A 230686-nucleotide genomic window follows, 5' to 3' on the forward strand; every position below is an offset into this window, starting at 1 on the left:
GAACAAAGTGCCCATCCATAACATCAATATGGATGTAGTCAGCACCCCCTTGTTCAACCTCAATAATTTCCTTTTTTAATTGTGCAAAATCTGCTGATAAGATTGATGGTGCAATTTTCGTCATGCTTTAATACCTCGGCTTTCTTTTTTGGATTTCTTGATAAAACAGAAGGTAATGTTCGTATCTAAACAAAGCAATTTCATTTGTTTCAACAGCATGTTTTACAGCACATTTCGGCTCATTCACATGCATACACCCACGAAATTTGCAATCCTGTTGCCTTTCTGCCATTTCAGGAAAACATCTAGATAATGCTTCGAGTTCAAGTGTCTCAAATTCTAACGAACTAAACCCTGGGGTGTCAGCAACTAAACCTTCATATATTTCTAGTAATTCCACATGTCTTGTGGTATGTTTCCCCCTACCTAAGCTAGTTGATATTTCATCTGTCTCAATATCTAAGGTCGGATTTAATCGGTTCAAAAGCGAGGATTTACCAACACCTGACTGTCCTGCAATGACAGAAATTTTATTGGTGAAATAGTCACTCAGTCTATCTAATTCTTTATCTTCTTTAACGGATAATATTTCAGTTGGATAACCCACTTTTTGATAAATGGATTGATACATTAGTATCTGCTCTAATTCATCATTAGTAAGTCTATCTACTTTAGAAATAAAAATGACTGGTTTGATATCGTTTGCTTCAACTAGAACTAAAAATCGATCTAATAGTAGCGAGCTAAAGTCAGGTTCTTTTGCAGATACTACAATAATTGCTTGGTCGATATTAGCTATTGGAGGTCTTTTTAATTCATTCTTTCGTTCTTTAATTATTGTAATATAGCCTTGATTCTCCTCTTGTATATCAAAATCAACAATATCTCCCACTAATGGAGTTAACTTCTTTTTTCGAAAGAGACCTCTCCCTCTACATTGATATACACCCTGTTCTGTTTTTACATAATAAAAACCACTAAGTGCCTTCATGATTTTACCCTCAGGCATGTACTTAGTCTCCTTCCACTTCTTCGTAAGCTATTGTTTTTTGTAAAATAACTTCATCATCACGTTCCACTTTATACGTCCCCACTTTATCTGGTGCAATGGTTAAACGAATAGAAAAGTCAGTATCTTCACGAATGCTTTCTGTTTCATATAATGAAGTCAAATCATTATTCATGTCTTCAACATAAATACGAACAAACTGAGGTGAATTGCTATTATTTTCTGATTCACCTTGTCCATCATCTCCACCAGTATAAGGTACAGTAAATGAAACATTATGTGTTATTGGTGGTTTTTCTTTTTGACCAAGAGAAACCACTAAATGTACGGTTTCATCTTCTTTTATTTCAGCTCCTGCTTTTGGTGACTGGGAAATAACTTCTCCCTCTTTTACTTCTTTAGAATGCTCCTCTGTTATATCAGCAGCTAGATTATGATCAGATAAGTATTCCTTCGCTTCTGATTCAGTCATTCCCGATAAGTCATCTAATTCAATTACTTTTTTACCCTTACTAACTTCAAATTGTACAATTGTTTTTGAAGGTGCAACTTTTGTATTTGCTTGAGGTGTTAATTGAGTAACAATATGCCCTTCTGGTTTATCAGAATAAACCTCTATATACTCTACATCTTTATAACCCTTTTCACGTAGTATTCTCTCCACTTGGTTAAAATCTCTACCTTCATAGTTAGAGAATTCTTCCTTTTCTTCTCCCAAACTGACATAAACCAAAACTTCTTTGCCTTCTTTTGTATTCGTATCAGCACTAGGGTTGGTTCGAATCACATGATCTGCAGAAATGTCATCAGAAAAATCTTCTTTTTTTACTACTTTTAATCCCAGATCAGATAATATTTGTTCTGCATTGTCAAACGTTTCGCCAGTTAAGTCTGGGATGGTAACATCATCTGGCTGTAGCCAATTCGGTAAGACAAATAATGCAAATAAACCGGAGGCAATCAGAATGAAAAAAGAAGCGATTAACCAACTAATTAATTTCTTCTTTTTAGATTTTTTATCTTTCTTTTTCGGTTTATCGTTTTTTGAATTGTTTTCCACATTTGTAGGAATGGTATTTGATTTTGTATGCACAAGTGTATCTTGATCATTGTTATGTGATGCATAAGTTTGATCACTAATAACAGGAACGGCTTTTGTATTTTCCCCTTCATCTTCTGGCGGCACATATGGCGGTTCATTTAATCTACTTGGATCTAATGACGAAACCATATCCTCTTCTAAGGCTTCAACCGTGTTATATCGATAAAATGGATCTTTTGTAGTTGCTTTTAAAACAATATTTTCAATACTTTGAGGAATGTTAGGGTTCCATTGTCTTACTGAAGGTGTATTTGCTTGTAAATGCTTTAGAGCAATAGATACAGCTGATTGACCTGAAAAAGGAATACGCCCTGTTAGCATTTCAAAAAATACAATTCCTAATGAGTATATGTCTGATTTTCTTGTAGCAATCCCACCTCTAGCTTGTTCCGGTGATAAATAATGTACAGATCCCAAAACAGAATTTGTTTGTGTAAGGGATGTTGCACTTAATGCTAACGCTATACCAAAATCAGTAATTTTCGCCTGTCCATAATCATTAATTAGAATGTTCTGTGGTTTAATATCGCGATGAACAATATTATTTTCATGCGCATGTTCAATAGCTGAAGTTAGCTGTTGCATGATTTCAATTGCTTCTTGAACAGGAACAGGTCCATACAATTGAATGTATTTTTTTAATGTTACACCTTCAACGTATTCCATTACCATATAATAAATATTATCTTCTTCCCCAACATCATAAATATTTACAATATTAGGATGAGATAAGCTTGTAGCTGATTGGGCCTCACGATGAAAGCGAGTAATAAATTCATCATCATTTGCATACTCTAAGCGAAGTACTTTAATGGCTACATCACGATCCAATATAATGTCATGACCTAAATAAACATTCGCCATGCCGCCTCCGCCTATCATTTTTATTACTTTATAACGTTCATTTAACAGATGCCCTTCTAACACGAGGAATCACCTTCTTTTCCCACCCGAAATTCAGATAATACTAAGGTGATATTATCTTCCCCTCCACGTTCATTTGCTGTGTCTACGAGAGCATTTGCCTTATCACTTAACGGTTTTTCATCCGTTAAAAATGGAACTAATTCATAGTCCTCAATTTTATTAGATAAACCATCGGAACAAAGCAATAGTTTATTTCCAGGCTCCCACTTTTCATTAACCATATCCGGTTCAATATGCTTTTCTGTTCCCAATGCTTTTGTTATGACATTTTTCCTCGGATGAAATGCAGCATCTTCTTTAGAGATCTGACCAGAACGAACAAGCTCATTAACGAGTGAATGATCTTCAGTAACTTGACGAAGCACTTCCTCTGCAAAAAGATAACATCTACTGTCACCGATATTCGCAACACTTATAAAATCATGGCCATAAATTACAGCTACTACAGTTGTGCCCATCCCATAGCATTCTTTATTGTTTTGTGCATAATTATAGACGGATGTATTGACGGTTTCTATCGATGACTTCAGCCAATTTTCAGCTGACGTTTTGTCTTTTATTTCTTCTGATGATTGCCATTTTTCCTGTAAGTGTTCAACGACAAGTTGGCTTGCAACATCTCCGGCTTTGTGTCCACCCATGCCATCAGCAACTACGGCTAAATACTGATCAGACTTATTTTGAAATACACCACCATTATCTTCATTGTGTGCTCGAACTTTTCCTTGGTTTGTTAAAAAATAATGCATTTAATTCACCTCATAACATCCAATTTACTTTTACCATTCTGATCAAACTACTTTAGACATATTCTAGTTAAAAAGAAACCATCTGTCTGAAAATCATCAGGAAAAATTTGCAAACCAACATCTGAAATGCCAAATGAACCTTGCATTACATCGGGCAATGTTTCAAAGAACGTTGGGTCTACTTGATAATCTGGATTATCTTCTAAAAATGATTGGACAACCTGTTCATTTTCTTCACGATCTACCGTACACGTACTATATAAAATTTTACCATCTTTTTTAAGCAAAGGGGAAATTTTTTCTAATAATTCTCTTTGTATCATAGCTAATTTTGTGATATCTTTTTCTTTCTTTTGGTATTTAATATCAGGTTTCCCTCTGATTACACCTAAACCAGAGCAAGGTGCATCAATTAAGATTCTGTCAAACGTACATTCCTCATGAAAGTTAGCCAATTGCCGTGAATCAGCTCCTTTTGCAACAATATTCGTTAGTTCTAATTGTTCTGCTTTTGTATTGACAAGTTTTGCTTTTTTATCATGCAAATCATACGCATGAATTTGTCCCGTATTATTTAACTTCTCTGCAATATGAGTCGTTTTACCCCCCGGCGCACTACAAGCATCTAGAACCGTCATACCTTCAGCCAAATCCATCATTTCTGCTACAAGCATTGAACTTTGATCTTGTATTGTTACCATATGGGTTTGAAATAAAGAGCTTTTCAGAAGATTTCCTTTTACAACAAGACCTTGGTTTGAGAACGCGGAAGCTGCTACATCATAACCTTCACTTTGCAGTTTATTAATTGCTTTCTCTCTACTTAATTTGAGTGGTTGAATCCGCGCCGAAAAAGGCTTCGTTTCTAAATTTGCTTTACACATAGCTGTTGTCTTTTCATAACCATATTGTTTCTCCCAGCGACTTACTAGCCAACGAGGATGACTAGTAATTACACTTAACTTTTCCACATCATCTGCTATATTTTCAAAACCAGGAAACCCTTTTCGTTGTGCCTGACGTAACACACCATTAACAAAAGAAGCAATCCCCTTATGTCCGCGTTCTTTCGCAATACCTACCGCTTCATGGATTACTGCATGATCAGGTACCCTTTCCAAGTAATACATTTGATAAAAAGAAAGATACAAAAGCCATTCAACCCAAGAATCAAGTCTCGCATTCTTCTTAACAAAATGTTTCACAAAATAAGCTAATGTTAATTTTCTTTGGATGGTACCATAGACAATTTCCGTTAATAATCCATGATCTTTCTCTGACACACGATTGGATTTTAACATTTGATCTATTAATAGATGGCTAAAAGCTCCACCATTATCAACTCGAAGTAATATTTCTAAAGCACTGGAACGCAATTTAAATTTTGTCATGGTGATCTCCTAGTCTATCTCCTATTTTTAAATTTTTTCCTTTACCTCTAAGGAAATCTTCCACTGTCATTTGTTTTTTACCAGCAGGTTGAAGCTTTTTTATATTGATACACTGTTTGTCGCCACAGCAAACAATAATACCTTCAGAATGAATATCTACAATTTCTCCTGGTTTTTTATCTACTTGTTTTGCAACCATTTCTCCCCACCAAATTTTGGTGTTCTCACCATTTAATAACGTAGAAGCTACCGGCCATGGATGGAGCCCACGGATATGGTTATAAATCGAATTGCTTGTTTTACTCCAATCAATTTTTTCCTGTTCACGCTTTATATTTGGTGCATAGGTAGCATATTGATCATCCTGTTCTTTTGGATTAATATTACCGTTAAATATATTAGGCAACGTTTCATGTAACAACTCAGCACCTAATTCAGCTAATTTATCGTGTAATGTACCTACATGATCTGTTGGCTGTATAGATAGCGAGTCCTGCGTTATAATTGCTCCTGCATCAAGTTTTTCTACCATATACATGATGGTAATCCCAGTTTCTTTCTTTCCTTGTAAAATGGCATAATGAATCGGTGCACCTCCACGCAATTGAGGTAATAGTGAAGCATGCACATTAATACATCCGTAGGTTGGTGCCTCTAACAAGGCTTTTGGTAAAATTTGGCCAAAAGCAGCTGTTACAATTAAATCAGGCTGATAAGCTAAAATCTCGTCATATGTATCTTTCACTTTTTCTGGCTGATAAACAGGAATATCATGCTTTTCTGCTTCTACTTTCACCGGAGGTGGTGTTAAAGTCCGCTTTCTACCCTTTGGTCGATCAGGTTGTGTAACAACCAGAACAATTTCATAATCATCTCGAATTAATTGTTGTAAAATTGGAACTGCAAAATCTGGCGTTCCCATAAATACAATTTTTTTCATTGTAAACTCTCACTCCTACATTAATTGATACGGTTGAAGATCAATTTGAATAAATAACTCTTCTTTTCTCATATCATTTTCAAAATAAGCTAATATTTTCCTTAAAATCTTTCGTTGATTCGGTTCATTTTTGTATTTTATCATGCATTGATAACGATATCTATCTTTAATCTTAGTCAATGGAGATGGGGTTGGTCCTAGTATACGAACACTTTCTGATAAATGCTTTCTTAATAATAAGCTAATTGTTTTTGTTATTTCCATAACCTTTGCTTGATTTGGATGCGAAACAGTAATCAATGTTAAGTAAAAATATGGTGGGTATTGGTATGTTTTTCTCATTAGCATTTCTTTTTTAAAAAAAGATTCATAATCATAAGCGGAAGCAAGTTTAATACTGTAATGTTCAGGCGTATAGGTTTGAATAATGACTTCTCCAGGTAATTGATGTCTTCCTGCCCTTCCACTTACTTGTGTTAATAATTGAAACGTTTTTTCAGAAGCACGGAAATCAGGTAAATTTAGCAAACTATCTGCAGCTAATACCCCAACTAAGGTTACATTAGCAAAGTCTAAACCTTTCGCAATCATTTGTGTTCCTAACAAAATGTCTGCTTGATGATTCCCAAACTGATTCAATAACTTTTCGTGTGCTCCCTTTCTTCTGGTTGTGTCTACATCCATACGAATGACGTTTGCTTCAGGAATCATTTCTTGTAAGGCCTCTTCTACCTTTTGTGTCCCTGTACCAAAGTAACGAATAGTGTCACTATCGCACTCTGGGCAGTTGTTCGGCATTTTTTCTTCATAATTACAATAGTGGCATTTTAGTCTCTGGTTATTTCGATGATACGTTAATGCAATGTCACAGTGTGGGCAATTATTTACGTAACCACAATCTCTACACATCACAAAAGTAGAATAACCACGTCGATTGAGAAACAACACGACTTGTTCTTTTCGTTGTATCCGTTCTTCTATTGCTTGTTTTAATTGTCTTGAAAACATAGAGCGATTTCCTGCATGCAGTTCATCACGCATATCTACTAATTGAACGCTTGGCATTTTGGCTTCATTCATTCGTTCTGGCATGGATAATAAATGATAAATCCCTTTTTTAGCACGCGCAAAGGATTCTAGTGAAGGCGTTGCACTACCTAATACAACTGGACAATTGTGATAAGTGGCACGATGAATAGCTACATCCCGAGCGTGATACCTAGGATGTTCCTCTTGTTTGTAACTTGTTTCGTGCTCTTCATCAATAATTAATAAGCCTAAATTTTCAAAAGGGGCAAATATAGCAGAGCGTGCGCCTACCACGACTTGTACTTCTTTTCGGTGAATTTTTCTCCATTCATCATATCGTTCACCTTTAGATAATGCGCTATGCATTACAGCAACTTTTGAGCCAAACCTTGCCTTAAAACGTGTTACCATTTGTGGGGTTAAAGATATTTCAGGAACAAGTACTATGGCTTCCTTCCCTTTTTCTAACGCGTGCTGGATCGCCTGTAAATATACTTCTGTCTTTCCACTTCCTGTCACACCATGCAACAAAAAGACACGATGTAATGTGCGATCTAATGCCTCACAAATTTCATCCATTACTTTTTTTTGTTGATTCATTAACGGTAAAGGTTTTGTTCTCTCAATCTCTCTGTATTGATAAGGGTTGCGATATACCTCCACTTTTTCTTCTGTTAATAACTCGTCATTGATTAACTGTTTTACTGTAGAGTGTGTTGTATTTAATTGGTTAAGTAATTGCTTTTTCACAATGGGACCTTTATGTTCTTGAAAGAATTGCAAAATCTTTTTTTTCTTCTTTGCTTGTTGAGGTAAGTTTGCAATAGCTTCCTCCAATTGTAATGGATCTAATATGGAATGTATCATGGTATGTTTTTTTGTTGTTTCCTTTGAATGTACATGGTATATAACTTCCAAATCACCTGCTTGGATGGCTTGCTGCAAAACACGGTATGATCCGCCGGAATCAATAAATTCTTGATAAGGAATATGATCTCTTTCTCCAATTATCCGCTCTAAATCCGAAGACAACTCATTACTTAAACGATGTATTTCTTTTTCATAAGAAGCTTTTAATGCTTGTGGAAGCATAGCTTGGAATGTTGAGATATAAAAACTTAATGTGTAATCCGCTAACCACTTACCTAAGTGTAACAACTCTGGTGTTAGCACCGGTGTAATATCCATTAAATCGTCAATTGATTTTATTTTTTCTATATCGGAATGGTCGGTGAGTTGAAGCACATAACCCATAATTTTCCTCGGTCCAAAAGGTACAATCACACGCATACCAGGAAAAACAGACGCTTCTAAATGTGGAGGTATTTTATAGTCAAAAATTCGATTGGTTTGCGCTACTGGTATATCGACAACAACGTTTGCAACATTCAACACTAATCAACCTTTGTATCTTTATTTATTTGTACGAAAATTTGTTTTGCTATTTCTTGTTTTGTTGCTAGAGTAAAATGACTCCTCTCTCCAGATTGATGTAAATAAACAACATCATTTGTATCTGATCCAAAACCAGCACCTGTAGCTTTAATATCATTAATTATAATAGCATCTAAATTCTTATTTCGTAATTTTTGCTTCCCGGACGCAATTGGATTGTTCGTTTCCGCTGCAAAACCAACTAAAAACTGACTTGTCTTCCTTTCACCCAGTTCCTTTAAAATATCTTTTGTACGTTCTAATTCAATTTGCATAGGTCCATCTTTTTTCTTCATTTTATCATCATACGTAACTACAGGACGGTAATCTGCGACAGCAGCAGATTTAATTACAATATCACTCTTTTCAAACTGTGCAATCATTTGATCATACATTTCTTCTGCTGTTGTAACATCAATTCTTTTAACTTTCGCTGGTGTTTGGAAAGAAACAGGACCCGTAACTAAGGTAACATCTGCGCCCCATTTTGAGGCAATTTCTGCGAGAGCAAATCCCATTTTACCAGAAGAATGATTTGTAAAGAAACGAACCGGGTCTATCTTTTCTTGTGTTGGTCCAGCAGAGATTAATATCTTTTTTCCTGCTAGTAATTGCATCTTCTCTTGATCTTTTTCTATTGCGTTAACAATTGTTTCTGGCTCTTCCAATCTACCTTTACCAACGTAACCACAAGCCAAATATCCCTCACCAGGTTCAATGAATCGATAACCCCATTGCTCTAACGTTTGCATGTTTCTTTTGACTGCTGGATGTCCATACATATGAACATTCATAGCTGGAGCAATATAAATGTCTGCCTCCGTAGCTAATATTGTAGTAGAAAGCATATCATCTGCAATGCCATTAGCAATTTTACCGATAATATTAGCTGTTGCAGGTGCAATGATAAACAAATCAGCCCAATCAGCTAAATCAATATGAGCTATCTTACTTGTATCTTTCTCATCAAATGTATCTGTGTACACTGGATTTCTTGAAAGCGCTTGGAATGTTAATGGTGTGACGAATTCTTGTGCGTTTTCAGTCATTATAACTTTCACTTCTGCACCTTGTTGGATTAATTTACTTGTTAGCGCACATGCTTTATATGCAGCAATACCACCAGACACACCTAATACAATACGCAAACCGTTTAACATATTTAACACCTCTTTGTATTCAAACTAACTATCACATGTTATAGAAGAAACCCTCGTCTACGTATGGTAAACGAGGGAACGATAAAATAAGTAAGTCGTTATCTTCTTTCTTTCACATCTGCAGAAATATAAGTAAGTTTCTCAGCTTGAATTTCTTCTAATGCAATACCAACATTTTTTGCAGATAACGGATTTTCAATCTGATGTCTTTTCAATTCTTGAATTTGACGCGCACGTTTTGCGGCCAATGACACTAAGGTATATTTCGAATTAATTATTGTTTGTAATTTATCAATTGAGGGTTCTAACATCATTTTTCTTCTACCTCCAACACTTTTTTATATTGTTTTGCCACACGTTCACGTTTGCAATGCTCACTTTTTACAATCGCTTGAACTTTTTCTACTGCTTTGTCAATTTGGTCATTTACAACAACATAGTCATAAGCATCCATCATCTTAATTTCTTGTTTAGCTGCATGTAAGCGATTTGCTACGAGATCGTCACTTTCTGTACCTCGACTAACAATTCGATTTTTTAATTCTTCTAGGCTTGGTGGAGACAAGAATACAAATACACCTTCTGGAAAATTCTTTTTCACTTGTAATGCGCCTTGTACTTCAATCTCTAAAAAGACATCTTTACCTGAGTCTAACGTGTCTTTCACATATTTTCGAGGTGTACCATAATAATTGCCTACATATTCTGCATACTCAAGTAACTGATTGTCTTCTATCATTTGTTCAAATTCTTCTCTTGAACGATAAAAATAATCTACTGCTTCTTGTTCACCAGCTCTTTTATTTCTGGTTGTCATTGAAATTGAATATTGCAAGTCTGTATCTTTATCAAATAATGCCTTGCGAACTGTTCCCTTTCCTACACCAGAGGGGCCAGATAAAACAAATAAAATACCCTTTTCTTCAATCAAAATAGATCCTCCTGTTTACTTACATGAAGATTAATATTCATGCGTTCATCTTATTCTTCAGTTATTTCTTCATGGCTTAATACACGCTGTCCCACGGTTTCAGGCTGGACAGCAGAAAGAATGACATGATCACTATCACTTATAATCACTGCTCTTGTCCTTCTTCCATATGTTGCATCTACTAGTTTATTATTTTCTCTTGCTACAGTTATAATACGTTTTATTGGTGCGGATTCAGGTGACACAATCGATATAATTCGATTAGCTGACACAACATTTCCAAAACCAATATTAATTAATTTCAAACTCAATCTTGTTCCCCCTCTGTAAAAATCAACTTTATATCAAAACATGTTTACATCTGTTGGATCAATAATTTTTTCTATTCTAATCTTTTTTATTATAGTACAAACTTAAGCTAGATGAAAATAATTATTCAATATTTTGAATTTGTTCTTTTATTTTTTCTATTTCTGTTTTTAATGTAACTACCCAATTACTGATTATAGAATCGTTTGATTTTGCTCCAATTGTATTTATCTCACGCTGCATTTCTTGTAAAATAAATGCTAACTTTTTTCCTATCGCTTGATCTTCTTCAAGCGTTTTTGAGAAGTGTTTTACATGACTATGTAATCGAGTAATCTCTTCAGTGATATCACCTTTTTCTGCCAATAGAGCAACTTCTTGATTAAACCTTGTTTGATCATCAAATTGATTGTTACTTAAAGCAAAGATTCGATCTAAAATTCGATCTCGATACTCCATTATAACAGTTTCCCTTCGATCACCCAACTGATTTATGATCTGTTTTATTAATTCTAACCGTTTTGTTATATCTTCCGCAATTGTTTTGCCTTCAGTCAACCGCATCTCTGTTACTTTAGTACAGGTTATTTCAACAGCATCTAAAATACGTTTTATTAGCGATTGATCCAAAGAACCTTTACTATCTATTGAAGCAATATCTGGTATTTCAGACATTAAAGATAATACTTCATTAACAGAAATATGATATCTTTCTTGAATAGCTTGAATTACATTCATATATTGTGTTAATAGACTCCAGTTTATTGGTAAATCTGATTGATTTTTATTTTTGTAATCTAATGAAATCGTACAATCGACTCTTCCTCTTTTAAAACTTTTTTGCATTATTTTTTTAATATCATTTTCATAAGAACGAAGACTAAGAGGAGTGTTAATGGAGACATCCAGAAAACGGTGATTAACCGTTTTTATTTCCAGGGAAATCGTTTTTTCTTGTGTGGTTATTAATGTCGATCCAAAACCTGTCATACTATTTGGCATTTTATCACATCCATTATTAAGATTAAATTAAGACATTCAATACTCATTTTTATTTTAACAAAACAGAAAGAAAGTAGATAGGATATTCCTATCTACTTTCTTATCATTGTTTTTTTGCTGGTATAAAACCGAATAATACGGTCGGTATAGCGGCCATGCTTATTACATAAATCCAATCCTTTAAATGTATAGGCACTGTTTCAAAAATAACTTGTAGAGGAGGATAATAGATTACAATCAGTAATAAGACGACAGAAGATATCACTGCTGCTAACAAATATAAGTTTTGAAAAGGATTCCTAGCAAAAACAGAGCGCTCACTTCGACAATCAAATACATGAATCAATTGTGCCATTACTAACGTTGTAAACGCGATTGTTCTTGCGTAAATTAAATGATCCGGATCGCTTTGATAAGCAGTCATAAACGCAAACAATGTAACTAATCCTATCATAAAACCTCTTGTTATAATTTTTAACCCTAGTCCCCTAGAGAATATGCCTTCTTTTACTGGTCGTGGCGGCATTTTCATTACATTCTTTTCAGGTTGATCCAAACCTAAAGCCATTGCAGGTAAACCATCTGTCACTAAGTTCACCCATAAAATTTGAACTGGAATTAAGGGTAAAGGGTAGGACATCATGATAGCAAATAACATAACCAATATTTCACCTACATTTGATGCTAATAAGTAACGAATGAACTTTCTTATATTTTCATAAATATTCCTTCCTTCTTTAATTGCTGCCTCGATCGTAATAAAATTATCGTCTAACAATACTAATGCCGAGGCTTCTTTAGCTACATCTGTACCAGCCATCCCCATACTTATTCCAATGTCACTTGCTTTTAATGCAGGTGCATCATTTACACCGTCACCAGTCATTGCTACAATATGTCCTTTTTTCTGTAACGCTTGAACGATACGTAATTTGTGAGCAGGCGTAACACGAGCAAATACATAAATATCATCAATTTTATCAGCCAATGCTTCATCGGACATTTGATTTAATTCATACCCCGTTAAAACAGCATCATCTTGTACAATTAAATCCAGTTGCTTTGCAATAGCAGTCGCAGTTTTTGCATGATCACCGGTAATCATTACTGTTTTAATCCCTGCATCTTTACAGGCTTTAATCGCCTGCTTCACTTCTTTTCTAGGTGGATCAATAATTCCAGCTAGACCAACAAAAGTTAAATTATTTTCAATGGAATGGTTATCATAATTTAATTCTGTTGAAAGTGGTTTTATACATATTGCAATTGTTCGTAATGCACTAGCAGTCATTTCATCTAACTGATGGTCGATTTTATTTTTGTCTCTACTTGAGATTGGTCTTCTCCCCTGCTGATCAAATATATAGTTCGTTCTAGGTAACAGTACATCTGGTGCACCTTTTGTTATCGCAAAGCGTTGGTGAGAAGCGTCCTCAACAATGACCGTCATTCGTTTACGCTCTGAATCAAATGCAATTTCATCAACAATTTTAAACGGTTCTTTTGATGCTTCAGTAAGATTGGCTTTATGTGCTGCTACTAATAATGCAATTTCCGTTGGATCGCCATCCAGCTTCCATTTTTTATCTTGCTTTTTTATTGAAGCATGACTACATAACATAGCATATAATAACGCTTGTTCTATAAATTTATTTTGGGTTTTGTGTTGATTAACATAGAAATTCCCTTTTAACTCATGGCCGTCACCTGTAACATCAACTAACTGATGATTCATATACAATTGCTTTACCGTCATTTTATTTTCAGTCAATGTTCCTGTTTTATCTGAACAAATTACTGTTGTATTTCCCAATGTTTCAACTGCAGCTAACTTACGAACAATCGCCTTCTTTTTAATCATTCGTTGTACACCAAGTGAAAGTGCCACAGTAACAATCGCCGGTAATCCTTCAGGGATTGCAGCAACTGCTAAAGAGATACCAGAAAGAAACATGTCATATAATGGATGACCCTGCCATATACCAAAAACTACAACCATTGCCGTCAAAAATAGTGCAACCATAATTAGAATTCTTCCTAAACCACCCAAACGCCTCTCTAGTGGAGTTGGTTGTGGTTTTGTTTGCACAAGTAACTCAGCAATTTGTCCCATTACCGTCTGCATTCCAGTAGCTACAATAACAGCTTGTCCAGTTCCTTTTGTTACTAATGTACCCATGAATGCCATATTGTACTGATCAGCAAAATCTAGATCATTTCCCAAAATTTTATCGGAAGTTTTACTTACAGGAATAGATTCTCCAGTTAAAGCAGATTCTTCTATTTCTAAACTATCACTTTTAATTATTCGCATATCTGCAACAATTCTATCTCCACTAGATAGCTTAATTATATCTCCTACCACAACATCTGTAGAAGGAATGGTAATCCATTCTCCGTCTCTTAAAACATGAGCTAGAGGTGCAGATAACTCTTTTAATTTCGTCAATGACCTCTCTGCTTTTTGTTCTTGAAAAAATCCTAATATACTATTCATTAACACAATAACAATAATAGCAATTGCATCGACGTATTCCCCTAATAAACCAGACAATAATGTTGCTGCTAATAACACTAATACCATAAAATCTTGAAATTGCTTCAAAAATAAAAAAAGAAGCGAAGAGCTCTGTTTTTGACTCAGTTGATTCAAACCAAACTTTTTCAGGCGTGCTACTGCAAAATTATTTGTCAATCCTTTCTTCCGATTAGTTGAAAGCTTGTCCATTATCTCATTGTCATCTAATTGATACCATTTCACTTCGCATTCCTCCATTACAATCGCTCCTAATCAAATCTATGCAGGAAGGGCGAAAAAAATGTATAATATGAACACGAGGTGATGAAAGTGACATTTGATGGTGTTGTGACACGCGCAATAACAAAAGAATTACAACAAAATTTAACGACAGGAAGAGTTCTGAAAATATACCAACCGACTCAAACAGAATTAATTTTTACGATACGTACACAAGGTAAAAATAAAGCTTTATTATTTTCTGCACATCCACGTTATGCAAGATTTCATTTAACGGAAGATTCTTATCAAAATCCATCAGAGCCACCAATGTTTTGTATGCTACTTCGCAAGCATCTAGTCGGTGGATTTATTGAAAAAATTGAACAATATGAAAATGAACGCATTGTTTTCTTTTCATTTAAAGGAAAGAATGAAATTGGAGATGAAACACGAAAAACGTTAGCTATTGAAGTTATGGGAAAGCATAGTAATATATTGTTGATTGATCAAGAAAAAGGCCATATCCTTGATAGTATTAAACATGTAGCACCTTCTCAAAGTAGACACCGAACGGTTTTACCTGGTCAACCTTATATATTGCCACCCGATCAAGGAAAAACGAATCCATTGCGAGCAGATTCTGATGTGTTTCGCAAAAAATTAGATTTAAATGCAGGCAAATTAGATCAACAAATTGTAAATTCCTTTATGGGAATTTCCCCATTATTAGCTAAGGAAATTATTTATCGTGCTAAATTAGGATCTTTTACTGCTTACGAATCAGCATTTAATGAACTAGTGACAGACATAAACGAGGATCTTTACGAGCCCAGTATATATCAAAATAATAAAGAGGACTTTTATGTTTTACCCCTAGCTCACTTAACTACAGAACGAGAATTGTTTGCCAGCACAAGTAGAATGCTTGATACTTTTTATTCTGGTAAAGCAGAACGTGACAGAGTCAAACAACAAGCAGGTGATTTATTACGTCTGTTAAAAAATGAGATAGATAAAAATAAACGAAAAATAAAAAAACATGAACAAACGGTCAAGAAGGCTGATAAAGCAGATGACTATCAACGATATGGTGAATTATTAACTGCTCATATGCACACTATTTCATATGGTGATAAACAAGCAACTGTGTTGGATTACTATGATCCAGAGCAAAGAGAAATCACCATTCCGCTTGATGTAAACAAAACACCTAGTCAAAATACCCAAGCCTATTTTAAAACATATCAGAAATTAAAAACATCAAAAATAAAAGTACAAGATGAAATTCAAAAGGCAAAAAAAGAAATGGCATATTTAGAAGATATCATGCAACAAATTGAAGTTGCTAGAGAACAAGATATCGAGGAAATACGAGAAGAACTGAAAGAACAAGGTTATATTCGAAAGCGAGCCAAAAATCGCAAAAAAAATAATCGTCCTAAAAAACCGGAACCAGAAAAGTTTATTGCTAGCGATGGTACATTAATCTATGTCGGCAAAAATAATAAACAAAATGAATTTCTAACCAATCGTATGGCAGCAAGGAATGACATTTGGCTCCATACAAAAGATATTCCTGGTTCACATGTGGTTATTCGTGAAAGCGCACCTTCAGAAGATACATTATCTGAAGCTGCTCAATTAGCTGCATTATTCAGTAAAGCCAAAAGTTCTTCTTCTGTTCCAGTTGATTATACACAGATACGTCATGTTAAAAAACCGAATGGAGCAAAGCCAGGTTATGTTACTTATGATAATCAAAGAACATTATTTGTAACCCCTGATGAATCGTTTATAAAAAAGTTAAAACAACCCAATAATTGATAAACGTTAGTCGTTCACAGTATAAGTTGATAGTAGAGTAATCATTAGAACGGAAGATAATTCTTCTTTTGAATTACAGTACGTCAAATCACTTCCTTTGATTTCTCAATGAAAGGTCATGGATTGCCACCAAAAGGTTTTATTATTTGCATGAAAATATATATTGTGTAAAATGGTATATTGTTATCGCAACAATATACCATTTTTTATACTGTTTCCACCATTAACGGAAACAAAAACTTTAATTGATTAAGGAAGAGAAAAATCATGAAATTAACAAAAAAGACAATTGTGTACAACACCCTTCTTTTTATTGGCATTATGGCATTCATCTTTGCTTTTAGTGCCATATTTGGTAACGAGAACTTGTTAATCGGAGTTTCTACCATTACAGCAATGTTAATGTTTCTAGAAAGAGATTTAACCGCCCATCCTATAGAAAACACATTTAAACTTATTTTATTAAACCTTTTTATAGGAATAGCTGCTTTTCTATCAGGCTTTAATGCTTGGCTTGGTATTCCAATCAATTTTATTGCGATGTTTGTTACTAGTTATTTACTTATATTTAATTTAAAGAATCCACTTTATTTACCCTTCTCATTGCAATATATATTTCTTCTGGCAACACCGGTTGTTGCTAGCGAAATGCCATTAAGGCTTACTTCCTTAGTATTTGGCGCTATAGCTATTATGGCTTTACAAATGATTGTGAATCGTAATCGATTTAAAAAAAATGGAAATAAGAAAATAAAAGACATTTCTAATGCTTTAATTAAGAAGATTGATCAGATGAGAAAAGAAGAAGACACTACAGAAATTAATAAACAAATAGCATCAGATATAAGCGGTTTACGAAATATGATTTACGATAAACGAGAAGATAATTTCTATTTAACAAAAGAAGGGCGAATCAAATTAAATTTATCTGCTTCTTTTGAAAAGATTAATCTTTTATTAACAGATTTTAAAAATGAAGAAGTCGAAAATGAAATGCTGGACGACTTACGTGCCTCTTTAACATTTGTTAATGATGGTATAAACGAGACAAAAACAGCAGAAGAACTAGATAATTCATTTAATCAAATGTTAGGAAAATATAATAATAAAGAGATTAACTCTTTATTTATCTTGCGATTGATAAATAACATTGAATTTCTTAAAGAAAATATCACGACTATTAGAAATTTAGATCATTCCCATTACAATGTCGTCGAAAAAATTGAACAAATTCCAACAAAATTTAAAAAATTGATCTTAGGGAACTCTCCTCGTCATACAACTTCAATCAAATTTTCCTATGCTTTCAGAATTGCATTAGCTATTAGTTTTAGTGCATTTATAGCAGATTATTTTGATTTAAGTGAAGGCCGGTGGATTCTGTTTACCGTTTTATCTGTTATCATTCCCATCTACGAAAAAGCACAGAAAAAAATGCAAGATAGAATTTTTGCAACGTTTATAGGCGCAATTTTAGTTACTGTTTTATTTATGATATTTGAAAGTAACATTGCTAGATCGATATTACTAATGCTTGCTGGCTATCTGATGAATTATGTTAAAGTGTATCGCTATAGTACGATTCTAGTAACCTTTACGGCGATCGGCGGCGCTGCACTTGTAACAGGAAAAACGCCATTTTTAACTATCGAGAGAATTGTAATGGTTATTTTTGGTATTATTCTTGCTTTATTAATTAATCGATTTGTTTTCCCATATAAAGTGAAAGATAGTAATCAAAATTTAGAAGATATGTATGATGATACAATTTCAGCTATGTTTAATGAATTAAAAAGGAAAATACGGGGAGAAACTAGCATTGACAGTATGATGAATTTGCTTATCTATACAAATATGATTGAGGATAGACTAAAGCTGAATAATCAAAACCAACATATTCCTTGGCTGCATCATTATCGATTAGTTGCATGTACGATATATGAAATATACCAATGGATTGATAAACATGAAGTTCAACAAGATATTATTCCAACAATGTCCTCCTATATTGAGGAAATATCTACTTTGTCACAAGAAAAATCATTAGATGCCACATTCATTCCAAAGTTAACAGAACAAATTAAACAAGTTCATGATACGGAAAGTAAAATTACTTGGAGTATTATTTTAGATATTGCAACCGAAGTCCAATCCCTACGTACCACAAGCTATGATTTAAAAAACGAACAGTGCTAAAGCACTGTTCGTTAATAGTTTCAAAAGAACACTTTTATAATGGTAAATTACGTTTTCTAAAAATAAATACGGCAAGTATATATGATATCAAACCAATTGCTGCAAGTATAATACAGGATAACCATACATCTGCATCACCACTTGCAATTTTTCCTGGTTCATATAATGAAAAAGGGGTAAAGTGACGGATCCATTCTATATCAGTTACAATTTTCCCCATCATATTCATTCCGTAGAATAAGAACGTTAATCCCCCTGCAAGTGAAAAGGCATTTCTTTCATCATTAAACATGGAAGAAATCAGAAGTGAATAGCCTCCAACTGCGAAAAACAATAGGAAGCCGACAAAATTAATCTCAAAAAATTCACTAAATGCAATGGTACTTTCCGTTTCAATTAAGAATTCACCAGCAAGAAAACCAGCACCAAATGTCAATATATGAATGATGATAAGTCCACTAATAAGCACCAAAATTTGTGTAATGACAACCTGCGCACGAGAAACACGAGTTGATAATAAATATGCCATAGAACCGCGATCAACAAATCTTGCGAGCAGTTGAATGGCCATCATGACACTAAACACACCTAAAATAAGCAAATAAAATAAACCGTAATATTCTGCTGAAATGAATTGCCCGTAATTGTTGAAAGTTTCTAAACCGAGTGCACGTAATAGGGCATCTGGAAACATATCCATCATCCCTTCAATCTCTTCCATATTATCTTCAATCATTGGAAATAAAGAAGTCATTAATGTAACATAAATAGCTGAACCGATACCAAAACCAAAAAAAGTTTTTACATTTGTTTTCATCATTTGTGAATAGAGTGATAGATTCATCATCATACTTCCTCTCTACTATAATAATCCATAAAAATTTGTTCTAAACTTTGTTCGTCCGCACTTATATTTTTCACATGATAGCGAGATAAAATATGAATAAAAGTATCATAGTTACCCTGAAGCTCTATTTGAACAACAAAATCATCTATTTTTTCAGGTTTAAGCTCAGAAGCAAGGATCGCTTTAACATCTTCTTGTTTTGTCAATGTTACATTAAAGACTTTTCGCTGCATACTTTGGAGTTCATGTATGTTACTTATTGTTACAATCTTGCCATCGCGAATAATCGCAGCTCTGTCACACGTACGTTCAATTTCTGAAAAGCTGTGTGAAGACATAAGAAACGTTTTCCCTTTTGCTTTTTCCTCAAGCACCAAGTCGATGAACACTTTTTGCATAAGTGGATCCAAGCCTGATGTAGGCTCATCAAGTATATAAATATCGGGATCATGCATAAAAGTTGCAACAATGCCTACCTTCTGCTTCATCCCTTTTGACATTTTTCTTATAGGTGTTTTTGGATTAAATTGTAGTTTCTCAATAAGTTCTGCTCGTCGTCCTTTATTATGGACACCTTGCATACCTCCGATCATATTGAGAAAATCATTGCCCGTCAATCCATCTATAAAAGCAATTTCACCCGGGAGATAACCGACATGACTACGTGCTTCTGCTTGTTTTTCCCAAGCATCTAAGTCCTTAATTTTTGCCTGACCTTTCTGTGGTTTCATATAACCCATTAAATGACGTATCGTTGTTGATTTACCACTTCCATTAGGGCCAAGAAATCCGAATACTTCCCCCTTCTCAACACTAAAAGTGACATCAAAAATCCCTTTCCCATTAGAAAACTGTTGTGTCAGATTGTCGATTTGGATCATTGTCTCTCCTCCTAAATGATGAAATATATTCTTTATTTCATTACATTTATTTTATTCTTTTGAAACAAGCAAGTCAATGATATAATGAAATATATAATCAATTATATTACACTAATTATACTTATGAGGTGAACGATATATGAATGGTTTTGAAAGAAGAACAGAGAAGATAAAACAACGAATCAAACAAGCAACCATTGATTTATTAATAGATATGGAACCACGTAACTTGAGGATTATTGATATCGTTAAGCAAGCAGATGTCTCACAAGTAACTATTTACAAACATTTTGGTAGTAAAGAAAACCTCATTCGTGAAGCTGTACAAGACTGGTATATGGATATACTAGAAAGGACAGTAAACTATATGAAAGACCCAGAAAAAAGTTTCCAAGATAAAATTTCTTTTATCATTTTTAATAAAAAGCAATCTGTTCATCAATTTAGTATAGACAAATTAAATAAGCTAATGTTAGAAGACAATGGAATGAAAACATTCATCAATAAGGTTTATCATGATCATACTTTACCACTTATGATAGATTTGGTTGAACAAGGTAGAAAGGAAGGTGCTATTCATCATACCTTTCCCACATCATTAATTATGTTTTACTTAAACATATTTATGGAAAAAGCAGCATCATTAACAGACTTCGCAAAAAATTACACGAGTGAGGACGCGTTTATAGAGGATATCATGCAATTGTTTTTTTATGGAGTTACTGGTAAGAGACACTGATTAAGATACTCAACAACTATTATTATAAAGAGTGGGCAAATTTGTTTTGCCCACTTCATTTATTCATCTTTATTAAAACTATCTCGCCAATCGATTAGACTTTGATACTCTTCCTTGGTTATTGTTTCTTTATCTAGCAATAAAGTATTTAAGATATCAAAATTGGTTAACGTACGTAATTTGAGGTTATGTTCTTCAAAAGATCTTGTTGCTTGAGGCAATCCATAAGTAAAAATTGCAATAACAGCTAATACTTCCACACCTTCCTTACGCAATACCTCTGCTGTTTCGATTGCAGATCCGCCAGTAGAAATAAGATCTTCGATTACGACAACTTTTTGCCCTTTAGTAACTTTCCCCTCTATTTGATTACCCTTCCCATGTCCTTTTGGCTTCGATCGCACATAGACCATTGGTAAATTCAACTTATCCGCTAGCCATGCCGCATGAGGAATACCTGCAGTCGCACAACCTGCAATACAATCTGGTTGTTCTTCTAATTGCTTTATTTCTGCCACAAAAGCATCCGCAATTCTGTTTCTTATTTCAGGATACGATAACGTTAATCGATTATCACAATATATCGGAGACTTTATCCCTGACGTCCAGGTAAACGAACGATCCGGCTTAATTTGTACAGCTTTCATTTGGTATAAGTCGTTTGCTAACTGTTTACTAATCGACATGATTCCACTCCTTCAATGCTTGTTCATACATTTGTTTAGGTTTTTCTGCTTCCGTAATACTTCTGCCAATAACTAAATAATCTGCACCCATTTGTTTAGCTAACTGAGGTGTTGCAATTCGTTTTTGATCGTTACTACTTGTATCTGTTAATCGTATACCAGGAGTAACAGTTAAAAAATCATTTCCACAGACATTTTTAATTCCAGTCGCTTCATGCGCAGAGCAAACCACACCATCAGCCCCTTGCTCTTTTCCCATTTTAGAAAAATGCGTCACCATATTAGCTAAGGGATGTGCAATTCCCAACTGTGTATTTAACATGTTTTGATCCATCGATGTTAAAACAGTTACCACTAACAATTTAGGTTGCTTTTCACCATATGGAGTACCATCCATTAAACCTTGTTTGGCAGCTTTAATCATATCTGCACCACCAAATCCATGTACATTTACAAAATCAACGCCTATCTGTGCTAAGTTACGCATAGATTTATAGATCGTTGTCGGTATATCATGTAGTTTCAAATCTAAAAATATAGCATGATTTTGCTTTTTTAATTTCTTTATGACCTCGGGTCCTTCACGGTAAAATAACTCCATTCCAACTTTAACAGGAATACCTTCTAAATGATTCTCTTGTAAAAAAACACTTGTTTGTTCCCATGTAGGAAAATCAAGAGCTAAGTATATCGGTTCATTCATAGATATGCCCCTTCCCAATTGCATCTTCCACAGATGAAAAACCATATTCTTCTAATACTTTTGGTAACGACGAAATAATTTCCGGGCAAATAAATGGATTTTCGAAATTAGCTGTTCCAACAGCAACGGCATTTGCTCCTGCTAATAAAAATTCCAATACATCTTCCGCACAAGTTATACCGCCCATACCGATAATCGGAATATCTATATGCTGTTTAACTTGGTATATCATTCGAATGGCAACAGGTTTAATAGCAGGACCAGACAAACCCCCAATTTTATTAGCTAAAATAGGCTTTCTTGTTTGAAGATCAATTTTCATACCAGTCAATGTATTAATCATTGACAGTCCATCTGCACCAGCTTTTGCTACAGCATCAGCTATTTCAACAATATTTGTTACATTTGGTGATAACTTCACATATAAAGGAACATTACTTTGTGCTTTTACTCTTTTTGTTACTTCAGAGGCTAGATAAGGATCTGTACCAAATTGCACGCCCCCTTCTTTTACATTGGGACAAGAAATATTTAATTCAATTGCTGCTACATGTTTTGTATTTTTTAGCGTTTTAGCTACCATTTCATATTCCTCTATCGTACTTCCTGCGACATTGGCAATAATCGGGGTATCATAAGCTTGTAATCTTGGTAATTCAGAATCTATGATATTAGCTACACCGGGATTTTGTAGCCCAATCGCATTTAGCATACCAGAAGTTGTTTCGGCTACACGGGGTGTGGCATTTCCGTATCTAGCTTCTGCAGTCGCAGCTTTAATAATAATTGCACCTAATTGATTTAAATCATAAAAATTACTATATTCCGTACCAAATCCAAAACAACCAGAAGCGGGCATAATCGGGTTTTTCAATGATAATCCAGGTAAAGAAACTGCTAAGTTCATGCTAGAATCACCTCATTTGCATCAAATACTGGACCGTGTTGGCAAATTTTCTTATAGCCACCATCTCGGCTAGGTAAAACACAAGCAAAACAAGCACCTACACCGCATCCCATTCGTTCTTCCAAAGAAATATAACCTGGTTTATCTTCTAACTCTTTCGTTACCCCTTTAAGCATAGGGGTAGGTCCACAAGAAAAGTAATAATCAAAGCTTGGTTGTATTGCTTGATAGATGTCTGTAACAAACCCACTATAACCATAGCTTCCATCATTTGTTGCAATATACACCTTGCCTAATGCTTGAAATTCTTCTTCAAAAAAAACCTGTGAAGCTGTTTGAAAACCTAAAATAGATGTAACGGATACGCCTCTATTAACTAACTGTTTTGCTAAATAATATAAAGGGGGGACACCAATTCCTCCCCCAATTAACAGAGCATGCTTCATTGTTAGCTTATCAATCGGATAGGAAGATCCACAAGGCAACAACGCATCGATTTTATCCCCTGTTTTTTGTTTACTTAAATAACCTGTCCCTTCACCTACAGTTTTAAAGATAATCTTAATTATTTGATTGGAGTGATCTACATCAGCTATAGAAATAGGGCGACGTAACATGTGTGTATGATCCTGACCAATTTTTATGTGAATAAATTGGCCAGGCTGAATGTCCAACGTAGATTCTTCGCTTAATAAATGCATTAAAAATGTTGATTTAGCTATTTTTTCATTATGTGCAATGGTCAAATTAGCTTTTCTAATCATCTGATCACCTCTTGATTTGCAACTGCTGGCTGTGCCGAAAATGTAGTTGAGTCAATGACATTTAATATTGCAGTAGCTGTATCTAAACTTGTTAAACATGCAATACCGTGCTCCACCGCTTCTCGTCGAATACGAAAACCATCTGATCTAGGACGTTTACCAGAAGTAAGTGTATTAATGACAAACTGCACTTCACCATCCTCTATAATCGACAACACATTCTTTTTGCCTCTTCCAATTTTTCCAACCGTAGTCACTGGTAATTGATCGTTCGATAAATAGGCTGCTGTACCCTCTGTTGCATATAATTGAAACCCAAGTTGATGAAATCTTTTGGCAATTTCAGCTGCTTCTTTTTTATCTTTATCTGCAACTGTCAATAGTACCGATCCTTCCATCGGAATATTTAATCCAGATGCAATTAATCCCTTGTAAAGAGCTTTTTCTAATGTTTTATCTCTTCCAATTGCTTCACCAGTTGATTTCATTTCAGGTCCAAGCATGATGTCAACACTTCTTAATTTAGCAAAAGAGAATACCGGTACTTTGACAGAAACATGCTCTGGTTCTTCTAGCACTCCATCTCGATAGCCCATTTCTTGTAACGTGTTACCCATAATACACTTTGTCGCTATATTTGCCATGGTAACGCCAGTTATTTTACTGAGGAACGGAATCGTTCTACTTGCTCGAGGATTAACCTCTAATACATAAACCGCATCATGATGCACAACAAACTGGATATTGATTAATCCTTTCACTTTCATTTCTTTTGCTATTTTTATCGTTATGTCGACTAATTCTTGTTTAATTGCAGGTTTGAGACGCTGTGTTGGATATACGGCTATTGAATCTCCAGAATGAACTCCTGCCCGTTCAATATGTTCCATTATCCCTGGAATAATAGTTGTTTCACCATCACTTATTGCATCAACTTCGACTTCAATTCCAGTTAAATACTTATCGATAAGCACTGGATGTTTATGTTTCATTTTCGTATTTTTTTCTAAGTAAGTAAACAGTTCTTCATCACTATAAACAATCTCCATTTGGCTTCCACCAATAACATAAGATGGTCGAACTAACACCGGATAACCAATCTCGTTTGCTGCTTCTTTTGCTTGATCTAACTGTTTCACACTTTTTCCTTTTGGTTGGGGGACGTCAATACGGGATAGCATTTGTTCAAACTTATCACGGTCTTCTGCAACATCAATTGCTTCAAGCGCAGATCCTAAAATGGATACACCGCGACGCTCCAATCCATCTGCCAAATTAATTGCTGTTTGGCCACCAAATTGTACAATGACACCAATTGGTTTCTCTAATTCCACTACATGCATGACATCTTCTAACGTTAACGGCTCAAAGTATAGCTTATCTGAGACACTAAAATCAGTTGATACTGTTTCAGGATTATTATTTAAAATAATTGCTTCATATCCAGCTTCTTTAAGCGCTAATACAGAATGAACCGTTGCATAATCAAATTCAATACCTTGTCCAATTCTTATAGGCCCTGATCCTAACACAAGTACTTTTTTTCGATTAGACGAAATGGATTCTTGTTCTTCTTCATACGTACTATAATAATATGGTGTAGCAGATTCAAATTCGGCAGCACAAGTATCTACCATCTTATAAACTGGCAATATTTTTTCATCCATACGTTTTTGATAAATTTTATCAACATCTATCTTCCATATCCTTGAAATATGCTCATCAGAAAATCCTATCTCTTTTGCTGTTCGTAATAATTCGATAGATTGTGGCGCTTCAGATAATTGCTTTTCCATGTAGATTATATTGTATAATTTCGATAAAAAATATGGATCAATCTTTGTGAGGTTATGAATTTTTTCAAGTGATACCTCTCTTCGCATTAGTTCCGCAATATAATAGATTCGTTCATCATCTACTTTTATTAAGTTTTCTAATAAATCATCTACGGTTTTATCTGTTAAATAAGGTAAAATGAAATCTTCTCCATTATTATCAAGGGAACGAATTGCTTTTAAGAAAGATTCTTCAAATGTTCTCCCTATCGCCATTACTTCACCCGTTGCCTTCATTTGGGTACCAAGCGTTCTGTTTCCTGTAGTGAATTTATCAAATGGAAATCTAGGGAATTTTGTTACTACGTAATCCAGAGCTGGTTCAAAAGCAGCATAGGTTGTTTTAGTAATCGGATTTTTAATTTCATCTAATGTTAAGCCTACCGCAATTTTTGCTGCTATTTTTGCTATTGGATAACCTGTCGCTTTAGAAGCTAGTGCAGATGAACGACTAACTCTTGGGTTAACCTCGATAATATAATAATCAAAGCTGTCAGGATCTATTGCTAATTGAACATTACATCCACCTTTAATTTCCAAAGCTCGAATAATTTTTAAAGATGCGTTACGCAATAGTTGATATTCCCTATCGCTCAACGTTTGTGAAGGGGCAACAACAATAGAATCACCAGTATGTATACCAACCGGATCAATATTTTCCATATTACAAACAACAATCGCTTGATCGTTTTTATCTCGCATTACTTCATATTCAATTTCTTTGAATCCAGCAATATTTCGTTCAATTAAACATTGATTCACAGGTGATAATGCTAAGCCGTTGCGAGTGATATCTTTTAATTGTTCGATGTTGTAACACATACCTCCACCTGTTCCACCTAACGTATAAGCTGGTCTAACAATTAAAGGAAAACCTATATTGTTCGCAAATTGAACAGCTTGATCTATGCTTGTCACAATTTTGCTCTCCGGAACAGGTTCATTTAATTGATGCATAAGATTTCGAAATTTCTCACGATCCTCCGCTAATTGAATAGCTTCTAATGAAGTACCAAGTAATTCTGTTTGATGTGCCGCTAGTACACCCTTTTCTTCAAGTTCAACGGCTAAATTAAGACCCGTTTGACCACCCAAAGTCGGGAGAATAGCATCTGGTTTTTCTTTTTGAATAATCTTATCTATAAATTCCACAGTTAATGGTTCCATATATACCGTATCTGCAACGGTTGCATCTGTCATAATCGTGGCAGGATTAGAGTTAGCCAAAATAACAGTATACCCTTCTTCTTTCAACGCCTGGCACGCTTGCGTACCTGAATAATCAAATTCAGCAGCCTGACCAATAATAATCGGTCCTGATCCAATAACAAGTATTTTATTTATATCTGTACGTTTTGGCACACGATCGACTCCTTTACAGTTGATTTATACGAATCAATTTTTGTTAAAAAATCATCAAACAAATAGCTAGTATCTTCTGGACCTGGAGAACTTTCAGGATGATATTGCACTGAAAAGGCAGGATATTTCTTATGGGTGATACCCTCTACAGTTCCATCATTTAATGCGATCTGCGTTAAGATTAATTCTGTTTTCTCTAATGAATCAACGGTTACTGCATAACCATGATTTTGTGACGTGATATGTGTTTTTCCTGTAGTTAAATCTTTGACGGGATGATTTGAACCCCTGTGTCCAAATATCATCTTTTTTGTATCTGCTCCACACGCTAATGCTAATAGTTGATGTCCTAAACAAATACCGAAGATGGGGATTTGGTTTATCACTTCTGCAATCATTTTTATTGCTTCTGGAACATGTTTTGGATCACCAGGTCCGTTTGTTAAAATTATTCCATCCGGCTTTAACCGCAAGATTTCTTCTGTACTATAATGATATGGAACAACAGTGACATGACAATTTCTTTTTGTTAATTCTCGTAAAATACCGTATTTCATACCAAGATCGACCAAGACGATTCTTTTTCCTCTACCAGGGACAACATATGGCTTCACTGTTGATACTCTACTCACTTGATCTTCCATTAAGGGTGTATCTTTTAATCTACGATCATATTTTTTATGAGAGTACTCTTTATAAGCTTCCGTCAAGATTCCTTTCATTGTCCCATGTTTTCGAATAATTTTTGTTAATTTTCTTGTATCTATATTTGAAATAGCTGGGATACTCTTTGCTTTTAAAAAATTGTCTAACGATTCTTCGCTTCTAAAATTAGATGGTTCTTGACATGCCTCTTTTACAACAAATCCGCGAATGGAAGGATTAATGGTTTCAAAATCTTCTCTATTGATACCGTAATTTCCTATTAATGGATAAGTCATAGTAACAATTTGACCACAGTATGAAGGGTCAGACAGTATCTCTTGATAACCTGTCATTCCTGTATTAAAAACAACTTCACCAATACTTTCTTGCGTACTCCCAAACGCTTCACCTGTAAAAATAGTGCCATCTTCAAGAATTAGTTGTCGCTTATACATTGTTATCCTCCTTAAAAACAATCTCACCTTCAACGATTGTTAACAAAGGTTTTCCAGTTACTTCCCATTTGTCGAAGGGTGTATTTCTCCCTTTAGAAAGAAAATTATTTTTATTAATATCCCATTTTTCTGTTATATCTAGTATCGTTAAATCGGCTTTGTTGCCTACTTCCAATTCACCTGTTTTCATCCCAAACACTTGTGCAGGTTTAATCGTCAACCAATCTAATAATTGTTTTAATGTAACCACATTTGTTTTAACAAGATGTGTATACAAGAGTGGAAATGCCGTTTCTAAACCAACGATGCCAAAAGGAGCATCATTCATCCCTCTTGCCTTTTCTTCTTCTGTATGTGGTGCATGATCTGTTGCAATAAAATCAATCGTGCCATCAAGTAGCCCTATTAGTAATGCCTGCTGGTCTTCTTTAGAACGAAGGGGAGGATTCATTTTATAATTTGAATTTACTTCTGTTATATCACATTCATTTAACAGTAAGTGGTGAGGTGTTACTTCCGCGGTCACACGAATTCCCGCACGTTTGGCATCACGTATCACTCGAACAGATTCTTTCGTACTGACATGACAAACATGATAGTGACAGCCAGTAGCTTCTGCTAATAATACATCTCTTGCGATTTGTGTCGATTCACAAATAGAAGGTATTCCATTGAGTTTCAGTTTTTTACTAGTTAATCCTTCATGCATCACACCACTATGAATCAAGGAATTATCTTCACAGTGTGCGACAATAGCCATATCTAATGCTGCCGCTTGTTGCATTGCTTGGTACATTTGATCAGCAGTTTGAATACCAACACCGTCGTCAGTAAAGGCAAAAGCACCTGCCTCTTTTAATTCCTTCATATCCGAAAGTTTTTCACCATTCAAACCTTTTGTAATTGATGCATACGGCAAAACGTTAACTGTTGCTGATTGGTCAATTCGTTGACCAATCCATTCTAATATATGTTTGTCGTCAGGAACTGGATTTGTATTAGGCATTGCACATATGGTTGTATATCCGCCTTTAGCTGCTGCTTTTGTCCCCGTTTCAATTGTCTCTTTCGCTTCACCACCTGGTTCTCGTAGATGAACATGTACATCAATAAATCCAGAAGAAATAATATGCCCTTTTCCATCAATAATTACTTCATCGTTTAGCTGTTTTACTTCTGGTGCAATTTCAGATATAACACCATTTGAAACTCGTATTTGACACAACTCTAATGCATTATTTGACAATAATCGGTTGACGTTTTTGATAATAATTCCCATGCGTAATCCCCCTTGATTGACATAGTTGGTAAATGACAGCCATTCGTGTTTTTACACCATTTTCCATCTGTTTAAAGATTCGTGAGTTCTTACATTCTACTAATTCACTATCAATTTCTACTCCTCTATTTACTGGTGCAGGATGCATGATGATCGCATGATCTAACATATTATTGGCTCTTTCTTTTGTTAAACCATAATCAGATAAATAACTTGTTTTATAAAGACGATTATGTTGCTTATGTCTTTCCTCTTGAACACGTAATAGCATAATAACATCACATATCTTTACTGCTTGATCCAGTTCCATGTATGGAAAATCAAGACTAGGATCCTGCCATTCTTTTTTGCAAGATAAGAATACATTTGCACCGAGCGTTTGTAAGGCATATGCGTTAGAACGTGCTACACGACTATGTTTAATGTCACCTACAATCGCAACATTCAGACCACGAAATTCTTTGAATTCTTCATACATCGTGTATAAATCAAGTAAGCATTGCGTTGGATGCTCTCCAGTTCCATCTCCAGCATTAATAATTGGAATATTAATTTGTTTAGCTAATTGTTGTGCCGTATTGTTTGTTGAATGACGAATAACTAGAAAGGAAGCACCAATTGATTCGAAGGTTTTAGCTGTGTCATACATACTTTCACCTTTTAGTGTACTTGAAGACTCATTATGAAAATCTAATGCTTCTATACCAAGCTTTCTTTCAGCTACAAGGAAACTCATTTTTGTTCGCGTACTTGGTTCAAAAAATAAATTCCCTGCAAATAACTGCTCCTTAAAAGGTGTACTACCGTTGTTATAATCCATCTCATCACTAAGTTTAATTAACTGCATTAATTCATGTTCTGTAACATCCTTCATGGAAACAAAATGATTCATAATTACTTCCTCCCTTAGTTTAAGGGACTGTCTTTTTCATTTAAGACAGTCCCTTTTTCATTAATTTTCATCTATATTTTCATCTGATTTAAACATTTTTCCATTGCCATAACCAGATTCTTTTCCTGGTAAAATCAGATTTAATACTACACCTGTAATAGCAGCCAATGCCATCCCTGCTATTTCTATATTCACTCCTGCAATATCAATTCGCACTAGAGCTCCTCCAATACCTATGACTAAAATAACAGAAGCTATAATTAGATTTCGATTATTACCTAGATCAATTTGATTATCAACGAGCATACGCAGACCACTAGACGCTATAATACCGAAGAGAAGGATAGATACACCACCCATTACTGCTGTTGGAATAGAATTGATGATATCCGGAATAATGCCAATAAATCCAAAGGTAATTGCTAGTACTGCAGCTCCACCGATAACAAACACACTGAATACTCTTGTAATTGCAAGTACACCAATGTTTTCGCCATAAGTCGTATTTGGCGGTCCACCTAATGCAGATCCAATTATTGTTGCTACGCCATCACCTAAAATTGAACGATGTAAACCGGGTTCTTTAATGAAGTTTTTTCCTGCTACTTTTGATAAAACCATTTGATCCCCGATATGCTCAGCAATTGTTACAGTTGCAACAGGTACCATAATCCAGAAAATACTCCAACTAAAAATGTCAAATGGATTATAATCTTTAAATGGTATGACAAATTCAGGTAGTACAAAGACAGCTCCTAAAAATGCTCCTACAGAATCAGCTTCAACAATGGAATTCCAAGTTGCGCTTATAGTAGAGGTATCTACAATGCCTAGAATTAGCGAACAAATATAACCAGAAATAATACCTATTAATATTGGGATAAGTCCGAAAAATCCTTTAAAGAATAATGATCCAATAACAGTAATTGAAAGCGTCAATACAGCAACCATAAAGTGTTTTCCACTATAACTGCCATCTACATTCATCGCCATATCTACTGCAGTTGGTGCCAATCCTAATCCAATAACAATGATGACTGGTCCTACAACAACTGGGGGTAAAATTTTCATTAACCAATCTAATCCGAAAGATCCAATTAATAGTGCTAATATACCGTATACTAAACCTGCAAAAAAACTACCTACCATTGCTCCAGGAACGCCACTCTCAGCTATTGCGGAACCAATTGGTGCAATAAAAGCAAAGCTTGATCCTAAATAAGCAGGTATTCTCCCTTTTGTAATTAACAAATATGCTAGTGTACCTGAACCACTTGAAATAAGTGCAACAGCTGGTGGTAAACCTGTTAAAAATGGAACTAATATTGTAGAGCCAAACATTGCAAATAAATGCTGTAAACTTAACATAAACCACTTTGATTTTGGTGGAACATCTCGTATATCCATTACCATATCTAATCTTGTCATAACAACTTCCTCCTCTGATTCTGACCATAAAAAAACCTCTTTGCAACGTTGCAAAGAGGTACACATGTAGCATTAAAAACACATACACGTATCCTATGGCAACCTTGCAAGTCTCTCTGGACTTAATTAAAGGTTAATTATTTTTTTCATAAATACTTACTTTATCCTCTTGATCAGTTTCATCAAGTGCTACCATTATCACTTCATTTTGTGATGTTGGAATATTTTTACCAATATAATCTGCACGTATTGGTAACTCTCTGTGTCCTCTATCAATTAATACTGCTAACTGAATTTGAGATGGTCGGCCCTGATCAATAATCGCATCCATTGCGGCTCGAACCGTTCTACCTGTAAATAATACATCATCAACTAATATTACTTTTTTCCCAGAGATTTTTTCATGAATGTCTGTGTGATGTATTTCTGGTTCATCATTTTCAACTGCATGGCTTAAATCATCTCGATACAAGGTAATATCAATTTCACCAATTGGTACTTCTACAGACTCTATTGAGATTATTTTTTCTTGCAGTCTCTTAGCTAATGGTACTCCTCTTGTTTTGATCCCAACTAGCATCAAATTGTCGACACCTTTGTTTCGTTCCAAAATCTCATGTGCGATTCGTGTAAGCGCACGATTGATAGCTGCTTCGTCTAAAAGAACTGCCTTTTGTTTCATTACACTATCGCTCCTTTTATTAGATTGACCCTTATCACCCTAAACAGTAAAAAAACCCTTTTCTCCGTCAGAAGAAAAGGGTTTTGGATATACCTACACAAATGTAGTATTTACCGATTCCTTTTCAGCCTCACGGGACTGTAATTAAAGGTCATTTAACTACTAATAATTATTCCATCGATCATTCATTTTGTCAATGGGATTCCTTCACTTTTTCTAATGTTTCTAAAAATATTTCTGGAGGAGCCACTTCAAAATGCATCCATTTATTTGATCTAGGATGCTCAAACCCTAATTCCCTTGCATGTAAAGCTTGACCATCTATTTTCAAAGTCTTTCTTGGCCCATATTTCGGATCTCCAACTAATGGAAAACCGATATACTTCATATGGACTCGGATTTGGTGTGTCCTACCTGTTTCTAAAACACATTTCACATAGGTGAATCGATCATCAAATCGATCAATTACTTCAAAATGTGTAATAGCAGGTTTTCCTCCTGATATAACTGCCATCTTCTGTCGGTCCTTTGGATCTCGACCAAGAGGAGCTTCAATGGTACCATACTCATGCGGTATAGCCCCATGCACAATTGCTTCATAAGAACGTTTTACTGTTTTAGCTTGTAATTGTTCTGCCAAATGTTGGTGTGCTTGATCATTTTTAGCTATCATTAACAAACCACTTGTATCACGATCAATTCGGTGGACAATTCCTGGACGAACAACTCCATTTATCCCTGATAAATCCTTACAATGATACAGCAATGCATTCACAAGCGTACCATTAGCGTGACCAGCTGATGGATGAACTACCATACCTCTTGGCTTGTTAACAACAATGACATCCTGATCCTCAAAAATAATATCTAGTGGAATGTTTTCTGGTTCAACATACAATGGTTCTGGTTCTGGTATCTCCCATGTAACTATATCATTGGCTAAGCATTTATAATTACTTTTTACTTGCTTATTATTAACGAGACAATAGCCCTCTTTGATCCACGTCTGAATCTGTGATCTGGAAGTATCGGGTAAAACGCTTGTTAATACTTTATCAATACGCATACCACGCTCCTCTTGTTTGACTGTATATTTTTCACTTGTCATGTTTGTTTACTTCCTTTCCTTTTTTCATCAATAAATGTCGCGATCAAAATCAATATCACACCAATGACTAATGAAGAATCTGCAACATTAAAGATTGGATAATCGTAACTACCAATATATACATCAAAGAAGTCGACAACTTCTTTACGGAATAACCGATCAATGAAATTACCAATTGCTCCACCTAGAATAAGAGCAAGTGAAATCCCTGTTAGCATACTATCCTTTGCAAATTTCTGTATGTAATATACAATAACTACAATAACTATGCTGGTTATTATGTAAAAGAACCCCATCTGTCCGGCAAGTATTCCCCAAGCAGCACCGGTGTTTCGATGTGAAGTAATGTAAAAGAAATTTTCAATAATTGATATACTTTCCCGTAAATCCATGTTTGCAACCACCCACCATTTTGTGAGTTGGTCAATAACAATCATTACAAATGCGATTACGTAATAACGCATTAGTCTCCCCCGTCTCTTTATTTAAATTTACTCTTTTGCATTTTACCATAAAGTAAACCTTCAATCCATTGCGTTGTACATTAGGAGGGAAGAAATTCGTTTTACGATAATAATTTTTTATAACAAACATTTCTTTTATAGATTTGAGTAGGATACAATTTCCGACTAGAGACTGTCGCATCCGTATCGTTATTCCTATATGCTAAACAACAGAACAGTTCACTAATTGTTTCTCTCTATCTAGTTCAATTAAAAACTACTATGGTAGGAAGCTATTTGAGAATCAAGTATTATTAACACGCTGTCAAAACTTATACAATTATATAAATGGCTACCGTTTTATTACGGATTAGGCAGAAGAAAGTAGGCGAATTTATATGGGATCGTTTCGTAATTATCATAGGAATATTAAAATAAGAATAGGTCAGATATTTTTAACGGATATGGTAGCAGGTGCAATATTTCCTTTTATCGCAATTTACTTTGCAAACTATTTTGGAGCTACAGTAACAGGTATCCTGCTAATCGCAAATGTAATCATTAGTTTATTTGTAGGTTTATATGGGGGTTATTATTCTGATCTAATTGGCAGAAAAAAATTAATGGTTTTAGCTGGGGTTATTCGAATGATTGCGTTTTCCATCATGACACTTGCTAATTCTCCCATTTGGCTATCTCCTGAGATCACCTTTCTTATGGCGATTTTAATTACAGCATCTTTTGGATTAGATGGGCCAGCTGCTGATGCTATGATTATCGATATTACCAAGCCTAGTGAACGAAAAGGAGTGTATGCTTTATTGTATTGGAGCTTCAATCTTGCCTTTGCAGTTGGTGGGATCCTTGGCGCATTAACATTTAATAATTATTTATTTGAATTATTATTAACAATGACTTTAACGAGTATCGCTTCAAATATATTAATTATCTTTTTTATCTCAGAAACAATGGAAAAACCACAGACTATAGATGATAAAAACGTCTTAAAACAGATGTTTCATAGTTATAAAGATGTTGCGGGAGATAAGCTGTTTATTCTATTCGTTGTTGCTGGACTCCTTATTCAATCAATCGAAAATCAATTAGAAAATTATATTGCCATTCGATTGAATAATGACATGCCTATACAAGAAATTTTGGGATTTGCCGTTTCTGGTGTTGAGATGGTAGGTTTTCTAAAATCTGAAAATACTATTATCGTTGTTGTTCTAACCGTTTTTATCACCAAAATAGTAACTCGTTTTAAAGAAAGTGACACATTTCTATGGTCTATTGCGATTTTTACTATTGGGTATGTAGGTATCAGCTTTTTTAATAATATTTGGTTATTGTTCGGATTTATGATACTTGCTACAGTTGGTGAGCTTATGCGTGTACCTATTCAATCTGACTTTCTAGCAAGTATTCCTACAGATGATAAACGTAGTTCTTATATGGCCGTATATGGTCTTGTATTTAATGGTTCTATGATGATTAGTTCTTTGTTTGTTACACTTGGAGGAATATTTCCTAAGGAGATCATGTCTATATTAATCATGCTTTGTGGTCTAACTGGTATCATTATTATGAAGTACATCATGAGTGATTTAAAAGCCAAAAGAGATGCACAAGCAACAACATAATATAATGATATAGAAAGTTTTAGATTATTTTGTGCGTTTGTAAATAGTTTCTTTACAAAAAATACAAAACATAGGATACAAAAACTTCCCCTTAAGGAAAACAGACATTTGTTTTTTGCTGTTTTCCTTAAGGGGAAAATATTAACTTAAGTTATTGATTAGATTCTACTATAAACAAAATTACTTTATTTAGCTTTTTTACATTTCATCTTGATAATGTTTTTTAACAATTGTGGCACAGCGAACGCATAAACCTGAGTGTTCAGCGACTTCTCCAACAGAATCTGAAGCTACCCAACAACGTTCACATTTTTCACCTTCATGTTTTTCTACCTTAACTGTCACATGCTCATAATTTGTTGCATTTGTTAGATCAGTTACTAATTCTACCTCAGAAACAATGAATAATTGGTGTAAATCTTCAATACTCTCTAAAAGATTCTTTGTTTCTTCGCTATTAGCAGTAATCTTTAATTTTGCTTCTAGAGATTTCCCAATAACTTTTTCCACACGTGCTTCTTCTAATGCTTTTAATACATCATCACGTACATTCATAAATAGATCCCATTTTTCTTGTAGATCTTCTTGATTTGTAATTTCTCGTGCTACTGGCATATCAGTTAATTGTACACTATCTTCTTGAACACCTGGAATGAAACTCCATGTTTCTTCAGCAGTATGTGTAAGAATTGGCGCAAGTAATTTCACCAAACTAGAAATGATTTCATAATACACTGTTTGAATACTACGACGTCTCGGATTCTCTTTGGCTTCAATATATAAGATATCTTTTGCAAAATCTAAATAGAAGGCACTTAATTCAATCGAACAGAAATGATGAATGGTATGATAAACCGTAGAGAAATCGTACGCATCATAAGCTTTTGTCACTTTTTTGATTAATTGTTGTAATCGAAGCAACATATAACGGTCTACTTCTTGCAATTTACTATCTTCTACCACATCGTTTTCCGGATCAAAATCTGCTAAATTTCCAAGTAAGAATCTAAATGTATTTCGAATTTTTCGATACCCTTCCGATGTTTGTTTAATGATTTCATCAGAAATTCGAACATCCGCTTGATAATCAACAGACGCTACCCAAAGGCGAAGAATATCAGCACCGTATTGCTTCATAATTTTAGATGGAACAACGACATTTCCAACAGATTTACTCATTTTACGTCCCTGACCATCTAAAGCAAATCCATGACTAATAACTGTTTCATATGGTGCTTTTCCTGTCACTGCGACAGCTGTTGAAATAGATGAATTGAACCAGCCACGATATTGATCAGAACCTTCTAAATACACATCTGCTGGGCGACGTAATTCTGGTCTCTCTTCTAGTACGCCTTGATGAGATGAGCCAGAGTCAAACCAAACATCCATAATATCCATTTCCTTAGTAAATGTGCCGTTAGGGCTATGCTCTGATGTAAATCCTTCTGGCAATAAATCTTTTGTATCCCATTCAAACCAAATGTTAGAACCATGTTCTCTAAATAATTTGGAAACGTGTTGAATCGTTTCATCTGTAATGATTGGTGTTTTATCTTCACCGTAAAATACTGGAATTGGCACTCCCCATGTACGTTGACGAGAAATACACCAATCTGCACGATCACGAACCATATTATAAAGACGTGTTTCTCCCCACTTAGGCACCCAATTGATTCGATTAATTTCAGCTAAAATAGCTTCTCTAAAATCTTTAATAGATGCAAACCACTGATTTGTTGCACGGAAAATGGTTGGCTTTTTCGTACGCCAATCATGTGGATAGGAATGTGTGATAAAGTTAAGATGTAGTAATGCTCCTACTTCCTCAAGTTTTTGAGTGATTTCTTTATTTGCTGCATCATAAAATAATCCTTCAAATCCAGGTGCTTCGTCAGTAAATACTCCTTTTTCATCTACCGGACATAATACATCTAAACCGTATTTTTTTGCAATATTGAAGTCATCTTCCCCGTGTCCAGGTGCAGTATGAACAAGACCTGTACCACTTTCTGTTGTTACATGATCACCTAAAATAACAAGGGAATCACGATCATATAGTGGGTGTTTAGCAACTAACCTTTCCGCATCGTTTCCTTTAAATGTTTTTACTATTTCATGGTTCTCCCAGTTCAAAACTTCTGCAATTTGATCAATCATATCTTCTGCAACAATATACTTTTGACCAGATACATTGACAACCGCATAGGAGAGTTCAGGATGGACTGCAATAGCTAAATTTGCAGGAATCGTCCATGGTGTAGTAGTCCAAATGATAAACTTCTCATCACCATCTAATAATGTGCCAGGTTCTTTGACGTCAAATGCTACGTAAATAGAAGCAGATCGTTTATCTTGATATTCGATTTCTGCTTCAGCAAGTGCTGATTCAGATGATGGTGACCAGTAAACAGGTTTTAATCCTTTATAAATGTAACCTTTTTTAGCCATCTCACCAAATACTTCAATTTGCGCTGCTTCATATTCCTTTTCTAAGGTAATATACGGATGATCCCAATCCCCACGCACACCAAGTTGCTTAAATTGTGTGCGTTGATTATCTACTTGTTTCATAGCATATTCTGCACATTTTCTTCTAAACTCTGCAGTTGTCATTTTTTTACGATTTACTTTTTTCTTCGCTAAAGCTTGTTCAATTGGTAATCCGTGCGTATCCCAGCCAGGAACATATGGGGCATGAAAACCACTCATTGATTTATATTTTACAATGAAATCTTTTAAAATTTTATTTAAGGCATGCCCCATGTGTAAATCTCCGTTTGCATATGGGGGGCCATCATGCAATATGAATAAAGGTCTACCTTCCGTACGTTTTTGAACCTGTTGATATAAATCTTTTTCTTCCCATTCTTGTTGCATCTTTGGTTCCTTATTTGGTAAATTTCCTCTCATTGGGAATCCTGTTTTCGGCATTAACAACGTATCCTTGTAATCCATTATATCTCCTCCAATTTCTTTCTTATTCAGGTGTCAAGGTTTGTTATCTACTATTAAAGAAAACAACCCTTCGTTTAAACTTAAACTATTTGAAAATAAAAAAAGTCCTCTACATCCCTGTAAGGGACGAGAAGACTCGCGGTACCACCCTTCATAAATGAAGATAACTACTAATATCTTCATCCACTCAGCATCGTAACGTGATGTATACGTCTCATTTTACTCTAATTTCAAATGAGAAGCTTCAGGGTGATCTTCAAATAAGAAACTGTGTTAGGCTTTCACCAATTCCTAACTCGCTTAAACAGTTCTTCTTATTTTACTCTCCCTTGCATTGCCAATTAAAATATTAATAATAGTATAGCCTTATGTGAATGAATTATATGTAATAATAGCAAAAACGTCAAGGACTAATAATTATTTGTTTCTGATTCTTCTTGGTCCTGATAAACATCATCATCCATCGCCGTATCGAGTAATCCATCCCAATCATCGTTCTCAATTAACTCTAATTGTGCTTCAACAAGCATTTTTAAACGTGTGCGGAAAACTTTTGCTTGCTTTTTTAATTCTTCAACCTCAATGGCAATTCGTCGAGATTTTTGCAATGCTTCGTTAATAATTCGATCTGCATTCTTTTCAGCCTCTTTAATAATTAGCTTGGATTCCTTTGTAGCGTTTCCTTTTACTTCCTCAGCAGTTTCTTGGGCAATTAAAATCGATTTATTTAACGTTTCCTCGATATTCGAAAAATGGCCTAATCTTTCTTTCATATCTTCTACTTGTTGCTTCAATTCCTTTTTTTCACGTATTACTAATTCATAATCTTTAATTACTTGATCTAAAAATTCATTTACTTCATCTTCGTCATAACCTCTAAAACCACGTGTGAACTCTTTGTTATGGATATCCAATGGTGTCAATGGCACAATGGCCACCTCCTTATGAAGTATTTTATAAACATATTTGTTTTTACTATACAACATTTCGACAATTATAGTTAAAAATCCTGCTTCTTTTATTTAAATTAATATAGAGTACCTAATGATCCACTTATCTTTTTTCGATTGACCAAGTAATTCAACTAATTTACTACGTCCTTTACCTCGAAAGGAAAAAGTATCACCAGACTCAATCTTGAAAGCTGGATCTTCTACTTTTTTAAAATTCACTTTAATGAGGCCTTTATTTATAGCTTGAGAAGCTGTTTGTCTAGAAACTCGATATATTTCTTTAATTAAAACATCTAATCGCAAGCTACTAACGGTGGCTTGCCGTTCATGCCATTGCTCTTTACTTTTTAATGATTCTTCAATCGGAACTCTATCCCATTGTATGGATGCATTCTTTATGGATTTTAAATTCAATTCAACAAAAGAAGCTATATCATCAGATACCGCAATCTGAATGCGTTGATCATCGATGACAATATCTCCTAATTTCCGTCTTACTAACCCTTGAGAAATAAACGCACCTAATACATCACGATGTTTAATCGCAACAAATTTATTTGGATAACTTGCTTGTAATAAAACCATTGGAAAATCAGACAAATCGATTAGGTGATAGAAAGGAGCTAATACCGCTTGTTGTCTTTCAGCTTGTTCTCCCCCACCAAAAAACCGAAGAATAAACTGGTCGTCATTCCCAATTAGGCTTTTAAAAATTTGTTGTTCTCGTGGATCTAAAAAATCACTGTATTTTATTCTATGCTGTATCTCTACTTGATCTTTCCATGATAATACCTGATCAATAAACGGTTGTTCCTCTTTTCTAAAATGTTGGTATATTTCCATTTTTTCACCTTTACCACATAAACCAGCTAAACAAAACCCCAACACCTTGTGGGATAAGATATGTTAATACTAAAATGGCTACAATTGGTGAGATATCTAACATTCCTATTGGAGGAATTATTTTACGAAACGGCTCTAAATAAGGTTCGCAGATTTTCGCCAAAAATTCTCCAATTGATGATTCTCTTGCACCAGGAAACCATGACATTAAAATATAGATGACCAATGCCATACTATATAAGTCAATTAACCCTAAAATAATAGAATACAAACCCATATAATTTACCACCCTCGTTCAAAATCTTCTTCTTCACTTACTAACTGCGTAATACTACCAGAAACATCTACATTCTCAGGCGTACATAAAAAAGTATGCGGGCCTAATTTTTGCATTTCTCCTGAAACAGCATATACCGTTCCTCCTAAAAAATCAACAATTCGTTTTGCTTGTTGATAATCTATTCTTTGTAAGTTTATCACGACGGAACGACGATTCACAATATGATCAGCAATTTCTTGTGTTTCATCATAGGACCTAGGTTCACAAAGAACAACTTTTGCAGTTGATTTTACTGATTTTAAACTCACTACATTTTGTGGTTGATGTTTCTCGCTGCGAGACATATTTTCTGTCTCTTCTTGTTCTTCTTCTGTGTATTCGTATTCATACTCATCTTCAACAGAAAATAACGTTTTAAGTTTATTCTTAATACTCATTTTTTCACCTCTTTATTCATTCGCTCCAACAAGACTTGAACCGATTCGAATATAAGTAGCACCCTCTTCAATAGCAATGTTGTAGTCATTACTCATCCCCATAGATAATTCTGAACAAGGGGCATAGTCTAGATGTAAACCTTGTACTTCGTCTCGTAATGCTCGTAACTGACGGAATGTATCTCGTAGGAACGACTCATCTTCAGTTAGAGGCGCCATGGTCATTAAACCAACGACATGAATATTCGGATAATCTTGCAATTTTTTAATGAAATCAATTACTTCTGATGTTGGTAGACCGTGCTTTGATTGTTCTTCACTTGTATTTACTTGTATAAAACATGAAATTCGCTTAACCGATCGTTTATTTATTTCTTTTGCTAATGATAAACGGTCAAGTGAGTGAATAAAATCAATCTCATTTATCACATGTTTCACTTTCTTTGATTGGAGGGATCCAATAAAGTGCCAGACGATATCTTCATCAGTTAAATGATCACGCTTTTCTTTTAAGCCTTCCATTCGGTTTTCACCTAGGTTAATGATACCAGCTTCAATAGCTTCTGCAGCACGCTCTATACTGACATATTTAGTTACCCCAACAATCGTGACTTCATCAGGATTTCTACCTACTTCCGCACATGCATCACTTATTTTTTTTTGTATATCATTTAAGTTAGCTTGTACACTCAATTCACATTACCCCTTCTATTTGTTCGGTTTCATCTTCTGCCAATATAACCTAACATTCTTCCTGTTTGTCCATTTTCGTAGCGATGCGAAAAAAACAAGGAATCACTGTATGTGCATAGGCTTGACTGATATATATTTTTTGGTTGAATACCTTGATCAATTAAAATATAATAGTTTAGTTTTGAGAGATTAAATAAGTAATTAGAGTTATCTAACTGATTTGTTACAAGATTACGCCATTTGGCCGGAATATGATCATATACATACTGGTCAATTTCATAATTACAGTAAGCAATCGATGGACCAATAGCAACAAGTAATGTATCTAGATTTGCCCCCTGCTCCTGTAATTTTTCAACCATACAACCGGCCATTTGATTTACAGTACCTTTCCAACCTGCATGAGCAATCCCGATCCAATTAGTCGATGTATCCCAAAAATAAAGTGGCACACAATCAGCAAACATGGCACTTAATAATACGTTTCTCTCCTTTGTAATTAAACCATCCGTATCTTGGAGAGCTGTTGAATCATGAAATGCACCTTTTCCTTTATCATCTGGTGTAACGACATGGATTGCAACCCCATGTGTTTGTTCCCCCATCACCCAGTTCTCAATTGGGTAATGTAGTAATTGACTCAATAACTTCCTATTAGTCAGAACATCTACTTTGTTATCATTCACATGCAATCCTAAATTAAAGGAGTCAAACGGTGGTTCACTAACGCCGCCTTTCCGTGTAGTAAGTCCGACAGTTAAATTAGGATTACTATCATGCCAATTTTTTAATTCAACTATAGATGAATGAGTTTGAATAAAAGGTTCCAAATCATTCGCTCCTTCGTATTTTTTACTATTTTATCATATAATTGAATTAAATTCTTATGAAAATCGAAATATGTTTAAATTACTCATTTTTTAGCTTTAATGATACTATTAATAAATCTACAACCTGTTAATTATTCTAGATTACTCTTCTTTGTTTGTATTAAAATAACATCAGAACCCACCGTAACAATATCTTTCCACGGAATTATAATTTCCTCTTGCTTCCCAAACAAAGGAATAACTTTGTTCTTTGCGGCTACAATTAAGTGTGTGATTATTCCTTTTTCCTCGTTAATATCTAGGTCAACAATCATCCCTATTTTCTCTCCACTTTCTACTAAGATAATCTCTTTTAACTGCATATTTGTTAAAGTTACCATATTCATACCCCCACCTTTTACTAGTGATTATATGCAAGGTTTATTATTTTTTTATCTATTTCACCGAAAAATCAGGTTAATTTATAAAAGTATAAAAGAAATTAAATTTAATTTCTGAACGAAGCATGTTTATATAGGTATTAGTAAATTCAATCACCTATTATATTTAAAAAACAGATACCCCCTTTAGTACAGGTGTATCTGCTTCTCAAAAAATCATATTAAATAATAGTATTTCATTTTACTATTGATACCTTATTCAAACATTTCTTTATTCATTTCTTGCATTGCTGCTTTTTCTAACCGTGAAACCTGTGCCTGGGATATACCAATCTCTTCAGCAACCTCCATTTGTGTTTTCCCTTGAAAGAAACGTTTCGTTAAAATCATTTTTTCCCGTTCGTTGAGACGGTGCATCCCTTCTTTTAATGAAATTTGATCTAGCCAATTAGCCTCTTTGTCTTTATCATCGCTAATTTGATCCATTACAAAAATAGGATCTCCACCATCATTATAGATTGGTTCAAATAAAGATACGGGGTCTTGAATGGCATCCATCGCAAAAACTATGTCAGCATGTGGAACACCCATTTCTTTAGCAATCTCCATAGGTGTTGGCTCTTTTAAAGATTTGCTCATTAACTTTTCTCTTACTTGTAATGCTTTATATGCCGTGTCACGTAAAGATCTAGAAACACGAATGGGATTATTATCCCTTAAATAACGGCGAATTTCGCCAATAATCATAGGTACAGCGTAAGTAGAAAATCTAACATTTTGCTTCAAATCAAAATTATCGATTGATTTCATCAAACCGATGCAACCTACTTGAAATAAATCATCACCATACTCTCCACGATTTTGAAATCGTTGTATAATACTTAATACTAAACGTAGATTTCCATTGACTAATTTTTCTCGCGCACTTAAGTCACCATCTTGCATTTCTTTAAACAATTTACGCATTTCGTCATTTTTAAGTACAGGTAATGTAGATGTATCTACACCGCAAATTTCAACTTTATGTTTTGTCATGATTTACCCTCCCGTTTGGAGATGCTGTTCATGGAACAGTATCACCACCGGGAAGAGCTTTTATGCAGGAAAAATTTCCTTTTTAAATAAAAAACTCCTCCTAACACAGTAGTAACAAGGATTACACCATTTTATTAAATTCTTTTTGAAGTCTTCGAATAATTTTCTTTTCTAATCGCGAAATATATGATTGCGAAATACCTAACATATCAGCAACATCTTTTTGCGTTTTTTCTTGATTACCAACTAAACCAAAGCGTAGTTCCATAATTTGTTTCTCCCGCTCATTTAGTTGCTCTAAAGCATTTTTTAACAGTTTTTTATCTACATCTGCATCTAAGTCTTTAATCGTTATATCTTCATCTGTGCCAAGAATATCAGATAATAGCAACTCATTCCCATCCCAATCAATATTTAAGGGCTCATCAAATGATACTTCTGATTTCAATTTATTATTCTTTCTTAAATACATTAAAATTTCATTCTCTATACACCTAGATGCATACGTAGCTAATTTAATTTTTTTATCTACATTAAAGGTATTAATTGCCTTTATTAAGCCAATAGTTCCAATGCTAATTAAATCTTCAATATTTATACCCGTATTTTCAAATTTTCTAGCTATGTATACCACTAAACGCAAATTCCGCTCTATTAACATAGCCCTTGCTGCCTTATCACCATCAGGTAGTTTTTTTAATAATACTTGTTCTTCCTCTTTTGATAAAGGAGGTGGCAGTGCTTCGCTTCCACCAATATAATATATCTCTTTTGGTTTTATCCCCAATTTTATCCGAATCGTATACCAACTAAGTTTTATACGAAAAAGCCATTTTTTAAACAATTCCTCTTCCCCCTTAAGCTAATTGTAAAGTAGTTTGATTAAATAAAGCTGGATGTAATAGACAATGATAACTTCCGTCAGGAGCTAATTGACCAAATTGTACTCCGACAATTACATTAGATGCTTGTATTTGCTGATTATCATAGTAAATAGTGAATTTTTCCGGCTTAAATGCAAGCATGAATTGTGGTTGCCCCGAGACACCGTGATAAGGAACAATATCAATTGGTTTTGAAAAGTATTGCTCTAACTTTTCAAATCGATAATCCTCTTGCGCTTTTTTCATTTGTTTCATTTGTTCCTCTGAAAAAAGCTGTTTGATTACTGTATAATCACAAACCACAATGTTCTTTTTTGTGATTGGATCAATTAATTGATTTCCACTGTCAACATAACCGGTTGTGGAGACCATAATGTTATTGTATTGAAACGATACATGCATGATTTGATCTGCTTGGAATTGAGTTAAAGTGTGCTTGTCCAGACGATTTTTGGTAAACACCCAAACAATTGGAAATCCAAAAATAACAAAGGTCCAACTTATTGGATCACCTAAACCGCTACTCCACGTTACAATTCCTGTCGGAGATAATTGAGCTGGGCTCGAAAGAAAAAAATGAATTGCTGTTAGCGCTCCTCCTAGTGCGAAAGTAACGAAATAAAACGTAAGCAACAAGCGACATACCTTTTTAGGGTGTTTGAATCCAAATCCAATAATAATAACTAATATGGATATACATAATTTCCCGACTGGATGAAGTAAAATAGAGGATGGATAAAATACTGTTATAGGTACAAATAATGATGCGACACAGGCCCCAATAAAGATAGGCCAATTTTTTGCATTTACCTTAGCCATATGTCTAGTTAATAACAATATCATCCAATCCAGCAAGATATTAAGAAGCCAAACCGCATCTAAGTATATAATTATCTATTAACCTCCTCTCTTACCTCTTCGTTGTGACTAGTATAACGAAAACAAATTTCAATGTCTGTCAGATATTGTCTGTTGTTATATGCATTTTTTAAGAAATTACGTGTAATATTGTCAAAAGAACCAATGTTAAAATAAACTGAGGGTAACTTTGTACAGAAAGATGGACAGTTTATATAAAAACACTCAACAAAAAAAGGCTTCGATCAAACATTACTGAATGATCGAAGCCTTTTTATTATTTTTAATTGAAAAACCCTTATTTATCTTCGACGATTCCTATTACGCAAAAAGGTAGGAATATCTAAGGTATCTTCTTCTTCTTTGTATCTTTGTTGTTCTTGTGGTTCTTGATTTACAGGTTCACGTCTTTTTTCACTTGTTGGTGCAGTCTTTTTAGCGATTGGTCGTTTTTTAGGTTGACCTGTATCAATTTGTGATTCATCAAAGCCTGTTGCAATAACTGTCACAACAATTTCTTCTTTTAAGTTTTCATTTATAACTGAACCAAATATTACATTTACTTCTTGATCAGCCGCTGATGTTACAATATCTGCTGCTTCTTGCACTTCATACAAGCTAAGATTTGCGCCACCAGTAATATTCATTAGTACACCATGCGCACCGTCGATTGAAGTTTCTAATAATGGAGAGGAAATAGCTTTTTTAGCAGCCTCAGTTGCTCTACTTTCTCCAGTAGCTACTCCGATCCCCATTAATGCCGATCCTTTGTCAGACATTATCGTTTTAACGTCAGCAAAGTCCACATTAATTAACCCCGGTGTAGCAATTAAATCAGATATGCCTTGAACACCTTGACGTAACACATTATCTGCTTCACGGAAAGCTTCTAACATAGGTGTATTCTTATCTATGATTTCTAATAAGCGATCATTTGGAATTACAATAAGTGTATCTACACTTGATTTTAGACCGTCTATTCCTGAAACTGCCTGTGTAGAACGTTTTCTACCTTCAAAAGTAAATGGTCGAGTCACTACGCCCACTGTTAAAGCACCTAATTCTTTAGCTACTTGTGCAATAACTGGAGCTGCCCCAGTACCTGTACCTCCGCCCATTCCAGCAGTAACAAAAATCATATCAGCACCTTGTAATACTTCTTCTAGTTGTTCTTTACTTTCTTCGGCTGCTTTTCTACCTACTTCCGGATTCGCACCTGCCCCTAATCCTCTAGTTAATTTTGTGCCTATTTGAATTTTTACTTCTGCTTTAGATAAATTCAATGCTTGTGAATCGGTATTAACAGCGATAAATTCTACACCTTGTACCCCATGTTCAATCATACGGTTTACAGCATTATTTCCACCGCCACCAACACCTATTACTTTTATTGTTGCAAGTTGATCCATCTCCGTATCAAACTCTAACATGTTCGTTCCTCCTAATTTGCAAGTTTACTAGATTCCCTGATGTATTTTTTCTTTATGAGAGGTTTTTGTCCAAACAATTATGTATGTAATAAGCTTGAACACCTAATTTTTACATTTAGTCAAAAAAGTATTTAAATAAGTTAGCAATACTAGAGTCTTTTTTCTTTGTTGTTTGTCTACTCTCTTCATCTTTTTCAACTCTTTTTTGCTTCGTTGACTTTTTATCTGTGTAATCTGCAAAAGACACTGCACCAGATAATTGTTTCCCTTGAATTTTTGCATTATGGTAGGAAAATTTTAAGATGCCAACGCCCGAAGTATATTGTGACTCTCTAACACCTATGTAATCAGGAATTGCAATACGCACATTAGCATTAAATAAATCTTGTGCTAATTCTAATGCACCTGGCATGCGCATACAACCACCGGTAAGTACAAATCCACCGGGTAATTCAGAGTACCCCATTTTTTTTATTTCTCTGGCAGCAAAAGCATAAATCTCTTCTAACCTTGCTTCAATCATATCAGAAATATCTAATTGATTAAATATCTGCTTTTGATCGCTTCCAATAATTGACGTTTCAAATGTCTCCTCTTCACGTGCATCCTCATAAAAAGCATGTCCGTATTTCATTTTAATTTCCTCTGCATCTTCTGATGTTGTTCTTAAGCCGATCGAGATGTCTTTTGTTATATTATCTCCACCTAATGGAACAACACTAGTAGAAATCAAATGATCATTTTCAAATACAGCTACTGTAGTATTACCTCCACCTACATCTATTAATGCCACGCCAAGATTTTTCTCATCTTTAGACAAAGCAATAGATCCGGCTGCAAGTGATTGCAGACATATATCAATGACTTCCAATCCAGCTCGCTCAACACATTTTAATACGTTATGTAACATTGTTCTAGAACAAGTAATAATTGTACCTTCCATTTCAAGACGGACACCAATCATTCCTCTTGGATCAGTAATTTCGTCTAAGCCATCAACTATAAATTGTTTTGGCACAACATCAATAATTTCTCGTTCTGGTGGAATAGAAATTACTTGAGCTGCATCAATTACTCTTGTTACATCTTCATTGCCAATTTCACGGTTATCACTGGAAACAGCAACTACCCCATGACATGGTTGAAGTTGAACATGGTTGCCATTCACACCTACAATCACACGATCAATTTGCATATCAACCATTCTTTCTGCTTGTTCTACAGCTGTTTTGATTGATTGAACCGTTTGGTCAATATCTACAATGGCGCCTTTTTTCATTCCATTTGAATTGGCTGTACCAACCCCAATAATGTTTAATGAATCATTTAACACTTCACCAATAATTACTTTTATTTTTGATGTACCTATATCAAGGCTGACTAAAATTTCATTGTTGTTCACAAGTAAGGCACCTCCTACACTTAGGTTACAAAGTATAAAACTTTACTAATTAATTATTAAAAAATAATCTAAACATTTACATAAGTTTGTTAATATATGTAACTACCATTCTAACATGTTTTCATCTAATTGGTAGATTAGTTTTATTATAAATTATAATTGAATGAATATAAACCGAGAAAATTGTCACTATTATATTCCACTAAATTGTCAGTATGTTCAAGAATGTAGAACAGTTTAAAAAACATTCTGTATAAACTTTACTACAATATTCTACATATAGCGAATGTTTTCCTCTATACAAAAAAATTAAATATGCTATTTTTTTGATTTTCTTTTTTGAAATAAATGCCTTCGTATGATCGCTATATTTTGAAATAATCTTACACCAAAGGCAAAAACAGCGGCCAAGTATAAATCAATTCCCAGTTTAACCCCTAGGAATGCTAATAAAACAGCTAATCCAATATTAAAAAAGAACCCCGACAGGAAAATTTTCTGATCAAAAGTTTGATCCAAATGTGCGCGTATACCCCCAAACAAAGTATCCAAAGCTGCTAATACAGCAATAGATAGATATTGTGAATATTGATCAGGTACTGTAAAATCTGTTAAAAGTCCTAGTGAAATACCAATAATTAAGAAAATGGCTGGTAACCACATTATTCTTCACCTGTTTCTTCATTTACTTCAACTAAATCAAAATTAATTCTCTCTTGATAGGCAGGAAGTGTCATCTCTTCTATCAAAGTAAATTGCATTGACATATTTTCAATAGAGAAATCATCTTTTGATTGACTAACTTCCATGTAATCCATTAATCTTTGAGGATTATCAGACAGAACATATACCTCAATTGGTAAATCAGGTAATGCATGATTGTTAACATATGTTTCACCATTAACATATCTGATTGGTGATGTCGTAACAATTCGCTCATTTTCTATAGCAATATCTTTTGCCCCGTATGTATTTAACTCATTTAATAATCGATTTAATAATTCTGGTGAAACCGTTGGATATTCTTGCGCATAAGGTGAATCTATGAAAATACCATCTATAGTTATTTTTACACCATCACTCGTTTTTTCTACTAGTCCTGCCTTTTTTTTCAGTTCTTGAATTGAATTTTGCAAAGCAGCAACTTGCTCCTGTTCAGATTGATCTTGGTATTCTTCTAGCACTACTTCTAATTTGTCTAATTGCTGATATAACAATTGCTGTTGTTGTTGTTCTTCTTGCAATTGCGCACGCACTTCCCACAAATCTCTCGTTTCTCGTTGTTTAGAACTACTTGTTGTTTGAAATTGTATTGCTATCATAAATCCAATAAATATACATAAAATGGATACGATAATTTTACTTTTTAATGACAATCCTATCACCTTACTTAACTTATTTTAGCATCCATCTGTACACGATCAATGTTTTCCATTTTCACCTCAATATTTTCATTAACTAAAATATCAACCACTCCATTGGTTAACTCTAAGCTCGTTCGTAATGTTTGAATATCTCCAATTGCTTCAATAACAAATGGAGCGGGGTAATGATTACCATCTATAGTTATAACTGGTCCTACACAATTTATGAAACTATTTTTAAAAATTCGTTCTCCATTAATTGCTATTGCCTTAGCACCAGCACTATACAATTCATTAATAACTAGTTGAACATGTCGGTCATGCACCATATATTGATTCGCATTTTCCTCTGAAGGAATATAATCAGCATCTTTTAATGATATTTTCACTCCAGAACCTTGAATTGGTAGTTCGCCAGTAATCATTTGAAGCTTCTTTTTTTGTTCTACATATTCTCTTATTTTTTCCTTTTCATTACCAAATTCTTTCTCTAAGTGATTAATATCTTTCCTGTAGCTATCTACCCGATCTTGTAACTCTCTGTTTTTTTCTTCAAGTTGAATTAATTGTTGACGATAGAAAAAATCCTTCTCCCATTCCTGTTCCGACATTTGTACAACTTGAGCGTGTTGTTTTGTATATTGGTAACTGTAAGCAACAAGAAAGCCAAAAACAAACAGCACAAGCGACATGATAACATGTCTACCTCGCAGCTTCATTTTCATCCTCCTCGTCTTTCCGTTTCACTTCATACGGATCAAATACTGCGCCACCTTCCCCGATAGTTATAACACCTTTTTGATCCTCTTCCAATTGATTAACGATGGATGGATATGTCTTCATATAACTGTAAAAATTACGGATGGTAGATTCAACTTGAAAACCATCATTCATCAATACGATTACTTTATATGGATTCGACTCTGTTGGCTTCCAAAAAATTTCCGAGATCAATGAGGAAATTGCACTTGGTAACAGTTTTAGTTCCTCAGCCATTTCTTTTATATAAACATCTTTATTAAAATTCATAAGCAAAGGTGCATCACTGTGCCAAGATGAAAGTGAAATAGTGTCTAATAATTGCCCATTCTCTAATAGAGGATAATATTGGTTTTCTTTTTTAAAATAGGCTACTTTCTCTAATTCTTCTACTTCTATTACAACTGTATTAGGAAATTTTCTGCTCACATTAGCCGCTTTTATTTCATCGTGTGTTACAAGCACTTTTTCTATATGACTTGTTGAAAAACTCCAAAAATTAACTTCTTCAGATAATTCACTTAATTCGATTAAGACACTTGAATCAATGTATTCATTTCCTTTTACATTAATATTTTTTACATAACTAAGAGGAGACTGTAAGTAAACTATAATTGATATTAAAATAAAAAATAACGATAAGTAAAATATTAATCGTCTATTTGTTTTCTTTTTTCTTGCCTCTTTTAATTTAGGAATGCGATCCTCGATAGAAACAACTTTTTTCTCTGCCATCTCCTCATTCTTCCTTTAACTTGTTAAATGATCTAACAAAAATTAACATCCATTTTTATACTGTAAACTTTGTTACAGTAAAATTATATCATAATTTATTCAGTTTCGTTGTACGATTCTCTGATACAAAAGGTGGATTTTTTGTTTAAAATAAACACTGATACCTCCTTATTCTAATAAATTAGTTAAAATATAACAAGTCATTTGTAACATGTTTCTTTCTAATCTTTTTATCTAATAAAAAAAAACGAAAAGCAACTATAACTACTTTTCGTTTTTTACAACTTATTCATTTTTTGTATCTACAAATGATTATCCCATCTGGGAAAAACGACTAATGTTAATTAAAATACCCACTGACGCTAAAGTTAAGGTCAATGAAGAACCACCATAGCTTAAAAAGGGCAAGGTTATTCCAGTTACAGGAATTAATCCAATTACTACACTAATATTGATGATCACCTGCAAAGAAATCATAGAGATAATTCCTAAGCCTAATAGCATCCCAAATTTATCAGGGGCAGTTAATCCTATTCGGACACCACGCCACAGTAATAGGAAAAAAAGAATGACCAAAAAACTACCACCAATAAAGCCTAATTCCTCAGCTAGAATAGCAAAAATAAAATCATTATGCGGTTCAGGTAAATAAAAGAACTTTTGCAAACTATTACCTAAACCCATACCTAATAATCCGCCAGGTCCAATCGCATATAATGATTGAATGATTTGGAATCCACTTTCCAAAGGGTCCTCCCAAGGGTTTAAAAAGGCTACAATTCGATCGATTCGATATGGAGCAGAAATAATTAGACCAGCAAAACCAACAGCACCTAGCAAACCAAGCGTAACAAAGTGACTAATCTTCGCACCCGCAACAAACAATAAAACAAAACAAGTAAGTACAACAACCATACCTGTTCCTAAATCTGGTTGTAACATAATCAAACCAAAACTTGTAAAGATTAAAAGTAGTAACGGAATAAATCCTTGTTTCAAAGATTGAATATAACGTTGTTTTTCTGCCAAATTTGTAGATAGAAAGATAATTAAACCAAGTTTCATAAATTCAGCTGGTTGTATACTAAAAGCGCCAACACCAATCCAACTTCTAGCCCCACCTCTAACCATCCCTATCCCTGGAATTAAAACTGCGATAAGTAGAATAAAGCAAAAAATAAGAATCGGTTTTGCGTAGGTTTTCCATGTTTGGTATGGTATGCGTGATACAACAAACATAGCAAGTATACCTATACTAGCAAATAGCAATTGACGCTTAGCAAAATAAAATGAATCATCGAATTTATACGAAGCCCAAATTGCTGATGCACTATAAACCATAATAATACCAATGAGAAGTAATGCAAATACAACAATTACTAAAGATAAATCTGGACTCGACTGTGCATGCTTCTTCTTACTCACATTAAATTCCCCATTTCTTTTACGCTAACAATTTGCTTGTAAACGTAAATGGAAATTCAAGGCTTTTTTTCATTGTACAAGCCTTACTTTAATGTATGCACAGCTTTTGTAAACATGTCTCCTCTTTCCTCAAAAGTACGATATTGATCCCAACTTGCACAAGCAGGTGATAACAAAATAACATCATATTCATCTGATTGTTGATATGCTTTTTCTACAGCTTGTTCCATTGTTTCCACATGGATGATTGTTTTAACCCCTGCTTTTTTTCCAGACGATTCTATTTTTTTGGCTGTCTCACCAAAAAGTATTAATGCTTTAACAGAATGAAAAAAAGGAATCAGTTCATCAAAACTATTTCCACGATCTAATCCTCCAGCTAATAAAACAACAGGACGATCGAATGATGCTAATGCTTTTGTTGTTGCTAATATATTTGTTGCTTTTGAGTCATTATAAAATAGACGTTCGTTATAATTTCGAACATATTGCAATCTATGTTTCACACCGGTGAATGTCGTAAGTACTTGCTGAATCCCTTGTATTGTCCCGCCAGCTATCATACAGGCAGCAACCGCTGCAAGGATATTTTCTAAATTATGCTTCCCTACTAAAACTATTTCAGAACGTTTTATAATTGGATCTTCCTTAAAATATATATATACCTCATCACACCAAGCACCATTAGTTAATTTCTTTTTTATACTGAATGGTACTTTCGTAGAATTAGCAGAATCAACAAGCTCAACTACATCTGTGTCATCAGCGTTATATACAAGGAAATCATTCTTATCTTGATTTGCAAAAATTTGTGCTTTTGCATTTTTATAGTTCTCAAATGTATGATGATAATCTAAATGTGCCTGGAACAAATTTAACAATACAGAAATCTTAGGACAAAATGTTTTTGTTCCCATTAATTGAAAGGAAGACAACTCCACAACCATTGTTTCCTCTTCATTTAATGTGGAAGCAACTTCAGCAGCTACCCTTCCTATATTACCAGCAATTTCATTCGGCTTCTGGCTATTGGTTAACATTTCATGTACTAATGTAGTTGTTGTAGTTTTACCATTGGAGCCTGTAATTCCAATAATTTGATTGTTGGTTGTATATTGGACTAATTCGATTTCTGTAATAATTGGTATATCTCGTTGTATTGCTTCCTTAATTAACTCATTTTCATAAGGTATTCCTGGATTTTTGACCATAACATCAATGTTTTCTAATAAAGATAAAGGGTGTCCACCAGTTACCACTTCTACTCCTAGTTGTTGTAAATACACAATAGATGGATCATCTGACTGTGCCTTTAAATCATTTGCTTTAACAGAACAGCCATTACTAGCTAGTATTTCACAAGCAGCTGTCCCACTTTTAGCTAATCCGAGTACTAATACACGATGATATGGAAATTGTTCTAATTTATTCATGTCATCCACACCTCGATATAAATACCTAGAGCTGCAAATAATAACCCAACAAGCCAGAATGTCGTAACTACTCTCCATTCCGACCATCCCTTAAGTTCATAATGATGATGAAGTGGACTCATTCGAAAAATACGTCTCCCAGTAGTTTTAAAAGAAATAACTTGTATGATGACAGACAATGTTTCTAATACGAACACACCACCAATAATAACTAATAAAATCTCTAATTTCGTTAGAATTGCAACCGCAGCAATAGATCCACCTAAAGCAAGTGATCCCGTATCACCCATAAAGACTTTAGCAGGATGTGCATTAAATACTAAAAAGCCTAGTAACGAGCCCACTACAGCCATGGAGAAAATCGTCACTTCAAATTGCGTCACGCCATACCACGCAAGAATACCAAATGCACCAAACGCTATTGCAGCTGTACCTGCTAATAAACCATCCAACCCATCGGTTAAATTCACCGCATTGGAAGCACCGACGATCATTAACACTACTAAAATGCCATATCCCCAACCTAAATCAAATTGAAAACCCGTTCCTGGGATAACTAAATAAGTTGGGAACTCATTCACTTTTAAAATAGCAAAAAAGATAACTGCAATGATAACTTGACCGAACATTTTTTGTTTGGAAGTAAGTCCTAAGTTTCTTTTTAACGCGACTTTAATAAAATCATCTAGAAAGCCAAGTACTCCATAACTAAATAAGATAAATATTAATAAAAAGCTTTCAGATTGGAACCAATTTGTTTGTTCAAATTTTGTTGTCATAATTATTGTGGTTGCAATAATGCTTATAACAATCATGACACCACCCATTGTTGGGGTTCCAGTCTTTTTCATGTGTGATTGTGGCCCTTCTTCCCGAATACTTTGACCAAATTTTAACCTTCGTAAAAATGGAATAAAAATCGGAGATAAGAGGACGGTAATTAAAAATGCAATACTCATTGTGATAATTAATATATATTCGTTCAAAATATTCTCCTCCTTTGTCTATGACAAACCGTCCAATACAACAACTTATTTAGTGTAACACAACGTTCTTACATACTTCTTCTAATTTCATTCCTCTAGAAGCCTTTAACAACAGTAAAGTTGTTTCATCTAAAAGAGGTATTAAATACGAAACCAATTCTTCTTTATCAAGGAAATGCTTTGCTTTAATTGTCGGCTTACTTTTTTTTATTTTTTCGTTTATCTCTTTTGTATATTCACCGATTGTGCAGACAAACTGAATATCTTCGGTTATCGAATCTGCCACTTCTTGATGATATGCCTTTGCATGATCCCCTAATTCAAACATGTCTCCAAGAACTAATACTTTTTTCTGATAGAAATCCATTTCTTTAACCACATCAATGGCAGCTCGCACGGATGTAGGTGATGCGTTATACGTATCATTGATAACAGTTGAACCATGCATTCCTTGCAACGACTCGAAACGCATACCTGTCATTTTAATGTTTATTAACCCGGATTGAATGCTATCATAATCCAATCCTAAATCATTAGCAAGCGCAATAGCATAAGATGCATTCTTCGCATGATGTTTCCCCAATAAAGGAATGGAATAGGATTGATTTTCAAATACAAATTTCGTACCTGTACTAGTGACCTTTGTATCTTGAATTTGATAGGATTCTGAAGAAAATCCGATTGATTTATTATTTATCTGTTTAAGATAAGGTTCTAATAGCGGTTCATCTCCATCAACATATAAGGTACCTTGTTCGCTTAGCCCATCTAAAATTTCTGCTTTGGCTTTTGCTATCCCTGCTCTAGTTTTTAAATATTCTATGTGTGATTCACCAATATTAGTAATCACAGCATAATCAGGTAATGCAATTTTTGATAAGACATGTATTTCCCCAAAATGATTCATGCCCATTTCTACAATAAGTACTTCTGTATCTGTTGGCATATTAAGAATAGTTAATGGTAATCCAATATGGTTGTTTAAATTACCTTTTGTTTGGTGTGTACGAAACTTCTTGGCCAATACCGTTGTGATGATATCTTTTGTCGTTGTCTTACCATTTGAACCAGTAACACCAATCACGGTAGGATCAATTTTTTTTCGATAATCGTTCGCTAACTGTTGTAGCGCATGTAACGTATTATCTACGAAAAAAATAGGAAAGTCTGTTGGCACAAACCGTGGTATAGGTTCATTTTTATCCCAGATTGCAGCAATTGCACCGTTACTAATCGCTTGATCTAAAAATTCATGCCCATTAAATTTATCCCCTTTTAATGGAATAAACAAGCTATACTTCATCGGTACCCTGCTGTCTGTTGTAACTTGATGAATAGGTATTTGCTCCCTAACCGCTCCTTGTGTGTTAGGGAATAATGTAACGATATCATCGGTCGAAAATAACATGACATTTACTCCTTACTTTTAAAGATAAGTATTTAATTGTTTAAAGAAATCATTTTCCTTCTGAAAATCTTTACAAATATTTACAGTTTATTGCCTCAGCAGCAACTTCTCGATCGTCAAAAGGTAATGTATCATTTCCTATGATCTGATACGCTTCATGACCTTTTCCAGCAATTAATATCATATCATTTCCATTCGCTAATGCAACGGTTTTTTCTATTGCTTTTTTACGATCAACTTCTAATTGATAATTCGTTATATTTAGATTTCTAATCATGTCTTCTAATATTGCTTGTGGATCCTCTGAGCGAGGGTTGTCAGATGTAAAGACTGCTTGATCAGCATATTTACAAGCTATTTCAGCCATTAACGGCCGTTTCGTTTTATCTCGATCTCCACCACATCCAACTACGACATAAATCTTCCCTTGTGAAAACTCCTTAATCGTTTCTAAGACATTTTGTAATGAATCAGGCGTATGTGCATAATCTACTATAACACCGAAAGACTGCCCAACTTGAATCGGTTCAAAACGACCACTCACACCACTAGTGTGCTCCAATACATATTTAATAGTAGTTAATGATATACCTTTCAACAAAGCAACACTTGCAGCTGCAAGCATGTTATAAATACTGAATTTACCCATTAACTTACTATTTATTTCTATATCACCTTTAAATGTTTCCAAAACAAAGGTACTTCCGCTTGCATGTAAGGTAATATTTTTAGCATGAACATCCGCCAACTTGTCAATACCATATGTAATTACTGGTTGTACAGTAGCATGCATAAACTCCGGACCATATACATCATCTACATTAATTACTGCATATTTTGGTTTATCTTTATAATAGGTATTTCCAAGTTGTTGAAACAGACGACTTTTAGCCGAAAAATAGTTATTCATCGTCCCATGATAATCTAAGTGATCCTGCGATAAATTTGTAAATACAGCAATATCAAAATCGCACCCATTCACTCTACCTAACTCTAATGCGTGTGATGAAACTTCCATTATAGCGGTATCTACACCCTCTGTAATCATTTGTTTAAAACTTTGTTGTAAAAATGATATCTCTGGTGTCGTATTCGCTACAGGATAGGATTGATTTGCTATTTTCATTTCAATCGTACCTATTAAGCCAGTAATATTTTGATTGACTTGTAACATTTCATTAATTAAATTAGTCACAGAAGTTTTACCATTTGTTCCTGTAACACCAATAAGTTCTAATCTTTGTGTTGGATAGTCATAAAAAGCATTAGCAATATACCCTAATGCTTTTACTGTATCTTTCACATAAATAACAGGTACAGTATAACTAGCTACTTGTTTCTGCGCTATAACAGCAACCGCACCATTTTCAATAGCCTGATTTACAAAATCATGACCATCTACTGTATATCCTTCAATACAAAAAAATAAATAACCTTGTTGAACTTTTCTAGAATCTATGGTAATTCCTTTTATTTCAATAGAAGGAATGGATTTATTTCCTTGATATTGTGGGATAGTGTTTAATAATTCAATTAATTGCTTCATTGTTATTCCTCCTATTCTATTGGTCTTCACACTTTTTCGTAACTTGTTATTTTAACTGTACTCGTATATCTAATCTTCCTACGAATTAGATTTAGTAAGAATTGAACCTGCTTTATAGTTAACTAATTTAACTTACAAGGAAAAACTTGGCCTTAGCCAAGTTATCGTGTTCAGTAAAATCTAATAGGCTATTTTTTAATACTTATATATTGTATCAAAAAAATCAACTATCAGCATGGTTAATCATATCTATTTTTCATTTCCAAAATAAAGACGAACCGTATCACCCTGCTCTAGCTTAGTCCCTGCTTTAGGTGCTTGATCAATAACTACATCACCTTTACCTGATGATTCAATCGAAAGATTTACTTGATATTGATGTAATTCCTTTCTTGTAGATCCAATTAAATCCGGTACTTCAACAAGTGGTTGTTCAGGCCATTTGTATTCTTTTTCAAGTCCATCCTTTACAGGCTCTACACCCATCGCACGTAGACTATCTTCAATTACATTACCAACAATCGGGGCAGCTACCACCCCACCAAATTGTACCGTGTTTTTTGGATTATCAATAGCAAGATAAACAACTATTTCTGGATCATTTGACGGAGCAACACCAATAAAGGACACAATATGGTTATTCTGCATATATCTACCGTCCTTGCCAACTTTTTGGGCTGTTCCAGTTTTGCCACCTACACGATAACCTTCTACATACGCACCTCTACCCGTTCCTTTCGCAACCACACTTTCAAGCGCATTACGTATTTTTTCGGAAGTTTGATTGGATATGACTTGTCTTTTCATCTTAGGTTCATGCGTCTCAACAACGTCACCTGAAATTGGATTAAGCCAACTAGAAGCTAAGTAGGGAGTATACAAGTATCCACCATTAACAGCAGCAGAAACAGCCATTACCTGCTGGATCGGTGTGACAGAAACACCTTGCCCAAATGAAGTAGTTGCTAACTCTACTGGTCCCACTTGATCAAGGTCAAATAAAATACCATTTTCCTCACCAAATAAATCAATACCTGTTTTTTCGCCAAAACCAAAGTCAGAAATATAACTGTATAATTTTTCTTTTCCTGTTTTTTGTCCTAATGAGATAAAACCAGGGTTGCATGAATTCTGAACAACCTCTAGATATGTTTGATGTCCATGACCACCTTTTTTCCAACAGTGTAAAGTTGATCCACCAACTTTCATAGAGCCATCATCATCAAATGTATCTTCCTCTAAATCCACTACTTCTTCTTCTAGTGCTGCGGCTAAAGTTATAATCTTAAAAGTAGAACCTGGTTCATAGGTACTCCAAATAGGAAGATTTCTATTGTAAATACTAGGTTCAACATCTTGATAATTTGCAGGGTGGAAGTTGGGCCTAGATGCCATGGCAAGAATACCACCATTATCAGGATCAACAGCTAACGCAATTGCACCATCTGGATTGTATTTAGCTTCTGCTAGATCTAATTCACGCTCAATAATTGTTTGAACTCTTTCATCAATGGTTAATTGCAAATCATATCCGTCAGTTGGAGGATGATAAGTATCCGCTAAATTAGGGAGACGTTTCCCTTTTGCATCAGAATAAAATGATAAACTACCATTTTCACCACTAAGTCTCTCATCATAATAAAGCTCTAATCCCATTAATCCCTGATTATCTATACCACTAAATCCTAATACATGTGAAAGATAATCACCATTTGGATAATATCGTTTAGAATCCTGTGCAATATATACCCCATCTAATTGTAAAGCTTGTATTGCTTTAGCTTGTTCTTCTGATATTTTTCTTCCTTCAGAGAAACGTACAATACTTGTGTTTTTGGTCAATTGTTCCAACATTTCTTTTTCACTAATATCAATTATGTCACTTAATAATTCAGCTGTTTTTTCTGGATTATTTATTTGTCTTGGTACAACCATTACTGTTGGAGCTGATACATTTTCAGCTAATACTAGCCCATTCTTGTCCACAATTTTTCCACGCTCGGCTTCAAAAACAATGTCTCTACTCCATGAAGCTTCAGCTTTTTCAACTAACTGATCACCAATTATAAACTGTACATATCCTAAACGAATGATAATTGCTATAAATAAAAGGATCGCAAAAAGAAATACAGTAACTATTCTTTTTCGCATCGTCACATTAGATACTCGTTTCATTTTCCAACTCCTTCGCTGCTAGTAAACTTGTATCTATTATATGTTAATGACGCTTGAATAGAACACTGTATTTCTCCGTTATCTCTCTTCTTCTAACTCTGAAGGAACTTCTGATTCCTCGATTAATGTTTGATCTGGTAATGAAAATTCAACCATAATATATGTGCCTTTTTTGATTTCTGCACCTTGCTCAATACTTTGAGAGGTCACATAACCATTACCCATTGTTTCTAAATCCAGTCCGATTAATTCACTTAATTCTATTACATCTCTCTGTGACCAATCCATTATAGATGGCATTGTAGGTTGATCGGTAACTAAGAATACGCTATCTTTTGTTACTACTTTTTCCCCTTCAGAAAAATTACTATCCTTAATAACATCTCCATTTCCAATAACTATCACTTTTAGTCCGTTTTCTTCTAAACGTGCCTTTATCTCTTCAGTAGATTTATTTATTACATTTGGAAAATCATATGTTTTTGCCTGTACTTTTTCTTTTTTATCAGGCTGAATATTTAAATAATGCAAGCTGTTTTTCATCACATTGTTAAAAATATAGGATACAGGTGCCGAACCAGTTTCTCCCGCATCTAACTCGGGCTGCTGGACAGTAATGTACATCACTAATTCAGGATCTTCTTTAGGCGCCATACCTAAAAAGGAAAAGATATAATTTTCATCGCCTACAAGATAGCCTCCTTCTGGATTGGAAATTTGTGCTGTACCTGTTTTTCCAGCTACAGAATAGTCAGCTAAATTATAAATATTATGTCCCGTACCATGCTTTGAGGTAATTACAGTTTCCAAAATATCAAGCACCTGATTAGCTGTTTCTTTAGAAACAGGCTTATCTACTACCTCTGGCTCATTTTTTTCTAGAATATCGCCTGTCTGAGCATCTACAATTCTAGCTATTGTATATGGCTTCATCATCTTCCCATCATTGGCAATTGCAGTTGCTGCTTGTATAAGTTGAATTGGTGTTACAGTTGCTCCCTGACCAAAACTAGCAGTTAACTTCTCAATTGGATGATTATATAAAAGTGTTCCTGCTTGCTCTCTTGGGAGATCTATACCGGTTTCTTCATTAAAATGAAAAGCTTTTAAATAATCTAAAAAAGTATCTGGACCTATCTTTTCCCACACCAACTTTGACATAGCCACATTGGAAGAACGTTGAAATCCTTCTAAGTAAGAAATCGTCCCCCAATTCTGATTATAATCTGTAACTGGACGATTAATCTGATCAATCTTATAACTACCAGATTTATAAGTCTCATTCGGATGAAACACGCCTTCTTCAATAGCTGAAGCCAAAGTAAAAGTCTTCATTGTTGAACCCGGCTCAATTGGTGTGGAAACAACATCATTATACCAATTATCCACTCGACCTAAATCGTTCGGGTTATAGCTAGGGCGATTACTCATAGCTAATACTTCTCCAGTTTTAGGATCTACAATAGTTGCAGTAATTCGTTTCGGCTTATAGTCTTTAACAACCTGTGACAATGCATCCTCTAAAAATGTCTGGATTTTTTGATCAATAGTCAAATAAACATTATTACCGTCTTTCGCCTCTTTAATGATTTCTTCAGGTTGTAATAATTTTGTATTATATTTATCGCGCTTAAAAGAAATAGAGCCATCTGTTCCTTGTAATTTATCATCTAATTGAGCTTCAATCCCTGTTAAACCAGCAATAGTACCTTCATCATTCCTTTGAGCTAAGCCAATTACTTGCGATGCAAACGTTCCATTAGGATAATAACGTTTTGCCTCTTTGTAAAATTCAATGCCAGGTAAATGAAGTTTTTCGATTTCATTTTTTGTCTCTTGGCTCAACTGACTGCCTACTGTACCAAATTCAACTTGGAATTTATCTTCTTCTATTCCCTTGTTTAATATAGAGGAAAACTCAGAAGTATCTACATCAAGAACAGAAGCTAGAGCATTTGACGTCTTTTCTACATCAGCTACGTGTTTTAAATTATTTTTCGGATCAGTTGAAAAGGTATCATCTACAATTGCATATAAACTATAGGTGACGCGATTTTGAGCAAGAGCCATATTATTCCGGTCATAAATCGAGCCTCTTTTTGCAGTTATTGTATAACTATTTGTTCGCCGACTATCTGCCCATTCATCCAAATTAACACCCTGCACTTCTCCAGTTGTTTGGAGATACAAAAAGCGCCCAGCTAATAACAAAAATATCACGACAAATATAACTGTTAACACACTGGTCATTAATTGTGTCGTTCTATTCTTTTTCAATTTCTATCCCATCCTCTAATATAGAACTACTCAACTATTTCTGCCGTTTGTTTCACTTCTGTGTTTTGTATTTTTAAACCATTTTCTTTTGCAATACGAAGAATTCGATCAGGATTGCTCAGTTCTTTTACTTGATATGTAAGATTTTCATTTTTCGTCTGTTGACTAGCAATTTCACTCTCTAATTGCTGCATATCTCGATTCATCGCATCTAAATTAGCGCTAAAGTGAATAACATAGGCAAAAGCAATTGTGACAAGGAGTCCAAATACAACGTACAAAAATTTCTCTCCTGGTGTTACCCAGCGATGATTCACATGAACTTTAACTTGTTTAGGTTGTGTAGCATGTTGATTTGTTTTTGTATAATCACTCACCGTTTGTTGCCATTTCCTTGCTTCACTTGCACTCATCTATTTCTCCACCCTTCTTCATATGAAAATAAGTCATTCCAAGGTTTTACCTTCTCTACAATTCTTAACTTAGCTGATCGTGCTCTACGATTATCTTCCAATTCTTCATCGTTAGCTGTAATTGGTTTTCTTGTAATTAGTTTAAAAGGCGGTTGATTCTCTTCTGGTATGATGGGAATATTTTTTGGAACAGGTAATGCTGTGCTCCACCTTTTAAACGCTTGTTTACACATACGATCTTCTAATGAATGGAAAGTTATAACCGCAACCCTTCCACCAACTTTTACAACTTCAGCAGCTTGTTGTAATACATCATAAAATGCTTTTAATTCGTCATTCACTGCTATACGAATTGCCTGAAATACACGCTTTGCAGGATGCCCTCCCTTTCGCCTTGCAGCTGCTGGAATCCCATCTTTAATAATTTCTACAAGTTCAAACGTTGTATTAATTGATTTTTCAATTCGTCTTGCCTCAATTTTTCTGGCAATTTGCTTTGCGAATTTTTCTTCTCCATATTGAAAAAATATTCTTACAAGCGATTCGTAGGTCCAGGTATTAATCACCTCATATGCCGAGGTTTCTTGAGTTTGATCCATACGCATATCTAACTTCGCATCATGCTGATAACTGAATCCTCTCTCTACATGATCTAACTGAGGTGAGGAAACACCTAGATCAAATAATAATCCATCTACTTCAGTGATTCCCTCATCTTCTAATTTTTCTTTTAAAAAGCGAAAATTTGAATGAACAAACTTTACTTTTTGTTGGTAGTTTTTTAATCGTTGCTTAGCTGCACTTAGTGCATGTTCATCCTGATCAAATGCAATGAGTATTCCGTTTTCACCTAGCATTTTCAAAATTTCTTCAGAGTGGCCCCCTGCACCAAGTGTGCAATCAACATATACACCATCTTCTTTTATATTTAATCCATTAATTGTCTCTTGTTGTAACACACTCTTATGTTCAAACATTTGTTACACCTTCTTTAATTTATCACTTAAAAATATCTTTCTAAAAATCAATATCCATCATGTTCTCTGCTATTTCTGCAAAAGATTCCTCAGAATCTTCCACATATGTATTCCAAATAGATTCAGACCAAAATTCAACTCTATTTGAGACACCAATGACTGCACAAGCTTTCTCCAACGCTGCATACTTTCGTAACGAAGCAGGAATATTTATTCTACCCTGTTTATCTACTTCACATTCAATAGCGCCTGAAAAGAAAAAACGAGTAAAAGCTCGAGCATCTTTTTTAGTTAAAGGTAGCTTTTTTAGTTTGTTTTCCATTACACGCCACTCCTCCATGGGATAAGCAAACAAACATTGATCTAATCCTCTTGTGATAACGAAAACATCACCAAGATCAGCACGAAATTTAACAGGGACAATAATACGCCCTTTGGTATCAATATTATGTTTATACTCTCCCATGAACATAATAATCGCCCACCTTTTTTTCAATGTTACCACAATCCCCCACTTTCCTCCACTTATTTTTTAACTATTTTTACAAGTATTTAGTTATTTATCCACTTTGATCAGAAAGATTCGCTACCATAGACCTAAATTTTTAAAAAGAAGAAGATAAAAGGTAAAAACTAATAAAAAAAACGTTACGCGAATGAATAGCGTAACGTTTTTCGTGGTGAAAGGTGGGGGTTATAGTTTTGCAACATAATGATTTTTTGAAAAGGAGTATGGATATGCTGTTAAATCTTTCAGCCAGTCAAAACCATACTGATTGATAAAGAATATAATATTCCAACATCGCTCTTGAAGCCCATTTTGCGGATGCAACATTAATTCGATATGATCAAATTTTTCTATCGTCTGTTGATTTTTAGTTATTATTTCTTTTTCAATAGCTCCTTGTAAGAAATGAATATGTTCTTGGATATAGCTAAGATTTTTATTTGCTAAGCTCTCTAAATTCGGACTATAACTCGACGCAACATCTCGTAATGGTTTATGCAATTGTTCAATAGATGTTGTTAGTTGTTCAACTAATTGAACGGTTGGGGGTTGTTGTTGCATTGCTAACCAATTCATTTTATTCATCTGAACCCCTTTATTAATAACCTCTTCTAATTTTATATCAAATTGATCACTGAACTTCTCATTTTTACGATTTACTAATGTCAAAGAGAGTCTTGGATAAACTGGTGGCATATTTAATCCTAATGATTGGAATGCTGGTTTTAAAATAGACCAGTAACCCAACTCACCTGGACCAGCCATAAATGCTAAAGTAGGAAATAACCATTCTTGCATTACCGGACGTGTAACCACATTATTACTTAAACGTTCTGGCATTTGTTCAGCAATACGTAATAATTCGTTGGTTGTTAATCTGCATTCCCCATTTTTTCCTACCCATATATCATCTGTTTCTTTGACTAATAAAACACGTTCTCCATCAACGTGATAAAAAAGATGACCATCATTTTCACTGACATCCACAGATACGTTATATCCACTTTGTTTAACAGATTGTAATTGTTGAGAAACTTGCTTACTTATGAGTGGTTGTTGGATAATTAACTTTTTAAAAGCTTCAGTCTCTAGTTTCCTTACTTGATAATCACCAGAGTCAACTAATACTAGCCCTTCTTGGGTAAATAATTCGTGTATAAATTTAGCAAAAAAATCAACATATGTATGTGATTGGTTCAATTGTTTCACCAATAAATTAAATAACGACTTAGAATAGACTGTTTCTTCCATTTCTTGAAAAAGTTTATCTAACCAAAACAATACTTGTTCATGATCAAGTTCAAGTTCAGAAATAGGCTGCTTCCCTAAAATACGTTGTCCCAGTCGATGTTTTTTCATCTTTTTATTATCAGGCACCATAATATGGTTTACCTCTTCAAAATCATGATCTTCACCAGCTATCCAAAATACAGGAATTACAGGTACTTTTAAAGCGTGTTGTTGTTGTTTAGCAAAAACAATGATGGACACTATTTTGTTTATCGTATAGAGTGGTCCTGACAATAAACCAGCTTGCTGACCACCAATGACAACAACACTAGAAGGATCACGTAATAATTCGATATTTTGTAACGTTGTCTCGTTAGCATCCCAACGTTTGTTCAAATCTAATAGTACTTCAACCAACTGATTTCGGTCATACGTTTGTTTTCGAATATCACTTAGCCGTTCTTCTAATACATTTTCAAAAAACGGATTGTATGAAAATTTATCCATAATTTGTTTTTCTTGATTATAATAATCTTGTAATAAAGGTTGCTTTGTTATGGTTACTGGATCGATGTGCACAAATACCTGCCCCTTCGTTTGTTATAAATTTCTTACTAAGCATGCATAGCTGTAATAATAATACCTACTAAAGCTAAAGTAAAATGACTAAAGAAGAAAAATAAAAAACTAGCTCGCCAAAAAACCTTCCAAGCTCGTTTGATAATAATATTATCAGTTAATTTCCATTGGATAATAATACTTGCCATTAAGCCAGACAATAATAAAACGATTATAAGACCAAAATAAGTAGTATCAAATAATTGCCGTAACATCATCATAACAGAAACAATATAAAATAGCGTTGAATATGCAACACTAGCATGCAAAGCACGTTTATTGTTATGATATAAAAGTTTAACAAAAATATAAACACCCATAGTAGCAATCAAAGGAAAAGTAATAACCATGGCTATTATTATTCCCAAGGTCTGAATCATAAAAATCACCCCTTTTTTTCTTCTAACGCTTTAATAGACAAGTATAAGAAATGAATCAAAGATGATTTTTGGTCGATCCTTTTTAATACATATCCCAGAATACCTTCTATTTCTGTTTTTCTATAATTTGTAATATCTTCTTTCATGGATGAATCATTTTCTTTTGTTGTCTCTATTATGTTAACTATCCGAACCCATTGCTTTGTTTCATCTTGTCCAAGAGCATCGGAAGCTTCACTACAGACTAGTTTAGCTAAGGTATGTAAATATTGATTTGTTAACAGCTCGCCGTTTTTCACTTGATATATAGCAGTGATTGGATTAACAACAATATTAATTAGCAACTTATCGATTAACATTACTTCCCAATCGCAACAAGGCTTCAATGGAAATATATCACTATTAAGACTATTCGTCCATTTCTGTAGCAACGCTTGCTCTCCTCTAAATAGTGATAGATTAATTTTACCTTTTCCAGTATGTGTTACTGTCCGTTCATTCTGTCGCTTTGCACCATGCTCACACGTGCCCAATAAAATCGTTTGATCACAAGTAGCTCCATTTAACAGATCAATATGCCCCATACCATTTTGTATATAAATAACACTTCCATCAAAAGTGTTTAATTGATTTATGATGGAACACAGATCATATTGTTTGACACACACAATATAGAGATCCATTTGTCTTAAATCATCTATCTGTTCAGCTCGAACCCAAGAGCATGTGTGATCAGGCAAGCATAAAATTCCATTCCTATTTATTTCATGCATTTGTTCTTTTCTTCTTACAAATAAAGTTGATTGATGACCAGAGCGATCTAACAAGGAAGCTAATAACAATCCTATAGAACCTCCACCGATAACACCTATTTCCATAATACCCCTCCTTCTTCAGCTAAGTACTTCTAATAGCATATAATAGAAACACTTTGTTCGTCTAGTTCTGAAGAGAAGAGCTTTCTAATCAAAAATAAGACCTTGTCATATATACAAGGTCCTTCCATTCTGTTATTTTAATTGTTTTATTACGTTGCATAGACGTTCTAATTCTGAAAACCCCTCTTCGTATTGAGTTAACTTTTGTTTTAATGTTTTATTTTCTTCCATTACATGATCGAATCGTTGATGCTCTACTTGTTTATTTGTTAAAAACCGATAATTGCCCTTCATATCTTCTAAAATAGATATTGCTGTTTCTAATGGATGTGCACCTTGCTCTGCATTTAATTCTGTAAAAAATTGATAAGAAGCATTTTTTCTTTCTTGCTTTGCTAGATCAATAGCATGTTGATATTCTTTTCTTACCGATGCATTCCATCTAAATCCACACGCTGCTGGTGTTCGTGATACACGTTTCCCAACATCTTTAAATGCTTCTAGTTGCGTCTTCCCCTCACGAATATACCGTAAGACTGTCTCAGCAAGTAACGCATCTTCATCATTAGACCAAGCATCTTGTCTTGTTACATTCATTTCATTCCCCCTCCTATTACATTTGCTATTACTATATGCAAACGATAGGAGTGATAGAATAGAAAGCAAATAAAAAAAGATGCCAGAGATTTTCTGCCACCTTTTTCTTACAATATTATTGATCTACTACTTGCTTACCATCATATTGTCCACAAGATTTACAAACATGGTGAGGTTTAGTAAGTTCACCACAATTTGAACATTCAACCATTCCAGGTACATGTAATTTTTTATGTGTACGACGTTGATTTTTTACTTTTTTAGATGTTCTTCTTTTTGGTACTGCCATGTCTTACACCTCCTTCACTTTCAAAACGAAAATCTTATCCTTGCTATATCAACACATAGGGTAGGGAAGTGAATATTCACTTTACCTTATTGATTTTCTCTATTATTTTTTTCATCCAATAAAAATTGCAATTTCTTCATTCTTGGATCTATGGTTTCTTCTTCCTTCTCTTCTGAAATTACTTCCCAGCCTTCTCCAGAAGTTAAACCATATTTCTCAATCTCTTCTTCACTTGCAAATACCCGAAAAGGAATCTCTAATAGAATATTTTCCTTTATATAAGGATCTAAGTCAAGCATTTCTCCATCAACTGGATGAATTTCCGACTCATCTTCTGCAACATAATAGGGATCAGTTGAGAAAATTTCTACAGTATCTACTTCAAACGGATATTGCACATCAATCAACGTTCGTGCACACGGTAGTACCATTGTACCTGTTATTTTCATATGACAGGTAATTTGATTACCATGGGCATCCGCATACCCCTTTACTTGAACAGGATTGACTTGTCGAATGTCATTGTTCCAATCTTCAATTTCTGAAACATCTACCATTTCATCAAATGAATAATCATCAGAACGCACTATTTTTTGAATGGAAATTTTCATTTCTATCACCTCAAGGCACAACGTTTATTGTAAAAGGAATTTGTCCTTTTGTCAACATTTTTTCTTTACAGTAATGATACGTTGGATTATGATACAATACTATCCAGAAGGAGTGAAATCTATGCAAGCTTGTGGTCTAGTTGTCGAATACAATCCTTTTCATCACGGTCATTATTATCATTTACAAAAAGCTAAAAAAATATCAGGTGCAGACTGTATTATTGCTGTAATGAGCGGGAACTTTCTTCAAAGAGGTGAACCTGCCATTATAGATAAATTTTCACGAACAAAGATGGCAATTGACCAAGGGATAGATATTGTTATCGAACTTCCTTATTTCAGTGTTGTTCAGCACAGTGATTTATTTTCATATGGTGCAATTCATATACTGAATGAATTACTCGTTTCTTCTATCTGTTTTGGAAGCGAAGATGGAGATATAACCACTTTCCAACGATCATTTAATCATTATAAAGTAAACCAATCGTTATTCAACAACACATTAAAGCATGAATTATCTCTTGGAAAATCTTTTCCTGTTGCTAATAATAAAGCATTTAAAAAAATCGGAATGGATAATACAAATCAACTTGATTTAATGCAACCTAACAATATATTAGGTTTTGGTTATTTAAAAGCAATTGAAACAATCAACCCTAACATACAACCATTTACTATTCAAAGAAAACAAAGTAATTATCATGACAAAAATATTACTAAACCTTTTGCTAGTGCAACAAGTATTCGTGATACATTGCTTTCAAATGGTGTAACGAATCAAACTATCAGCGAAACACTACCTGAACGAAGTATAGCTCATTTAACGGAATACAAACAAAAAACAGGTATTTGGCATACATGGGAAGAATATTTTTCACTTTTACAATATCGTGTCTTGACTATGGATAAAGAAGTGCTAAAAAATATTCATGGTGTTGATGAAGGGATTGAAAATAGAATTATTCGAACTGCAAAAGAAGCAACTAACTTTAATGAGTGGATTCAATTGTTAAAAACAAAACGTTACACACAAACAAGACTACAACGAATATTCACACACATTTTAACGAATACTTCAAAACAATCAGTTAAAAAAATGCAGCAAATGCCTTATCCATACATGCGTTTATTAGGATTATCTGAACAAGGAAAACAGTATTTAAATCATACAAAGAAAGAAAGAACCATTCCACTTTTTACACAATTTAAAAATCATTCTTCTTTAATGATGACTATGGAAGAACGTGTAACGAATGCTTATTATGCTGTATTGACTCCCGCTATAAGAAGCGAGATGAGAAAACAAGAGTTTAAACCACCATATCAAAAGTGAAAATATGATAAAAACCAAGGGTTACTCTATCAAAGCACCCCTGGTTTTTATTATTTTAAATTACTTAAATATTCTATTGCATCATCAAATGTATCAACTGGAACAATTTTCATTGATGAATTGATTTCTTTAGCTGTTTGTAATGCTACATGATAATTCGAATCTTTTACACCACTTTCATTAGGTGCAAAGAAAATGTCACATCCCTCTTCATCAGCAGCAACTACTTTTTTATCAATACCACCTATACGCATAACATCCCCTTCATAGCTTATTTCTCCTGTACCAGCTATTTGATATCCTTTAGTCAAATCTTCTTTTGTTAATTGATCATAGATCTCCAAAGCAAACATTAAACCAGCACTAGGACCACCTATATCGCCACTAGAAAAATTCAATTCTTGATCTACATTAACTTCTCGATCTGTTACTAATTGAATACCCATTCCCACTTTATCAGGATTATTTGGAAAGGCTGCTAAACCAACCTCTACTTTCATTTTTGAATCATCTCGTTTAATCGTTAATAAAATCTTACTATTCTTAGTGTGCTTATCAACTAAATCTATTAATGATTCGGCATTTTCTACTCGTTGATTATTCACAGCGATAATCTTGTCCCCTGTTTGTAACACCTCTTCGGCTGGCATTCCTTCTAGAACAGAGACAACATAAACACCGTTGTACGTAATGTCTATCTCTTTGTTTGCAGCCTTATATGCAACAACCATTGAAGACTCCTGAGAATTTTCCATCATTTGTAACTGCACTTGAAAATATTCTTCTTGGGATATCCCTTCAGGAAAAACCTCAGAAAGAAGTCTAATATCTTGAAATGGATGGAGTAGCGCCCAAACATATTGTAATGGAGTAGCCTGCCCTCCTCGAACTGTTACGAGATGCATATCTCCTTCGCTATCAAAGCCGTCTGTTACCTTTACAACATTATTTAAAGCATCAGCAGTACCTGGTTTATAAATATAGTAAGGCATACGGTACAATGTAACAAACATTAAAATTACTAGTAAAAAGCTATAAAGAATTAATCGTTTTTTATTCCAAACCATACTTTTCCCCTCTTCGTTTTTAACTTGCTCACATTTTATAAACCCCATTTTGTAATAAATGCATGTCATTTTTTATTTATAAGCATAAAAAAAAGACATGTCTACGTATATTTAATATAAAGACCAATAAATAAAACTATATTCAGTTTACTATTTTTTTTAAAATAAGTACAGAATAGTCATGGGAGTAGGGCGATATCTTTGAAATCTAAAATAAAATCTGCAACTTTTGCATTCGTTGCATTATCAATAGCAATAGGGTTAATTACCTTTCCTAAATATACATTAGAAGCTAGTATGCGCGGAATTGATATGTGGTGGGGGACCGTTTTCCCCTCTTTACTACCTTTCTTTGTTACTGCTGAGCTACTGATCGGTTTTGGTGTTGTTCGATTTATTGGTGTTATATTTGAACCTATTATGCGACCATTATTTAATGTGCCAGGTGCTGGTAGTTTTGTTTGGGCAATGGGGATGGCGAGTGGCTATCCATCTGGAGCCAAACTAACCGCTCGATTACGGCAAGAAAAACAACTAACTAAAATTGAAGCTGAACGTTTAGTTTCTTTTACAAATGCATCAAATCCATTGTTTATTATCGCAGCTGTTTCAGTAGGTTTTTTTCATGATACATCGTTAGGTTTCTTATTAGCCATTGTGCATTATTCTAGTAATGCATTAGTTGGTATTTGCATGCGGTTTTATGGTAGAGGAAATGATACGAGGCATGAACAACGATCCAAATTATCCATAAAAAAAGCTTTTGATGAATTACACGGAACACGTTTAAGAGATAAACGGCCATTCGGAAAAATTTTTGGTGATGCGATAGTAAATTCCGTTCAAACATTATTAATGATTGGCGGCTTTATTATTATATTTTCTGTGATTACTACTTTATTACTTCAGGTAGGAATAGCACCATTTTTGTCAAACGGACTTGCGAAAATATTGGAATTATTTCATTTACCAAGCGAACTATCCTTGCCAATTTTTTCAGGATTATTTGAAATTACACTTGGTGCACAATTAATAGCTGATACGAACATATCCAGTATATTATCGCAAGCCATTGCGGTTAGCTTTATCTTTGCATTTAATGGTTTCTCTGTACAAGCTCAGGTAGCTAGTATTTTAGCAGAAACAGACATTCGTTTCTTACCATACTTTTTTGCTAGAATACTACATGGTATTCTAGCTAGTGGTATTGCCCTTTTATTGTTCCCATATGTATATGAACCAAGTAAAACAACAAACCAAGTTACTTCTGTATTTCTTCCATTTAGCCCTGAAGAAAGTTTTAATTTTTGGATAACCTTATCAAATTATGGACCGATTATCACATTAATTTTTTTAGGTATTGCTACAATCATCTTAATCACTCGTTTTAACAAACATTTATAATAAAATGGTTCACATCGATTTGAATTTTTCCTTTAAAGCATCTTCAACTACTTTAGGAACTAAATCAGAAACATTTGCCTTATATTTAGCTACTTCTTTTACCATGCTAGAACTTAAAAAAGAATATTGATTATTTGTCATAATAAAAAAAGTCTCTACATTTTCATTTAGTTTACGATTCATTGATGTGATCTGTAATTCATATTCAAAATCACTAACTGCTCGAAGTCCTCGAACAATAGCTTGGGCTTCTTTTTCCCTTGCATAATCCATTAATAAGCCACTATGCGAATCAACAGATACATTAGGGATAGAACACGTTGCTTCCTTTAGCAACTCCATTCTTTCTTCAACAGTAAATAGTGGTGATTTAGATTGGTTATTAAAGACGGCTACAATAATATGATCAAAAACTTTAGCAGCTCTTTGAATAATATCTAAATGACCAAAAGTTACTGGATCAAAGCTCCCTGGACAAATAGCTAATCTATCCATTGCATTCATCTCCTAACTGATATAACGTTATTGCAGTACTACCACCATACACATCTGATTTTATCTTATGAAACGCTTCTACATTATCAGATAATTTTTCTCTTCCATCGTGCTCACATACAATGATTGTATCTTTATGAATAAGTTTATAGTCGTATATCTGTTTTAGCAATTTGTTATAAGACACTTTTTTATACGGCGGATCTAGAAAAATAAGATCAAATACTAATTCTCGTTTACTTGCTGCTTTTAATGCTCGAAAAGCATCCGTACGATAAACCTCTATTTGCTCCTGGATTTTCAATGCTTTACTATTTGAATGAATGGTTTGTATAGCTTTCGCTTGCTGGTCTACAAATATACCTTTATCCATCCCTCTACTAATCGCTTCCACGCCTAATGCGCCACTTCCAGCAAATAAATCCAAAAAGATTCCACCATTAAAAAAGGGTCCTATCATCTGAAATAATGCTTCTTTCACTTTATCTGTTGTTGGTCGTGTTAATTTATTCGGTACAGCTTCGATACGATGGCCCTTATATGTTCCTGCAACTACCCTCACAAGCACCACCTCCTATTCTTTTTATTCGAATTCAATCCTACCACAATTTTTATCAATGAGAAATATTAATTCATAGGTATAGATTTAACTCTATCGTCCATACTAGTTTAGTGAGGTAGCTAAATATTGCTTTGGTTACTTCTTGAAGACGGAGAAGACTTACGTTTCCCCATAAGTTCTTCCTCCGGTTTCTCCTCTCCCTTTGCCTTTTTAGTTTCTAAATATACAGAAACTAAAAAGGGCCTGCAGATTATTTCTGCAGGCTTTTTTTAACATTTTATATTCCCATTTTATAATCATATTCTTTCGCTTTATCTTTTTTAGCATTCTCAAATTCAGTTTTCACAAAAGGCTTAGATGACTGATCAACTCTTGATACAAATGGGAGTTTTTCCAGTTTAATCGACTTATCATCGACATCTTCTTGATTAACATAGATGACTGCATATTTAAGATTTTTTGATACATAAATTAAATGCCCATACCGTTTTATTTGTTTTATATTTTTCATATGTTGAAACCAAATTACTAAACCTTGTCTATTTGTCCGCATAACATATCCTCACTCACACTAATAATTTCCAACCATATAAATTAAGAAGCCTGACAACCACAACTACCACCAGAACCACAGCCACAACTACTATCTGTCAATAATGCACCGTCTTTAGGAACTTTCACTTGCTCACTCACACTATGCGCAATGCAAGAACTTACGTCATCAAGTAGTGTTTGTATATTACGTTCAGCAATTTTAAATGAAGCTACAAGATCATTCATATCCATGTCACGCTTTGTCTGTCTAATTTCCTTCATTATTTTACTATAATCAGGGTGATAACGACCAAATCGTTGCACCTCTTCATATTGCTCTTTTTTATTATTGAAACGCGTAATAAGCGCTTGTGCTTCAGCATTATTTGCAAGACGTTTTTTAGCTTCCATATATTCATACATTACATCGGATGCAATGATCATTTGTCCAATTTCTTCTGAACCATCTAAAATTTCTACAATTTCTGTTGTCGCCAACATAATTGTTCACCTCCGTAACATAATCATATCAATAAAATGCCAAAAAAAAAAGTGCAAGCACTAATCTTTCATTGTACTTGCCATTTGGAGAAACATACCTAACAACCGCATTTGTTCTGATATTCGTTCTACCCGCTGTGGGATTGTTTTTCCTTGATATAACTTTGCTTCCTTTTCCATATCTGACAATGTCGTTGGATCCCTTGATAGCGTTCGATACCAAGTAGGATCATGTCTGATATAATAAAGCAAACTTGGATTGTTTTTTATTTGTTGATAAATAGATGGTTCCATTTATTCAACTCCTAATCGCGATAATATTGAAACGGATTTCTATGTGGGACATGCTGTGTTTTTGAAGGTATTTGTTTCTTTACTTCTTGAAATTGTCCAATCAATGACTGTATATTAGTAATTGCTCCGTTAAGTTGGTTTATATGTCCTTCTACTTTATTTAGATCTATTTTTTCCACCATCTCTGACATTTGTTTCATCCACTGCTTATTTGATTTAGAATTACTATTCTTTGTATTAGATTTTTTGTCTATTTGCTTATAGTTCTCCCAACTAGGATCATCCTCACCCAGTAAAACCCATTGTTCATAGAAATCTTGCCATTTTTTTTCTCCGTTGCGAACTTCTTTAATCATACCTGGATTACGCTTTACAAATGCTTTAAATTGTTCAATATCTTGTTGTTCTTGTTCATTTCTCATAAGGTCCACACCCCATATACCCTAACATTATGCTTCATATAGTTTAGTATATGTGTTCATGGATAACGCGTGCATTTTCCTTATGGCTTTAAGAAGTTCTGTGTATAGTGTTTATGATAGACACCAACACCCAATTCGGTATAATTTTCATTCAAGAGTGCTCTTCTGTGACTTTTGCTGTTTAACCAACCTGCCAATACAGCAGGGCCGTCCACATATTGTGCTGCTATATTTTCACCTGCTAATTCATAAGCTATCTTTCCATGATTTAAACGATCCTCTAAACCACCGCCACTCGGCGAATAATGTGAAAAGTATTGATTGTTCGCCATATCCTTACTATGACTAAGTGCAACTTGCTTTACTTGTTCATTCCAGCTTAATTCTGGTTTACCAAATCTCTGACGAATAATATTTGTAATATAGAATATTTGCCTTTCCACACCTAATGCAATCTGTTTCCATTGACCTTCTGATAAGCGTTCCTTTTTAGGTAATTTGCCCCAATAATTAAGGTGATATGGCTGATGAGTTAATAATATTTCTTTCGTAACTAACCGAAATGATGATAGTTTTCCTTGAAATGCATCAAAATAAAGTTGTGCAAAAACATCCTCACTCAACCGAACAAGTGGACGCTGTTGTACATCTTTTTTTGTTAAATTAAAGTGATAAGCTTGAAAAGACACATTTTCAGTGAATGTATATCGTTTATCCATCTCTTGATAGGTTGTACCAATTAAAAAAGGATCAAACTTAGCTTTTATACCTGTACCATAGACCGTTACTATTCTATTATTTTTAATGCCAAATTGTATGAAGGCATGCTTATCAGTATATATCCACCAATCATATCCATAAGGGGTAGATGCTACCTGATTAGGCTCTCCATACACGTCTGTTAATGATTCGCTACTACGATCCATCCACTTTGATATACTATTTCTTTGTTCATTTTTATCAACATATTTAGGTGAAATCTTTGTACTTAATTCCATCTGTTTGCTTGTCGCTCTATGACTTAAGTTAAAGGCTAATCGTTCTGTCCGATCAACATTTTCAAAAAAATAAGTTATTCCTATAATAACTACAAAAAACAAACAAATCATGCTAATCTTTTTCACGGACGTAAGACTCCCTTGTCACACTTATTACAGAAATCACTGCTGATTAAAAAATACCAAATACCACCTTAATTATCAATAAGTTATTCTTAAACTTGAAGAAGAAATTATTCAAATGTATCATTTATCAATTAAAGAATGTTCTAAGTGTTATTTTATATTCTAATGATAAAAAAAGGACGCTTTGCCTAATAGACAAAGCGTCCTTTTTTGCTTAATGTAGATGGTCTTGTTCAGAAATTTCCTCTAATGCACGACCCGCTGCCATGTTAGATTGTTCCTCTTGTGCTAAATCACCTAAGGCAACAATACCAACTAATTTACTCCCCTTAACTACAGGTAATCTTCGGATTTGGTGTTCTGCCATTAAAGCCGATGCTTGTTGCACACTGGTATCTGGTTCCACAGAAACAAGATGATCACTCATTACTTCATTAATTTTTGTTGTTCCAGGCTTGTCTTTTGCATAACCACGTAAGACTAAATCTCGGTCTGTGACCATACCAATTAGTTCAAGATTTTCTTGACAGACTGGAATTGCACCAACATTTTTTTCAGACATTTTTTTCGCACAATTAATTAATGTATCATCAGGTTTACAATAGGTTAAATCTTTTGACATAATTTCATTGGTTGAACGCATTGTGATTTCCTCCTTGATTGTTTAATAAAAAATGAATGTATCTAATCCATTCATTTTTTATTATGACCGAATAAGCAAAAATCTTTCATGTATTATTTCGATTCTTTACAAAATACATAGAACGTGACAATTTTCTTCTTCATGTTATAATGCTATACAGTAGACTGTTCAAATTAGTTACTTCGTGCTATATTCTGTGTAAGTATAAATTTAATTATTCTCTTGTTTGAGAAAGGGGTCCCATACATAATTGTTTCGTTACCTTACTAAACGTCATTGGTTATTTATTTTTTTAGCTATCGTATTACTATTAATCGGGTACTTTATTTTGCCTGTTTCATTACCATTAATTTTTGCTTTTTTTACTACTTTATTTCTAAATCCAAGCATCAGATGGTTACAATTTCGTTTTAAATTAAATCGAAAAATTTCCGTTATTGTCGTATTTCTCATATTTGTTCTAATAACAGGTGTTCTAGGCACCTATGTAGTTGCAAGTGCTGTTACTCATATTGTTAATTTTGTTGAAAATGCACCAACATATATTAATCAGATCATGGATAAGTTTGTTGAATGGCAAGCAGAACTTGAAAATATGATGAAAGATTTACCAGTAGAATTTATTAAAGAAATAAGAGACGGAATTGATAAAAACATTGTAAATATTAGTAATTCAATAAAATCTCAGCTACAGGTCGAAAAGATTGCCGGAATGGTCGCAGCTATTCCAGAGTACCTTGTTAGTCTATTAGTGTATCTAATTGCACTGTTCCTTTTTATGATCGAATTACCAACACTAAAAGCAAAATTTTATCAATATCTAACAGATACAACAGCTGAAAAAGTTCAATTTATGAATGCAAGGCTATCATATGTTGTTCTTGGATTTCTTAAAGCACAATTCTTAGTTAGTATCATTATTTTTATTGTTACATTAATTGGTTTATTATTAATTGTTCCGGAATATGCGATTATTATGTCTTTAATTATATGGCTTGTCGACTTCATTCCTATTATTGGATCAATTGCCATCTTAGCTCCTTGGTCATTATACATGTATATCACTGGAGATGTAATTATGGGGACTAAGTTAGCTGTTCTTGCAATTATGCTGTTAGCTATTCGAAGGACAGTTGAACCGAAAGTAATGGGACAACATATCGGATTATCGCCTTTGGCTACATTAATAGCTATGTACATTGGGCTTCAACTACTGGGATTACTAGGATTTATTGTTGGACCATTAGTAGTTATTGGCTTTAACTCAGCAAAAGAAGCTGGTATTATTAAGTGGAATTTTAAATTGTAAAACAATTGGAACACAAACAAAAAGCAGAGAAATACTAGGTCTTGGTTGAATCTGTTACTAGCAACCGAAAAATCCGAACTATCCTTTCAATGGACAGTTCGGATTCTTATTTAAAAATAATCTGATAAATGCGGTGTGCATATTTTGCTAATTTCTTTCCATTTCATCGTTTTTTCTTCCACTTGAATATTTCCAAAGTACAGCAAGTTATCTAATGTTTCACTTCCTAATAGTAAAGCATTGATTGCATTTATATCCCCTTCAATAATCATATCCACATCGGTTGATTGATGATCTTTTTCCACTTGCGTACATGTTTGATTTTCAAACGTTACTAACCAATCTGCTGTATTCCATGGGGCATGTATATCTTTCAATCTAAAAAGCAGACGCACTTTTTTTATTGAGGTAATATAGGGATAATTTTTAATAAAGCCAGCAAAATCAATGATACGTGACATAAAATATGCTTGTTTTGTTAATGGAATACGCGGATTATTAAGATGAAATACAAATGACTGATTAGGTTGTGCAACAAGAGTGATGGAATCAACCATTGAATCATGATTTTTCATCCATTGAAATAAGCCATGACAAGCATCTAATGAATGATAAACAAATTCTTCTATGTGTAAATGCGATTTATTAATACAAGCAATTAAATAACCCATCGTTTCTCCAGTTTGGTTGTAATATATTATAATCGTGTTGTGATGAGAAATGACTCGATTCTCCCACCACCAATCGTCCCTATTAAGCATCAAACCATATCGTATCGCTTCATTTTGGTATAACGCCTTTAATTTTGTTTTCTCTTCTTCAAAAGTTACTCTTTTACAAAAGCCGGTTGTTTGATATGTCAGTATATCTTCAGGTGTCATTTCATATTTGTATGTATAATTTGTTACTTCATATCCAAAATTACGATAAAATGGAATAAAAAATGGATGTAGCATAGATAACGTATATCCTTGTTCCTTCATTTTAATGAAGGATTGCGTTAATAATTGATTAACATGTCCTGCTCGTCGAAACTCAGGCCAAGTGGCTACACCTGCTATTCCTCCCAATTCCAACTTATTTGCACCTAAAAAAACTTGAAATGGTAAAATATGCAGTTTAGCGGCTAATTGGTCATCTATAAAAGAGCCTAAAATGATCTGACGCTCTTTCATTACCTTCTTTCTTTTCTGCTTCTCCTCCTCTGTTAACGTATATTTAAATGCGTATTCCCCTAAAGATAATACTTGATCAAAATGTTTTTCAGTTAGATTCCTTATTTTAAAATCAATCAATTATTAACACAACCTTTCGTATATCTTTATTATTCCTTCATTCATTGTGATATGAAAGTCATTCTTTTGCAAGATATGTTGAGAAATAGTGCTGTTAATCTTACAACAAGCAATGATTCGATTAATCGTTGGTTCGTGTTGAATATATTCACAAAAAATCGCAACAGCTTCGGTCGCATAACCCTTATTTCGATAACTCGGGAATATGTGATATCCAATTTCAACAGTGGTATTTCTTTTTCTAATATTAAATTCACCTATAATATGATTTGTTTCTACTAATTGAATCATACATGGTCCAAAGTCTGGTCTATCATTCGATTGAAGTGCTTCATAATAAAGCGGTAAGGAAATCTTTATCGCATAGGACGGCCAAAGATGTTCATAAGGGATTTGAAAATAATCAAAAAATGTTGCGCGATCATTAAGTAATAATCTAACTTGATACTCAGATAGTAATGTTAGTTTAATGCGCTCACTATATAGATACATGTAACCTCTATTCCCTTCCTCCAGTAAATATAAGAATAGAGCTGTCAACAATAGACAACTCTTTCATCTTTAAAACCCTAATATTGCTTTAATCATGCTAGTTGTTTCTCCACCATCAAAAAATACATAAAGTAGCAGATAAACGATAACACCAGTTATTGAAGAAAAGAACCATATAATACTTGTCACAGGTCCAATTTTTTGATGTTTTTTAATTTTTCTTTTAAATGCTAACACTAATGTAACAATACCAAAGATTGCACCAATTGTAGCTAAATTTATGTGAAAAATTAAGAAAATCGTATAATATAACTTTAAGTCTTCTGGACCACCAAAACTGGTGTTGCCAATAAATATGGTACGGGATGCATAAATGATAAAAAAGGCTAAGGCACTAATTGCCGCGGCAATCATAACCTTTTTATGTGCTTTATACTTTTTCTTCACAACTAATATCCAGCCAACCCCAACTAAAATTGCACTTAAAACGATAAAAGCTGTACTTAACGTAGGTAATAGTGGCATATAATCCTCTCCATCCTAGAATCATTACTTTCATATAACAAAAGGTAATGTAAACATAATGATACTTACAAAAATAATCAATAAATAAAATAGTGAGTAAACAAACACTTTATTTGCCCACTTATATGTGTCTTGATTTTTAAGACCTTTTAAACTTAGAATAAGCCAGCCAATGTTTAGTGCACTACCTAAAAGAACCAAACCTAAGCCTAACTGATACAAAAGAAACGGAATTGGAAGCAAACAAACAATATAAAAAATAATTTGACGTTTCGTTACTTCAAAACCGTGTACCACTGGGAGCATCGGGATATTAGCCGCTTGATATTCATCATTCTTTTTAATTGCCAATGCTAAGAAATGAGGGGTTTGCCATACAAATATTAGTGCGAATAAAACAAATGCCATAAAAGATAGATTGGGATCAATTGCAGCCCAACCAATCAATGGTGGAACCGCACCTGATAAACTACCAATTGCAGTATTTAACGTATATCGTCGTTTGGACCACATCGTATACAAAACGACATAAGCAAACCATCCAAATAAACCTAACAATCCTGCTTGCCAGGATATAGCAAGTAAAAATCCAACACCAACAATAGATAAAATAATTCCTAAAATTAAAATAACAGATAGTGGGATCGTGCCTGTAACAGTAGGACGTTTCTTTGTACGACTCATTACAGGATCAATATCTCGATCATAATAATTATTCAACACACATCCACCCGCTATCACAAATGCACTACCTAATAACATAAAAACCAAATGAAACCAATAATCATTTAATTGTAATTGATTTTGGTAAAGTGCTAACAAAAAACCAGCAAGAGCTGTCATGACATTAGATTGAATGATACCTGTTTTAAATAACGCTTTTAAATCGGATGACCGCTTCGTTTTAACTATATCTTGACTAGATGAATTAGGCAACATATCTGTGGCAACTGATTCAATTTTTTGCATTTTTTATCATCACACCATTCCTATTTTATCTTCACAAGAAACTTATTCATACTCTCATATTTTTATCAAACAAATTTGCTTTTTTCAAGTTTTTTATACTTTTTAGTAAATTAACTCAAAAAAATTTAACGCTTATGCTAAAAACGCATAAACGTTATTAAATAAAGGGATTTTTTGTTAAATCCAAAAATGAACAAAGTCAACCTATTTGAAAATTTACATCTATTGCATCTGAACACGCCTGATTTTTTTAGACACTTCATCATAAGGGATTTGTTCATTTTCCATATTTGGTTCTAACCTAGCCTTTTTTACATGCCTGGCTATATTGTTTAATATCCCCATTGAGATTAATAAAACAAGTAACGAAGAACCACCATAACTAACAAATGGAAGGGTTACGCCGGTGATTGGTAATAATCCACTAATAGACCCTAAATTAATAAATGTTTGAACACCTATCATGGATGAAATTCCTATAGCTAATAATGATCCAAATGTGTCATTACATTTGCTTGCTATATATAACCCTCGTAGAACAATAATTGCTATCAAAGATAAAACAATCGCTACACCAACAAAACCAAGTTCTTCTGCAATAATTGCCATAATAAAATCGTTATGTGCCTCTGTTAAATAACCAAGTTTCTGTATACTCTGACCTAATCCTAATCCATCTATTCCACCAGTACCAATAGCAAGATAGGATTGTATCAATTGATACCCACTATCTTCAGCATCTAAAAACGGCTGATATGCACCTGAAAATCTAGATAAGCGTTCACTATCTAGCATATTCACACCAGCAATGACAATAAATACTAATCCAGCTATAATTAACAAAGATAGATGTCTTATTTTTATTCCTGAACTAAAAATTACACTACACGCAATTAAAAAAATAATCGCAGCTGTACCAATATCAGGTTGTAGTGTAATTAAACCGAGTAAGATTCCTGTCATTACTAAAGGAGGTAGTACCGCAGTTCCAAAATGTGAAATGTAATGTTGTTTTTTTGAATATACCGATGCTAAATACATAATTAATCCAAGCTTGACAAATTCCGCTGGTTGAATGGAAAAACCACCTATGTATAACCATGATTTAGCCCCCTTTACTGGGTCTTCAAATAAAACCAGAACCAGCATAATGATTAATATACCAACAATAAATTTCATTAGCTTCTGATAATGACGATAGTTAAAAAAACTACAGAAAATAAATAAACCCAAACCAATCATAAACCATTGAATTTGTTTCACCATATAGTAATTAGCTGGATCTCCACTTTTTACAGCAATCACCATACTAGCACTGTAAATCATTACAATACCAAATAAAGTCAACATGATTGGTGTAAAGATAAGAATAAAGTCAAAGGTTTTCCATTTTTGCTTCATAATTTTTCCCCTTCATTATCATCTTATTGAAATAAAAAAACCTTGCCGATTACATGGCAAAGGCTTTTATCTATCGATAGGGATACACTGCTGTTCATGCTTGTTGTGCAGCTTCATGTAATAAATTTAGTTGTCGCTCTAGACTTTCTAAAAGTTGTTTTCCTTCTTCTTCTGTAACTAAATTTAAACGCACTGCAAAATCTATCTCCCTTGATAAACCGAACATTTGTGTATCTAATACTTCCTCATATAATGGACATTGAGGCATCGTAAGATTATCCATTTGAACCTTAATCAATTTAAGTATCTTATCAGCATCCGCCTTAAGAAGGGCATAGGCTTTGTCTGTATTACTTTCAGCCACTTTAGGTATCAAATTAAATCCCCTCCGTTATACAACTTCTCTTATCTATCTTAGCGTTTATGATTAAAAAATGCAAGATAATAAAACATATTCTTCTAATGATAAACTTATATTTGATGCTTTCCTAATCCTTTCATGAATAAGTTTTCAAATTTAACAAAAAATAAGAACTAATAACTAACAAAGATAGATTGGGGGTAACTGTTATGAAGAAGTATTTCTTTTTTATTTGTTTGGTTATTTTTTTATCCGCTTGCCAATCAAATGAAGAACAACCGTTAGCAGATCAAGAAACAGATAACAAAATGTTGCAAGTTAAGAATTCAGACCCAACAGAACGAACAAAATTATCCAATCAAGAGATTGCGAAACACCTTGCACGTGTAGCTAACCGTGTCCCTAATGTAAATGAAGCTACGGCATTAATTGCAGGTCCATATGCTGTTGTAGGAATAGACGTGGACAAAGAACTTGATAGATCAAGAGTAGGTACAATTAAATATGCAGTAAATGAAGCATTACATGACGATCCATATGGAAAAACCGCTGTTGTCATTGCTGATGCAGACGGAACAGAAAGAATTAAGAATATGGCTAAAGGATTTCAAGAAGGGCATCCAATACAAAATATTATAGAAGAATTATCAGCTATTGTTGGGCGATATATGCCAGAAACACCACCAGCTGAAATAGATACGAATGATTCAGATACGAATAAGGATAATCTTTCGAAAGAAGAGAAAAAAGACTTAGATAAAATTCAAGAGGAACAATCCAATCAACACATGAATAAAAACGGAGAATAGGATATTGCTTCCTATTCTCCTTCTTTTATACGATTGTAATATTCTACACCAAATTGTGATCCTTCATCTACCATCTTAGCATTTTCTATATTATCCACTTCAGGCACACCAGCCTCTTCAATCGGAAATGATTCTGAATTTCTTATAACATCTATCCATTTTTTTATTGTAGTTACTCCTTTATCGCGCATCTTTTTATTCATGCTAAAATAAAGAATTATACCGACAACTATCGTATAAATAATATTTTTACGCATCTAATCACCCTTTCGTAAGTCTTTATATAAATAATCTTTCCCCTTAAATAATTTTTAAAACTAATCAATCATCTATATCCGATATTTCGCCTATTTGGATTACTATGATAAACTAAGTAGTAGAAAAATCTTTATCACAAGAAATAGAGGTGACAAGATGAAAGTAAAGTGCCCAATTTGCGATACAGTAGATAATATAGATTCAGATTCCCCATTAGCTAAAAAATTAAGAAATAGAAAAAAACATTTATATCTGTGTCCTACTTGTTCTGAACGTATAGGAGAGAACACAAAAAAAAGACATGAAACAGGTAACTTCCAATTGTTTGAACAACCTACAAAAGAAGATCCCTTTATTTAATCTGTATGATGATAAAACAAGTATGAAATTACAGTCATGTGATTTCTATACTTGTTTTATCATAAGCTTAACGATAAGGTACCAAACCATGATTGGAAATTATTTCAATTCAATATATTCATTAATGACTTGATCTTTTATCAAGTGATTTCCAGAAAACGCTGTACTTTCTGTTAATAAATTTAATGGCTTACCGTCAATTTGTGTTGTTATACCTCCAACTTCCTCAACAAGGATAACACCAGCAGCAAGATCCCACGGGTGTAATTGAATTGAAATATAAGCATCTAATATACCTTCCGCTACACCAGCAAATTCTAATGCCGCCGATCCATATGACCTTGTTCCTCTTACCTTTTTAATAAGCTCTTGAATTTTCATATGATTAATTCGGGCATTTTCACAACTCCAAATATTATTAATTAATAGAATGCATTCTTCTAAATTAACATGTTTCTTTAACGTAGCTAGTTTTGTTTCATTGCGATATGCACCTTCACCTTTTTTAACATGATATAATATATCTTCCATCACATTATATATAAGGCCTATTTCTCCAACACCATCCTGATAAATAGCTAGTGAAATAGCAAAATTTCTTTTCTGATGTACAAAATTCATTGTTCCATCAATTGGATCAATAATCCAAACTGTACCGTCCAATGTTGTTAAATCATCACCAAAACCTTCTTCAGATAATAATTTATGTGTTGGATAATGTGATCTAATATTCTCAGCGAAATATTTTTCTATATTCCGATCCATTTCAGTTACTAAGTCATTTGCATTCGATTTGGTATTTATAGTTAATGGCTTATCTAGACTTTCACGGATGAATCCCCCTGCTTCTAGCACCCAATTTTTCGCGTGTTCATATAATTGATTTCTTTCCTTTCTATCCATGGTTGTCCCTCCTATTACACAATATTCTATATAGTAAGCATAGCAAGTCCCAATACTCCATACACCCTATCATTCACTTTGTTACCGAAATAACACGTGTTATGTTATAGTAAATGTATATAAAATTGTCTTATATTAGAAAATATATTGATTCTATTATACAAAAGGAGCATTCTCATGCAAATACAACGTTTTGAAAGTCAAGATTTTGATACATTTCGTATAGATGGACTTGATGAAAGAATGCAAGCCATTCAAGAACGAATTCAACCAAAATTCAAAGTAATTGGGACAGAATTAACTGATCACCTTTCCGTTGCTGTTGGTGATGAAATGTTTTTACATATTGCCAAGCATGCTCGTCGTTCAGTAAATCCACCAAACGATACATGGTTAGCAATTTGCGAGAATAAACGAGGCTATAAAAAACATCCTCATTTTCAAGTAGGCTTATTTGATGATCACATTTTTATTTGGCTTGCATTTATTTATGAATTACCCGGAAAAGAAAAAATAGCAAAACAGTTTTCATCTGAAATAAACAGTCTACACGAACTACCTGATTCATTTGTTGTATCGTTAGATCATACGAAGAAAGATGCATTCCCAATTAAAGATTTATCTCAAGATCACTTAAATCGTGTATGTACAGTAAAAAAAGCAGAATTATTAATTGGAAAACATATTTCTAAAGAAACTGCCATAAAACTAGACGGAGACTCATTTATAAACGATATAAAAGATACTCTTAATCGCTTAGTCCCCTTTTATCTAAAAGCTTTACACAGCTTATAATGTTGTCTTTATATTTTTAATACAATGGGTTAGTTCATCTGTAAAAAATCATTGTAAGCAACATGTCCCAATGTCAGCTTAATTGGCTTTAGGGACTTGTTTCTGATCAATTCATTCGTATCTTATCTGATTGCGATTCTTTGGCTTGTTTCATTGTTCGATAAATCGAATATCCAGTACCTTGTTCAAATTGTTTACCTATTTGTTTTTCTTCACTTTTGGATGGTACGATTTGTTTAAAGCGTCGATACGCAACCATCAGATTATTACGATTAACACTTTGCTCATTTGCCTTTTCAATAAGCGACAAGAAATTTACTACATCAATAACCTCGTCCGTCGACCATGATTCATCAATTGGATAACTATAGCTCATTTAACTCTTCCTTTCTAAATAAATGCTCAGCTAGTAATTTGGCTTATTATTTGCTATAATCTTTTTGTTTTCTAACTTTTATTGTATAAAGAGGAGTACCTATTATGCAAGATCAAAATCAAACACCATTATTTACAGGCTTACTAGAACATGCAAAGAGTAATCCAACAGCCTTCCACATACCCGGTCATAAAAAGGGACATGGAATGGAACAAAAATTTAGAGATTTTATTGGAGACAATGCGTTGTCCATCGATTTAATTAATATCAGTCCTTTGGATGATCTTCACCATCCTCAAGGAATGATAAAGAAAGCCCAAGATTTAGCTGCAGAAGCGTTTGATGCAGACTATACCTACTTCTCAGTACAAGGGACCAGTGGGGCCATCATGGCAATGGTTATGAGTGTGTGTGGACCTGGGGATAAAATTATTGTACCCAGAAATATTCATAAATCGGTTACCGCCGCAATTATTTTTGCTGGTGCTATTCCAATTTTTATACATCCAGAGCTAGATGAACATTTAGGTATTGCACATGGCATTACACCAGAGTCTGTGGAACGAGCCATTGAAGCACATCCAGATGCAAAAGGGGTATTCGTCATCAATCCTACCTATTTTGGTATCGCTGCAGACCTTAAACGAATTGTAGCTATTGCACACGCACATCATATACCTGTATTAGTAGACGAAGCACACGGTGTGCATATTCATTTTCATAACAACCTACCATTATCAGCAATGCAAGCCGGCGCTGATTTAGCCGCTACTAGCGTACACAAGCTTGGAGGTTCATTAACTCAAAGTTCTGTATTAAATTTAAAAGAAGGATTAGTAACACATGAACGTGTACAAAGCATTTTATCTATGCTAACAACTACATCAACATCTTATATTTTATTAGCTTCTCTTGATGCTGCTAGAAAACAATTAGCTATTTCAGGAAAGCAATTAATCACCAATACAATTGAGCTTGCATCCGTAACAAGAGAAGCCATAAACACGATTCCCTATCTTTATTGTCCAGGCAAAGAAATCCTAGGTACGGAGGCTACATTTGACTATGACCCAACCAAATTAATTATCTCAGTTAAACAGTTGGGCATTACTGGGTATGATGTGGAAAAATGGTTAAGAAAGCATCATAATATAGAAGTAGAATTATCTGATATGTATAATATTCTCTGTATTATTACACCGGGTGATACGTCTGTTGAAACGAACAAGTTGATTCTTGCGTTACGTAATCTTTCAAAAATGTATGAAAATACCGCAATTGATCAGTTAATTAGAGTAACCATTCCACCTATTCCTATGTTAAGTATGACACCTAGAGATGCTTTCTATGCTGAAACAGAAATCGTATTATTAAAAAATGCAGCAGGTAGAATTAGTGCAGAATCAATTATGGTTTATCCTCCTGGTATCCCTATTTTCATCCCAGGTGAAATAATAACCGAAGAAAATCTGGATTATATTGCAAAAAATGTTGAAACTGGTTTACCTGTGCAAGGATTAGAAGATGAAACACTAGAAACAATTCATGTTATGAAAGAAATGAAACCTTTTAGATAGAGCATATACGAAAACCGAGCTTGGTCAAGCTCGGTTTATTTCTTTATTGTTCTATGGTTTTAATTGCCCGTGGGTCTACCACTGTATATCCCTTATCTCTTAATCCAGTTACAATATCAGCCAATGCAGCATTTGTCCATTCACGATCATGCATCAAAAGGTTAGCTCCTGGCTTAAGAAGTGAATATGGCACATCAACTTCTGGTCCTTCACCCGAAATCATTGCTTTCTTTAATTTTTCAGCGTCTTGATAAGGGGAAAAGTAATCATATCCGTATGTCCAATTCATTAAAACCATTCCTTCTTTTTGAACAAGCTCTCTGGAATAATTTGTATTTTGACCGTGTGGGGCTCTAAAGAATTTAGGTCGTTCACCAATAACTTCTTCAATTAAATCACTCAAATCAACAATTTCTTGACGTTGTGTTTTTTCATCTACTTTTGTTAAATTTTGATGTGTCATCGTATGATTTCCAATCAAAAAGCCCATTTCATGAATCTTTTTTAAGGCTTCTTTTTGTTCATCTGTATTTAAAAAATGACCATTAACAAAGAAGATTGCATTAGCATCTAGAGCTTTTAATGTATTTGCCATTTCTAAGGCATATTTATCAGGAGCATCATCAATAGTTAATAATACTACTTTTTCATCCGCGTCGTCGATTGGAATGACAGATGACTTATCGTTAATTTCATATGTTACTTCTACTTGTTTTACTGCTTGTTCATCCTGTGGTTTCTCTTCATTATTTGATTGTTCTTCATCCATTGTTTGATCTTCTGTTGTCTCTTCATCTTCTCTCGCTTCATGATTATTGTTTGCTTCTTCTGTATTTGTTTCTTTTTCTTGGTTATTTTCACTTTCTTGGTTATTACTATTGCAAGCTGATACAATAAAAACTGTGATTACTAAAACAAGTATGCTAATAAGGACACGCGTCATCTTCATATGTAAACCCCCTGTTGTTTATCTTTATAAATATTATACGACAAACAGTTTCAAATATCTGCATTATTAGTCAATTTATTAGAAAAAGTTGTTACATATACATCCATCATTATAATTTAACATAGGCAAAAAGCTCACACTTTTATAGTAAGTGTAAGCTTTTTTGAAAATTTATTTTACAATATGAATTGGTGTACCCATAGCTACTTCTGCAGCTTCCATTGTAATTTCACCTAGAGTTGGATGAGCATGAATGGTTAATGCTAGATCTTCAGCGGTCATTCCAGCTTCGATTGCTAAACCAAGTTCAGAAATCATATCACTCGCATTTGCACCAGCAATTTGTGCACCTAATACTAAGCCATCATCTGTTCGAGTAACAAGCTTAACAAAACCATCCCCATTACCTAATGATAATGCACGCCCATTTGCAGCGAATGGGAATTTCGCAGCTTTCACATCAAAACCAGCATCTTTCGCATCTTGTTCTGTATAACCAACAGTAGCTAACTCCGGTTCAGAGAATACAACAGCAGGGATACCGTTATAATCAATCTCTGTCTTCTCACCAGCAATCGCTTCTGCTGCAATTTTACCTTCATAAGATGCCTTATGAGCAAGTGGTGCGCCAGGAACAATATCTCCAATTGCATAGATATTATCTATATTTGTACGACATTGATTATCAATTTTAATTATACCTTTTTCATTCATCTCAATACCTAATTGTTCTAAACCAATTTCAGTAGTATTTGGATAACGTCCCACAGTAACTAGTACATAATCTGCTTCAATTGTTTCTTCTTTCCCTTTAGCTTCATATGTCACTTTTACGCCGTCGTCTGTTATTTCTGAACTTTTTGCCATTGCTTCCGTCACAATAGAAACATTTTTCTTTTTCAGGTTACGTTTAACTAAAGATGACATTTGACTTTCAAAACCACCAAGAATGTCTTTCGCACCTTCAAGAATGGTTACTTCGGTACCAAAGTTAGCATATGCAGTACCTAATTCCGTTCCTACATAACCACCGCCGATTACAACCATTTTCTTAGGAATTTCTTTTAGATTTAAAGCACCTGTAGAATCTAAGACACGATCAGAGAATTTGAAAGTTGGAATCTCAATAGGTGTTGAACCAGTTGCGATAATACAATTTTTAAATGTATAACTTTGAGAGTTTTTCTCATCCATTACACGTACTGTATTCTGATCAACAAAGTATACTTCACCCTTAACGATATCCACTTTGTTTCCCTTTAATAGTCCTTCTACACCACTAGTTAATTTATTTACAACACTAGATTTCCACTCTTGTACCTTCGAGAAATCAACAGATACATTTTCAGCAGAAATACCCATTTCCTTTGAACCGTGCGCCTCTTCGTAACGATGGCCAGCTTGAATTAATGCTTTAGAAGGAATACATCCTACATTTAAACAAACACCACCTAGAGCGCCTTTATCAACAATGGTAACTTTTTGCCCTGTTTGTGCAGCACGAATTGCAGCTACATATCCACCAGGACCCGCTCCAACTACTAATGTATCTAACTCAATTGGAAAATCGCCTACAACCATATTTCTACGCCTCCATCATAATTAATTGTGGATCGTTTAATAAACGTTTCACTTGATTTAATGCCATTTGTGCAGTTGCTCCATCAACAATACGGTGATCGAAGCTTAATGATAATGCTAATACCGGTGCAGCAACAATTTCACCATTTTTCACAACAGGTTTTTCTGCAATTCGTCCAATACCTAATATTGCAGCTTCTGGATAATTAATTACCGGTGTAAACCATTGTCCACCTGCTGAACCAATATTCGTAATGGTACAAGATGCACCTTTCATTTCATCTGGAGAAAGTTTTCCACCTTTTGCTTTTCCAGCTAATTCATTAATTTCTTGAGATATACTAAAAATAGATTTTTTATCTGCGTCTTTTACAACAGGCACAAGTAAACCTTTATCTGTATCAGCAGCAATCCCAACATTATAGTAATGCTTGTAAACAATTTCGTCTGTATCATCATCAATTGAAGCATTGATAATTGGATAATTTTTCAACGCTGAAACTAATGCTTTAACAACATAAGGTAAGTATGTTAACTTAATCTCTTTCTCAGCAGCAACTGGTTTGAATTTCTTACGGTGAGCTACTAATTCTGTTACATCAATCTCATCATGTAGCGTAACATGGGGAGCTTTATGTTTTGAATTAACCATTGCATTTGCAATCGATTTACGGATTCCAGACATTTTTTCGCGAGTTTCTGGTAATTCTGCTGATGCTGAAACTTGCTTTTGTGATTTTGTAGCTTTTTCTTCTTTAACAACTGTTGTTCCTTGTTCAGAAGTTGTTGCTTTTTCAGAAGCAACTTGTTGATCACCATTTAAGAATGCATCAATATCTTCTTTTAAAACACGACCATTTTTACCACTACCAGAAACATTTGCAATATTCACATCATGATCACGTGCATATTTACGCACAGACGGCATTGCAATAATACGTTGATTTGAATTTGCTTTTTCCTGTTTTGCAGCTTTCGGCGCAGATTTTTCAGTTGTTTTTTGTTCTTCTGCAGGAGTCTCTTCAGCTGTACCTTCATAACCAACTGCATTAATTGTAATAATTGTTTCACCTACTGTTGCTACAGATCCCTCTTCGAAGTGAACTTCTTTCACTGTACCTTCTACAGGTGAAGGGATTTCTACTACCGCTTTATCATTTTGTACTTCACAAAGTACATCATCTTCATTGATTTCATCTCCGGCTTTAACAAACCATTTTACAATTTCTCCTTCATGAATTCCTTCCCCAATATCGGGTAGCTTAAATTCATAAATACCTGTATTACTACCTTCGTTAGTTGCTGTTTCAGAAGTTTTTTCATCTGAATCATTAGTAGTTTCTTCTTCTTCGTATCCTTCTGCATCAATTGTAATAATCGTTTCACCAACTGTTGCTACAGATCCTTCTTCAAAATGCACTTCTTTTACTGTTCCGTCTACAGGTGAAGGGATTTCTACTACTGCTTTATCATTTTGCACTTCACAAAGTACATCATCTTCGTTAATCTCATCTCCGGTTTTAACAAACCATTTCACGATTTCACCTTCGTGAATTCCTTCACCGATATCAGGCAATTTAAATTCAAATGCCATCCTTAGTGCCTCCCATCATAATTTCAATTAAAAGTTAAGTACTGTGTTTACTTTTTCGATAATATCGTTATAGTTTGGTAACCAAACTTCTTCTGCTTGCGTAAATGCATATACTGTATCAGGAGCAGCCACACGTAATACTGGTGCTTCCAAATGTAGAATTGCACGTTCTTGAATTTCCGTTACAATTTGAGAAGCCATTCCCGCTTGTTTCTGTGCTTCCTGTACAACCACTACACGATTCGTTTTTTCCACAGATTTAATAATTGTATCAATATCGATAGGCATTACAGTGCGAAGGTCAATTACTTCAGCTTGTATACCATCTTTTTCTAATTCTTCAGCAGCTTTCATAGAAGCTTGAACCATGGCACCATATGCAACTAATGTTACATCGGTTCCTTCTCGTTTTACATTTGCTTTACCTAGCTCAACTGTATATTCTTCTTCAGGAACTTCTTCACGGAATGAACGATATAATTTCATATGTTCTAAATACACAACTGGATCATTATCACGAATAGAAGAAATTAATAAACCTTTTGCATCATATGGATTAGATGGGATAACTACTTTCATACCAGGTTGTTGAGCAATTAATCCTTCAAGAGAATCGGCATGTAATTCTGGCGTGTGTACGCCACCACCAAATGGAGAACGGATAGTAATTGGCGCATTCATTGTATTACCTGTACGATAACGCAAACGTGCCATTTGTCCATTTATTGCATCCATTGCTTCATAAACGAAACCAAAGAATTGAATTTCAGGTACTGGACGGAAGCCTTGTGTAGCTAAACCAATAGAAATACCTGCTATCCCTGATTCAGCAAGGGGCGTATCAAACACTCGATCTTCACCAAATTCTTGTTGTAAACCTTCTGTTGCACGGAACACACCACCGTTTTGACCAACATCTTCACCAAAAACTAATACGTTCTCATCATTTTTTAGTTCTGTGCGTAAAGCATCAGTAATTGCTTGGATCATTGTCATTTGAGCCATGATTTACTTCGACTCCTTTGCTTTATATTCTTCCAATTGTTCTTCTAAGTGTGCAGGAAGTTCTTCATACATATTTTGAATTAGTTCTGAGACTTTTTGTTTTGGTTGTCCGTCTGCTTTTTTAATCGCAGCTTTAATTTCTTCTTTTGCTTTTTCAATCACTTCATTTTCTTGATCTTCTGACCATAGGCCTTTGTTTTCTAAGAATTTACGGAAACGAACGATTGGATCTTTTTTCTCCCATTCATTATCTAAATCTTCTGTACGGTAACGGGTCGGATCGTCACCAGCCATCGTGTGCGGACCATAACGGTACGTTAATGTTTCAATTAATGTTGGTCCTTCTCCATTTACAGCACGTTCACGCGCATCTTTCGTTGCAGCATAAACAGCCAAAACGTCCATACCATCAACTTGGATACCTTCAATTCCAGCTGCAACTGCTTTTTGAGCTAAAGTTTGAGCTGCTGTTTGCTTTTCAACTGGAACAGAAATTGCAAAGCGGTTATTTTGTACAACAAAAATCGCAGGAGCACTGTATGCACCAGCAAAGTTAATACCTTCATAGAAGTCACCTTGTGATGTACCGCCATCACCTGTATATGTTATTGCAACTGATTTTTTACCGCGCTTTTTCATACCCATAGCAACACCAGCCGCTTGCGTATATTGTGCTCCAATAATAATTTGTGGACTTAGTGCGTTTACACCCTCAGGCATTTGGTTACCATGATAATGTCCTCTTGAGAATAAAAATGCTTGATACAGTGGAAGACCATGCCAAACTAGCTGTGGTACGTCACGATATGCCGGCAGAATAAAGTCCTCTTTTTCAAGTGCAAATTGTGTACCTAATTGTGATGCTTCCTGCCCCGCTGTAGGTGCGTAGAACCCTAATCTACCTTGGCGATTTAAAGCGATTGAACGCTGATCTAATATTCTCGTATAAACCATTCTTGTCATTAATTCTTTTAGTTCATCATCTGAAAGTTCAGGCATTAATTCTTCATTGATTAGTTCGCCGTCTTCGTTCAGAATTTGAAACGTTTCAAACTGATTTTCAATATTTTCAAGTGTACGTTTCAAAAGATTCACCTCTTCCTTTCTATTTCCTTTTTATTTAACTATACTGTTCCTACATAATTGTAGAAACGCTGAACAGAATTGTACTTATTCATACAATACCCTATTGTAACTTATTTTAATCTTATTTTCTTGTTATGTAGAAACTGTTACATAGATTAATCGTATTTTCATTAGTACAATTTTAATACATTTATAAGTTTAGCTTATTATATCCCTCCGGTCAAACACTTTGACTCATATAAAGTAATTTTTTAAACAAAAAAGTTTATATTCCGCTTTCATTTACTTCTGTACTATCAAACATTATAAATCTGTACTATAGAATTTAACCAATTTGATTCTCATCGCATAACAAAAAAACTGAGTGTCCAACTTTACGTTTAGGACACTCAGTTTTTTTCATTACTCATTTTCTTCGTATGATATATTTAAATCAGTGCTTTCATAAAAAGCTCTTTTTTTATTATTGAATACATCTGTTTTTTCGTTAAAGACATCATTTGCCTCTACAACTTTTTCATATTGCGTATTTACTTTTTCAATTTGTTCAGATAAAGCATCTTCTTTAAGCTCTTCTTGTTTTAGTAATTGATATAATTCTTGGTCATAATTGAGGGACGTTTTATACGCCTCATATAATGATATATATGCTTTATATCGATCATTCATTGCTTGCTTCATTTCTTTTGCTTTTTTCTTTAATTGTTCATCTTCTAGATCTTCTATTAACGGATCAATTTTATCAAACTCTTCTTTAGCAGCATCTATACTATTCTTCTCTTTTTCCAATATATCCATTCGTTGCTCAATAGAATCTAGTGCTTGATCTGCTAATGAAGTAATTTGCTCAAATTCATCCATACTTAGTTTACTTATTTCTTGATAAATTGTTTGTTCCTCTTCTTCTAATTCTGTTAGTGGCTGCTGTTGACTAACAAATTCACTTTCCAAGGAAACTGCCTCTTCTAAATGCTTATACATTTCTTCAGTAGTTGATTCCCCAGAGCACCCAGAAATGAATAGAATCAACAGAACTACTATTCCAGCTACTTTAAACTTCAACCAGTTTACCTCCCTATTGTCTGTCTTGCTTGAAAACACCTTAATACATTTATGAAAATAGTATAACATATAATTAAATTTAACCATATCTTTCTTTTTCTGAAGATTATTTTGTACCCTTTCTTCTTTAATTTATGTTAAACTATGGTACAGTAAAATGCATCAAAAGGAGAGTGAAAACCTTGATAACAATGGAAGATATTGTTCGAGAAGGTAATCCTATTTTAGAACAAACAGCCAAACCGGTTGAACTACCAATAAAAGATCAAGATAAAGATACATTAAAAGAAATGCTTCAATATCTAAAGAATAGCCAAGATGAAAAAGTGGCCGAAAAATATCACCTTCGTCCTGGTGTTGGACTTGCAGCACCTCAAATCGGTCTATCAAAAAGAATGATTGCTGTTCATTTTGAAGACTTTAACGGGAAGCAATATAGCGAGGGGCTGATTAATCCAAAAATTGTTAGTCACTCCGTAGAAAAAACATTTCTTTCTAATGGAGAAGGATGTCTATCGGTTGATCGTGAAGTTCCAGGTTATGTTCCAAGATACGCAAAAATAACAGTCAAAGCGACAAATATAAATGGCGACCCAATTAAATGGCGCTTACGTGGTTATGCAGCAATTGTGCTTCAACATGAAATTGACCACTTAAACGGTGTAATGTTCTATGACCATATAAATAAAGCTAACCCTTTTCAAGTACCAGAGAACACGAAAGCTTGTGATATAGATTAAAAAAAGCTGATGACTAGCATCAGCTTTTTTTAATTTTGATAAAATCGTATAAGATTAGAAAATATAGAGAAAAATATACAAAAGTTAGTCAACATTCTCATGTGTTTTTTCCTTGTATTTTTAACGACATCTTAATTTTTTTTTAATCTTTTGAACGTTTCTGTTTCCAAATGAAGCATTCCATACTATACTAATAGTAAGAGGGATTGGACGGTTGAACATTTATGCTTTTCTTTAACAATTAAGAAAGGAGCTGTAAAGGCTTATGTTAAAGCGTTTGAAAGAAAAGCTTAGAAAACGTTGGAAAAAATTATTAGGCCAAAATCGTGTTCCAAATGCTTTTAAAAATGACTGTCGGTAAAAAGCATAATCAATATTCTAGATACTATTAAATTCCGTAAGAATAACATCGCTATGTGTGTAATATAAAAGATTTTTACAAGTTAATAAGGAGAGATTAAATGATTTTTAAAGTTTTATACCAAACAATACCAAATGAAATACCTGTTCGTGAAAGAACTACAAGTCTGTATTATGAAGCAGATTCTGAAAGACAAGTTCGAAAAGAATTAGCAGCTAAAAATGTAAATATAGAGTTTATCCAGCCATTAGATGGAGCACATCTAGCATATGAAAAACAATCCGAAAATTTCAAAGTGGAGAATGCATAATACATGAAGTTCGTAAAAAATGATCAGACAGCAGTATTTGCATTAGGTGGATTGGGTGAAATCGGGAAAAATACGTATGGTATACAATTTCAAGATGAAATAATTTTAGTTGATGCTGGAATTAAATTTCCTGAAGATGAGTTATTAGGTATCGATTATGTTATTCCTGATTACACCTATCTCGTTCAAAATCAAGATAAAATAAAGGGACTTTTTATCACACACGGTCACGAAGACCATATCGGTGGTATTCCTTATTTATTAAGGGAAATAAATGTTCCTATCTATGCTGGAAAACTTGCTCTTGGCTTAATCAAAAATAAATTAGACGAACATGGCCTCTTACGCAATGCAGAGCTGCACACATTTCAAGAGGATGAAATAATTAAATTTAGAAAGACTTCTGTGTCTTTCTTTAGAACAACACATAGTATACCAGACTCTTACGGAATTGTTGTAAAAACACCACCTGGAAATATTGTTCATACGGGGGATTTCAAATTTGATTTTACTCCTGTAGGTGAACCTGCCAACATAGCTAAAATGGCTGAAGTTGGTAAAGAAGGTGTTCTATGCTTATTATCTGACAGTACAAATAGTGAAGTTCCAGGTTTTACGATGTCTGAACGCGTTGTCGGTGAAAGTATTAATGATATCTTTAATCGAGTAGATGGAAGAGTAATTTTTGCAACTTTCGCATCAAATATTCACCGTTTACAACAGATGGTTGAAGCTGCTGTTAAACACAACCGTAAAATAGCAGTATTCGGTAGAAGTATGGAAGCTTCTATATCCATCGGACGCGAATTAGGTTACATCAAAGCACCTGAAGACACCTTTATTGATGCACACCAAATTAATCGACTTCCTGCAAATGAAGTAACGATACTTTGTACAGGCTCTCAAGGTGAACCTATGGCCGCTTTATCAAGAATAGCAAATGGAACACACCGACAAATTCAAATTATTCCTAATGACACAGTCGTATTTTCTTCTTCACCAATCCCTGGTAATACGGTTAGTGTCAGCAAAATAATCAATATGCTTTATCGCGCAGGTGCAGATGTCATTCATGGACCATTAAATGATATTCACACTTCTGGACATGGTAGTCAAGAAGAACAAAAATTGATGTTACGACTTTTAAGACCAAAATACTTTATGCCTATCCACGGTGAATATCGTATGTTAAAGGAACACACAAAACTCGCAGAAGCTTGTGATGTTGATCCAAGTAATAGTTTTATCATGGATAATGGCGATGTCTTGGCACTTGGAAAAGAAAATGCAAGTGTTGCTGGTAAGATTCCTTCTGGTTCCATTTACGTTGATGGAAGTGGAATTGGAGATATCGGAAACATTGTTTTACGTGACAGACGTATTTTATCTGAAGAAGGTCTAGTTATTGTAGTTGTTAGTATTAATATGAAAGAGTTCAGAATTGCATCAGGACCAGACATTATTTCTCGTGGGTTTGTTTACATGAGAGAATCAGAAGATCTAATTAATGAAGCACAAAAATTAGTGTCTTCACACTTAAATAAAGTAATGGAACGCAAAACAACGCAATGGTCTGAAATTAAAAATGAGATTACGGATACCATTGCCCCATTCTTATTTGAAAAAACAAAACGTCGTCCTATGATACTTCCTATTATTATGGAAGTATAGAAATACGAAATGAACAAAAAAGCACCTCAGAAAAATTTCTGAGGTGCTTTTTTAATCATCAACTACTAAGTTCTTTTCAAATCGTGAAATATCTTTATCTGCTCCGATTACAATTAGTACATCATCGGGCTCAATTATTTCCGCGGCCATTGGGGAAACATTTATTTCTTTCGTTATGCCCTGTTTAATTGCAACAACGTTACAACCATAGTTTGCCCGAATATCTAAATCCACTAGAGACTTTCCAATCATTTTTTTACCAACTTTTACTTCAACAATACTGTGATCATCCGATACTTCCAAATGATCTAAAATATTACTTGAAATGATACTATGTGCTATTCTTTTTCCCATGTCTCGTTCTGGATGAACAACCTGGTCTGCACCTATTTTGTTTAAAACTTTTTCATGATAATCATTTTGTGCTTTTACAGTTATTTTATTTGTCCCTAACTCTTTTAACATTAATGTCGTTAGAATACTTGCTTGAATATTATCACCAATTGCCACAATAACATGGTCTATATTACGAATACCTAATTCCTTTAAAACTTTCTCATCTGTAGCATCTGCAATGACTGCATGAGAGGCAATATCTTTAAATTCGTTTACTTTATCTTCTTCTGTATCAATAGCAAGCACTTCCATACCTTCTTCACTTAATTCACGACAGATACTTCCACCAAATCGACCTAAACCAATTACAGCAAATTCTCTTTTCATGCTTAACCCTCCTACTGCAACTTCTCAACATAGTCTATCACATTTTGGCACAAAAAGGGAGATCTATTCATAATCGAAAAAATAGAGCTGTCATATAGACAACTCTATTTACTAAAGTGCTTCTAACATTTCAAATTGTGATTTTACTAAATCAAAATATTCACCGTGTCTACGCATTAGCTCATCATGATTTCCTTGTTCTAATACTTTTCCATGCTCGAGAACAATAATATTATCCGCTTCTCTTATAGTAGATAAACGGTGTGCAATCATAATCGCTGTTCTACCATGCAATAACTTTTTGAGCGCTTGTTGAATTCTTACTTCTGTTTCTGTATCAATACTTGCGGTTGCTTCATCTAAGATTAATATCTTAGGATTAGCAAGTAGTGCTCTTGCAAACGATAATAATTGCCTTTCACCAGCTGATAAAATACTTCCTCTTTCTTCTACTTCTGTCTCATATCCGTTAGCTAAACGCATAATAAAATTATGTGCACCTACAATTTTTGCCGCATCCTTAACTTCTTCATCCGTTGCTTCAGGTCTACCAAACCGGATATTTTCCATAATAGATCCAGAGAAAATAAATGTATCTTGTAATACTACACTGATATTGTTGCGAAGACTATCCAGTTTCATATCTCTTAAATCATTTCCATCTATTTTCACTTTACCTTTTGTGGGGTCATAAAAACGACTGATTAAATTGGCAATCGTTGATTTGCCGGATCCAGTATGACCGACAAGGGCCACTGTTTCTCCAGGTTTCATTTCTAATGAAATCTCATGCAATGCAATGCGATTGTCATCATATGAAAATTGAACATGGTCAAATTCAATATGACCTCTCATATTTGCAAATACACGGGCATTCGGTTTCTCTTCTACATTTGGTTGTTCATCCAAAAATTCGAAAATTCGTTCAGATGAAGCCATCGCTACAAGTAGCTGATTGTAAATTTGACCCAGTCTAGAAATAGGTTCCCAAAACATTCCTAAAAAGAATGCAAAAGAAACAAAATCCCCTATTTCTATCGTACCTGATAGGATTAAATGTGCACCGAATGAAATTAATATTACTGTTCCTATTGCATTACTCATTTCTACAAAAGGACCAAAATAAGCACTTTTTTTCATAGCCAATCGTTCTTTTTCAAAATTATCGGTATTGACACCGTTAAAATATTCAGTATTCTCTTTCTCTTGTGAAAATGATTGTGTAATACGAATACCTTGCAAACTTTCATTTAGATGTGAATTTAGTCGTGACTTTTGAATACGAACTTCTTGCCATGACCGTCGAATATTTCTACGCAATTGAGTAGAGATATAAAACATAATTGGTAAAATGACTAAAACAGCTATCGCTAATTGCGGACTTAATGAAAATAAAATAACAATTATACCCAATAACATGACAATATCTGTTAGTAAATTAATAATACCATTTGTAAATAGTTCCTGAAGTGAGTTCACATCATTAAGGATTCTTACTAAAATAGAACCAGCTGATCGTTTATCAAAGAAGTTATGTGATAAACGTTGTACATGTGAAAATAATTGCTTTCTTAAATCATGAATAACTTTTTGACCTAAAATATTTACTAATTTTATTCGATAGCGATTCCCTAAATAGCTAAATAAATACATAATTGAAATAATGATGACTAAATAAGTTAATAAAGTAATATCTTTATTAGCTATCGCTTGATCGATCACTAGCTTACCAATAATAATGGGTACCGCTAGTCGAACGAGAGTCGAGACGAGCATTGCAACCATCGCAAGAGGAAGGGTCGTTTTTGCATAGGGTTTTACATATGCAAGTAATCTCGTCATTTGTTTCCAATTAAATGGTTTCTCTACTGCTTGATCTAACGGATAATAAAATCGTTTCAAATGCGGATTTTCATCTTTCTTTGTTTGTTTAGCCACTTATTTCCCTCCCTTTTTAATGTGTTGCATTCATAATCTCTTGTTTATCTTGATACTGAATATCATAAATTCGTTGATAAGGGCCACCATTATCCAATAAGACATCATGCGTACCACGTTCAACAATCATACCATCCTCAAGAACAAGAATTTCATCAGCATGCTTCAATGAGGAAATTCGATGGGCAATAATAAAAGTCGTACGCCCTTTCATCACTTCTTTAAGCGCCTTTTGTATCTTAAATTCCGTTTCCATATCAACAGCAGAAGTTGCATCATCCAAAATTAAAATACTAGGATCAATTAAAATTGCTCGAGCAATAGCAATTCGTTGCTTTTGACCGCCCGAAAGACCCATTCCTCTTTCACCAAGCATTGTTTCATATCCGTTGGGCATTTCCATAATAAAATCGTGTGCCTGTGCACGTTTTGCAGCTGCAACAATTTCTTCTATTGAAGCTTCAGGATTACCGTAAGCAATATTTTCTTTAATTGTTGTAGAAAATAAAAAAGATTCTTGTAATACAAAGCCAATATGCTTACGTAAAAATTTCAAATTATAATCCTTTGTTGTTTTGCCATCAATATAAACTTGACCCTCTTGCGGTTCATAAAATCTAGTCATTAACTGTGTAATACTTGTTTTACCTGCACCTGTTGCACCAATTAAACCAATGATTTTTCCCGGAGGTGCATCAAATGATATAGTTTTTAAAGCCTTATCATCTTCATCAGCGTATTGGAGTGTAACATTATCAAATGTTACATGTCCTGCAATTGTCCCAGTTGAAATAGCATTGTCTTTTTCTTGCGTATCTTCTTCCGCTTCCAATATTTCTAATAGTCTTTCCCCTGCCGCTTTTGCTTGTGAAAATTGGTTTACAATAAACCCCAATTGGACTAGTGGTCCTAATATATAGTTTACTAAACTAAAGAAGGCAATTAGTTTACCTAATGATAGATCACCATTCATCACTAAATATCCACCATAAATAAGTAATGCAACCATCGAAACATTACCGATGAATTCCATAAAAGGGAAATATTTAGCCCAAATGTTTGATGTTTTAATATTAACTTCACGATAATCTTTATTATTAACTGTAAAACGATCAATTTCGAAGTCTTCTTTTGATAATGATTTTACGGTATTCATTCCACTAACATTTTCTTGAATACGTGTATTTAATTTTCCCAATGATTTTCTAACTGTACGGAAAGCCGGGTGTACTTTTTTGTCAAATTTATAGACAACAACAGCTAAAAACGGCATTGCTGCCATGGTAACCAAGGCTAGCGGTATAGAATAAAAAAACATTACCGATAAACTAATAACAATTAGCATTACAATACGGATTAATTCTTTTAAGCCAGCAGCCAAAAAGAATTTAAAACCTTCCACATCCATTGTTAAACGAGACATCAAATCTCCTGTTCGTGCGTTATCATAGTATGTAAAGGATAATCGTTGTAGTTTTTTATATAGTCCATCCCTTAAACTAAATACCGATGACACACCAAACAAGTCTCCCAAATACTGTTGTAAAAAGTTCGAAATACCTTTTATGATCATAATTAGAATAAAGCCGATAGCTAAATAAGGTATTAGACTATATTGCTCTTTTAAAACGACGTTATCTATCGTAATTTGTAATATAATTGGATAAGTAACCGTTATTGCTGTGACCAAGATAACAAAAATTAAGGAACCAAAAAAATACTTCTTAAAAGGCCAGTAAAATTGCTTTAATTTCTTAAATGTTTCCAAATCTTATCCCTCCTCTTTTTATTTTTGTAATTACAAATATATCGGGTTACGAAATAAATATCCACCTATTTGCATGAATTTTTCTGATTTTTTTAAAAATCAGACTTAAGACGGAATGCTTTTAATAATTTATAGTCAAAAATACTTTTTACTATGCATACAACGTTCAAAGAATGGGTATAGGTTGAATATGCTTATAAGTTATAGTAAATTATCAACGGGGATTAAATTTACACACAATTACAGCAGAAAGGGAGAACGTTTATGACACTATTTGGAGTTGATCTTACAAGTTTTATAGACACATACATGGCTATAGCTATTAAAATTATTATTTTGATTATTGCTTATGCCATTGTTTCCCCATTAGGGAAAAAAATTATAACAAAAGCTTTAAGAAGAACAATGAATAAAGAGAAAATTTCTGAAGGTAGAATAAAAACACTAGAAAAACTACTTATTAATATATACGCATACCTATTGATCTTTATTTTTATTACCATGTTATTTGGAATTTTCGATTTACCTTTAGAGTCTCTTTTAGCAACTGCAGGTGTGCTTGGCCTTGCAATCGGATTCGGGGCCCAAGGTTTAGTGAGTGATATTGTCACTGGATTTTTTATTCTATTAGAAAAGCAAATTGAAGTAGATGAATATGTAAGTACAGCTGGATACAGTGGTATTGTTGAAGAAGTTGGTTTACGTACAACAAAGATTAGAAGCTTTGATGGAACATTAAATTTTATTCCTAACCGTCAGATGGGGGGAGTCAGTAATCATTCTCGTGGAACAATGCGTGCACTTGTAGATATTGGTATTAGCTACGATGATAATATTGATCACGCAATGAGTGTGCTCCAAAAAGTTTGTGATGAATTTCAGCAAGATGAACGATTTGTAGAGGGACCAGATGTCCTTGGTGTCCAAAGTTTTGGTTCTTCAGATATCGTACTTCGCATATTAGGTAGAACAGTAAACATGGAACAATGGGGTGCTGAAAGAGACATCAGGAAACGAATTAAAGAGGAATTTGATGCAAATGGAATAGAAATCCCTTTCCCTCATCAAGTTAATATCATGAAAGAATCCTAATAACTAAGAGTGGTTTCTGATGACAGAAACCACTCTCTTATTTAGAAACGAGAATCGACTTGTTGACAAACATCATCTGCTGTCAAACCATTCGCATTGATGACTGCACCTTTATAGCCAGTATCTTGCATACCCATAACATTCTTATCTTGCCCTGAAATCACACAACAATCACAGCCATCTACATCTGCTTCTTGTTTTAAATCAACTACCTCATACCCTTTTTGTTGTAATGCACCTTTCACATCTGTTAACGCACCTTCAACACCAACACGTTTCAAGGGTCATCCCTCCATTTCTATTTTGATTCAAGCTTAGTCTATACCTTACTAAGTCATTATATTCAAAATAGAAAGTGAAACAGATTATTACAATTGCCTTATGGTAGATTCAACAATATTAACACCTTTCATTAAAGCCTCCTCATTAGGGTTTAATTTACTGTGATGCAAACCATAATTTGAATCTACACCTAACCAAAACATAAAACCAGGAATATCCCGTAAAAAGTAACCAAAGTCTTCCCCAGTCATTGCAGGATTTGCTTCTTTCCATACCATATCTGACGACTTTACGATTTCTTTAAATTGTAAGACGTAATCATTATGATTGTAAACTTGATAATAATTCGATCCGTAATCAATCTTTATGCTACAGTGATGACTCTTTTCAAAACCTTTAGCCAATTGTTCAATTGATTCTTTTATATCATGAATGGCCGATGGTTCACCTGTTCGAATAGTCCCTTCAAGCCGCGCCTTTTCAGCAATGACATTTTGAACGGTACCACCAGTAATTTTTCCAATTGTTATAACGCTACTATCTAATGGATTTACTTTCCTTGCTACAATATGTTGTAATTGTGTAACGAAAGTACTAGCGGCAACTACCATATCATTCGTTAGATGTGGGTAAGCTGCATGCCCCCCTCTTCCAATAAAGTCAATAAAGAGCTCACTTGTATTTGCAAAAAGCAAGCCAGGCCTTGTAGAAACAGTGCCTACAGGTAATTCAGGTGCAATATGTAAACCGAAAATAACATCTGGTTTTAAAGTTTGAAATACTTCTGACTGTAACATTGGTAAAGCCCCACCTGGTCCCTCTTCTGCAGGTTGAAAAATAAATAACACATCATCTTCTATTGGATTTTCAGCTAGTTGCTCTAATGCACCTAATCCAATTGTCATATGAAAGTCATGCCCACATGCATGCATATTTCCTTCGTGCGTTGAAGCAAAAGAAAAGTTTGTTTCTTCTTGTATTGGTAGTCCATCGATATCTGCCCGAAAACCAATCATTTTTGATGGCTTTGTTCCTGCAACTTTGACTAAAATACCAGTTCGCCAAGTAATTATTTCTAAATACTCTTGATTAAAACTTTTTATTTTTTCTAACAAATATTGTTGTGTTTTAAATTCTTGAAAACCCAATTCTGGAATTCGATGTAATTTCTGTCTAATTTGTTTTAATTGATGTAACTCCATTTGATCAACCTCTTCTACGATCTATAATTAAATATGATAAAAGCAGGAGAAAGAATCCCCTGCTTTTTATATTTCCTATTCTTCATCAAGTTTACGTAATGCTTGCATAATTTCCGTTTTTGTTTTTGTTTGATCATCTATTTTTTTGATCATTCTCGCAGGTGTTCCAGCAACGACTGTATGTGGCTCGACATCAGTTGTTACAATGGCACCAGCAGCAACAACTGCTCCTTCTCCAACGGTTACACCTTCTAAAATAACGGCATTTGCTCCAATCACTACGCCATCTTCAACCACTACCGGTTGAGCAGACGGTGGTTCAATAACGCCAGCTAAAACTGCACCAGCACCAACGTGGCAATTCTTACCTACTGTTGCTCTCCCACCTAGTGTTGCATTCATGTCAATCATTGTACCTTCACCAATAACAGAACCAATGTTAATCATTGCTCCCATCATAATAACTGCTCCATCACCAATTTCTACTTGGTCTCTTATTACAGCACCTGGTTCAATTCTTGCGTTAATACCTTTTAAGTCTAATAGCGGAATCGCCGAATTTCTTCGATCATTCTCTAAGACATAATCCTCAATTTGCTCTTTGTATGTATCTAAAGTGTCTTTAATAACTTTCCACTCTCCAAAAAGCACACCAGTACTCGGTTGAACAAAAGCTTGGATGTTTTCATTAAATGAGATTTGATCTAAATGTTCACCCTTAATATATACTTTTACTGGTGTTGATTTTTTACTATTAGAAATAAAAGAAATTATTTCATTAGCGTCCATCATATTCATTTTAATACCTCCAATAAAACAGTTTATTTTTCATAACTTTATCAGAATAATACAAACATTGACAAGTAATTTTAATTATCTCTTTCCTCGAATAAAGACTTATTAACATATATATACTTGTTAACTTGTTTTAAGATCGCCCTTCTAGTCAAAATTCCATCAAAATACCCATTTTTGTCAACAACACAAACAAAAGGATAATCAATAACTGTTTTTAAACAAGATAAGAAATCATCTGATTTACTAACACATGGAATTTCTTGATTCATTACGTCACAAACTTCGATTTCAGATAATTTTTCCATTTCAAACCGCTCTATACCAAGAATGTGATTTAAAATAAGGTTCTTTCCAATCGTACCTTTAAACTTGTAAGATGTATCTAAGACTGGAACTGCAGAATATCCAGATTTAACCAAGATCAATAAAGCATGTTCTAGGGGGTTATTCATTTGAACGTGGGCTACTTTCTCAGAAGGGATCATTAAATGTTCAGCTTTTAAATTCAATAAAGCTAGCTCTTGTAAATCATTCATCTTTCCACACCCTTTACTCACTGTTGAAGGAGTTTTTGATACTGATAATTCATCAGCATACATAATTATATTTTATCATATTAAAGTTTGTTTCACCAACCTTTAACATTGTCAGGTTTAAGTAACTATTTCAGATTTGTTACATTCTTTTTAAACTTTTTTTAAACTATATAGTTTTTTTGAGAAGAAAATGTTAGAATAATTGTCAATTAGGAAATTACACATTAAATGATTTACATATGAGAATTGTAAAAAAGATAGATGGGAGGGCTATGAATGAACGTAGAGAATAATGAAGACTTAGATCAAATTGCTAAGGCATTATTCGTAATTAATCGACACGCTAAAACTGCACTTAATCCAAGAGAACTATATAATTTAAAAAAACAAGCAATTATTGAATTACTTAAAAACAATAATGCACAAAAAATTGGACTCCATTATTCGGATCGACCTAAATTAAGTCGTCAGCATTCTACATTGCTTGTAAAAGTAGGAAATTACTATTTTCATATTCTACCTAACAAACAGGATTTTAAAGAAGTTAAACACCTAGGAAATATTGATAAAAATTTTAGAAATCCAAAAACAAAAATGTCTCTTTCCCAGGCCAAAAGAATCATTTGTTCTTATTTAAACATTGATTTACCAGAAAAAAAACGAACGTGTTCTTCGTATTACACACCCTCATCTTTAGGCCGATGGAATCAATCTTATTTTAAACAAAAACGCAGAAAATAAAACTATCTTTGTTTTATATGGCTGATTATTAATTGAGAAATGCGAACAATAATAACCACAACACCAAGTGCCACAATAGACAGTATGATAAACGAAGCGGAACGAGTATGAACTTCAATGTGAATTTGTTTATTTATTAAAAATATTAAGTTACCAAATAATAAAATAGTTATGAGATAAGTAGTGAAATGTTCCCATTTTAACTGCATAAATAATTGAATGACTGGTTTCATTAAGAAATATAACACAATAAGGCTTAATAGACTTAAAATAAAAAAAAGTTGTTCATCTTTTATAAAAAATGCATCTATATTTTCTCTGTAAAACCAAGTTAATAAAAGAGCGTATGATATGTTGATAAAAGACATGTATTTTTCTCCTGACTATACAAATAATCAATAATATAGTATCGGCTAAAACACCTCCTTTTATTCGTGATTTTAGCTACTCTTTACAAATTTAATTAAAGCTTCGCTAATTTCTTCTGCTTGTTGATACCCTTGAATATATACATCGTGTAATTTTTGTTTATTTCTTTCTATCCGACTTACTTTAAGTGGTTGTTTAGGCTGTATTATGAACACTTCACCATTTTGCTCCATTTGTCTTAATATTTCTAATGTTTGATTATACTTCGCATGCCTTTTTTCCATTGCTCTCACTAAACCGGGATAATTTTTATATGTATGTTTAACAATACGTTTAAATTTTACGTTATCCTTCTTATATCCTTTATGACGAGTCAATATTACGACATGTTTTCTGTTTCCATCTTGAATAGAAGGATCAATTGGAATCGGATCACTAACGCCACCATCCATTAACTCTAACCCTTGATGTAATACGCTTGTAGATACAAAAGGCAAAGAACTAGAAGCTCGAACTAACTTAAATAACTCATCTTTATTATCAAAACTATCATAATATACAGGTAATCCTGTAGAAACATCAGTCGTTGCAACAACTAGTTTGCTTTGATTTTTTATGAACATATTATAATCAAAAGGAACCAATTGATTAGGGAGGGTATCAAAGATAAAATCCATCCCAAACAAGGAACGCCTTGTTAGCAAGCGTTTCAATGATAGATACTCTGGATGTCTACTGTACTCTACTAAAACTTCATAATTTCTTCCTCTTTGATTAGCGAGATAAGAGGTAGCAACACAAGCACCAACCGATGCACCAACCACGTAAGGAAACATGATTTTTTTATCATGAAAAAAATCGAGAACCCCTGCCGTATATACTCCTCTCATTCCTCCCCCTTCTAAAACTAATCCAACCTCATTCATAACCTGCACCCCTATTGTCGTAAAATAATCAGCTAAACAAAGCCTATTGTTATAACATACACGATACAGTATATAGAAAACAAACGAAGTATATTCTTAAGGTATACTATAATGCTTACTCAAATTAGTTACGACAAATACTTTGTTAGCATTTCGCCACTTATGGTATGATCAATTTATATGTTTTGTTTTCATTCGTTCTTTTCTAGTCGAGTATTTTTGGTCTAGTGTTTCTTCTAACCTTTTCATCGCATTCTTGTCGTTCAGTAACTCTTGTTTGTTTTGATTAACTAATTGTTCAAAAGTTGGCTTTCTATTGCGCATTTTTAGACACTCCCTTTAATTAATCGCTTTCATTATAACTTATTTTTCCATTCAAATATATCAAAATTATGTGACAGTTATATTACATTTATAAAGGAGCAATAAATATGGAACATTTACTTAATAGCAATGTAAAAAAAATCGAAATTTCTGGTATTCGGAAATTTTTTAATATGGTAAATGATAAAGAAGATATTCTTTCATTAACTATTGGCCAGCCAGATTTCACTACACCAGAACACATAAAAAAAGCAGCACAACAGGCAGTTGAAAATAATTACACTACCTATACACATAATGCTGGTATTTTATCGCTACGACAAGCGATTTCAGATGCCGTTGGAAAAGATTATCAATTGCATTATAATCCAACTGACGAAATTATCGTTACAGTCGGTGCATCTCAAGCAATTGATATTACGTTACGAACAATTATTGAAACAGGTGATGAGGTACTATTACCAGGTCCTGTTTACCCTGGATATGAACCACTAATTAGACTTGCAGGAGCAAAGCCCGTCTATATTGATACGACAGATTCTGGCTTTAAAATAACACCAGATAAATTAAAACAACAGATAACAAGTAAAACAAAGTGTCTGATACTTCCTTATCCTTCTAATCCAACTGGTGTAACATTAACTAAGGATGAATTAATTGCTATTGCTGAGGTAATAAAAGATAAGGATATATTTGTAATTGCTGATGAAATATATAGCAAATTAACATATGATACAACACATGTTTCGATAGCTAGTCTAAATGATCAAATAAAACAAAAAACTATTGTAATAAATGGTGTATCTAAATCACATGCAATGACCGGCTGGCGCATTGGTTATTTATTAGCTCCTTCATGGCTAACTAAACATATTCTTAAAGTGCATCAATATAATGTTTCTTGTGCTACTTCAATAAGCCAATATGCTGCTTTAGCTGCAATTACAAATGGCACAAATGATCCAATCATAATGAATAAATCCTATCAAAAAAGACGCGATTATGTTTATGAACGATTATTACACATGGGAATGGAAGTAGTGAAACCAGATGGAGCCTTCTACTTTTTCCCTAAAATTAAATCAAACCTTCGTTCCTTTGATTTTGCATTAAAATTAGTGAATGAGGTTGGACTTGCATTAGTTCCAGGTAATGCTTTCAGTCATTACGGAGAAGGTTATGTTAGATTATCTTATGCCTATAATCTTGAAACATTGGAACAAGGGTTAAATCGATTAGAAGCATTCATAAAATAAGAGAGCGATGCTCGCTCTCTTATCATTGTGTTTCTTTCTCTATTTCATATTGATTTAATAAGTTATCTAGTTCTTGACTTAAATGAATAGACTCCTTGCTAGTGAATCCCTGACTTAATGCGATCTCAACCATGCTTTTTCGTATCAACTCTATTTGACTTAACAAGTACTTTGTATAGTGTTCACTCAAATCGAAATACCTCCTAAAAAACCCTGTCTATTCTTAGTAAATCAAAAAGTTAATTTTGTGGGGGCAGTTGAATGTTATACTTGTCATACAAGTAATTATAAAAACTAGAATCTACTTATTACTAATATACCCTTTTTTTCTAATATAAAACCATTGAAGGAAATTATATAATACTAATTTATAAAAAAATAGGAGCGGAAAGTAAAACATGAAAAAGATTCTCTATCATTTAATATTAATAAATCTAATAGTGATTTTTACTGGTTGTTCTTCAAATGAAAAACCAGTCATTGTTCAGGAAGAAATGAATGGTACGGAGCAAGAAAGTGCTAAATTAATTGAAGAGTCTAACGAAAAAGATTCCGAAGAACCTCAAATGATGATTGAATTTATGCTAGAAGAAGAACAATTAACAATTAATTTGGACAAAATACCGATCTTGAAAAATTATCTATCTCAAATTGAAAATCGTAAAGACGCAATTGATCAAATGAAAATCAACAAACTTGATATTGAATCAACTGAATCAATATATCTGTTAGGTTTTGCTGGATCTGAAAATATGTATTCTTACCTTCTGTTAGATCCTACAGATGCAGGGCGTTCGTTTTTATTAACAGATAGAGCAAAATTTTTAAAGATTTCACAGTCTCCTGATAACAAAAAATTGCTTTTTTATTTTGAGCGAACCGTTAAGAACCAACCATGGAAAACAAACAAGATAGTTGTCTTGGATTTGCTAAATTGGGAAAGTAACAAATTAATAAACAATGCAGATCATAATAATATTGCTTTAAACCAATTCAAATGGCCAATCCTAAATATCAAATGGACAGACAATGAATCAGTAAGTACAACTGTCCCTTCTATTAAACATGCAACAAAAGATGAATTAACAAAGTGGATTAATTCTGAACAATCAACAAAGCAAGTTGAATTTTTCATTGCAAATGAGTAGATAAAAAAAGCTAATTGCTTCAGCAATTTAGCTTTTTTTATTGGATTTTAATATCTTTTTCTATTCTAATATTAACCAAGTTATCATCCGCCATAAACTGACAGTGAATATATAATTTATTGGATCCATTTTCCAAAGGTTTAAACACCTTACGCATCGGTGTCGTTCGATAAATATCTCCTGATTGTATGGTTTTGCTTATAGGGCTTCCAGTAAAGTTACTTTTTTCTGCTCCGAATGAAAGATAAGTTAATGGTGTTCGGTGTTTAATCGTAATTGGTTTTTCCCCGGTATATTCTAATGAATGTAATACTCTGATTCCTTCGGCATTATTTTCAATTCTCATATGTAAAATAAAATCACCTTTTTGTTGATCGATCACAACCGGTTCTGCTAATGTTGTTGTCGAACTAGCTCTTAACCAAATAACTGTTGCTGTTCCTAATAATAAAACAATAAAAGACATGATTGTTAATCGTTTTATCACCAAACACCCTCCTCTCTTGTTTTTTTCTATAATTATATGACGTATAACTATTCAAAAAAGTTTCACAATAATGTAAATAAAACAAAATTTGTCTAATAAAGTCGTTAAGTTCGTTTGAATAATTTGGATTCGTTTAAACAAACTAATTGTATCCATTTCTATTGTTTTCATTGAATGGAATTCTTAAATGTAGGTGATCTTTATGAAGAAAAGCTATATCATTATTTTTTTGCTACTATTACCCTTAATCTTTGGATGTAATCAAAATAATGACCCAACGAATGAAACAAAAAATATCGAGCAGATTAATAATCAAGCAACAACTCATTCTGAAGTGACAGATTATATATTCAAGCATTTTGATTCTGTCTCAGATATTCGAACAGTAGTGTACAAACAAGAATTAATTGTTGCTATAAAGGCAACTACTTTTCAGCAAATAAATGAACAAACAATCGAGAAAAAAGTAAAGAAAAAATTAGAAAAACAATTTAAATTCAAGAAAATCAATGTCTCTTCAGATCAAAAGATATTTATTGAAATTAATAAATTAGATCATTCAACTAACAACCTAAAAGCTAAATTTAATCATATTAAAAAATTATTAAAAGATAATGTCTAAGAAAGAAGGATTATAGGTATGGACAAATCACCCTCTACAACTAAAACACAGTATAAAAAATTAGCACAAAAAAAAGAACTGAAGCGTCCAATCTTAAAGAATTGTATAAATGCTTTTTTCTTTGGGGGGTTAATCTGCACTATTGGTCAAGGTATTGCGACTTTCTATATGTATTTCTTTGATTTTACTGAGCAAACTGTTGGCAATCCAACTACCGCGACCCTAATTTTCATTACAATGTTGTTGACAGGATTTGGCGTTTATGACCATATAGCACAATTTGCTGGGGCAGGCACAGCAGTTCCTGTAACTGGATTTGGTAATGCCGTTATATCGGCTGCTATTGAACACCGATCAGAAGGCTTTGTTCAAGGTGTTGGAGGAAATATGTTTAAGTTAGCAGGCTCTGTTATTTTGTTTGGTGTATTTTCGGCCTTTATCGTTGCTCTCATAAAAACACTATTACTAGAATGGGGCGTTATTTAATGTTAATTGGTAAACAAACATGGGAATTTGAAAACACACCAACAATTATTTCGACAGGGATTGTTGGTGGACCATTTGAAGGGAATGGTAAATTATCCAACACATTTGATCAAATATATGCTGACTTGTGGTTAGAACAAAACTCCTTCGAACAAGCACATCAACTTCTTCTTGAATCAGCATGTAATCACGCCTTTAAAAAAATAAATCGTACTCCAGCTAACGTTCAATTTTTAATCGCTGGGGACCTAATTAATCAGATAACTCCTACAAATTTTACTGCAAAAAAGTTACAAATCCCTTATATTGGTACGTTTAGTGCATGCGCAACCTCTATGGAATCACTTGCGCTTGCAGCAAATTTAATTAATTCTAAAAATGCTAATTTGATTTTAACAGGTGCAAGTAGCCATAATGCCGCTGTTGAAAAACAATTTCGATATCCTACAGAATATGGTGGGCAAAAGCCACCTACTGCACAATGGACTGTGACTGGAGCTGGTGTAGGATTACTAAGTGATAAAGGAAAAGGCCCGAAAGTAACAAGTGCTACAATTGGAAAGGTAATTGATATGGGAATGACAGATCCATTTAATATGGGAGAAGCCATGGCTCCAGCAGCAGTTGATACGATAGCTACCCACTTAAATGATCGTGGAATTGAGGCATCCTATTATGATTGTATCATCACTGGTGATTTAGCAAAAATAGGTAGGTTAATTGCGATTGATTTAGCAAAGGAAAAAAACTTATTCTTAAATGAAGATTCTTTTTTAGATTGTGGTTTAATGATATATAACAATGATCAAGAAGTTTTTGCGGGTGCTAGCGGTGCTGGTTGCTCTGCAGTTGTCACTTATGGTCATTTAATTAATCAATTAAATGAGAAAAAGTTAAACAAGATATTAATCGTCGCTACGGGGGCATTATTATCACCATTAACCGTACAGCAAAAACAATCTATCCCTTGTATTGCTCATGCTGTTTCTATAGAAAATGGAGGTGTTTAACAAATGGTATTTTTATGGTCTTTTTTAGTGGGTGGACTGATATGTGTTATTGGTCAGCTAATGTTTGATATCCTTAAATTAACACCTGGACATACATTAAGTATACTGGTTGTTACAGGTGCCATATTAAACGGATTTGGATTATATGAACCATTAATTGATTTCGCAGGTGCTGGTGCTACCGTGCCTATTACTAGCTTTGGTAATTCGCTTGTTCATGGAGCGTTGCAAGAAGCAGAAAAACATGGATTAATCGGTGTGGTAACTGGTATGTTTGAAGTAACTAGTTCAGGAATTACAGCTGCTATCATTTTTGGTATGATTGGAGCAATATTTTTTAAACCAAAAGGATGACTAAAAGTAATACTTCTAGTCATCCTTTGAAATTTGGACAGCTATCTTACCAAATTGTTTTGCTTCGTCTAGGTACTTAAATGCATTTTCCATTTCATCAAATGCTAATACCTTATCTACTACAGGATAAATCTGATGTTTTTCCATAAATTTCAATGCCGTGCGTAGTTCTTCTCTACTTCCCATTGTGGAACCAAATAATTGATATTGTCCGTAAAAGAATTGACGAATATCAATGGTTACTTGATCCTCTGTTGTTGCACCAAACGTAACCATTCTACCACCTTTACGCAGTACCGATAGAGAACGATTAAATGTTGCCTTTCCAATACTTTCAATCACAAGATCAATTGTTTCATCCTGAAGCTCTACATCCCAATCTGCTTCTGTATCGATAACCAAATCCGCACCAATCGATCTGGCATACGCTTTTTTTTCCGCAGACCGTGAAGTAACGATCACTCTTGCACCAATTGCTTTTGCAAATTGAATCATATATGTTACGACACCACTTCCTGCTCCAGGTAAAAATACAGTTGAATCAGGAGAAACTTTTCCTTTGGTAAATAGTGCTCGATATCCTGTTAAAGCAGCTAACGCTAAAACACCGGCTTCTTCCCAACTTAGGTAACTTGGTTTCTTCTCGACATATTTTTGATCAACTACATATTTTTCAGCAAAAGTGCCATCGTCAGGCATCCCAACAATTTCGAACGATTCTGGCGGTGCATCCGATTGATGTAACCAGCCTATTCCAGGATTTATAATTACTTCATCTCCTACAGATACATTAGTTACATTCTTCCCTGTCATTTCGACCACGCCAGCACCATCTGAACCTAAGACTAATGGATCGGCAACATTACCTCTCCGTTTGGGAATATGTAGATCACGATGGTTTAAACCAGCAACTTTTATCGATATCTTTACTTCATCGTCCTTAACATCAGGCTCTGCTACATCTTTTATCAACAATTTTTCCCCTTCATGTACAAATGCTTTCATATTAGATCACTCCAAAGTAGTTTTTTTGCTTTACTGAATTATTCCTGTCATACTATTATTATCAATACTAGAAGAGGATGAGATACTTGTCAAAATTAGCTACACAAACCTATGTGATGATTGAAAGAAAAATTGAAAAAAATCAACAGTTAATTAAGCAAGATGAGTACACACTCACCTTGCATCATCATTGTATTGAAAGTGCCAATCAGAAATTTTTAATTAATAACGTATATGATATTACCTATCGAAAAGTAAATATAACTTATTTTCTTTACCTTCATACCAATAAAGGCGTTACAGCATTTCAAACAATAGAAGATCCCGCTTCTTTTGTCCAATCATTTAAAAAGTTGAAACATAATTAGAGAACACACACAAAATATACGTCCTTTTTGCTAATTAACCTGTACATATTTTTGATTAGCAGTAATATAATAGATGTTACCTTTTGAGTTTTTCACTTTATATTGTTCACCTTTACCCACTATTAATTTATCTACAATTTCCGGAAATCCAATTCCTTTATCTATTGTATTAACGAGGGATTGATCACTCCAATCTGGAAAGTAATAATATCGTAAGCCATCTACTTTACTTTCTACTCGTTTACCAATATACCAAGCATCCGATTTATTCATTTCTTCTGCCACATACGTCTTATTATAATATGGCGTATTGGTTATTATACATATTCCTTTAACAACTGCTTCAGCTAAATCTCTCCAATCTCTGCTCAATTTTATTCTATCAACTTTAGAGTCAGCAAAACCATACTCAACGATGATCGTTTCCGTATGACCTGTGTCTCTGTGCATATAGTAATAGTCCATTCGATCATTAAAAGATAGGGTTCGAGTAAAAATCCTTCTAACTTTTTGTTGTTTTTCTTCTATCTGCTTTGCTAAGATGCGCGCGTTACTTCCATCACTATAAATGGAATGAATTAACTCTGCGCCAACTCCACCTCCAGCATTGATATGATTGGAAATACAATACGTTGCATCGCTCAACAAAACACATTTACTTCGCTCATTACTCGAAAGATATTTGTCCGTATACCGAGTCATCTCAACAGGTATATGCAATTCCTGTAATCGAGCGTATTGGTAGAGCGATAACTTTAACATAAAATCTTTTTCTAACCAAGATGAATTAGAACCGCCTCCCTTGTCTTTTCCTCCATGCCCTGGATCAATAATTATGATGATACACACCTCATTTCCATTTTTACAATTTTTAAATCTCCATATTAGTCTGCTTATTCAAAAAGAACTAGACAAACGAATTAGTTTGAGACGATCCTACATTTTTAAAATCTCCTTCCATTTCATTCATCAGTGCCTGTCATGCTATTTTGTTAAGCCATTCTTTCGTAAAACTTCTAGCTGTTTTTTACCTTTCTTACTGACGTAGTTATTGCCATACCATGCATAAATGGAAGATACAACAGTAAAAATAGTCGATACGGTTTGTTCTATCAATTCTTCTGAAAAAGGAAGTGGGGATTTACCAAACAAAACAAGCGTTTGATTCGCTAAAGCCAATATAAGCATAACTGTTCTTATTACTGTGCCTTTATTCATCATATCCCTCCTTTTCATTTGGATTGTGCAATCGATACACTACTATATTTATAGTAATAGATTTCACAAAATGGCACGGCAACTATCAACTTCAGCTATTAATATTATTGAAAATAACAAGCCAAAACGTGTCTAAAATATATGTTATATCTTATGTGCTCTTTATCTTTACACACTAAATTATTGCTGTTCGGTATATTAATAATTCACACTATAGCTTGTACTTGTACTATTTTTACTCGAATACAATAATCCAAATACGATTGGTTCTTTTAGTGAGATCAATAAGTTATTAGCTTCTTACTTTCCAGCAGTAGCACCTCGAACCACTGGGTTTAACACCATTGATATTGGCTCTATGGAAGATGCATCGTTATTGTTTATTATCATGCTTATGTTTATTGGAAGATTAGGTCCATTAACTTTTGCCTTTACCCTAAGGAAGAAATATAAACTAAAAACAAGACACGAATCAAAGTGTCTTGTTTTTAGACCTATACGCATCATTTTCTTCTTTGAACCTAACCCAAGCTGATTGTTAACAATAGAATACATTTTAATAAAGAGGAAAATCATTGCTATAAAAGGGTTTTTGATCATTCACCTGCCTATTTCTTAAGAAATATCAGAAAATTTTCACTAAACCTGTTGACCTTAGCTCAAAATAATTGTATGATTGTCGACAACCAAATAAATAATTTATTTCTAACATTTAATTTTAAAAATCAGAATTTTTCAACTATGTAAATTTTTCTTTAAAATAAGTATTGGATACTATGCAAAACTGAATATATGATAAATCGCTGATGAGAACAAAGGAATAAACCCATTGTATATACAGAGAGCCGGGGTTGCTGGAAGCCCGGAAATACAAGTTATTCTGACATCGTCTCGGAGTGTTGAATGGAACAGTAGGAACTACTACTAAGTATATTTAACCGGGTGTGAACAAAGGCACTCGTTACTAAAAATTGAAGCTATGTAATTATGCATACACGAAGTAGCTTCATAAGGCAGTATTTGTGAAAATACTGTGAATCAGGGTGGTACCGTGAAAAGCTAGACCTTTTCTCCCTTGTAATGCTGAACATATCGGCTTTATTAGGAGAAAAAGGTTTTTTTTATTTATCAACAGATTTAAAAGCTCAATTAATACTCTTAGGAGGGATAAGATGGTACAAACAAAAGATATGCAAGAGAAAAAAATAACTGCTGCAAAGCAAGCACCAAAAACAGGTGCTGATTTATTGGTAGAAACACTGATTGAAGCCGATGTTGATACTTTATTTGGTTATCCTGGTGGCGCGGTACTACCTATTTTTGACGCCTTATATCGAGCAAAAGAATCTTTTAATCAAGTATTAGCTCGCCATGAGCAAGGTTCTATTCATGCAGCCGAAGGATATGCTCGTGTTTCTGGCAAACCGGGTGTTGTCATTGCAACTTCTGGACCAGGTGCAACAAATTTAGTAACTGGCATTGCTGATGCAATGATGGACTCTATCCCACTAGTTGTATTCACCGGACAGGTAGCTCAAAATGTGATTGGAACAGACGCTTTCCAAGAAGCGGATGTAATGGGGATTACCACTCCTATCACGAAACATAACTATCAAGTTCGTTCGATTAAAGATTTACCTAGAACGGTTAAAGAAGCTTTTCATATTGCTTCTACAGGGCGACCGGGACCAGTTGTTGTTGATATTCCAAAAGATTTAGCAGCAAATCCTTGTATTGATCAGTATGATACGGATTTTTATTTACCTGGTTATCAACCAACAACTAAACCAAATCCAATGCAAATCAAGAAATTAGGTGAAGCACTTAAAACCGCTAAAAAGCCTGTTATTCTTGCTGGGGCTGGAGTAATTATTGGAAAGGCAACAGATGAACTATTTGCATTCGCTCAAGAACATCAAATACCTGTTACCTCCACCCTACTTGGATTAGGTGCTTTTCCAGGAACAAACGAATTGTTTTTAGGGATGGCTGGGATGCATGGCACCTATGCAGCAAACAATGCATTATATGAGTGTGATTTGCTAATTAATATTGGTGCAAGATTTGATGATAGACTAACTGGTAACTTAGATCATTTTGCCCCTTCAGCAATTGTGGCACACGTTGATATTGATCCAGCTGAAATAGGTAAAAACATTACAACACACATTCCTGTTGTATCTGATTCTAAAAAAGCTTTAACATTGATGTTAAAACAAATTAAGTCATCTGGTAGCCATAAAGAATGGTTAGCACATGTCCAATCGAATAAGAAAGATTATCCATTGTGGTATAACCAACCGAAAGAGAAAATGATTGGTCAATGGGTGATTGAGCAAGTTTATCAAGCTACAAATGGAGATGCTATTGTTGCAACAGATGTAGGACAACATCAAATGTGGTCAGCACAATACTACAAATTTAATAAGCCAAATCGTTGGGTAACTTCAGGTGGATTAGGAACAATGGGATTTGGTTTTCCAGCAGCAATTGGCGCACAACTAGCTGCACCAAAGGATAAAGTGGTTGCCATTGTTGGTGATGGTGGTTTCCAAATGACTTTACAGGAATTATCGATCCTTCAAGAAAGAGATTTACCAGTTAAAATTATTATTGTAAACAATGCTGCTCTAGGAATGGTTAGACAATGGCAACAAGAGTTCTACGAAGAGCGCTACTCTGAATCTATCTTTGGCATTCAACCAGATTTCGTCAAATTAGCTGAAGCGTACGAAATCAAAGGTGCAAAAATTGAATCTCAAAAGGATTTAATGGAAAAACTTCCTAAGCTTCTTGCAGACGATGGTCCAGTATTAATAGATTGTCGTGTATTACAACAAGAAAATGTTTATCCAATGATTGCACCAGGTAAAGGAATTCATGAAATGATAGGGGTGAAACCATGAAACGAATCATAACTGCTACCGTACAAAATCGAAGTGGTGTACTCAATCGTATCACCGGGTTACTTCAAAAAAGACAATTCAATATTGAAAGTATATCTGTTGGTCGTACTGAAACGGAAGGTATATCGAAGATGACTTTTGTAGTTGATGTGGAAGATAATCAAAAGTTAGAGCAAGTGACAAAACAGTTAAATAAACAAATCGATGTTTTAAAGGTTTCTGATATCACGGATAAAGCAATTGTTGCAAGGGAACTTGCATTGATAAAAATAGTAAGTAACAGTCAACTTCGATCTGAAATACAGGGAATTATTGAACCTTTCCGTGCAACCGTTATTGATGTAAGTAAAGACACATTATCTGTGCAAGTTACCGGAAAGTCAGATAAAGTGGAAGCCTTAATTGATTTATTAAGGCCCTATGGAATTAAAGAATTAGCAAGAACGGGTGTTACCGCGTTTCTACGCGGACAACAACCACAACAGTCACAAGAAAATGTATCATTTTCATTATTAAACTAGGAAGTAAAATGTATTAATCATTTACTATAAAAAAATTATACTTGAGAGGATGTAGAAAAAATGGCAAAAGTACTTTATCACAACGATATTCAAGAAGAGGTATTAAAAAATAAGAAAATTGCGATTATTGGTTATGGGTCACAAGGTCATGCCCATGCATTGAACTTAAAAGAAAGTGGATTTGACGTAGTTGTAGGTTTAAGAAAAGGTAAGTCATGGGATAAGGCAGTAGAAGACGGTGTAGAAGTTAAAACAGTAGCTGAAGCAACGAAAGCTGCAGAAGTTATCATGGTACTGTTACCAGATGAGTATCAGCCAACTATTTATAAAGAGAGTATTGAACCTAATCTCGAAGCTGGTAATGCACTTGTTTTCGCACATGGCTTCAACGTTCATTTTAACCAAATTGTACCACCATCAGATGTAGACGTATTTCTTGTAGCACCAAAAGGCCCTGGACATCTTGTTCGTCGTACTTTTGAAGAAGGTGCTGGAGTTCCAGCATTATATGGCATTTATCAAGACTATACTGGTCATACCAAAGAAACAGCACTTGCTTATGCAAAAGGAATTGGTGCTGGTCGCGCAGGTATATTAGAAACATCGTTCCAAGAAGAAACAGAAACTGATTTATTCGGTGAGCAAGCAGTCCTTTGTGGCGGATTAACTAGTCTTGTTAAAGCTGGTTTTGAGACATTGACTGAAGCTGGTTACCAACCAGAAGTTGCTTATTTTGAATGTTTACATGAATTAAAACTTATTGTTGACCTTATGTACGAAGGTGGTCTTGAAGGGATGCGCTATTCTATCTCTGATACTGCACAATGGGGTGATTTTGTTTCAGGACCAAGAGTTGTTAATGAAGAAACAAAAGCTCGTATGAAAGATGTCTTAACAGATATCCAAACAGGTGTATTTGCTAAAGGGTGGATTCTAGAGAATCAAGCAAATCGCCCACAATTTAATGCCACAAATGCAAAAGAAAATGATCATTTAATTGAGAAAGTTGGTAGAGAGCTTCGTGAGTTAATGCCATTTGTAAAACAAAAGGCAAATGCGAAGAAGGAAGTGGTCTCGGATGACGCAAATTAAGATTTTTGATACAACACTTCGAGACGGTGAACAATCACCGGGTGTTAACTTAAATCAATTAGAAAAACTTGAAATTGCTAAACAATTAGAAAGATTAGGTGTAGATGTTATGGAGGCGGGTTTTCCTGCTTCCTCCCAAGGGGATTTCAATGCGGTGCAACAGATCGCCAATACGGTTCATTCAGTAACAGTCGCTGCCCTAGCCAGGGCAAATCCAAAGGATATTGACCGTGCTTGGGAAGCAATTAAACATGCCAAAAAGCCAAGAATACATGTGTTTATTGCTACCTCCCCTATTCATATGAAATACAAATTAAAAAAGACGCCTGAAGAAGTAATTAATGTTGCTGTAGAAATGGTAAAGCATGCAAAGCAAAAATGCACAGACATTGAATGGTCAGCTGAAGATGCTTCACGTACAGAACTACCCTTCTTAGCAGAGATCATTGAAAAAGTGATTGATGCAGGAGCAACGGTCATCAACCTGCCAGATACAGTTGGGTACACTACACCAAAAGAATATGGAGAAATGTTTAATTACATTAAAAATAATGTTTCAAACATTGACAAGGTTGATCTCTCTTGTCATTGCCATGACGATTTAGGCATGGCACTTGCAAACTCCATTGCGGCAATGCAAAATGGTGCCACACAAATTGAAGGAACAATTAATGGCATTGGAGAACGTGCTGGTAATGCTGCTTTGGAGGAAATTGCTGTAGCACTAAAAATAAGAGAAGATTTCTATCCGTATTCTACCAATATGGTTTTAAAAGAAATTAAACGAACAAGTGATTTAGTAAGTAAGTTTACTGGAATGGTCGTTCCAGGAAATAAAGCAATTGTCGGTAGAAATGCTTTTGCGCATGAATCAGGTATTCATCAAGACGGCGTATTAAAACACGCAGAAACTTATGAAATTATTACTCCTGAATTGGTTGGAATTCAATCCAATAACTTAGTGTTAGGTAAGCACTCCGGCCGACATGCTTTTGAGGATAAAATTGAACAGTTAGGGTTTAAACTTAGTGAGAATAAATTATCTGAAGCATTTCAAGCGTTTAAACAATTAACAGATCGTAAAAAAGAAGTAACGGATGATGATTTGTTTGTTATTTTGACAGATATTCAAACAGATATTCAAAACAGAAAGCGATATAAACTTATATCTTTTCAAGTTCAATATGATTCACAGAACCTACCAACCGCAACAGTTCTACTCCTCACACCAGACGGAAAGGAAGTAAAAACTGCCCAAACAGGTCAAGGTAGTGTGGAAGCTTTGTATAATACCATTGAAGCACTCATTGAAGAAGAAATCCAACTAACTGATTTTACCTTAAGCTCTATTGGTAAGGGAAAAGACGCTCTAGCCGAAGTTCATGTAAGCATGAACGTAGATCAAACGCCGGTTAGTGGTCGTGGAACAGCTCAAGATGTTTTAGAAGCTGCTGCAAACGCCTATTTAAACGCAATTAATCGAATATTTATTACTAAAAAACTTGAAAAATCCACTATAGATAGTAATGCTTAGCTTGGAGGTAGCTTAGAATGTCAAAGCATATCGTTTTACTTCCTGGAGATGGAATCGGTCCTGAAATAATCGATGCCACCCAAAAAGTACTCATTCATTTATCAAATAATTTTAATCATACTTTTACTTTTGAAAAACAAGCAATTGGAGGAAGTGCGATTGATTTATATGGCACTCCTCTACCTGATCAAACAGTTACAGCTTGTAAGGCTGCAGATGCTGTTTTGTTAGGTGCAGTTGGTGGTCCAAAATGGGATCAAAATCCTTCTAACCTGCGTCCTGAAAAAGGACTATTAGGTATTCGCAAAACACTTGATTTATATGCAAATTTACGACCAGTAAAGGGATTTCATGCTTTATTAAGTGCTTCTCCTTTAAAAGAAGAAATTATTAAGGATAGCGATTTATTAATTGTACGAGAACTAACAAGTGGTTTATATTTTGGAACACCAAGTGAACGAATCGAAAACGGGAATGCTGTCATAGATACCCTTTATTATCAACGTTACGAAATGGAACGAATAATTGATAAAGCATTTCAAAGTGCTCAAATACGTAGAAAAAAACTAACATCAGTTGATAAAGCTAATGTGTTAGAGTCAAGTAAATTTTGGCGTGAGATTGTGGAAGAAAAGAAATTAGACTATCCAGATGTAGAAGTTCATCATGAATTAGTTGACGCAGCTGCTATGAAATTAATAACGAATCCTGGTGATTTTGATGTCATTGTTACCGAAAATATGTTTGGAGATATTTTAAGTGATGAAGCATCTGTGTTAACTGGCTCATTAGGAATGCTACCTTCCGCTAGTCTTGCAGAGAATGGGGTTGGTTTATATGAACCAGCACACGGATCTGCACCTGATATTGCAGGGAAAGGTATTGCTAATCCAATAGCAACGATATTGTCTGGTGCTATGTTATTACGCTACTCCTTCGGTATGGAATCAGAGGCAGAAGCAATTGAGCAAGCTGTAGATAAGACCATTGCATTAGGATATCATACAGCAGATTTAAATATTAATAACGGCAAATGCGTAACTACAAATGAATTGACAGAGATGATTATTAAACATATATAAATAAAATAACAAAGGAGTGAAGCAATCATGGGTAAACCTAAAACGGTCATAGAGAAGATTTGGGATAAACATGTAGTCCATCATGAAGAAGGTAGACCAGACCTCTTATATATTGATCTTCATTTAGTCCATGAAGTAACTTCTCCTCAGGCCTTTGAAGGTCTTCGCATGAAGGGACGTAAAGTTCGTCAACCACATCTAACGTTTGCTACGATGGATCACAACGTTCCTACCGTGCATCGTAATGTAATAAAGGATGAAATATCAAAAAAGCAAATGGATCAACTACAGAAAAACTGTACGGAATTTGAAATTCCATTGGCAGACATTAATCATAAACATCAGGGAATTGTTCATGTTATTGGACCTGAGTTAGGACTTACTCAACCAGGAAAAACGATTGTCTGTGGTGACAGTCATACCTCCACTCATGGTGCATTCGGTGCATTAGCATTTGGAATAGGTACAAGTGAAGTGGAACATGTTCTTGCAACACAAACAATATGGCAATCAAAACCAAAAACCCTTAATGTTAAAGTAGATGGTAATCTTGGTACCGGTGTAACTGCTAAAGATCTTATTCTTGCTATTATTGGTAAATTTGGAGTTAAATTTGGAACAGGATACGTAATTGAGTATACTGGTGAAGCAATTCGAAATTTATCGATGGAAGGTCGAATGACTATTTGCAATATGTCTATTGAAGCCGGAGCAAGGGCTGGACTTGTTAGCCCGGACGAAAAAACGGTTGACTTTCTAAGAGGGAGAAAATACGCGCCACCTGAAACGGAATTTGATCACATTGCTAGTGAATGGTTAGAATTAGCTACAGATGAAGATGCTGTCTATGACGCAACGGTAGAAATTAATGCCGATGAAATTGAACCGCAAGTAACATGGGGAACCAACCCAAGTATGTGTATTCCTATCAATGGAAACATACCGAATCCAAACAATACTGATAATGAAAATGAACGTAATGAAATCAATCATGCCTTAGACTATATGGGATTAAAAGCCGACACACCAATCACATCTGTTCCGATTGAACATGTTTTTATTGGTTCATGTACCAATTCTCGCCTAGCTGACCTTGAGCGCGCAGCGAGTATCATAAAAGGGAAAAAAGTTAATCCAAATGTACGCGCTATTGTTGTTCCAGGATCACAATCAGTAAAAGCAGCCGCTGAAGAGCAAGGATTAGATAATATCTTTAAAGAAGCCGGATTTGAATGGCGAGGTGCAGGCTGTAGCATGTGTTTAGCCATGAATGGCGATATTGTCCCGGCAGGTGAACGATGTGCTTCTACTTCTAACCGGAACTTTGAAGGTCGACAAGGTGCAGGGGCTCGCACACACTTAGTAAGTCCTGAAATGGCTGCAGCTGCTGCAATTGAAGGTAAGTTTGTTGATGTAAGAACATTATCAGTCCCAACAGCTTAGCAATTGATCTAAAAGGAGGTTTATAAGATGGAGCCGTTAAAAAAACACAATGGTTTAGTATACCCGCTTAACCGTGCAAATGTTGACACTGATCAAATTATACCGAAACAATTCCTAAAACGAATTTCTAGACAAGGATTTGGTCAATTTTTATTTTATAATTGGAGATTTGATGAAAAAGATCAATTGAAACCGGATTTCTCGTTGAATGACCCTAAGTATTCTAACGCATCTATCTTAGTAGCTGGAGATAACTTTGGTTGCGGCTCTTCAAGGGAACATGCACCATGGGCATTGCAAGATTTCGGGTTTAAGGTTATTATCGCACCTAGTTTCGCAGATATCTTTTATAATAATTGTACTAAAAATGGCATATTACCAGTTAAATTAACTGATTTAGAAGTACAAGAATTAATCAACAATGCGGAAGCAGATGATTATTATATAACCGTTGATCTTGAAAAGAAAAAAGTTTTTGATTCCAATGGTTTTGAAGCGAATTTTGATTTAGCAGATTATCCTAGAGAGATGTTGTTAAATGGTTGGGATGAAATTTCAGTGACCTTAACCCATTCAAATAAAATTGATGCGTTTGAAACAAAACACACCGTTCATTAAAGCCTCCTATTTGGGAGGTTTTAATTTTCAATTATGTCTTTTACTATGCATAATGTCCAAATGTGTAATTTCTGTTGTATAGTGCTCGTGTATCTTACAATAATTCACTGTAACCTTCACTTTTTTGGTGACTTTACACGTGTTAGTTTTTTGAATAAAATGATGCCATGATTTAAATTGATGTTCATATAACTTTGTATCTATCATTTCCTCATATTTCTTCTCCCATAAATGATTTGTCGACTGACCAATGTCTACCTCAAAAGCACTAACACTTTGTATAGACATTAAAAATATAAAAAAACTCATACAAATGATTGCTCTCATACTTTTACCTCCTTCACGTTACAGTTAGTTTTCACCAAATTTCAGCGCCTATTCAACACAATTCTTAGCATATAAATAGAGTTGCCTAAAAGACAACTCTATACGTTTTCTAATTTATTAATTTAAAAATTTCACACAAACGGCTTCAGGAGCACTTATATTCTTTTGTATCATTGTCAATTCCCCTGTAACTTTATCCCTTTTATAAAGTGTTAATGTACCAGATTTTTGGTTGGAAGCAACTACATAGTTTTCCGTCGGATCAATCACAAAATCTCTTGGCCAATCTCCTTCTGTTGACACCCATTCTATAAAGGTAAGTTCACCATTTTCTTGATTAATTGCAAACTGCGCAATACTATTGTGTCCTCTATTGGCCACATAAACAAATTTGCCGTCTTTGGTAACGTGTATTGCACTACCGTCATTAACACCTTTATAATCAGTAGGAATAGCACTTATAGATTGGTTTTCCGTAAAAGATCCCTCTTCTTTATTATAGGATAAAACAATTACTTCTGAGCTAAGTTCTGTCATAACATAAGCATATTGCCCATTTGGGTGAAAAGTGATATGACGTGGACCACTACCAGGCTTTGTTTGTAATGTGTGAACTTTAGTTAATTTTCCTTCTTCAGATTTATACGTAATGATGTTATCACTACCTAAATCAATTGCGATGATAAAATTTTCATCTGGTGTAAAACCAGCATAATGCATATGTGGTTTTTCTTGACGTTCATGCGGACCGGACCCATCATGTTCAGCTACGTCAATGGCTGGTTGTAGAGAACCATCTTGATTAGTCAAATAAGATTTCACTTGTTTTGTATGATAATTTGCTGTTACAACGTTGGAATTATCACTTTTTACACTAACATGACAAGGAGCTGAACCAACGGATGTTTGGCTGTTTAACAGCGACAATTGGCCAGTTTCTGGATTAATGGTAAAGGAGGCTATTCCACCATTTTCTCCTTCTTTTGATACCGCATAAAGATACTTATTATCCTTAGAAACGGTAAGATATGTAGGATTATCTAACTTCGCAGCAGAGGTTACTTCTGTGACTAACCCTTTGTCTGAATCAAGTACAAATTTATAAACTCCTTCACTTTCTTGTTTGGTATATGTTCCAATATATCCAATGAATTGATTCCCCATCTTCTCTCCACTCCTTCATCTATATTTTTACTTATTATAACAAAATAAAAAAGGAGAAGCTATGTATAAGGAAAGCAGACGAATGGTATTATTCGCCTGCTCGATTGTTATTTTTTATATTTACTGTTGTTGATTCATTGCATTTGTCATTTTTGACATCATATTACCCATACCATTGTTACGTCGCATGCTGTAATAAGTAGCAGCACCAACACCAATTGAAGCTAAAATAGGAAGTACCATGTTTCTGTTTTTCATGTTTTTTCACCTCCTGCTTATACTATTTCCTTTGTTGTTTATTTTACTACCAGAAATATTTAACAGGAGGTTTATTTCGTTAAGAAACTTCAAGCCACTTCGGAATAGATGTTTTCGAATGCTGCTTTATGTCTTTACGCAACTTTATTCTTGCCCGATATAAACGTGTTTTTACCGCTGATATAGAAATATTTAACTTTTCTGCGATTTCCTTATCACACAAATCAAAATAAATTTTTAAAAAAAGTACATTTTTTAAGCTTGGATTTAATTGATCAATGATAGTAATAATTTGTTGATACATAAAGTTCTTTTCCATTGCTTCTTCTACAAATGAACAGCTATCATTCAAGCCCGCTATATGATTATCGATCCAATGATCTGCAGATAACGTCTGAAAGCGTTGCTGCTTTCGCAATGTATCAATAGCTGTTCGTTTGACAATTGTTTTGATCCAATATTTCCATTTTGATGTATCTTCAATGTTTTTTTGGTGGCGATAAGCTTTAATAAATGCTTCTTGTACAACATCTTCTGCCAAATAACAATCTTTCGTTATATGTGTAGCAACAGCTACCATTTCTTTGTAATACAGTTGAAAGTAATTGTTGAAGGCACCTGTTTCTCCCCCACTTGTTTCTAGAGTTACCATGTCGCTTCTACCCCCATTTTACTCAATAACATCTAAAACAAAATCAGGTACTTTAGTCGATTCTAATATTTGAATTATCAACTCATCCGTTCGCTTCAGATCAATAGCAATGCCATAAATAGTATCTTGTTGATAAGCACCACGTTGACTGATTGATTGGAGTAAAGAGGTTATTTCTGCTTCTCCTGTAAATTTAATTACCTTATCACTGTTTAAATATGAATCACGATTGTATATTTGATCACTATCCCTTGTAAACTTGTGAATGTACAATGCATTTACATCATCAGCGGTAACTATTACATCTTCATAAAGCCCATGATTTTTCAACCAATCAAAAAACGAAGAATAATTAGATTGAATTGGTACATAAATAGGATGTTGATTATCATTAAATCGAATGGAAATATCTACTAAACCATTGGTTGGATGACGTATATCCTCATAGGACATATTAAATACATCTTCTTTCAATGCATGCATTAATGCATTAATTTGTGTATTTTCAGTAATCCTTTCGCCTGCTTGAAAGCGACCAGAAAGTATATTTATTTCAATATGATTCACCTTATTTTCGTCTAATAAAAAGATTGGATAATTCATTTTTTTGTACTCTTTTGACTCATAAATAGGTTTTAAAAAGTCATCTAATGCTGCTATATTAGGGACATTATATTTTCTTACCACATTATGGCCATTCTCTAATTCATAACGTAATTCAATGGTATCATTACCATGATTATATATTTGTGAACGATCAGACGAAGTAATTAATATTTGATGTAGTTTTCTCACATTAGAAATCAATTGAGTGGACGTGATTCCATTATGGTCGTAACCGTTTTTTTGATTCCAGTAGTTTGGCGACTGTTCATTCACATAGACTTGATCAATATCAGCCGTATCAGGTATTCGGTTTTGATAACCAGTAATATCAAGCGAGATTAGCATAAATAATAATCCACAACCTAACACATAATAGAAATAGCTTCTCCATTCAGTAAATACGCGCCATGTCTTTTTTAAAATCATTTGTGCTAATATATAACCGAAAACAGATCCGAAAATGTAACCAAAAATTAACCAACCATAATTATTCTGTACCTCTCCAAAATAAAATCCACCTACTAATGTCATACAAAAAGTAAATCCATACTTAAATATTGGTCGTAATGGTGAAAAAGCAATTGCTTGAGACGCAGCTTCTACTTTTCTCTTGGTATACAACCAAAGGCTGAGTCCAGTAATAAATAAAATGAAACATAGATAAATCGAAATGTTTACAAAAGAAACATTCATATTATGAAGCAATTCCCAACTATAAGTGATTGGAGAATACTGTAATAGCTGATCTTCAAGAAAATAATTATCTGGAAATCCAATCAGTACATAATTCAAGTTATACATAACAAGCATAGATATTCCAACAGGGAATAATAAGAAAATATAGGTGAAAACGCCTTGAATAGCAGATACTCCAGTTAACATTCCTACAAATACGGCAACAACAAAAACAAATGTTTGTAACAATAAGCTTAAGCCAAACCATGGTGCAATATCACTTAAGGTATAAAATAGTGAGACATCAAAACCCCACTCCATAAATACTAAAATAAGACAAATAATTAAATCTGTTGCTGCTAAAAGTGCAATTCCTAAACCAACTTTGTGGAAGAAAATCACTTGTCGTTTCATTGGTAAACTATGCATAAAATCAGCAGATTGTTTTGTTTGCATATAACGAAATAGGAATATCGCTAGTAATACCGGTGCAATAAAGATAGTGAGAATTTGGATCTCCGTGATATATTGAAATAAGTTTGTATACGTATCACTAGTTATATATCTATTCATATCATCTTGACTAAGGTACATCGCTATGTTTAATGGTAATACAAAAATCAAAATGACTGTGTATATTAAGCTAATCCAACCAACTTGACGGAAATCTTGTTTTACTAGTTCTTTCTTATACCAAGATGTTTTCGATTGCATAACCAACACCTCCCATTTCATAAACAAATATTTCTTCTAATGTGAGTGGAAGTAAATCATAAACTACAGGCTCATGAGATAAAATCATCTGATCAATTGCCTCTCTACTCCCTCTTACAATTAATAGAAAAACACTACCTCTTTTCTCTTGATGAACAATATCTAATTTCTCGAGTATCTTGAAATCTTCATTCTTAAATGCAATTTGTACTTTATGAATATCTGATTTTAAGTCATCTAGGTCTTTTTCTAATATAAACGAACCATGATGTAGAATACCTACATGATCACAAATATCCTCGATCTCTCGAAGGTTATGTGACGAGATAATAACAGTCATCTGTCTATCAGCCACATCTTGAATGATTAAATTTTTAATTTTTTGACGAACTACTGCGTCTAAACCATCAAATGGTTCATCTAGAATTAATACATCCGGCATGGTACATAACGCTAGCCAGAATGCTACTTGCCTTTGCATCCCTTTGGAAAAACGAGCTACTTTTCGATTTAAATCCAATCCAAGTAACGTATGTAATTTATGAAATCGTTCTTGATTCCATGTGTCGTAGATATTTGCATAGAATTCAGCCATTTGTTTTACAGTATATTGCGGAAAAGAGAAAGGCAGATCGGGAATAAACATCACTTTTTGTTTTACATTTGGATTTTCATATACTGGCTGTTTATTTATACCTATTTCCCCTTGGTCTTGTTTTAAAATACCGGCAATTATTTTTAAGAGTGTTGTTTTTCCTGCACCATTGGAACCTAATAAACCATAAATAGAGCCTTTTTCTACTGCAAATGAGATATGGTCTAACACCTTTTCCTTTTCAAATTGCTTTGAAATTTGTGTTAATTTAATCATCTTTATCTCCACCTCCAATTTGTTCATATGTTAATTCGATTATTTTATATATTTCGTCTTTAGTTATTCCGATAAAAAATGCTTCGGCTAAGCGTTTCTCTAAATCTGATCGAATTTTATTTACTTCGTGTGAACTAACTTTTTTCGCTGTACCATCAACAAAGCTTCCTTTTCCCTTCACAGAGTAAATATAGCCTTGTGTTTCTAGTTCACGATATGCCTTTTGTATCGTATTTGGATTAACAGTTAACTGCTGTGCTAATATTCGTACAGATGGAAGCTTTTCGTCTGTCTGCATCACATCATTAATGATTAATTCTTTAAATTTATCCACTAATTGTTCATATATTGGTTTTCGACTACGTAAATCTAGATCAAACATATCTAACCTCCCTCTCTAACTGTATTAACCGTATTACTAATCATAGTACAGTTAATACTGTACTTGATAAAGATGTCATTGTAAAGCCCTATTTTACAAATTGAATAATCTAGGAAAAAAACAAAATGAACAATGCTCATTTACATTTTTAAAATTAGCCCATTAAAAAAACTCTACAAATTGTAGAGTTTTCTTTCTTATTTTTTTGTATGGCACATCCAAAACATATGTATAATGCTTGATCTAACACAGATATATATGATTACCGAACAATAATAAACCACCATAATAGAATGGAGATAAAAACTACTATTCCAGTAATTGTACTATAAAATGTAAAATGAAACTTTTTGGGTATTACATAAAAAACAATACTAGTAACTACAACCGACAAACATATAAATAAAAGAAGGTATAAAAACATACCTAATAGATTAGTTACTGGTAAGTGCATGACATCTAGCAATCTTCTCACCTCTTCGACACAATATAGATACAGAACTATATTATAGCATTTTTTAAAAAGAAACAACTACCATATAAATATATAATTCATTTTAAGAAATAAACACGTCTATTGAAAAACAAACGATGACAATCATCAAAAAAGAAGGAAAAACAGCTTGTTATGTCTGCCTCTCCTTCTCTACTTTCAAGATGGTTAATGATGTACAGTGCTAGATTGAATCAATGATTCTTTCATTTCTGAAACTGGATCATCCTTTAAATATACTACCCAGTAAGCCCCTGCTACAAATAGTATGCCGCCCACTGCATTACCCAGCAACACAGGGAAAAAGTTTTGTAAGTAAGCAATCCAAGTAAAATGCCCTGCGAAGATTGCCGCAGGAATAAGAAACATATTGGCTACAACGTGTTGAAATCCAATTGCAACAAAGGCCATCGTTGGAAACCAAATACCTAATATTTTCCCAGCCATATCTTTTGCACCATAGCTTAACCAAACTGCTGAAGCTACTAACCAATTACAACCAATTCCTGAGAAAAACGCTTGTAAAAATGTTGCTTCAAGTTTATGCTCAGCTAACGTTACGGTGGTATTTAAATATGCACCTGTTTCGGTTAAACCGACAATATGACCAAAAAAGTAAGCAACAAAAAGAGCACCTACAAAGTTACTTAGCGTAATGATTAAAAAGTTTCTAATAACTTGCATCGATTTTATTTTATTCTCCATCCGAGATAATGGAATAGCCATCATATTACCTGTTAACAATTCTCCACCAGCTAATAATGTTAAAATAAGCCCTAAAGGAAATAATGATGCCCCCACAAAAGAAGAAAATCCCCCCCAAGCTTCAGGCATACTAGTTGTAACATGAATATACAGTAAATAACCAAGTGATATAAATGCTCCTGCTTCAAAACCTAAAATAGAAGATTGCAATACACTATAATTTGCTTTTTTTCTCCCTGATGATACAGTATAATTTGCAATTTCCTGCGGACTATAGAAGCCCATAAAAATCAGACCCTTTCTTTTTGTATGTGAAACAATATACATATTATATCATTGGAAACTTTATTTCACTGTGAACAATTTGTAACTTTTTTCTAAACGCTTTCATAAAATAACTAATTTTAGGTGAAGCAAATTTAGCTTGAAATAAAAAGGAAGACTAGCGTGATTTCAAACTAGTCTTCCATCTATTGTCTGTATTTCTATACTTAGTTATTTAGGAACTGTTCATTACGAATACATATTTTGTTTCTCTTGATTTTCTTCGGTTAAGAAGTTAAAGAAAACTTGCAGACTCATTTTTGACTGGTTTTTCACCATTTTAATATATACATTCTTTTTGTCATCACCAATGATTCTACTCATTTTTATACGTTCAATGATATGTTCTTTCCCAATTTGATGAATTTTTTTATTCATAAATTTAGATTCTTTGAACAATGCTATTCCTATTGCTGCACTTAAAGCATAAATTCCAGTAATAGGCAACATATCAAAGCTAAAACCACCTTGGAAAAACATAACAACTAAATTAAAGCCACCAACAAGCATAAGCGGAAATGCAAACATCATATATTTAGAATTTTTTTTCATTAGTGGTTGAATTTGTTGTGTTATCTTTTCCATTTCTCGTCTTATAAAAGGTGGCATATTTTCAAATAATAAAGGATTCATTTCTTCACCTCTCCTTTTTATTTAATAGATCAATATCCATTACATCATATGAAAAAAGACCTCCCCATATACACACACTGGTAAGGTCTTGCTAACAACATTCGTTGCCAATAAAGCCGAGAACGATTATCATCTCATTCTGTAATGACGACTTCATTGTAAAAGCTACTCCCCTTAAGGAAAATATATTCTATTAATATCTATTATATCTTTAGATGCTTATACGGTCAATTGTAGTGAATAAAATGAGAATGTTCTGTAAAAAAAGAAGATCGAAATACTCCGCTTTATTTACTGCATAGTTCGAATTGTTTTAAATTGCGCGCGATACTTGGATGGAGAAATACCTTTATACTTTGAAAATTGCCTTGAAAAATGAGAAGGATTATTAAATCCTACCATATAAGATATTTCTTCTACTGACGAGCTACTTCTTCTTAATAGTTCAGTAGACTTTTTAATTCTTGCTTGAATCAAATAATTTTTGGGACTAAGGTTTAAATACTTTTTAAATAAACGAAACAAATAAGATCGTTCAATCTGTAATTCTCTTGTAAGTACATCAACTGAAAAATTCGGATCATTAAACTGCTTTGTTATAATCTCAATTGCCTGTTGAATGTAATTTTCAGCATTTGTTACTTTATAACGCAAATCAGCTTCATGTTGTTCCATTAATACATTAATCAAGTGGTAAGATTCACCAAGTGCTGCATAAGGCATTTGATTTTCAGAATACTTGTACACATTTTTAAAAATCGTGCTTAGTTTCTCCAGATCATCAAAACGATAAATAAAATTCCCTGTTCCAGCTTTAGAATCTTTTAAGAGCCCACACTTCTCAAAAAGCTCTTGACACTTCGTCCCCTTAAACCCGATCCACCTATAACTCCAAGGATTGCCGACCAATGGATAATAATTATTTTTTGTATTAGGTGGTATAATAAAACCTTCTTTTTTACCAAGGTGATGCACTTCATCATTAATAAAAAATAATCCTTCTCCCTCTTCAATATAATGAATCAAATAATAATCAATTGGCTCATACTGATAAGGATCTCTTGGTTTAACGTCTTCATAACCACATTCATATACATAAAATTCCTGATTTAATGCTTTTTCTGTTTGAAAAGTGCCGATTGATTGAAACAACTCTCTTCTCCCCCTATATGCAACAAAATGTCAAAAACAAACAACGTAAGTTAATTAAATAATAACAGGATTACTTTTATAATGAAAGCGTGATCACGAATAAAAATTATTTTTTATTCTAAAATTATGTTGAAATGCGTATTTCAAACGACAAAAGAGGAGTGAAAATCATGACTGACAACAGAAAGAGAATCAATTCCGTATCATTTTTATTGATGGCTTTTACAGCAGTATTTGCATTTAATAACATCATAAATGCAACAGCAAGTATAGGGCTATCAGCAGTATTTACTTTTTTATTTGCTACAGCTTTTTATTTTATCCCTTTCAGTTTAATGATTGGTGAGTTCTCTTCAGCTAACACACAAGCAGAATCCGGTGTTTATAGTTGGATAAGAACATCTTTAGGTGAAAAATGGGCCTTCCTTGGATCTTGGTCATACTTTTTTGTGAATTTATTCTATTTCACTGCACTATTGCCACAAATACTCATCTATGCTTCTTATACTTTTTTGGGTAGGAATGCATTCGGTGGTTCAAGTGCAACAATAACGATCGCTATTCTATCCATCTTCTTATTTTGGATGGCAACATTTATATCAATAAAAGGGGTAACATGGATTTCAAAAGTAACGGATGCTTCAGGAGTTGCAAGAATACTTATGGGTGTTGGATTTATCGTATTTGCACTCGCTGTTTATTTCATATTAAAAGAACCATCCGCACAACCGTTTAATAGTTCTACTGTAGCTCCTTCATTTAACAATTGGAACTATTTTGCTACATTAGCTTGGATTTTACAAGCAGTTGGTGGGGCAGAAGCAATTGGTGTATATGTAAAAGACTTAAAGGGTGGAAACAAAACATTTATAAGAACAATTGTTATCGCTGCCTTTTCTATTGGGATTATGTACGCATTGGGGTCAGTTGCTGTTGGCTTAATCATGCCTGATGAAGCCTTACAGAATAATTATTCTGACGCTTTATTTGAAGCATTTGCTATTTTAGGTGCACACTTCGGCATTGGTGAAGGCATCACACATTTTGTTGGATTAATCATGTTATTAAGTGCCGTTGGTTCACTTGTTATCTGGACAGCAGCACCAGTTAAAATTTTATTTTCGGAAATTCCAGATGGTATTTTTGGTAAATGGGTTGCTAAAACAAACAATGAAGGAAACCCTACAAATGCACTTACACTTCAGGCTATTGTTGTAACCGTTTTATTAATTATTCCTGCATTAGGAATTGGGTCTATGAATTCTTTATTGAAAACATTAATTAACATGACTGCAGCAACTTCATTAATTCCAGTCTTGTTCCTATTGATTGCTTATATTGTATTTCGGGCAAAGAAAGATCATATACCTAGAACTTTTAGAGTAGGAAATCGGATCACCGGTATGGTTCTTGGTGTCATGTTACTCATTTTCTTCTTATTTGCCTTCTTTGTTTCTACATTCCCATCACCATATGCATTGATGGAATATCTTGAAACAGGAATTGTTTTAGAAGGTACAATGAATCCATTATTTAGCTTATTTTACAATGTACTAGGTATCGTCGTATTTCTTGGCATTGCTCTTATTTGCTATAAACGATATGAAAAAAAACAAGAACAGGAGACTGAAAAATGATAAGTAACAAAAAACGTTGGGAAAATCAACAACTAGACGGCATTAATAGAATGGAGCCTCGTGCACATTATATCAGTATGACTCCAACGAATACACAGCAGGAACACTTTCATTTGAATTTAAACGGACAGTGGGCATTCTTATTTCTCGATGCCCCTGAATATAGTCCAGAAAATTTTTATAAATCTACATTTGATGATACAGGTTGGGACAAAATAGAGGTCCCAAGTAATTGGCAAATGCATGGATATGGCAACATGCATTACTCTGATCTATGGTATAATTTCCCGATTATCCCTCCTTATGTACCTACTGAAAACCCTACGGGGATTTATAGAAGGACATTTGAGATGGAAAATATCGAAAACATTCATCAATATATTTTAAGATTTCAAGGCGTTGATTCCGCATTCGAAGTTTATGTAAACGATTCGTTTGTTGGCTATAGTAAAGGAGCCAGGATTCAAAGTGAGTTTGATTTAAGTAAACATCTCATTGACGGGACGAATACACTAACTGTACGTGTTTTCCAGTGGTCAGATGGAACGTATTTAGAGGATCAGGATATGTGGTGGCTAAGTGGTATCTTCCGTGATGTAGAATTGTTCGCTCGTCCGAAAAACGGGCTGTATGATTATAAGGTAGAGACTTATTTGGATCAAAAATATGAAAATGCTACATTAGTAGTAAATCCTATATTTCACTCCTATCAAGGTCAACAAGTAGTCTATCATTTGAAAGATCAACAAGGCCAAACAATTTTTAAAGAAGAGCTTACCGGGAATGAAAGTTTAATTAAACAAGTTAGTAATCCAAAGAAATGGTCTGCAGAAGATCCTTATCTATATACGTTAACGCTAACAGTTAAGTCTAAACAAGAAGAAATCGAAGTCATTCACCAAACAGTTGGCTTTAGGCAAATAGAAATAAGCGGAAGAACGTTTTTAGTTAATGGTGTGCCTATTAAACTAAAAGGCGTCAATCGACATGATTATAGTCCAAAAAACGGTCGAGTGACAACGAAAGAAAGTATCGAAAGCGATATTAAATTAATGAAGCAGCATAATATCAATGCATTACGTACAGCACATTATCCAAATTCCCCTGCTCTTTATGAACTATGCGATCGCTATGGCTTGTATGTTATTGCTGAAGCAGATTTAGAGTGTCATGGCTTTGAACTAACAGAAGACTATAAATGGATTACAGATAATCCTGATTGGGAAGAAGCATTTGTTAATCGAATGAAACGTACGCTAATGCGTGACAAAAACCACCCTTCCATCATTATGTGGTCGTTAGGAAATGAGTCTGCCTTCGGTTATAATTTCAGAAAAATGGCTGACTATGTAAAAAATACAGATCCAACTCGTCTCGTTCATTATGAGGGTGATTTTGAAGCAGAAGTTAGTGATGTGTATACAACCATGTATACATGGCTAGAAAGCAAAGAGAAATCAACAATGGAAGATATTATTACAACAACGAAAAAACCGCACATTTTATGTGAGTATGGTCATGCGATGGGGAATGGACCTGGTAATCTGAAAGAATACCAAGATATTTTTTATAAACATGAACATATGCAAGGTGGATTTATTTGGGAATGGTTTGATCATGGAATAGAGACAGTAACTGACGATGGTCAAGTATATTATCGATATGGTGGCGATTTCGGTGATGTTCCAACGAACGGTAATTTCTGTATTGATGGACTACTAATGCCTGACCGTACACCTTCTACGAGTCTCATTGAATATAAAAAAGTAATTGAACCAGTTCAAACAGAAGCAATCAATGTGCAAGCAGGCATCTATCAACTAACAAATCGGCTTGATTTTAACACGCTAGATGCATATAAACTTATCTGCCAGTTTTACGAAGATGATACATTAATAGATTCAAAGGAAGTAACTATACCAAACGTCTCCGGGCACGTATCAGCACAAATTACTATTAATTATCCAGCATTAAAAGGATACAAACCTGGTGCAAATTATACGGTACATTTTGTTTATCAGTTAAAAGAAGATACACTCTGGGCTGACAAAGGTTTTGAAATTACTAGAAGTGTGTTTGAATACCATAAAGAGCCTGCTTTCGTTACATCTACTGAAAACAAGAAAGAATTGAACTATAAAGAAGAAAATCATCTTGTTACTGTTTATGGTGATGATTTCAATGTCGTGTTTGACAAAGTACGAGGGCAGTTATTAACAGCAACATCTAATGAAAAGCAATTGATCGAAAAAGGGCCGTCCTTCACCTTTTGGCGAGCACCAATCGACAATGATATGTATATATTAGAGGATTATCAAAATAAATACTTTATGCAATTAAATCATGAAATGGTTCGTGATGTAACTTACGGCATCGAAGACAATACATTCTATTGGGAAGTTCACGCATTCTATGGTACGACGAATAGTTCATGGTATTATGATTTAACATACACCTACAATATCTGTCCAGAAGGAAAAATAAGCGTAACATTAAATGGCATTGCATCTGGACGAAAGGAAAATGCACCATCTATGTTACCACGATTAGGTGTAAGTATGCATGTAAATAAAAACCTTGAACAGGTATCTTGGCGTGGTTTAGGTCCTCATGAAAACTATGCTGATTCTTGTCAGTCAAGTTATCCGGGTGTTTTTCACAAGCACGTTGATGATTTGTTTGTAAATTATGTCATGCCACAAGAAAATGGTAATCATATGGACTGTGATTGGGTGAATTTAAGTAATAACAAAGACTACACACTGAGATGCCAAACAGATCAATCCTTTGATTTTAGCATTTCTCGCTACGAAGACAGCGATCTTGAAAAGGCAAAGCATACAATTGACTTAAATCCAAGAGATTATCTTGTATTGCATATAGACAAACAACAAAATGGACTCGGTAGTAATTCATGTGGGCAAGATCAATTAGATAAATATAGATGTAAATTTGATGATTTTACTTTATCATTTGAAATAGTATTATAATAGTTCTGAACCATTTTATCGTTTACAGACTGTTATAAATAGCTAACAAAAAAGTTCTTCTGCATTTAGCGGAAGAACTTTTTTTTAAGTTTATAATATTTTTTCTAAGAATGTTGCTGCGCGTTCTGTTTTTGGTGCGTCAAAGAAGCTAACTGGGTCTCCATCTTCTACTAATACTCCGTGATCTAGAAATAACACACGATCAGCTACTTCTTTTGCAAATCCCATCTCATGTGTGACGACTGCCATGGTCATACCAGAATGAGCAAGATCTTTCATTACATCAAGTACCTCTTTTACCATCTCTGGATCTAATGCTGACGTTGGCTCATCGAACAACATTAATTCGGGCTCCATTGCTAACGCTCGCGCAATGGCTACACGTTGTTTTTGCCCTCCAGATAAACTATTAGGATATGCATCTGCTTTATCAGATAATCCTACTTTCTCAAGTAAATCATACGCTTTTTCTTGAGCTGTAGGCTTCGATTGTTTTTTTACCTTCATTGGTGCATACGTTAAATTATCTAAAACAGATAGGTGAGGAAATAAGTGAAAGTGCTGAAATACCATACCGATTTGTTCTCTCACCTGCATAATATTTGTTTTTGGATCGGTTAAGTCTTTATCATTAATATAAATTTTTCCGTCAGTAGGCTCTTCTAAAAGATTCAGACAACGTAAAAAGGTAGATTTCCCTGAACCAGATGGGCCAATAATAGAAACCACTTCACCTTTTTTAATTTCTGTAGATATATTAGATAATACTTCATTATTGCCAAATTTCTTTGTTAAATTCTCTACCTTAATCACTTACTCTCAGCCTCCGTTCCACGAATCTACCAATTAATGTAAGACCCATGACCATTAACCAGTATAATACACCAACAAATAGTAATGGTTCAAAATTTCGATACAGGTCTGCCCCAACAACTTGAGCACGTCGCATCAAATCTAAGTATCCAATCGTTGAAACTAAAGCAGATTCCTTCGTTAATGTAATAAATTCATTCATTAATGCTGGTAAAATATTTTTCATTGCTTGTGGCAGAATTATATCTGTCATCATTTGCCGATAAGGTACCCCTAATGCCAAAGCAGCTTCGGTTTGTCCTTTATCAACTGCTTGAATCCCAGCTCGAATAATTTCGGAGACATAAGCAGATGAATTTAAACCAAATGCTAATATTGCAGATAAGAATGGTGTAATATCATAGCCACTTAATTGTGGTACTGCAAAATAGATGAGCATTAATTGTAAAATCAACGGTGTTCCTCGAAAAATAGAAGTATAGGCATCAGCAAACCATCGTAAAGGACGTATACTCCCTATTTTAAATAAAGCTAATATTGTTCCTATAAAAAAACCAAATAAAATTGCAAAAAATACAAACTTTAACGTTACCCATATTCCTTCTAGCATAAAAGGAATATAAGGCACAATTTGGCTAAAATCCAAATTCATGCCTTACACCTCATTTCTTTCTTATATTGTTATTCTTGTTCGTCCAACCATTTATCTTTTAACTCTTGAAGTTTCCCACTTTCTTCTGCTTGTTCTAACACTTCGTTGACTTTTTCTACAAGATCACTACCTTTTGGAAAAGCAATTGCCATTCCTGGTGAACTTGTCGTTGGATCATCAAATCCTGCAAGGTCTTGTTCTTCAATATACCCAACAGCAACAGATTTATCCATATATGCTACATCGATACGATTTGTTATTAATTCTTGAATTAAGGTTGTTCCATCATCTACTGTCTTTAATTCAAAATTATAATCTTCTTGAAGTGTTTCCGCGCCCTCTTGCTGAATTGTTCCTAACTGAACACCAATTGTTTTTCCTTCAATATCTTCAAGTTTTTTAACATCAGAATCTTTTAATGTAACAAACATTTCACCTGAGTGATTGTAAGGTGTAGAAAAATCTACGTTTTTACTTCGATCTTCTGTAGCTGACATACCAGCTAATACCATGTCTACACGATTACTTTGAAGCGCACCTACTAAACCATCAAATTTCATATCTTTAATTTCAAGTTTATATCCAAGCTCTTCTGCGACATAGTTAGCTAAATCAATATCAAATCCAACAATGTCACCATTTTCATTTCTTGATTCAAATGGGGCAAAATCAGCTGAAGTCGCTATTTCTAAAATTTCTTTTGATTCTCCTGAATCCCCACTAGTATTATCATTACCTGTCCCACATCCAACTAATAAAACAGAAAGTAAACCAATACATGCTACAACTAAAAAGAATTGCTTTTTCATTTCTTTTCTCTTCCCTTCCCTTTACTGTTCTTTTTTTAAATCGTATATTTATTCATAATTATGTATTTTAACAAATAATTATGCATTTGGAAAGAGGGAATTTAAATATATTGTCATGTTTTTATTATTTATGTTGATTGTCAAATCCAGCTTTAATGCTTTTTAATAGATCTGGCTGTTGAATGATATCGGCTCCTGTAAGTGCCAAGGCTAACGCACCACGCGCAATTACATTATGACCATTTTCTGTTACCGTCTCGTTTGCAAACTCTGTAGTATGCGGTACAAGACCAGGTTTATCAAATCCAATATAAGGATGTATAGCTGGACAAACTTGACTTACATTTCCCATATCTATGGAGCCATAAGATATTTTTTGTGGTAAAACTTTCGTTTCTCCTGCTTGATATAGATTTTTCGTAAACTGATCTGAAAGAATCTTATTTGTCCGCATATCATCATAGCTTAATTCATAGTTGCTAATCTCAAGTTTTGCACCAGTCATAGCTGCAGCACCTTGAGCAATTTCTTTCACTTGTGCAACTACTTTATTAAGATAACTACGGTCTTTTGCACGCACATAAAATTGTGCCACAGCCTTATCAGGAACAACATTTGCCGCAACACCGCCCTCTTTAATCACACCATGCATTCGCACATCCGATTTGACATGTTGACGTAACGCATTTATCCCATTAAATAACTGAATGACACTATCTAAAGCATTAATTCCTTCTTCAGGTGCTGCTGCTGCATGACTTGTTTTACCAAAATAAGCAAACTGAATCGCATCCATGGCTAGCGATTCTCCACTCTCCGTTGATACATCGCCAGGATGCACCATCATTGCTACATCCATATCATCAAATAACCCGGATTCAGCCATTGGCACCTTTGCTCCATTTGTTTCTTCAGCAGGTGTACCAAAAACAACTACTTTACCCCCAATTTGATCTAAAACCTTACTCAATGCAACACCTGCTCCAGTACCCATTGTTGCAATCATATTATGCCCACACCCATGGCCCACACCTGGTAATGCGTCATATTCTGCCATAAATGCTACGGTTGGTCCAGACTGTCCACTATCAAAAACCGCTTTAAAAGAAGTCTCACGATTCACAAGACCTGTCTCCACTTCAAAACGATGTTCTTTTAAAAAGTCCACTAAAACACCCATTGAACGATATTCTTTGTCTCCTAACTCTGGATGTTCAAATAGATCATCACTTATTTCCCATAATCTAAATTTGATTTGGTCTACTACTTTATGTAATTCTTCCATATGCTTCTCTCCTCTATCTTCATGATGAATGTACATTCATTGCTCTGTATAAATATAATGTAAAAACTCAGACGAAACAAGACATCTTTTTTGGCTATCTATACTAATTTCTTCTTTCGTTTAGGTGTTCGATAATTCCGTTCAAATAATTGACCATAGACCATTGCTTGCTCCTTTAATAGTTGATTTAAGTCAACCACATCAGAGTCTCTAATTGCCTTAACTAACAAATCAACTACAGCCCTCGAATCTGCTAAAGCATGGTGATGATCAAGCATTATACCGTGCACATCAGCTAGTGTATTTAACTTATAATTAGGTAACCCTGGCCAAACTTGCCGAGACAACATGACAGAGCATAAGTACTGTAACGACGGATAGGGACAGTTATGTTGATCTAATGAAGCACGTAACACACTCATATCAAAACTGGCATTATGAGCAACAACTATCTGGTTGTTAATATAACGTTTAACAGTTGGCCATATATCAGCAAATGTTGGAGCTTCCAAGACATCTTCTTCTGTAATACCATGCACGCGCATATTTTGCATTTCAAAGGGGCTTTGTGGATTAATTAAACTGTAGTATTCGTCAACTACACCATATTCATTCCCGACCACAATTCCTATTGCACAGGCACTATTTCTATACCGATTTGCTGTTTCAAAATCTATTGCAACAAAATCCAACGTTTTCATCTCCTAGATTGATAAATGATGTATCCTATTCTATCAAACTATTCATATGAACTAAAGGAGAAAAGCTTAAAGCTCTTACCAATCAAAAACATATAAAAAAACTGAACAAATGTCCAGTTTTTCCATTTCATTAATCTGCTAAATCTACGTTATGATAGATTTGTTGCACATCTTCCAGGTCATCTAATGCATCAACTAATTTTTCAAATTGAACTTGATCTTCTGATGAAAGTTGCACTTCTGATTGAGCAAGCATCGTTAGTTCAGCAACAGAAAATTCTGTGATTCCTTGCTGTTTCAAAGCTTCTTGCACGTGATGAAATTGATCTGGTTCAGCATAGATAATCACAGCTTGATCTTCCTCTAGAATATCCCTAACGTCGATATCTGCTTCCATTAACCATTCTAATACTTCATCAGCAGTCTGACCTTCAAAACCAATCACAGCTGTTGCATCGAACATATAGGCAACAGAACCATTAACCCCCATATTCCCGCCATTCTTATTGAAAGCTGCTCGTACATCTGCAGCTGTTCGATTGACATTATTTGTTAATGTGTCAACAATTAACATGGATCCACTTGGGCCAAATCCTTCATAACGTAATTCATCATAATTTTCATCTGCTCCGCCTTTTGCTTTCTCAATAGCGCGATCAATAATATGTTTCGGTACACTATACGTTTTTGCACGTTCTAAAACAAACTTTAATGTCTGATTCGACTCTGGATCTGGTTCTCCTTGTTTTGCCGCAACATAAATTTCTCTACCAAACTTTGCATATATACGACTTGTATTCGCATCTTTTGAAGCTTTTTTTTCCTTAATATTATTCCATTTACGTCCCAATTGGATCCTCTCACTTTCTATTTATTACAAAAACTAAAACCAAAATATAAATAAGTATAAAATTATTATACCTTAAAATGGATAAATGTTAAGTGAATTTCTGTAAAAGGAGAAATGAAGATTTACAGTTTTGTGAATTTTCCTTGATTAATACCCGCTTTTTAATCGTTATATTATTAAAAAAAGAAAAATTAGCCTAGCAATACATGCTAGGCTAATTTTTAATGAAAATCTCTTCTATGTTCTGCATCACGTGAACAGGCTACATATACCACGGCAGATAATAGTGTGAAAAGCGTGACAAGCAACGTATTTTTCATGAATGGAATCCTCCTTCAATCATTACAATCTAGCTTGTTTCTTCATTATCTTTAAAAAGGTTTGAATTTGCCTTTTTTCAATACTAATCCTGGTCCACCTAATAAGAATAAGTAACGATCATCAATCACATTTTTCATTACTTTTGCAGATAGACCATATAATTTTTTACCATCAAAGATCGTTCCCATTGCATGTCGACCACCTAATGAAGCTACAGTACCTTTGTTATCAAAAACAAATTCTTTTAAGGCACCACCACGTATTAGTGCTGAGATATTTGCTGCACAAATATCTGCTTCTTGAATAGCGATCTGTGCTGTTGGCGGATAAGGTCTACCCGTCTCCTTATTCATTACCCATGCACAATCACCTAAAATAAACACATCTTCATAGCCCGGTGCGCGCAAATCAGAGTTAACATTCACTTTTCCTTTTGTTAATTCAAACCCTGATTCTCCAATAACAGCATTTGCTTGAACCCCACCAGTCCATACAATAGTACCTGCTTTTATTTCTTCATGGTCTTCTCCTACAACAACGGCATTTTCTTTACATTCTTTAATCATTGTTCCTAACTTAAATTCTACACCACGTTCCTCCAATGATTTTTTTCCGTAATTGATTAATTCTTCATCAAACCCTGGTAGAATAGTAGGCGCAGCTTCAACATTAATAATTCTTGGTTTATTAGGATCAATATCATATTTTTTACATAATTGCGGAATTTTCTCAGCCAGTTCACCAACAAATTCAATTCCAGTAAAACCACTACCTCCGACGACAAACGTAAGTAATTCATCTTTGTCGCCCTCGCCATCGTGATAACGTGCGAATTGATGTTCAATATGGTTACGAATATAGCGACTTTTATCTACGCTTTGAATAGATAATGCATGTTCAGCCATTCCAGGAATACCAAATGTTGCCTTCTCAAACCCTAAACCTACTACTAAATAATCATAATCAATATCTCCATTTTTTAGTTGGACTTTCTTTTGATCTGGAAATATTTTTTCCACCGTATCTTCGACAATGGATACACGATTTGAATTAATGACATCCGAAATCATAATCCTTGATCGATTTGGATCAATTGTTCCAGCCGCAACTTCATGTAACCATGTTGTTTGGTAGTGATAATTATGCTTATTCACTAAAACAATTTCTGCTTCTTCTGTTGATAATTGTTGCATTAATCTTTTTGTTGTCATCATGCCAGCATAGCCCGCACCGAGAACAACTATTTTTGGTTTACTCATGGACGTACAACCCCTCCTAATTATAAAAATATCATTTGACAGCATTTTCTTTATTTATTGTTATGAAAAGTATGTAAAGAAAACACCATAAAATGAACCCTATTCCTCGCTTTATCCCCCACATAAAAACGATGACAACTATATTTTATCAAAAACAAATATGAACGTCTAACCAAATGTCTCATTTTCCCAATAGATTTTTATCATTATAATTGTTTGGTGATTCACAATCCTCTTCACAATATTTTCTTAATTCACATGCTGCACATTTTCCTTTATAGCTTTTACGCGCATGTTGTATTAGTGTCCAAGCAGCATAACCAAAAATAACTATTCCTATCACCCAGCTTATCATCACATTACCTCCATATCAGGCTATTCCTAAAATTCGACCACATTGAATAATTAGAAATGTAACAATGTATGCCATTACTAATCCATATAAAATAGCAAACATTGTCCATTTGATTGAATGTGTCTCTTGTTTCATTACCGCTACCGTGGCTAAACAAGGAACATATAATAAAATAAAAGTCATAAAACCATAGGCAGTTAATGGACTAAAGTATTCAGCTAATAACCCCTGCATCTGTACTTCTGGTGCTGCATAAATAATACTCATTGTTGAAACAACTACTTCTTTAGCTAAAAACCCTGTTAACAAAGAAGATGCTGCTTGCCATGTACCAAAACCTAAAGGAGCAAGAAACGGCGCAATATAAGCCCCAATCTGTGCTAAGTAGCTTTCATCCATTGGTACGTCTATCCCTCCAGGACCCATATACGTAAGTAACCAAATAATGACGGATCCTCCAAAAATAAAAGTCCCAGCTTTTCGAATGAAACCTTTCCCCTTCTCCCAGGTTGCCCGCCAAAGTGTTCGCCACTGTGGCATACGATATGGAGGAAGTTCCATAATGAATAAAGATTTTTCTTTTTTAAACGTTGTACTAGTCAAAATTTTGGCTAACAGCAGTGCAATTACAATTCCAAGTACATACAAGGATAAGGCAATAAGTGCTTGATTTTCTTTAAAGAAAACACTAATAAACAATGCATATACCGGAAGTCGGGCTGAACAAGACATAAAGGGCAACATTACCATTGTAATTAATCGATCTCGTTCTTGTTCAATACTCCTTGCTGCCATGATACCCGGAACATTACAACCAAATCCAATAATAAGTGGTATAAATGCTTTTCCATTCAATCCCATTGCTTGCATAAACCGATCCATTACAACGGTTATACGTGCCATGTATCCTGAGTCTTCTAATAAAGATAGACAAAAAAATAAGATAAAGATTTGCGGAGTGAAAACGAGTACTCCTCCAACACCACCAATAATCCCTTCTAATATTACTGATTCTATAAATGGATTGACTTGAAGAATAGCAAGCACATTTTCAAACCATACCGCTACCATATCAGTAAGAAACACGTCTAGTAAATCAGATAAAGGAAAACCAATCCAATTAAATGTGACCATAAAGATCATATACATTAGAAATAAAAAAATGGGTATTCCTAGAAATTTATTAGTTACTATTTGATCAATTTTCTCTGACATAAATACTTTTGGTTCTTTTTTGATCGTAATAACTTGATCTACTATAGATTGAATAAACGTCTCTCTAACATTCATTATGTGATAAGCCAATGTAATATTTCCCTCTTTGAATTGCAGTTGTTTTTCCGTATCGTCTCTTATTTTAGCAATTTCACAATTGCTTGAACTTAACTTATTTTCTATTTGGCGATTTCCTTGTAAATACTGAATAGCGAGCCACCTTGTATTTATATCGCCATTTAAATCCGATAGCTTTTTTTCTATTGAGGTAATACCCTTTTCGACTATTGACCCATAATACAAAACAAGTGGTGTTGTAGATTTATGTAGTTGATTCAAACCGTGAAAGATATTGTCTATTCCTTGTTCTTTTCGTGCAATAATTGGTGTTACATCAATATTTAAAAGGCTAGATAACCGATTATTATCTACATAAATTCCACGTTCATTTGCAACATCGATCATATTTAAACATAAAAGAACATTTCTATTACGTTCTAATAATTGAATAGTGACGTGCAAGTTTCTTTTTAATTGTGAGGTATCTATAATATTTAACACTGGTGTAGTTGGTTCTTCCAACAAGTAATTCGAAACTACTGCTTCATCAGCTGAGATAGGATTCATGGTATAAATCCCTGGTAAATCAACTAATGTTCCCATGTTGTGATGTAGTGTGCCTACTTTCTTTTCAACCGTTACACCACTCCAATTCCCTACATATTGATAGGATCCTGTCAATGCATTAAATAGACTCGTCTTACCTGTATTCGGATTTCCAATCAAGGCAAATGTTGCATTCATTTTTTCTTCACCTCTATCCCCTTTGCATCATATAAACGAATACAAATGCATTGGCCACATGTTCCGATAATACATGGACCTCCAAACGGTAATTTACGTAAAAGACAAATTTCTTGATTGGGATATATTCCTAATTGCATTAATCGGTCTTTAATCAGTTGATCCACCGTTGAAAAACATTCTACGATCGCAACCTCATTCTCTTTTAATTGTGCTATATTCATCGGATTCATCCTTTAATTTTAATTACATTGATAATGATTATCATTAACAATGATACTATAGCAAATGATAGCTAATATTTATGTGAACATCGTCACATCTATAACAAAAAAAAGAAAGGTAGCTACCTTTCTTTTTTTGTTTATGTTTTATAATAACCCTACCATTTTTAGACCATGTTCAATCCCATTTTTATCTACGTCTTTGGTAACATACTTTGCTGCATTTTTTACCTCGTCTTTCGCATTGCCCATTGCTACACTATTTGTCACAGTTGATAACATTTCTAAATCATTTAATCCATCACCAAATGCATAAGTATTTTCTTTAGAAATTCCTAATGCTTCTATCGCTTTATTGATTCCATTTGCTTTAGATCCACCTTTTGGCAATATGTCTACTGAAACAGGGTGCCAACGAATAAAATCAAAGGAAGGAAATTGTTGTTGATAAAAAGCTTCTTCCCCTTCAGAACAGAAAAATAAAGATTGAAGGATTTCTCGATCCTGATAATAATAAGGATCATGCGTAGGAAATTGTTTGATTTTTAACGTCGCAATACTCTGATTAATATAATCATGCTCTGGAACATTTGCTTTCATATCCTCATGATCCATATAAACAATTGGGTGATTATGTTTAAGCCCTAATTCCGTCAACTCCATTAATGATGATAACTCAAGTGGATTTTTATAAATTACTTCACCATTCACTACAACATATTGGCCGTTGAAACTTACGAATGTATTTATATTCAGCTCTTCACGCAACGTTTCATACATAAAAGGGGCACGTCCAGTGGCAATTGCTACTATATTACCCTTGTCTTGTAGTTGTTGGATAGCTTTCCTTGTATTGTTAGGTAAATTTTTATCATGATCTAACAATGTTCCATCAATATCAAAAAAAATCACATTTTGTTCATTCATTTTAAAGCTCCTTTATCACTGCTATTTCGAAAAGATTAGTATAGCATATATGTATCGCTCAGACAGTTTTTCGTTTAATTAATTGTACCTCCACTTTTTTGTGGGTAATAGTATGAGATTGTATCACCTGTTTAAAAAGGTTTTTCCCTATTTCTTCATGTGGTATTTCCATTGTCGTTATTTCCATATATTTTGCCATTGGATGATTATCAAATCCAAGAACAGCTAAATCCTTTGGTACATCTATTCCACCTTTCTGACAACAAGTCACTAAACAGGCTGCTACTTGGTCACTCGTGACTACTACTGCTGAAGGTGGATCAGCCATACCCTTTATTTGATGATAAACTTTCTCTCCATCTTCATAATGTAAGCATTGATCAAAAATATAGGTGGAATGATTGGATAATTCTTTCTCATTCGCAAATGCCTTGAACGCTGCTTCTCTTTGCTGACTACTCACACCCGATTTCCGATTAATACTGTAGCCGATTTTTCGATGCCCATTTTGATACAAATATTCTAATGCTTGATAGAAAGTATGGAAATGATCAATATACGTTGTAGATACACACGTTGACTTACAATTTTCTAATAAGGCAATTGGTCCATACACAGCATATTCTTCAATAATATTCCACGCATGTGTACGAGAACAGATAATCAATCCATCAATTTGACGCTGCTCTAACATATGTAAAGCTTCTTCTTCTTTTTCCTTTTGATAATTTGTTTGAAAAAGAACTAATTTGTAATTATATTCTAATGCTTGATTTGCAATTCCGTGTAATAATTGACCAAAGTATGGATGATCGGAATAAGGTAGTACAATACCAATGAGATATGTTTTCCCTTTACTTAAATGAACAGCATTAATATTTTTATGATAATTACTCTGCTTTACTGCTTGCATTACCGCTTCTCGTTTTTCTTCACTAACATATGGATGGTTGTTAAGCACACGAGAAACTGTTGTTACAGATACGTTAGCCATTACTGCGATATCACGAATATTAGTCATTTCTTCACCTTCTCTCTCCATTACACCTTTCACTTCTGCTTTAGATTACCGTATGAAACGCGTTTCATGTCAATTAAATCTTCGTTAATTATAAACAATTTGGGTAACCTAATCAAAAAAGGAGGTGAAATTATGGGACAAAACCATCAATTTGAACCTGGACAAAAAGCACCTAATAACGGTATATATGTTGAGATTGGTGAAACTGGTAGTATGGTAACTAATCCAAGATCCGTTAAATTAACTACCGGAGAGAAATTCCCAGAAACAACAAACAAAGATAGAAAGTGGATGCCAAAACGAAAACCATAATTTTCACTGTGTTGTTTTATACACCTTTTTTCCTTCTATGAACGATTATAGAAGTGAAAGGAGGTGATTTTTTATGGTAACAGCCGAAACACTTGACACACGATTACAGTTAGTTTTCGACAATGGATTGGATGAGGAAAGTGGTGAAATCATTACTAAAACAAAAAGCTTTAACAATGTGAAGACAGACGCAACCGCTGATCAATTACTTGCCATTGCAAAAGCACTCATTCCACTACAAACTTTACCATTACTTATGGTGAAACGAAATGATACTGAATTAATTACAGAAGCGTAAGCGTATTTGCACTTCTTATGAAAGGAGGAGCTAAATGAAACGTCTTGAATTAAAATTTTTAGATGAACAGGATAAAACAGTAACTATTTCTCTTGATTCCCCTGCAGAACCTGTTGATGCTATGGCAATAACTGCTGCTATGGACCAAATCCTTGCGCAACAAGTTCTTTATTCATCTGGCGGTGATATGGTAAGTAAAAAAAGTGCTCGAATAGTAGAGCGCAATGTAACAGATATTCAAATCTAACAAAGAAAGGAGCTGAAATATGCTCCTTTTTTTATTCAATAGAAAGGAGCATTTCTAATGGTGGACACTTGGATTTCACTCATGACTGATGTTGGCTTTCCAATTGCAGTAACTTTTTATTTGTTACACAGAATTGAGAATAAGTTAAACACTTTAATTGAGTCAATATTATCCTTACCTGAAAAAATAAAATAGTTAGAATAGTTGCTCTTCTTTTTAATGATAGCTATAATGGTAAAAGTATCATTTAGTAGAGGAGGATCGTTTATGCCGATTAATGTTCCAAAACAATTACCAGCCAGAAGTATTTTAGAAAAAGAAAATATTTTTTTAATGGATTCCGAGAGAGCAACAACCCAAGATATTCGCCCATTAAATATTTTAATTTTAAATCTTATGCCTGAAAAAGAACGCACAGAAACGCAATTGCTGCGATTGCTTAGTAATTCACCCTTACAAGTTCATGTAGATTTTATTCATACAAAAAGTTATCAATCTAAAAATGTGACAGAATCACATCTTAAACAGTTTTATAAAACCTTTGATGATATAAAAACAAAGCGTTACGATGGCATGATTATTACCGGTGCTCCAATTGAACATTTAGCTTTTGAAGAGGTAGATTATTGGGAAGAAATTTCAGAAATTATGGAATGGTCAAAAAAATACGTTACTTCTTCCCTTCATATTTGTTGGGGGGCCCAAGCAGCATTATATTATCATTACGGCGTTCAAAAGGAAACGCGACCACAAAAACTAAGTGGGATTTTTGCCCACCAATTAGTAGAGCCTACTATTAAATTAGTTCGAGGAATAAACGATAAATTTTTAGCTCCTCATTCAAGAAATACGAATATTAGATTTAATGAAGTCACTGCGCATCCAGATCTAATAGCTCTTGATCATTCAGAAGAGGCAGGCCCCTTCTTACTTGTCTCAAAAGATGAGAAGCATATAATGATTACAGGACATATCGAATATGATGCCACTACATTGGCCGAAGAATATCAGCGTGATTTAAAGCGGGGAATAGATATTCATATGCCTACAAGCTATTTTCCAAATGATGATCCCAATAATATGCCATTAAATCGTTGGCGATCAGAAGCCTATTTAATTTTTTCAAATTGGCTAAACTATTATGTTTATCAAGAGACACCTTTTAATTGGGGTTAAGTAATGAAAAACTACACAAAAAACACGAACTATCACCCACAATAATAGTTCGTGTTTTTATTTATATTAATAAACTAATAATTAAGATCAATCCAAAACTTAAATGGAGTTTATTTGTTTCAGGTACAAGAGCTCGTTGATTTACTGCAACTAATCGATAACTTTTTATTGCAAGTGGAACTGTTATAAAAACAAACAGTGAAGTCACCGGCAATTGTTTTACTATAACCAGTGCGAATACAAGTAAATAACTCACTACTAATAATGCTATATATAAATTTCTACCAAATAAATAACCTAATCTTACGGTTAACGTTCGAATACCTAATTTCTTGTCTCTATTAAAGTCTCTAAGCTCATTACTTAACATTAAAGCAGGAATTAATAAGCTGACTGGTAAACTTAATAGAATAGGTGATAGAGAAAAGCTTTCTGAAAAAACAACATATGCTCCATAAACCATTAATGGACCCATCAACAAAAAGGACAATGGTGTACCCAATCCCCTTTTTTTATACACAATTGGCTCACCTGTATAAGAATAACTACCAATTATACCTAATATCCCTACTATTAATACCTCACTTGATGTAAGGTAAAGCAATATTAATCCAATAAAACCAGTTGCACCAAAACATGCTAATCCAAATAAAAAGATAAAAATATCAAAGAGTGTTCGTTGCTTTCCTAAAAAACGATATTTTTTTATACTTTGTGGACGATACTTATATTCACATTCAAAATAATCGTTAATTAAGTTCGCCCCTGTTTGCACAAGTAACCCGGCAATAGTTACTAACAAAATCTTTACTATATCGATTCCATAGCTTCCAGGTTGAAAAAGAAAACCATTATGATATGCAATGACAATACCAATAGTAGTTGAGTAGATTGCCAATGTTAATGACAATGGTCTAGTAGCTAAAAATATATCGTAGATTATTTGTTTGTTTATTTTTGGTACTTCACTAATCAAGTCCTCCATGATCATTCGATATTGCATTCACGTCATCTCCATTTCATTTTAACATTGTTCATTTTTTCACGTGAATGTTTAAATGTCAATATGAAATAACTAATATAAATAATGTCTAATACAATTTTATTTACAAAAATTGTTCAGATATTCACATTGATTTATTATATTTTTATCATTACAATTAATCTATGTATTAGACATAAACAGACAATTACTTTTAGGGGGATACAGATGAAAAATTTTAAATTAAGTGTTTCTTTTATTTTCTTACTTGTGTTACTAACGGCTTGCTCAATGGGTAAAGATGCAAGCAATGAAGCAAGTGAAGGATTGAATAGTAAAGAAGAACAAACCGTGGAGTTATCAATAGGTTTAATGCCGGCAGTTGATGCTGCACCGATCTTACTTGCAGAAAAAGAAGGATATTATGATTCATTAGGTTTAGATTTAAATGCAACGATTTACACAAACGGAAACAATCGACAAAGCGCATTGCAGACAAATGAACTAGACGGTGCAATGACTGATTTAATTGCATTTATTAATACACAACAAAATGGGTTTGAAACAAAAATTGTCACAAGTACAGATGGTAGCTTTGCGTTTTTAGTTGATGACAAGTTTGAAAAGGAAGGAAAAAAACAACTAGGCATTATGGAAGTCAGTGTCTCTAACTATCTAGCAGACAATTATATTTCTTCAAATTACGATGTAAAGAAAGTCTATATTCCAGAGATTCCTGCACGTCTTGAAATGCTAAAAACAGGTCAACTAGACATTGGATTTTTCCCTGAACCTATTGCTTCAAAAGGGGAATTAGCTGGACTTACGAAATTAGTTTCTGTGACAGATGATGATGGATACATGCCAGAAGCCATGGTGTTTACGCCACAAGCAATTAAAGAAAAAAGGGAAGCAATTAAACGATTTATCACTGGATACAATCAAGCAGTAGATGCAATTAATCAAGATGATACATTGGCCAGAGAAGTTTTAATTGAAACGATTAACTTGGATCCAGAAATTCAAGACTTCATTACGCTACCTACCTATCATCATGCTCGTGTACCTAATAACGCATATATAAATAAAATTATTAATTGGATTGAAAACGCACAAGGAATAAAAATTGATCTAGAATATGAAGATATGATCGCAGAGGAATTTACTAATTCATGATTGAAATAACAGATTTAACGATTAAATATAATGATACACAAATATTAAATCATCTGAATTTAAACATAAGTAAAAACGAAACATGCGCGATCATTGGCCCTTCTGGTTGTGGGAAAACAACATTATTGTACACCATAGCAGGAATTCGAAAAGCAACTAATGGGCAAATAAAGATTAATGGAGAGGTATTAACAACTAACCGTAAGGAAACAGGTGTTATCTTGCAAGGATACGGCTTAATGCCATGGAAGACTGTTTGGGATAATGCAAGTCTTGGACTTCGTATTCGAGGCGTTTCAAAACAAGAAATGAATAAACAAATTACCGCTATTCTATCCGAACTAGATATTTACCAACATCGAAATAAATACCCTTCCCAACTGAGTGGCGGACAACAACAACGGGTAGCAATAGCTAGAGCATTATCTATTAAGCCAGACTTATTACTGATGGATGAGCCTTTTTCTGCTTTGGATGCAATAACAAGAGAGTCTTTACAAAGTCTTTTGATTGATCTTTATCATAAAATGAATATAACTATTGTACTTGTCACACATAGTATCGAAGAGGCTGTACTTTTAGGTAAAAAAATTATTATTATGCACCCATCAAACGGCTGTGTAAAAAGAGTGATTGACAATCCCCACTTTGGTGATCATGCATTTCGCAATACAACCGAATTTTTTCAATTGTGTGTAGAAGTTCGAAATGAAATGGAAGGTTTACAAGAATGTTAAAAATTTATTTATTAAAGTACAGAACAATATACGCAACCCTATTTGTCATTCTAGCTTGGTATCTATTACATCTTTCTATACAATCTAATATCATTCCAAATCCAATTCGAACCATCATCGTTTTTTTTCAACTATTACAAGAAGATTTATTACTTCATCTATTGGTAAGCCTCGGTCGTATCATTGTTTCAGTTGGAATTGCTGTTATCATAGGTACAGTTACTGGATTATTTTTAGGAATGCACGAAAAGTATGACATATTTTTCGGACCTGTTATCTATCTACTTTATCCGTTACCTAAGATAGCATTTTTACCTGTATTTATGATTTTGTTTGGTTTAGGAAATACTTCTAAAATTGTTTTAATTACGACTATTATTCTCTTTCAAATACTTGTTACTACAAGAGATAGTGTGAAAGGGTTGAGTAAAGAGATATTTTATTCCATTCGCTCATTAGGAGCAACAAAATGGCAAGTATATCAACACGTGGTCATCCCAGCCATTCTACCAAAACTGTTTACTGCACTTAGAATTAGTGTTGGTACTAGTATATCCGTGTTATTCTTTGCAGAGAATTATGCTACTACTTATGGTATTGGTTATTTTATTATGGATAGCTGGATACGAGTCGACTATATAGAAATGTTTGCGGGAATTATTGCAATTAGTTTATTAGGATTATTTGTCTTCAAAATGATTGATCTCTTAGAAAAAAACAGTTGTAAATGGGCACTATTAGAGAAAAATGAATCACAATCATTACTTTAAAGATAAAAAAAAGGTGGACTTCATCCACCTTTTTTATTTCACTTGATAGACTCTTGCCTCATAAGGTCGAAAATTTAAGACGCTATCAATAGTTTTACATACACCATAATTTGATAGCACTAATTCAAATTTTTTATTTATAAAGGCTTGATCTAATTGTATTCTTGTTTGCTTGTTAAATAAATTAACTAAAATTAAAAATTGTTCATTTTGATCGCTTCTTGTATATCCATATACATATGGATGCTTTTCTAGAATTAAGTCATACTTACCATACACCAATGTTTCTGATGATTTCCGTAAATTAATTAACTTTTTATAATAATGATAGATAGAATTGGGATCAGCTAAATTCTCTTTCACATTAATATCTGCATAGTTTGAATTAACTTTTAACCATGGATGACCTTTAGTAAAACCTGCATGCTCCTCACTCGACCATTGCATCGGTGTTCTTGCATTATCTCGACCATTTTTCCAAATAACTTTCATTACTTCTTTATGTGATTTTCCGGCTTTTCTTTCTTGGTTATACAAATTCTTTATAGCTACATCATTATAATGATCAATGTTTTCAAATTTAACATTTGTCATACCAATTTCCTGTCCTTGATAGATAAATGGTGTACCCTGCATTAAAAAATAAAGTGTTGCCAATGCTTTTGCTGAAGTCTTTCGTAATTGTTTATCATTTCCCCATGTAGATACGGAACGTGGTTGATCATGATTTTCTAAAAATAAAGCATTCCAACCAATTCTCTCTAATCCCTTTTGCCATTTGGTTAGTACTTCTTTTAATTTTTCTATATCTAATTTCCCAGCAGTACTTTTCCCCCAAAGGTCTAAATGATCAAATTGAAAAATCATATTAAAATAGCCATCTTCTTCTCCAACCCATTGATCTGCATCTTCTACCTTAACCCCATTTGCTTCTCCGACAGTCATTACATCATAATTACAAATCGTTTTACTAACAAACTCACTTAAAAATGTATCAATTCCAGGCTGATTCATATGTCCATCAAAGGAAGGGACATATTGTTGTTTCTTTGGATTCGGCAAATTAGGGAATCCTTTTGCTTTCTTAATATGAGAAATTGCATCTATTCGAAAACCATCAATACCTTTATCTAGCCACCAGTTTACCATTTCATATAAATGTTTACGCACATTAGGATTTTCCCAATTTAAATCAGGTTGTTTTTTTGAAAAAATATGTAAATAATATTCGCCAGATTTTTTATCGTATTGCCAAGCTGACCCACCAAAAATCGACTCCCAATTGTTTGGCTCTCCCCCATTTTTTTCTGGATGCCAAATATAATAATTACGATATGGACTACTCTTTCTAGACCGTGACTCAATGAACCATGGATGCTCATCAGATGTATGATTAATTACAAGGTCCATAATCATTTTCATTTGTTTTTTATGAACAGCTTCTAACAATTGGTCAAAATCTTTCATTGTGCCAAATTCTGAACTGATAGCCTGATAATCACTAATATCATAGCCATTATCATCATTTGGAGACGGGTAGATCGGGTTAATCCAAATGACATCAATTCCTAGTTCTTTTAGATAATCTAATTTGTCAATAATCCCTTGAATATCGCCAATACCATCACCATTTGAATCTTTAAAGCTTCTTGGGTATATCTGATACACCACCACTTCTTTCCACCATTTCTTGCTCATGCATGTGCCTCCCTCTTCACACATAGAATTACTTTAAATCCAAAAATTAGCCGTTCTGTACGAGAAAACTTTGAAGTTTATTCTTACGCTAATCTTATAAAAAAAAGAACCGGATTAGAATCCGATTCCTTTTTACATCTATTTAATTCGCTTTTTTCATTTGTTTACTACGCAATTGACCACAAGCTGCATCAATATCAGACCCTTGTTCAACACGTACACCACAGTTTATTCCCTCTTTTAGTAACGTTTCATAAAAAGTTAGGATAGCAGCTTTTTTACTACGATTATATTGGTTATGCTCTTCAACTGGGTTATATGGAATTAAATTCACATAAGATAAATGGCGCTTATCTTTCAATAACTTTGCCAATTCCAATGCCTCTTTTTTATGGTCATTCACATCTTCTAATAAAATATATTCAAAAGTAATTCTTCGATTTGTTTTTTCAAGATAATAATCTACAGCTTCCATTACTTTCTTAATAGGAAAAGCTTTATTGATTTTCATAATTCGAGTTCTTAACTCGTCATTTGGAGCATGCAAGGATACTGCCAAATTAACTTGTAAATTTTCATCAGCAAAAGTACGAATCTTGTGTGCTAAGCCACTGGTAGATAACGTAATATGTCGTGCACCAATTGATAATCCTTGTTGATCATTAACGATCCGCAAAAAGCTCATCGTATTGTCATAATTATCAAATGGTTCACCTATTCCCATAATCACAATATGACTGACACGTTCTTGTTTCTTTTGATTGTCTAAATGGTGTTGCACTTTCATAATTTGTTCAACAATTTCACCACTAGTTAAGTCACGATTCTTTTTTAATAATCCACTGGCACAAAACGTACACCCTATATTACAGCCAACCTGTGTTGTTACACAAACAGAGAGACCATATGAAAAGCGCATTAATACTGTTTCAATCAAATTTCCATCAGAAAGTTTAAACAAGAATTTAATCGTACCGTCCTGTGATTCCTGTTTGATCTCTTCTTCTAAAGTCTCTATATAAAAGTTATCATTTAATAATGAAAGACATTCTTGATTTAAATTATGCATCGCTTCAAAAGACCGTACACGCTTTTTATACAACCAATCCCATATTTGTTTAGCCCGAAACTTTTTTTGACCATTTGCCTCTAGCCATTCACTCAATTGTGGCTTTGTTAACCCATAAATGGATATTTTTTCACTCATCATAAACCCTCACTCAGTAAAGATATAATAATTCAATTCCTCTATCTATACTACCTGCAATGTGGTTTTCTATCAAGCACTGAAACAGAATTCCATTTTGTTCTTTTAAATATTTTAATTATTTTCATGAAAAGATTGCTTTATTGCAAATGAATTGTTATAATAACTTTAAGCTATTTTGTTCGACAAAACACTTCAAGTAACTAGCAACGTGAAAGTTTTCGTTTTGATGCATGAGCAAGAATAGTAATACAATTGTGTGGATCGACCACACGAGGAGGAAAAGTAATATGGCACAAGGTACAGTTAAATGGTTTAACGCAGACAAAGGTTTTGGATTTATCGAAGTTGAAGGACAAGACGATGTATTCGTACACTTCTCTGCTATCCAAGGCGAAGGCTTTAAAACACTTGAAGAAGGTCAAAGCGTAACATTCGATATCGAAGAAGGAAATCGCGGACCACAAGCTGCTAACGTTGAAAAAAACTAATAACAGCTTTTAAATAAAAAAGAACCAGTTTAAACTGGTTCTTTTTTTGTGTTTTTTAAACTTAGCTAATTCGGTCTCTATACTTCTATACAAACCTTTCCCTCTCATTTGTTTACCTAAAGTTAACAAGATAAAAAGAAAAGGAGAGGAATTATGTAAAACTCCTCGAAAATAAATAGTAATTTTCTTCGTGAAAGGCATCTCTCTTTCGTACAATCAATAAAAATAGTTTATGATAAAAGTTTATTTTAATAGTCAACAAAATCTTATTTATATTAAGGCTAATATACCTAAATAGTTTTAAAAATAAAGGGCACTACTCTAGCAGTGCCCTTTTAAAAAATTAAATACCTAAGAGAGCCAAAACAGCGATGATTAAAATGATTGGAGTGAAAATAAAGAACCAAAAGAAGAATAAAGCTAATGCAGCGATAATTGCCATTGTTATCCCCCCAATTCAAGATTGGATTTGTGCGGCCTCACATTAATAATCTATGTTATTTTGAAAAAGCGGTATAGACTATCATATCTAATCTTCTAAAAATAGTTACTTCCCTCATTTTCCTATCATTTACTAGGTAAACATATATTTTCAACAAACCTTAGACTATTACACGTACAATTTTCATTTAATTACGTATGTATGTAGTAATTAATAAGAAAGTAGGTGTAGCATATTGCAACGGAAAGTACTGTACTTTGAAACGATAGCACCTGGTAAATTCAAACAGGTCAAAGAGTTTTCAGAAAAACAACAAAACCATGCACCAAAGTCATCTGAATCAAATATCATTTTAGACAGGTTACGTAGTGAATGGCAAAAAAGAAATATCCCTACTAACGAAATAGAAAAATTAGCAGCAATAACTGAAACGTTTAAACAACCAGAGGTAAAAGAAAAATTATTAGAAATCTATGAAAGAGTTAAGGTATTTTTAACTAGTGATTCAGTGAAAGGAGTTTTGAAAAAGATGACTTCATCCAATTTTAATGATTTACTAAAGAAATTGACTGAAAGTGAGGAAACCAATAAACTCATGAATCAAGTGATGACCGATCCAACACTTTCAAAAGAAGCAATGGAATTAATGAAGAATGTTCTTAATGATGAAGAAAAATTCAATAATCTATCGGACATGATGTCTTCAATGATGAATAATAATAACAAAGAATAGAACAATGTGAACTAAATGCTTACAGTAATGAATGATATAATTAGATAGTCTAAAAAGTGCTTAGCATATTTTGAAGTAGTGCACTTATTGCAAGTGCTCTACTTCTTGTGTATGCTATGTATAAATAGAAATATATTACATAAGGAGTCTTTCTAACATGAAGCTTATTGCCACAGATTTAGATGGTACATTATTAAATGAAAACGGAGAAATTAGTGAAAAAAATGCACAAATGTTAAAACAAGCATTAGAACAAGGGGTACAGGTAATAGTTGCCACTGGTAGATCCTATACAGCTGCAAATAAAACACTACAAGCAGTTGGATTAAAGCTTCCTATTATTTGTTTAAATGGAGCAAGTCTTTATACAGCTGAAGGCGAAAAATTACGCAGTATTCCATTATCGAAAAGTTTAAGTAGTAAAATTGTGGACCAATGCGAATCTAATCAAGTATATTTTGAATTATATACTAATAAAGGCGTTTACTCCCCAAACCGTTCGCAATTTATCGATGTTATGGTTAATATCATGCTCTCAGCAAATCCAACTATATCTCGTGAGGAAATAGAGGAACGTGCTGCACTTCGTTTTCAAGAAGAAGCGTTTAATACAACAAATGATTTTCAAGGGCTTATTATAAAGGATGATATTGAGGTTTATAAAGCACTTGCTTTTTCTTTAGAGGCTGATGTTTTAGATAAAATCAAAGAAAAATTTAACGAAGAAGACAAGCTCGTCATTACTTCATCAGGTTATGATAATCTAGAATTTAATCATCCTGAAGGGCAGAAAGGTATTGCACTTTCATTGTATGCAGCGGAAAATAATATTGAGTTGGATGATGTGATGGCAATAGGTGATAATTTCAACGATCTTTCTATGCTTAAAATTGCCGGGCATAGTGTGGCTATGGGAAATGCCGAACAAACCATAAAAAATACTTGTTCCACGGTTACCGACAAAAATACCAAAGACGGTGTTGCTAAAGCAATTAAAAAAATATTAAATTAATCCCCCTTCACCATCTAACTTAATCATAGATGGTGATTTTTATAGACATGAACAAGATTTCTATATTATTTTTCTACAAAGTGAGATTAATAATGAGCCAAATCAATAAGAAGCTAAGTAACATTGTTATGTTAGAGACCGTTCCTACAAATTTTTTATCATAATTGAATTCTACAGCATATGGTAGTAAAGATGTTGCTGTTGGTAATAACAATCCAACAAAGATCGTGTAACGAAACATTTCGTTCATTGGTAGAAAAATAAATAATAATACTCCTACAACAATACCAAATCCAAAACGAACGAATAAAAACTTACTTATTAAATATAGATATTTCTTATCTATACTAAAATGTAAATATATACCTAATAACAGTAGTGACAGTGGCATATTTGCTTGTGCAATGATTGAAGCAGTGTCAATAAATAAGGTAGGTAGAGGTACTTGCAGTAGATTCAAACTAAACACAGTGATATATGTCACTAATGGAATCGATTTAGATAATTTACTGATGATTTCTTTATATCCGATTTTTGTTTGTTCGCCTGCGTAATAGCTTCCAATTAAATAACTTAAACCAAAAACAATAAAAGCATTACCTACATCAAACATGCCAAAATATTTTATTCCTTCCTCTCCCCAAATACCTTCAACCAAAGGATATGCAAACAAACCTATATTGTAACCAGGAACCATCATTGCAAGCATGCCTTTTGTGCTTTTCTGCTCTTTATCAAAAAAGATGATCCCAATTATACCAAGAATAAGCCCTACTATAATACCAAGAGCTACTAATAAAAATAAAGAAGCTTCCATGACAATGTCATGAAATGTGACAATAATTAAAGCAGGCAATGTAACATTAAAGATTAAACGAGCTAATACTTCGCCATCTGTTTCTTTTAGGATATTCGTTTTTTTAATAACATAACCTAGTCCAATAATTAAAATAGACAATAAAAATTGTTGATTAAAACCTTCCAAACCAAACGTCTCCCTGTTTAAAAAAAGTCCATAAAAATACTATACCATATTAATGCAACCGTTCTTTAATCAGAGGTAGATATCCTTTTATTTATAGACAGAAAAAAACATAACGAAAACGAACATTCTAATTCTTAGTTATAAAAAATCATGAAGGTAACGCCTAATTCCAAAAATATAGACATCCGCCCGCAACACAGACAGACACTTTACATAGGTTATAGTAATTAAGACAGTAAGGTGGTGAAAAACATGGGTTACTATGGTGGCTGTGGCTACCCACAAGGTGGTTATGGCGGTGGATTTGCGTTAATTGTAGTTTTATTCATTCTGTTAATAATTGTAGGTGCATCCTTTTATTAATTCTTCATATGTGCCATAGTGACAAAGGAAGTGTTTTTCCTTTGTCACTTAACAAATTTTACATATATACAGGACTGACCTTCCTAGATAGAAAATCTGTTTTCAATCAAGAACTTCCACTTAACCCCTCTTATATCTCATTAGATTTTGTATATTTTTTTGATTCTAATTCTAATAACCATTTCTTTAAAGCTAATCCGGAACGAAACCCAGTTAAATTACCGGTTTTACTTATGATTCGGTGGCACGGTACTACAATTAATAGTGGATTTTTTGCGATAGCATTAGCCACAGCGCGAACAGCTTTTGGACGATTAATTTGTTCTGCAACTGCACTGTAACTTGTTGTTTCTCCATAAGGAATCGATTGAAGTGCATGCCAAACTTCCCTTTGAAAATTCGTACCTAACAAGTCAAGTGGTATGGCAAGTGATGTTGTCTCGCCATTCAAATAAGCATTCAGTTCATGCTTATATGCAGCCACCCTTGTGAGGTCATGCTTTAAAATATATGTAGGATAATACCTATTCTTCCATTTATTCCAGAATATTTTATCGGTGTTAAATAAACCAATATAGCATAACCCTTTGTCCGATGAAACTAGAAGAAACGTGTAGTCGTTCTTAATTAAATAATCATAGTATAATAGCTTTTCCATTTCTCCACCTCAATGTGCTTTTGATTGTAGTATATCAATATTTCACCGTTTGTTTAATTGTTTCAATTAAATGATGATTGGTTACCCTAGTTTACGTAGAATGTTTTTTGTTGTACGGTAATACATATTAGCTTTGAAAGTAGGATTGTGATGAACAAAAAAGCCATTATATGTAATCATGTATCATATCAAAAAAATAGCGAACAAATTTTAACAGATATTTCCGGGGAAATTATAAAAGGTAACATCACCACATTTGTAGGACCATCAGGAGCAGGAAAAACTACTTTCTTTAAGTTACTGAATGGATTACTCTCACCTTCGGAAGGATCAATTAACATTGATGGAAAACCGATTGAGAGCTACTCGCCAATTGATTTACGCAGAACAGTAGGGATTGCTCTTCAAGAAGCTACTATGACTAATGCTACAGTAAGAGAAAACCTTATGCTTCCCTATCAATTAAGTAACCGTACATTTAATGATAAGATTGCAAATCATTTAATAAACCAAGTCGGACTGTCTAACGATGTATTATCAAAACAGACAAATGACCTATCAGGTGGACAACGACAAAAATTATCTATTGCGCGTACTTTAGCTAATCAGCCAAAAATACTTCTATTAGATGAAATCACTTCATCATTAGATCGTCTATCACAAACTGGTATCGAAACCTTAATTAAAAATATCAATACTGAATATGGAACGACTATTTTATGGATTACACATAACCTTCAGCAAGCCATTGACGTTGGCCATGATACATGGGTAATGGTAAATGGACAAGTTATCGAAAAAGGACCAAGTGAGTTATTAGAAAATCCTAAAACAGAACTAGTTCGTGAATTCGTAAAAGGAGTACATAAATAATGAATTATCTTACGCTATCGATTACTTTAATTTTTGTACTCATTCCTTTTGTATTATCCAAAACACTCAAGCTTGAATTAGGAAAAGATATTATTATTGCTACGACACGATCTATTATTCAATTATTAGCTGTAGGTTATTTACTTCAATATGTATTTGAGGTAAAGCATCCAATATTTATTTTAGCAATGATTAGTTTAATGATTGGAGCAGCAACGCAAAATGCACGCAGGAAAGGTGTTTCTATTAAGGGAATCACCTGGAAGTTAATCCTTACCTTTACAACAATTGAATTATTAACACAAGGGATTTTATTAGGATTAGCCATTACTCCAGCCACGCCACAATATATTATTCCGATTAGTGGAATGATTATTGGTAACTCGATGGTGCTTTCTATCCTTTTCCTAAATCGTTTTACAGATGAAATTTCTGATAAAGAAGATCAAATCGAACTATACCTTTCGCTCGGTGCTACACCAAAACAAGCGATCCATCGTCATTTAATTACATCAATTAAGGCAAGCACCATTCCAACGATTGAAAACCAAAAAACAATTGGACTGGTTCAATTACCAGGAATGATGAGTGGACAAATTATTGCAGGAGCAGCTCCAGTGCAAGCAGTACAATTTCAATTATTAATCATTTTTTTACTATTAACAACAGCTGTTGTTACAAGTATTATACTAGGTTTTCTATCTTATCCAACCTTGTTTAACGATCGAATGCAACTAACAGATCAAAATAATTAAAAAAATCAATTACGTGCCAAAAAGACACGTAATTGATTTTTTACTGCATTGCTCCTAATGCTTGTTCCATTTGTTCTTGATTTAAAGGGCCAAACGATTTATGCTGTATAACACCTTTAGAATCAATCATGAATGTAGTAGGAATTGGCCGTATCTGATATGTTACAGCTAACTCACTCTTTTCATCAAGAAGAATGGAAAAGGTCAAGCCGAATTCATCTACAAAATCAACAACATCTTGTAATCTATCTTCAGTATCTGTTAAATTCACAGCTAATATTTCTACATTATTCTGTTCAAAAAATTGTTGCATCGCTGGCATTTCCGCACGACATGGTGGACACCATGTTGCCCAAAAATTAAGCATGATACGTTTCCCCCGATAGTCAGAGAGTGTTACTTCATCTCCGGTCAGTGTATTTAAGGTGAAGTCAGGTGCAATATCACCAACATCCAAACCCACACTTTCCTCTTCTTGTTCGCCTTCATTAGTAGAATCAGTTGACTCCTTTACTTCCGTATCTTCCGTTGTTTCATACGTCTGATTCTCTTCATCTGGTTGGTTAATAAAATCATAAATGGCCCAGCCAAACATTCCGCTTATGATCAAGATAATCACTAGACGTTTAATCATTATCTCCTCCTACCCTAAATTAGAAAGCCATGTATCTTGAACTAGTCTCAACATAAAATTAGAAATTCGAGTCAATTGTCCAGTAAATAGCAACAACCCGAATATAATCATAATTACTCCACCAAACTTCATAATCTTATTACTATATCGAACAAGCCATTTGGCATATCCAAGGAAAAAGGTTAACAGTAAAAATGGTAATGCAAATCCAAGCACATAAAACAATGTATATAGCGTTCCCTGTGCCGGGTTTGTTCCTGCAACAACTAATATAGAAGCAAATATTGGTCCGATACAAGGTGTCCAGCCAGCAGCAAATCCCATCCCCACAAAAAAGGTACCAATAAAACCAATCGGTTTACGTTTTACTTGGAAACGTTTTTCCTTCATTAATGTTGGAATCGTTAACCAACCACCGACCACTAAACCCATCACCATCACAAATATACCTGCAATTCGTTGAATAAATACACCAGATTCACCGGTTAATAATCCTTGAATCCATTGTCCTAAAATAGATACCCCAATACCCAGAGCTAAAAAGACAAGTGATACCCCTAATAAGAAAAAAACAGCATGAGAGAGTAACCGTATTTGCATTTTCCGTTGTCTTTCTCCATGTAATTCTTTTACGCTTATGCCGGTTATGTAAGATAAATATGCTGGGAATATCGGCAATGTACATGGAGAAAAAAAAGAAAGCATCCCTGCTCCTAGAGCCAACAAAATGGTTACATCCGTTGTCGGTTCCACATTTTCACCTTACCTTTCCAATTTATTAAAGCGAGTATTCCAATTGCTAAAATAAGTAGATAAAACCAACTAGCTAAAGGAAATGTAAAAACATATGTTGTTTTAACCATCGATAGAAGAAATTTAATCATTCCCCAAAAAGTAACCATAACACCTAGTAATACGCGTGATGTTAGTTTAGCTTGTAGTAATATCCACCCTAACAACAATACAAAATGCAACGTTAATTCTATCATTGAACGAGACACATTTGTGAATATATGTTGTCCAAATAAAAAACTGAATAAAGCCGTAATAATAACCACTGAAAAACTAAGAGCTAAACCGGTTATAGGAAATTTTATCTTATTTCTATAATAACCAGCAAATAGAATAAAACAGACAAAAGCAAAATAAAATACAGTTGAATCACTAGGAAAAGCCAACACTGCTAGTGGATCTTCAAAAAATAAAGATAAATTTAGAAACACCTTACCAATAAACAAAGCAATTACGAAAAAAAACAAAGCATTAGCTATTTGGTCAAGGTAATATCGCGTTTCATCTTTTTTCCAAGGACTCGTGATCCAAAAAAACAAAAATCCCATAACTAGACTACCAATCAGCATCAATAGTGACATCTTTACTACAAAAGGACCAATCATTATTGCTTCTTGCATCATAAATTCCTACTTTCGTTCAGCAATCAGCATATAGTGGCTACTATTGATGGAATAGATACATATATTTTTAAACTGATTGTCTTTAAGTATTTGCTTCATGACAGAAGATGAGATACGAATTTCTACAGGAGGTCCTGATTCTGTCTCTTTTGCTTCAAATTCTATAAACATAACTTTGCCACCTGATTTTGTTACACGTGCTATTTCTCTTATTGTTGTTTGGAGATGGTCGACTTCATGCAAAACAAATGCAGCCATTAACTTGTCAACCAATCTATCTTCCAAAGGGATCTGATTTAAATTACTTACTATTCCATTAATATTAGTAATCAACTGATTTGATGCAGCTTCTCTTAGTAATTCAATCATTTTAGGCTCAATATCAATTGCATAAACTACTTTTTCAGTTTGCTTTGCTAAAGGAATCGTAAAGAAACCTGCTCCTGAACCTAGGTCAGCAACTATATCGGATTCCTTTACTTCCAAATGATCAATTAGCTTTTCGGGTTGAAGTAATTGATAGCGTTCTTGTGACATTAACTTATTGACTTGTTCTGGATTAAAACGTTTATGTGAATGATCCATAAATTTTTCTCTCCTTTAAATCACAACTATCTACACTCTATACCACGATGGGTATTAAGTCAATGATAATGCTATTCATCTAAGAAAAAAGCTACTTTAGTCTTAATAACTAAAGTAGCTTAATCAAAGATTTATTTAGAACGTTGATTAAATCTTTCCTCATTCCTCACAATGAAAAAATTTAACCACTCTTAAAATAATAAGTTCTTATTTATTCACCTTTTTTTATCCAGAACTTTATTACTCCGTCTTCTTCCACATCTTCTAAAATTTCATGTCCACCTGACTTTGCCCAAGCAGTTAAATCACTCTTTGACCCTTGGTCAGTTGTATGAATTTCTAAAACTTCTCCTGGTTCTAACTCCGCTATTGCCTTCTTTGTTCTTACAATTGGCATTGGGCATGCTAATCCTTTAGCATCTAATACTTTTGTTGCTTCCATTTTCTATTCCTCCATTTTTTAATATTTTCGTATTTTTTCTTATTTAACTTTTCCTGTCCAAGCAAGCATACCGCCAGTCATATTTGTCACATGATAACCTTGTGATTCTAATAGGGCGCATGCGTTGCCACTTCTTCCTCCTGAACGACATACCATATAGTAATGTGCATTTTTGTCTAATTCTTTGGCACGTTGTTCTATTTCCCCTAATGGAATATGCTTAGCTTCAGGAATTTTACCTTCTTCTACTTCGAAATCTTCTCGAACATCAATAATATTTACTTTTTCATTTTGTTCCAATTTTTCCGCTAATGCTTCTGCACTAATTTCTTTCATTATTTAAACCCTCCATTTATTAAATGAATAAATTAACATTTCCATCTTCCGCGTCGCCTATATAAGCGCCAACACCACCATACTCAATTTCATCAAGTAATTCTTCCTTTTGTAATCCTAGTAAATCCATTGTCATGGTGCAAGCAATTAGTTTCACATCTTGTTCTCTAGCCATTTCTACAAGATTAGGTAATTCCATTGCATTGTGTTTTTTCATTACTTTATTAATCATTAATTTACCCAAACCAAAAAAATTCATTTTAGATAATCCTAACTTGGCTGCTCCTTGTGGCATCATTTTGCCAAACATAGACTCAAGCAAACCTTTTTTGACTGGTTGATGATTATCCTTTCGAAGTGCATTTAACCCCCAAAACGTATGGAAAATTGTCACCTCATGATCATAAGCAGCAGCGCCATTTGCAATAATATAGGCGGCCATCGCTTTATCATAGTCACCACTAAATAAAACAATCGTAGTCTTTTTCTTTTCTGCCATTTTTTATTCCTCCTACATGTTACATTATACACAATATACTAATACCTGTACAGGTATAATTGAAATTTTAAAAATTTAAGATAATATATCAAGCCATATTTTTATTGCAGTACCTGCGATTAAAACGGCTAATATAATTTGTAATAAGGTAGTGTTTACTTTCTTACCAGCTTTCGCACCTAATGGAGAAGCCAGTAAACTTGCTATGATCATAATAGCTGCTGGCATATAGTTTACTTGCCCTGTTGTGATCTTTCCAATCGTCGAACCTATTGAAGAAATAAACGTAATTGCTAATGATGATGCAATGGTCATTCTTGTTGGAATTTTTAAAACAACTAACATAATCGGAACCAATAAAAATGCACCCGCTGCTCCTACTATACCCGCTCCAATCCCTACAATAAACGCTAAAACGGCAGCTAATGTCTTATTGAAAGTAACTTGATTCAGAGGGATAGTATCCAAACCTTTTTTAGGCATAAACATCATCACAGCTGCCATTACTGCCAAAATGCCATATACCAGATTAATGGAAGACTCTGACATGAATTTGGAGCCATATCCACCGATAAAGCTACCAGTTAAAATGGCAATACCCATATACAATATTAATGATTTATTTAAATAATTTCCTTTCCGATATGCCCATACCCCGCCAATAGTAGCAAATAGCACTTGAACTGCACTAATTCCTGATACTTCATGTGCTGAAAATGCTGCTAATCCAAATAAAGGAGGAATATACAATAACATAGGATATTTAATAATTGAGCCACCTATACCTAGCATACCCGAAAGGAAAGAACCTATAAATCCAATTAAAAATATGACCACTATAAACCCAAGTGTTAACTCCATTTTTTCACTCCTATACCGTTCTCTATTCGTTAGAGAAAGAGATGAAAAGTGCATCTCTTTTCTAACGTAATATTGCTATTATCTTACTGCACAACGGTTAGGACCAATTTCCATTTCTCGTTGTTTTTCTGTATCTGGTGTAATTTTACCCATGTTTGTTTCACGAATTTCTTGATATGCATTCGGTTGAGGTGGTAAATTTTCTGTTACCATTTTCCGAAATGCATGTTCATCTGTTACATTTAAACCATGGTTTTCTTTAAACAAATCACCTAACTTTTTGCCTACTGTCCCATCCTCATTTAATTCAGCCATAATCATAAAGTGGGCAGGTAACACTACTAATTCTTCTGAAAGTTGTTGATATCTTGTATATAGACTTTTCCTTAGATCACCTACCCAATCATCGGCCTTCCCAGCAAGATCAGGACGACCAATGGAATCAATGAATAGAATATCACCTGTTAATAGATACGCTTGATCGATAATAAATGATGTGGAACCTATTGTGTGTCCAGGTGTATATAGAGCCTGAATATCAATTTTTGTTGTCCCCACATGAATGACTTGCTCATCTTCTAATGGTTGATAACTAAATGTTACTTCTGTAGCGTCTCTTGGTGGTAACCAATAGCTAGCGCCTGTTTTCTCTGCTAACACGCGCCCACCTGATATATGATCGGCATGTAAGTGTGTATCTAAAACATGTTTAATAGCTACATGCTTCTCCTCAGCAAAGTCCATAAACACGGTTGCCATTCTAGTAGGGTCAATGATAGCCGCTTCACCATCAGAAACAACCATATAAGAAAGACACCCTTTTCCAATTCGAACAAATTGATATAACTCTCCATTACCATTTAAATCGCCTACTTTAATTGGCTCAAGGTGTTCACTCCATGCTTTCATCCCACCTTTTAAATAAGAAACATCCAGTCCAGCTTCAGAAAGCATTTCAGCTACCATAACTGACGAACCTTCTTTTGCACAAACAACTAAAATATCTTTGTCTTTAGGTAATTGCTCCATTATCCCCTTTACACCATCGATCAATTCGAAATAAGGAATATTTAAATAGGAAAAGCGGTATCCTTCGATTTTCCAATCCTCAAATGCATCTTGATTTCTCACATCTAAAATAAACAATTCCTCATTATTTATAATTTTTTTTGTAACCTGACCTGCTGTCATCTCTTGCATTGCCATTATTCATCCTCCTATTTTATACTTTTAAAACCTTTTAGTTTGAAATATTTTCAAAAAAGTAGGCGCAAGTACTGTTTCGTACGAGCACCCAACCATTTAATTCATTTTTAATGCATGCATAATTTGCTCTGGATCAAAACCTATAATCCATTTACCATTCACTTCTGATTGAGGAACCCCCATTTGACCAGTTGATTCAACAACATAGCGCATGGCCTCTGGCTTTTCTTCCATATTAATTTCGTTGAAAGATATGTTTTGTTCTGACAAGTAATTTTTAAGCATTACACAGTAAGGACAAGATGTTGTTGTGTAAACTGTCATTTGTTTCATCTGTTCAATCCTCCATTTCAATCATTTTCAATACCTGTATAGGTATATATTATGTTAAAAAAATATTCGCTAAGTAAATAGCTTATTTATAATATATACCCCTCGAGGTATTTTGTCAAGGGGTAACTTTTGAACTATTCTTCTTCTAATTTATTTTTTAACCGTTCATATTCTTCTTCAGAAATTTCTCCCTTTGCTAATCGTTGCTTTAGGATGTCTAAAGGTGTACTTGTTTGCTTACCTTTATCAATTGTGCCTGATTTTAACACCCATATAACTAGAACAATTACACCGATCAAAATAATTAGCTCAAAAAATCCAAATCCAAACATGTTATATCCACTACCATGCATCATTTATATCATCCTTTCTTATCTAGTTATAAATTTAGAATTAAATGAACTTTTCTCCTCTTTAATAAATTTCTTTTTATACCCTATACCCTATACAATAATTTATTAATCATCATTTTATGAATTACTGTATGTATTGTTCAACACTCTTTAAAAGGATAGCCTCAAACTATCAGAAAAAGAAATAATCACGAAAGATTATTTCTTTTTCTATGTATATAAATATATTTAAAAAGTAGTTTACCTATTTTCGTAAACGAATTTGTCTTGATAAATCATATCTATTGTTTTATAAAGTTCCTTTTTGGGGATTGGTTTACTGTACCAATATCCTTGAAAATATCGACAACCTATTTTTTGCAATAGTTGGACATGTTGTAATCTTTCCACGCCTTCCACAATAACTTTAAGGCCAAGGGTTCGAGCCATTTCCATTATCGCTTGTACAATGGCAAAATCATTATTATCTTCATGGATATTCATGACAAATGCTCGATCAATTTTTAAATAATCCAATTGAAATTGTTTCAGGTAAGATAATGATGAATAACCAACTCCAAAATCATCTACTGCTATTCGTATTCCAAGAGCCTTTAATTCTTGTAAAACTCGTATGGATAAAGATAGATCTTTCATTAACATGCTTTCAGTAATCTCAAAAATTAATTGGGAAGCTGGGCACTTGGTTTCCTCTAAAATTCTTTTTACTGTTGGTATAAAAGATTCATCTTGCAATTGAGCATAGCTTATATTAACAGAAGCATTAAATGAATGATGATCTTTCCTCCAAGCGACGACGTCTTGGCATACCTTCTTTAATACCCATGTACCAATAGGAACAATCCATCTTGTTTCCTCAGCGATTGGAATAAATTCAGCAGGAGAGATCATACCCAATGTATCATGTTTCCAACGAATAAGCGCCTCAACACCTAGTATATTATTCGTATGAAGATCAATTTGTGGCTGATACCAAACCTCAAATTGCTTCTTATCTAACGCATGATATAATTCATTTTGTAAAGAAAATGAACTAATCTCACTTTGTGATGGTTCTTGCCTATAAATATAATATTGTTGCTTGCCTTTCTTTCTTGACTCTTTTAAAGCCAATTCTGCCTCAACGATTAACGCCTCTGTTGATTGTCCATTAAATATTGAAACACCAACACTAACCGTCGCAATAAATTCTACTGATTGGTAACGCCAGGAAACATCTAAGCTATCTAGTAAATTTCTAACTTTATTTTCTAAATCATTATAACTCTCAAATTGCTCCACTAAAATTGAAAATTCATCTTGACCTGTCCGAGCAATGATTGATTGCGGAAGAGCTTGTTTGATAATATCTACTACATGTGTCAATACATACTCCTCTGCACTTTGACCCAACATATTATTTATTTCTTTCATTTGATCGAAGTCTAAAACAAATAACGCTTGTTCTTCATTTTCAGCTAAAGATTTTTCTAATAGCTTTGTAAAATAATATCTATTAGGTAATTGTGTTAATCCATCATAATATAACACTCGATTCAAGGAACGTTCAAATTGTTTTCGTTCTGTTACATCTTTTGAGACAAGTAAAATTTTGTATTTATCTTCCTCATGATCTAAAAATCGTTTACCATCAATATCAATAACATGTGTTTTACCATTCTTGTCTATTAATTCTGCTTCTACTCTTTCAAACTCAATTCCATTCTTTAATTGATCGATTAAACCAGATAATTTATGTTTAGAATCATTTTTTAGAGATTTTTTAATTGTGGTAAAATCAAGATTTTCACCAAATATCATTTTATGAGAAGGTGATATATATTCGACATGTAATTGCTCGTCAATAACACATACAAAATCCGTGGAGTTGTTTGCTATAAGACGATACCTTCGTTCACTCTGTTTAATCTGATCGAGGTATTGCATGCTTTTTAGTGAAAAACTTAGGATAGAAGCATAACCTTCTATTGTTTGACATGTAATTGCATTTACCTGCTCTGGATGCTTTGCGAAAGTTATGAAGATACCTAACATTTGTTCATCTTCACTAACAATTGGTGTAATTTGAAAGGTTTGAAAACCTCTTTCTAGCATTATATTCCAATAAGGACCAAAAGAAGGATCATCGGTCATTTGTCCAACCTGATTGTGTCCCATATTAAGAAGAGTAGTTAGATAATGCTCTCTATATTCATTAAAATCTATGTTATGTATTTCTTTCTTGACTTGCTCTGGAATATGAGAAGAACCAAAACATTGAATTACTTGTTTTTCATCATCTAAACGTAGGATCATACAACTTACATCTAAATGATCTTCAATCATTTGACATGAATCCGTAATGGTATCAAATAGATTCTTAGAGGAAATAATTTCTTTAGCAATTTTCAATTGGTTTTCCATAAAAGTAGTTTGGATTTTTTTGCTTGTAACATCCTCTTGTATCCCTATAAAACACAGTAATTGGTCTGCATCATCAAAAATAGGACTGATCTTAAGTTCATTCCAGAAAGGCCTACCATCTTTACGATGATTTTTAATCTCTATTTGAATCGGTTCATTATTTTTCAATGCTTGCCGAATCTTTTTTTTGTTTTCTTCAGATGTATCTTTACCTTGTAAAAACCTACAATTTTTACCCAATATTTCTTTTTTATTGTAACCTGTAATTTTTTCAAATCCTTCATTAACATACACAATTGGATTATCTTCCTGATTTGGATCAGTAATTATCATACCAGAAGATGATTGCTCAAATAAATGACGAAATTGATTGTTCTCTCTAATCACTTCAAGAAGTTGTTCTTCCTTGTCTATACGATACATCACTTCATCATCGTGTTGTTTAACTAATAAACGAACCATAGAATAGATTAGTACCATGGTTACTAATACAAATAGTAAGCCTTTGATTGTCTGTATGCGAGCGATACTTTGAAAATTAGTAAATACCTCATGAAGGATCCCGTCTGACATAAATATCCAAACCAATCCGAAGATTAAATAGATAATACTAACTTTTAGAGCCGACTTCATAATAGTCCCCCCCTTCTCAAATAGCCAGATCAGTTTATAAAAAGAGTGACTAATCTATCACTATTATATGATGACATGACACGTTTCTACAATCCAATTTTTATCTTAACAATTATTAACATTACTTTTTTTCAAAAAAAAGCAGATTAATCTATATAATTAACATAAAAAGGCTGCTTAAAAAGCTATAAAGCTCTTTAAACAGCCTTTACTATTATTTTAATTCGTTTACTTGTTTTTCATATCGTCTTTAAGGTCATCACGGATACTTTTGTCTGATAATTTAACACCAGCATGATAAGCAGACCTAGCCATCATAAATCCACCGATAGGGGCAGTTATAAATACAAATAAAATTGTTAACAAAATCTTGCCACTAACAATATCATGTGCGTAACCAAAATATAAAAACAAACCAATCATCGTTCCTATAACACCAAAAGTGGACGCTTTGGTCGCTGCATTGATACGTGTGTATGCATCAGGCAATCGAATAATTGCAACAGCTCCTAGTAGCATAAAAATCGCACCTAAAATTAAGAAGAAGCTAATCACGATTTCGCTCAATCACAACGCCCCCTTCCATATATTTTGATAATGCTACGGTTCCCACAAAGGATAAAATACCCAATACTAAAATTACTTCTACATAAACAAGCGTTTTTTGAGCAATCATTAACATCCCTACGAAACCGATTAAGGTAATACCTAACAAATCAAGTGCAACAATACGATCAAACATGGAAGGCCCTTTAATTAGTCGCACAAAACAAAGGACAATAGAGATTGATAAGATACACATGACGATATATGCAACAGATTGTAGCATTAATCTGTCACCTCCATAATACCTTTTTCAAAGGTTAATTTTATGCTACGAATTACTTCCTCTTTTGAATCAATGTCAAGTGTATGAACATAAAGTGTTTTTTGATCATCTGAAAAGGACATCACTAAAGTCCCAGGTGTAAGTGTAATTAAACTAGCTAATAATGTAACTTCTAAATCCGAACTTAATTCGGTCGGATAGGCAATTATTCCAGGTTTTGCTTTGATTTTTGGACTTAAAACTATTTTCGCAACATTTATGTTTGCTAAGATCATTTCCTTAATGAAAACAAGAACCAATTTGGCAAACGCAATGATCTTAGTGAAATACAAGTTAAAGTGTAGAAAACTACGAAAAAGATATAAAAAAGCTAAACCTATTACGTAGCCGACAAAAAAAGTCGAAAAGGAAAAATCACTAGAAAGTAACATCCATATCAAAGCTAAACTTAAGTTTAATAATATTTGTAATGGCATTGATAATACTCCTTTTATTTATCATGACATCTATTCCATATACTAAGGAAGAATGACATTAATATAATGTTCTGGGTTCATTAATTGTTCGGCTGCTCCGATAACATACTGAAATGCAGGTTCTGCTCCTAATCCTAGAGCAATTGTTAAAACGATTAACGGAATCACTGGTCTTAGCAAAGGAAACGTCTGTTTATTTGTCAAAGCAACAGTTGTACTGTTCTTTTCTCCCCAAAACACATTCATAAATATACGTAACATAGAAAATAAATTTAATAAGCTTACGATTAGGGCAACAGCGACAATTAAATACTGTCCTTGATCTAATCCCCCAACTACTAATGCAAATTTCCCAAAAAATCCACTTAAAGGTGGTATGCCAACTAAAGACATTGCAGCAATAAAGAAAAGCCAGCCGAGCATTGGGTGCGTCTTTAGTAGACCGCTCATTTTTCTAATATCGCCTGTACCGGTTACACGGATAATAATTCCTACAATAAAGAATAGTGCAACTTTAACGATCATATCATGCGTAATATAATAAACAGATCCAGCAAGAGCAGAAGTTGAGAAAACACCTAATCCCATAATCATAAAACCTACTTGACTAATAATCTGATAAATTATAATTTGCTTTATATCAAATTTAGATAAAGCACCGAAAACACCGAATATCATTGTAAGACCAGCTAATAAAAGAATGATACTATGTGTGAATTGTGGTTGTTGATTAAAGATTAGAGTAAAAGTTCTAATCAATGAATACAATCCAACTTTAGTTAATAACGCACCAAACAGTGCTGTTATTACTGCTGGAGGACCATAATAAGACTTTGGCAACCAGAAGTATAATGGGAATAATGCGCCCTTTGCACCAAATACAAAGAGAAAAATGATTGCAATCACATTTAGCACACCCTGCTGATCCATTGTTGCCACGCGGTTTCCTAAATCAGCCATATTGAGGGTTCCAGTTGTTGCATAAAGATAAGCGGCACCAACAAGAAAGAAGGCGGAAGCAACCATATTCATCACAACATATTTAAAGGATTCCCTTAACTGAATTTTCTTCCCACCATTAGCAATTAACACATAGGAAGAAATTAAGGTAACCTCAAAGAAAACAAAAAGATTAAACAAATCACCAGTTAAGAATGCGCCGTTAACACCAGTTAATAGGAAAAAGAAAAAGGAATAAAAATAATATTTTTCTCTCTCACTATGAATGGTTTTAAATGCATAAAATAAGCAAACTAAACCAACTAAGCTTGACATAAGAACCATTAAAACAGATAGCATATCACCAACTAATACTATCCCAAATGGTGCATCCCAGTTCCCTACCTCTAGGATAATCATTTTTTCTTTCGTCTGATAAACGATATAAACTAAAAATGCAGCATAAACAAATAATGCAATTCCTGCAGTTCCAGCGATTATTCTTTGTAAACGATGTTGTTTGGCAAAAAAGATTAATACTGCACCAACCAACATTGGTAATAAAAATGGTATAACTAATAAGTTACTCATCTAATCTTCCCCTCAATTGATCTAAGTCGTCTGTTTGGTGGGCCTTATACGTGCGATAGGTTAATACAAGTAATAAAGCTGTCATACCAAAACTAATTACAATTGCTGTTAGAATTAGTGCCTGTGGCAACGGATCAGAATATTTACTAGCTTCTTCACCTAACAAAGGTGCAGAACCAAGACCTAATCCGCCCATTGTCAATATCAATAAATGAGCACCGTGTGACAATAATACCGTTCCTAATACAACTCGTAACAAGCTTTTTGTTAAGAGTAAATATGTCGCAACAGAAAATAAAACACCTATTAGCACTGCTATTAAAATTTCCATTACGAATCATCCTCCGCTATTGTTGTAATAATTAATAATGTGACACCTACTACGACAATGTACACACCTAAGTCAAATACTAAGGCAGTAGTTAATTCCACATTTCCTAAAATCGGAATATGTGCATGATCAAAAAATTGTGTTAAAAAAGGATATCCAAAAAACATACTACTGATACCTGTTCCCATTGCAATAAGTAAACCAGTACCAATTAAATATGGAAAGTAAAAAGAAAGTACTTTCTTAATTGTTTGGAGATCAAAGCTAATATAAAGCAATACAATAGCAGAAGCTGTCATTAATGCTCCAATAAATCCACCGCCAGGGTTGTTATGACCTGCAAACAATAAGAATACAGCAAAGGAAAGGATAATAAACACTGCGATACGAGTAATTGTGTGTACCGAAATATTATTTTTCATTATAAATCTTCCTTTCCATTCATTTTCAATTTAATTAAAGAAACGATACCTAAACCTGCTATACCTAATACAAGTATTTCAAACATGGTATCCATTCCACGAAAGTCGACTAAAATAACGTTTACTACGTTGTCTCCACCACCAAGGTCATGTGAATTCTTTAAGAAATAATCAGCAATAGACTCAAATGGTTTTTTATTACCTAAGGCTAATGAACTTAATGCCATTGTAGTAACAAGCGCCCCGACACCGATAGAGATAAATAGATTCGTCCATTTAAATACAGGCTTTGTTTTTTCTTTGCGCAGTTCTGGCAAATGATAAAAGCATAGTAAGAATAGGGCTGTTGTAACGGTTTCAACCAACAACTGTGTTAATGCTAAATCAGGCGCACGGAACATAACAAACAATAACGCCACTAAGAACCCTACGAAGCTAGTAGCGATTATTGCTATTACTCGATTTGTGATAAACGGTACTAAAATAGCTGATAATGCAATAATAGCCACTAAAACCCATGCGTAAATTGGTATTTCTGCAACATTATTTGTGTCGATGGCAAAACCACCAAAATGAAATAGTGTATAGCCTACGAGTACAATGAAAAACACATACATATAAGCTAAATAGTCACGTAACAAGCCTGTTTCAGGTACTTTTGTGATTTTCTTAGCGATTGGTGCAATTCTATTAACAATTCCATCATAAAAATAGTTGATTGGATCTTTTTTATGCAAACGTAAGAATGCATAAATTTTTTGCCATTTCGTTAGCGTTAGATACATTAATACACCAACAGCGATAATACTAATGGTCATATACAATGGTGGGAAATTAAAACCATGCCATGCCTTAATATGAATATCAAAGTGCTCTACTCCAGTTAATGATACAGGATAGATTGCTTTGACTGCCGGCTCAATAATAGTATGTGATAGTATATTAGGGAAAAAGCCAAATAACACGACAAGACTTGCTAATATAATCGGTGGTATCAACATACCAACAGGTGCCTCATGTGGTTTTTTCTCTAATTCTTCTGGTTGATAGTTTCCTCTAAAGGTTTTAAATACAAGAATCATACTATAAACAAACGTGAACACACTTGCTACCCATGCAATCACCGGGAATAACACACCTAGGGATTGCATATTGAAACTAGTAATATCTGTTGCATGTAGCATACTTTCTAAAAACATTTCTTTACTTAAAAATCCATTGAATGGGTAAACACCCGCCATGGAAAAGGCACCAATAATTGAGATGGTAAACGTAATAGGCATAAAGGTCATTAAGCCACCAAGCTTACGTATATCTCTTGTACCCGTTTCATGGTCAACAATGCCTGCAACCATGAACAAGCTACCCTTAAAGGTAGAATGGTTAATTAAATGAAAGACTGCAGCCACAGTAGCAGCAGTAAACCCGGCCTTATATCCATAGAAGGCCGCAGCAGAGCCTACACCTAGCATACTCATTATCATTCCTAGTTGACTGATTGTTGAATAAGCTAAGATTGATTTTAAGTCTGTTTGTCTTACTGCATTGAACGATCCCCATAATAAGGTGAACAAGCCAAATCCAGAGACAAGCCAAAACCATTCTGATGAACCAGAAAAAACAGGACTTAATCGAGCAACTAAATAAATACCTGCTTTCACCATAGTTGCTGAGTGTAAATAAGCACTTACCGGTGTTGGAGCTTCCATTGCATCTGGTAGCCAAATATGAAATGGAAATTGTGCTGACTTTGTAAATGCACCAAACAAGACAAGCAACATGGTTGGAATAAATAAACTACTTGAAGTGACGACATCCACTTGTGCAATAATCTCAGTTATGGTAAATGTTCCAGTCATTACATAAAGTAATGAAAAACCAGCAAGCATTGCAAAACCACCTGAAACGGTGATTAACATTGATTTTAATGCTCCATAGCGTGATTTTTTTCGTTCATACCAATAACCGATTAGTAACGCCGAAGAAAGACTTGTTAGTTCCCAGAAAACATATAAAACCATTAAGTTTCCAGAAAGTACAACGCCTAACATTGCCCCCATAAACATCATTAAATAGAAGTAGAAGTTATGCAATGATTCTTTGTCTTTATCCAGATAAAACACTGAATATAAAACAACTAACACACCAATACCCGTAATTAATAATGCAAACAATAATGCGAGTCCATCTAAATGAATATTAAAGTTGATTCCCAATGATGGTACCCAACTTAGAAGATGTGTTACTACTTCTCCATCCGCAATGGTTGGAATAAATGTTAATAAATAAACAAATAACACTGTAGGTAATACAAGCACAAACCAACCCGTGTGAACCGATGAGATTTTTTTATAAAAAAACGGGATAATTAGTGCAAATAAAAAAGGGGCTATAATTGCTATATGTAAAAACGACAAGAGCCCATACCTCCTCAAAATAAAAACTTGTTTTTTTAATCTTTCATACACTACACATAACCTAGTTATTACTAGTAACATACAAGTACAATGAAATTATACATGAATTAATTTTTAGCCGCAATTATGGTAATTTAAGCTTTTTAACTATTTATCGAAACTATTTAAATAGGAAGAAACACAGAAAATACAATTTGTAAATTTTTTTTGACATTTGTTTTCTACTGAAAAGAGTTTTTTCGTTTCATAAGTAAAATCCGACCATTAGATCGGATTTACTTCTCTAAATTAGAGTTTAAATTTTGCAACCAATTTCTTTAAGTGATCAGCTAATTTATCTAATTGTTTGGAGTTATTCGCCACTTCTTCCATCGAACTACTAGTTTGTTGTATAGATGCTGCTGTTTCTTCAATTCCTGCGGCTGATTCCTCTGAAACAGAAGCTATTTCTTCTAACCCAGAACTCATTTTTTCACTGTTATTATTTATTGTTGATAGATTTGTTGAAATATCTTTAATTTCTGACGTTAGTGTATTTAATTCATTATTGATTTTTGCAAAAATGTCTCCAGTATTCACAACTTGATTCATGCCTGCTTCTACCTCTTTATAGCCACCTTGAAGTGATGTCGTTACTTGCTCCGTTTCTTTTTGCACACTTTTCACAATTCTAGTGATATCAGTTACGGATGTAGCTACTTGTTCTGCTAATTTTCTTACTTCATCAGCAACAACAGCAAAACCCTTCCCATGTTCACCTGCTCGTGCAGCTTCAATTGCTGCATTCAATGCTAATAAATTCGTTTGTTCCGCTACATCTTTTATTACATTAACTAATTTAGTAATCTCTTTTGACTGTTCATCTAATCCTTTTACTTGCGTTACAGCATCAGAAACTACTTGGTGAATTTTATTCATTTGCTCAATGGAATGATCCATTTCCTCTCTACCATTACTTGTTAATTTCATCATTGTTTGTGAACTATGATAGATATTCTCACCTTTATTATCTGCTTCCGTAATTTTTTGTGCAAACCCTATCATTGAAACAGATATATTGCTTGTTGTATTTGCTTGTGTTTCTGACCCTTTAGAAAGCTCCTCCATTGTAACGGCAACTTGATCACTTGCCTCTTTTACTTGATCTGAAGATTGTGTTAATTGATTACTTTGATTAGAAACCGTATTCGATACATCTTGAATTTCTGCTACAATCTCTTTTAGATTATCTTGCATGCTATTCATCGCTTTTACGAGTTCTGCCACTTCATCTTTTGTATGGATCTCTAAAGGCTCCGCTTGTAAATTACCAGACGCAATAGTTACCATTCGCTCTTTCACGCTTTTAATTGGTTTAGTAATAATGCGAGCTACATAAAGGCTTGTCAATATAGCAATAATTAAGATCAGAATTGCTGAAATAAAGCCTACTAAATTAACTATTGCAAATTCAGACACTATATCTTCTCCACTTGCTTTAATGTGTTGTTCTCTTTCACTTATAAGTGATTCAAAACTAGTCATTAGCTCGTTTGCGATTGGTTCTGCCGTATTTTTTAAATAGGCGGCTGCTTTTTGTTCATTACCTCGCCTATATTCAGAAAAAACATTTCTTTCTACTTCCTGTTGCCATTTAGTAGTTGCTTGAACTAATTGTTTTACTTCATCTAAGTCGTGTTCAGATGTCAGATTCTCTTCTAATTTCTCACTTTCCTTTGTAACCGCTTTAAATTTTTCTAGATAACTTATATCACCGTATAAAACATATCCTCTAGCTAAGCTAATTCGATTAGCAATATTATATACTAATTTTTCTTCTTTAATTAATACCGATAACTCTTCATCCGTCATACGTTCAGTACTCATTTTCATGTCATGATTGGATAGAATAGTAAATGTACTATAACTTAAAATAAGAACAACTAAGAACATAAAGCCTATTAATATCTTTGTGCGTAATGATTTAAATTGTATAAATCTCTTCATGATGTTATCTCCTCGCAATTAGTTTTCTGTACTATATCTAGTATCGGCAGTTTCTGAGAAATATTAATAGCAGGAGAAGCAAAAACATTGTAAAACGGAAGCGATTTATGATTAAATAAAGAAAAACAACGAAGGAGCAAGCATAATGACTACTTTTTCACACATAGAAGCAATAGAAGAATTAAATACATTTATTCAACAAAACAATGTTGCTCTTGTTTATATTTCACGAGAACAATGTAGTATATGTCATAGCTTATTACCACAAATCGAAGCAATCATGGAACGCTATCCGAAAATTTCAACTGCTCATGTTAGTGCTGATACAATACCTGAAGTAGCAGGAGCATTCTCCATCTTTACAGTACCAGTAGTGCTAGTATTTGTTGAAGGAAAAGAATATTATCGCGGAGCAAGGATTGTACCACTAGAGCCATTTGAGGCAAAAATAAAACAACTATCTGACGGATATTTTTTATAAAAAAAGAATCTAAAGATGAATCACTTTTTAAGTAAATCATCCATAGATCCCGCTTATCAGATACGCTTTTTTAAGGGATATGGATCAGATCATTTGTCGTTACCATCCCTAATAATTGTTCTGTTTGCTTACCATTCTTCGTGATTAATAAAGCATCTAAACGTTTATTCTGCTTTATTTGTTTGAGGTAAATATCTTCCGCTTCGTAAATCGTCATGCTTTGGTTAATAAATAAATAGTTCTTATCATGGTGATCGCCTTTAATTATGTCTAAAATCTGCGTATCTAATAATTGGCTAAATGTGCTATCTATATTTTTTGCAAGCCACTGAGTAATCCCTTTGTCTGTTAACAAACCTACAAATTGATTATTTCGATAAATTGGAAATTGAGAATAACTGGTTTGTTTAATAATATGTAGTACACTCACAAGGCTATCTTTTCCATCCAGTATATATAATTTTTTTGAAAAAGCAGGAATGACTCGTTTAGGAGCAGTTAGCTCTTGGGCAATTTTTTCAATCTGAATTACAATTTGCTCATGTGGTTCTGCAATCGCGTAATGTGTCTCTGTGCGTTCATGAATAATTGCATTGCGCAATTCTGAGTACTCAAGTAAATCATCTTTGTATCTTCTTACTATAGGATTTGTATGAAGTAGACGCTGGACAGCGCGATAAAATGGCACATATTTTTTATCATCTATTTCTTTATCAAAAAACTTCTCTATCTTATTAAACGCAACAATAAAACGATCTGCATTTTCCATCACATTCACTCCTACTACATTCTAATCACAATCTTTTCTCTATTTTATCAAAAATAAACAAAAAAAGAGAATTAGATTTGATCACGCACTTTTAAGCGTGATCAACTATAAAAAACAACCATTTGAGGTTGTTTTTTATAGTTCATACATGTTTATTATACTATTTTATTTTGCGATAAACCTTTTTGAAATAAAAGTAAAAAACAAGATTTAAAATAATTGCAAATAATAATAATCCTTCAATAATCCATGCACCATTGTTATGCGGGATTTTGGTATACACGAGATAACCAAATCCTAAAAACCCTAAAAGCTGAACACCCGACATAACTAAAAAAATGTTGTAACGTGAAAATTGACTCATTCTTAATCCCCCATGTTTTATATCTCTACCCTTTTATTTTATCACACTAGTTCAAGTTTCTTTATGTCTGCACCAAACACATTAATCGAATGTGTTACTTTTCCTTAAAACAAGAAACAAATCAATAAAAAAGCCGATTAGTTCATAAAACCAATCAGCTTTTTTACACCTATCTTATTTTCCTGCTACTTTCTGAGTTATTTCTACTAATCGTTTTGCTTGATGTTTTACTGCTTCCTCTACCTCTTCTACCATTTTTCCATCTTGTCCCTGGGTAACACTTGTTCCGTAAGGGTTGCCACCTGCACCAAACACCGATTGATCAGAATATCCTGGTGGCACAATAATTGCACCCCAATGCATCATCGCAGTGTACAAATTAAGCAAAGTCGCTTCTTGCCCCCCATTCGGATTAGATGCCGAGGTCATAGCTGTTACTACTTTATTGACTGTTTTTCCTGAAGCCCAAAGCCCACCTTGTGAATCAATAACTGATTTCATTTGAGAAGGCAGAGTACCAAATCTTGTCGGAATACTAAAAATAATACCATCTGCCCATTCAAAATCATCAGAGGTTACTTCTGATATATCTTTAGTTGCTTCAATATGTGCTTTCCATGCTTCATTTGAGGCAACAGCCTCTTCCGGAGCATTTTCAGGTGCACGTACTAATCTAACATCGGCTCCAGCATCTTTTACCGCTTCTTTTGCCCAATTTGCTAATTGATAATTAATTCCCGTCGAGCTGTAATATACAACTGCTACTTTAACCATAATAGATCTCTCCTTTGATTTTTAATATTAGTCTACTTTTCTTTCTTATAACCCAAATCGAATGATCTTACACTCAATTATCTCGATTTCTAAATAAATTATACTAAATAAATATCTCAAATTCAAGATAGTTGCTTAAAAGTAATTTTTTATCCTATTTCGGGACAAAGTGCCTGTCCCCCTGTCCCGTTTTGACAAGATTGAAAAAATAGGTTAAATTATTCAATGTACGAACGATTTTATTATAGAATATAATTTTTATTCGTTTTTAGGAGTGTATATAATGGAAAATGTTTTTGATTATGAAGATATTCAGTTAATTCCCGCAAAATGTATTGTAGATAGCCGATCAAAATGTGATACGAGTATTACTTTAGGAAAGCATACTTTTGATCTACCAGTGGTACCTGCAAACATGCAGACAATTATTGATGAAAAAATTGCATTGTTTTTAGCAAAGCATAATTATTTTTATGTTATGCATCGATTCCAGCCTGAAAAAAGAATGGATTTTATTAAAAATATGCACAAACAACAGTTAATTGCTTCTATCAGTGTAGGAGTTAAATATGAAGAATATAATTTTATAAAAGAATTAGCCGACCAACAATTAATACCTGATTATATAACGATCGATATTGCTCATGGTCACTCTAATGCAGTGATAGAAATGATTCAACATATAAAATACTATCTACCTAATACATTTGTTATAGCTGGTAATGTTGGTACGCCTGAAGCAGTTCGAGAACTTGAAAATGCAGGTGCTGATGCAACAAAGGTTGGTATCGGTCCAGGTAAAGTTTGCATTACTAAAATTAAAACTGGATTTGGAACTGGCGGGTGGCAATTAGCTGCATTAAGATGGTGTGCAAAAGCAGCTAGCAAACCAATTATTGCCGATGGAGGCATCAGGACACATGGTGACATTGCAAAATCTATTCGATTCGGTGCATCTATGGTGATGATCGGTTCTTTATTTGCCGGTCATGAAGAGTCCCCTGGTGATACCATTGAAAAAGACGGTAAGCTATATAAAGAATACTTTGGCTCTGCATCAGAATATCAAAAAGGCGAGAAGAAAAATGTGGAAGGCAAAAAAATGTATGTTGAGCATAAAGGCGCTTTAGCTGATACACTAATGGAAATGAAACAAGACCTACAATCCGCTATTTCTTATGCTGGTGGAAATCGATTAGATGCAATTCGCAACGTTGATTATGTTGTTGTAAAGAATTCGATATTTAATGGCGATAAAGTGTATTGATTACCATAAATAAAACAAGGCTTGAATAGTAAACACTTTACAAGCCTTGTTTTTATTAAGCTGTATATTCCTTTGTATAGGTTTACTTCCTTCTTATTGTGTTTCCTTTACCTTAAATGCGTAGTATTCCAGTTTATACGTTGTAAAACACGCACATACGCCTTTATTAATACCTATACTTTTTTATAAATCTATTAACTTTTTCTAATATAAACAAGTATTAAGACGATACTAAGAGGTGTCACATCTGAATTTTTATCGTTTTCCTTCTATTGTAATCATTGTCATTTGACTTTGATTTAAAAATCGAATAGGCATCCATGTTGTGCCAAGGCCACTGTCAATATATAAATATTGCTCATCTTTCCATTGATACATGCCTTTATCTAGTTGCGGAAAATAACCTTGTTCGGGAGCAACCAACGCACCAATAAATGGTGCTCTTATTTGACCACCATGCGTATGACCGGAAAGGATTAAATCAATTGATTCATTAACTAAGTCATTTGTTATATCCGGCACATGTGAAAGTAGAATAGTATAAGTTTCATCGTGTATATCAAGCATTGCTGACGTAAGATCATCATGTTCTGTCGCATAATCTGCAACACCTACTAACTGAATCCTATTTTCATTAAAATTGATTGTTCTATTCGTATTATCTAGGATATGAATATTACGTTCTGCTAACCCAGTGAAAAATTCTAGTGTCTTTTCGTTTCCCCATTCATGATTACCAGATACAAAAAAGATTTGTTCATTCATGGATTGTAATTGTTCCACTAAATCAAACATAGCTGTGAAATCGGTTGTTTTTCTATCGATAAGATCACCTGTAATCACAATAATATCTGGATTAAGACGCTTTATTTTATCTATTAACGGTTTATTGTCTTTTCCAAAAGTTTTATTATGTACATCTGTTAATTGTAAGATTGTAAAAGATGAGCGATTGGTTATCTTTTCAGATTTGATTTTTATATGATTCACTTTAAATATATTTGTATCATAGAAGACTTTAAAGCTTCCAGCAACAGCAACAATAAGCCCTGCATATAGAAACATTCGTTTCCTCCTTTTTGACATGCTTAACCCTTCTCTCTTATTGTTAGTATTTAACAATAGTGTAGCATTATTTCCCTAACAAATACATAGCTTACATGTTGTATCCAAAATAAGGTGTAATCATATATATGTAAAGTATGGTTATCTATGAAAAAATTAAAAAAACGAATGTAGAAAAGTTTTTCGAGGTAAACGCCAATTGGATAAGTAGTGATGTAAATACATTAGATATATTATTGTTTTAAAAAAGTCGACACCATATTTGGTATCGACTTTACACTTGCTTCTGCAAGTATCATGTACGTTTTGCGGCGAAAGACCGTTAAGTCCACGTAACGTTTAGCATTAATGCATATCTTTCGGCTTATGCAAAATAGCTCATCGCTCATTAACTATAGCACGATGCTTATCAATTAGTAAAGCATTATTTATTTTTTCGAATGTTATGCAGCCATGCCTTATCTTCATCCATCATTTTCTTCGCAGCAGCAATCGTTAAAAATTGAATAACAATAATAGGAATTCCCATTATACCTGATAATACTTCTAATGGGGCTAGTCCACCTATTTGCATTAAGATAAGTGACATAATGGTAATAACAGCAGCAACAATAATACGAAGCCTTCTTGACGGTTCTGCTTTACTCATATCTTTTGTACCAGTATAGGACGCAATTGTATACGTTGTTGAATCTAAGGTTGTTGTTAAAAAGATCATCGCTACAATAATAAACACCACAATTGCAACAGATGACATTGGAAGGGAGCGAAGAATTTGTGGAATAGCCTCCATCGCATCATTCTCTACAATAGATAAAACATTTACCTGACCATTCATATATCGATCAACACCTAAACCACCTAATACACCCGTTGCTATCCATGAAATTGCAGTCGGTGCTAACAGATAAGTAAGAATCATTTCTTTAATTGTTCTTCCTCGAGATATTTTTGCAGCAAATACGCTATGTAGCATCGCCCATGTAGCACTATAAGCAAACCAAAAAATGGTTTGACTTTCGATATAGGTTTCTCCTCCCATATTCACAGCGTTTGTAAATAACGACATGTTCATGTAATTAGAAAACAAAAAACCGACACTATCTGTAAAATAGTTCAAAATAAAGATTCCTGGACCAGCCAGCATAATGAATAAAGCAAAAATTCCCGCTAAATACATATTGAATGTACTTAAACGCTTAATACCTTTTTCAATTCCTAAATAAGCACTAATAGAAAATAAAGATACCCATATAATTGTAACAATTAAAGTTAATGTAAATGATTGCTCAATATGAAGTAACGCTGCAAGATTATAGGTAATAATCGGAGCTCCTAAACCTAAAGTCACAGCTGCTCCCGCTAAAATAGTGACTAAAAAGATGATATCTAATATTTTCCCACCAATACCATCGGTGAATTTATCTCCAAATAAAACACGACAAGCTTCTGATATTCGCATAAATGGTTTTTTTCGCACGTGCAAAATATAACCTAAAGCTGGTGCGGCCATGACGAATATAGCAAAAACCTGAAAGCTCCACATAAACATACTATAAGCGTTCCCCCACAATAATGCTTCACCGGAACCTGACTCCACACCAAATGGAGGATCAAGCGTAACATTTGCCCATTCTACCATTCCAGTCCGCATGATCGTAGAGCCTAAACCCATTGCAATTAAAATCGATGCATATTCAAAAAGATTAAAACGTGGTTTTTCAGCGGGGTCACCTAAGACGATATCTCCATATTTAGAGAAAGATAAATATAAACCCGCACTAACCAAAGCAATCGCATACCAAATATAGCCCCATGAGAAATTATTTACAATAGAATCAAATATCCGATTTAATAATGCTAATGACTCTGATTCATACATGGAAAATGGGATACTTATTATTATTAAAATAACAATAGAAGGTATAAAAATACGATAATCAATTAAACTTTCATGTGATCGTTTTTTCATTCTCCACCCTCCTGAAGTAGTTAAAGATTGTAAGTATAGTATAACTACCACATGTGACAAATGAATAAACATATCAATCTATGGGACAGGGAGGCTGACCCCCTGTCCCAAATCTAGTGTATTACTTAATGATTATTTAACATACGATAGAACATAGATATTATTTTTCTTAGTCGGAGGTAACAAAAATGGAATTAATCACAAAAATAATAACAGACTTTTCTTCTCTTCATACATTGTCTTTACTACAAATAATTATGATTGACATAATTCTTTCTGGTGATAACGCAGTTGTTATCGCGATGGCTACAAAATCTCTCCCTAAGGAAAAACAAAATAAAGCAATTTTCCTTGGCACAGCTGGAGCAGTTATCCTTCGAATTTGTTTTGCTACAGTAATTATCTTTTTACTAAAAATCCCTTATATTCATGCATTTGGTGGGATCCTATTACTATGGATTGCTTATCAATTATTGGTGGAAAAAGAAGAGAAAAAAGTAGTCCACTCACATCCTAGTATCTTTCGAGCGATTACTACAATAATCGTTGCAGATGCTGTAATGAGTTTAGATAACGTGGTTGCAATTACTGGTGCTGCAAATGGAAACATTTTATTAATTGTTATTGGTGTGGCAATAAGTATTCCTATCATGATCTTCGGTTCTAAATTGATTGTTGCTCTTTTGAACAAATATCGCTTTGTTATTTACTTCGGATCAGGAATTTTAGCTTGGACAGCAGGAGATATGATAATGACAGATCAACATTTCATTCATTTATTACAATTAACAAATGATACACTGAATATTGTTCTTATCAACTTATTGACTATAGCCACCCTACTAGTTGGGTACATTCGATCAGATGGGACAGGGGGTCAGAGTTAGTGTCCCATTTGTGTACAAAAGTAAAGAATACAGATACAAAGCTGAACACACTCCTCCATTCCTTCTGTTTGTTTATTAATAGAAAAATTGCTAAAATGAAGCATGCACTGAAAGGGAATGAGGTGGGACTTTGGTAAAATTCAAATTTTTTATTCTTATGCTGTTGTTTTCTGGTGTATTTTGGTATTTTTATGGTGACACACTACAAGAAAACGGTATGGAAACTACCTTTTATGAAGTACGTGAAGATGTGATTACATTTAAGGAAAGTCCTCTCGTTATTAATACTATGAACACAATTAAACAAGGATATGGACTTCTAGTTGACACCTTTACAGATAAAATAGAAAACAAAGATCCATCCAATGATATTAGTGTAAATGATCCCACATTAAAAAAACCCGTTGAACAAACATTTTCAATCTACAACATTGAAGTTGGAGATGATCGTCAGGTTGTAGAATCACAAATAGGAAAACCAAAACGAATGACAAATAATCAATATGGTGTGAAGTGGATGACGTATCATGAGAATTATCATCATTTCATTATGGTAGCTTATGATGAAAACGATCAAGTTGCTGGATTATATACAAATCAACCTTTATTATCTTCAACACAAGACATTTCATTTGACCATACAATGGAAGATGTACTTCGGGCATTAAATGAGCCGGTATCTGGAATTCAAAAGGGGTCAGTGAATTATCTTATTGAGGGAAAAGATGAGTATGATACATTCTTAATCGATAATAATTATGTAACTATTTTTTATGATATTCACGAAAATCATACAGTAACTGCAATTCAAATCATAGATAAGCAGTTAGAAATGCAAAAACCTGCTTATTTTGCCGAACCTAGTACAGAATTACAGCAAGGCTTAGAATATCAATTGTTTGATCTTACAAACGCAGCTCGAGTAGTACATGGATTGTCACCTTTAACATGGGATGAGGCTGTATTACCAACGGTTCGTGAGCATAGCAAGGATATGGCAAAAAATAATTATTTTGGTCATACCAATCTAGATGAACAATCACCATTTGATCGATTACAAGAAGATGGGATTGCTTTTCAAATGGCAGGTGAAAACTTAGCCACAGGTCAACCAAGTAGTATCTATGCACATGAAGGATTAATGAATTCACTAGGACATCGAAAAAATATTTTAAATGCTGATTACCGATTATTAACTGTAGGTGTAGCTTTTAATAACGATAACCAACCATTTTATACAGAAAACTTCCTTACAAAATAATGGGACAAAGGGCCTGACCCCCTGTCCCATTTCTTTATTACATTCCACCCATGGGCGGGCCACCTCGTCTGGTTTTTTCTTTTTCAATTGCTCTTTCAACCTCTTTTTCTTGTTCAGTCTTTCGATGATAAGGCTGATGAAAACGTTTCTTTTGCTTCCGTTTATCCCAAAAAACCATTAATATAACAAACACGATAACAAAAATACTCCAAAGTATAGTTGAGAGCAAGATAAACCTCCTCACGATATTGGGACAAGGGGCCTGTAAGCATACCCCTGTCAAGTAGACACAAAAAGTTTGGGGTCATTATGCTATTCTCTCTTTGTATTGTACCGGCGCTAATGATCCTAAGCCTTTTTGTCTTCTTTTGTTGTTATAGAAATCTATATACCATTCTACTGTACGATAAACTTCTTCTTTGGTTCTCGGCTTCTGAATACGAATAGATTCCTCTTTCAGTCGGCCAAAAAAGCTTTCAATCGGTGCGTTATCCCAACAATTACCTTTGTTAGACATACTCTTTTTCATTTGATATGATTTTAATTGATAAGTGTAAGCATAAGACGTGAATTGATGCCCTTGATCACTATGAATTAAGGTATCTTTCACGTCTCCTTTTTTTGTTGCTATCTCTAAGGCTTTCAGTACCAATGCATTATCATTCTTATCACTAATGTGATAGGAAACTATTTCATTATTATATAAATCTAAAATAGCGCACAGGTATAGGCGTGTACGACCTACATACAAATATGTAATGTCCGTAGCCAACTTTTTAAATGGTTTATCTACATCAAACTCTCGATTGAGGATATTCTCAGCTGTATTTCCCTCTTGTTTATACTTGTGTTTCTTCCGAAAACTAAGAGCCTGAATATTCATTTCTTTCATCAGTCTATAAACACGTTTATGATTAACCTTCTGTTTGTAGCTTTCTTTAATCTCATCCGTAATTCTAGGATAACCATAGGTATAGCTTGTTTCTTTATATATTTTTGAAATAAGTTTCTTTAAACTCTCTTCGTCTTTTTCTTTCACAGTCATAGGCCTTGATTTTCTTTTTTTCCATTTGTAATATCCACTTTTGGATACATTCGCTATTAAGCATAAATCAATAATAAGATAAATAGCTGCTAGATCATAAATTATCTTAAATTTATCCTTAGCTCGTTTTACTTCTTTCCCTCCTCTCTGAGCTGTATTAACTTTTTTATATAAGCATTCTCAGCTTCTAAAAATGCGATCCGTTCAGCCATGGTCTTGGGATCTTCCCACTTATCTGCAGAAATTGGCTTTGTATTCTTTTTTATTTGTTTTTTACGTTCTATCTTACTTTTTCTCGGTTTAGAATCAAATGCATTAGAACCTTCCTTTTCCACCTTTTTAATCCATGTTCGAACGGTTTCATCACTGGGAATATCAAAAACTCTTGCAACACTTAAATAACCTAAACCTTCATGATCATGGTAATATTGCACAACTTTCTCTTTAAATTCTTTTGAATATCTTTTTGTCATAAAAAATCTCCCCTTATAGCGAAAACATAACACCCAATAATTTATGTGTCTACTATAAGGGGATAATATCACTGACCCCCTGTCCCGTTTAACGATAAATGGAACGGGCGATCATTGCTACGGTATGTCGTTCTCCTCTGATCGCTTTACTCATGGCAAATATATTCTCAACTGGTGCCACTCCAGAGTAACTACCATCACCAATATGCTGTATATCAACACCTAATATTTTGTTACGAATTGCAATTTCACGCACCGTTTCTGGTTCAGCACTTTCTTGGCTAGTTCCGATAGCACTCATTACCAATGTACCTTTTCCGTGTGCTAGTTTAACTGCTTGTCGAACTTCATCATCACCTAGTCCCCAAACAGTACCGACTGCTGGAACAAGAAGAATATCCGTTCCTGCTTCTAAAAATTCATGGACACTGTCCAAATCAATTACTGATTCATTCACACCAGATCCATGCATTTTGCCTGCAATTACTAAACCATCAAAATGTTCTTTAGCAAGCTTAATTGCTTTTGTAATTTCTGAGTTTGTTACACCTGTACCAGGATTACCAGTTAAGCAGATAAAATCAAATCCTAGTTCATTTGCTTTTTGTAGTGTTTCTTTAGAAGCTATTCGACCTTTTGCAATTTCTTGTTTATCTTCTGCCATATCAGCCTCTTCATTGACTGGTTCTAAATTAATTCCAATTGGACGACCAACATATTTTTTTAAATCATGGATAACGTTATCATTCGGAGTTGCCTCATCCATCCTATTACAATCATACATACCTAACACGACGGGATGATAGACATCAAATACATTTAACAAAATAAGGTCAGCTCCAAATGACCGAGCAACTTCTGCATTTGTAATCCCAGGAAGTAAGGGTTCACATGCAACAATATTTTCACTTAATACTGTTCTTCCTTCATTTGCTTTTATACTTTGTTTTAATTCTTCTGGAGAAAATTCTGCCACTTCTGATGCTGCTGCACTTAATAAACGTTTAACCATTTTTTCACTCCTACATGTTTTCTGTTTTTTAAAACTCCAACTTTTCCATTATTCTACCCGTAATTCTTTTAAAAAAATTCAATAATAACTACTATCACAGTTACTGTTGCTATTCCTATTCCTAATGATAATAGCCAATACATTTTTTGATTTCGCTCTTTTCTTAACAACAAATAATTGTATAATAAGAAAATAAACGAATAGATCAAAATACTTAATCCTGTTTCTAATGATAAAAACTGAATAGGCTCTCCCCAACTTAAACCTATCCATAAGTAAATGTAAGCATAAATAGAGATAATACTTATGATTATGTTTCCAACAAACAACATGACCTTTTTAAACATACTCATATCATCCACAACCTTTAGCATTTACATTTATCGTTCCATTAAAAAAGTCTAACTACCACTAATTTTAACATACTACTTACTATACTAGCTAACGACCACCTCTGATTCTTTATTTTTATTCGGGATTGATTTTTCACATCATTGCGTTAAAGTAGTATAGGTAGCTTTTTTGAAAAGAGGTTATTTATTATGCAATTACATTCCATTATAAATAAGAAAAAACAAACAAGACGACCACTTGTATTAGTTGCATTAATTTTATCTATGTTTATGGCAGCTATTGAAGGAACGATTGTAGCAACAGCTATGCCAAATATTGTTGCTGATTTAGGTGGCTTTTCCTTATACAGTTGGGTATTTTCCGCTTTTTTATTAATGCAGGCCGTTACGATATTAATTTTTGGAAAATTATCTGATTTATATGGGAGAAAGCCAATATACGTGATTGGTGTAGTCATTTTTTTAATTGGTTCTATCCTTTGCGGTTTAGCGCCAACGATGACACTACTTGTAATCTTTCGCATTATCCAGGGTATTGGTGCAGGAGCAGTACAACCAATCATTACAACAATGGTTGGAGATATGTATTCCATAAAAGAACGAGCAAAAATTCAAGGTTATTTAGCAAGTGTCTGGGGCATTTCCTCTATAGCAGGGCCACTTTTTGGCGGATTTATTGTTAAATTTGCTGATTGGGCATGGATTTTTTGGTTAAATATCCCACTTGGTATTTTGGGGCTAATTGGGGTCATTCTTTTCTTTCACGAAGAAGTATCAAAAGAGAAAAAAACAATCGACTACACTGGAGCAAGTCTTTTCTTTATCTCTGTATCTGCTTTAATTATTGTGTTGGTACAAGGAGGAACGGCATGGCATTGGAATTCTATACCTATAATTAGCTTACTTAGTTTGTTTATCCTTGGTTTTTCTTTGTTCTTGTGGCAAGAACATCGAGCAAAAACTCCTATGATGCCATTACATTTATGGAAGAATAAATTAATTACAATAGCTAACTTGATTACACTTATTTCTGGTATGATCATACTTGGTTTATCTAGCTTTTTACCTACTTATGTACAAGGTGTAATGGGGTATTCACCCATTATCGCTGGATTCACACTAAGTACGATGTCAATTGGATGGCCAATAGCATCCACAACTGCCGGCCATTTAGTACTTAAAATTGGTTTTCGACCGACTGCGATCTTAGGTGGCATAGCGTTGGTAACAGGTGGAACATTGTTTATGTTTCTTGAGCCAGGAAATGGTCCAATCTATGCTGGCTTTAGTTCATTTGTTATTGGACTAGGCATGGGGCTTACGAGTACAACATTTATTGTCGCAATTCAAAATAGTGTTGATTGGAAAACGCGAGGGGCTGCTACATCTTTAACTATGTTTATGCGCATCATTGGTAGTGCTACTGGAACAGCAATTCTTGGTGGTGTGCTAAATCAACGTATGAACCAACTTCTAGAAAAGCAAGATGCATCATTAGCGGTTGCCAATACAGACATATTATTAAACGATACAGCTCGTAATCAATTAGATCCGGCACTTTTAGCAACGATGGAGCAAACATTGGCAGAAGCGATGCATGCAGTGTTTATTGGTTTATTTATTCTTGGACTTATCGCTTTTCTATTAAGTTCCTTTTTTCCAGAGATCAAGCAAAAAAAACAAAAATAATATTATTTTGTTAGGAGTTTTTTTCATTGCATTCAACAAAATTTACAACTACAACAATGGAAACATTTCAATGGCTACTATTTTTGTTAGCTAGTTCTGTCGCAATGCCAATCGTTATTGGCACGGTATTTCATCTAAGTGGAATGGAGATAACCGGACTGATGCAACGGACATTCCTTACTGTTGGAATAGCTTCATTATTACAAGCACTAATTGGATATCGTCTACCAATTATGGAAGGGCCAGCAGGGATATGGGTCAGTATTTTTACCGTAATGGCTACCACCGGTCCATCTTTAACAGGTAGCTTACAAACACTACAATCTATGATGATTGTTACTGGTGTATTTATGTTTTTATTAGGTATTTTTAAAATTGCACAACGCATATTACCGATTTTCACACCATTAGTAACGGGAACGTTCTTCTTTTTGTTAACCGTTCAATTGAGTGGAACCTTTTTACAAGGAATGCTTGGTTTGCAAGGACCAACGCAAACGATTCAAATAACAGAAACAATCATTGCCTTTATTACTTTTTTTATTGTTCTAGGATTATCTATTTTTGCAAGAGGTTGGTTAAGTAATTATGCTGTTTTCATCGGGATTTTAATTGGCTGGCTAGCGTTTGCTATCATTATTGGTGGACAAGGCGTGACACAAGAAGTACCATTGTTCGCACTTCCAAAATGGTTCGCATTTGGATTACCTGCTTTTGATCTAAGCGTTATACCTATTGCCTTCATGACGGCAATAATTTCGATTTCTAATGTTGTTGCCTCTGTCGTAGCAACAAGTCAAACAATCGGTTCAGAAGAAAAAGATCACGATGTACGTGTAAATAACGGTACAACCATATCAGGGGTCAATCATGGATTAGCTGGACTATTTTCAACAATAGCCAATGTCCCACTAGCAACGTCATCCGGTTTTATTGCTCTGACAGGTCAAAAAAGAAAAATGCCGTTTGTATATGCAACCATTATTCTGATGATCATTGCATTCTTCCCACCATTGGTTACTTTTATTGCAACCATTCCTTCACCTATTGCAAATGCTGCATTAATGGCATCCTTTGTACAATTAGTTGGTTTAGCGATCAATAATATTACATTAGAGAAATTGGATCAACGAAAGATTACGATTGTAGGTGTTGCATATCTAATTGGTATGGGAACCATGTTTCTGCCTGCCGCTGTATTCAATGAATTACCTTCTATTGTTCAAAATGTCATGAGTAATGGATTAATAGTAGGAACTGGTTTAGTCATTGTTTTAGAACAGTTGTGGCGGAAACCGAATAAAAGTTCAGCCGATTAATTTCGGTTGAACTTTTGCTATGTTAGCATAGATCCCTTTAAAAAGTTTATTTGACTACTTACTTCTACAAATGCATGACTCGATATGATCATCCACCATTCCACTTGCTTGCATAAATGCATAACAGATTGTCGACCCAACGAATTTGAAACCACGTTTTTTCAGGTCTTTACTCATTTGATCACTGATAGCCGTTGTTGCTGGAACTTCATCAATAGTTTGCCAATGATTAATTATTGGTTTCCCTCCGACAAAATTCCATATGTAAGTAGCAAACGAACCAAATTCCTCTTTTATAGCTAAAAAAGCTTGAGCATTCGTAATAGTAGAACGGATTTTCAATTTATTTCGAATAATTCCGGGATCTTGGAGGAGTTGTTCAACTTTTCGCTCGGAATAATGGGCGATTTTCGTTGGATCAAATTGATCAAAAACTTCTTGATAACGCGCTCGCTTCTTCAACACCGTATACCAGCTAAGACCAGCTTGAGCACCTTCTAGGGTGAGTAACTCAAATAACTTATTCTCGTCATATTCGGGTACACCCCATTCATAATCATGATAGTTCATATATAAAGGATCATCATTTACCCAATCACAACGTTTCATTGTAACGCCCCCCTCCCACTATAAATCTAATTCATGCTCTTCTTGCAATTTGCGATATACTTCTTTTAATTTCGGTTTTTTACCAATAATAGTTCGAACGCGATGTGCTAGGTGTAATAAGTCCTCGTTTTGTTCTTCTATTGGTCTATTTTTTTCAGATTGATATGTATCGTATAGCGTATGGTCTAGTAATTGAAGAATGGAGCGCTGTGTTTTTACCGCTTGCAATAACAGTTTTTCTTTCGTTTCGCTTTGCTTATCTTCAGTCATTTCTTCATCCCCTTTGCTTATTTTTGAATCACATAGCTTGTTATTTTGCTTATTTTATCATCTTCGTTCTCAGCTAATTGATAAATATCACAAAATCCATACGTTTTTAATTCATTTAATTTCGTAGTCACTTCAATAATCCCATTAACTACTGCTTTTGCACTGTCTATAATAATGTGTTCAATTGTTAATTTATATTCCATCGTTTGATCCATTCCAGCCAGTACTTCAGCAAGAACATCTTTTCCATAAATCGTATCATTACCGATCATTTCCCATGACACATCAGTTGTGACACTTTCTAAAATATATGTGATGTTTCCGGACATTAACGCTTCGTTAAATTCTCGAAAAAAGGTATGTTTATTCATTCAAATCCTCCTGCATCTATTTGCATTTAGTATAGCATATTACTTTTCAAAATAATTATATTTAAGGTTGTTCAACCCATTCAAAAAACAGCCAAAGTAATTGTTCATTTGGCTGCTAATCGTTTCTATTATCTGTCTACTCAGAACAAATTAAAGAAATAAATCGCTATCCCACATGTCCCAAGGATACGTATTTGGTGAAGGGCAAGTCTGTACTATCTCCTCACCTTTCACTGGATGATCAAATGCTAATTGATGTGACCATAAAGCAATTTGTTGCCCAACTTTATTTACCTTTGCACCATATTTTTGATCACCATATAAGGGATAGCCCCTTGATGCAAATTGCACTCTAATTTGATGGGGTCTTCCTGTTTGCAGGTTAATTTTCACCAGGCTTAACCCCTTTGCTGTTGCTAAAACGTGATAATCTAATATAGCTTTTTTTGCTTTTCCTTCTGTTTTTTTTGCAACACGGACTTGATTATTTTTATGATCTTTTATTAAATAATCTTGCCATTTGCCAGCTTGTTGTTTGATCTCGCCTCGAACAACAGCAAGATATTGTTTCGAGACTTCATGTTTTCTAATTTTATCTGCCATACGAGATGCAGCTTTTGACGTTTTTGCAAAAACCATTGCTCCGCCTACTGGGCGATCCAAGCGATGCAATAATCCCAAATATACATTTCCCGGCTTGTTATATCGGATTTTAAGATCTTGTTTTAATATATTTAACAGATCTTCATCCTTTGAACGATCCTCTTGCACTGGAATATTAACTGGCTTTTCTATAATAAGTAGATGATTATCCTCGTATAGAATTGGAATCTTCATAATCTGTTTACTCCTTTTTCTTTCATGCTTCATATAAGAATATCACAAAAGATATATACAACAAAGGTGCGTTATAATTAATTAATAGATTTTGTACTTCTCAAAAAAATAACACCACACGAATTATGACTGGGAGAATTGATTTATTTGATAAAAACTGATCGTATTTTGATAGACTTGTGTATAAACTTCCTGTAATGGTAATCGTTTTATAATTGAAATTTGCTCAACAGCGTCATGTATCATTTTGGGATGTGTCATTTTCCCTTTAAAAGGCCCTTCAAAAGACCATGGGCCATCGGTCTCTACCATCATTTGTTCTAATGGATATTTTTTTATTATCATTTGTATTTGTTCTTCATATAAACAATCAGGTGTTACTGATATCATATAACCATTGTCGGCTATACGCTGTGTTATTTTTTCATCTCCTTTATACCAATGAAAATGTGCTTGCGATAGATTATGCTTTTCAAGTAAATCACATGCAGTCTGCGCATCTTCAAAAATAGTATGGAGGAAAATTGGTTTACTATATTGTATTGCTAAATCCATAAAATAAGATAGCACTTCTACATATGGCTGATAGGATAAACTTGGATTTTTCTGACGCATATAGTAAGGTAATCCTACTTCACCAATTGCTACAATATTAGATGCTTTATCCTTTAATATTGTCTCTAAACGATTCATTTCCTCACTACTTGGTAAATCCTGCTCCGGATGATAACCTAAAGTAGGATAAATACGTTTATCTTGTTGCTGCAAATACAATAACTTGTGTGCTGAATCCGCATTATAACAAGCACTAATCAACCCCTCTATATGATTAGCTTCTAAATCGTGTATAATCTGATTCTGCTGCTCTTCGTTATACCAATCAAAATGGATATGTGCATCAATGATTTGATCGTTCATTTAAAAACTCCCTTGTAATACTTGATAAATCATCCTCTTCCATTTTAAAAACTCATCAGTTAGAAATAAATTCTGATCACGTGGCCTATCAAATGGTAATGTATATTCTTCTACTATGGTCGCTGGTTTTTTTGACAAAACAAGGATTCGATCAGACAAATATAATGCCTCTTCAATATTATGAGTAACAAATAGGATTGATTTTTTGTTTTCTTCCCAAATGCTTAATAACCATTGTTGCATTTCTAACCTAGTAAATTCATCTAGCGCTGAAAAAGGTTCATCCAGACAGATAAAATCTTGTGGACTAAGTAGTGCTCTAACAAAAGCAACACGTTGCCGCATCCCACCTGATAGTTGATACGGATAAGCATGTTCATACCCTTCTAAACCAGCCTTTTTAAGCATATTTCGTGCTTTACTATAATCTACTTGACCAGAAATTTCAGAACCAAGTACAACATTTTTAAGAATTGTTCGCCATGGTAACAAGGAAGGAGATTGTGGCGTATAACTAATCGCACCTCGTTTGCCAGTAATCTCTTCTTGATCAAGCAAGAATGTACCATCATCCGGTTGAAGCATACCACCAATTAAGTGAAAAAGTGTACTTTTGCCACTTCCAGAAGGTCCTAATATAGATACAAATTCACCATCTTTTACTGTAAAAGAGAGATGATCTAGTATCTTTTTATCATTAAATGATTTTGAAATATTTTTTGCTACTAATTCACTCATTGGTGTGCCTCCTCCCTTTTAGCAATACCTTTTCAAGTAACATGATTACTGTGAAAAATAGTAAACATAATATCATAATAAATCCAATCGCTACAAATACACGATCTGTTCGAAACGATGATTGGGCTAACGTCATATACACACCAATTCCTTTATTAGCGCCTAGCCATTCAGATATAACAGCCCCCATTACACTATATGTGGCAGATATTTTTAGCCCTGAAAAAATTGCTGATAACGCATGTGGAAACTCTAATTTAACAAAAAGCTGTCCTTTCGTCGCACCTGCCATTCGCATATAGTGGACAAGTTCAGGTGATGTTTGACGAAATCCGTCCAATGTTGCCACTACAATCGGAAAAAAACAAACGAGTGTAATAATGATAATTTTTGGTAATACACCAAAACCAAACCAAATAACAAGTAATGGCGCCAAAACAATAATCGGGATATTCTGCGAAAGAATTAATAATGGATAAATTGCTTGTCTAACTAACGGTAATAAATGCAAAATAATTGCTACAATTAAGCCAACACTAACACCAATTACTAGGCCACCGATAGACAAATAGGTGGTTGATACAAGGTGATGTGTATAGCTATCCCAACCTTTGATTGCCTCATTAAAGATATCTGTTGGTGCAGGCAAAAGCCATTTGGGAATAGAAAAGAATAGACTACTCCATTGCCAAATAAGCAAAATTACGATAATAACGATTACTGGACTATATCCCCTTAGTATTTTTTTCATAAATGAAAGGCGATTCTGCATCAAAAAGAAACAAAATCGCCATTCCTCCAATCTTAACGATACTTTTCTGTCAACCTATCCATGGATGCACCATCCGGTTTGTAGAATACTTTCACCTGTGAAATCACACTTAAGCTCCCTAGTTCAATCATCTTTTGATTCATTTGTTCGATAACAGAGAATAATTCCGTTAATTCTCCTTCCATTGTTGTTTCTAATGGGTGAACGTTATATTTAACTCCAGATGCTTCAATCACACCAATTGCTGCATCTACAAGCGGAATCGTATCTCCACCGTTTTTTAGTTTTGGAATAATTTGTATACTAACTAATGCATTTGCCATCCTACTCGTTCCCTTCCACAATCGTTATTTACTTTCAGGTAAAAATTCATTAGTAAATGCTTCTTCTGCATCTAATTCTTCATCTAACAATCCATTTTCATACATCCAGCTTGCATAATTCTCCCAAACTTCTATATCTTGTATCCCCCATTTTCTTGCATCTGCTTGATACTTAGGAGAAAGCCACTCTTGACTTGCCTTTACTAGTTCTGCATCTAAATCAGGGACAGCTTCTATTAATAGATCAGCTGCCTTTTCAGGATTATCTATTGCAAATTGATATCCTTTGGAGACAGCACGAATAAATTTCTCAACCATTTTTGAATGATCTTGTATCATTGTTTCATTGGTGGTGATTACTGGCGTGTAGTAGTCAAGTTTATCTGAATAATCAGTTAAATACTGCATATTTAATTCCATTCCACGTAGTTCAGCCTCTACACCAGTCCATCCATAATAAATCCAAGCGAAATCAATATCTCGCTTTACGGCAGTAAAGAAGTCAGTATTCCCCATATTAACAATATTCACATCTTCAACACTGCCACCCTCTTGTTTCATTAATGAATCAATCACTGCCGATTCAACTGGTGCTCCCCAACCACCATAGGTCTTTCCTGCAAAATCAGCTGGTGAAGTTATATTTTTGTCCACTGGTGAAGCGAAACCAGATGTATTATGTTGAATAATCGCAGCAATTGAAACGATTGGGATATCTTGTGTTCTTGCTTCTGTTATTTGTTCTTGTGCACTAATACCAAATGCCGCTTTTCCTGATGCAACTACTTGATCTGCACCTGATTCACCAGGTAATGTAATTTCTACATCTAACCCTTCTTCTTCAAAATAGCCTTTTGACTCTGCTACATACAAACCCGTGTGATTTGTATTCGGAGTCCAATCAAGCACCATTGTTACTTTTTCTAACGACTCACCTGTTTCTACTCCCTCATTTTCCTCGCTTGCACAACCTGCAACGAAAAATAAAACAACTAAAACTAACAAACCTAACTTCTTTAACACGAACAATTCCCCCTTTTAAATTATAGAGGAACATATGATGCAACACGAAAATAAAAAAGCACGCTAAGCGAGAGCTAGCGTGCATATCTTTATCATATCACTAATGATTTACGTGTTCAGATATGTTCCCTACGCTGGTCTCAGCCAGATCAGGTTCCAAGGGTCAGTATCTATTGGATACAATCTCAACCGGCAACACCGGTCCCCCCACATGAAACAACCTATTTAATTTCTACACTATCCACTTTGCCATAGGACTAATATAAATGCAAGTTTTATTTGTTCTTTTAAAACTGATCTAACTATTTACTATATTCCTTGGATAACAGTGATACAGATTACCCGCCTTCCTTGTTTACTTCTATAAATCTTGATAAACTAAAATAGTTTTCTAGAAAGAAGGAATAAAAGGAGTTTTATGATGCATCTTAAGAATTACATACAAACTATTTTTGTGCTTTGTTTTTTCATTTTATTAATTGGTTGTGAATTACAATCTTCACCAAATACAACTACAGATCCCTCAAGTACCACCATTGAATCTACAGAAAAGGTTGATGCAAAAGTAAAACGCGTTGTGGACGGTTTATCTCTATGAATACGCACAGATTAATATTGTACATAATTAAATAACATTATAATTTGATATAGAGCTATATAGCTCTTTTTTTATGCAAAATATCTTGTACATATTTATTCGCATTGATAATATAGAGTAAGGATGTATCTGATATTATGTCAAGAAAATGGACACAGCGAATAGGGAGAAAGTTGTTTTTCCCTACCGCGCTTCGCTTGCTGGCCTCTCTGGTAGGAGAAGGGATGTTTCCCTTCTCCTACCAGAGAGGATAATATCTTCTACACAGCTGTATTGATTAAGCGCTTATAATATTTCTTTTCATATACAATTGGTGACATGTATTCATTTGTTGAATGAATGCGCTTGTAATTATAAAAGCTGACAATATACTTGAAAATACTTCTTTTTGCTTGATTTCTAGTTTTATAGTTTTCATGAAAAATCAATTCTCTTTTAATGATACCGTGAAAGGATTCAATGCAAGCATTATCATAGCAATTTCCCTTTCTGCTCATACTTGTAGTTATTCCATTTTTGCGTAGTAGCTTTTGGTAATCATTAGAGGCATATTGGCTACCTCGATCAGAATGATGTATCAACCCCTTTGTAGGTGATTGTGTAACCATTGCTCGCTTTAAAGCTGTTATGACAAATTCTTTTGTCATTCGTTCACCCATAGCCCAGCCAATAAGGCGGCGTGAATAAAGATCCATCATAGAGGCTAAATATAACCATCCTTCGCCTGTCCAAATATAAGTAATGTCACCTACCCAAACCTGTCCGGGTCGGTCAACTTTAAACTGTTGCTTTAATAAGTTTGGGTAAATAGGCAAATGATGCTTGGAGTTCGTTGTTGCTTTATATTTTTTAACTGTTTTAGATCGAATTTGGTTCTCATAATCCGTGTCACAGTCTTTTGGGATACATTAATGCCTTGAGAGTTCAATGTCTTAGTAATTTTAGGACTTCCATAGATCTTCCTTGATTCTAAATGAATACGCTTAATGCGTGCTGTAAGACGCTCTCGTCTCTTTTTCTGATTACTTTTTGTTCGGTTAAGCCAAGCGTAATAGCCACTTTTGGAAACACCTAATACTTCGCACATCTTCGCTACACGAAAGTCGTGTCGGTGCTTGTAGATGAAGTCATAGATTACTTCTGGTCTTTTGCGAAGATGCCCATAGCCTTTTTTAAGATAGCATTTTCCTCTTCTAGATCACGGATTCGTTTTTGTAGGTCATTTTCCATCTTTTTTTCACGTTGTACATTGCCACTACCAACGAAAGCATCATCCTTACCTTGATTATGTTTCTTCACCCAATTATGAAGAGTTTGTTCAGCTAAATCTAATTCCCGTGCAACTTCCGCAATTCTCTTGCCGTCCTCCTTCACCATATGGACTGCTTGTAATTTAAAATCTTTATCATATGTTTTTCTCATTCTATGGACACTCCTGTAAAATTGTTAATTTCATTATACTTGAAATTCTCCCAATTTACCGTGTCCAATTTTTAGACTAACATCAAAATGCTAAAAAACCTTACCCATATCGATATAGATAAAATATCTGAAAAAGTTGAAGAAAACATTAACGCAAAAATGAATAAAGCAGAAGATGTAGATTTCTTACCTACAAAGGGGTACCTCATAGTAGAAGATGCCGCAGAAATTCTTGGAATTAAAAAGGATACACTAAGGACATTTTTAAGAAACGGTAAACTTCCTTCAGCTATTAAAATAAAAAATAAATGGTATATCCCTAAAGAAGAATTACAATCTTATCAAGAAAGGATAAATAATTGGTACAAAAATAGACCAAAAGTAATGAAGAATATTCCTTCTCTGAAAGGTTATTTAACAATGATAGAAGTTTCTGCGCAAATAAATTTAAGTAGATCAAAAACCTCAGTACTTTTAAATAACGAAGCGTTTCCAAATGCGATAAAAATAAAGAATAAGTGGTTTATTCCTGAAGAAGATATTTTGTTTTACCTTGAAAATAAAAAAGACGGAAAACAGGTCCCATCCCCATTTACTAAAGAAAATCAGCTATTAAAAGGACATTTAACAACAAAGGAAATTTCTGAACGCATTCATTTAGGTCCATCAAGAATTCTAGTACTTATACACAATGGTTCATTTCCGAATGCTGTAAAATTTAACGGGAGATGGTTTATTCCCGAAGAGGATCTCCAACTCTACAGTAAACAAAGAAATAATTTACTTATGAACAAAAACAAGCAATCTAATATCCAATCCCTGAAAGGTTATTTAACCACAAATGAAGTAGCGAAGGAACTAAATATTTCTAATGGTGGTGTAACCGCTCTAATAAAAAACGGAAAATTAAGAGATGCTATAAAGCACAAGAAAATATGGATGATTCCTGAATCAAGTTTAACCGAGAGAAAAAAACAAATAGAAAATAAACGAATTAGTATAACAAAACCCGATATGATCAATGAACTAAATCATTTGATTAATAATGTTCAAAATGAAGAACATCTTAAAGAAACAATAAGGTTGTACTCTGATTTTACAATAACTAGATTAAATGCAACAAATGGCAGGATAAATAATGTACGAAGAGTTTTTAATCATCTAAGAAAAATCTTTTATGATATTATCATCAAAAGGTTTTATACAAGAATTAAATAAACCAATTTTAAGGGACTTTGGTTACACTGATAGTGATGAAATTTATTTTCCTAATATTGAAAGTATTTTCGAAGCATATGGGAATGATAAACAGCGAATTATCAACGAATTGCATCATTTTGAATTGTTATTTCAAGAATTATACGAAGAAAGAAATACTCTAAAGGAAAAGTTGAATAAATTGGAGGAATTTAAGGGGAGATTAGAAGAATATACAAAGGGTATTGCTAGTTTACAACAAGAGGTAAAACACTATAAAACTTTATATGAGCAGAAAATTGTATCTAGTGTAGAACCACATCTGAGAGATGAACTAGGCATAAAAGACAACTTACTTGATTTTAATTCCAATATTGAAAAGAACGTTTCATTAAATAACCTTCAACAGCATTTCCCGAAACTTCAGGATGATGATGACAATATTGAAAATACTAGAAATGAAAACATGAAAGAATTAAAGAATCAATTTAAAAACTTATTTTAAAAAATGAGGTTTTGAGAATTTTGAAAAGATTCTATTTTACTTGATGGTTAAACGTCAAATAACCCATTATCCCAAACTCAGGATAATGGGTTATTTAACGATTACTAAAAAACAAAGATATCCCATATCAACATATTTCAATTGCACATCCAGAAATACAAGATCAAGAGAAATCCGATGAAGCCAAAAAATACTATCTTAAATGTAGCCTCGGATACTGTATTATCATAAGGGTTGCCTTTATCACTTAGAGAACGTTCAATATTATTATTGGCGCTTAACAGTTCATCAATTGCGACATTCTTAAATTCAGAACCCCGATCTGCGTGAAATATTTTAACTGTTTCCAATGACTGGTTAACCGATTGATTATTGCGGATGAATTAAGCCACTTATGCGGTGTTTTGAGCCAGTCATTGCGGATAAATGAGCCACCAATTGCGGTACAGAGAGCCACTAATAGAAATGCTCATTTATAGAATAGAGCCACAGCCACAGCGTAGCTGCTTGCCATTGACTGTAACGCCCGATTCTTAGCAGACGGTGGAAGGTGTTGGGGCCCCACCAGCGAATGCTTAGAATCGATTTGCCCTTACTTCATCAAGATTGACATTGTCATGTAGCGACGATTTTGTAACCCATTAAAGTATAGGTGTACTGATAACTTGAAAGAATCTGCGTTATCGTATTCGGAAATGTGATAATTGCTTCAAAATTAGTGGCTCCAGCTGAACAGCGGTTCACGCCTTCCATATAAGCTTGATCACCATGTCGGTTAAGCGTACTATCTTGTAGTTTTTTCATTCAACTCTTAACTGACTCACAAGCCCAGTAATCTTTATCTCGATCCATTTTGTTGAGAGGCTGGTTGGTCCTTAGGCACACCATTTGGATGAACTTTTCTTGGTTCAGTACAATTATTAAATTTCGTATTTGTACCTTGTATTTTGTTTCAACAGTGCATTATTTCAATTTTTTTAAAAAAGGATCCTAGTTATACAAAGAAGTATTTGCCAATTCTACTCTGCAAAATTTGAGTTAATCTTTTAATAATTTTACTAAGTTATTATTTTTAATTCCTTTTACTCCCCAAATGATAGAAATTGATACAATAATTATAACAAGTAGAGATAAAGAAACAACATTTTTAAATGTTAGTAAATTCAAAAATAGATGACCATACTTACTAGTATTTAAAAATATAAAGTCAATTAAAAAGGCTAATAAATAAGCAATTAAGAAATAAATAGTAAAAATCAAACCATTTTCCAAAGATATTATTTTAATTATATCCCTTTTGGAAAATCCTTGACAAAATAAAATAGCGAATTCTTTAGTGCGGTCGAAAATATAACCTTTATTAAGGAAGATTACAACTAAACCAATAATTACAGCTATTATGATAGAACCTACAACTAAATTCCGAATTAGCGAGTGGTATACATATGATAAATCTCCATTCTTTAAATCATATTGTGAAATGAATTGATATTTAGGGAAAACATTCTTTAATTCATTATAGACACTATCAAAGTTTTCTTCATGGTCAACCACAACTATCATTTGGTCAAAACCTGTTCCCATAGCTTGTTTATAATGTTGTAAATCTTTAATAATATTTTCGGAATATTCTTCTGTTGCTCTATTTATTTTATAAGCTTGTACATGAAATTGATAAGCCTCTTCGTTCAATTTATCTTGGATATCATTTTGAGGAAAGTAACCCACATAGATTGGATAAGATGGAGATAAATTAAATCTATATCCCGTATCATAAATACCGACAATTTTATATTCCTCATTAACCAAGTTATTTTTAGGAGAAGTAACATCTAATTCAATTGTACTATTAATTAAATTTGTATTATTTTCTGATTCAGATATCATAAAAGCATATAAATCTGGAATTAATATTTCTTTTGAGCCATCCTTAGGAAACTCTCCTGAAATTATATTTATATTATTAAAGTTATAATTATGAATGACTGAAGAAGGAACGTTTTGTGCTGTTAATGTAAAGGTTATTGATTCTCCATTTCGAATTTGAACAAGATCTTTTCTTAAAAATGCAGGTATATTTTCATAGTCTAATCTATATTCAAACCGATTTCCTTCATGATCATAAAAAGATTGTATACCTTCCACTGTAAGTTCAATTTTATCGATATGTTGAATGTTTTCGACCTTTTTAATATCTTCATTTGAGAACCCAATTCGCTCCCCATCATGACTCGCTAGAATATTATTCTTTTTCAAATCTTCTGATACTTCTGAGGTTAATTTCTGAGTGCTAAAGACAATGGATTTATTATCAACGCCTGAAAAAAAATTAGTAAATGAATCCAATGATGCCGCTTGAAAAGCAGTAAAACTTAAAATAAAAAGCATTAGAATAATTACAATTGGTACCCCTAATAAAAAAATTCTTTTCATTTTACGAAATACACTTAAAAATGTATAGAGAAGGACATGTTTTTTTTGTTTAGTTTTTTCTGTTTGAAGTGATTTTTGTTTTGTTTCAACATATTCATGTTCGTTTTTTGAATAAGTCTGAGTAATTTTCCCATTTTCTAATTTAAAAACTATATCTGCATACTCAAGAATTGAATCATCGTGTGTAATGACAAAGAATGATATTCCTTTATTTTTTAATTTACTGATATAAACCATTATTTTATTGGTTGTCATTCCATCTAAATTTCCTGTAGGTTCATCTAGTAAGATAATCTTTGGAGAACCTAAGACAGCACGACCTATTGCTACTCTTTGTTTTTGCCCCCCACTAATATTTTTTACAACTTCATCTTTTAACTCAAGTAAGTCCATACTTTCTAGAACAGAATAAATATCTTCCCTTTTATAATCCCCTGATAGATAAAGATTTTCATAGACAGTTAATTGTTCGAATAATTTAAAATCTTGAAAAACCATTTTTATTTCATTGGTTCTTAGATGATCCCAATCTTGATTTTTGTATGCTTTGCTATCTTTTCCAAATAATTTATAATTACCTTGATAGTCATTATCTAAACCGAATAATATATTAAATAAGGTGGTTTTGCCACTACCACTTTCACCAGTTAAGACATAAAGACTAGAAGGATTAGTTAATTGTAGGTTAATATCATTTAAAACAACTTTATCATCAAAAAATTTTGTTAAATTTCTTAAATCTAACATAGTATCCTCTTTTCTTGATCAACAAAAATCCATATTCTAATTTTATAGAAATATGGATTTTTGTTAATAATATTCTTAATGGTTGAAGTACGGTGTGAACCATACTTGAGGTGATGCTGCAATACGACCTTGCTTATCCTTTAAAGGTGCAGACCAATGAGTAGTCTCGTATGATTGATGACCACCAATTTGTTTAAAACTACTACTCAAAATTTCACTTCCGGCACCCCACACTTGAAATTGATAGTAATATGGCTCTTCCATCGCGTTTGTTGCACCAATTCCTGAAGCCCCATTCACATCATAACCCCAACTAGATCTCCATGTACCTTGAGCAGCTGATGCAAAAATAGGTGAAAGTAAAATTAAAGTAGCTCCTAAAACAATAAAAATATATTTCCCTTTTTTCATAAAATAACCTCCTCTCACAATTATTATATATATTAATCTTACAAAAAACAACAATATTTGGTATAATTATTCCATGAGTTAGATTATTTCAACTATATCATTAAAATCACTAGATGGAGGATCATTTTGATGAAAAGATTGTCTTTTAAAAAAATTATAATTTTTTTCTTAATAAGTGCTATTGTATATTTAAGCTTATCTATTTTCTGGGGTATATACCAAGCTCAAAATATTAGTGTAGTTCCTATTAAAGATATAAACAGCGTTAGTATATCTGCAGACAAAGTTTTATCAACCGAAACTGAAATTACTGGAGAAGTTAAAGTAGACCATTTTGAAGCAGTATCCCACATAAATAAAGAAAAAGTTGATGAAGTATTGTATATCATCATTCATAAGCAACCTTCTTTTTCTAGTAAAAGTACATTTTCAATTAATTTGGATGATGTAAATGATGTAGATTCTATTAATAATATCTTCATCATATCAGGTAATATATACACAGGAGAAGGAGCAGAGCAAGGTTATTCTCTTGGAGACTTAAAAAAAATTACTGATCAGGAAGTCATATGGGAACAACTTGTAAAGTAATTGTTTTTTTGAAAACCCCCTCTCTCTGCGAAAGTTAAGTTATTCAATGAAATAAGACTACAAATTCGATAAAGGTCAGGCAGAACGACTAAAGCGTTAATAGCTCAGCTGTCTCAATATCCATAGGCATGTGGTAAATTAAGTACAGAATTTTATAGTAAACATCTTTAAAGAACTATGACGGTAATTGCTCAATCAGAAATGGAAACTACTAATATGGAACAAAAACTCTATAGATATGTACAACACCGAAAGTCATAAATACAAATTATGTACAAGAAAAGAAATGTGTACACTATTGATATTTCTTTTTTCATTATTGACACCAATGTTTAGGATAAAAAAATCAATGTGTACATTATATTTTATAGCGATAAGGAGGTTCATGCTATGGATATTGGGCACATTATCTGGTTATTACTTATTGGATTTATTATGTTTACCTTGGATAAAAAACAAGACAATTTTCCGGTACCTACTGTATTGTTGCTTACTGGTATCGCGTTATCATTCATCCCCTATTTTTCTACAATTGAGATTACAAGTGACTTAATTTATAACATATTTTTACCACCACTTTTATTCATTTCAGCCTACCAATTCCCACCTAAATCATTTAAACAAAATGCTGGAATTATATTATTTTTAGCAACAATAGGATTACTTATGACAGTAGCGATATTAGGTGGTACTTTATTTGTTTTAGGAAATTTGTTTACATCTTTTTCTTTACTAAGCTGTTTTATTATTGCATCGATTTTAACTCCTACTGATCCAGTGTCCGTCGTTTCTATCTTAAAAAATTCTAGCAGTGATAAGCGTATTGCTTCTGTAGTAGAAGGCGAATCTATGTTAAATGATGGAACAAGCATTGTGGTCTTTACAGTTTTAGCTAATATGTTTGTTCATCAATCAACCTTCTCTGTGTTAAATTTTACTGAAGATTTCTTATATGTTTCGATTGGAGGTGCAATACTAGGAATTCTCTTTGGATGGCTAATGAGTAAAGGGGTTTATTATACACATCATACAGATTATCAAGTAATGCTTAGTATTGTTTTAGCGTATGGTATTTTTCATTTGGCTGAATTCTTCCACGTTTCTGGTGTATTAGCCACTGTTTCTGCCGGAATTATGTTAAGTTTTGAGTATGGTAAAACAATTAAAGAGTCACACTTTAAAGATGCATTAAATGGTTTTTGGGGAATTATAGAGTTAGCAATTGTCTCATTAATTTTTCTATTAATTGGCATTGAGGCTACAAACTACTTGATTTTTGATCATTGGCTCTTTGCTATCTTAACATTCTTAGCATCTATTGGGATAAGATTTATCATAATCTTTAGCACAACACGTTTATTTCCTAATTGGCGGCATACTGATTGGCGCACATCTTTTATTGTTTCTTGGGCTGGTTTGAAAGGTACAATGTCTATTTTTCTTATACTTACTTTATATAGTAAACAATCGAGTAACACTGAAATAGATTCGATTGTTTCTATCTCCTTTGCAGTTGTTTTGCTTTCTTTGATTGTTCAAAGCTTTGGAATCTATCCATTATCCAACAAACTTTCGTCAGCCACATCAAAATAAAAAATTCAGGCTTTATTTTTTCCGTAGTACGTCAGTTAGAACGTTGTCACAGCTAAATTATTTCCTAAAAAGACGAATTTTAATTCCCTTGATACCAGAATTAAAATTCGTCTTTAACTAAGTAATGTCCCATCCTGATACTTTACCAGGTTGTTTGGCTTTATACAGTGCCAAATCTTTTCTTCACACTGAAGAATTTTTACATTCATAAATAATTCTTTAAGTAATTTATTGTTTCTCTACGTTTTACTCTACGAATTCAGATTGAACATAATAATATAATAGTCTTTCTGTCTCGACTAATGCATCTTCATGTGTGCGTTCATATGCATGAGATGAATCAATTCCTGGTCCAATTAAACCATGGACAACATCATATCCTGCTTTCATAGCAGCAGAAGCATCGGACCCATAATACGGATAAATGTCCAATTTATATCCAATGTGATTCGTTTTACACAAGTCCACCAGATGCTTTCTCAGACCATAATGATAAGGGCCGCTTGAATCCTTTGCGCAAATTGAAACCGTATATTCATCCGTCCGTTGCCCTTCTCCCATTGCACCCATATCCACTGCTAAATACTCCACTGTTTCTGGTGTAATATTCGAATTACCTCCATACCCTATTTCCTCATTATTCGAGATAAGAAAATGCGTCGTATACGGTAAAATAATATTTTCTTGTTGGATTCTCTTAAGTAATTGAATTAACATGGCAACACTTGCTTTATCATCCAAATGTCTTGATTTAATAAATCCATTATCCGTTAATTGTACACGAGGATCGAAAGAGACAAAATCACCAACTTCGATCCCAATAGCCCGCACATCCGCTTCATTCTCCACTTTAGCGTCAAGACGAACTTCCATATTTGCTTGATTCCGTTCTGCTGATCCAGCATCTTTATATACATGAACAGAAGTTTGCTGCATTAAAATTGTACCAGTAACGATTTTACCGTTTACCGTCTCAATTTCACAATACTCCCCTTCCATCGCGTTATAACAAAATCCACCAATTAAAGCTAATTTTAATCTACCGTTCGATTTAATTTCTTTCACCATTGCACCTAAGGTGTCTACATGAGCTGTTAACATTCGGTGTTGTGATTCATCTTGTCCAGGTATAGTGGCAATCAATCCGCCCTTCCTGTTTTTTACAGTCTCTACTCCTATTTCAGCTAACAATTTTGCCACAAATTGAATGACATATTTCGTGTTACCAGTTGGACTTGGTATAGACACTAAATCCTTAATTAATTGTTTTGTTTCCATTACATTTGGATACTTTGTCAATGCTAACTCTCCTCTTTATGCTATTTATACTTACCAAAAAATGAATATTATCTATATTTTAGCGTTATTCATATTGGAGGGCAACCGTCTAAATGAGTTACATTTGTGTATAAATCTATATTGATCTGTTATAGATGCCTCTGTTGCAATTAGAAAATGCTTGCTACGATTAATATGAATAAAATCTAGTATCTTTTAGGAGGATGGTACATGGAAATGAAAATGCATCTTGCTAATTATAAAGTCGTTAAGCAAATGAAAAAAATTAATGAAATACCAAAAGGAGTAAAGATGATTCAAGCACCCCAAGTTTGGAAACAAACAAAAGGAGAGGGTGTGACAATTGCTATTTTAGATACTGGATGTGATACACGACATGTCGAGCTTTCCAATCGAATTATTGGCGGAAGGAATTTTACTACAGATGATCATGGGAATCCGAATAAATTTGAGGATTATAACGGACATGGTACACATGTTGCTGGCACAATTGCTGCAAGCTTAAATAACATAGGTGTCGTTGGTGTAGCACCGAAAGTAAATTTATTAATTGTTAAGGTACTAGATAGAGACGGTGCTGGCGAATATGACTGGATTATAAAAGGGTTAAAGTACGCAATAGAGCAACAAGTTGATATCATTTCGATGTCATTAGGTGGATCCTTTGACCTTCCAGCACTACACAGAATAATTAAAAAAGCTGTACTAAAACATGATATACCTATTATTTGTGCAGCTGGAAATGAAGGGGATGGGAGTGTAGAGACAAATGAACTTTCCTATCCAGCTTATTATAATGAAGTAATTAGTGTAGGTGCCATTGACTTTGAACATCAATCCTCACGTTTTACTAATTCAAACAACAAAGTAGACCTGGTTGCACCTGGTGAAGATATCACATCGACTTATTTAGATGGTGGATATGCGACACTTAGTGGTACATCTATGGCTGCTCCCCACGTAACTGGTGCTCTAGCATTAATAAAAAACCTAACGACGAAGCAGTTTGAACGTGAACTTACAGAAATTGAATTGTATGCACAACTAGTTAGGCGAACACTTCCACTAGGGTTTAACACTAGTTTCGAAGGAAACGGACTTATATATCTGACTTTATTAGATAACCTCTCATCATCCTTCAGGAACCTTACAATAAGTACGTATCAAGTATGATCTAAGTCTCCAAATGACTATCACTTCAACCTATTCTGCACATTGTCTAGATATCTGCTATACTTGTAACAAAAAAGGAGCCCTAACTGATGCAACAACTCCAATTCGAACATGCCTGGAACCGCACGATTAGCGATAAAGATAGACAATTAATTAACAATACATTTCTTCAGACACTTAAGGAAAATATGTCACAAATACAGCTTATATTAGTACGAAAAGCTACTAATCATAAAGGGGAATATTTACTAACTGCATTGATTCATAATTTTTCGGACACCGCTTTTTCGTTTTCAAACACACCCGTTTTTTACGTAGAAAAAAATAAACTTATTGCTAAACAACTTTTTTCTTTACCAAAACTTTCAATTAAAGCAAAAACTAGTATACCTTGGACATTTATTTTCCATCAAGAAAGCTTCTATAAAACGCCTGCTTGGGAAGATGCTGAAATGACGATTTATTTCGAATAATAGCAACAACCCCATAGCCAGTTTGGTTTTGGGATGTTGCTATTTATTAACTTTTTAACCAAATGATAGCATGTGAAGACTGCCAAAAAATCAGTCTTCATCTTTAACATCCATGTCTTCAGGAATAGGTTCATTTAAATAGTCTTGTATTTGTTGCTTGTAACGTTCGACCTGTTTAAAATGTTCCTGAAATTGATCTTGATTAATTAAATAATTGTCACCATCATGTATGAAACGAATTCGTTTTTGAAAAATTAACTGCCTAACCTCTTTTTCTGTAATATCTAAATAATCAGCTGTTTCATTTATTGTTAAATACATGCACATCATCCCTTCGTAAGTTCAAAAAATGTGTTTGGAACTTCAACTTTAAATTCCAACGTTGTATTTGTTATTGGATGCCGAAATACAAGAACATTTGCGTGTAAAGCTAATCTTCCAATTGGATTAGTTGTTGCACCATATTTTTTGTCCCCGACAATCGGTGTCTTCATCTGTTCCATCTGCACACGAATCTGGTTTTTTCTACCTGTATCTAATTCTAACTCTAACAATGTGTATTTTTTATTTGCATCTAACTTTTTCATATGTGTTATTGCTTTTTGACCACCATTATCTTTTGCTGAAGCATACATTTTATGCGTCTTCGTTTCTTTCAACCAGGAAACAAGTTTTTGCTGTTGATTAGATATATGACCCTCAACTACTGCAACATACGTTCTTTTTTTAACTACTTGCTTCCAATGATCCTGTAAGCTTCTTTTAACCTTTTCTGTTCTAGCAAATACCATTACACCAGACGTATCTCGATCTAGACGATGGACGATAAAAATTCGATTTTTCGGATGCTGCATTCTTACATGCTCTGTTAATTGATGATATGCTGTTCTTTGTTTCTCCTTAGAGGAAGCGATTGTCAATAAACCTGCATCTTTGTTGATTACAATAACTTCATCATCTTCATACAATATTTCAATTCCTTTATTTTTATGATTAGGAACAGCATGTTTTAAAATTGTTATCGTCTCTCCTGGAACAAGCTTGCAATTGAATTGGGTTTCTACTCTCTCTCCTACAAGCACTTGACCTCTTGCTAGCATAGATTTTGTTCGATTTCTACCTTGATCCAGTCTTTGTAATAAAAAAGGTAATAGCTCATTCTCTTCTTTGACTTGAAAAATATATTGATCCTTACTTCGTTTCTTTGTCATGTTTTATTGACACTCCGATCTATTACATTAACTTTATTATGCTATGTAAAAAGCGCCATTACAAGAGTAAAGGCGCTTATCTCCAAATTAGTTTAATTGCATTCTTACTTTATTTCTTCTATCAATAAAATAATAAATGAGAACTAAAATGAAGAAGAAACAAATTGTAACATACCAAGGAAACGCAGTGATTGCTTCACCAAATGCAGTATAAATAACTGCTGGCGCTATTAATCCTAAAATAGAATAATACATATATCCTTTTAGATTATTTGTCATTTCCATTAAATAAAAAGATAGTAAATGAAAATGGACAAAAGGCATAATCCTTAATACCATCACCTGTGAAACAGAAATCATTCGATCCTGAAATATTTTCTTTTTTAATCTAGCTATAGACTGACGTAGCTTTGGGAATTTATACACTACTTTATATGTTAAAAGACTCATTAAAGATAAACCAATTAAAGAAAGTATCGCTCCTTCTACAAAACCAAATACAACCCCACCAGCAATACAAACAACGATTACGGGAATAAATAGAATTGGTCGAATAATGTGTAGCACTACAAATAATAATGGCGCATACCATCCAGCATAATCAATAAATGCCTCGATTGATTGGTTGACTTGTTCCATGCTTATATCCCTCCTCTGTTATTTGCTTAGACAATATATGCAATAGCATACTCGTTGTACATGATACATGTTTATATTAGACAGCCCTTTACACATTCTAGGTCTTTCTAATCCACTATAAACTATTCTTTTGTTATCTAAAAGCTTCCTAAAAAAACATTTTATCGAAATTTCACATGAAATCAAATTAACACACAATATTTTAATATATTAATACTTCATGATAAACAGAAATTCAAAAAAAAGATATATTATAAGCTTGCTATGAAACGCGTTTCATCATTTAGAATTCAAAAAGAAGCTTACATATTATTGGCGTTATATCGAATGATCGATAGCGTTACATAAATATGTAAGTGATTACTGATACCATCCGACAAAAAAAGCCGGGCAAGGAACCCGGCTTTTTTACAATGTCTCGTACTGGGATTGAACCAGTGACCCCTTGCCTGTCAAGCAAGTGCTCTCCCGCTGAGCTAACGAGACACGCAATTATTTTAGTAGCACTATTATCATAATCATGTATTGAGTGCTTGTCAATAGTGTCTGTTAACAATTTGTCATCTATCTGTTATAAGCGTAGCTAAACTTGTATTATTAACCAAATTTTTCATTAAGAATATATTACCATTCTTATGTTATCCATTGACTGTTCTACCTTTCTAGTAACCTTCCATTTTTTTGATAATGAAAAGGTATGTTACAACTGATAGCCTTTTAACTAGAGTCATAGACAACAAGGAGGGCTATCATGAAAAATATTAAAAACATTTTACTAACGATAGGATTATCTTTAACTATTCTTCTAGCACCATCTATTGCAAATGCTGCAACGTACACAGTTAAAAGCGGTGATTCTCTATGGAAAATATCAAATCATTATGGTGTTTCCGTTTCTGCATTACAACAAACAAATCATTTAAAAGGAATCACAATCTATCCCGGTCAACTGTTAACATTACCAACACGTATTTCTAATCAAGAAATGGATTTACTGGCTCGACTGGTTCATGCAGAAGCAAAAGGTGAACCTTATGCTGGAAAAGTTGCTGTCGCAACCGTTGTATTGAATCGAGTAGATCATTCTGATTTCCCAAATACAATAAAAGAAGTCATTTATCAACGTTCAGCAGGTGGGTATTATGCATTTACACCTGTGAAAAATGATGCCATTTATCAACCTGCTGACAGTGATGCTAAACGAGCTGTACAAGAAGCACTTGCATTTCGAGGACAAGGACAAGGATCTATTTACTTTTATAATCCAAAAACAGCAAAAAGTGACTGGATATTATCAAGAACAGTAACCATCACGATCGGGAATCATCGCTTTGCAAAATAATGTATTTAGTCCATCAAAAGATTATGAACCTATGAAAAGATAGTAGTTCATAAATCTTCTGATGGGCTTTTTTCTATTTAAACAATATACGTCATGCTATAATAAATAAAAAACAACGTGCTGGGAGGTATTTTAATTGGAAATAATTGAAGTACATAATCAGAAACAATTAAACGATGCTCTTAAAGTAAGAACAAGCGTATTCGTTGATGAACAAAAAGTACCTGAAGATATAGAAAAAGATCAATTCGATGCTCAAGCAGTACATTTTGTTGGTTATATCAGTAACCAAGCCGTTGCTGCAGGTCGTTGTCGAATAAATACAACACATGCAAAACTAGAGCGAATCTGTGTCATCGAAGCATTTCGAGGCCAATCATTAGGTAAAGAACTAATTCTTCACATGGAGCAATCTCTAATAAAGAAAGGTGTTAAAAAAGTAGCATTAGGTTCTCAAACCCACGCTACATCTTTCTACCTCAAGCTTGGTTATCAAACCGTATCAAGTGTGTTTATCGATGCAAATATGCCACACGTGATGATGGAAAAAGCGTTATTTTCCTAAAAGCAAGCGCATAAACGAATTCTCTCTTGTTCATACTAATAGGTAGCAACATCGACAGGGGGGGGCTTAATATGCAACTCGTACCATCTATTTTTATTGAGTCATTATTTGGTTTTTTTGGATTATTCATTCTTACAAAAGCACTTGGAAAAACACAGATTCGTCAACTTACTGCATTTGATTTTATCTCTGCTTTAATTTTAGGAGAACTAGTGGGTAATGCCTTATATGATGATAAAGTCGGAATTATTAGTATTGGTTTTGCGATTTTATTATGGGGTGTACTATTGTACTTTACGGAAATAGCAACTCAAAAAATTAAAAAAAGTCGGTCACTATTAGAAGGTCGACCTTCCATTGTTATCCACAAAGGAAAACTTCAACGAGAGGTTATGGCGAAAAGTAAACTTGATACAAATCAGTTACTTCATCTATTACGATCGAAAGATGTTTTTTCTATTCGAGATGTAGATTATGCTATCTTAGAAACAGATGGTACTGTTTCCGTATTAAAAAAGACATACGCTCAAGAGCCTACTCGTTTAGATCTTAATTTACCAGCTGAGTCAGTTAAACTATCCATGATGTTAATTAATGATGGTGAAATTATTGAAGATAATCTGAAGGAGATTAATCAGGATCAAGAATGGCTTGAAAATGAATTAAAAAAACAAGAGATTTCTTCTTATCAAGAGGTCTTTTATGCAGAATATAAAGAAGGAGAGAACTTATTAGTACAAAAGATGTAAGTTCTCTCCTTCTTTATATAACTTTATTAAAATATTTTCCAGTACCAGTTAGTTGCGTATACATTTTTTCTGTCGCTTCTGACCTTTCCAAAGAGGACAATATAGTATGCAGATTATTTTGTTGATTCCTACTTAGCTCAGCTATATCTGCCTTTTGGCTGTCCATCTCTTTTTGATATGCCATATCTAATTGAACCGGATATAATTGTTCAATTACATATGGATCACGCTTAGGTAATATATCTCGCATATGATAATTGAAATTTTGATAATGATTTATTGGAAGTACATAACCCATAAGTCATTCCTCCCTTTATTACTTATATACCCAACCTGCAGAACAATTATGCCTAAATTTATTTAAAATATCGCTCCCATGAAGTAATTTCTTTTTCGAAGGAATGCATTAATTTCTCTGTTTCTTTTATCGTTGGCATAACTTTTTTTTCTGGATAGCGAAAATACTTTTCATTTCTTTCCAAATGCTTTGCTATAACTGCTACATTATTTAAAAAACGCGATATATTCATTTGTTACCTCCCCCTCAAAATCACTAATATAAGCAAAGGGTCGACACATCTATTCTATTTTCAAATTTGTACTCTCTTATAAAAAAAGAGATAGCCCAAAATTGGTACTATCTCTAATATATTATAGCCAAGAAAACGGGCGTCGATCTGGCTTTTCTTGCTGTTCATCATCTTCTTCCATTTCTTCTACTTCTAACTTTTCTTCTTGTTCGACAGATTCAACCTGTTCATCTGTTGGTCTTCTCACTCCAAAAAATGCATCAAATGGTCGTGGCCGTTCTGTACGCTGGGTTGGTTCAAAATGTACATTATCTGCTTTAATAATTAAGTCCTTTACATGTATCACTTTTTTTGATTCAGACATAACATTTTTCACTCCTTTTCCTTTAAAAACTTAGTCGCTACTAGTCTATGTGACAAGACTTAGTATGTTTGTGATATTCGCCCGTTTATTTAAAATAATGCATTTTATCTCTATAGAAGATGAATGCCTACACAAACCTTACAACAATACATAAGCTATAAGTGACGAATCAGTCATTAAATTTATCGAAAGGAGTTTATCAATATGACATGTGGAGGTAAATACGATTCTGGAAATTGTGTATCAGACATTCTTCGTGAAATTGCAGATGCACAGTCTGATTTACTCAATGATTGTGTTACAAGTTGTGAGCAATCCATTGCAGATTTATTAGGTGACACAAGTCCTTCCAATAATCTCGATACGGTACCTGTTATTTTATACTGTAAAGGCACTTGTAAACCTTTCAAAGGTTATGGCGTACCAGCAGATGATTTAGGTGACGCATTTGCTAGCTTCTATTTCCGTGTAAAGAGTGTAGATAAGGATAACTGCGCTGTATTAGAATTACTTCGTGAAGAAGATGATCATGGAAAAGATCATAAAGATCATAATCAAAAAGATCCTCGTTCACCAGTGCAACAAAACACTAGTGACTTAGAAGTAACAGGTGTATGTATTACTGTTGATTTAGATTGCTTCTGTCATATTACTTGTCTTCCAGCAATTAGCGCATTTTAAATGATTTAAGGTCTGGTGTTATAAACACCAGACCTTTTCTTTTCATTTCGTTCATTTTAAAATCCTAATAGTCGTATAGATTTAATATCGTCTAGCGAGACTTGATGGTATCTTGGCCGTCTAAATGTCTCTATATATACAGTTTCTTCACTACGCTTTCTGATAATACCCTTTAGGCGTTCGTCTTTTGTTATAATTTCACATTTTAATTTTGGCATAAACCCTGGAGATGCAGCTAAATAGTCAACTTGTTCAATAAGTGACATCTCAGTAAAAGGAACCTTTTCTTCAGATCGATTTGTTTCGATTCCTACATTATCATCACTTATCTCTTCTTCTACCTGAATATCATTTCCTTCGTTTTGATCCTTTGATTCATTATCCTCTTCATTAAATGCATCAACTGTTTCATTTTTTTCATCCTCAAAAAACGTATCAAATTCGTCTTCTTCTATAGATGTGTTATTCTTTTTTGCTCCTTTTTTTGACTTTGGACGTTTAATAGGTCTTTCAATATTAGTTGTAGATCGTTTCGTTTGTTTGGGCGTGTGGTAATCTTCTTGCATGTTAGGAGTTGGCGCTTCTAAATCAGGTTGATCAATATATAACATTGGTCGTCTTTTAGAATTTCTCTTTTTTCTGGACACAGTTAGTTTCCTCCTCAAAAACATTCTCCACGTTAATATATGAACGAAAGGATTAAGGTGTGCCCATTAATTAATCAAGACTCAGTACTCGTATAAATAAAAAAGCTTAGCAGAATAAATCATGCTAAGCTTAGTTTGTTTCCTATGACAATCCTAAAATATTATATCCAGAATCAACATGAATAATCTCACCTGTTACTCCTCGTGACAGGTCACTAAGAAGATAATAAGCTGTATCTCCCACCTCTTCTTGTGTTACAGTACGGCGTAATGGTGCTTTCTCTTCGATATCTTTCAAAATAGTATTAAAGTCACCTACACCTTTAGCAGATAATGTGCGGATAGGTCCAGCAGAGATTGCATTAACACGTACACCATGTTGACCAAGATCATTTGCTAAATACTTCATACTCGCATCAAGACTTGCTTTCGCAACACCCATGACATTGTAATTTTGCACCACTCGCTCGCCACCAAGATAAGTCAATGTAACAATACCGCCACCTTCTGTCATTAATGGTTGTGCTGCACGTGCAACAGCAACTAATGAGTAGGCACTGATATTGTGTGCAAGTAAATAGCCATCACGACTTGTATCAACAAACTCACCTTTTAGATCATCTTTTTGTGCAAATGCAATACAGTGCGCTAATCCATGTATTGTTCCAACGTCTTCTTTTATTTGATCAAATGTTTGTTGCACTGCTTCATCACTAGTTACATCACACTCATAGAATAATGCATCTTGTCCTTCAAGTGTAGCAACTAAATCTTCTACTGGTTTTTTAAAGCGGTCATTTGCATAAGTGAAAATTAAACGAGCACCTGCTTGATGCAACGAGCGCGCTATTCCCCATGCAATACTTCTCTTATTTGCCACACCCATAATTACATATGTACGGCCTTCTAACGAAAAATTCATTTATTATCCTCCTAATAGCATTATAGGTTGTTATTAGTATCTGATCTTATTTTAGCTTAATTTAACTAGAAACTCAATTATTATCAACTGAAAAGTAAAAAGACCTACTCTAATTCAAATACGAGTAGATCTTTGAATAAATTAGCTAAATTCTAACAACCCTTGTAGTTCTTCTACATATTCTGTTGATCCAGTAACAACCAAATTATCACCTAAGCGTAATCGTGTATCACCGTGTGGCACAATTGAGTCATCCTCTCTAAAGATACGAACCATAATGACATCACCGGTAAATGGAAATTCTCGAAGCATAATTCCATCATAAACAGAATTATTCATCTGGATTTCATATAACGCACTTTCTTGATTAGTCAGAATGTCTACCACATTTGGTGACTCGATCATCGCTTTAAGCAATGTTTTTGTTGATAACAAGAAAGAAAACACCTCAACCCCATTTTCCTTTAATTGTTTATCAATGTCTGAAATTTCTGCTCTAGCAATGACACGTTCTACACCATTGTGCTTAGCAAAGCATGCGATATCTTTGTTAATCTCCTCATTACCAGTTGAAACAACAACAATATCCGAGTCAAATACACCTAACTCCTGTAATTCGTTTATTTGATAGGATTCTAACTCTCTTATGTCAAATACAGATCGAGTGATTTTTTCATCAATTTTATCCAAACGGGTATGGTATAAATGAGATTCAAATAATTCTTGGTCTAATTCACGAACAACAGGTAATGTAGCTTGATTAGAGCCAATAAAAGATACAATTTGTTTTGGAATTGCTTCTTCCTCGTGGATATATAATTTCTTAAAAAATGGAGGTGTAATAATACAAGTTAACACCGCAACAAGTATTAATGCACTTTCCATTTGGCTATCAATTACACCAATTCTCTCTCCAATTGCAGCAGCTGCAATAACCAATGATAATGTTGAAGTTAAAATCATTCCAGCCCCAACAACTGTCCGGGTATCATACCATTTTTTCAAAATGGCTACAGGTATTAGTTTAGAGAGTAACAAAGCAATTAATAGCAATGGAATCAACATTAATACCATTGGATCTCCAAATAATGACCAAAGATTAATATCTACACCAATCATTACAAAAAAGATAGGAATAAGAAAGCCATAACCGAAGCTATCCAATTTTTGTACCAAATCTTGATTCGGCGCTAGTAATGACACAAGTGCTCCTGCAATAAAGGCCCCTAAGATATTCTCAGCTCCAACTGACTCAGATAGTGCTACCAAAAAGATGATAAGTGTAAATATAGCTCTTGTTCCAATTTGAATGGTCCCTTTTGACATCGCTTCAAGAAATGACTGGTTTTTGAAATGTCTTCCAACAAAATATAATACAATACCTACCGCAAACAGAATCAGTAACAGCCACATATTCCCTGATCCATCTCCATAAATCGAGACAAATACTGCTAGTAAAATCATTGTTACCAAATCGGCAATAACTGCGATTAAAAGAATGGTTTGACCTACTGGACTTTTCATTGCATGTGCTTCTTTTAAGGTTGGTACTACAACGCCCAGTGAGATAGTGGAAATGATTAATGTCATTAAAAATACATTATCAATAAATCCAGCCAGTACAAACAAATAAGACATACCGAATGATAGTAGGATAATACCACTAAATACTAAAATCGCAATTAAAACTGGATTAGGACCGGTATCATAATCATTGCTACGCTTCTTCTTTTTCCTAGTAAAAAGAGAAAAATCAATTTCAAGTCCGCTCAAAAACATTAAAAAGATAAAACCCAATGTAGATAATGTTTCTAACCAATTACTTTCTTCAACTATATTAAAGCCGCTTTGTCCAATAATTAACCCCACAATAATCTCAGCAACAACAACTGGAATGACATTTAAACGCAATCGATGCATGAGAATTGGTGTAATGAAGGCGGCACTAATAACAATAACAAGCGAGCTAACTGACTCAGGATGTGCTTCCAATGTAGTCAACCTCCCCTTCTCTATTTTTGTCTCATTCTTATTGTAATAGTAAATTCATAAATGCGGTTGCTAAACCAAAATAAATCATAACGGATATAATATCATTTATTGTAGTAATAAATGGCCCTGATGCAACAGCTGGATCAATATTAAATCGATCCATCACCAAAGGAACTAACGCACCCGCAATAGTTGCCACGATTAAGGTAGCCATAATGGATATTCCGACTAAAATACCAAGATACAAGGAACCTTGCCAAACGTATACCACAATCGTTATCACTATCCCACAGGTTATTCCTGTAATCAAACCGGTCATCGCTTCTCGCATAATAATTTTCCATTTTCCTTGTTTTTCAATTTCACCTGTAGCAATCCCTCGAACCGCCACTGCAAGTGCCTGAGTCCCTGTATTTCCAGCCATTCCTGCAATTAAAGGAATGAAAATAGCGAGAATAGCAACTTTATCTAAAGTTGCTTCAAATCTGCCAATAATACTTGCAGTAAATAAGCCTAAGAATAATAAGATAATAAGCCATGGTAATCTTTTTTTCGCTGAAATAAGCGCGTTATCACCGGAACGTTCCATATCAGAAACCCCAGCTAACTTCGAATAATCATCATTTGCTTCTTGATCCATGACGTCCATAATATCATCAACAGTTATAATCCCTAATAAATGATCTTGAAAATCGACTACTGGTAACGCTAGAAAGTCATAGTCTCGCATCATTTGTGCAATATCTTCTTGATTTTCACCTACTGGCACAGAAACAACCCGATCACTCATGACATCAGAGATCAACCAATCACCTTCTGCTATAATTAAGTCACGTAATGAAATAACACCAACTAAACGTTTATCTTTGTCAACTACATAAATATAATAAATGGTTTCTGCTTCAGGTGCTTCTTTTCTTAAATGACGCATCGCTTGTTTTACTGTTTGCTCAGTATGAATAACAACAAATTCTGTTGTCATAATACTACCAGCAGTTTTCTCCTCGTAATGAAGAAGTGTTTTAATTTCCTCAGCAGCCTCTTGTTCCATCATAGTTAAAAAACTTGCTACCTTATTTATATCTAATTCATTTAATATATCAACCGCATCATCTGTAGCCATTTCTGCTAACACTTGTGCAGCAAACGTTGGATTCATTTCAATAATGAATTGCTCAGTGAGTTCTTCATCTACATGCTCCATCACATCAGCAACTTCTTCAGGCGATAAATAGGTGTAGATTAAAAATCGAATATCTTCTGTTTGTTCTTCGAATATTTTTGCTTGATCATATGGATGTATTTCTAAAAATTCCGCACGAAATTCATCAATGTGCTCATTAAAAAGTGCATCCTGAATTTTTTCCCACAATTGTTCTCGTTCTTTTTGCTCTAAATGTTCCATCTTTGTTCCCTCCTTTATCGCCTAGACCGTATTATAGTAATCGTCAACAAGTAATTTGTCAATTCATAAAGCTGAATCGATGAGTATAGTTATGCTTTACTAATTCTGTTGGATATTACGTGTAGTTGTTTTTTTAAAAAACAATACTTAAAAAATAAAACATTTTAAGGTAAACTAAGCAATAGAGTTTCATTTATTATTATAAAAGAAAAGAGAATGATGCACGATGGAAAAGAATACATCACCTAAAATAGATTATACATTAATTTCAATTATTATTTTGTTAGGAATAACTAGCATATTTACTTTATATACACTAGAGCCGTTTTTAAAAGAATCCTTTTATATAAAGCAACTTGTTTGGTATATAGGGGGTTCAATCGTAATTGGTGTCATTATGCTAATTGATTACGATCGTTTACGGCAGGTTTCTTGGATATTATACGGTTTTGGTGTTTTAATGTTAGTAATGCTACAGTTACATATTCCACCAGGGATTGCTAATGAAGTTAACGGAACATGGGGCTGGTTTGATTTAGGATTCATTTCACTTCAGCCAGCCGAATTTATGAAGGTTTTTTTGATCATTATATTAGCTCATATAATTGTCATGCATAAAGAAAAATTCAAAGCTTACTCTATGAAGCATGATTTATGGTTGTTAAGTAAAATTGCCTTCATTTCTTTTCCACCAATCGTATTAATTGCCCTACAACCTGATTTCGGAAGTGCTCTGGTGCTTGCTTCAATCGTCATTAGTACCATACTTGTTTCAGGTATACAATGGCGGATTATATTTTCATTATTAGGTTTAGCTATGTTGACCATTGGTTCATTAGTTATATTGTACTTAACATTTCCTGAACAAGTTGAGCAATTTGCTGAAGATAATAAATTTGGACATATTGAAAGTAGAATTAATGGCTGGTTAAACCCGAATAGCAACGCTCAAGGTGATGCGTATCAGTTAATAGAAAACTTAAAAGCAATTGGATCAGGACAACTGTCTGGGAAAGGTATAGGAGGATTTGAAGTATCTCACATACCTGAGCGACAAACGGATTTCATTTTTTCTGCAATAGCGGAACAATTTGGTTTTATTGGTTCGAGCGTATTGTTAATATTATTTTTTATATTAATTTATCGCTTAATTCATATCGGACTTCAAAGCAATGATCCATTTGGAACTTATCTAATCACAGGTATGATCGGTATGTTCACTTACCAAATATTCCAAAATATAGGTATGTCCATCAATTTATTACCGATTACCGGTGTTCCCCTACCGTTTATTAGCTATGGTGGTAGTTCAACCTTAACCTATCTAATCACAATAGGAATTGTATTAAATATTCATTATCGGACCAAAGTATATATGTTTGATTCATAAATAATTTAACAACGCGGAGGCTTCTATATGAGTATTGATATTATTGGTGATGTACATGGTTGTTATGAAGAATTACTTGATTTATTTAAGGAACTCGGTTATACAATAGAGGCAGATATCCCTACCCATCCAGAGGGAC

243 protein-coding genes, 1 tRNA gene, 4 pseudogenes, 1 riboswitch and 1 other annotated feature (2 of these 250 cut by a window edge) are annotated in these 230686 nt (G+C 33.9%); of the genes and pseudogenes, 66 read left to right on the forward strand and 182 right to left on the reverse strand.

The annotated features are described in order from the left end of the window. The 13 genes from rpe to BN1058_RS10010 all read right to left on the reverse strand — a co-directional run. On the reverse strand, window positions 1–124 hold the beginning of the coding sequence (gene rpe / locus BN1058_RS09950) for a ribulose-phosphate 3-epimerase (protein ID WP_090856782.1). 530 nt of this gene lie to the left of the window's left edge; 124 of the gene's 654 nt are visible here — the first part of the coding sequence; its start codon is at window positions 122–124; its stop codon lies beyond the left edge, outside the window. A 3-nt stretch (window positions 125–127) separates the two neighbouring features. After that, entirely contained in the window at window positions 128–1009 is an 882-nt protein-coding gene (gene rsgA, locus BN1058_RS09955; RefSeq protein WP_090856785.1) for a ribosome small subunit-dependent GTPase A, read from the reverse strand. Window positions 1010–1013: 4 nt separating this feature from the next. Continuing rightward, window positions 1014–3038: a Stk1 family PASTA domain-containing Ser/Thr kinase gene (pknB, locus tag BN1058_RS09960; protein ID WP_090856788.1), complete on the reverse strand. Its 2025-nt coding sequence runs from the start codon at window positions 3036–3038 to the stop codon at window positions 1014–1016. Next, window positions 3032–3787 carry a Stp1/IreP family PP2C-type Ser/Thr phosphatase gene (locus BN1058_RS09965; protein WP_090856791.1) on the reverse strand — a complete coding sequence of 252 codons (756 nt, stop codon included), beginning with the start codon at window positions 3785–3787 and terminating at the stop codon, window positions 3032–3034. The genes pknB and BN1058_RS09965 overlap by 7 nt, the downstream gene beginning before the upstream one ends. 47 nt (window positions 3788–3834) lie before the next feature. Next, window positions 3835–5178, reverse strand: coding sequence for a 16S rRNA (cytosine(967)-C(5))-methyltransferase RsmB (gene rsmB, locus BN1058_RS09970; RefSeq protein WP_090856794.1), 1344 nt, complete (start codon window positions 5176–5178; stop codon window positions 3835–3837). Continuing rightward, window positions 5165–6118 (reverse strand): methionyl-tRNA formyltransferase, encoded by a 954-nt coding sequence (gene fmt / locus BN1058_RS09975; RefSeq protein ID WP_090856797.1) that lies wholly within the window; start codon window positions 6116–6118, stop codon window positions 5165–5167. The genes rsmB and fmt overlap by 14 nt, the downstream gene beginning before the upstream one ends. Window positions 6119–6133: 15 nt before the next feature. Continuing rightward, window positions 6134–8539, reverse strand: coding sequence for a primosomal protein N' (gene priA / locus BN1058_RS09980; protein WP_090856800.1), 2406 nt, complete (start codon window positions 8537–8539; stop codon window positions 6134–6136). Window positions 8540–8541: 2 nt separating this feature from the next. Then, the gene (coaBC, locus tag BN1058_RS09985; protein WP_090856803.1) at window positions 8542–9741 is read right to left on the reverse strand and encodes a bifunctional phosphopantothenoylcysteine decarboxylase/phosphopantothenate--cysteine ligase CoaBC; all 1200 of its coding nucleotides are present in this window, start codon (window positions 9739–9741) and stop codon (window positions 8542–8544) included. A 98-nt stretch (window positions 9742–9839) separates the two neighbouring features. Beyond that, window positions 9840–10055 carry a DNA-directed RNA polymerase subunit omega gene (gene rpoZ, locus BN1058_RS09990; RefSeq protein WP_090856808.1) on the reverse strand — a complete coding sequence of 72 codons (216 nt, stop codon included), beginning with the start codon at window positions 10053–10055 and terminating at the stop codon, window positions 9840–9842. Then, window positions 10052–10672: a guanylate kinase gene (gene gmk, locus BN1058_RS09995; RefSeq protein ID WP_090856811.1), complete on the reverse strand. Its 621-nt coding sequence runs from the start codon at window positions 10670–10672 to the stop codon at window positions 10052–10054. The genes rpoZ and gmk overlap by 4 nt, the downstream gene beginning before the upstream one ends. A 50-nt stretch (window positions 10673–10722) precedes the next feature. Continuing rightward, a complete protein-coding gene (remA, locus tag BN1058_RS10000; RefSeq protein ID WP_090856814.1) occupies window positions 10723–10983 on the reverse strand; it encodes an extracellular matrix/biofilm regulator RemA in 261 nt (86 codons plus the stop codon). Between the two features lie 121 nt (window positions 10984–11104). Further along, window positions 11105–11983 (reverse strand): YicC/YloC family endoribonuclease, encoded by an 879-nt coding sequence (locus BN1058_RS10005; protein WP_090856819.1) that lies wholly within the window; start codon window positions 11981–11983, stop codon window positions 11105–11107. A 103-nt stretch (window positions 11984–12086) separates the two neighbouring features. Continuing rightward, window positions 12087–14744 (reverse strand): calcium-translocating P-type ATPase, PMCA-type, encoded by a 2658-nt coding sequence (locus tag BN1058_RS10010; protein ID WP_090858228.1) that lies wholly within the window; start codon window positions 14742–14744, stop codon window positions 12087–12089. Between the two features lie 87 nt (window positions 14745–14831). On the opposite strand from BN1058_RS10010, the gene BN1058_RS10015 reads away from it, so the two are divergent. Next, entirely contained in the window at window positions 14832–16547 is a 1716-nt protein-coding gene (locus BN1058_RS10015) for an Rqc2 family fibronectin-binding protein (RefSeq protein WP_090856821.1), read from the forward strand. A gap of 267 nt (window positions 16548–16814) precedes the next feature. Continuing rightward, window positions 16815–18743 carry an FUSC family protein gene (locus BN1058_RS10020; RefSeq protein WP_090856824.1) on the forward strand — a complete coding sequence of 643 codons (1929 nt, stop codon included), beginning with the start codon at window positions 16815–16817 and terminating at the stop codon, window positions 18741–18743. 34 nt (window positions 18744–18777) lie between these two features. Here BN1058_RS10020 and BN1058_RS10025 read toward each other — a convergent pair whose 3' ends face one another. Next, the gene (locus BN1058_RS10025; protein ID WP_176694493.1) at window positions 18778–19590 is read right to left on the reverse strand and encodes an ABC transporter permease subunit; all 813 of its coding nucleotides are present in this window, start codon (window positions 19588–19590) and stop codon (window positions 18778–18780) included. Next, complete coding sequence (locus BN1058_RS10030; RefSeq protein ID WP_090856830.1) at window positions 19590–20471, reverse strand: ABC transporter ATP-binding protein; 882 nt, start codon at window positions 20469–20471, stop codon at window positions 19590–19592. The genes BN1058_RS10025 and BN1058_RS10030 overlap by 1 nt, the downstream gene beginning before the upstream one ends. A 139-nt stretch (window positions 20472–20610) precedes the next feature. On the opposite strand from BN1058_RS10030, the gene BN1058_RS10035 reads away from it, so the two are divergent. Further along, window positions 20611–21210, forward strand: a complete 600-nt coding sequence (locus BN1058_RS10035) for a TetR/AcrR family transcriptional regulator (RefSeq protein ID WP_090856833.1) — start codon at window positions 20611–20613, stop codon at window positions 21208–21210. A gap of 59 nt (window positions 21211–21269) precedes the next feature. Here BN1058_RS10035 and pyrE read toward each other — a convergent pair whose 3' ends face one another. The 12 genes and pseudogenes from pyrE to lspA all read right to left on the reverse strand — a co-directional run bounded on the left by pyrE (window position 21270) and on the right by lspA (window position 34420). After that, on the reverse strand, window positions 21270–21896 hold the full coding sequence (gene pyrE, locus BN1058_RS10040) for an orotate phosphoribosyltransferase (protein WP_090856836.1): 627 nt from the start codon (window positions 21894–21896) through the stop codon (window positions 21270–21272). After that, window positions 21886–22599 carry an orotidine-5'-phosphate decarboxylase gene (pyrF, locus tag BN1058_RS10045; RefSeq protein ID WP_090856839.1) on the reverse strand — a complete coding sequence of 238 codons (714 nt, stop codon included), beginning with the start codon at window positions 22597–22599 and terminating at the stop codon, window positions 21886–21888. The genes pyrE and pyrF overlap by 11 nt, the downstream gene beginning before the upstream one ends. Then, a complete protein-coding gene (locus tag BN1058_RS10050) occupies window positions 22592–23506 on the reverse strand; it encodes a dihydroorotate dehydrogenase (protein WP_090856842.1) in 915 nt (304 codons plus the stop codon). The genes pyrF and BN1058_RS10050 overlap by 8 nt, the downstream gene beginning before the upstream one ends. Beyond that, window positions 23503–24270: a dihydroorotate dehydrogenase electron transfer subunit gene (locus tag BN1058_RS10055; protein ID WP_090856845.1), complete on the reverse strand. Its 768-nt coding sequence runs from the start codon at window positions 24268–24270 to the stop codon at window positions 23503–23505. Before BN1058_RS10055 ends, BN1058_RS10050 begins: the two co-directional genes overlap by 4 nt. After that, on the reverse strand, window positions 24267–27467 hold the full coding sequence (gene carB / locus BN1058_RS10060) for a carbamoyl-phosphate synthase large subunit (protein ID WP_090856848.1): 3201 nt from the start codon (window positions 27465–27467) through the stop codon (window positions 24267–24269). The genes BN1058_RS10055 and carB overlap by 4 nt, the downstream gene beginning before the upstream one ends. Beyond that, the gene (locus BN1058_RS10065) at window positions 27446–28567 is read right to left on the reverse strand and encodes a carbamoyl phosphate synthase small subunit (RefSeq protein ID WP_090856851.1); all 1122 of its coding nucleotides are present in this window, start codon (window positions 28565–28567) and stop codon (window positions 27446–27448) included. Before BN1058_RS10065 ends, carB begins: the two co-directional genes overlap by 22 nt. Beyond that, entirely contained in the window at window positions 28560–29846 is a 1287-nt protein-coding gene (locus BN1058_RS10070) for a dihydroorotase (protein ID WP_090856855.1), read from the reverse strand. Before BN1058_RS10070 ends, BN1058_RS10065 begins: the two co-directional genes overlap by 8 nt. Continuing rightward, complete coding sequence (locus BN1058_RS10075) at window positions 29803–30738, reverse strand: aspartate carbamoyltransferase catalytic subunit (protein WP_090856858.1); 936 nt, start codon at window positions 30736–30738, stop codon at window positions 29803–29805. The genes BN1058_RS10070 and BN1058_RS10075 overlap by 44 nt, the downstream gene beginning before the upstream one ends. A 60-nt stretch (window positions 30739–30798) precedes the next feature. Next, on the reverse strand, window positions 30799–32166 hold the full coding sequence (locus tag BN1058_RS10080) for a solute carrier family 23 protein (RefSeq protein ID WP_090856861.1): 1368 nt from the start codon (window positions 32164–32166) through the stop codon (window positions 30799–30801). A 133-nt stretch (window positions 32167–32299) separates the two neighbouring features. Beyond that, a pseudogene (gene pyrR / locus BN1058_RS10085) lies at window positions 32300–32851 on the reverse strand (bifunctional pyr operon transcriptional regulator/uracil phosphoribosyltransferase PyrR); the annotation flags it as partial. Between the two features lie 190 nt (window positions 32852–33041). Then, a complete protein-coding gene (locus BN1058_RS10090) occupies window positions 33042–33956 on the reverse strand; it encodes an RluA family pseudouridine synthase (RefSeq protein ID WP_090856867.1) in 915 nt (304 codons plus the stop codon). Further along, entirely contained in the window at window positions 33953–34420 is a 468-nt protein-coding gene (gene lspA, locus BN1058_RS10095; protein WP_090856871.1) for a signal peptidase II, read from the reverse strand. The genes BN1058_RS10090 and lspA overlap by 4 nt, the downstream gene beginning before the upstream one ends. A 377-nt stretch (window positions 34421–34797) precedes the next feature. On the opposite strand from lspA, the gene BN1058_RS10100 reads away from it, so the two are divergent. Next, the gene (locus BN1058_RS10100; RefSeq protein WP_090856874.1) at window positions 34798–36042 is read left to right on the forward strand and encodes an MFS transporter; all 1245 of its coding nucleotides are present in this window, start codon (window positions 34798–34800) and stop codon (window positions 36040–36042) included. 198 nt (window positions 36043–36240) lie between these two features. Here the strand turns inward: BN1058_RS10100 and ileS are convergent, their stop codons facing one another. The 33 genes from ileS to BN1058_RS10265 form a co-directional block, all read right to left on the reverse strand. Continuing rightward, entirely contained in the window at window positions 36241–39000 is a 2760-nt protein-coding gene (gene ileS / locus BN1058_RS10105) for an isoleucine--tRNA ligase (protein ID WP_090856877.1), read from the reverse strand. Between the two features lie 119 nt (window positions 39001–39119). Beyond that, window positions 39120–39344 (reverse strand) — a binding site (T-box leader). Window positions 39345–39410: 66 nt separating this feature from the next. Further along, complete coding sequence (locus BN1058_RS10110) at window positions 39411–39929, reverse strand: DivIVA domain-containing protein (protein WP_090856880.1); 519 nt, start codon at window positions 39927–39929, stop codon at window positions 39411–39413. Between the two features lie 93 nt (window positions 39930–40022). Continuing rightward, a complete protein-coding gene (locus BN1058_RS10115) occupies window positions 40023–40796 on the reverse strand; it encodes a YlmH family RNA-binding protein (protein ID WP_090856883.1) in 774 nt (257 codons plus the stop codon). Window positions 40797–40806: 10 nt separating this feature from the next. Then, window positions 40807–41073 carry a YggT family protein gene (locus BN1058_RS10120; protein ID WP_090856886.1) on the reverse strand — a complete coding sequence of 89 codons (267 nt, stop codon included), beginning with the start codon at window positions 41071–41073 and terminating at the stop codon, window positions 40807–40809. A 5-nt stretch (window positions 41074–41078) separates the two neighbouring features. Next, window positions 41079–41513 carry a cell division protein SepF gene (locus tag BN1058_RS10125; protein WP_090856889.1) on the reverse strand — a complete coding sequence of 145 codons (435 nt, stop codon included), beginning with the start codon at window positions 41511–41513 and terminating at the stop codon, window positions 41079–41081. 12 nt (window positions 41514–41525) lie between these two features. Next, complete coding sequence (locus tag BN1058_RS10130) at window positions 41526–42206, reverse strand: YggS family pyridoxal phosphate-dependent enzyme (RefSeq protein ID WP_090856891.1); 681 nt, start codon at window positions 42204–42206, stop codon at window positions 41526–41528. A gap of 29 nt (window positions 42207–42235) precedes the next feature. Then, entirely contained in the window at window positions 42236–43036 is an 801-nt protein-coding gene (pgeF, locus tag BN1058_RS10135; protein ID WP_090856894.1) for a peptidoglycan editing factor PgeF, read from the reverse strand. Between the two features lie 131 nt (window positions 43037–43167). Further along, entirely contained in the window at window positions 43168–43416 is a 249-nt protein-coding gene (locus tag BN1058_RS10140; protein ID WP_176694494.1) for a YlmC/YmxH family sporulation protein, read from the reverse strand. Window positions 43417–43671: 255 nt separating this feature from the next. Continuing rightward, window positions 43672–44451, reverse strand: coding sequence for an RNA polymerase sporulation sigma factor SigG (sigG, locus tag BN1058_RS10145; RefSeq protein ID WP_090856900.1), 780 nt, complete (start codon window positions 44449–44451; stop codon window positions 43672–43674). Window positions 44452–44572: 121 nt separating this feature from the next. Further along, window positions 44573–45295, reverse strand: a complete 723-nt coding sequence (sigE, locus tag BN1058_RS10150) for an RNA polymerase sporulation sigma factor SigE (RefSeq protein WP_090856903.1) — start codon at window positions 45293–45295, stop codon at window positions 44573–44575. 13 nt (window positions 45296–45308) lie between these two features. After that, window positions 45309–46229: a sigma-E processing peptidase SpoIIGA gene (gene spoIIGA / locus BN1058_RS10155; RefSeq protein WP_369688260.1), complete on the reverse strand. Its 921-nt coding sequence runs from the start codon at window positions 46227–46229 to the stop codon at window positions 45309–45311. Between the two features lie 266 nt (window positions 46230–46495). Further along, a complete protein-coding gene (gene ftsZ, locus BN1058_RS10160; RefSeq protein ID WP_090856909.1) occupies window positions 46496–47623 on the reverse strand; it encodes a cell division protein FtsZ in 1128 nt (375 codons plus the stop codon). A 115-nt stretch (window positions 47624–47738) separates the two neighbouring features. Next, window positions 47739–49025 carry a cell division protein FtsA gene (ftsA, locus tag BN1058_RS10165; RefSeq protein ID WP_090856912.1) on the reverse strand — a complete coding sequence of 429 codons (1287 nt, stop codon included), beginning with the start codon at window positions 49023–49025 and terminating at the stop codon, window positions 47739–47741. 318 nt (window positions 49026–49343) lie between these two features. Beyond that, entirely contained in the window at window positions 49344–49688 is a 345-nt protein-coding gene (locus BN1058_RS10170; protein WP_090856916.1) for a small basic family protein, read from the reverse strand. Next, entirely contained in the window at window positions 49688–50401 is a 714-nt protein-coding gene (locus tag BN1058_RS10175) for a DUF881 domain-containing protein (protein ID WP_255307057.1), read from the reverse strand. The genes BN1058_RS10170 and BN1058_RS10175 overlap by 1 nt, the downstream gene beginning before the upstream one ends. A gap of 14 nt (window positions 50402–50415) precedes the next feature. Further along, on the reverse strand, window positions 50416–51108 hold the full coding sequence (locus BN1058_RS10180) for a DUF881 domain-containing protein (RefSeq protein WP_090856919.1): 693 nt from the start codon (window positions 51106–51108) through the stop codon (window positions 50416–50418). After that, window positions 51092–51883, reverse strand: coding sequence for a cell division protein FtsQ/DivIB (locus tag BN1058_RS10185; protein WP_090856920.1), 792 nt, complete (start codon window positions 51881–51883; stop codon window positions 51092–51094). The genes BN1058_RS10180 and BN1058_RS10185 overlap by 17 nt, the downstream gene beginning before the upstream one ends. Window positions 51884–52195: 312 nt before the next feature. Further along, complete coding sequence (gene spoVE, locus BN1058_RS10190) at window positions 52196–53308, reverse strand: stage V sporulation protein E (protein WP_090856923.1); 1113 nt, start codon at window positions 53306–53308, stop codon at window positions 52196–52198. Between the two features lie 83 nt (window positions 53309–53391). After that, entirely contained in the window at window positions 53392–54741 is a 1350-nt protein-coding gene (gene murD / locus BN1058_RS10195) for a UDP-N-acetylmuramoyl-L-alanine--D-glutamate ligase (protein ID WP_090856926.1), read from the reverse strand. Next, complete coding sequence (gene mraY / locus BN1058_RS10200) at window positions 54738–55727, reverse strand: phospho-N-acetylmuramoyl-pentapeptide-transferase (RefSeq protein ID WP_090856929.1); 990 nt, start codon at window positions 55725–55727, stop codon at window positions 54738–54740. The genes murD and mraY overlap by 4 nt, the downstream gene beginning before the upstream one ends. A gap of 49 nt (window positions 55728–55776) precedes the next feature. Continuing rightward, the gene (gene murF / locus BN1058_RS10205) at window positions 55777–57135 is read right to left on the reverse strand and encodes a UDP-N-acetylmuramoyl-tripeptide--D-alanyl-D-alanine ligase (RefSeq protein WP_090856932.1); all 1359 of its coding nucleotides are present in this window, start codon (window positions 57133–57135) and stop codon (window positions 55777–55779) included. Window positions 57136–57205: 70 nt separating this feature from the next. Continuing rightward, window positions 57206–58681 (reverse strand): UDP-N-acetylmuramoyl-L-alanyl-D-glutamate--2,6-diaminopimelate ligase, encoded by a 1476-nt coding sequence (locus tag BN1058_RS10210; RefSeq protein ID WP_090856936.1) that lies wholly within the window; start codon window positions 58679–58681, stop codon window positions 57206–57208. Window positions 58682–58930: 249 nt separating this feature from the next. Continuing rightward, window positions 58931–60856 carry a stage V sporulation protein D gene (locus tag BN1058_RS10215; protein ID WP_090856939.1) on the reverse strand — a complete coding sequence of 642 codons (1926 nt, stop codon included), beginning with the start codon at window positions 60854–60856 and terminating at the stop codon, window positions 58931–58933. A gap of 78 nt (window positions 60857–60934) precedes the next feature. Beyond that, window positions 60935–63133 (reverse strand): penicillin-binding protein, encoded by a 2199-nt coding sequence (locus tag BN1058_RS10220; protein ID WP_255307058.1) that lies wholly within the window; start codon window positions 63131–63133, stop codon window positions 60935–60937. A 26-nt stretch (window positions 63134–63159) separates the two neighbouring features. Further along, window positions 63160–63546, reverse strand: a complete 387-nt coding sequence (ftsL, locus tag BN1058_RS10225; RefSeq protein WP_090856944.1) for a cell division protein FtsL — start codon at window positions 63544–63546, stop codon at window positions 63160–63162. Further along, complete coding sequence (gene rsmH / locus BN1058_RS10230) at window positions 63543–64523, reverse strand: 16S rRNA (cytosine(1402)-N(4))-methyltransferase RsmH (protein ID WP_090856947.1); 981 nt, start codon at window positions 64521–64523, stop codon at window positions 63543–63545. The genes ftsL and rsmH overlap by 4 nt, the downstream gene beginning before the upstream one ends. Window positions 64524–64563: 40 nt before the next feature. Beyond that, entirely contained in the window at window positions 64564–64995 is a 432-nt protein-coding gene (gene mraZ / locus BN1058_RS10235; RefSeq protein WP_090856950.1) for a division/cell wall cluster transcriptional repressor MraZ, read from the reverse strand. 222 nt (window positions 64996–65217) lie between these two features. After that, window positions 65218–66840, reverse strand: coding sequence for a bacillithiol biosynthesis cysteine-adding enzyme BshC (gene bshC, locus BN1058_RS10240; protein ID WP_090856954.1), 1623 nt, complete (start codon window positions 66838–66840; stop codon window positions 65218–65220). Between the two features lie 35 nt (window positions 66841–66875). Next, complete coding sequence (locus BN1058_RS10245) at window positions 66876–67259, reverse strand: DUF3397 family protein (RefSeq protein WP_090856955.1); 384 nt, start codon at window positions 67257–67259, stop codon at window positions 66876–66878. 5 nt (window positions 67260–67264) lie between these two features. Next, window positions 67265–68137, reverse strand: coding sequence for a 2-dehydropantoate 2-reductase (locus BN1058_RS10250; protein ID WP_090856958.1), 873 nt, complete (start codon window positions 68135–68137; stop codon window positions 67265–67267). A 132-nt stretch (window positions 68138–68269) separates the two neighbouring features. Continuing rightward, a complete protein-coding gene (locus tag BN1058_RS10255) occupies window positions 68270–68734 on the reverse strand; it encodes an RsfA family transcriptional regulator (RefSeq protein WP_090856961.1) in 465 nt (154 codons plus the stop codon). Window positions 68735–68849: 115 nt separating this feature from the next. After that, a complete protein-coding gene (gene rpmF, locus BN1058_RS10260; RefSeq protein WP_090856965.1) occupies window positions 68850–69023 on the reverse strand; it encodes a 50S ribosomal protein L32 in 174 nt (57 codons plus the stop codon). An 86-nt stretch (window positions 69024–69109) separates the two neighbouring features. Continuing rightward, the gene (locus tag BN1058_RS10265) at window positions 69110–69634 is read right to left on the reverse strand and encodes a YceD family protein (RefSeq protein ID WP_090856968.1); all 525 of its coding nucleotides are present in this window, start codon (window positions 69632–69634) and stop codon (window positions 69110–69112) included. 121 nt (window positions 69635–69755) lie between these two features. Between BN1058_RS10265 and BN1058_RS10270 the strand changes: the two genes are divergently transcribed. Beyond that, complete coding sequence (locus BN1058_RS10270; protein WP_090856971.1) at window positions 69756–70967, forward strand: nucleotidyltransferase; 1212 nt, start codon at window positions 69756–69758, stop codon at window positions 70965–70967. A 50-nt stretch (window positions 70968–71017) separates the two neighbouring features. Here BN1058_RS10270 and BN1058_RS10275 read toward each other — a convergent pair whose 3' ends face one another. Next, on the reverse strand, window positions 71018–72034 hold the full coding sequence (locus BN1058_RS10275; protein WP_090856973.1) for a SepM family pheromone-processing serine protease: 1017 nt from the start codon (window positions 72032–72034) through the stop codon (window positions 71018–71020). A 201-nt stretch (window positions 72035–72235) separates the two neighbouring features. Between BN1058_RS10275 and ylbJ the strand changes: the two genes are divergently transcribed. Then, complete coding sequence (gene ylbJ / locus BN1058_RS10280) at window positions 72236–73438, forward strand: sporulation integral membrane protein YlbJ (protein WP_090856976.1); 1203 nt, start codon at window positions 72236–72238, stop codon at window positions 73436–73438. A gap of 9 nt (window positions 73439–73447) precedes the next feature. Here the strand turns inward: ylbJ and coaD are convergent, their stop codons facing one another. From coaD to BN1058_RS10320, 8 genes are all read right to left on the reverse strand, one after another. Continuing rightward, entirely contained in the window at window positions 73448–73933 is a 486-nt protein-coding gene (gene coaD, locus BN1058_RS10285; RefSeq protein ID WP_090856978.1) for a pantetheine-phosphate adenylyltransferase, read from the reverse strand. Next, window positions 73926–74495, reverse strand: a complete 570-nt coding sequence (rsmD, locus tag BN1058_RS10290; RefSeq protein WP_090856980.1) for a 16S rRNA (guanine(966)-N(2))-methyltransferase RsmD — start codon at window positions 74493–74495, stop codon at window positions 73926–73928. Before rsmD ends, coaD begins: the two co-directional genes overlap by 8 nt. Before the next feature lie 277 nt (window positions 74496–74772). Further along, window positions 74773–75048, reverse strand: coding sequence for a YlbG family protein (locus tag BN1058_RS10295; RefSeq protein WP_090856983.1), 276 nt, complete (start codon window positions 75046–75048; stop codon window positions 74773–74775). Between the two features lie 41 nt (window positions 75049–75089). Beyond that, window positions 75090–75530 (reverse strand): YlbF/YmcA family competence regulator, encoded by a 441-nt coding sequence (locus BN1058_RS10300; RefSeq protein WP_090856986.1) that lies wholly within the window; start codon window positions 75528–75530, stop codon window positions 75090–75092. Between the two features lie 60 nt (window positions 75531–75590). Continuing rightward, window positions 75591–75824, reverse strand: coding sequence for a YlbE-like family protein (locus BN1058_RS10305; protein WP_090856989.1), 234 nt, complete (start codon window positions 75822–75824; stop codon window positions 75591–75593). Between the two features lie 11 nt (window positions 75825–75835). After that, on the reverse strand, window positions 75836–76246 hold the full coding sequence (gene ylbD / locus BN1058_RS10310; protein ID WP_090856992.1) for a YlbD family protein: 411 nt from the start codon (window positions 76244–76246) through the stop codon (window positions 75836–75838). 80 nt (window positions 76247–76326) lie between these two features. Then, window positions 76327–77370 carry a CAP domain-containing protein gene (locus tag BN1058_RS10315; protein WP_090856995.1) on the reverse strand — a complete coding sequence of 348 codons (1044 nt, stop codon included), beginning with the start codon at window positions 77368–77370 and terminating at the stop codon, window positions 76327–76329. Between the two features lie 214 nt (window positions 77371–77584). Then, complete coding sequence (locus tag BN1058_RS10320; protein WP_090856998.1) at window positions 77585–78013, reverse strand: CBS domain-containing protein; 429 nt, start codon at window positions 78011–78013, stop codon at window positions 77585–77587. A gap of 250 nt (window positions 78014–78263) precedes the next feature. Here BN1058_RS10320 and ytvI point away from each other — a divergent pair, with 250 nt between their 5' ends. Continuing rightward, window positions 78264–79322 (forward strand): sporulation integral membrane protein YtvI, encoded by a 1059-nt coding sequence (gene ytvI / locus BN1058_RS10325; protein ID WP_090857001.1) that lies wholly within the window; start codon window positions 78264–78266, stop codon window positions 79320–79322. A 110-nt stretch (window positions 79323–79432) separates the two neighbouring features. Here the strand turns inward: ytvI and eis are convergent, their stop codons facing one another. The 6 genes from eis to BN1058_RS10355 form a co-directional block, all read right to left on the reverse strand. Continuing rightward, window positions 79433–80617, reverse strand: a complete 1185-nt coding sequence (gene eis, locus BN1058_RS10330; protein ID WP_090857004.1) for a GNAT family N-acetyltransferase — start codon at window positions 80615–80617, stop codon at window positions 79433–79435. A 3-nt stretch (window positions 80618–80620) separates the two neighbouring features. Continuing rightward, complete coding sequence (locus BN1058_RS10335; RefSeq protein ID WP_141652141.1) at window positions 80621–81157, reverse strand: GNAT family N-acetyltransferase; 537 nt, start codon at window positions 81155–81157, stop codon at window positions 80621–80623. A 21-nt stretch (window positions 81158–81178) separates the two neighbouring features. Then, window positions 81179–81634: a DUF420 domain-containing protein gene (locus BN1058_RS10340; RefSeq protein WP_090857009.1), complete on the reverse strand. Its 456-nt coding sequence runs from the start codon at window positions 81632–81634 to the stop codon at window positions 81179–81181. 30 nt (window positions 81635–81664) lie between these two features. Next, complete coding sequence (gene cyoE, locus BN1058_RS10345) at window positions 81665–82603, reverse strand: heme o synthase (RefSeq protein WP_090857013.1); 939 nt, start codon at window positions 82601–82603, stop codon at window positions 81665–81667. A gap of 222 nt (window positions 82604–82825) precedes the next feature. Beyond that, window positions 82826–84004 carry a putative lipid II flippase FtsW gene (gene ftsW / locus BN1058_RS10350; protein WP_090857015.1) on the reverse strand — a complete coding sequence of 393 codons (1179 nt, stop codon included), beginning with the start codon at window positions 84002–84004 and terminating at the stop codon, window positions 82826–82828. A gap of 94 nt (window positions 84005–84098) precedes the next feature. Next, window positions 84099–84380 carry an Fpa/YlaN family protein gene (locus BN1058_RS10355; protein WP_090857018.1) on the reverse strand — a complete coding sequence of 94 codons (282 nt, stop codon included), beginning with the start codon at window positions 84378–84380 and terminating at the stop codon, window positions 84099–84101. Window positions 84381–84574: 194 nt separating this feature from the next. Between BN1058_RS10355 and BN1058_RS10360 the strand changes: the two genes are divergently transcribed. Next, window positions 84575–85174: a YhcN/YlaJ family sporulation lipoprotein gene (locus BN1058_RS10360; protein WP_090857021.1), complete on the forward strand. Its 600-nt coding sequence runs from the start codon at window positions 84575–84577 to the stop codon at window positions 85172–85174. 11 nt (window positions 85175–85185) lie between these two features. Here BN1058_RS10360 and BN1058_RS10365 read toward each other — a convergent pair whose 3' ends face one another. Then, the gene (locus BN1058_RS10365; protein WP_090857023.1) at window positions 85186–85431 is read right to left on the reverse strand and encodes a hypothetical protein; all 246 of its coding nucleotides are present in this window, start codon (window positions 85429–85431) and stop codon (window positions 85186–85188) included. A gap of 157 nt (window positions 85432–85588) precedes the next feature. Here BN1058_RS10365 and BN1058_RS10370 point away from each other — a divergent pair, with 157 nt between their 5' ends. After that, entirely contained in the window at window positions 85589–85792 is a 204-nt protein-coding gene (locus BN1058_RS10370) for a YlaI family protein (RefSeq protein ID WP_090857026.1), read from the forward strand. Between the two features lie 99 nt (window positions 85793–85891). On the opposite strand, the gene BN1058_RS10375 is transcribed toward BN1058_RS10370, so the two are convergent. Further along, the gene (locus BN1058_RS10375) at window positions 85892–86695 is read right to left on the reverse strand and encodes an inositol monophosphatase family protein (protein WP_090857029.1); all 804 of its coding nucleotides are present in this window, start codon (window positions 86693–86695) and stop codon (window positions 85892–85894) included. A 177-nt stretch (window positions 86696–86872) separates the two neighbouring features. Between BN1058_RS10375 and BN1058_RS10380 the strand changes: the two genes are divergently transcribed. Then, window positions 86873–87490, forward strand: a complete 618-nt coding sequence (locus BN1058_RS10380; RefSeq protein ID WP_090857032.1) for a YktB family protein — start codon at window positions 86873–86875, stop codon at window positions 87488–87490. Between the two features lie 106 nt (window positions 87491–87596). On the opposite strand, the gene BN1058_RS10385 is transcribed toward BN1058_RS10380, so the two are convergent. Beyond that, on the reverse strand, window positions 87597–87866 hold the full coding sequence (locus BN1058_RS10385) for a UPF0223 family protein (RefSeq protein WP_090857035.1): 270 nt from the start codon (window positions 87864–87866) through the stop codon (window positions 87597–87599). Window positions 87867–87970: 104 nt separating this feature from the next. On the opposite strand from BN1058_RS10385, the gene BN1058_RS10390 reads away from it, so the two are divergent. Beyond that, complete coding sequence (locus tag BN1058_RS10390) at window positions 87971–89443, forward strand: aminotransferase class I/II-fold pyridoxal phosphate-dependent enzyme (RefSeq protein WP_090857038.1); 1473 nt, start codon at window positions 87971–87973, stop codon at window positions 89441–89443. Window positions 89444–89486: 43 nt separating this feature from the next. Here BN1058_RS10390 and BN1058_RS10395 read toward each other — a convergent pair whose 3' ends face one another. From BN1058_RS10395 to BN1058_RS10420, 6 genes are all read right to left on the reverse strand, one after another. Then, complete coding sequence (locus tag BN1058_RS10395; protein WP_369688253.1) at window positions 89487–90392, reverse strand: polysaccharide deacetylase family protein; 906 nt, start codon at window positions 90390–90392, stop codon at window positions 89487–89489. A gap of 171 nt (window positions 90393–90563) precedes the next feature. After that, entirely contained in the window at window positions 90564–91973 is a 1410-nt protein-coding gene (gene lpdA, locus BN1058_RS10400; protein ID WP_090857041.1) for a dihydrolipoyl dehydrogenase, read from the reverse strand. Between the two features lie 4 nt (window positions 91974–91977). Next, the gene (locus BN1058_RS10405) at window positions 91978–93567 is read right to left on the reverse strand and encodes a dihydrolipoyllysine-residue acetyltransferase (RefSeq protein ID WP_090857044.1); all 1590 of its coding nucleotides are present in this window, start codon (window positions 93565–93567) and stop codon (window positions 91978–91980) included. Between the two features lie 27 nt (window positions 93568–93594). Continuing rightward, window positions 93595–94572 (reverse strand): alpha-ketoacid dehydrogenase subunit beta, encoded by a 978-nt coding sequence (locus tag BN1058_RS10410; protein WP_090857047.1) that lies wholly within the window; start codon window positions 94570–94572, stop codon window positions 93595–93597. A gap of 3 nt (window positions 94573–94575) precedes the next feature. Then, window positions 94576–95658: a pyruvate dehydrogenase (acetyl-transferring) E1 component subunit alpha gene (pdhA, locus tag BN1058_RS10415; protein ID WP_090857050.1), complete on the reverse strand. Its 1083-nt coding sequence runs from the start codon at window positions 95656–95658 to the stop codon at window positions 94576–94578. 402 nt (window positions 95659–96060) lie between these two features. Then, the gene (locus BN1058_RS10420) at window positions 96061–96720 is read right to left on the reverse strand and encodes a YkyA family protein (protein WP_090857053.1); all 660 of its coding nucleotides are present in this window, start codon (window positions 96718–96720) and stop codon (window positions 96061–96063) included. 182 nt (window positions 96721–96902) lie between these two features. Between BN1058_RS10420 and def the strand changes: the two genes are divergently transcribed. The 3 genes from def to rnjA all read left to right on the forward strand — a co-directional run bounded on the left by def (window position 96903) and on the right by rnjA (window position 99802). Next, window positions 96903–97460, forward strand: a complete 558-nt coding sequence (gene def / locus BN1058_RS10425; RefSeq protein ID WP_090857055.1) for a peptide deformylase — start codon at window positions 96903–96905, stop codon at window positions 97458–97460. Between the two features lie 461 nt (window positions 97461–97921). Continuing rightward, window positions 97922–98131, forward strand: a complete 210-nt coding sequence (locus tag BN1058_RS10430; protein WP_090857058.1) for a DNA-dependent RNA polymerase subunit epsilon — start codon at window positions 97922–97924, stop codon at window positions 98129–98131. A gap of 3 nt (window positions 98132–98134) precedes the next feature. Continuing rightward, window positions 98135–99802: a ribonuclease J1 gene (rnjA, locus tag BN1058_RS10435; RefSeq protein WP_090857061.1), complete on the forward strand. Its 1668-nt coding sequence runs from the start codon at window positions 98135–98137 to the stop codon at window positions 99800–99802. 51 nt (window positions 99803–99853) lie between these two features. Here rnjA and BN1058_RS10440 read toward each other — a convergent pair whose 3' ends face one another. The 3 genes from BN1058_RS10440 to BN1058_RS10450 form a co-directional block, all read right to left on the reverse strand. Next, window positions 99854–100525, reverse strand: coding sequence for a potassium channel family protein (locus tag BN1058_RS10440; protein ID WP_090857064.1), 672 nt, complete (start codon window positions 100523–100525; stop codon window positions 99854–99856). A 111-nt stretch (window positions 100526–100636) separates the two neighbouring features. Beyond that, window positions 100637–102463 carry an ABC transporter ATP-binding protein gene (locus BN1058_RS10445; protein ID WP_090857067.1) on the reverse strand — a complete coding sequence of 609 codons (1827 nt, stop codon included), beginning with the start codon at window positions 102461–102463 and terminating at the stop codon, window positions 100637–100639. A gap of 16 nt (window positions 102464–102479) precedes the next feature. Further along, window positions 102480–104231 (reverse strand): ABC transporter ATP-binding protein, encoded by a 1752-nt coding sequence (locus BN1058_RS10450; RefSeq protein WP_090857069.1) that lies wholly within the window; start codon window positions 104229–104231, stop codon window positions 102480–102482. 264 nt (window positions 104232–104495) lie between these two features. Here BN1058_RS10450 and BN1058_RS10455 point away from each other — a divergent pair, with 264 nt between their 5' ends. Beyond that, on the forward strand, window positions 104496–105323 hold the full coding sequence (locus BN1058_RS10455) for a mechanosensitive ion channel family protein (RefSeq protein WP_090857072.1): 828 nt from the start codon (window positions 104496–104498) through the stop codon (window positions 105321–105323). Window positions 105324–105364: 41 nt separating this feature from the next. On the opposite strand, the gene BN1058_RS10460 is transcribed toward BN1058_RS10455, so the two are convergent. The 4 genes from BN1058_RS10460 to cbpB form a co-directional block, all read right to left on the reverse strand. Next, entirely contained in the window at window positions 105365–105604 is a 240-nt protein-coding gene (locus BN1058_RS10460) for a YkuS family protein (protein ID WP_090857075.1), read from the reverse strand. A gap of 87 nt (window positions 105605–105691) precedes the next feature. After that, window positions 105692–106807 (reverse strand): N-acetyldiaminopimelate deacetylase, encoded by a 1116-nt coding sequence (locus BN1058_RS10465; protein ID WP_090857078.1) that lies wholly within the window; start codon window positions 106805–106807, stop codon window positions 105692–105694. 75 nt (window positions 106808–106882) lie between these two features. Continuing rightward, window positions 106883–107605 (reverse strand): 2,3,4,5-tetrahydropyridine-2,6-dicarboxylate N-acetyltransferase, encoded by a 723-nt coding sequence (dapD, locus tag BN1058_RS10470; protein ID WP_090857081.1) that lies wholly within the window; start codon window positions 107603–107605, stop codon window positions 106883–106885. 71 nt (window positions 107606–107676) lie between these two features. After that, complete coding sequence (cbpB, locus tag BN1058_RS10475; protein ID WP_090857084.1) at window positions 107677–108141, reverse strand: cyclic-di-AMP-binding protein CbpB; 465 nt, start codon at window positions 108139–108141, stop codon at window positions 107677–107679. 276 nt (window positions 108142–108417) lie between these two features. Between cbpB and BN1058_RS10480 the strand changes: the two genes are divergently transcribed. Further along, the gene (locus BN1058_RS10480) at window positions 108418–108882 is read left to right on the forward strand and encodes a YkyB family protein (RefSeq protein WP_090857087.1); all 465 of its coding nucleotides are present in this window, start codon (window positions 108418–108420) and stop codon (window positions 108880–108882) included. Between the two features lie 2 nt (window positions 108883–108884). Here the strand turns inward: BN1058_RS10480 and BN1058_RS10485 are convergent, their stop codons facing one another. From BN1058_RS10485 to BN1058_RS10495, 3 genes are all read right to left on the reverse strand, one after another. Then, entirely contained in the window at window positions 108885–109250 is a 366-nt protein-coding gene (locus BN1058_RS10485; protein WP_090857090.1) for a hypothetical protein, read from the reverse strand. A gap of 72 nt (window positions 109251–109322) precedes the next feature. Beyond that, a complete protein-coding gene (locus BN1058_RS10490) occupies window positions 109323–110177 on the reverse strand; it encodes a patatin-like phospholipase family protein (protein WP_090857092.1) in 855 nt (284 codons plus the stop codon). Between the two features lie 171 nt (window positions 110178–110348). Further along, a complete protein-coding gene (locus BN1058_RS10495; RefSeq protein WP_090857095.1) occupies window positions 110349–110501 on the reverse strand; it encodes an FbpB family small basic protein in 153 nt (50 codons plus the stop codon). A 107-nt stretch (window positions 110502–110608) separates the two neighbouring features. Between BN1058_RS10495 and BN1058_RS10500 the strand changes: the two genes are divergently transcribed. Then, entirely contained in the window at window positions 110609–111757 is a 1149-nt protein-coding gene (locus BN1058_RS10500; protein WP_090857098.1) for an aminotransferase A, read from the forward strand. Between the two features lie 22 nt (window positions 111758–111779). Here the strand turns inward: BN1058_RS10500 and BN1058_RS10505 are convergent, their stop codons facing one another. Next, window positions 111780–111947 carry an aspartyl-phosphate phosphatase Spo0E family protein gene (locus BN1058_RS10505; RefSeq protein ID WP_255307059.1) on the reverse strand — a complete coding sequence of 56 codons (168 nt, stop codon included), beginning with the start codon at window positions 111945–111947 and terminating at the stop codon, window positions 111780–111782. A gap of 208 nt (window positions 111948–112155) precedes the next feature. Here BN1058_RS10505 and BN1058_RS10510 point away from each other — a divergent pair, with 208 nt between their 5' ends. Continuing rightward, window positions 112156–112905, forward strand: a complete 750-nt coding sequence (locus BN1058_RS10510) for a hypothetical protein (RefSeq protein ID WP_090857101.1) — start codon at window positions 112156–112158, stop codon at window positions 112903–112905. Window positions 112906–112942: 37 nt separating this feature from the next. On the opposite strand, the gene BN1058_RS10515 is transcribed toward BN1058_RS10510, so the two are convergent. Continuing rightward, window positions 112943–113392: a hypothetical protein gene (locus BN1058_RS10515; RefSeq protein ID WP_090857104.1), complete on the reverse strand. Its 450-nt coding sequence runs from the start codon at window positions 113390–113392 to the stop codon at window positions 112943–112945. A 202-nt stretch (window positions 113393–113594) separates the two neighbouring features. On the opposite strand from BN1058_RS10515, the gene BN1058_RS10520 reads away from it, so the two are divergent. The 4 genes from BN1058_RS10520 to spoVAE are packed head-to-tail and all read left to right on the forward strand — an operon-like array spanning window position 113595 to window position 115864. Continuing rightward, window positions 113595–114014, forward strand: coding sequence for a YhcN/YlaJ family sporulation lipoprotein (locus tag BN1058_RS10520; protein WP_090857107.1), 420 nt, complete (start codon window positions 113595–113597; stop codon window positions 114012–114014). Between the two features lie 18 nt (window positions 114015–114032). Further along, window positions 114033–114500 (forward strand): stage V sporulation protein AC, encoded by a 468-nt coding sequence (spoVAC, locus tag BN1058_RS10525; protein ID WP_090857110.1) that lies wholly within the window; start codon window positions 114033–114035, stop codon window positions 114498–114500. Next, on the forward strand, window positions 114500–115510 hold the full coding sequence (gene spoVAD, locus BN1058_RS10530; protein ID WP_090857113.1) for a stage V sporulation protein AD: 1011 nt from the start codon (window positions 114500–114502) through the stop codon (window positions 115508–115510). The genes spoVAC and spoVAD overlap by 1 nt, the downstream gene beginning before the upstream one ends. A gap of 3 nt (window positions 115511–115513) precedes the next feature. Next, a complete protein-coding gene (spoVAE, locus tag BN1058_RS10535; protein WP_090857116.1) occupies window positions 115514–115864 on the forward strand; it encodes a stage V sporulation protein AE in 351 nt (116 codons plus the stop codon). 15 nt (window positions 115865–115879) lie between these two features. On the opposite strand, the gene BN1058_RS10540 is transcribed toward spoVAE, so the two are convergent. Next, window positions 115880–116869, reverse strand: coding sequence for a zinc-binding dehydrogenase (locus tag BN1058_RS10540; protein ID WP_090857118.1), 990 nt, complete (start codon window positions 116867–116869; stop codon window positions 115880–115882). Between the two features lie 86 nt (window positions 116870–116955). Here BN1058_RS10540 and BN1058_RS10545 point away from each other — a divergent pair, with 86 nt between their 5' ends. Further along, entirely contained in the window at window positions 116956–117237 is a 282-nt protein-coding gene (locus BN1058_RS10545; RefSeq protein WP_090857120.1) for a hypothetical protein, read from the forward strand. A gap of 30 nt (window positions 117238–117267) precedes the next feature. Here the strand turns inward: BN1058_RS10545 and BN1058_RS14570 are convergent, their stop codons facing one another. Together BN1058_RS14570 and BN1058_RS10555 are read right to left on the reverse strand one after the other, a co-directional pair. Beyond that, window positions 117268–118086, reverse strand: a complete 819-nt coding sequence (locus BN1058_RS14570; RefSeq protein ID WP_090857124.1) for an N-acetylmuramoyl-L-alanine amidase — start codon at window positions 118084–118086, stop codon at window positions 117268–117270. 135 nt (window positions 118087–118221) lie between these two features. Further along, window positions 118222–118473 carry a phage holin gene (locus BN1058_RS10555; RefSeq protein WP_090857127.1) on the reverse strand — a complete coding sequence of 84 codons (252 nt, stop codon included), beginning with the start codon at window positions 118471–118473 and terminating at the stop codon, window positions 118222–118224. A gap of 262 nt (window positions 118474–118735) precedes the next feature. Between BN1058_RS10555 and BN1058_RS14610 the strand changes: the two genes are divergently transcribed. The 8 genes from BN1058_RS14610 (at window position 118736) to leuD (ending at window position 127651) form a co-directional block, all read left to right on the forward strand. Continuing rightward, complete coding sequence (locus BN1058_RS14610) at window positions 118736–118990, forward strand: hypothetical protein (protein ID WP_369688261.1); 255 nt, start codon at window positions 118736–118738, stop codon at window positions 118988–118990. Between the two features lie 655 nt (window positions 118991–119645). Continuing rightward, on the forward strand, window positions 119646–121361 hold the full coding sequence (gene ilvB, locus BN1058_RS10565; protein WP_255307072.1) for a biosynthetic-type acetolactate synthase large subunit: 1716 nt from the start codon (window positions 119646–119648) through the stop codon (window positions 121359–121361). Next, window positions 121358–121882, forward strand: a complete 525-nt coding sequence (ilvN, locus tag BN1058_RS10570) for an acetolactate synthase small subunit (RefSeq protein WP_090857136.1) — start codon at window positions 121358–121360, stop codon at window positions 121880–121882. Before ilvB ends, ilvN begins: the two co-directional genes overlap by 4 nt. Window positions 121883–121942: 60 nt before the next feature. After that, window positions 121943–122974 (forward strand): ketol-acid reductoisomerase, encoded by a 1032-nt coding sequence (ilvC, locus tag BN1058_RS10575; RefSeq protein ID WP_090857139.1) that lies wholly within the window; start codon window positions 121943–121945, stop codon window positions 122972–122974. Next, window positions 122961–124508, forward strand: coding sequence for a 2-isopropylmalate synthase (locus tag BN1058_RS10580; protein WP_090857142.1), 1548 nt, complete (start codon window positions 122961–122963; stop codon window positions 124506–124508). Before ilvC ends, BN1058_RS10580 begins: the two co-directional genes overlap by 14 nt. Window positions 124509–124525: 17 nt before the next feature. Next, the gene (gene leuB / locus BN1058_RS10585) at window positions 124526–125590 is read left to right on the forward strand and encodes a 3-isopropylmalate dehydrogenase (protein ID WP_090857146.1); all 1065 of its coding nucleotides are present in this window, start codon (window positions 124526–124528) and stop codon (window positions 125588–125590) included. A 27-nt stretch (window positions 125591–125617) separates the two neighbouring features. Next, entirely contained in the window at window positions 125618–127033 is a 1416-nt protein-coding gene (gene leuC / locus BN1058_RS10590) for a 3-isopropylmalate dehydratase large subunit (protein WP_090857149.1), read from the forward strand. A gap of 27 nt (window positions 127034–127060) precedes the next feature. Then, on the forward strand, window positions 127061–127651 hold the full coding sequence (leuD, locus tag BN1058_RS10595; protein WP_090857152.1) for a 3-isopropylmalate dehydratase small subunit: 591 nt from the start codon (window positions 127061–127063) through the stop codon (window positions 127649–127651). Between the two features lie 27 nt (window positions 127652–127678). Here the strand turns inward: leuD and BN1058_RS10600 are convergent, their stop codons facing one another. The 10 genes from BN1058_RS10600 to BN1058_RS10640 all read right to left on the reverse strand — a co-directional run bounded on the left by BN1058_RS10600 (window position 127679) and on the right by BN1058_RS10640 (window position 136607). Further along, window positions 127679–127978 carry a hypothetical protein gene (locus BN1058_RS10600; RefSeq protein WP_090857155.1) on the reverse strand — a complete coding sequence of 100 codons (300 nt, stop codon included), beginning with the start codon at window positions 127976–127978 and terminating at the stop codon, window positions 127679–127681. A gap of 117 nt (window positions 127979–128095) precedes the next feature. Further along, window positions 128096–129142 (reverse strand): lactonase family protein, encoded by a 1047-nt coding sequence (locus BN1058_RS10605; protein ID WP_090857158.1) that lies wholly within the window; start codon window positions 129140–129142, stop codon window positions 128096–128098. Window positions 129143–129262: 120 nt separating this feature from the next. Then, window positions 129263–129400: a hypothetical protein gene (locus BN1058_RS14350; protein WP_176694496.1), complete on the reverse strand. Its 138-nt coding sequence runs from the start codon at window positions 129398–129400 to the stop codon at window positions 129263–129265. Between the two features lie 79 nt (window positions 129401–129479). Beyond that, complete coding sequence (locus BN1058_RS10610) at window positions 129480–130052, reverse strand: RNA polymerase sigma factor (RefSeq protein ID WP_090857161.1); 573 nt, start codon at window positions 130050–130052, stop codon at window positions 129480–129482. 18 nt (window positions 130053–130070) lie between these two features. Continuing rightward, window positions 130071–132047: a DUF6449 domain-containing protein gene (locus tag BN1058_RS10615; protein WP_090857164.1), complete on the reverse strand. Its 1977-nt coding sequence runs from the start codon at window positions 132045–132047 to the stop codon at window positions 130071–130073. Continuing rightward, entirely contained in the window at window positions 132022–132918 is an 897-nt protein-coding gene (locus tag BN1058_RS10620; RefSeq protein WP_090857167.1) for an ABC transporter ATP-binding protein, read from the reverse strand. Before BN1058_RS10620 ends, BN1058_RS10615 begins: the two co-directional genes overlap by 26 nt. Next, window positions 132911–133300, reverse strand: a complete 390-nt coding sequence (locus tag BN1058_RS10625) for a GntR family transcriptional regulator (RefSeq protein ID WP_090857170.1) — start codon at window positions 133298–133300, stop codon at window positions 132911–132913. Before BN1058_RS10625 ends, BN1058_RS10620 begins: the two co-directional genes overlap by 8 nt. Before the next feature lie 661 nt (window positions 133301–133961). After that, a complete protein-coding gene (locus BN1058_RS10630; RefSeq protein ID WP_090857173.1) occupies window positions 133962–134783 on the reverse strand; it encodes a formate/nitrite transporter family protein in 822 nt (273 codons plus the stop codon). 228 nt (window positions 134784–135011) lie between these two features. Then, complete coding sequence (locus tag BN1058_RS10635; protein ID WP_090857176.1) at window positions 135012–135455, reverse strand: DUF5392 family protein; 444 nt, start codon at window positions 135453–135455, stop codon at window positions 135012–135014. Between the two features lie 291 nt (window positions 135456–135746). Beyond that, complete coding sequence (locus tag BN1058_RS10640; protein ID WP_090857179.1) at window positions 135747–136607, reverse strand: AraC family transcriptional regulator; 861 nt, start codon at window positions 136605–136607, stop codon at window positions 135747–135749. 170 nt (window positions 136608–136777) lie between these two features. On the opposite strand from BN1058_RS10640, the gene BN1058_RS10645 reads away from it, so the two are divergent. Together BN1058_RS10645 and ebgA are read left to right on the forward strand one after the other, a co-directional pair. After that, window positions 136778–138244, forward strand: coding sequence for an amino acid permease (locus BN1058_RS10645; RefSeq protein ID WP_090857182.1), 1467 nt, complete (start codon window positions 136778–136780; stop codon window positions 138242–138244). Next, a complete protein-coding gene (ebgA, locus tag BN1058_RS10650; protein WP_176694497.1) occupies window positions 138241–141234 on the forward strand; it encodes a beta-galactosidase subunit alpha in 2994 nt (997 codons plus the stop codon). Before BN1058_RS10645 ends, ebgA begins: the two co-directional genes overlap by 4 nt. A gap of 90 nt (window positions 141235–141324) precedes the next feature. On the opposite strand, the gene BN1058_RS10655 is transcribed toward ebgA, so the two are convergent. The 12 genes from BN1058_RS10655 to BN1058_RS10705 form a co-directional block, all read right to left on the reverse strand. After that, window positions 141325–142047, reverse strand: coding sequence for an amino acid ABC transporter ATP-binding protein (locus tag BN1058_RS10655; RefSeq protein ID WP_090857185.1), 723 nt, complete (start codon window positions 142045–142047; stop codon window positions 141325–141327). Then, window positions 142040–142699, reverse strand: a complete 660-nt coding sequence (locus tag BN1058_RS10660; protein ID WP_090857189.1) for an amino acid ABC transporter permease — start codon at window positions 142697–142699, stop codon at window positions 142040–142042. Before BN1058_RS10660 ends, BN1058_RS10655 begins: the two co-directional genes overlap by 8 nt. A 29-nt stretch (window positions 142700–142728) precedes the next feature. After that, on the reverse strand, window positions 142729–143508 hold the full coding sequence (locus BN1058_RS10665) for a transporter substrate-binding domain-containing protein (protein ID WP_090857192.1): 780 nt from the start codon (window positions 143506–143508) through the stop codon (window positions 142729–142731). A gap of 124 nt (window positions 143509–143632) precedes the next feature. Next, a complete protein-coding gene (locus tag BN1058_RS10670; RefSeq protein ID WP_090857195.1) occupies window positions 143633–144793 on the reverse strand; it encodes a M20 family metallopeptidase in 1161 nt (386 codons plus the stop codon). A gap of 98 nt (window positions 144794–144891) precedes the next feature. Beyond that, window positions 144892–145485 (reverse strand): 3'-5' exonuclease, encoded by a 594-nt coding sequence (locus BN1058_RS10675; protein WP_090857198.1) that lies wholly within the window; start codon window positions 145483–145485, stop codon window positions 144892–144894. Window positions 145486–145624: 139 nt separating this feature from the next. Continuing rightward, window positions 145625–146344: a YebC/PmpR family DNA-binding transcriptional regulator gene (locus BN1058_RS10680; protein ID WP_090857203.1), complete on the reverse strand. Its 720-nt coding sequence runs from the start codon at window positions 146342–146344 to the stop codon at window positions 145625–145627. A 371-nt stretch (window positions 146345–146715) separates the two neighbouring features. Then, window positions 146716–147924 carry an NAD(P)/FAD-dependent oxidoreductase gene (locus tag BN1058_RS10685; protein WP_090857206.1) on the reverse strand — a complete coding sequence of 403 codons (1209 nt, stop codon included), beginning with the start codon at window positions 147922–147924 and terminating at the stop codon, window positions 146716–146718. A gap of 181 nt (window positions 147925–148105) precedes the next feature. Further along, complete coding sequence (locus BN1058_RS14195) at window positions 148106–148282, reverse strand: FeoB-associated Cys-rich membrane protein (RefSeq protein WP_141652142.1); 177 nt, start codon at window positions 148280–148282, stop codon at window positions 148106–148108. Window positions 148283–148294: 12 nt separating this feature from the next. Continuing rightward, on the reverse strand, window positions 148295–150298 hold the full coding sequence (gene feoB, locus BN1058_RS10690) for a ferrous iron transport protein B (protein WP_090857208.1): 2004 nt from the start codon (window positions 150296–150298) through the stop codon (window positions 148295–148297). Beyond that, entirely contained in the window at window positions 150295–150522 is a 228-nt protein-coding gene (locus BN1058_RS10695) for a FeoA family protein (protein ID WP_176694498.1), read from the reverse strand. Before BN1058_RS10695 ends, feoB begins: the two co-directional genes overlap by 4 nt. A gap of 147 nt (window positions 150523–150669) precedes the next feature. After that, window positions 150670–151449, reverse strand: coding sequence for a Cof-type HAD-IIB family hydrolase (locus tag BN1058_RS10700; RefSeq protein ID WP_090857213.1), 780 nt, complete (start codon window positions 151447–151449; stop codon window positions 150670–150672). Between the two features lie 58 nt (window positions 151450–151507). Next, window positions 151508–152470, reverse strand: a complete 963-nt coding sequence (locus BN1058_RS10705) for a LacI family DNA-binding transcriptional regulator (RefSeq protein ID WP_090858247.1) — start codon at window positions 152468–152470, stop codon at window positions 151508–151510. A gap of 132 nt (window positions 152471–152602) precedes the next feature. Between BN1058_RS10705 and BN1058_RS10710 the strand changes: the two genes are divergently transcribed. The 5 genes from BN1058_RS10710 (at window position 152603) to metA (ending at window position 154503) form a co-directional block, all read left to right on the forward strand. Continuing rightward, window positions 152603–152782: a YjzC family protein gene (locus tag BN1058_RS10710; protein WP_090857215.1), complete on the forward strand. Its 180-nt coding sequence runs from the start codon at window positions 152603–152605 to the stop codon at window positions 152780–152782. Between the two features lie 73 nt (window positions 152783–152855). Continuing rightward, on the forward strand, window positions 152856–153080 hold the full coding sequence (locus BN1058_RS10715) for a DUF1659 domain-containing protein (protein ID WP_090857218.1): 225 nt from the start codon (window positions 152856–152858) through the stop codon (window positions 153078–153080). A 34-nt stretch (window positions 153081–153114) separates the two neighbouring features. Continuing rightward, complete coding sequence (locus BN1058_RS10720) at window positions 153115–153327, forward strand: DUF2922 domain-containing protein (protein WP_090857221.1); 213 nt, start codon at window positions 153115–153117, stop codon at window positions 153325–153327. 60 nt (window positions 153328–153387) lie between these two features. Beyond that, window positions 153388–153522: a YvrJ family protein gene (locus BN1058_RS10725; protein WP_090858250.1), complete on the forward strand. Its 135-nt coding sequence runs from the start codon at window positions 153388–153390 to the stop codon at window positions 153520–153522. Window positions 153523–153594: 72 nt separating this feature from the next. Continuing rightward, a complete protein-coding gene (metA, locus tag BN1058_RS10730; protein ID WP_090857224.1) occupies window positions 153595–154503 on the forward strand; it encodes a homoserine O-acetyltransferase MetA in 909 nt (302 codons plus the stop codon). A 61-nt stretch (window positions 154504–154564) separates the two neighbouring features. On the opposite strand, the gene BN1058_RS10735 is transcribed toward metA, so the two are convergent. Then, complete coding sequence (locus BN1058_RS10735) at window positions 154565–155506, reverse strand: prenyltransferase (protein ID WP_218054216.1); 942 nt, start codon at window positions 155504–155506, stop codon at window positions 154565–154567. 207 nt (window positions 155507–155713) lie between these two features. On the opposite strand from BN1058_RS10735, the gene BN1058_RS10740 reads away from it, so the two are divergent. Genes BN1058_RS10740 through BN1058_RS10750 form a run of 3 tightly spaced genes read left to right on the forward strand, consistent with a single transcriptional unit; the run spans window position 155714 to window position 158168 of the window. Beyond that, entirely contained in the window at window positions 155714–156661 is a 948-nt protein-coding gene (locus BN1058_RS10740) for an ABC transporter substrate-binding protein (protein ID WP_176694500.1), read from the forward strand. Further along, window positions 156658–157398 carry an ABC transporter ATP-binding protein gene (locus BN1058_RS10745; RefSeq protein WP_090857230.1) on the forward strand — a complete coding sequence of 247 codons (741 nt, stop codon included), beginning with the start codon at window positions 156658–156660 and terminating at the stop codon, window positions 157396–157398. The genes BN1058_RS10740 and BN1058_RS10745 overlap by 4 nt, the downstream gene beginning before the upstream one ends. Then, complete coding sequence (locus tag BN1058_RS10750; RefSeq protein WP_090857232.1) at window positions 157392–158168, forward strand: ABC transporter permease; 777 nt, start codon at window positions 157392–157394, stop codon at window positions 158166–158168. Before BN1058_RS10745 ends, BN1058_RS10750 begins: the two co-directional genes overlap by 7 nt. 33 nt (window positions 158169–158201) lie before the next feature. Here BN1058_RS10750 and BN1058_RS10755 read toward each other — a convergent pair whose 3' ends face one another. Then, a complete protein-coding gene (locus BN1058_RS10755; RefSeq protein WP_090857235.1) occupies window positions 158202–159866 on the reverse strand; it encodes a glycoside hydrolase family 13 protein in 1665 nt (554 codons plus the stop codon). Window positions 159867–160008: 142 nt separating this feature from the next. Then, window positions 160009–161073: a dual-specificity RNA methyltransferase RlmN gene (gene rlmN / locus BN1058_RS10760; RefSeq protein WP_090857238.1), complete on the reverse strand. Its 1065-nt coding sequence runs from the start codon at window positions 161071–161073 to the stop codon at window positions 160009–160011. Between the two features lie 290 nt (window positions 161074–161363). On the opposite strand from rlmN, the gene BN1058_RS10765 reads away from it, so the two are divergent. The 3 genes from BN1058_RS10765 to BN1058_RS10775 all read left to right on the forward strand — a co-directional run bounded on the left by BN1058_RS10765 (window position 161364) and on the right by BN1058_RS10775 (window position 163751). Then, window positions 161364–161564 carry a cold-shock protein gene (locus BN1058_RS10765; RefSeq protein ID WP_017471671.1) on the forward strand — a complete coding sequence of 67 codons (201 nt, stop codon included), beginning with the start codon at window positions 161364–161366 and terminating at the stop codon, window positions 161562–161564. A 677-nt stretch (window positions 161565–162241) separates the two neighbouring features. Further along, entirely contained in the window at window positions 162242–162739 is a 498-nt protein-coding gene (locus tag BN1058_RS10770; RefSeq protein ID WP_090857241.1) for a hypothetical protein, read from the forward strand. A 157-nt stretch (window positions 162740–162896) separates the two neighbouring features. Next, window positions 162897–163751: a Cof-type HAD-IIB family hydrolase gene (locus tag BN1058_RS10775; RefSeq protein ID WP_090857244.1), complete on the forward strand. Its 855-nt coding sequence runs from the start codon at window positions 162897–162899 to the stop codon at window positions 163749–163751. A gap of 73 nt (window positions 163752–163824) precedes the next feature. Here BN1058_RS10775 and BN1058_RS10780 read toward each other — a convergent pair whose 3' ends face one another. Further along, a complete protein-coding gene (locus tag BN1058_RS10780; RefSeq protein WP_090857247.1) occupies window positions 163825–164736 on the reverse strand; it encodes an AEC family transporter in 912 nt (303 codons plus the stop codon). A gap of 252 nt (window positions 164737–164988) precedes the next feature. On the opposite strand from BN1058_RS10780, the gene BN1058_RS10785 reads away from it, so the two are divergent. Then, on the forward strand, window positions 164989–165099 hold the full coding sequence (locus BN1058_RS10785; RefSeq protein ID WP_090857250.1) for a YjcZ family sporulation protein: 111 nt from the start codon (window positions 164989–164991) through the stop codon (window positions 165097–165099). A 130-nt stretch (window positions 165100–165229) separates the two neighbouring features. Here the strand turns inward: BN1058_RS10785 and BN1058_RS10790 are convergent, their stop codons facing one another. After that, window positions 165230–165757, reverse strand: coding sequence for a methylated-DNA--[protein]-cysteine S-methyltransferase (locus BN1058_RS10790; RefSeq protein WP_090857253.1), 528 nt, complete (start codon window positions 165755–165757; stop codon window positions 165230–165232). A gap of 150 nt (window positions 165758–165907) precedes the next feature. Between BN1058_RS10790 and BN1058_RS10795 the strand changes: the two genes are divergently transcribed. Beyond that, window positions 165908–166630, forward strand: a complete 723-nt coding sequence (locus BN1058_RS10795; protein WP_090857256.1) for an ABC transporter ATP-binding protein — start codon at window positions 165908–165910, stop codon at window positions 166628–166630. Next, window positions 166630–167385, forward strand: a complete 756-nt coding sequence (fetB, locus tag BN1058_RS10800) for an ABC transporter permease (RefSeq protein ID WP_090857259.1) — start codon at window positions 166630–166632, stop codon at window positions 167383–167385. The genes BN1058_RS10795 and fetB overlap by 1 nt, the downstream gene beginning before the upstream one ends. Window positions 167386–167425: 40 nt before the next feature. Here fetB and BN1058_RS10805 read toward each other — a convergent pair whose 3' ends face one another. The 20 genes from BN1058_RS10805 to BN1058_RS10900 all read right to left on the reverse strand — a co-directional run bounded on the left by BN1058_RS10805 (window position 167426) and on the right by BN1058_RS10900 (window position 185076). After that, window positions 167426–168019 (reverse strand): peroxiredoxin family protein, encoded by a 594-nt coding sequence (locus BN1058_RS10805; RefSeq protein WP_369688254.1) that lies wholly within the window; start codon window positions 168017–168019, stop codon window positions 167426–167428. 9 nt (window positions 168020–168028) lie between these two features. Beyond that, window positions 168029–168724 carry a cytochrome c biogenesis CcdA family protein gene (locus BN1058_RS10810; RefSeq protein ID WP_090858259.1) on the reverse strand — a complete coding sequence of 232 codons (696 nt, stop codon included), beginning with the start codon at window positions 168722–168724 and terminating at the stop codon, window positions 168029–168031. A gap of 26 nt (window positions 168725–168750) precedes the next feature. Then, window positions 168751–169431, reverse strand: coding sequence for a hypothetical protein (locus BN1058_RS10815; protein WP_090857262.1), 681 nt, complete (start codon window positions 169429–169431; stop codon window positions 168751–168753). Between the two features lie 9 nt (window positions 169432–169440). Continuing rightward, complete coding sequence (locus BN1058_RS10820; protein ID WP_090857265.1) at window positions 169441–170019, reverse strand: class I SAM-dependent methyltransferase; 579 nt, start codon at window positions 170017–170019, stop codon at window positions 169441–169443. Window positions 170020–170230: 211 nt separating this feature from the next. Then, the gene (locus BN1058_RS10825) at window positions 170231–170461 is read right to left on the reverse strand and encodes a sulfurtransferase TusA family protein (protein WP_090857272.1); all 231 of its coding nucleotides are present in this window, start codon (window positions 170459–170461) and stop codon (window positions 170231–170233) included. A 39-nt stretch (window positions 170462–170500) separates the two neighbouring features. Further along, the gene (locus tag BN1058_RS10830) at window positions 170501–170797 is read right to left on the reverse strand and encodes a rhodanese-like domain-containing protein (protein WP_090857274.1); all 297 of its coding nucleotides are present in this window, start codon (window positions 170795–170797) and stop codon (window positions 170501–170503) included. Between the two features lie 19 nt (window positions 170798–170816). Further along, the gene (locus tag BN1058_RS10835; protein WP_090857277.1) at window positions 170817–171296 is read right to left on the reverse strand and encodes a DsrE/DsrF/DrsH-like family protein; all 480 of its coding nucleotides are present in this window, start codon (window positions 171294–171296) and stop codon (window positions 170817–170819) included. A 75-nt stretch (window positions 171297–171371) separates the two neighbouring features. Then, window positions 171372–172157 carry a sulfite exporter TauE/SafE family protein gene (locus BN1058_RS10840; RefSeq protein ID WP_090857280.1) on the reverse strand — a complete coding sequence of 262 codons (786 nt, stop codon included), beginning with the start codon at window positions 172155–172157 and terminating at the stop codon, window positions 171372–171374. 78 nt (window positions 172158–172235) lie between these two features. Further along, entirely contained in the window at window positions 172236–173363 is a 1128-nt protein-coding gene (locus BN1058_RS10845; protein ID WP_090857283.1) for an MBL fold metallo-hydrolase, read from the reverse strand. A gap of 96 nt (window positions 173364–173459) precedes the next feature. Further along, the gene (locus tag BN1058_RS10850) at window positions 173460–173696 is read right to left on the reverse strand and encodes a glutaredoxin family protein (protein ID WP_090857286.1); all 237 of its coding nucleotides are present in this window, start codon (window positions 173694–173696) and stop codon (window positions 173460–173462) included. Window positions 173697–173830: 134 nt separating this feature from the next. Further along, window positions 173831–174052 (reverse strand): SHOCT domain-containing protein, encoded by a 222-nt coding sequence (locus BN1058_RS10855; RefSeq protein ID WP_090857289.1) that lies wholly within the window; start codon window positions 174050–174052, stop codon window positions 173831–173833. A gap of 237 nt (window positions 174053–174289) precedes the next feature. Further along, the gene (locus tag BN1058_RS10860; protein ID WP_090857292.1) at window positions 174290–177085 is read right to left on the reverse strand and encodes an EAL domain-containing protein; all 2796 of its coding nucleotides are present in this window, start codon (window positions 177083–177085) and stop codon (window positions 174290–174292) included. 228 nt (window positions 177086–177313) lie between these two features. After that, the gene (mnhG, locus tag BN1058_RS10865) at window positions 177314–177652 is read right to left on the reverse strand and encodes a monovalent cation/H(+) antiporter subunit G (RefSeq protein WP_090857295.1); all 339 of its coding nucleotides are present in this window, start codon (window positions 177650–177652) and stop codon (window positions 177314–177316) included. After that, the gene (locus tag BN1058_RS10870; RefSeq protein WP_090857298.1) at window positions 177633–177914 is read right to left on the reverse strand and encodes a Na(+)/H(+) antiporter subunit F1; all 282 of its coding nucleotides are present in this window, start codon (window positions 177912–177914) and stop codon (window positions 177633–177635) included. Before BN1058_RS10870 ends, mnhG begins: the two co-directional genes overlap by 20 nt. Beyond that, on the reverse strand, window positions 177914–178390 hold the full coding sequence (locus BN1058_RS10875; RefSeq protein WP_090857300.1) for a Na+/H+ antiporter subunit E: 477 nt from the start codon (window positions 178388–178390) through the stop codon (window positions 177914–177916). The genes BN1058_RS10870 and BN1058_RS10875 overlap by 1 nt, the downstream gene beginning before the upstream one ends. A gap of 42 nt (window positions 178391–178432) precedes the next feature. Beyond that, window positions 178433–179920 carry a Na+/H+ antiporter subunit D gene (locus tag BN1058_RS10880; protein WP_090857303.1) on the reverse strand — a complete coding sequence of 496 codons (1488 nt, stop codon included), beginning with the start codon at window positions 179918–179920 and terminating at the stop codon, window positions 178433–178435. Next, entirely contained in the window at window positions 179913–180251 is a 339-nt protein-coding gene (locus BN1058_RS10885; RefSeq protein ID WP_090857306.1) for a Na(+)/H(+) antiporter subunit C, read from the reverse strand. The genes BN1058_RS10880 and BN1058_RS10885 overlap by 8 nt, the downstream gene beginning before the upstream one ends. Further along, the gene (locus BN1058_RS10890; protein ID WP_090857309.1) at window positions 180251–180673 is read right to left on the reverse strand and encodes a Na(+)/H(+) antiporter subunit B; all 423 of its coding nucleotides are present in this window, start codon (window positions 180671–180673) and stop codon (window positions 180251–180253) included. The genes BN1058_RS10885 and BN1058_RS10890 overlap by 1 nt, the downstream gene beginning before the upstream one ends. Then, entirely contained in the window at window positions 180673–183090 is a 2418-nt protein-coding gene (locus tag BN1058_RS10895) for a Na+/H+ antiporter subunit A (protein WP_090857312.1), read from the reverse strand. The genes BN1058_RS10890 and BN1058_RS10895 overlap by 1 nt, the downstream gene beginning before the upstream one ends. Before the next feature lie 288 nt (window positions 183091–183378). Next, window positions 183379–185076, reverse strand: a complete 1698-nt coding sequence (locus tag BN1058_RS10900) for a methyl-accepting chemotaxis protein (RefSeq protein WP_090857315.1) — start codon at window positions 185074–185076, stop codon at window positions 183379–183381. A gap of 145 nt (window positions 185077–185221) precedes the next feature. On the opposite strand from BN1058_RS10900, the gene BN1058_RS10905 reads away from it, so the two are divergent. Next, a complete protein-coding gene (locus BN1058_RS10905; protein ID WP_090857320.1) occupies window positions 185222–185557 on the forward strand; it encodes a thioredoxin family protein in 336 nt (111 codons plus the stop codon). A 70-nt stretch (window positions 185558–185627) separates the two neighbouring features. On the opposite strand, the gene BN1058_RS10910 is transcribed toward BN1058_RS10905, so the two are convergent. From BN1058_RS10910 to wrbA, 3 genes are all read right to left on the reverse strand, one after another. Next, on the reverse strand, window positions 185628–186326 hold the full coding sequence (locus BN1058_RS10910; protein ID WP_090857322.1) for a CBS domain-containing protein: 699 nt from the start codon (window positions 186324–186326) through the stop codon (window positions 185628–185630). A gap of 160 nt (window positions 186327–186486) precedes the next feature. Further along, window positions 186487–186690: a hypothetical protein gene (locus BN1058_RS10915; protein WP_090857325.1), complete on the reverse strand. Its 204-nt coding sequence runs from the start codon at window positions 186688–186690 to the stop codon at window positions 186487–186489. A 174-nt stretch (window positions 186691–186864) separates the two neighbouring features. Further along, on the reverse strand, window positions 186865–187464 hold the full coding sequence (gene wrbA / locus BN1058_RS10920; protein ID WP_090857328.1) for an NAD(P)H:quinone oxidoreductase: 600 nt from the start codon (window positions 187462–187464) through the stop codon (window positions 186865–186867). Window positions 187465–187747: 283 nt separating this feature from the next. Between wrbA and guaC the strand changes: the two genes are divergently transcribed. After that, a complete protein-coding gene (gene guaC, locus BN1058_RS10925) occupies window positions 187748–188731 on the forward strand; it encodes a GMP reductase (protein ID WP_090857331.1) in 984 nt (327 codons plus the stop codon). Between the two features lie 255 nt (window positions 188732–188986). Here guaC and BN1058_RS10930 read toward each other — a convergent pair whose 3' ends face one another. Together BN1058_RS10930 and BN1058_RS10935 are read right to left on the reverse strand one after the other, a co-directional pair. Next, on the reverse strand, window positions 188987–189796 hold the full coding sequence (locus BN1058_RS10930) for a metallophosphoesterase (protein ID WP_090857334.1): 810 nt from the start codon (window positions 189794–189796) through the stop codon (window positions 188987–188989). 424 nt (window positions 189797–190220) lie between these two features. Next, window positions 190221–191768 (reverse strand): BCCT family transporter, encoded by a 1548-nt coding sequence (locus tag BN1058_RS10935; protein WP_090857337.1) that lies wholly within the window; start codon window positions 191766–191768, stop codon window positions 190221–190223. A 188-nt stretch (window positions 191769–191956) separates the two neighbouring features. Here BN1058_RS10935 and BN1058_RS10940 point away from each other — a divergent pair, with 188 nt between their 5' ends. Together BN1058_RS10940 and BN1058_RS10945 are read left to right on the forward strand one after the other, a co-directional pair. Then, entirely contained in the window at window positions 191957–192655 is a 699-nt protein-coding gene (locus BN1058_RS10940) for a TerC family protein (protein ID WP_090857340.1), read from the forward strand. A gap of 130 nt (window positions 192656–192785) precedes the next feature. After that, on the forward strand, window positions 192786–193916 hold the full coding sequence (locus BN1058_RS10945) for a CAP domain-containing protein (protein WP_255307060.1): 1131 nt from the start codon (window positions 192786–192788) through the stop codon (window positions 193914–193916). A gap of 37 nt (window positions 193917–193953) precedes the next feature. Here BN1058_RS10945 and BN1058_RS10950 read toward each other — a convergent pair whose 3' ends face one another. The 5 genes from BN1058_RS10950 to BN1058_RS10970 all read right to left on the reverse strand — a co-directional run bounded on the left by BN1058_RS10950 (window position 193954) and on the right by BN1058_RS10970 (window position 196799). Beyond that, window positions 193954–194145 (reverse strand): hypothetical protein, encoded by a 192-nt coding sequence (locus tag BN1058_RS10950; protein WP_090857343.1) that lies wholly within the window; start codon window positions 194143–194145, stop codon window positions 193954–193956. Window positions 194146–194223: 78 nt separating this feature from the next. Continuing rightward, window positions 194224–195066 (reverse strand): IS3 family transposase, encoded by an 843-nt coding sequence (locus BN1058_RS10955; RefSeq protein WP_141652105.1) that lies wholly within the window; start codon window positions 195064–195066, stop codon window positions 194224–194226. Between the two features lie 23 nt (window positions 195067–195089). Further along, on the reverse strand, window positions 195090–195434 hold the full coding sequence (locus BN1058_RS10960; protein ID WP_090852482.1) for a helix-turn-helix domain-containing protein: 345 nt from the start codon (window positions 195432–195434) through the stop codon (window positions 195090–195092). Between the two features lie 88 nt (window positions 195435–195522). Continuing rightward, complete coding sequence (locus tag BN1058_RS10965; protein WP_090857346.1) at window positions 195523–196446, reverse strand: DUF7916 family protein; 924 nt, start codon at window positions 196444–196446, stop codon at window positions 195523–195525. Between the two features lie 68 nt (window positions 196447–196514). Next, window positions 196515–196799, reverse strand: a complete 285-nt coding sequence (locus tag BN1058_RS10970; RefSeq protein WP_090857349.1) for a hypothetical protein — start codon at window positions 196797–196799, stop codon at window positions 196515–196517. A 189-nt stretch (window positions 196800–196988) separates the two neighbouring features. Between BN1058_RS10970 and BN1058_RS10975 the strand changes: the two genes are divergently transcribed. Then, the gene (locus tag BN1058_RS10975) at window positions 196989–198488 is read left to right on the forward strand and encodes an MDR family MFS transporter (protein WP_090857351.1); all 1500 of its coding nucleotides are present in this window, start codon (window positions 196989–196991) and stop codon (window positions 198486–198488) included. Window positions 198489–198514: 26 nt separating this feature from the next. Continuing rightward, complete coding sequence (locus BN1058_RS10980; protein WP_255307061.1) at window positions 198515–199807, forward strand: purine/pyrimidine permease; 1293 nt, start codon at window positions 198515–198517, stop codon at window positions 199805–199807. 54 nt (window positions 199808–199861) lie between these two features. On the opposite strand, the gene BN1058_RS10985 is transcribed toward BN1058_RS10980, so the two are convergent. From BN1058_RS10985 to BN1058_RS11025, 9 genes are all read right to left on the reverse strand, one after another. Further along, complete coding sequence (locus BN1058_RS10985; RefSeq protein ID WP_090857354.1) at window positions 199862–200416, reverse strand: DNA-3-methyladenine glycosylase I; 555 nt, start codon at window positions 200414–200416, stop codon at window positions 199862–199864. An 18-nt stretch (window positions 200417–200434) separates the two neighbouring features. Continuing rightward, window positions 200435–200686: a hypothetical protein gene (locus BN1058_RS10990; RefSeq protein WP_090857358.1), complete on the reverse strand. Its 252-nt coding sequence runs from the start codon at window positions 200684–200686 to the stop codon at window positions 200435–200437. 17 nt (window positions 200687–200703) lie between these two features. Continuing rightward, window positions 200704–201057, reverse strand: coding sequence for a nuclear transport factor 2 family protein (locus tag BN1058_RS10995; protein WP_090857361.1), 354 nt, complete (start codon window positions 201055–201057; stop codon window positions 200704–200706). Between the two features lie 150 nt (window positions 201058–201207). Continuing rightward, complete coding sequence (locus BN1058_RS11000; protein ID WP_090857363.1) at window positions 201208–201894, reverse strand: RluA family pseudouridine synthase; 687 nt, start codon at window positions 201892–201894, stop codon at window positions 201208–201210. 123 nt (window positions 201895–202017) lie between these two features. Further along, window positions 202018–202812, reverse strand: coding sequence for a TatD family hydrolase (locus tag BN1058_RS11005; protein ID WP_090857366.1), 795 nt, complete (start codon window positions 202810–202812; stop codon window positions 202018–202020). Continuing rightward, window positions 202813–203550, reverse strand: a complete 738-nt coding sequence (locus BN1058_RS11010) for an ABC transporter ATP-binding protein (RefSeq protein WP_090857370.1) — start codon at window positions 203548–203550, stop codon at window positions 202813–202815. Then, on the reverse strand, window positions 203543–204301 hold the full coding sequence (locus BN1058_RS11015; RefSeq protein ID WP_090858268.1) for an ABC transporter permease: 759 nt from the start codon (window positions 204299–204301) through the stop codon (window positions 203543–203545). Before BN1058_RS11015 ends, BN1058_RS11010 begins: the two co-directional genes overlap by 8 nt. A gap of 53 nt (window positions 204302–204354) precedes the next feature. Further along, on the reverse strand, window positions 204355–204645 hold the full coding sequence (locus tag BN1058_RS11020; RefSeq protein ID WP_090857373.1) for a thiamine-binding protein: 291 nt from the start codon (window positions 204643–204645) through the stop codon (window positions 204355–204357). Window positions 204646–204669: 24 nt separating this feature from the next. Beyond that, window positions 204670–205668: an ABC transporter substrate-binding protein gene (locus BN1058_RS11025; RefSeq protein ID WP_255307062.1), complete on the reverse strand. Its 999-nt coding sequence runs from the start codon at window positions 205666–205668 to the stop codon at window positions 204670–204672. Between the two features lie 109 nt (window positions 205669–205777). After that, window positions 205778–205887, reverse strand: a riboswitch (TPP riboswitch). 202 nt (window positions 205888–206089) lie between these two features. On the opposite strand from BN1058_RS11025, the gene BN1058_RS14355 reads away from it, so the two are divergent. Further along, window positions 206090–206266, forward strand: a complete 177-nt coding sequence (locus BN1058_RS14355) for a hypothetical protein (RefSeq protein ID WP_176694501.1) — start codon at window positions 206090–206092, stop codon at window positions 206264–206266. Between the two features lie 260 nt (window positions 206267–206526). Here the strand turns inward: BN1058_RS14355 and BN1058_RS11030 are convergent. Continuing rightward, window positions 206527–207688 (reverse strand): annotated as a pseudogene (locus BN1058_RS11030) (IS3 family transposase). Window positions 207689–207775: 87 nt separating this feature from the next. Here BN1058_RS11030 and BN1058_RS11035 point away from each other — a divergent pair. Next, entirely contained in the window at window positions 207776–208906 is a 1131-nt protein-coding gene (locus tag BN1058_RS11035; RefSeq protein WP_090857376.1) for a helix-turn-helix domain-containing protein, read from the forward strand. Continuing rightward, complete coding sequence (locus BN1058_RS11040) at window positions 208866–209390, forward strand: hypothetical protein (protein WP_090857379.1); 525 nt, start codon at window positions 208866–208868, stop codon at window positions 209388–209390. The genes BN1058_RS11035 and BN1058_RS11040 overlap by 41 nt, the downstream gene beginning before the upstream one ends. 191 nt (window positions 209391–209581) lie before the next feature. On the opposite strand, the pseudogene BN1058_RS14525 reads toward BN1058_RS11040, so the two are convergent. The 4 genes and pseudogenes from BN1058_RS14525 to BN1058_RS11055 all read right to left on the reverse strand — a co-directional run. Further along, a pseudogene (locus tag BN1058_RS14525) lies at window positions 209582–209755 on the reverse strand (IS3 family transposase); the annotation flags it as partial. Window positions 209756–209983: 228 nt separating this feature from the next. Then, a pseudogene (locus BN1058_RS14530) lies at window positions 209984–210182 on the reverse strand (hypothetical protein); the annotation flags it as partial. Between the two features lie 246 nt (window positions 210183–210428). Further along, complete coding sequence (locus BN1058_RS11050) at window positions 210429–212570, reverse strand: ABC transporter ATP-binding protein/permease (protein ID WP_090857382.1); 2142 nt, start codon at window positions 212568–212570, stop codon at window positions 210429–210431. Between the two features lie 75 nt (window positions 212571–212645). Then, window positions 212646–212981, reverse strand: a complete 336-nt coding sequence (locus tag BN1058_RS11055; protein ID WP_090857384.1) for a hypothetical protein — start codon at window positions 212979–212981, stop codon at window positions 212646–212648. A gap of 126 nt (window positions 212982–213107) precedes the next feature. Here BN1058_RS11055 and BN1058_RS11060 point away from each other — a divergent pair, with 126 nt between their 5' ends. Together BN1058_RS11060 and BN1058_RS11065 are read left to right on the forward strand one after the other, a co-directional pair. Further along, window positions 213108–213572, forward strand: coding sequence for a hypothetical protein (locus tag BN1058_RS11060; protein WP_141652143.1), 465 nt, complete (start codon window positions 213108–213110; stop codon window positions 213570–213572). A gap of 390 nt (window positions 213573–213962) precedes the next feature. Further along, window positions 213963–215165, forward strand: a complete 1203-nt coding sequence (locus BN1058_RS11065) for a cation:proton antiporter (RefSeq protein ID WP_090857389.1) — start codon at window positions 213963–213965, stop codon at window positions 215163–215165. Window positions 215166–215411: 246 nt separating this feature from the next. On the opposite strand, the gene BN1058_RS11070 is transcribed toward BN1058_RS11065, so the two are convergent. After that, window positions 215412–216464 carry a M42 family metallopeptidase gene (locus BN1058_RS11070; RefSeq protein ID WP_255307063.1) on the reverse strand — a complete coding sequence of 351 codons (1053 nt, stop codon included), beginning with the start codon at window positions 216462–216464 and terminating at the stop codon, window positions 215412–215414. A 210-nt stretch (window positions 216465–216674) separates the two neighbouring features. Here BN1058_RS11070 and BN1058_RS11075 point away from each other — a divergent pair, with 210 nt between their 5' ends. Together BN1058_RS11075 and BN1058_RS11080 are read left to right on the forward strand one after the other, a co-directional pair. Beyond that, complete coding sequence (locus BN1058_RS11075; protein ID WP_090857392.1) at window positions 216675–217637, forward strand: S8 family peptidase; 963 nt, start codon at window positions 216675–216677, stop codon at window positions 217635–217637. An 89-nt stretch (window positions 217638–217726) separates the two neighbouring features. Then, window positions 217727–218110, forward strand: coding sequence for an SLAP domain-containing protein (locus tag BN1058_RS11080; protein WP_090857395.1), 384 nt, complete (start codon window positions 217727–217729; stop codon window positions 218108–218110). 90 nt (window positions 218111–218200) lie between these two features. Here the strand turns inward: BN1058_RS11080 and BN1058_RS11085 are convergent, their stop codons facing one another. The 4 genes from BN1058_RS11085 to BN1058_RS11100 form a co-directional block, all read right to left on the reverse strand. Next, a complete protein-coding gene (locus tag BN1058_RS11085; protein WP_090857398.1) occupies window positions 218201–218431 on the reverse strand; it encodes an excisionase family DNA-binding protein in 231 nt (76 codons plus the stop codon). Window positions 218432–218436: 5 nt separating this feature from the next. After that, complete coding sequence (locus BN1058_RS11090; RefSeq protein WP_090857401.1) at window positions 218437–219321, reverse strand: RluA family pseudouridine synthase; 885 nt, start codon at window positions 219319–219321, stop codon at window positions 218437–218439. 87 nt (window positions 219322–219408) lie between these two features. Beyond that, window positions 219409–219960: a TVP38/TMEM64 family protein gene (locus BN1058_RS11095; protein ID WP_090857407.1), complete on the reverse strand. Its 552-nt coding sequence runs from the start codon at window positions 219958–219960 to the stop codon at window positions 219409–219411. A gap of 414 nt (window positions 219961–220374) precedes the next feature. After that, window positions 220375–220446 (reverse strand) — tRNA-Val (locus BN1058_RS11100). 265 nt (window positions 220447–220711) lie between these two features. Between BN1058_RS11100 and BN1058_RS11105 the strand changes: the two genes are divergently transcribed. From BN1058_RS11105 to BN1058_RS11115, 3 genes are all read left to right on the forward strand, one after another. Next, the gene (locus BN1058_RS11105) at window positions 220712–221302 is read left to right on the forward strand and encodes a cell wall hydrolase (RefSeq protein ID WP_090857411.1); all 591 of its coding nucleotides are present in this window, start codon (window positions 220712–220714) and stop codon (window positions 221300–221302) included. Window positions 221303–221438: 136 nt separating this feature from the next. Beyond that, window positions 221439–221867: a GNAT family N-acetyltransferase gene (locus tag BN1058_RS11110; RefSeq protein WP_090857415.1), complete on the forward strand. Its 429-nt coding sequence runs from the start codon at window positions 221439–221441 to the stop codon at window positions 221865–221867. 71 nt (window positions 221868–221938) lie between these two features. After that, window positions 221939–222616 carry a DUF421 domain-containing protein gene (locus BN1058_RS11115; RefSeq protein ID WP_090857418.1) on the forward strand — a complete coding sequence of 226 codons (678 nt, stop codon included), beginning with the start codon at window positions 221939–221941 and terminating at the stop codon, window positions 222614–222616. Window positions 222617–222629: 13 nt separating this feature from the next. Here the strand turns inward: BN1058_RS11115 and BN1058_RS11120 are convergent, their stop codons facing one another. The 3 genes from BN1058_RS11120 to BN1058_RS11125 form a co-directional block, all read right to left on the reverse strand. Continuing rightward, on the reverse strand, window positions 222630–222914 hold the full coding sequence (locus BN1058_RS11120; RefSeq protein ID WP_090857421.1) for a hypothetical protein: 285 nt from the start codon (window positions 222912–222914) through the stop codon (window positions 222630–222632). A gap of 58 nt (window positions 222915–222972) precedes the next feature. Continuing rightward, on the reverse strand, window positions 222973–223146 hold the full coding sequence (locus tag BN1058_RS14360; protein WP_176694502.1) for a hypothetical protein: 174 nt from the start codon (window positions 223144–223146) through the stop codon (window positions 222973–222975). Between the two features lie 121 nt (window positions 223147–223267). Continuing rightward, window positions 223268–223510 (reverse strand): hypothetical protein, encoded by a 243-nt coding sequence (locus BN1058_RS11125; RefSeq protein ID WP_090857423.1) that lies wholly within the window; start codon window positions 223508–223510, stop codon window positions 223268–223270. Window positions 223511–223714: 204 nt separating this feature from the next. Here BN1058_RS11125 and BN1058_RS11130 point away from each other — a divergent pair, with 204 nt between their 5' ends. Then, complete coding sequence (locus BN1058_RS11130; protein WP_090857426.1) at window positions 223715–224191, forward strand: CotY/CotZ family spore coat protein; 477 nt, start codon at window positions 223715–223717, stop codon at window positions 224189–224191. Between the two features lie 56 nt (window positions 224192–224247). On the opposite strand, the gene BN1058_RS11135 is transcribed toward BN1058_RS11130, so the two are convergent. From BN1058_RS11135 to mgtE, 4 genes are all read right to left on the reverse strand, one after another. Beyond that, on the reverse strand, window positions 224248–224838 hold the full coding sequence (locus BN1058_RS11135) for a CotO family spore coat protein (protein WP_176694503.1): 591 nt from the start codon (window positions 224836–224838) through the stop codon (window positions 224248–224250). 142 nt (window positions 224839–224980) lie between these two features. Beyond that, window positions 224981–225760 carry an enoyl-ACP reductase FabI gene (gene fabI / locus BN1058_RS11140; protein WP_090857431.1) on the reverse strand — a complete coding sequence of 260 codons (780 nt, stop codon included), beginning with the start codon at window positions 225758–225760 and terminating at the stop codon, window positions 224981–224983. Window positions 225761–225901: 141 nt separating this feature from the next. Beyond that, the gene (locus tag BN1058_RS11145; protein ID WP_090857434.1) at window positions 225902–227752 is read right to left on the reverse strand and encodes a monovalent cation:proton antiporter family protein; all 1851 of its coding nucleotides are present in this window, start codon (window positions 227750–227752) and stop codon (window positions 225902–225904) included. Between the two features lie 37 nt (window positions 227753–227789). After that, a complete protein-coding gene (mgtE, locus tag BN1058_RS11150; protein ID WP_090857437.1) occupies window positions 227790–229157 on the reverse strand; it encodes a magnesium transporter in 1368 nt (455 codons plus the stop codon). Between the two features lie 226 nt (window positions 229158–229383). Between mgtE and BN1058_RS11155 the strand changes: the two genes are divergently transcribed. Next, window positions 229384–230547, forward strand: coding sequence for an FtsW/RodA/SpoVE family cell cycle protein (locus tag BN1058_RS11155; RefSeq protein ID WP_090857440.1), 1164 nt, complete (start codon window positions 229384–229386; stop codon window positions 230545–230547). Between the two features lie 27 nt (window positions 230548–230574). Beyond that, window positions 230575–230686, forward strand: the 5' portion of a protein-coding gene (gene prpE / locus BN1058_RS11160) for a bis(5'-nucleosyl)-tetraphosphatase PrpE (RefSeq protein ID WP_090857443.1). It continues 629 nt past the right edge of the window; only the first 112 of its 741 coding nucleotides appear in the window; it begins with the start codon at window positions 230575–230577; its stop codon lies off the right edge, out of view.

This window comes from Paraliobacillus sp. PM-2 (genome assembly GCF_001368815.1).
Lineage (GTDB): Bacteria > Bacillota > Bacilli > Bacillales > Amphibacillaceae > Paraliobacillus.

What these genes read in the sequence shown, in the direction of transcription:
- rsgA (WP_090856785.1), bottom strand. Translation starts at nt 1,009, where the DNA reads ATGCCTGAGGGTAAAATCATGAAGGCACTTAGTGGTTTTTATTATGTA.
- BN1058_RS09965 (WP_090856791.1), bottom strand. Translation starts at nt 3,787, where the DNA reads ATGCATTATTTTTTAACAAACCAAGGAAAAGTTCGAGCACACAATGAA.
- rsmB (WP_090856794.1), bottom strand. Translation starts at nt 5,178, where the DNA reads ATGACAAAATTTAAATTGCGTTCCAGTGCTTTAGAAATATTACTTCGA.
- fmt (WP_090856797.1), bottom strand. Translation starts at nt 6,118, where the DNA reads ATGAAAAAAATTGTATTTATGGGAACGCCAGATTTTGCAGTTCCAATT.
- coaBC (WP_090856803.1), bottom strand. Translation starts at nt 9,741, where the DNA reads ATGTTAAACGGTTTGCGTATTGTATTAGGTGTGTCTGGTGGTATTGCT.
- rpoZ (WP_090856808.1), bottom strand. Translation starts at nt 10,055, where the DNA reads ATGATGTTAGAACCCTCAATTGATAAATTACAAACAATAATTAATTCG.
- BN1058_RS10005 (WP_090856819.1), bottom strand. Translation starts at nt 11,983, where the DNA reads ATGCCAAATAGTATGACAGGTTTTGGATCGACATTAATAACCACACAA.
- BN1058_RS10020 (WP_090856824.1), top strand. Translation starts at nt 16,815, where the DNA reads ATGAAATTAACAAAAAAGACAATTGTGTACAACACCCTTCTTTTTATT.
- BN1058_RS10025 (WP_176694493.1), bottom strand. Translation starts at nt 19,590, where the DNA reads ATGATGAATCTATCACTCTATTCACAAATGATGAAAACAAATGTAAAA.
- BN1058_RS10030 (WP_090856830.1), bottom strand. Translation starts at nt 20,471, where the DNA reads ATGATCCAAATCGACAATCTGACACAACAGTTTTCTAATGGGAAAGGG.
- BN1058_RS10035 (WP_090856833.1), top strand. Translation starts at nt 20,611, where the DNA reads ATGAATGGTTTTGAAAGAAGAACAGAGAAGATAAAACAACGAATCAAA.
- pyrE (WP_090856836.1), bottom strand. Translation starts at nt 21,896, where the DNA reads ATGTCGATTAGTAAACAGTTAGCAAACGACTTATACCAAATGAAAGCT.
- pyrF (WP_090856839.1), bottom strand. Translation starts at nt 22,599, where the DNA reads ATGAATGAACCGATATACTTAGCTCTTGATTTTCCTACATGGGAACAA.
- BN1058_RS10050 (WP_090856842.1), bottom strand. Translation starts at nt 23,506, where the DNA reads ATGAACTTAGCAGTTTCTTTACCTGGATTATCATTGAAAAACCCGATT.
- BN1058_RS10055 (WP_090856845.1), bottom strand. Translation starts at nt 24,270, where the DNA reads ATGATTAGAAAAGCTAATTTGACCATTGCACATAATGAAAAAATAGCT.
- BN1058_RS10065 (WP_090856851.1), bottom strand. Translation starts at nt 28,567, where the DNA reads ATGTATAAGCGACAACTAATTCTTGAAGATGGCACTATTTTTACAGGT.
- BN1058_RS10070 (WP_090856855.1), bottom strand. Translation starts at nt 29,846, where the DNA reads ATGGGAATTATTATCAAAAACGTCAACCGATTATTGTCAAATAATGCA.
- BN1058_RS10075 (WP_090856858.1), bottom strand. Translation starts at nt 30,738, where the DNA reads ATGAATCATTTTGTTTCCATGAAGGATGTTACAGAACATGAATTAATG.
- BN1058_RS10080 (WP_090856861.1), bottom strand. Translation starts at nt 32,166, where the DNA reads ATGACAAGATTAGATATGGTAATGGATATACGAGATGTTCCACCAAAA.
- BN1058_RS10090 (WP_090856867.1), bottom strand. Translation starts at nt 33,956, where the DNA reads ATGACAAGTGAAAAATATACAGTCAAACAAGAGGAGCGTGGTATGCGT.
- lspA (WP_090856871.1), bottom strand. Translation starts at nt 34,420, where the DNA reads ATGCGTTATTACGTAATCGCATTTGTAATGATTGTTATTGACCAACTC.
- BN1058_RS10100 (WP_090856874.1), top strand. Translation starts at nt 34,798, where the DNA reads ATGGGATCGTTTCGTAATTATCATAGGAATATTAAAATAAGAATAGGT.
- ileS (WP_090856877.1), bottom strand. Translation starts at nt 39,000, where the DNA reads ATGGATTACAAGGATACGTTGTTAATGCCGAAAACAGGATTCCCAATG.
- BN1058_RS10115 (WP_090856883.1), bottom strand. Translation starts at nt 40,796, where the DNA reads ATGGAAATATACCAACATTTTAGAAAAGAGGAACAACCGTTTATTGAT.
- BN1058_RS10120 (WP_090856886.1), bottom strand. Translation starts at nt 41,073, where the DNA reads ATGGGTTTGTATTCTATTATTTTAGGGTTAATTGACTTATATAGTATG.
- BN1058_RS10125 (WP_090856889.1), bottom strand. Translation starts at nt 41,513, where the DNA reads ATGAGTATTAAGAATAAACTTAAAACGTTATTTTCTGTTGAAGATGAG.
- BN1058_RS10140 (WP_176694494.1), bottom strand. Translation starts at nt 43,416, where the DNA reads ATGGTAACTTTAACAAATATGCAGTTAAAAGAGATTATCTTAGTAGAA.
- sigG (WP_090856900.1), bottom strand. Translation starts at nt 44,451, where the DNA reads ATGACAAAACATAAAGTTGAAATTTGCGGTGTAGATACATCTACATTA.
- ftsZ (WP_090856909.1), bottom strand. Translation starts at nt 47,623, where the DNA reads ATGTTAGAGTTTGATACGGAGATGGATCAACTTGCAACAATAAAAGTA.
- BN1058_RS10170 (WP_090856916.1), bottom strand. Translation starts at nt 49,688, where the DNA reads ATGTGGTTACCAGCCATTTTCTTAATTATTGGTATTTCACTAGGACTT.
- BN1058_RS10180 (WP_090856919.1), bottom strand. Translation starts at nt 51,108, where the DNA reads ATGAAGCTGCGAGGTAGACATGTTATCATGTCGCTTGTGCTGTTTGTT.
- BN1058_RS10185 (WP_090856920.1), bottom strand. Translation starts at nt 51,883, where the DNA reads ATGGCAGAGAAAAAAGTTGTTTCTATCGAGGATCGCATTCCTAAATTA.
- murD (WP_090856926.1), bottom strand. Translation starts at nt 54,741, where the DNA reads ATGAATAAATTAGAACAATTTCCATATCATCGTGTATTAGTACTCGGA.
- murF (WP_090856932.1), bottom strand. Translation starts at nt 57,135, where the DNA reads ATGTTATTTTCGACCGATGATATCGTTACATTATTCCCTAACACACAA.
- BN1058_RS10210 (WP_090856936.1), bottom strand. Translation starts at nt 58,681, where the DNA reads ATGAAGCAATTAATTGAATTATTAAACACTATCCCACAATATCAAGGA.
- BN1058_RS10215 (WP_090856939.1), bottom strand. Translation starts at nt 60,856, where the DNA reads ATGAAACGAGTATCTAATGTGACGATGCGAAAAAGAATAGTTACTGTA.
- ftsL (WP_090856944.1), bottom strand. Translation starts at nt 63,546, where the DNA reads ATGAGTGCAAGTGAAGCAAGGAAATGGCAACAAACGGTGAGTGATTAT.
- rsmH (WP_090856947.1), bottom strand. Translation starts at nt 64,523, where the DNA reads ATGTTTGAACATAAGAGTGTGTTACAACAAGAGACAATTAATGGATTA.
- mraZ (WP_090856950.1), bottom strand. Translation starts at nt 64,995, where the DNA reads ATGTTCATGGGAGAGTATAAACATAATATTGATACCAAAGGGCGTATT.
- BN1058_RS10245 (WP_090856955.1), bottom strand. Translation starts at nt 67,259, where the DNA reads ATGATTCAGACCTTGGGAATAATAATAGCCATGGTTATTACTTTTCCT.
- BN1058_RS10250 (WP_090856958.1), bottom strand. Translation starts at nt 68,137, where the DNA reads ATGGAAATAGGTGTTATCGGTGGAGGTTCTATAGGATTGTTATTAGCT.
- BN1058_RS10255 (WP_090856961.1), bottom strand. Translation starts at nt 68,734, where the DNA reads ATGAATGTAACAAGACAAGATGCTTGGTCTAATGATGAAGATGCGTTA.
- rpmF (WP_090856965.1), bottom strand. Translation starts at nt 69,023, where the DNA reads ATGGCAGTACCAAAAAGAAGAACATCTAAAAAAGTAAAAAATCAACGT.
- BN1058_RS10265 (WP_090856968.1), bottom strand. Translation starts at nt 69,634, where the DNA reads ATGAAAATTTCCATTCAAAAAATAGTGCGTTCTGATGATTATTCATTT.
- BN1058_RS10270 (WP_090856971.1), top strand. Translation starts at nt 69,756, where the DNA reads ATGCAAGCTTGTGGTCTAGTTGTCGAATACAATCCTTTTCATCACGGT.
- BN1058_RS10275 (WP_090856973.1), bottom strand. Translation starts at nt 72,034, where the DNA reads ATGGTTTGGAATAAAAAACGATTAATTCTTTATAGCTTTTTACTAGTA.
- coaD (WP_090856978.1), bottom strand. Translation starts at nt 73,933, where the DNA reads ATGGATAGATTAGCTATTTGTCCAGGGAGCTTTGATCCAGTAACTTTT.
- BN1058_RS10295 (WP_090856983.1), bottom strand. Translation starts at nt 75,048, where the DNA reads ATGCGGACAAATAGACAAGGTTTAGTAATTTGGTTTCAACATATGAAA.
- BN1058_RS10300 (WP_090856986.1), bottom strand. Translation starts at nt 75,530, where the DNA reads ATGTTGGCGACAACAGAAATTGTAGAAATTTTAGATGGTTCAGAAGAA.
- BN1058_RS10305 (WP_090856989.1), bottom strand. Translation starts at nt 75,824, where the DNA reads ATGGAACCATCTATTTATCAACAAATAAAAAACAATCCAAGTTTGCTT.
- ylbD (WP_090856992.1), bottom strand. Translation starts at nt 76,246, where the DNA reads ATGAGAAATGAACAAGAACAACAAGATATTGAACAATTTAAAGCATTT.
- BN1058_RS10320 (WP_090856998.1), bottom strand. Translation starts at nt 78,013, where the DNA reads ATGCGTTCAACCAATGAAATTATGTCAAAAGATTTAACCTATTGTAAA.
- BN1058_RS10340 (WP_090857009.1), bottom strand. Translation starts at nt 81,634, where the DNA reads ATGCCACTATTACCTACGTTAAGTACAGCTTTTATCGTTTTAAGTGCA.
- cyoE (WP_090857013.1), bottom strand. Translation starts at nt 82,603, where the DNA reads ATGCAAAAAATTGAATCAGTTGCCACAGATATGTTGCCTAATTCATCT.
- ftsW (WP_090857015.1), bottom strand. Translation starts at nt 84,004, where the DNA reads ATGAAGCAAAAATGGAAAACCTTTGACTTTATTCTTATCTTTACACCA.
- BN1058_RS10360 (WP_090857021.1), top strand. Translation starts at nt 84,575, where the DNA reads ATGAAGAAGTATTTCTTTTTTATTTGTTTGGTTATTTTTTTATCCGCT.
- BN1058_RS10365 (WP_090857023.1), bottom strand. Translation starts at nt 85,431, where the DNA reads ATGCGTAAAAATATTATTTATACGATAGTTGTCGGTATAATTCTTTAT.
- BN1058_RS10370 (WP_090857026.1), top strand. Translation starts at nt 85,589, where the DNA reads ATGAAAGTAAAGTGCCCAATTTGCGATACAGTAGATAATATAGATTCA.
- BN1058_RS10375 (WP_090857029.1), bottom strand. Translation starts at nt 86,695, where the DNA reads ATGGATAGAAAGGAAAGAAATCAATTATATGAACACGCGAAAAATTGG.
- BN1058_RS10380 (WP_090857032.1), top strand. Translation starts at nt 86,873, where the DNA reads ATGCAAATACAACGTTTTGAAAGTCAAGATTTTGATACATTTCGTATA.
- BN1058_RS10385 (WP_090857035.1), bottom strand. Translation starts at nt 87,866, where the DNA reads ATGAGCTATAGTTATCCAATTGATGAATCATGGTCGACGGACGAGGTT.
- BN1058_RS10390 (WP_090857038.1), top strand. Translation starts at nt 87,971, where the DNA reads ATGCAAGATCAAAATCAAACACCATTATTTACAGGCTTACTAGAACAT.
- BN1058_RS10395 (WP_369688253.1), bottom strand. Translation starts at nt 90,392, where the DNA reads ATGAAGATGACGCGTGTCCTTATTAGCATACTTGTTTTAGTAATCACA.
- lpdA (WP_090857041.1), bottom strand. Translation starts at nt 91,973, where the DNA reads ATGGTTGTAGGCGATTTTCCAATTGAGTTAGATACATTAGTAGTTGGA.
- BN1058_RS10405 (WP_090857044.1), bottom strand. Translation starts at nt 93,567, where the DNA reads ATGGCATTTGAATTTAAATTGCCTGATATCGGTGAAGGAATTCACGAA.
- BN1058_RS10410 (WP_090857047.1), bottom strand. Translation starts at nt 94,572, where the DNA reads ATGGCTCAAATGACAATGATCCAAGCAATTACTGATGCTTTACGCACA.
- BN1058_RS10430 (WP_090857058.1), top strand. Translation starts at nt 97,922, where the DNA reads ATGATTTTTAAAGTTTTATACCAAACAATACCAAATGAAATACCTGTT.
- rnjA (WP_090857061.1), top strand. Translation starts at nt 98,135, where the DNA reads ATGAAGTTCGTAAAAAATGATCAGACAGCAGTATTTGCATTAGGTGGA.
- BN1058_RS10440 (WP_090857064.1), bottom strand. Translation starts at nt 100,525, where the DNA reads ATGAAAAGAGAATTTGCTGTAATTGGTTTAGGTCGATTTGGTGGAAGT.
- BN1058_RS10455 (WP_090857072.1), top strand. Translation starts at nt 104,496, where the DNA reads ATGACACTATTTGGAGTTGATCTTACAAGTTTTATAGACACATACATG.
- BN1058_RS10465 (WP_090857078.1), bottom strand. Translation starts at nt 106,807, where the DNA reads ATGGAGTTACATCAATTAAAACAAATTAGACAGAAATTACATCGAATT.
- dapD (WP_090857081.1), bottom strand. Translation starts at nt 107,605, where the DNA reads ATGAATATGATGGACGCTAATGAAATAATTTCTTTTATTTCTAATAGT.
- cbpB (WP_090857084.1), bottom strand. Translation starts at nt 108,141, where the DNA reads ATGAATGATTTACAAGAGCTAGCTTTATTGAATTTAAAAGCTGAACAT.
- BN1058_RS10480 (WP_090857087.1), top strand. Translation starts at nt 108,418, where the DNA reads ATGAACGTAGAGAATAATGAAGACTTAGATCAAATTGCTAAGGCATTA.
- BN1058_RS10485 (WP_090857090.1), bottom strand. Translation starts at nt 109,250, where the DNA reads ATGTCTTTTATCAACATATCATACGCTCTTTTATTAACTTGGTTTTAC.
- BN1058_RS10490 (WP_090857092.1), bottom strand. Translation starts at nt 110,177, where the DNA reads ATGAATGAGGTTGGATTAGTTTTAGAAGGGGGAGGAATGAGAGGAGTA.
- BN1058_RS10495 (WP_090857095.1), bottom strand. Translation starts at nt 110,501, where the DNA reads ATGCGCAATAGAAAGCCAACTTTTGAACAATTAGTTAATCAAAACAAA.
- BN1058_RS10500 (WP_090857098.1), top strand. Translation starts at nt 110,609, where the DNA reads ATGGAACATTTACTTAATAGCAATGTAAAAAAAATCGAAATTTCTGGT.
- BN1058_RS10510 (WP_090857101.1), top strand. Translation starts at nt 112,156, where the DNA reads ATGAAAAAGATTCTCTATCATTTAATATTAATAAATCTAATAGTGATT.
- BN1058_RS10520 (WP_090857107.1), top strand. Translation starts at nt 113,595, where the DNA reads ATGAAGAAAAGCTATATCATTATTTTTTTGCTACTATTACCCTTAATC.
- spoVAC (WP_090857110.1), top strand. Translation starts at nt 114,033, where the DNA reads ATGGACAAATCACCCTCTACAACTAAAACACAGTATAAAAAATTAGCA.
- spoVAD (WP_090857113.1), top strand. Translation starts at nt 114,500, where the DNA reads ATGTTAATTGGTAAACAAACATGGGAATTTGAAAACACACCAACAATT.
- spoVAE (WP_090857116.1), top strand. Translation starts at nt 115,514, where the DNA reads ATGGTATTTTTATGGTCTTTTTTAGTGGGTGGACTGATATGTGTTATT.
- BN1058_RS10540 (WP_090857118.1), bottom strand. Translation starts at nt 116,869, where the DNA reads ATGAAAGCATTTGTACATGAAGGGGAAAAATTGTTGATAAAAGATGTA.
- BN1058_RS10555 (WP_090857127.1), bottom strand. Translation starts at nt 118,473, where the DNA reads ATGAAAAGGAGGGATATGATGAATAAAGGCACAGTAATAAGAACAGTT.
- ilvB (WP_255307072.1), top strand. Translation starts at nt 119,646, where the DNA reads ATGCAAGAGAAAAAAATAACTGCTGCAAAGCAAGCACCAAAAACAGGT.
- ilvN (WP_090857136.1), top strand. Translation starts at nt 121,358, where the DNA reads ATGAAACGAATCATAACTGCTACCGTACAAAATCGAAGTGGTGTACTC.
- ilvC (WP_090857139.1), top strand. Translation starts at nt 121,943, where the DNA reads ATGGCAAAAGTACTTTATCACAACGATATTCAAGAAGAGGTATTAAAA.
- BN1058_RS10580 (WP_090857142.1), top strand. Translation starts at nt 122,961, where the DNA reads ATGACGCAAATTAAGATTTTTGATACAACACTTCGAGACGGTGAACAA.
- leuB (WP_090857146.1), top strand. Translation starts at nt 124,526, where the DNA reads ATGTCAAAGCATATCGTTTTACTTCCTGGAGATGGAATCGGTCCTGAA.
- leuC (WP_090857149.1), top strand. Translation starts at nt 125,618, where the DNA reads ATGGGTAAACCTAAAACGGTCATAGAGAAGATTTGGGATAAACATGTA.
- leuD (WP_090857152.1), top strand. Translation starts at nt 127,061, where the DNA reads ATGGAGCCGTTAAAAAAACACAATGGTTTAGTATACCCGCTTAACCGT.
- BN1058_RS10600 (WP_090857155.1), bottom strand. Translation starts at nt 127,978, where the DNA reads ATGAGAGCAATCATTTGTATGAGTTTTTTTATATTTTTAATGTCTATA.
- BN1058_RS10605 (WP_090857158.1), bottom strand. Translation starts at nt 129,142, where the DNA reads ATGGGGAATCAATTCATTGGATATATTGGAACATATACCAAACAAGAA.
- BN1058_RS14350 (WP_176694496.1), bottom strand. Translation starts at nt 129,400, where the DNA reads ATGAAAAACAGAAACATGGTACTTCCTATTTTAGCTTCAATTGGTGTT.
- BN1058_RS10610 (WP_090857161.1), bottom strand. Translation starts at nt 130,052, where the DNA reads ATGGTAACTCTAGAAACAAGTGGGGGAGAAACAGGTGCCTTCAACAAT.
- BN1058_RS10615 (WP_090857164.1), bottom strand. Translation starts at nt 132,047, where the DNA reads ATGCAATCGAAAACATCTTGGTATAAGAAAGAACTAGTAAAACAAGAT.
- BN1058_RS10620 (WP_090857167.1), bottom strand. Translation starts at nt 132,918, where the DNA reads ATGATTAAATTAACACAAATTTCAAAGCAATTTGAAAAGGAAAAGGTG.
- BN1058_RS10625 (WP_090857170.1), bottom strand. Translation starts at nt 133,300, where the DNA reads ATGTTTGATCTAGATTTACGTAGTCGAAAACCAATATATGAACAATTA.
- BN1058_RS10630 (WP_090857173.1), bottom strand. Translation starts at nt 134,783, where the DNA reads ATGGGCTTCTATAGTCCGCAGGAAATTGCAAATTATACTGTATCATCA.
- BN1058_RS10635 (WP_090857176.1), bottom strand. Translation starts at nt 135,455, where the DNA reads ATGAATCCTTTATTATTTGAAAATATGCCACCTTTTATAAGACGAGAA.
- BN1058_RS10645 (WP_090857182.1), top strand. Translation starts at nt 136,778, where the DNA reads ATGACTGACAACAGAAAGAGAATCAATTCCGTATCATTTTTATTGATG.
- ebgA (WP_176694497.1), top strand. Translation starts at nt 138,241, where the DNA reads ATGATAAGTAACAAAAAACGTTGGGAAAATCAACAACTAGACGGCATT.
- BN1058_RS10660 (WP_090857189.1), bottom strand. Translation starts at nt 142,699, where the DNA reads ATGAATTTGGATTTTAGCCAAATTGTGCCTTATATTCCTTTTATGCTA.
- BN1058_RS10665 (WP_090857192.1), bottom strand. Translation starts at nt 143,508, where the DNA reads ATGAAAAAGCAATTCTTTTTAGTTGTAGCATGTATTGGTTTACTTTCT.
- BN1058_RS10670 (WP_090857195.1), bottom strand. Translation starts at nt 144,793, where the DNA reads ATGGAAGAATTACATAAAGTAGTAGACCAAATCAAATTTAGATTATGG.
- BN1058_RS10685 (WP_090857206.1), bottom strand. Translation starts at nt 147,924, where the DNA reads ATGAGTAAACCAAAAATAGTTGTTCTCGGTGCGGGCTATGCTGGCATG.
- feoB (WP_090857208.1), bottom strand. Translation starts at nt 150,298, where the DNA reads ATGAATGCAACATTTGCCTTGATTGGAAATCCGAATACAGGTAAGACG.
- BN1058_RS10695 (WP_176694498.1), bottom strand. Translation starts at nt 150,522, where the DNA reads ATGAATATAGCACAATTAAAAGAGAATGAGGTTGCGATCGTAGAATGT.
- BN1058_RS10700 (WP_090857213.1), bottom strand. Translation starts at nt 151,449, where the DNA reads ATGAATGAACAAAATGTGATTTTTTTTGATATTGATGGAACATTGTTA.
- BN1058_RS10705 (WP_090858247.1), bottom strand. Translation starts at nt 152,470, where the DNA reads ATGACTAATATTCGTGATATCGCAGTAATGGCTAACGTATCTGTAACA.
- BN1058_RS10710 (WP_090857215.1), top strand. Translation starts at nt 152,603, where the DNA reads ATGGGACAAAACCATCAATTTGAACCTGGACAAAAAGCACCTAATAAC.
- BN1058_RS10715 (WP_090857218.1), top strand. Translation starts at nt 152,856, where the DNA reads ATGGTAACAGCCGAAACACTTGACACACGATTACAGTTAGTTTTCGAC.
- BN1058_RS10720 (WP_090857221.1), top strand. Translation starts at nt 153,115, where the DNA reads ATGAAACGTCTTGAATTAAAATTTTTAGATGAACAGGATAAAACAGTA.
- metA (WP_090857224.1), top strand. Translation starts at nt 153,595, where the DNA reads ATGCCGATTAATGTTCCAAAACAATTACCAGCCAGAAGTATTTTAGAA.
- BN1058_RS10735 (WP_218054216.1), bottom strand. Translation starts at nt 155,506, where the DNA reads ATGCAATATCGAATGATCATGGAGGACTTGATTAGTGAAGTACCAAAA.
- BN1058_RS10740 (WP_176694500.1), top strand. Translation starts at nt 155,714, where the DNA reads ATGAAAAATTTTAAATTAAGTGTTTCTTTTATTTTCTTACTTGTGTTA.
- BN1058_RS10745 (WP_090857230.1), top strand. Translation starts at nt 156,658, where the DNA reads ATGATTGAAATAACAGATTTAACGATTAAATATAATGATACACAAATA.
- BN1058_RS10750 (WP_090857232.1), top strand. Translation starts at nt 157,392, where the DNA reads ATGTTAAAAATTTATTTATTAAAGTACAGAACAATATACGCAACCCTA.
- BN1058_RS10755 (WP_090857235.1), bottom strand. Translation starts at nt 159,866, where the DNA reads ATGAGCAAGAAATGGTGGAAAGAAGTGGTGGTGTATCAGATATACCCA.
- rlmN (WP_090857238.1), bottom strand. Translation starts at nt 161,073, where the DNA reads ATGAGTGAAAAAATATCCATTTATGGGTTAACAAAGCCACAATTGAGT.
- BN1058_RS10765 (WP_017471671.1), top strand. Translation starts at nt 161,364, where the DNA reads ATGGCACAAGGTACAGTTAAATGGTTTAACGCAGACAAAGGTTTTGGA.
- BN1058_RS10775 (WP_090857244.1), top strand. Translation starts at nt 162,897, where the DNA reads ATGAAGCTTATTGCCACAGATTTAGATGGTACATTATTAAATGAAAAC.
- BN1058_RS10785 (WP_090857250.1), top strand. Translation starts at nt 164,989, where the DNA reads ATGGGTTACTATGGTGGCTGTGGCTACCCACAAGGTGGTTATGGCGGT.
- BN1058_RS10790 (WP_090857253.1), bottom strand. Translation starts at nt 165,757, where the DNA reads ATGGAAAAGCTATTATACTATGATTATTTAATTAAGAACGACTACACG.
- BN1058_RS10795 (WP_090857256.1), top strand. Translation starts at nt 165,908, where the DNA reads ATGAACAAAAAAGCCATTATATGTAATCATGTATCATATCAAAAAAAT.
- fetB (WP_090857259.1), top strand. Translation starts at nt 166,630, where the DNA reads ATGAATTATCTTACGCTATCGATTACTTTAATTTTTGTACTCATTCCT.
- BN1058_RS10805 (WP_369688254.1), bottom strand. Translation starts at nt 168,019, where the DNA reads ATGATTAAACGTCTAGTGATTATCTTGATCATAAGCGGAATGTTTGGC.
- BN1058_RS10810 (WP_090858259.1), bottom strand. Translation starts at nt 168,724, where the DNA reads ATGCTTTCTTTTTTTTCTCCATGTACATTGCCGATATTCCCAGCATAT.
- BN1058_RS10815 (WP_090857262.1), bottom strand. Translation starts at nt 169,431, where the DNA reads ATGCAAGAAGCAATAATGATTGGTCCTTTTGTAGTAAAGATGTCACTA.
- BN1058_RS10820 (WP_090857265.1), bottom strand. Translation starts at nt 170,019, where the DNA reads ATGGATCATTCACATAAACGTTTTAATCCAGAACAAGTCAATAAGTTA.
- BN1058_RS10825 (WP_090857272.1), bottom strand. Translation starts at nt 170,461, where the DNA reads ATGGAAGCAACAAAAGTATTAGATGCTAAAGGATTAGCATGCCCAATG.
- BN1058_RS10830 (WP_090857274.1), bottom strand. Translation starts at nt 170,797, where the DNA reads ATGAAAGAAATTAGTGCAGAAGCATTAGCGGAAAAATTGGAACAAAAT.
- BN1058_RS10835 (WP_090857277.1), bottom strand. Translation starts at nt 171,296, where the DNA reads ATGGCAGAAAAGAAAAAGACTACGATTGTTTTATTTAGTGGTGACTAT.
- BN1058_RS10840 (WP_090857280.1), bottom strand. Translation starts at nt 172,157, where the DNA reads ATGGAGTTAACACTTGGGTTTATAGTGGTCATATTTTTAATTGGATTT.
- BN1058_RS10845 (WP_090857283.1), bottom strand. Translation starts at nt 173,363, where the DNA reads ATGGCAATGCAAGAGATGACAGCAGGTCAGGTTACAAAAAAAATTATA.
- BN1058_RS10850 (WP_090857286.1), bottom strand. Translation starts at nt 173,696, where the DNA reads ATGAAACAAATGACAGTTTACACAACAACATCTTGTCCTTACTGTGTA.
- BN1058_RS10855 (WP_090857289.1), bottom strand. Translation starts at nt 174,052, where the DNA reads ATGATGCATGGTAGTGGATATAACATGTTTGGATTTGGATTTTTTGAG.
- BN1058_RS10860 (WP_090857292.1), bottom strand. Translation starts at nt 177,085, where the DNA reads ATGAAGTCGGCTCTAAAAGTTAGTATTATCTATTTAATCTTCGGATTG.
- BN1058_RS10870 (WP_090857298.1), bottom strand. Translation starts at nt 177,914, where the DNA reads ATGCTACAATCTGTTGCATATATCGTCATGTGTATCTTATCAATCTCT.
- BN1058_RS10875 (WP_090857300.1), bottom strand. Translation starts at nt 178,390, where the DNA reads ATGCCATTACAAATATTATTAAACTTAAGTTTAGCTTTGATATGGATG.
- BN1058_RS10880 (WP_090857303.1), bottom strand. Translation starts at nt 179,920, where the DNA reads ATGAGTAACTTATTAGTTATACCATTTTTATTACCAATGTTGGTTGGT.
- BN1058_RS10885 (WP_090857306.1), bottom strand. Translation starts at nt 180,251, where the DNA reads ATGGAAATTTTAATAGCAGTGCTAATAGGTGTTTTATTTTCTGTTGCG.
- BN1058_RS10890 (WP_090857309.1), bottom strand. Translation starts at nt 180,673, where the DNA reads ATGAAAAATAATATTTCGGTACACACAATTACTCGTATCGCAGTGTTT.
- BN1058_RS10900 (WP_090857315.1), bottom strand. Translation starts at nt 185,076, where the DNA reads ATGAAGAGATTTATACAATTTAAATCATTACGCACAAAGATATTAATA.
- BN1058_RS10905 (WP_090857320.1), top strand. Translation starts at nt 185,222, where the DNA reads ATGACTACTTTTTCACACATAGAAGCAATAGAAGAATTAAATACATTT.
- BN1058_RS10910 (WP_090857322.1), bottom strand. Translation starts at nt 186,326, where the DNA reads ATGGAAAATGCAGATCGTTTTATTGTTGCGTTTAATAAGATAGAGAAG.
- BN1058_RS10915 (WP_090857325.1), bottom strand. Translation starts at nt 186,690, where the DNA reads ATGAGTCAATTTTCACGTTACAACATTTTTTTAGTTATGTCGGGTGTT.
- wrbA (WP_090857328.1), bottom strand. Translation starts at nt 187,464, where the DNA reads ATGGTTAAAGTAGCAGTTGTATATTACAGCTCGACGGGAATTAATTAT.
- guaC (WP_090857331.1), top strand. Translation starts at nt 187,748, where the DNA reads ATGGAAAATGTTTTTGATTATGAAGATATTCAGTTAATTCCCGCAAAA.
- BN1058_RS10930 (WP_090857334.1), bottom strand. Translation starts at nt 189,796, where the DNA reads ATGTTTCTATATGCAGGGCTTATTGTTGCTGTTGCTGGAAGCTTTAAA.
- BN1058_RS10935 (WP_090857337.1), bottom strand. Translation starts at nt 191,768, where the DNA reads ATGAAAAAACGATCACATGAAAGTTTAATTGATTATCGTATTTTTATA.
- BN1058_RS10940 (WP_090857340.1), top strand. Translation starts at nt 191,957, where the DNA reads ATGGAATTAATCACAAAAATAATAACAGACTTTTCTTCTCTTCATACA.
- BN1058_RS10960 (WP_090852482.1), bottom strand. Translation starts at nt 195,434, where the DNA reads ATGACAAAAAGATATTCAAAAGAATTTAAAGAGAAAGTTGTGCAATAT.
- BN1058_RS10965 (WP_090857346.1), bottom strand. Translation starts at nt 196,446, where the DNA reads ATGGTTAAACGTTTATTAAGTGCAGCAGCATCAGAAGTGGCAGAATTT.
- BN1058_RS10970 (WP_090857349.1), bottom strand. Translation starts at nt 196,799, where the DNA reads ATGAGTATGTTTAAAAAGGTCATGTTGTTTGTTGGAAACATAATCATA.
- BN1058_RS10975 (WP_090857351.1), top strand. Translation starts at nt 196,989, where the DNA reads ATGCAATTACATTCCATTATAAATAAGAAAAAACAAACAAGACGACCA.
- BN1058_RS10985 (WP_090857354.1), bottom strand. Translation starts at nt 200,416, where the DNA reads ATGAAACGTTGTGATTGGGTAAATGATGATCCTTTATATATGAACTAT.
- BN1058_RS10990 (WP_090857358.1), bottom strand. Translation starts at nt 200,686, where the DNA reads ATGACTGAAGATAAGCAAAGCGAAACGAAAGAAAAACTGTTATTGCAA.
- BN1058_RS10995 (WP_090857361.1), bottom strand. Translation starts at nt 201,057, where the DNA reads ATGAATAAACATACCTTTTTTCGAGAATTTAACGAAGCGTTAATGTCC.
- BN1058_RS11000 (WP_090857363.1), bottom strand. Translation starts at nt 201,894, where the DNA reads ATGAAGATTCCAATTCTATACGAGGATAATCATCTACTTATTATAGAA.
- BN1058_RS11005 (WP_090857366.1), bottom strand. Translation starts at nt 202,812, where the DNA reads ATGAACGATCAAATCATTGATGCACATATCCATTTTGATTGGTATAAC.
- BN1058_RS11010 (WP_090857370.1), bottom strand. Translation starts at nt 203,550, where the DNA reads ATGAGTGAATTAGTAGCAAAAAATATTTCAAAATCATTTAATGATAAA.
- BN1058_RS11015 (WP_090858268.1), bottom strand. Translation starts at nt 204,301, where the DNA reads ATGAAAAAAATACTAAGGGGATATAGTCCAGTAATCGTTATTATCGTA.
- BN1058_RS11020 (WP_090857373.1), bottom strand. Translation starts at nt 204,645, where the DNA reads ATGGCAAATGCATTAGTTAGTATACAAATTATTCCAAAACTAAAAAAC.
- BN1058_RS14355 (WP_176694501.1), top strand. Translation starts at nt 206,090, where the DNA reads ATGCATCTTAAGAATTACATACAAACTATTTTTGTGCTTTGTTTTTTC.
- BN1058_RS11035 (WP_090857376.1), top strand. Translation starts at nt 207,776, where the DNA reads ATGCTAAAAAACCTTACCCATATCGATATAGATAAAATATCTGAAAAA.
- BN1058_RS11040 (WP_090857379.1), top strand. Translation starts at nt 208,866, where the DNA reads ATGATATTATCATCAAAAGGTTTTATACAAGAATTAAATAAACCAATT.
- BN1058_RS11050 (WP_090857382.1), bottom strand. Translation starts at nt 212,570, where the DNA reads ATGTTAGATTTAAGAAATTTAACAAAATTTTTTGATGATAAAGTTGTT.
- BN1058_RS11055 (WP_090857384.1), bottom strand. Translation starts at nt 212,981, where the DNA reads ATGAAAAAAGGGAAATATATTTTTATTGTTTTAGGAGCTACTTTAATT.
- BN1058_RS11065 (WP_090857389.1), top strand. Translation starts at nt 213,963, where the DNA reads ATGGATATTGGGCACATTATCTGGTTATTACTTATTGGATTTATTATG.
- BN1058_RS11075 (WP_090857392.1), top strand. Translation starts at nt 216,675, where the DNA reads ATGGAAATGAAAATGCATCTTGCTAATTATAAAGTCGTTAAGCAAATG.
- BN1058_RS11080 (WP_090857395.1), top strand. Translation starts at nt 217,727, where the DNA reads ATGCAACAACTCCAATTCGAACATGCCTGGAACCGCACGATTAGCGAT.
- BN1058_RS11085 (WP_090857398.1), bottom strand. Translation starts at nt 218,431, where the DNA reads ATGTATTTAACAATAAATGAAACAGCTGATTATTTAGATATTACAGAA.
- BN1058_RS11090 (WP_090857401.1), bottom strand. Translation starts at nt 219,321, where the DNA reads ATGACAAAGAAACGAAGTAAGGATCAATATATTTTTCAAGTCAAAGAA.
- BN1058_RS11095 (WP_090857407.1), bottom strand. Translation starts at nt 219,960, where the DNA reads ATGGAACAAGTCAACCAATCAATCGAGGCATTTATTGATTATGCTGGA.
- BN1058_RS11105 (WP_090857411.1), top strand. Translation starts at nt 220,712, where the DNA reads ATGAAAAATATTAAAAACATTTTACTAACGATAGGATTATCTTTAACT.
- BN1058_RS11115 (WP_090857418.1), top strand. Translation starts at nt 221,939, where the DNA reads ATGCAACTCGTACCATCTATTTTTATTGAGTCATTATTTGGTTTTTTT.
- BN1058_RS11120 (WP_090857421.1), bottom strand. Translation starts at nt 222,914, where the DNA reads ATGGGTTATGTACTTCCAATAAATCATTATCAAAATTTCAATTATCAT.
- BN1058_RS14360 (WP_176694502.1), bottom strand. Translation starts at nt 223,146, where the DNA reads ATGAATATATCGCGTTTTTTAAATAATGTAGCAGTTATAGCAAAGCAT.
- BN1058_RS11125 (WP_090857423.1), bottom strand. Translation starts at nt 223,510, where the DNA reads ATGTCTGAATCAAAAAAAGTGATACATGTAAAGGACTTAATTATTAAA.
- BN1058_RS11130 (WP_090857426.1), top strand. Translation starts at nt 223,715, where the DNA reads ATGACATGTGGAGGTAAATACGATTCTGGAAATTGTGTATCAGACATT.
- fabI (WP_090857431.1), bottom strand. Translation starts at nt 225,760, where the DNA reads ATGAATTTTTCGTTAGAAGGCCGTACATATGTAATTATGGGTGTGGCA.
- mgtE (WP_090857437.1), bottom strand. Translation starts at nt 229,157, where the DNA reads ATGGAACATTTAGAGCAAAAAGAACGAGAACAATTGTGGGAAAAAATT.
- BN1058_RS11155 (WP_090857440.1), top strand. Translation starts at nt 229,384, where the DNA reads ATGGAAAAGAATACATCACCTAAAATAGATTATACATTAATTTCAATT.